Here is a 228,448-nt window from a genome sequence, read left to right on the forward strand (position 1 = left end):
GCGTGAACAGATCAGTGAACGCGGCCTCGTGCTCGGACCGGAACCGGGCGACCGTCGTGTGATCCGGGACGTCTTGGGCACAGATCACCCGGAACGCCACATCGGTCGTGCACAGCCGCTCGATCTGCCGCGACGACCGCACCCCGTGCGCATACGCATACAACAGCAACGTCACCAGCATGTCCGGATCGAACCCCGCCCGCCCCTGCCGGAACTTGGCTCTGGCCTGCCGCGAGTGGAACACCGCCGTGTCCATCTCGGCCACCACATCAATCAGAAACCACGCCAGATGATCCGGCCCCAGCCAATCCGCCATATCCGGCGGCAACAGAAACGCCTGACCACGATCAACCGGCCGATACGAGTTCGCCACCACCCAATCCTCGAACCCCCAACCCACCAGAACCACCAGCGCCACGCCCCATTCCGCAACAGGCTCTACAACCCGGCAGCCGCGAAACAACCCGCCAGCGCGATCCCGGCAGCCGCGGGCGACTGGGGTCAGGCGCTCAGATCTGCGCCTGGCCACCGTCGACGTACCACTCGGCTCCGTTGACGAAGCTCGACGCATCCGAGGCCAGGAACGTCGCCACAGCAGCGATCTCGTCCGGGTGGCCGAGCCTCCCGAGCGGGACCTGCACCGCAACCTGGCCCAACTGCTCCACCACACCTGCCAGGCCGGGGGTGTCCGTCGGCCCCGGGCTCAGTACGTTCACGCGGAACTTCCGCTCCCGCGCGCTGAGCGCCCAGCTGCGCACCAGGTTGCGTACCGCCGCCTTCGACGCGCCGTAGATCTCCAATCCTTGTTCGGGCCGCCGGTCGCTGGTCGATCCGGTCACGATGATCGAGGCGCCGTCGGACAGCAGCGGCAGCGCCTTCTGCACGGTGAAGACGGTGCCCTTCACGTTCGTCCCGAACGTGGCGTCGATGGCTTCCTCCGTGAGCTCGCCGAGCCGCTCAGGGACAGCCCCGCCCGCGTTCGCGACCAGTACGTCGACGCGGCCCGCCTCGTCCCGCACCACGTCGTACAGCTCATCGAGATCTGCCTGGACCGAGACGTCGGCGCGCACCCCGGTGGCGGCCGGACCGATCTCGGCGACTGCCGCGTCGAGCGGCTCCTGCCGGCGCCCGGCCAGGAACACCCGCGCCCCTTCCGCGGCGAACCGCTTGGCGATGGCCAGCCCGATCCCGCTGTTCGCGCCGGTCACGACCGCCACTTTGCCTGCGAGTACTTCGGTGTCCACGTGTCTGCTCCTCAATTCTTGACTGATTCGTCCATAACGCTAAACCGTTCTGGACGATCGAGTCAAGAATGGGTATGGTCGTTCCCATGGCACGACCCCGGAAGTTCGACGAGCAGCAGGTCCTGGAGGCCGCCCGGGAGCGGTTCTGGTCCAACGGGTACGCCGCGACGCGGATGGACGACATCGCCGCGGCGACCGGGCTAGGGAAGGGCAGCCTGTACGGCGCCTTCGGTGGCAAACAGGAACTGTTCCACCGCGTGTTCGACGAGTACTGCGGCTCGATCGTCGATGCCACCCGCCAAGACCTCCGCGGCGACGACGCGGACGCCTACGAGCGACTTTCCGCGCACATCCACGCGGTCGCCGCATCGACCGCCGCGGACGCCGCCCACCGCGGCTGCCTGCTCGCCAAAGGCACCGCCGAACTCGCCGAACACGACACGGTCGTCGCCCAACGAGCCCGCGTCGCCGTCGATGCGCTGCAATCGGCGCTGGCGGATGACATCGCCGCGTGCCAGCGCCACGGCGACATCGCGCCGGACCACGACCCCGCGAAGCTCGCCGCCCTCGTGCTCGCCGTCCTCCGCGGCATCGAAGCGCTCGGCAAGGCGGGAGCAACCGAACAAACGCTGACCGACATCGCTGACACCGCCTTGGCCGTCCTCCCCCGCCCCTGAGCCTGCCGGACGGTCGTAATTCGAGGGGCCCTTTGCTCATGGGCTGACTAGGGTGGCCGGGTGAGCCTCGACATTCCCGACCAGGTCCGCCGGACGGTCGTTGCGGATGGCAACGAGTCGTGGCTGGACGAGTTGCCGGGCGTCGTCGATGTGCTGGCTGATCAGTGGTCGCTCGTCGTCGGGTCCAGTTTCGAGGGCGGTCATGCGGCACTGGCCCTCGACGTGACACTCGCCGACGGCACTCCGGCGGTCCTGAAGGTCGGCGTACCAGGTCGGGATCTCACGCCGGAAGCGACGGCTTTGCGGTTGGCTCAGGGCGAAGGATGCGCGTGCTTGCTGGGCGAGGATCTGGACCGGCGCGCGCTGCTGCTGGAGCGCCTTGGAGCTCCGATGTACGACGTGGTGGCGGACCCTGCTACCCGCCACGAGTTGTTGTGCGATGTCGCCGTACGGCTGTGGCGTCCCGTCGATCCGGACGTGGACCTTCCCACCGGCGCGACGCTGGCCGCGCAGTACGCCGATCGACTGGAAGGCCTCTGGGAACAGGCCGGCCGGCCGTGTTCGGCGGCCACTGTCGAGGATGCGCTGGCGTGCATGGACCGACGTCGCCGCGCCCACGACGATCGCTCCGCCATACTGGTCCACGGCGACATCCACGAAATGAACGCACTGCAGGCGATCGACGGTACGTACAAACTCATCGACCCCACCGGCCTCCGCGCCGAACCGGCCTGCGACCTCGGCACCATCGTCCGCTGCAACCCCGCCCTCGGCGACGACCTCCACGTCCGTACCGAGCGCTTGGCGTCGCGCACCGGCGTGGACGCGACCGCCATCTGGGAATGGGGAACCATCCACCGCGTCGTCAGCGGCCTCTACGCCCACACCATCGACTTCCAGCCGTTCGCGCGCCAACTCCTCACCGAAGCCGACCGCCTCAGTCGTTGACACCCGCTTGCCGGGAGTCGTTCGATGTGAAGGGGGTCGGTACTTCAATCAAGGGGGCGGGCATGAGTCCGTGCAACCGACGTGCGGTACGGCGGGGTCGCGTGGGCGATCACCTGCCCCCGTACCGCTGACCGCCGTGCCGACGCCAGGTCTGACCGCACCGGTCTGGCGAACGCGCCGATCCGCGGCCGTCGCCGGAATCGTCTTCGCGCTGCTCCTGCTCGTCGCGATGATCCTGACCCGCCTGGCACTCGACGACGCCGATCCCGAATCGCTCCGGGTCAACGCTGCCCGCCGTGACCAGATCCGGCTCGGTCTGCACCTGGTGCCGTTCGCGGGGATCGCGTTCATCTGGTTCATCGGGGTGGTGCGCGATCAGATCGGTGCCGTGGAGGACCGGTTGTTCTCCACCGTGTTCCTGGGCAGCGGCCTGCTCTTCGTCGCGCTGATCTTCGTCGGTGCCGTGTACACCGCGACTCTCCTCAGCCTCCTGGACAGACCGCCGACCGACCCCGAGATCTGGCTGTTCGGACGCGACTTCACCCGGACCCTGATCTCGGTCTACGCGATGCGCATGGCCGCCGTCTTCACCCTCTCGGTCTGCACCCTGGGCCTCCGCGTCGGCGCCTTCCCGCGCTGGGTCGCCTTCACCGGCTACGCCGCCGCCCTGATCCTCCTGACAGCCGCCGGCGACCACAAATGGACCCAGTTGGTCTTCCCCACCTGGGTCCTCCTCCTCAGCACGATCATCCTCATCACCAACCCCCACCACCCAGCACCTGAGGCACGTCGAGGGTAGTTGGTTCCGTACAGCTTGTACGTGCGGCTGAGAGACGTCGTACCAAGAATCCTTGGGTACGGCGCACCTCGTACACAAACTGCACGAGGTCCGGCCGGCCTGCCGCAGATTCCCCACGCGGCTCGCCCAACTCCCCCCACTGGGGCCACAAACAAGAACAGGTGCCGTCAGCTACCGCTAGAGGTTGCGGCGAGCGACGACTCGGGTGAAGCCGAGCAAACGGCCTGCGTCCGTGCGAAGCATGTCCGCTTCCCACTGTGGCGCTTCACTGTCGCGATCGCAGACCTCGTTCCAGTGCAGCCAGTCTCGCCATCCCTCGGGCAGCCGATCGGCCAGTTCAACGGTTGCCAAACCGGTCTTTTCCCAGTGCCGACGCCACCACTCCGGACTGTGCCACGCGCAGAAGTCCCAATGCCAGTACTCCTCGAGCCCGGCAGGCGGGTAGGTACTACACTCCTCGGCCAGCCCGGGCTGGACGATCCCAATCCACCCGCCGGACTTCACGAACCGCGAGCAGTACCCCAGGCAGAGGTCGTCGGTCCCAAAGTAGTGGTACGCCCCGATGCTGATCATCGCGTCGAAAAACCCGTCCGTGAACGGCAGCGCATGAGCCTCCGCGTAGACCGGATGTACCCGCCCCTCGACTCCCGCCTCGACGATTCGTCCCCAGTTCTCATCCGGCTTCACCCACAGATCGGTAGCCCAAACCTCGACCCCGAACTCCTTCGCCAGAAAGATCGAGCTCAATGCTTTCCCGCATCCGAGGTCCAGCACTCGCATGCCCGCCTCCAGCGGGATGACATCGCTCAGTGCCTCCGCTTGCCAGACGACGTTGGGCCCCATCACCCCGTCGACCATCCACCGCCCTGAATACCGCCCGGACCGCGGGTAACGTTCGTTCTTCAAGAGAACATCGAGCTCATCGTCATCCATGCCGCCGCAGTCTTGAACCAACCTCACACGAAAACAACTGGTTTTGGTGCTCCTGCCGGGCAGAAGGTCTCTGAACGCGGCGGACTCAACGCCTCGCGAGCTGCGGCACAGCAACGTGTCGTTGCTCAGCGCCAGCGGCGTGCAGATCGAGCAGATCTCGTAGGTGGTCGGGCACAAGACCACCCAAGTGACCGTAACGGTATACCGCCACGAGTTGCGGCCGGTGCTGCCCGAGGAGCCGAACCGATGGACGAGATCCTGCCCCGAAACCGTTAGTACTCAGGTCATGCAAGAGGCCGGTCTCCCGAGTGGGAAACCGGCCTCTGACCTGGGGTGGAGCTTAGGGGATTCGAACCCCTGACCTCTTCCATGCCATGGAAGCGCGCTACCAACTGCGCCAAAGCCCCGCGGTGTCTTGCGACTCGGAAAGCTTAGCGGATGAGGGGCGGCAAAGAAAAATCGGTTCCCTCGTGGGGCTGGTGAGGTAGGCAACAGCCCGTTTCCGGCCGACGACAGCCTCCGCGCGCTGCCCCGACGTACTCCGCCAGTTCCCATGATCCGCCACTCATCGCGCCGTTCGATGGGAGCGGCCGCGACGCAGCGCGGCCGGCTCGCTGGGAACTTTTTCGTCACCGGGTGCACATTTGTTTCCCAGCGAACGCCGCCGACGCCGGCTCCCGCAGGAGCTGCCCGTGGATCTGGCGTCATCAGTACCACCGACAGCACGTACGCCGGGACCGCACGGAGCAGAGCGTCGGCGGCCAATCGACCTGCCGCCGGCGAGTTCCGGCGTACGGTCAGCGTTGGGGGTCGTCGCTCATGACCGGTTCAGGAAGGGAGCCGGCGTTCCATTCTTCGATGCGCCAGCCGTGGCGGCCGGGGAGCAGCGAGACCCAGTTGCAGTTGGACAGGCCGCCGAACGCGGGCCAGTTTGCCTGCGGGATCCCGAGGAACAGGCAGATCCCGACCCGCGCCGCCAGGCCGTGCGTCGCGATCACAATCGTGTCCTCGTCCGAGCCCTCCGCCGAGATCCGCGCCAGGGCGCCGGCGAAGCGGTCGGCGACTTCTTCGACAGTTTCGCCGTTGGTGCCGCGGCGCTGGGGTTCGCCGTTGCGGATGCGGGCGGCGGCTTCGGGGTTCATGGCGGCGAGTTCGGCCATGGTGAGACCGGCCCAGTCGTCGACGTCGATCTCGCGGAGCGCCTCGTCGTACTCGATCTTGAGACCGGTCAGCGCAGAGAGCTCACCAGCTGTGGACGCCGCCCGCTGCAGGTCGCTGGCGAACAGACGCGTCGGCGCCAGCGAAGCGAGCCGCGCGGCGGCGGCGCGCGCCTGAGCCTGGCCGACCTCGTCGAGCGGGATGTCGGCCTGACCCTGGATCTTGTCCTGCAGGTTCCATTCCGTCCGGCCGTGGCGCCAGACGATCAGTCGGCCCGCGGTCATTCAGCGGTCGGGATCGGCGACGGCAGCGGAATGGCGGGGCAGTCGCGCCAGAGCCGCTCGAGGGCGTAGAAGGCGCGCTCCTCGTCGTGCTGGACGTGGATGACGATCTCGAGGTAGTCGAGCAGCACCCAGCGGCCCTCGCGGGCGCCTTCGCGACGCACGGGTTTGGCGTCGAAGTCCTCGCGGAGCTTCTCCTCGATCGCGTCCACGATCGCGCGGACCTGGCGGTCGTTGGAGGCGGACGCGACCAGGAACGCATCGGTGATGGCGAGCTGTTCGGACACGTCGAAGGCGAGGACGTTCTCGGCCTTCTTGTCGTGGGCCGCCTCGGCGGCCGCGATGACCAGTTCGATGGCGCGTTCGCTGGCTGGCATGTGGTTCCTAACGGTTGGTGTAGAGCTCACGCTTGGCGATGTACTGCACGATGCCGTCCGGCACCAGGTACCAGGTCGGGTTGCCCTTGGCGACGCGGGCGCGGCACTCGGTCGACGAAATCGCCAGCGCCGGCACCTCGAGCAGGGTGATCCGGTCCATCGGCAGCTGGTCCAGCGGCAGTTCGAGTCCTTCGGTACCGGGCCGCGTACAGCCGACGAACTGCGCCAGCTTGAACATCTCGTCGACGTCCCGCCAGGTGAGGATCTGGGCGAGCGCGTCGGCGCCGGTGATGAAGAACAGCTCGGCGTCCGGGTACAGCTTGGACAGGTCGCGCAGGGTGTCGATCGTGTACGTCGGACCGGGCCGGTCGATGTCCACGCGACTGACCGAGAACCGCGGGTTCGACGCGGTCGCGATCACGGTCATCAGGTACCGGTCCTCGGCCGGTGAGACCTTGCGGTCCGACTTCTGCCACGGCTGGCCGGTCGGGACGAAGATCACCTCGTCGAGATCGAAGTACGACTGGACCTCGCTGGCCGCGACCAGGTGGCCGTGATGGATCGGGTCGAACGTGCCACCCATCACGCCGATGCGTCGAATCCGATCCATGGCCGCTACACCCTCCGAGCCGGTCAGCTGTGCGGCCGGCCCTTGCCCATGATGACCGTCACGAGCAGCAGCAGGACGAGAACGAACAGCGCGAATCCGCCGTACCACCACTTCGAGATGTGCGAAGCCTCGACCGCGGCCTCGTCGGCGGTTGCGATCAGCGGCACCAAGTTCGTGAGCATGAAGCAGAGCCTATCTCGTGACCGTGAAAACGACGGCGACCGGTGGCCCCGGACGTACACCGAGGGGCACCGGTCGCGAAAGACAGGCCAACGCGCGCGGTCGATCAGAGTCTGCGCGGGTTGCCGGTCCGGGTCAGCGCGGGCGGTTGGTCCGGGTCAGCAGCCGGCGCCAGGTGGACGGCACGGCGTGCGCGCGGCGGGCCTGCGCGGCGGCGCGGTGCCGCTCCTCGATACGGGCGCGGGCAACATCAGGGGTGATCATGGTTCCTTCACTGGGTTGGTAAGACGGGATCGGGGCGGACATCCCCGATACCTGAAATTGTACGGCAAGCGCTACGCTCTCACAAACGAATTAAAGGTCAACGGCATCTCCGACCTTAGAATCTCTGGTGAACAGGAGGCGTCATGGACGCGATCGATCGGCAGCTGATCGAGGCGCTCCGGCAGAACGGCCGCTCCAGCTGGGCCGAGCTCGGCCGCGAGGTCGGATTGTCCGGCCCGAGCGTGCAGGAGCGGGTACGGCGCCTCGAGGAGCGCGGCGTACTGCTCGGATACCGCGCGGTGGTCGCACCGGACCAGGTCGGCCTCGGGACGAGCGCACTGATCGGACTGTTCCAGCGCGACGACGTCGAGACCGACGACATCGTGGACCAGGTCCGCGAGATCCCCGCGGTCGAGGACTGCTGGTTCGTCGCCGGCGACCAGGAGCTCGTGGTCAAGGTGCGCGTCGCCGACGTGACTCAACTCGAGGCGGTCGTCGGTTCACTACGGCGCGTGAACGGCGTCGTCAGGACCCGCACCACAGTGGTCCTCTCCACCCGCTGGGAAAGCCGCCCGGCCCCGCTACCGGAATAGGCGGCCTTCCGCCGCGCACCCCGGAACTGGCGACGCTTCCGCCCGCGCAGCGCGAACCAGCAACCCTTCCGCCGCGCGGCCCGAACCAGCGACCCTTTTCACCGCGCAGCCCGAACCAGCGACTCTCTCCACCGCGCGGCCCGAACCAGCGACCCTTTTCACCGCGCAGCCCGAACCAGCCACCCTCTCCGCCGTGCAGCGCGAACCGGCCCGGTGTGCGGGTGGAGAGCTGTTCAGTGGCGGGTTTGGCCTTCGCCGATGACGATGTACTTGGTCGAGGTCATTTCGGGGAGGCCCATCGGCCCGCGGGCGTGGAGTTTTTGGGTGGAGATACCGATCTCGGCGCCGAAGCCGAATTCGCCGCCGTCGGTGAAGCGGGTGCTGGCGTTGACCACGACGGCCGCCGAGTCGACCGCTGTGGTGAAACGGCGCGCGGCGGCCTGCGAGCGGGTGATGATCGCTTCGGTGTGCCCCGAACCGTACTGGCGGATGTGCTGCACCGCGTCTTCGAGCGAGTCGACGACAGCCGCCGACAGATCGAGCGAGTTGTACTCGGTGCCGAAGTCGTCCTCGGTCGCCTCGACCACTGCCGACAGATCCTTGCCGGCAGCAACCACCTTCGCATCGCCGTGCACAGTCACGTCGGCTTCGGCAAGCGCCGGCAGCGCACGGGCCAGGAACTCGTCGGCGACGGACGCGTGTACCAGCAGCGACTCAGCGGCGTTGCACACGCTCGGGCGCTGCGTCTTCGCATTGAGCAGGATCGTGAGCCCGAGATCGAGATCCGCGTCCTCGTCGATGTACACATGGCAGTTGCCCACGCCGGTCTCGATCACCGGCACGGACGACTCGCTCACCACCGTCTGGATCAACCCGGCGCCACCGCGCGGAATCAGTACGTCGACCAGTCCACGCGCCTGCATGAGCTCCTTCACCGCGGCCCGATCCGTCGGTACGCCCTGCACGACGTCTGCCGGTAGCCCGGCCGACTCGGCAGCGTTCCGCAGTACGGCGATGATCGCCTGGTTGGACGTGGCCGCGGAGGACGAACCGCGCAGCAGTACGGCATTGCCGGACTTCAGGCAGATGCCCGCGGCGTCGGCGGTCACGTTCGGACGGGCCTCGTAGATGATGCCGACGACCCCGAACGGCACCCGCACCTGCCGGAGCTCGAGACCATTGGGCAGCGTGTACCCGCGGACCACCTCACCGACCGGGTCGGTGAGCCCCGCGAGCTGCTCGAGCCCCGCGGCCATCGCGTCGACGCGCGCTGGGTTCAGCGCGAGGCGGTCGACCGTGGACTCCGGCGTACCGGCCTCGCGCGCCGCCTCCACGTCCTTCGCGTTGGCCGTGACGATCGTGTCGGTGTTCTCCCGCAGCGCCGCCGCCATCGCGTGCAACGCCGCGTCCTTGGTCGCCCGGGACGCTTCCGCCAACGCGTACGACGCCACGCGCGCCCGCCGTGCCAGCTCGATGATCTCACTCACACCTTCATCGTATTGGGTTCCGCGCACCCCGACCCCCACCGATCTCAACCACCGGCGCGCGCGGACCTCCACCACTCACAAACCCCACCGAACAGCCCGCAATCGAGCGCAGCTGAGCGTGAAGTGGCCGGTTCGGCGGAGGTTAGTGAGTGGTAGGGGTCCGCTTCCGCTTGGCGGCCGGCACATTGGCACGGTTGGCTGCCGGGGCGCGACAACGGGACAACATCCGCCGGCCTCAGGCGATCGCCGGGCGCCGGCGGTGGTGAGGGTCGGGCGATGCCGCGGCCGGAGTCGGCGGAGTGGGCGGACGTGCAGCACTCACCAACGTTGCCTGGGAGGCTGCGACCGAGCGCAGCTGAGCGTGAAGTGGCCGGTTCGGCGGAGGTTAGTGAGTGGTGGAGGTCCGCTTCCGCTTGGCGGCCGGCACATTGGCACGGTTGGCAGCCGGGCGTGCGACGATGGGACGTGGGAGCTTCACGCCGCCATCGTAGGTTCTTCCTCCACGGACTTCCGACGCGCGCGGCGGTCGCGGAGCATCTTGAGGAAGGTGCGGAATGTCAGGAGTGCGACGATCCCCACGAGCTGACCGCCGAGGATGACCTTGGTGACGTCCACCGCGGGCGACCAGGTGACTTTTTCGTCGTCGATCACGTAGACGCCCACCGGTCGCGCAGACAGGCCGAGCCCCCCGCCCGATCCCTCGGCGCCGCGACCGTTGTCGTCGCCTCGCCCACCACCGCCACCGCCGGTGAATCGCGCGACCGGCAGCACCGTGAGCCGTTTGTGGCTGACCGGAGCGCCGAACACTGTCCCGGCCCTGGCTCCGTCGACGATTTCGCGGACCACCTCAAGGACGTCCGCCTGCTTGCCCGGCTTTCCCATCTCTGTCGGCCTCCTGCGTCTCGGAACGTCGCACGTGGACCTCCAGCCTGGGCACGACGACGTACCGAGCGGCAGGGCCAACGGTCCTGACAGATCAGGACCTCTGGGCCGCGACAGCACCGAGCAAGCCGACAGCAACCGGCGAGTCAGAGCAGCACGAGATCGTCGCGGTGGACGACTTCCCGTTCGTACGCCGCTCCGAGCTCGCGCGCCAGGTCCCGCGTCGAACGCCCCAACAGACCGGGCAGCTCGGACGCGTCGTAGTTGACCAGCCCGCGCGCGATCACGACACCCGACGGAGACATCAGATCGACCGGATCACCCGCCGAGAAGGTGCCGTCGACAGCAGAGATCCCAGCCGGCAACAACGACGCACGGCGCTGCGTCACAGCGCGGACAGCACCCTCGTCCAGATGCAGCACGCCTTGGCCCGAGGTAGCGTGCGCAAGCCAGAGCAAACGTGTCTTCCGCCGCCGCCCGGTCGGATGGAACAGCGTCCCGACCGGCTGCCCCCGCAGCGCCTCACCCACCTGCCCGGCGGAGGTGAGGATCACCGGGATCCCTGCCTCGGTAGCGATTCCGGCCGCCTCGACCTTCGTCTGCATGCCGCCGGTCCCGACGCCGGAGGAGCCGTTCTTCCCGATCGCGAGTGGCTCCAGGTCGGCGGCACCACGGATCTCCGTGACCATCGACGTACCGGGTTTGCGCGGATCGCCGTCGTACAGACCGTCGACGTCGGACAGCAACAGCAGCAGGTCCGCGTGCACCAGATGGCTGGTCAGCGCCGCGAGCCGGTCGTTGTCGCCGAAGCGGATCTCGGTGGTGGCGACGGTGTCGTTCTCGTTCACGATCGGGACGACGCCGAGCTCCAGCAGCCGCGCGAACGTCCGGTACGCGTTGCGGTAATGCGATCGCCGGGTCACGTCGTCCACGGTCAGCAAGACCTGCCCGACCCGTAGACCGTGCGCGGCGAACGCGTCGCTGTACCGGGCCATCAGCAGACCCTGGCCGACCGACGCGGCGGCCTGCTGGGTCGCCAGGTCACGCGGCCGGGTCCGCAGGCCCATCGGGGCCAGCCCGGCCGCGATCGCGCCGGACGACACCAGGACGACCTCGGTACCGTCCACGCGTCGCGCCGCGATGGCGTCGACGAGCAGCCGCAGTCGTTCCAGGTCGATCTTGCCGCGGTGGGTCAGCGACGACGAGCCGACCTTCACGACGATTCGCGTGGCTTGTGTGGCCTCCGCGCGCTGTTTCATGAAATCAACCGTTCTGGTCGAGATCCTCCGCCGCGGCCAGCTCGCGCGCTTCCTTGCGCGCCTGCTTCGCCGCGGCCGCTGCCGCTCGTTTCGCGTCGGCCGGCGACTGGTCCACCTCGTCGACGTCCCAGTTCGCGCCGTACTCCGACCAGTCCTCGCCCCGCTCCCCCTCGCGGAAGGCGTGGTACTCGGAGTCCTTGGTCCGCCGCCGCTGTGCCGCGGGCCGGACCTCCTCGAGCCGGTGGTCCTCGCCGCGCCGGGCGAGGATCTCCGCGCCGGCCTGGACGTCGGGGGCGAAGTCGAACACGATCGCGTTCGGCCCGTCACCGATCATCACGGCGTCGCCGGGGCGTGCGCCCAGCTTGAGCAGTTCTTCCTCGACGCCGAGCCGGTTCAGCCGGTCGGCGAGGTAGCCGGTGGCCTCCGCGTTCGCGAAGTCGGTCTGCTTCACCCAGCGCTCGGGCTTCTGGCCCTGCACCAGCCAGCCCTCGTCACCCGGCAGCTTCTTCACCTTGAACTCCGGCCCGCCCTGCGCCTGCGGCCGGATCACGATCCGCGTGGTGTCGGGCTTCTCCTGCTCCGCGCGCCGCCGGACGACGATCTCGGCCATCGCGAAGTTCAGCGCCTCGAGACCCTCGTGCGAGGCGGTCGAGATCGGGAAGACCCGGTAGCCACGCTCCTCGAGCTCGGCCTGCACCATCTCCGCGATCTCCCGGGCGTCCGGTACGTCGATCTTGTTCAGCGCGACGAGTCGCGGCCGGTCCTCGAGGCCGCCGTGGGCGCGCAGCTCGGCCTCGATCGTGTCCAGGTCGCTCAACGGGTCACGGCCCGGCTCGTACGTCGCGCAGTCGATGACATGTACCAGAGCGGCACACCGCTCGACGTGCCGGAGGAAGTCGTGGCCGAGCCCGCGCCCCTCGCTCGCACCCTCGATCAGACCGGGTACGTCGGCGACGGTGAACGTGGTGTCTCCGGCCACCACGACACCGAGGTTCGGGATCAGGGTGGTGAACGGGTAGTCGGCGATCTTCGGCCGGGCGCGGCTGATCGCGGCGATCAGCGACGACTTGCCCGCGCTCGGGAAACCGACCAGGCCGACGTCGGCGACGACCTTCAGCTCCAGGACGAGCGTGCGCTCCTCGCCGTCCTCACCGAGCAGTGCGAACCCGGGCGCCTTGCGCGAACTGCTCGCCAGCGCCGCGTTGCCGAGACCGCCCTTGCCGCCCTGAGCCGCGACGAACTCCGCGCTCGGTCCGACCAGGTCGGCGAGCACCTCGCCGTCGACGGTGCTCACCACGGTGCCGTCCGGCACGCCGAGGACCACGTCCGAGCCGTTGGCGCCGGCCTGGTTGTCACCCTTGCCCTGGGCACCGTTCGTCGCGGTGCGGTGGCTGGAGCGGTGGTAGTCGACGAGCGTGGTGACGTCCGGGTCGACGCGCAGGATCACGCTGCCGCCGTCACCGCCGTTGCCGCCGTCGGGCCCGCCGAGCGGCTTGAACTTCTCCCGGTGCACCGAGGCGCAACCGTTCCCGCCGCGGCCCGCGGTGACGTGCACCGTGACGCGGTCGACGAAACTGGGGATTGCCATCGGTGTCTCTACTTCCTGTGGGGGTGGACCGCCAGGTATGCACAAGTCGCCTTGGCGGGCCGTTTCGAGCTCGTTCTCGGGGGTTCTGCAGTCCTGCAGGTACGGACGGTGGAAACAACGCAAAGGGCGGGTCGCGGAATTCCGCGACCCGCCCTTCGACAGAGCTTCGTGAACCGGGTGGCGGTGTTACTCCGCCGGAGCCGGGACGATGTTGACGACGCGGCGACCGCGCCGGGTGCCGAACTCCACGGTGCCCTCGGCGAGCGCGAACAGCGTGTCGTCGCCGCCGCGGCCGACCAGGTTGCCCGGGTGGAAGTGCGTGCCACGCTGCCGGACGATGATCTCGCCGGCGTTGACCAGCTGACCGCCGTACCGCTTCACGCCGAGGCGCTGCGCGTTGGAGTCACGACCGTTGCGGGTCGAGGCCGCTCCCTTTTTGTGTGCCATCTGTTGATCAGCTCACTTCTTCTTCGCGTCGATCGCGGTGACCTTGACCTGGGTGTAGTGCTGACGGTGCCCCTGGCGCTTACGGTAACCGGTCTTGTTCTTGTACCGGAGGATGTTGATCTTCGGGCCCTTGGTGCGGCCGAGAACCTCAGCCGACACGGCCACGTTGGCCAGTGTCGCGGCGTCGGCCGTCACGGTGTCGCCATCGACGACGAGGACCGCCGGCAGCGACACGGTGTCGCCCACCTTGTCGGTCAGACTGTCGATCTCGATGACATCGCCGACGGCGACCTTCTGCTGGGTGCCGCCACTGCGCACGATCGCGTACACCGTGGATCTCACTCTCTGCTGGATCGGAAAACTTACGGATGTGATGGTGTGAGGTCGTCGCGAGGACGTGATCCTCACACACTTGCACACCGACACGAGTTGGGGTGCGCCGAGCGCACCCGCTCAACTTTACAGGGTTCGGCCTGCAAAGTTGAAATCGGGTCAGCCGCCGGTCGTGACGAGATCGGCCGGGGCCGTCGCGTCACCCTCCGTCGCGGTCTTGCTGCTTCGGGTACGGCTGCTGCGCCGCCGCCGGGTCGACTTCGGCGCGCCGTTCTGCGCCGCCACAGCCGCCTCGGCCTCGGTCGCCTCAGCCCCGGTCTCAGCCCCAGCTTCGGCCCCAGCTTCAGCCCCAGCTTCGGCCTCAGCCGGTACGACGGGGGCGTCCGAGGTGACCGTGGTGGTCGAGTCGTCCGCGGTCGGCGCCGGGAACCCGGTGGCTTCCGGGCTCACGTGCTCAGCCGCGTCGGCGGAGACCGGGTACCCGGTGGGCTCCGGCGTACCGCTGCCAGCCGCACCGTTCCCAGCCGCACCGTTCCCAGCCGCACCGCTCGCGTCAGGCGCACCGTTCGCGTCCGCCTGGGCCGCGGCGGCCTCCTTCTTCACCGTGGCAGCGGCGATCTGGGCGAGCTTCTGCGCGGCGTCGGCATTCTGCGGGGCGTCGGCATTCTGCGGGGCCTCGGACTGCTCGTCCTCGGAGCGGCCCTTGCCGCGCCGGCGGCGCGCGCTCTTCCGGCCGCCCTCGTCGGACTTCTCCGGCTTGCTGTGGTCGTGGCCCTTGTCCTGACCGTTGCCACCACCACCGTTACCGCCGCTGCTGCCGCCACCGTTGCGGCTGTCGCGCCGGCGGGACTCCTTCGGCTCGTCGTGCAGGATCAATCCACGGCCACCGCAGTGGTCGCAGTTCTCGCTGAACGCCTCGAGCAGACCGGTCCCGATCCGCTTCCGCGTCATCTGGACCAGACCGAGCGACGTCACCTCGGCGACCTGGTGCTTGGTCCGGTCACGGCCCAGGCACTCGACGAGCCGCCGCAGTACCAGGTCCCGGTTCGACTCGAGCACCATGTCGATGAAGTCGATGACGATGATGCCGCCGACGTCGCGGAGCCGGAGCTGGCGGACGATCTCCTCGGCCGCCTCCAGGTTGTTCTTGGTGACGGTCTCCTCGAGGTTGCCGCCGGAGCCGGTGAACTTGCCGGTGTTCACGTCGACGACCGTCATCGCCTCGGTCCGGTCGATGATCAGCGAACCGCCGGACGGCAGCCAGACCTTGCGGTCCAGCGCCTTCTTGATCTGCTCGTCGATCCGGAAGTTCGCGAAGACGTCGCCGTCACCGCTCCACTTCTCGACCCGGTCGGCCAGGTGCGGCGCGACGCCCTCGACGTACTCCCGGACCTGGTCGTACGCCCGGTCGCCGGAGATGACCAGCTTCGCGAAATCCTCGGTGAACAGGTCGCGGACGACGCGGATCAGCAGGTCCGGCTCGCCGTACAGCAGCTGCGGGGCCTGGCCGTTCTTCGACTTCTTCTCGATCTCTTCCCAGGCGGCCTGCAGGCGGCTGACGTCGGCGGTCAGCTCCTCCTCCGACGCGCCTTCGGCCGCGGTCCGGACGATCACGCCGGCCTCGTCGGGGACGATGTCCTTGAGGATGCCCTTCAGCCGGTTCCGCTCGGTGTCGGGCAGCTTGCGGCTGATGCCGCCGTTGCCGCCGCGCGGTACGTACACGACGTACCGTCCGGGCAGGCTGATCTGGTTGGTCAGGCGGGCACCCTTGTGACCGATCGGGTCCTTCGTCACCTGGACGAGCACCGACTGGCCGGACTTCAGCACCTGCTCGATCTTCCGCGGGCCGTTGGCGCCACCCAGCGTCGCCCAGTCGACCTCACCGGCGTACAGGACCGCGTTGCGGCCCTTGCCGATGTCGATGAACGCCGCCTCCATGCTGGGCAGCACGTTCTGCACGCGGCCGAGGTACACGTTGCCGATCAGCGAGTTCTGCTCGGCGGTGGTCACGTAGTGCTCGACCAGGACGTTGTCCTCGGAGACCGCGATCTGGGTCAGGTCCTCGCGGGCGCGGATCACCATCGTCCGCTCGACCGACTCGCGCCGGGCCAGGAACTCGGCCTCGGTAACGATCGGCGCGCGGCGGCGGCCGGCGGCGCGCCCCTCGCGGCGGCGCTGCTTCTTCGCCTCCAGGCGGGTCGAGCCCTCGACCGCGGTGATCTCGTTCGCGGTGTTCTTGCTGCGCGGCTCCCGGACCCGTACGACGGTCTCGTCGGGGTCGTCCGGGGACGCGGCACTGTCCTCGCCCTTACGGCGACGACGACGGCGACGGCGCCGCGACGAACTGCCGCCGGACTCCTCGTCGCTGTCCGCGCCGTCCTGGTCGGCGTCCTCGGCCTGCGCGTCCGCGTCCTGGTCGTCGTCGCGGTCCGCGTCTGCCTTGTCGGACTTGTCAGTCTGGCCGGACTTCGCGTCGGCCTTGGCGGTCGGCTCGTCGGAGTCGTCGCTGCTGTCGTCGGCGGCGTCGCCGGACTTGCGGCGGCGGCGTCCACCACGGCGGCGCCGACGCCGGCGGCTGCCCTCGCCGCCTTCCTCGCCGTCCTCACCCTGCGCATCGCCCTGCTCGACCTGGCCCTCGGCCTCGCTCTCGGCGGTGGCGTCGGGCTGCTGGTCGGACCGGACGGCTTCCGCGGCGTCGGCGACGGCCTCGGCCGCCTCGAGCACAGGCTCGGCGCGGTCCGCCGCGACCTCCTCAGGCGCCTCAGCGGCCAGCTTCGGGCTGGTCTGCTTCGAGGTGGCCTGCTTCGAGGTCTGCTTCGAGGTGGCCTGCGTTTCGGTGGTCTGGGCGTCGGCGTCCCGGTTGCGGCGGCTGCGGCGACGACGCGTGGTCGTCGGCTGCTCGTCCTCACCCGGCGTGACGTCGGCTGTGACGTCGGCTGGGGTGTCGGCTGTGACGTCGGCTGGGGTCTCCCCCGGCGCGGGCGTCTCGACCGGCGCCTGGAACAGCACCGGCGCCGGAGCCGCGGCCTTGCGGCGCGTACGGCGGGTGCTCGGCGCCTTGTCCGCGGCACCCGAGTCGGCCGAGCCGTCGCCATCAGCGGAGGCGTCCAGACCGGTGGTCGAGGTGGCGTTGGAGCCGGCGGCAGTCGTCGAGCCGTCAGTCGAGCCGGCCTCGGTGGGCGCGCTGCTCTCGTCGGCGGCGGCCTGGGCGGCCGCGGACTTCGACGTACGGCGGCGTGAAGTGCGCTTACGCGTCGGCGCACCGTCCGAGGCACCCGCGCCGTCACCGGCCGCGTCGGCGGTCGAGGTAGCGTCGGCGACGGGGCCGTCGGTGAGGGCGCTGTCGGTGAGGGCGCTGCCGGCGGTGGGCAGCGCAGCGGCTGCCTTCTTCGCGGTGCGCTTGCGGGTGGTCTTCTTCGCGGGCGGCGCGGTCTCGACGACCGGGCCGGCGTCGGCGGTGGGCGTGCCCTCGGCAACGCTCGGGAACAGCTCGGCCGCGGGCGCCTCGTCGGCGTCCGGGAGCGGCTCGGCGGCGGCCTTCTTCGTGGTGCGCTTGGCGGTGGCCCTCTTGGCCGGGGCCTTCGCGGCCGCCTTCTTCGCCGTCGTCTTCTTCGCGGCCGCCTTCTTCGCGGCAGTCTTCTTCGCCGCAGCCGCGGCCGGCGCCGGATCGGCGGCCTCGTCGTCCGACTGGGTCGGGACGGCCGTCACGTCGTCGAGTGCCGCCGGCTGAGCAGCTGCCTTCTTGGTCGCGCGCTTGCGCGGCGTGGTGGCCTTCTTCGCGGCCGCGGTCTTTTTGGTGCTCCGCCGCGAGGCGGCGGGCTGGGCGGATGCAGCGCTGTCGGCTGCGTCGGTGGTCGGCTCGTTGTCGAGCATGTAGTGCGGTCTCCTCAAGCCTTCCGGCGCATCCTGCGACCCCTGTCACGGGTCCGGACGCGGCCACAAGGCGGTCACGGTTCGCCCCACCTGACCCTCGGATACTGCACGGGTCGCGGTACGGCGGAAGCCTGCTGGATCCGCTCCGCCCGCGCTCAGGGCACAGAGGGAGCGGCGGCGTCGCCCTCCGCTGTGTGCGTCTGGTGGGGACCTGCCTGGCCGGTCGCGGTCGCCTGGTTGGCGTCGCGGTCACGAGCGAGCGGGTCGTCCACCGTGCCGGTGTCCGCGGTGAGCGGGCCCTGGGCGAGCCTGGTCAGTTGAGCCGGGCCCGTCACCGGGAGCGTCGCCACCTCGCGCACGCCGGCGAGAACGTCGTCGGGTCTCACGGCCGGGGTTCCGTGCCGTAACACCACTTGCAGTATCGCACATGCCGCAACCGGCCCCGGTTCACTCGCGACGGTGAGTCGGAGAACGGCAGCCCGACAATCGAACGATCGAAGCCCCCGTTTGGTCATGCGCTCGACCAGAATCTCGTCCCGGCCGAGGAACTGCTCGACCGCCGCCGCGGCGGCGTCCGCAGCCACGCCCGGCAGCGTGATCCGCCACTCGCTGGCCTCCAGCCGGTCCGCCAGCGACCCCGGTCCGGCGACGACCACCTCGAGGACGTCGAGTCCGGGCGGCAGCGCCTCGTCGAGCGCGGCGCGGACGGTTTCAGGGTCCCGCTCCTGTGTGAGCGAGATCTCCAAGTACTCCGCCTCCGAGGCGGCTCCGGTCGGCGCGGCACCGGCGTACGAGATCTTCGGGTGCGGGCTGAATCCGTGCGAGAAGGCCACCGGCAGCGCGGCCCGGCGGACGGCGCGCTCGAACGCCCGCTGGAAGTCGCGGTGTGAGGTGAATCGCAGCCGCCCGCGCTTGGCGAACCGCACCCGCAACTTCTGGACGGCGGGGAGCTGCTGCGACGGCGGAGCTTGAACTGGTGGCACACCCGCATTCTCGCAGGTCCGGCCCCTCCCGCTGACCGTCCCCCCGCGTCCCCACCCGGACGGCTCAGGGCTGTACGGCGGACCGCCCGGTCAGGTACAGCGCCCAGCCGAGGAGCCCGAACGAGACCAGCGTGAGCAGCGTCCGGACCAGGTTGTACGTCCGCCACTTGGCCTCGTCGAACGCGGCCCGAGCGGCCGCCACGTCGATCGACCCCGGGTCACCGGCCGCCTTGAGCGCGTCGTTCAGCGGGACGTTCACCCGAATGGTCAGGATCATCGTCACCAGGTACAGCACGAACGCGACCGCGATCCACGGCAGCGCCTTCTCCCCCACGCTCAGCACGCCCGCGAGCAGCGTGAAGACCAGCGCGCCGAGAAACCCGAGCCCGAGGAACAGCGGGTTCAGAATCGCCCGGTCGACCGCCTGGAACGCCCCGACGAACGTGCGGTCGTCGGTCGTCGCGAGCCCCGGCATGAAGGCGTTGGCGTAGATCGCATACACGCCCGCGACCAGGCCCGTCGTCATCGTTGCCAGCATCAGGGCGGCCACCCGCAGTCCGTTCATCGATCTCCTCCGGTACGACGCAGTACGGCGGGAACTCCCCGCACCGGAAAAGCTATGCGTCAGGCCCCGCCGCGGAACATGTCGGCGGGGCTCAACTCCATGTCCGCCCGGCTCAGAGCCGCGCGCACTGCCCCGAACGCGGCCCGGACACCTGGTTGGGTGCCTCGAGGTTGGCCGGCGCAGGCGCGTTCCCCGAGCAGCTGAGCGGCCCGTCGACCGTGTTGCCGGCCAGCGTGGCGGAGTCGGTCGTCCGGCTGTTCGTCACCGACAGCGGTCCGCGGACGGTACTGCCGACTGCGACCACGCTGCGGGTGACACCGTCGGCGCTGACCGGTCCGGCGACTGTCGAACGCAGGAGCTGCAGATCAGCCGCCCGCTCGGCCCGCACCGGCCCGTTGACGCGAGCGTCCGTGGCAACCAACGACGCGCCGGCGCCGACGAGGACCGGACCGTTGACGGTCGCACCGGTCAAACAGGTCACGCCGTCGCGCACGGACAGCGGCCCGTCGTGGGTCCCGGTGAGCGTCGTCGTACACACCGGCGCGGGCTTCAGCAGCGTGACCGCGAACGAGCGGGCGCCGCCGATGTTGCCGGTGGCATCGATGGCGCGGTACTCGATCCGGTGCCGGCCGTATCCGGGCGGTACGTCGTCCCACGGCACCACCCGCGGTACGCCGAGCTTGCCGTAGACGAGCTGGTCGATCTCCGTACCTTCCACGGTGAAGCGGTACGGCGCGGACGCATCGGTCGGCCAGCCGTAGTAGTTGTACCAACCGTCGCCGTCGACGCGGAACTCCGGGACGACGTACCCCGTGGTGTCGTCCTGCGCCACCAGCCCCATCGTGAACGCGTCGTTGTACACGTACTCAGGCCCTGTCGGCTTCTGCACCGTGAGCAGCGGCTTCGACAGCGTCGGCGCGACGTCGGGGTCGACGCCGTCGACCTCCCAGGTCAGCGTCTGGTCACCGGCCTGCGCGGTCAGCACGTGCCGCCCTGTGAGCTCGAGCGGAGCCAGGTCGAGGTCGCGGTCGTTCCCCGGGTTCGCCACCGGCTGCCCGTCGAGCTTCCAGGTGATCGCCCCGGCCGACTGCGCGGTCTCGGCGTACACGACCTCGTCGGCGCTGACCGGGTGATCCGTCGGCGTCGACCCGGTGAACGCCGGATCGACCGTCTGCCCGCCACTCACGGTGGTGTCTACCGTCCACGTGCGCGAGGCGGTCGGCCGGACGGCGGGGTCGCGGATGAACTCGGTCGGGTCGACGATCGTCGCCGTCAGCGTGTGGGTGCCCGGTGCGAGGTCGAGGGTGGCGAGATCGACGCTGCGGGCATTCGCGGTCGGCAGCGTCGTACCGTCGAGGGTCCAGGTGACGTCGAGCTCGTGGTCGACCGGGTGCAGCGTCTGCAACCAGACCACCTGGTCAGCGGCGACCACGCCCGCCGGCGTGCTGTCCTGGAACAGGTTCGCCTTGGCCGAGATGCGCTGGGTCATCCGCTCCCGCGACGGCTGGTCGAAGTAGTACCCGAGGGCCTTCATCATCGAGTGCGCACTCGGTCGCCAGACGCCCGATCCGGCGTACATCCCGCCCTCGTACCGCCCGATCGTTCCGCCGGACTCCGACGGTTCGCCCAGCCAGCGGTACCACTTCTGCTGCTGCGCGAGCATCTGCGCCTCGGTCAGCAAGGTGTGGTGGCTCGAGGACGGCTCCGGCCCGACGTACGGCGCTCCGCGCTCACCGCGGGCGTAGTAGTCGTACTCGTCCTGCAGTCCGCCGAGCGAATGGCCGAGCTCGTGCGGCGTGATCAGGGCCGACAGCGCGTTTCCGCCCGACGCGGTCGCGTACGCGCCGCCCGCACCGCCGTACGTGTCACTGTTGCCGATAGCAAGGATCTGCCGGTTCGCACTGGTAGTGCCGGGCACCAGGTCGGCGTACTGCGTCGCGGCCGCCTGGCTGACGGTCAGCAGCCGCTGCACGCTGTTCGGGTTGCAGCCGCCCCAGAAGCCCATCTGCAGCGGGGTGTCCCGCTTGGGGTCGGTCAGGCCGGGATCGCAGTCGACGCCGGACTCGGGCGACGCGATCTCGACGGCGTAGACGTTGACGTAGTTCCGGTACGACTTGAACGGCTCGATGCTCCACAGGATGTTCAGGTGCTTGTCGAGCTGCTCGCGGAACTTCGGCAGCTCCGCCGTGGTGTAGCCGTCGCCCATCACCACGAGGTTGAACCGCGAGGACGCCGGGCCGGTCACCTGGATCGGTACGACGGTCGCGTCCGGGGCGGCTGCCCGCGCCGGCAGGCTCACCAGGACGGCGCTGAGCAGCGCCAGGACTGCGGTCAGGACAGCGGTGTGCGGCTTGGTGCGCATGGTGTCTCCCCCACCTGGGCGGACGGTGCCGTCAGCAGCTTACGAACCTTCGCGCGGCGATGTCAGGCGTTCCCGCGTGGCGACGTACGGGCCAACCAGGCGTTCGTGGGGCATCATGATGGCTCGGGGACAGTGTGAGGCAGCGTCGACCGGCGTACCCTGCGTACCCCGCGAACCGCTGAAGAAGGGACACCGATGACGGAACCGGCACAGTCGCCGCGGCGGGAGCCGGACCCCCCGGTCGTGGATGCCGGGGACGGCGACGGCAAGGGCATCTACTGGCTGCTGAAACACGTGCTGGTCGGGCCGCCGGTGAAGCGGATCTTCCGGCCGATCGTGATCGGCGCCGAGAACGTGCCGGAGACCGGGCCCGCGATCATCGCCAGCAACCACCTGTCGTACTCGGACTGGATCTTCATGCCGTTGGTGCTGCGGCGCCGGGTCACGTTCGTGGCGAAGTCCGACTACTTCACCGGGGCCGGGATCAAGGGCCGGTTCCAGCGCGGGTTCTTCAAGGGCACCGGCCAGGTGCCGATCGACCGGTCCGGCGGGTCGGCGTCCGAAGGCGCGATGCGGGCCGGGATGAAGGTGCTCGAGCGCGGCGAACTGTTCGGCATCTACCCCGAGGGCACCCGCTCGCACGACGGCCGGCTGTACAAGGGCCGGACCGGCGTCGCGCGGCTCGCGCTGGAGGCGAAGGTGCCGGTGATCCCGTGCGGCGTGATCGGCACCGACAAGGTCGCCCCGCCCGGCAAGGTGGTCGCGTCGTTCTCCCCGCCGACGGTCAAGTTCGGCGAGCCGCTGGACTTCTCCCGGTACGAGGGCATGGAGGGCGACCGGCTGATCCTGCGGGCCGTCACCGACGAGATCATGTACAAGATCATGGAGCTGTCCGGCCAGGAGTACGTCGACATGTACGCCACCAAAGCCAAGGCCCTCGAGGGCCGCGCGGTCACCGGGGTACCCAAGAAAGTCCGTAAGACGGACACCTGATCCGGGTTCTGAGATGCTCCGGGTCTAGTCTGGTAGATCGTGGACGGACCGATCGCTTATCAGGGTGAGCCAGGCGCCAATTCGGCGATGGCGTGCACCGACATGTTCCCCGACCGCGAGCAGCTGCCCTGCACGACGTTCGAGGACGCGCTGGAGGCGGTCAGCAGCGGGCGAGCCGCGCTCGCGATGATCCCGGTCGACAACTCGATCGCCGGCCGCGTCGCGGACATCCACCACCTGCTGCCCGAGTCCGGGCTGCACATCGTCGGCGAGTACTTCCTCCCGATCCACTTTCAGCTGCTCGGCGTCCCCGGTACCTCGATCGACCAGATCAGTACCGTCCGCAGCCACGTGCACGCGCTCGGGCAGTGCCGCAAGATCATCCGCGAGCACGGCTGGTCCACGGTGGTCGCCGACGACACCGCCGGCGCGGCGCGCGAGGTGTCGGAACTCGGCGACCCGACCGTGGCGTCCCTGTCCCCGCGGGCGGCGGCAGAACTGTACGGGCTCGAGACGCTGGCTTCCGACGTGGAGGACGAGCACCACAACACGACCCGCTTCCTGGTCCTGTCCCGCGAACCCGACGTACCCCCGGTCGGGTCCGGTCCGGTCATCACCTCGTTCGTGTACCGCGTCCGGAACGTGTCGGCGGCGCTGTACAAGGCCCTCGGCGGGTTCGCCACCAACGGCGTCAACATGACCAAACTGGAGTCGTACCAGCTCGGCGGCATGTTCTTCGCCACCCAGTTCTACGCCGACATCGAAGGCCACCCCGAGGAGCCGAACGTCGCGCTGGCGCTGGAAGAACTCGCCTTCTTCTCGGTCGAGGTCCGCATCCTCGGCGTCTACCCCGCCAACGAGTTCCGCGCCCAAATCGCCGAACCCGCCGCCAACCGAGCCCTCCGCCCCCACCACTAGCGCACTCCGAGGACCGCGCGTACTGCGGCACTCAACCGTTTGCTGTCGCCGGTGCGCAGGTCGAACCACTCGGCGCCCGCTGTGTCCGGCGAGCGGTGAGAGTTTGGCGGGTCGGCCGGGGGCGGCACGTCGGCGAACACGCCCCGATGGTGAAAGTCGATCAGCTCGCCCGCGGACGAGCGCTCGACATGGACGCTGAACTCGGCGAATCCGGTGGACGCGGTGAATCCGGTGGACGCGGTGAACCCGGCGAATCCGGTGGACGCGGTGAGCTGGGGGGACGCGGTGAGCTGGGGGGACGCGGTCGGTTGTACGCCGAGCTCCTCGTACAGTTCCCGCTCCAGGGTCTGCGCCCAGGTCTCCCCCGGCTCGGGTTGCCCACCTGGGAGGTCCAGCAGGCCGGTGTACGGCCCCCGGGTCTTGCGAACCAGCAGGATGCGCTGAGCGTCGGGAATCCGCAGGTCAAGGATCCTCGCGTACACCCCGAAGTGGTACTGCGGCACCGGGCCCATCGCCGGATGCTAACGCGTGCATCAGGCGACAGCGTGCAATCTCAACAGGAGGTGTACGCCGTCGGGGTAGTGCACCTACGCGTAAATCCGCCCCCGCGTACACCGTTTCGAGGTGCACTATCTGTCGAGCTGACACACCTGCCCACCCACCCCCAGCCGGCCGCCGACCTTCGAGGCCCGACCTGCGAGCTCCACCACCGCCCCGCTCCCACGCACCCGGCTTTGACCGCCACGCGGCCTCCTGCCCGGCTTACTCCTGCCCCGCCCGCGCCAACCAGCTGCCAGCACTCGGGTGGGCGAACCCCATCCGGGGGCAGCGCACAGGAAATATCAGGTCCCCACCCACCACAGCCTGTTCACACCCCCGGCACCTGTCCGCAACCCGATCGGCCCGATCGATCCGATCCGCCCGCGCGATGCGAGCGTCGTACCCGCCAGACCACCAGCGCGACGACCGCGACGCCCGCCACGACGAGCGCGGTGGCGCGGCCGAAGGTGTGTTCGACGCGGTCGTAGGAGTTGCCGGCGAGGTAGCCGAGCAGCACCACCGCGCTCCCCCATACGATCCCGCCGGCTGCGTTGAACGCGAGGAACTTCCGGTACCGCATCCCGGACATCCCCGCGAGCGCCGGCATCGTGGCGCGGAAGAACGCGACGAACCGTCCGAGGAACACCGCCGTACCGCCCCGCTCGGCCAGCTGCCGCCGCGCCGACTCGAGCCGCCCGGCTCGCCGCTGGACCATGGGTAATGCCAACAATCGTGGACCGGCGTACCGCCCGAGCTCGTACCCGACCGTGTCGCCGAGGATCGCCGCGCCGATCACGACCACCAGCACAAGCCCGACCACCGCATGCCCCACCGCGGCCGCGACCCCACCCAGCACCGCAGCCGTCTCCCCCGGTAACACGAACCCGACGAACAGCGCGTCCTCGGCGAACACCAGCAACCCGACGACGCCGTAGACAGCAACCCCCTGCAACCCGAGCAACCACCCGGTCAGTGACTTCACCTCTCCAGCGTCCCACCCGCCCGAAACTCCCACGCCGGATGCCGCTCGGACAGTACGTCGCGCCCCCCGCCCACTCGCCGACCGCCAGCCGAACATCGCGTGGATCCCCGCGGCGTCGTACGTCAGCGATTCAGATCGACGGCGAGCAAGTGCTTGAAAGTGGGCAACGGTACAAGGGGTTCGGGCGAAGTTGAGTGCCGGGGTGCGAAGGGTTGTGCGCGGGCGGTGAGCGGCGGATCGTGATGCGTAGAGCAGCTGACTTTGGGGGCCTACTGTTCGGTGGGGGAAGGCGGCCGGTCCGCCTTCGGTCGAGAGCGTGCTGGGGGTGTCTCCTCGGTTCGGCGAGCCGCCGCCCTGCTCGGGTGCCCCCGCGGAAGGGGGAAAGATGCCGAGGAAGGCCAACGGGCGAGCGGACAAGCACCGTGACGAGCACCGGATGCCGGGCGAGACCGCGTCGACCGAGCCGAACGGGCATTCCGCCGGGCCATCGGCGGCGGGCGGGATGCCGACGTCCGCGATGAGCGGTGCAGATGGCGGTACGGCGAACATGAGCGGGAGCGGATCACCTGCCGCCGGGATGAACAGCCCCGGGTCACCCGCCGCGGGCATGAACAGCCCCGGCTCGCCGGCCGCGAACATGAGCGGCGGCCAAGGCGCCGGCATGAGCGGCCAAGGCGGCATGAGTGGCCAAGGCGGCGGCATGAGCGGCGCCGGGATGAGCGGCCGACCGGGAGGTGCCGGCATGAGCGGCGACTCCGGCGGAACCGAACTCCCGAACCGCCGCCAGTGCGGTGTGATGGACGTGCACCGGCGCCTGCTGACGACGTCCGCCGAGTACGCCGCGGCGCGGTCCGCCCTCGAGACCGCGACGATGGACTACGTCGCCCGGCACGAGCGGTTCAGCGGCATCGCGCGCATCCCGTGCGTCGTCCACGTCGTCTGGAACACCAACGCCCAGAACATCTCGCAGGCCCAGATCGACAGTCAGATCGAGGTCCTGAATCGCGACTTCCGCGCCACGAACCCGGACACCAGCATCGTGCCGAGTGCGTTCAGCGGCCTGATCGCGGACTCGCGGATCGAGTTCTTCCTGGCCACCGAGGACCCGAACGGCAACCCGACCAACGGCGTCACCCGGACCCAGACCAGTGTCACCGGCTTCGGCACCGACGACCGGGTGAAGTCCTCGGCGACCGGCGGTATCGACCCGTGGCCGACGGACCGGTACCTGAACATCTGGGTCTGCCAGCTCAGCGGCGGCCTGCTCGGGTATGCACAGTTCCCCGGCGGACCGGCCGAGACCGACGGCGTCGTGATCCTGCACAGCGGGTTCGGCACCACCGGTACGGCGGCGGCGCCGTTCGACCTCGGGCGGACGACGACGCACGAGATCGGGCATTACCTGAACCTGTTCCACATCTGGGGCGACGACGGTACCGGCTGCAGCGGCAGCGACGAGTGCGCCGACACCCCGAACCAGGCCGGCCCGAACTTCGGCGTACCGACGTTCCCGCACGTGACCTGCAGCAACGGGCCGAACGGCGACCTGTTCTACGACTACATGGACTACACCGACGACCGCGGCATGGTGATGTTCACCGCCGGACAGGTGGAGCGGATGCACGCCTGCCTGGACACGGTCCGCAAGGACCTGCCGGAGTTCGGCGCGGCCGAGGGCACACCGGAACCGGCCGGGTCGGTGGTCGCCTGGGGCGCGAACCGGCTGGACGCGTTCGTGCTCGGCACCGACCTGGCGATGTATCACAAGTGGTGGGACGGATCGGCCTGGGGACCGTCCGTCGCGGGCTACGAGAACCTGGGTGGGATCTGCATGAGCGCTCCTGAAGTCGCGTCCTGGGCGCCGAACCGGCTGGACGCGTTCGTCCTCGGCACCGACCACGCCTTGTACCACAAGTGGTGGGACGGCTCGTCCTGGAACGGCTACGAGTACCTCGGCGGCATCTGTATGAGTCCGCCGCGGGTGGCGACCTGGGGTCCGGACCGGCTGGACGCGTTCGTGATCGGGACCGATCGCGCGCTGTACCACAAGTGGTGGGACGGCTCGTCCTGGAACGGCTACGAGTACCTCGGCGGGATCTGCATGAGCCCGCCCGAAGTCGTTGCCTGGGGCTCCGATCGACTCGACGTGTTCGTGCTGGGCACCGACAACGCGGTCTACCACAAGTGGTGGGACGGCTCGTCCTGGAACGGCTACGAGTACCTCGGCGGGATCTGCGCGTCGCCGCCGCGGGTGGTCGCCTGGGGTGCGAACCGGCTCGACATGTTTGTCATCGGCATCGATTCGGCGCTGTACCACAAGTGGTGGGACGGCGCGTCGTGGTCGGACTGGGAGTACATGGGCGGTGTCTGTACGACGGCGCCGACCGTGGTGTCGTGGGGCGAGAACCGGCTCGACGTGTTCCTGCTCGGCACCGATTCCGCGCTGTACCACAAGTGGTGGGACGGGTCCGCGTGGGGGCCGTCGGTCACCGGGTACGAGTACATGGGTGGCATCTGCACCGACGAGCCGCGCGTGGTCTCGTGGGACGCGAACCGGCTCGACGTGTTCGTCACCGGCACCGACAAGCAGCTGTACCACAAGTGGTGGGACGGCTCGGCCTGGGGACCGTCGGTCACCGGGTACGAAGCACTCGGCGGCGTGATCAGCGACTTCAAGGTCACGATCCCCGAGACGCCCGCCGCGATCGGGCAGGAGGTCCAGCTCTGACCGCGCCTCCGACCGGACGCTGGACGCATTCCGTCGAGGAGGACCACGACGGCATCAGCGTCTATCGCCGCGAGAACTTCGCCTTCCCGCCGGCCCGCGGCCGGCGGGGGGTGGAGATCCGCGCCGACGGCACGCTCGTCGAGTTGCTGATCGGCCGGGGCGACGCACCCGTTGCCGGACCGGTCGGCCGGTGGGACGCCACCGGCCGCCTGACCCGGAGTACTGGCGAGTCCGGGCGCGTCGTCTCGGTTGCACCCGATCGGCTCGAAATCGCTTGGGGATGAACTCATGAGCACAGGACCAGTGCGCTATCTCGTCGTACCGACCGCGGACGCTGCCGGCGGCGCGAGGTCGGCGCGCTTCGGGGACAAGACGCTGCTCTGGGCACCCGCGGACCAACGGCTCGGACGGGCATCGCGGACCGCGCCCGGTCTGCTGCTCGTCACGCAGATGGGCCGCAGCTTCCAGAACGAGTTCCCGGACGTCACACCGCTCCTCGACCACGGTCGGCACCTGGTCATCTCGGCCGCCGACAAGCCGCGGCGGCGCTCGAACAACTGCTGGCGGATCGAGCCGTTGCGGGCCGGCACGAAGGTGGTCGACATCCCGGTCGCCGCGCCCGCACGGTCCGACCCGTACGTCGCGGAGTTGGCCGCCGACGTTTCCACGGCGTCGTACCAGAGCGACCTGACCTGGCTGGCGAACCTCCCGACCCGGCACTCGTGGAGTACCACGTTCACGCAGGCCATCGACTTCGCCAACGATCGCCTCGTTGCCCTCGGCTACCAAACGACACGGATGCCGATCACTGTCGGGGCCGGGCAGTCGGCCAACCTGATCGCGGACCGGACCGGGGCCGGTACGAATCGCGGTCTCGTGATCGTCACCGCCCATCTTGACTCGGTCAATCTCTCCGGCGGTACGGGCGCCGCGGCTCCGGGTGCCGACGACAACGGCAGTGGCTCGGCCGGCGTCCTCGAGCTCGGGCGACTGCTGGCCTCGAAGACCTGGCAGCACGACATCCGGTTGATCCTGTTCGGCGGCGAGGAGCAGGGCCTGTTCGGCAGCAAGCAGTACGTCGCGACGCTGCCGCCGGCCGAGCGGACCCGGGTACGCGCCGTACTGAACATGGACATGATTGGTACCCGGAACACCGCGACCCCGACCGTTCTGCTCGAGGGCGCCCAGGTGTCGACCGGTCAGATCGCTGCGCTATCGACCGCGGCCGCGACGTACACCGGTCTGCAGGTCGAGACGTCACTGAATCCGTTCGCGAGTGACCACGTCCCGTTCATCACCGCAGGCATGCCGGCGGTCCTGACGATCGAGGGCGGGGACAGCGCCAATGGCAACATCCACTCCGCGAACGACCTCCTGACCTTCGTCGACTGGTCGTTCGCCACCGAGATCCTGCGGATGAACATCGCCGCGCTCGCCGGCTGGCTGGAACCTGCGGCCGCGCGCCGCCGCCCACGCCCGGCCGGTTCCGTCGTGTCGTGGGGCCCCGGCCACATCGACGTCTTCGCGGTCGGCACCGACGCGGCCCTTCTGCACAAGGCTTTCGACGGCACCTGGCACGAATTCGAGTCATTGGGCGGGGTCGTGTTGACATGAGTCCCACCACTTTTCACGCTGGGAAGCCTGCCGCTTGGAGCAGAGACCAGCAGGTTCGGAGCGCCGGCGTCCACGAGATCTGGGCGCTGCGCGGCTTCGCGCTTCCGGGGCACGTGATGGTGCTGACGGCAACCGGCTGGCAGCGCGGGTGGCTGATCGGCCGCGAGCACAGCCCGAGCGGCTGGCAGGGACTGGTTCAGTACGAGGCCGGCGACTCCGAGATCACCGAGTACCTTCCGGCTGACCGGATCGCGTCGCCGGACATCCGGCCCGCGCCACATCATCGAGACACTGCGCCGGGGAGCACCGTCTAGACTGACCGGCATGTGGAGCCCGAACGCACGCGACGTGGGCGGGCTCCCGACCCGGTACGGCGTGCCAACCCGGTCAGGTGCCTTGATCCGAACCGACGCTCTGTTCGAGTTGAGCAACGAGTTCGTTGCCCTCGACGCCGGGTTGGTGCTCGATCTGCGCTCGGAGTGGGAGCTGACGCAACCCCATCCGCTCGACGGCGCACCGGCGTACCGGCGGATCCCATGGATCGATCCGCAAGCCGAGCGGTTCCGCGACGCGGAGGCGGAGCCACGGCTGCTCGACGTGTACCGCAACAGCCTGACGCGGAACGCCGCGCACATCCGACAGGTCTTCGCCGCGATCGCCGCCGCGCCGGCGGATCGCCCGATCGTGGTGCACTGCAAGGCGGGCAAGGACCGGACCGGCCTGACGATCGCGATCCTGCTCGACCTGGTCGGCGTACCGCGGGACGTGATCGCCGCCGACTACGCGGTCAGCGAGGTCCACCTCGGCACCCAGGACGGACCCGAGTTCGGGCGGACGCGTCCTGAGACGATCCTTGGCTCGCTCGATCATCTGGACGACCTCGGCGGTGTGCGGGCGTACTTGTCCTGGCTCGGGCTGAGCCCTGCGCAGATCCACCGGCTCGCGACACGACTCGTACCGATCGACGTCGAGGCGATCGTGTTCGACTTCGACGGTCTGCTGATGGACACCGAGACCACGATGGTCGAGAGCTGGCAGGCCGAATGGGCTCACCACGGCCTCGAACTCGACCTCGACACGTTCTGGCCCGACCACGGCGGCGACATCACCGACGACCGGTACGCCGTCCTCGCTGCCGCCGTTGGCTCCGGGTTCGACCACGCCGAGAGCCACGCGCGACGCCTCGCCCATCGCGAGCGACTGCACGCGACGCTCGATTTCCGGCCGGGGATCCGCGAATGGATTTCTGCTGCCCGCGACCTCGGCCTCACCGTGGCCATCGCCAGCAGCTCGCCGCGCACCTGGGTTCGGGGCCATCTGGAGCGCGTCGACGCGGTCGGTTGGTTCGACCTGATCGTGACCGGCGACGAGGTCGACACCCACAAACCCGACCCGGCGATCTACAAACTCGCGCTCGAACGGCTCGACGCCCGCCGGGCGATCGCCGTCGAAGACACGGCCCACGGCGTCGCCGCCGCACAAGCAGCCGGCCTGTACGCGGTCGCCGTACCGAATCCGTATGTCACCGCCGACGCCGTGGCGCACGCGGACCTCGTCCTCCGCAGCGCGGCCGACCTCAGCCTCGGCGAGGTCCTGCTGTCGTCGATCGAAGCCTGCTGAACCTCTCGCAGTCCGCGGCGCGTTTCCAGGGATGGACGTTCGTAACAGAGTGCCCTACTCTGCTTACGCACCGTAAATTTCTCACACGAGGAGAACAGATGCGGAAACTCACCGGGATCGTCGCCGCCACCACCGCCCTGACCGCCGCCGGCTTCGCACTCGGAACGCCCGCCCAGGCAGCACCCGCCGGAACCCAGGCGTGCGACCTGGTGACGGGCAACTCGGTCGGCTACAGCGCCCTGATGCTGTACGTCGGCGTAGGCCTCGAAGGCTGCTCGAACAGCGTCACCGAGGTCACCGTCGAACTGCAGAAGGGCGACACCGCGAACGGCCCGTTCACCACCGTCGCCGAAACCAACGCCTACTCCGGCGGCGCCGCCTGGTTCGACGGCGGCACCGGCTGCGGCTACTACATCGGCGTAGCCCACTGGCAGAACCAAACCGAAACCACCCCCACCCCCGTCCACCACTGCAACTAGCACCGGCCGCGAGTCTCCTACGCCAGGGGGTTATCCGGCTCTTGTGACCGATGTGGGTGGTGACCGGGACTGGACCTGGGCACGCGCTTCGGCCGGTGGTCGAGGCTTGGGGAGGCCGGCCGCGAGGCCACGCACGCCGGCGAGATATCCGGTACTTGTGACCGACCCGCGGGTGGATCCGGGCCCGGGTGACCGAGTCCGCGCCCGCGCTGACCGACCGCGCGCTGAACGACCGCGCGCGTCCCCGCACGGTGGAAATCCAAGAACTCCCTGGACCGCGGCACGGCGTACGAGTGGATAACCCCGCGCCAGTCGTCGCGCCGGGCTGAAACGGAAGCTTGCACAGGTTGCGGTGGGTGTGGACAGGTTATTGCTTGTCCAACGTCCCTGGCGGGTGTCCAAGGTCCCTGGCGGGTGTCCAAGGTCCCGGCGGAGGCGCACGGTCCCGGACGGGGCTGCACGGTCCCGGACGGGGCTGCACCTTCCCGGACGGGGCTGCACGGTCCCGGATGGGTGGTCGCGGTCCCCGGTCGGAGCTCAAGGTGCCTCGGCTGCGGGGACGCGCACGGCCGTACAGCGCGGTCGTACAGCGCGGTCGCACAGCGCGGGCACGGACCCGGTCACTCCGACCCGCCCACGGATCAGTCACAAGAGCCGGATATCCGCTCGTGCCGGGGTTCTCTGCTCGTACACCGGCAGAGCCCCCCAACACCAGGGGTTACGCCTTCGAGTTGGCCCGCAGGATCCACCCGCGGCCGCGGTACCTCGGCGCAGTGAGCTCGCCGGGGCGGTGCGGTGAGTGCACCAGGCGGCGCAGCGAGTTCGCCAGGGCGGTGCGGTGAGCTCACCAGGCCGTGCGGTGAGCGCACCGAGCAGTGCGGTGGGCTCGCCGGGTGGTGCGCGGGGTCAGACGACGGACAGTGGGAGGAGTTTCTTGCCGGTCGGCCCTATTTGGATTTCGGTGCCCATCTGGGGGCAGACACCGCAGTCGTAGCAGGGGGTCCAGCGGCAGTCTTCGACCTCGATGGCGCCGTCTTCCTCCAGGGCGTCCTGCCAGTCTTCCCACAGCCAGTCGCGGTCGAGGCCGGAGTCCAGGTGGTCCCAGGGCAGAACTTCGGCGTACTCCCGCTCACGGGTCGTGTACCAGGCGAGGTCGACGGGCTCGTCGGCCAGGGCCTTCTCGGTGCACTCGACCCAGCGCTCGTACGAGAAGTGCTCGCTCCAGCCGTCGAATCGGCCGCCGTCGCGCCAGACTGCTTCGATGACGCGGCCGACCCGGCGGTCGCCGCGCGACAGCAGGCCTTCGATGATGCCGGGCTTGCCGTCGTGGTACCGGAAGCCGATCGCCTTCGCGTAGTTCTTGTCCGAGCGGATCGCCGCGCCGAGCTTCGCGAGTCGCGCGTCGGTCTCCTCGGAGCCCAGCTGCGCGGCCCACTGGAACGGCGTGTGCGGCTTCGGCACGAACCCGCCGATCGACACGGTGCACCGGATGTCGCGTCGGCCGGACGCCTCGCGCCCGGTCGCGATGACCTTCTTCGCGAGGTCGGCGATCGCCAGCACGTCCTCGTCGGTCTCGGTGGGCAGACCGCACATGAAGTACAGCTTCACCTGCCGCCAGCCGTGGCTGTACGCCGCCGCGACGGTGCGGATCAGGTCCTCCTCGGTGACCATTTTGTTGATCACCTTGCGCATCCGGTCCGACCCGCCCTCGGGTGCGAACGTCAGCCCGCTGCGCCGGCCGTTGCGGGAAAACTCGTTGGCCAGCGTGATGTTGAACGCGTCGACCCTTGTCGACGGCAACGACAGCGAGACGTTGCTGCCTTCGTACCGGTCGCCGAGGCCCTTCGCGACGTCCGCGATCTCACTGTGGTCGGCCGACGACAGACTCAGCAGGCCGACCTCTTCGAACCCGGACTGCTGCAGCCCGTTCTCGACCATGTCACCGATCGTGGTGATGCTGCGCTCGCGCACCGGCCGGGTGATCATGCCCGCCTGGCAGAACCGGCAGCCGCGCGTGCAGCCGCGGAAGATCTCCACCGAGTACCGCTCGTGGACGGTCTCGGCGAGCGGGACCAGCGGCTTCTTCGGGTACGGCCACGCGTCGAGATCCATCACCGTGTGCTTCGCGGTCCGGAACGGCACGCCCGGACGGTTCGGTACGACGCGCTGGATCCGGCCGTCGGGCAGGTAGTCGACGGTGAAGAACTTCGGGATGTAGACGCCGCCGGACTTCGCCAGCCGCAACAGCACCTCGTCGCGGCCGCCCGGGCGACCCTCGTCCTTCCACTCCCGGATCACCTCGGAGATCGCGAGCACGATCTCCTCGCCGTCACCGAGCACCGCGGCGTCGATGAAGTCCGCGATCGGCTCCGGGTTGAACGCGGCGTGCCCGCCGGCCAGCACGATCGGGTCCTCGTCGGTGCGGTCGACCGCGTGCAGCGGGATCCCGGCGAGGTCCAGCGCAGTCAGCATGTTCGTGTAGCCGAGCTCGGTCGAGAACGACAGCCCGAACACGTCGAACGCCCGCACCGGCCGGTGGCTGTCCAGGGTGAACTGCGGGATGCCGTTTTCCCGCATCACCTTCTCCATGTCCGGCCAGACCGAGTACGTCCGTTCGGCCAGGATGTGGTCGCGCTCGTTCAGCACCTCGTACAGGATCTGGACGCCCTGGTTGGGCAGCCCGACCTCGTACGCGTCCGGGTACATCAGCGCCCATCGGACACTGACCGCGTCCCACTCCTTGCTGACCGAGTTCAGTTCCCCACCGACGTACTGGATCGGCTTCTGCACACTCGGCAGCAGCGCCTCCAGGCGCGGAAACAGCGATTCGACAGTCATAAACACTTCCAGTCAGCGATCAGAGCGCCTACCAGCCTAACCGCGACCCGCCCGCAGACCAGCATCCGCTCGGTCCGAGCCGCCCGCACGCCCCTGCGGGGTTCTCAGGCGAGGTGGGCGAGGAGGAGGGGGTTGACGACCTCCGGGTGGGAGTAGGTGACGAGGTGGGCGGCGTTCTCGATGACTTCGAGATGGGCGCCGGGGATCTCGGTGGCCAGGTGGACGACGGTTTCGGCGGGGACGGAGGCGTCGGAGTCGGTGGTGATCAGCAGGACGGGGGCGGTGATCGAGCCGAGGCCGGGGAGGAGGTTGAGGGTGCTGAGCGCCTCACAGCACGCCGCGTAGCCCTCGGCGGGGCAGTTCAGGAGCATCTGGCGGATCGGCTCGGTGTCGGTGAACTCGGGAAGGAACCAGCGGCCGAGGGTGGCGTCGACGATCGCTTTCGTGCCTTCGGCGCGGACCTGTGCGGCGCGGTCGGTCCAGACGTCCGGGGTCGCGGCCGGGTTCGACGGCGGGCAGATCGCGACGATGCGGTGGAAGCGGTCCGGGGCGTTCTGCGCGAGCCACAGCCCGAGCGCGCCGCCGAGCGAGATGCCGACGTACGACGCCTGCTCGACCTCGAGCGTGTCCAGCAACCCCAGTACGTCACCGCCGAGGTCGTCGAACGTGTACGGCCCCTCGGGTACGTCGGATCCGCCGTGGCCGCGGTGGTCGAACGCGATCACGCGGAACCGCTGCGACAGCGCGTCGACCTGCGGCTCCCACATGCTGTGATCCGCGCCGAGCGACGCCCCGAGCAGGACGGCGGGCGCGTCGGCAGGACCGGTCTCCACGTAGTTGAGTCGCATGCTCCTCACCTTACGGAACTCACCCGGAACCCACCCGGAACCCACTCGGAACCCACTCGGAACTCACTCGGAACTCACCCGGGTCTCACGCGACGTCCTGCGGGGTCAGCGGCAGGACCGTCGTCCGGCGATGGTGCTCGAAGACGACGGAACTGCGGATGTCGGCGATCTCCTGGCGTTTCGCGAGCGCGAGGACCAGGTCGCGGAGCGCCGCGGTGTCCTTGACGGCGACGTGCGCGAGGAAGTCCGCACCCCCGGAGACCATGAACATGTCCAGGGTCTGCGGCAGGTCCATCACGTACGCCTGGAACGCGGTCGCCACCGCCATCGCCTGCGGCCGGAGCTTAATCGAGATGATCGCCTGCGTGGACCGATCGATCGCCTTCAGGTCGACGGTCGCGTGGTACCCGCTGATCACGCCGCGCTCGCGCAGTCCGCGGATCCGCTCCAGGCAGGTCGACGGCGCGATCTTCAGCTCGGCGGCCATGTCCCGGTTGGTCCGGCGGGCGTCGTTCTGCAGCATCCGCAGCAGCGCCGTATCAAGTTCGTCCATGCGGCCCAGTTTCGCAGATCCGCCGAACGATGTTCGGTCATTGTCACCCGAGGCCGCTCAGACAACTACCGTGACTGCCGTGCAGACGAACAAGATGGTCGTGATCATCGCGACCGAGGCGCCGCTCGGCGTCGCCCTCAACACCGCTGCCCTGCTCGGCGTCGGCCTGGGCAGCCACCACCGCGACACAGTCGGCCCGGACACCGCCGACGCGGCCGGCACGCCCCACACCGGCATGTGCGCGTACCCGATTCCGGTCCTCCGCGCCGACGACCTGCGGACCCTCCGCGCGCAGGCGGCGGCCCGCCCGGACGTCACGATTCACGACATGCACCAGGTCGCCCAGCGGGCGCGCACCTACGACGAGATGGCCGCCACGCTGTCCGGAACCAAACCCGGCGACATCGAGTACCTCGGCCTCGCGCTCTACGGCCCGCGCCGGTCGATCGACTCGCTCACCGGAGCGCTACCCCTCTACCGCTGACAGCTTCGCCGGGTTCGCTAGCACGCGGATGGCGGTGATCCGGGTGCCGTCGGAATCGACGGTGAGGACGTGCGGGACGCTGCCGATCACCGTCTTCACCGCAGGACCGGTGGCGAGCTCGACCGGCGTGCTGAGCACGTCGTCCTGACCGTAGATGTGGGTGAAGAACGCGGCGACCTTGTCGCGGCCGATGACCGGTTTGCGCGCGGCCCGGCGGCGCCCGCCGCCGTCGGTCCAGGAGACCACGTCGTCCTTGAGCAACGCCTCGAGCCGGGCCAGGTCGCCGTCACGGGCCGCTGCCACGAAGTCGGCGAGCAGTCGGCGCTGCTCGGCGGGCGTCGGCCGATAGCGAGGCAGGTCGTTGTCCAGGGCATGCATCGCCCGGCGGTGCAGTTGCCGGCAGTCCTCCGGCGTACGGTCGAGGATCTCGGCGATCTCGTCGTACGGGAGGGTGAAAGCGGTCCGCAGGACGTAGACCGCGCGCTGCGGCGGAGTGAGCCGTTCCATCAAGTGCAGCAGCGCCATCGACACGTCGTCGAGGTCGAAGGAGTCCGCGGGCACCGGCTCCGGCAGCCATTCGCCGACGTAGCTCTCGCGGCGCGCCTGCCGCCTGCGCAGGACGTCGACGGACAGCCGCGTCACCACCCGGGTCAGGTAGCGGCGCGGCTCCGTCACGTCGGCACGGTCGGCCGCGGACCATCGCACGTACGCCTCCTGCAACACGTCCTCGGCGTCGTGCCAGCTGCCGAGCAACCGGTAGGCGAGCCCGGCGAGCATCCCGCGGGCCGACGCGTACTCCTCGAGGATCAACTCGCGGGTTCGGGCTGCTTCCGGGTCGCGACGTTGAGACGGGTCCACAGGTTGATCATCCCAATCGCGAGCAGCACGTTCGCCGTCCCCTCCTCCCCGAACTGCTGGACGGCGGCGTCCCACACGTCGTCCGGTACGCCGGTGCGCTCGAGCACCGTGACCGCGTCGGTCAGCGCCAGCGCGGCGCGCTCCCGCTCGTCGTAGTACGACGAATCGCGCCACGCCGCGAGCCCGAACAGGCGCTCGGTGCTCTCACCGGCCTTCAACGCGTGCGTCGTGTGCATGTTCAGGCAGAACGCGCAGCCGTTGAGCATCGACGCCCTGACCTTGATCAGGTGCAGCAGCTCCTGGTCCACCTTGCCCTGCACGTAGTTCTCCACGCCGTACACGGCCCGGAAGCCGGCCGGCGAGACCTTGCTGAAATCCATCCGCTCGTCCATGACAACACGACGGCGACCGGATCTGCCGACGTGACAACTCCGGGCGTGACGCCGGTCACGCCGGACGTCAGGCAGGCTGTACGACGCTCCGCGCCTTGGTGAACGCCGCCTCGGTGGCGGCGTCGAGCTCGAGGTCCTGACCGGCCAGGATCCGCACCGACAAGGTCACGTCGTCCACCCCGGTGACGACCGCGACGTACTCGAGGCCGCGCTTCGGCCCGCTCGTACCGGTCAGCCGGAAGGCAAACGGCTTCGAGCCGTACTGCGGGGCGGTGATCGTCTCAACCTTCATCGAGGTGTTGCCGGCGCCCTCGGTCTTCAGCGTCACCTTGGGGCACGACTCGACCGCGTCGGCGTACGACTCGCGGAGCTCCTCGACCTTCGCGGCGGTGCCCATCGAGTGCAGGCCGTAGTCGATGTCCGGCCCTTCCGGACCGCCGCTGAACGACCGCGTCACGCTCGCCTTGGCACCCTTCGCCTCGGCGGCGTTCAGGTACTTCATCAGCGCCTTGCAGCTGCTGGTCGGCGCCGAGAACCGAACGGCGTTTTCGTCGGAGTCTTCTTCGGTGAAGCCCTCCGGCAGGTCGGCGAGCTCGAGCAGCGCCTTGGTCAGCTCGGTCTTCGTCCGGGTGATGGGCGCGGCCGGGGTCGTGGCAGTGGGGCTCGGGGTCGGCGTCGGTGTGACGGCCGGTGGCGCGGCGGTTTGCTGGTCGTCGCCTTGGCCACAGGCGGTCAGCGACAGCAGGAGAGCGGCGAGCGTGATCGACAGCGTGATCGATGGGGACCTGGTCATGGGGCCTTCCGAAGCTCCGGGCGGGGGCCGAGCAGGGAGCAGCGTACCTGACCGATCAGGCGAGGCGGGTCAGTACCGGTGGGACCTGAGGTGAATGTTCTGCAGCAGTCCGACCGCGAGCAGACAGGCGAACATCGAGGAACCGCCGTACGACACGAACGGCAGCGGCAGACCGGTGACCGGCATGATCCCGAGCGTCATGCCGATGTTCTCGAACGACTGGAACGCGAACCAGCAGACGATCCCGGTCGCCACCAGCCGGCCGAACGCGTCCCGCGCGTTCACCGCGATCCGCAGCCCGCGGAACAGGATGATCGCGAACAGCACGATGATCGCGCCGGCCCCGATCAGGCCGAGCTCCTCCCCCGCGACCGTGAACACGAAGTCGGTGTGCTGCTCGGGGACGAACGCGTTCTGGGTCTGGCCGCCGTGGAACAGGCCCTGCCCGAAGACGCCGCCGTTGCCGATCGCGATCCGCGCCTGGTTCACGTTGTAGCCGATGCCCTGCGGGTCCGACGACGGATTCATGAACGCGGTGAAGCGGGCGATCTGGTACTCCTTCAGCACCTCCAGCTTGATCGCGATCGCCGCGATCAGCACCCCCGCGCTGAGCAGGCCGAGCATCCAGCGTTTCGGGACGCCGGACACCGCGATGATCCCGAACACGATCGACCCGAGCACCATCACCGTGCCGAGGTCCGGTTGCAGCATCACCAGCACCACCGGTACGGCGGCGACCGCGATCGCCTGCGCGACGTCGATCGTGCGGGCGTCCTCGCGGCGATCGGTCTCGCTCTTCTCCGCGATCAGCAGCGCCATCCCGACGATCACCGCGAGCTTGGCGAACTCACTCGGCTGGATCGACATGAACGGCAGCTGGATCCACGACCGGGACCCGTTGATCGTCGACCCGACGCCGGGCACCAGGACCAGGATCAGTCCGATCACCGAGGCGACGTACAGCAGCGGGGCGAGGATCCGGACCCGGCGATGGTCGGTGATCGCGGCGCCGACCGCGAGCACCAGGCCGATCGCGAAGTTCATCGCGTGCCGGAACAAGAACGCGTCCGGGTTGCCGTCGGTCAGCGTCCGCCGGTTGTGGGTCGCCGACCAGATCAGCATCGCACCGAGGAACGACAGCGCGACGACGGCGAAGACCAGCACCCAGTCGACGTGCCACACCGTCGACCGGCGGTCCATCCGCGGCCTGGTCCGGATCGGGGTCAGCAGCGCCATCTCACTGCTCCGGCTTTTCCTGGCCGGCCGGCGGCGCCGGCGTGATGTTGTAGAGCGTCTCGTAGATCTTGCGGACCGCGTCACCGCCGGCGCCCGAACCCGTACCGGCCTGGCTGAGCATCATCACCACGGCGTACCGATCGGTGTAGGTCGCCAGCCAGGAGGTGGTCTGCTTGCCGTAGACCTCGGCCGTACCGGTCTTGGCGCGGACCGGGACCTTGTCGAGCGGGAAACCCTGGAACTTCCACGCCGCCGTACCGGTCCTGGCGGTGCCCTTCAGCGCGTTGTCGATGTACCGCAGGGTGCTCGAGGGCACCGGGAGCTTCGACCGCACGGTCGGCTTGATCTCGTGGGCCTTGCCGTTCGCGCCGATCCAGGACTGGATCACCCGCGGCTCGTACAGCGTGCCGCCGTTCGACAGGGCGGAGTAGACGGTCGCGAGCTGCAGCGGCGTCAGCGTGGTGTCGCCCTGGCCGATCGCGAAGTTCACCGCGTCACCTGCGCGGTACTTGTAGCCGTCGACACAGAACTCCCGGGAGAACTGCTTCAGGAACGCCGAGGTCCCGGCCGGCGGATTCGCCGCGAGCTTGCAGTAGTAGTCCTTCATCGAGTCGTAGTACTTCTTCTTCCACTGCCGGTCCGCGATCCGGCCGCTGACCTCACCGGGCAGGTCGATGCCGGTCGGCTTGCCGAGCCCGAACTTCTTCGCCATCTCGACCAGCGGGTCGCGGGTGTTGATGTCGCTGGAGTTGCCGCCCTCCTTCAGCCACAGGGCGTACGCGATCCGGTAGAAGAACGTGTCGCAGGACAGCTCCAGCGCCTGGGCGAAGCTGATCGTCCCGTACGACGCGGACTCGTAGTTCTTGAACTTGCGGTTGCCGACCTCGAAGAACGACGAGCAGTTCAGCCGGGTGTTCGGCCCGTACCCGGCGCTCATCGCGGCCGCCGTGGTGATCGGCTTGAACGTCGACCCGGGTGCCAGCTGGCCCTGCAACGCGCGCGACACCAGCGGCATCCCGGACTTCGACGAGTACAGCGCGTCGAGCTCCTTCTGGGTGATGCCGCCGACCCACACGCCCGGGTCGTACGTCGGGTAGCTGGCCATCGCGACGACCCGGCCGGTCTTGGTGTCCATCACGACCGCGGCGCCCGAGTCCGCGACGTACTTGCGGCGGGTGACCGGGTCGGTCTGCTTCCGCGCGGTCATGATCGCGTTCTTCAGCTGCGCCTCGACCGCGGCCTGGATGCGCGCGTCGATCGTCGAGACCAGCGTGGCGCCCGGCACCGGTGCGGTCTGCTTCTTGATGCCGGTCGTGTAGCCGACCGCGTCGACGATCATGTCCTTGGTACCCGGAGTGCCGCGGAGCAGCTTGTCGTACGACCGCTCGACACCGGCCCGGCCGACCAGGTCCGACCGGTGCGGGACCGAGTCGACGCCGGCCTTGTCCATGTCCTCGAGCTCTTCGGTGGTGATCGGCGACAGGTACCCGAGGATGTGTGCCGCGTTCACCTTGAACGGCGACGGATACGCGCGCAGCGTCTGCGTGTCGGCGGCGACGCCGGGGAAGTCCTCGCGGCGCTCCATCACCTCGATCGCGACCTGCTCACTGACGTCCTTCGCAACCGGGATCGGCTGGTACGGCGTGCCGTTCCAACAGGCGGGCGGCTTCGACGCGCCGGGCTCGCCGCAGAGCATCGTGCGGGCCTTCAGGTCCTTCGGTTTCTGGCCGAGGACCTTGGCGAGCCGGCTGAGGACGGCGTTCTGCTGGGACTCGGGGAGCTTCGCGAGCACGGACCGGTCGACCGTGATCATCACCGAGACCCGGTTGCCGACCAGCGTGCGGCCCTGCGCGTCGACGATCGTGCCGCGCGGGGCCGGGACCAGCACCTGGCGGATGTGCTGCTGGGTCGCCGCCTGGGTGTAGTCGTCGCTCGACATCACCTGCATGTACCACAGGCGGCCGAACAGCGTGCACATCAACGAGAAGACCAGCACCCCGATCACCAGCAACCGCAGCCTGGCCTTCAGCGGCGCCTCGGATCCGTCCCAGCTCATCCGCGGCCTCGCTTCGCTCCGGGCGCGGACGGGCGAAACGCACTGTGCCCGATGATGAGCTCGCTCATGGCGCGACCCGGCGGCGCTCGCGGGCCGGCTTGACCCGGCCCAGCACCCACATGACCAGTGGGATCACCACGATCGCGCCGACCACGTCGTACCCCGCGGCAATGCCGAGGCGGACGCCGAACTCGCTCCAGTCCACCGTCGGGTCGTGCAGCAGCGAGCCGGTGGCGCAGTACAGGAAGAAGGAGATCGCCGTCCCGAGGACGACGGTCAGCGCGACGCCGAGCGGCCCGACCGGTGTACCTGAGGTCTCGCGCCGGATCAGGCCCGCGACGTAGCCCGCGACCGCCAGGCCGAGCGCCCAGCGCCCGGCGGTGTGGTCGGCGGGCGGCACGACATCGAGCAGCAACCCGCCGGTGAACCCGGCGATCGCGCCCCACTCCGGCCCGCGGGACAGCGCCAGCGCGATCACCACGATCAGCGTCAGGTCACAGATCACCCCGGCGACCGCGACATTCGTCAGCACGGAGGTCTGCACGGTGACGGCGATCATCAGGAACAGGGCAGCCAAGGAGATGCGGATTGCGGTCACGTCAGCGCCCCCCTCCTTGGTTGGTGATCTGCTGGCGCGGCGGCCGGGCCGGCGGCCCGGTCACCACACCGACGGTCTCGATCCGGGTCGGATCGACGAACGGCTTCACGGTCGCGGTGGACCCGAGGGAACCCTGGTTCGGCGTCACCGACGTGACCACGCCGATCGGCACCCCCGGCACGTACGGCGCGTTGCCGCTCGAGCCCCAGGTGACGATCCGGTCGCCCGCCTTCGGCCGCGCCTTCGGGTCGATCAGCTTGTAGTCGAGGGTGCCGGCCACGTCGCCCCGTCCGGAGACGAAACCGAGCGCCATCGACGCATTCAGCCGGCCGCCCACGGTCGAGCTGCGGTCGCCGATCAGCAACACGGTCGCCGTGCCCTGGGTGACCCGCACCACCCGGCCGACGAGTCCGGTCCCGTTCAGCACCGTCATGTCTTTACGCACGCCGTCCGCCGTCCCGGCGTCGATCGTCACCGTGTGGCTGAAGTTCTGCGCGCCGCCGATGCCGATCACCCGGGCCGGGGTCACCGTGTACTCCGGTGCCACCTTGAGCAGCCGGTCCAGCTCCTGCGCCCGGGCACGGGCGTAGTCGCTGGTGTTCAGCTGCCGGGTCAGTTCCTCGTTGTCCTTCTTCAGTTTTTCGTTCTCTGCTTTCAACCTATCCATTTCCGCGAAGCGGTCGCGAAGGTTGTCCACAGGCTGCCGGGCCGACGACGCGGTCGACTCCAACGGGCCGAAGACGGCGGCCGCGCCCTCGCGCAACGGCTCCACCGGCGACCCCGCCGTACGCCGGGCGTCGAGCACGATCAACGTGAAACAGGCCAGCACCACGAGCGCGAGCACCGAGCGCCGCCGGCGCACCTCCCGCGGCGTACCGGCCGAACGCAGCGGCGTCTCCCCCGCCGAACGGAACGCACTGCGCGCCGGCGTGCCGCGGCCGGAGCTGCTCCGGCTCGACGGGCCCCCGAGGTCTTTGAGCATCGGTGAACCTCAGCGCCGGTTGTCGGTGACCAGGATGCGGTTGAGGGTCTCGATGTTGTCGACACACTTGCCGGCGCCCAGCACGACCGCGTCCAGCGGGTTCTCCGCGACGTGGATCGGGATGCCGGTCTCGTGCCGCAGGCGCTCGTCCATGCCCTTCAGTAGCGCGCCGCCGCCGGTCAGCACGATGCCGCGGTCGACGATGTCACCGGCGAGCTCCGGCGGGGTCTTGTCCAGGGTCGCCTTCACCGCGTCGACGATCGCGGTGATCGGCTCCTCGATCGCCTGCCGCATGTCCGCCGACGACACCTTCACGGTCCGCGGCAGGCCGGAGATCATGTCCCGGCCGCGGATCTCGCTCTCCGGACCGTCGGTGGTCGGGAACGCCGACCCGATCGTCATCTTGATCTGCTCCGAGGTCGCCTCGCCGAGCAGCAGCGAGAACTCCTTCTTGCAGTAGTTCACGATCGCCTTGTCGATGGCGTCGCCGGCCACCCGGATCGACTGGCTGGTGACGATGCCGCCGAACGAGATGACCGCGACCTCGGTGGTGCCCCCGCCGATGTCGACGACCATGTTCCCGGTCGCGTCCCGGACCTCGAGGTTCGAGCCGAGCGCGGCGGCCATCGGCTCCTCGATGATGTACACCTTGCGGGCGCCGGCCATGTACCCGGCGTCGCGGACCGCGCGCTGCTCGACCGCGGTGATCCCGGACGGCACGCACACCACGATCCGCGGCTTCGCGAAGTACCGCCGGCGGTGCACGCGCTGGATGAAGTACCGCAGCATCTGCTCGGCGGCGTCGAAATCCGCGATCACGCCGTCCTTGAGCGGCCGGATCGCGGTGATGTTGCCCGGCGTCCGCCCGATCATCTTCTTCGCCTCGTGCCCGAACGCGACCGCCTCCTGCGGCTCGTCGGTGCGTGTCGCCACCACCGACGGCTCGTTCAGCACAACCCCCCGACCGCGGACGTACACCAGTGTGTTCGCCGTCCCCAGGTCGACCGCCATGTCGCGGCCCAGCATGCTGTTCGCCACCGCGGCACCTCCCACTCGGTCCCCTGCCAGGCTAAACGCTGCCACGCGCAACCCGTGGACCGACACGACCCGTCCGCCCAAGCACGTATCGTATCGGCCCGAACACCCCCGGTCCGCATCGACCTGCAAAACCCCACGCCGCAAGGCGTTCGGGCTGCCTCGAGCGACCCCCTACAGACCAACTGTCTCAGCGCCGAAGCACCACGTCGAGTCGATCCCGCCCAGGCGCGGGCAACAGTCCCGCATCAGGGGAGGTCGGGGAACCAGAGCTTGATCTCGCGGGCGGCGGATTCCTCGGAGTCGGAGCCGTGGACGAGGTTCTCCCGGTTCGACAGCGACAGGTCGCCGCGGATGGTGCCGGGAGCCGCCTTGCGGCCGTCGGTGGCGCCGTTCAGCGCGCGGACCACCTCGATCGCCTCGTCCCCCTCGAGCACCAGGGCGACCAGCGGCCCGCTGGTGACGAACTCGCGCAGCGGCGGGTAGAAGTCGCGCTCGACGTGCTCGGCGTAGTGCTGGTCGGCGAGGTCCGCGTCGATCGTGCGCAGGTCCATGGCGACGATGCGCAGCCCCTTCGCCTCGAACCGGCGCAGCACCTCACCGATCAGGCCACGGCGTACCGTGTCGGGCTTCAGCAGGACCAAGGTGCGCTGCGACATCTGTCAACTCTCTCTCGTGTTGTTCGGGGCCGCCGAGCCTAATGCCTCATGGGCCGCCTTCGCCTCTTCGATCCGGCGGCCGAGCACGATGGCGGCAACCCAGAAGGCGGCGAACGCGACGCCGAGGACGAACATCACCGGTACGACGAAGCCGAGGCCGACCGCACCGACCTGGACCAGCCAGCCGAGGGCGTACCCGACGCGGAACCGCAGCAGACCGGCCGCGACCAGCGCGAGCACGAACAACCCCAGGCAGACCGGGATCGCGACCGCCGGCCGGACGTCGGCCACCGAGATCATCACCGGGGTGACGAGCGCGAGGACGATCGACTCGAAGGCCAGCACGATCGAGGCGAGCGATCTCACGGCTTCGCGTCCTTCGGCGTGCGGACCAGCAGCGCCCGCGCCTCACCGGCGGTGATCACGGAGCCGGTGATCAGGACGCCGCCGCTGCCCAGCGCGACCGCCTCCTCCTCGGCGAGCCGGATCGCGTCGTCGATCGCGTCGATCAGGTGCGGGCGGACCAGCACCCGTTCCTCACCGAACACCTCGGCGGCCAGCTCGCCCAGCTCGGCGGCCGGCATCGACCGCTCGACGAAGCTGTTGCGGGTGCAGATGACGGTTTCCATGATCGGCTCGTAGGCCTCGAGGATGCCGTACACGTCCTTGTCCTTCATACAGCCGAGGACGCCGATCAGCGGCTGGAACTGGAACGCCTCCGACACCGCGGCGGCGGTCGCCTCGGCGCCGTGCGGGTTGTGCGCGGCGTCCACGACGATCGTCGGGCTCTGCCGGACCACCTCGAGCCGTCCCGGGCTGGTGACCTGGTCGAACCCGGCCTGCAGCAGTTCGGTGGTGACCCGCCCGTCGGTCTCCGGACTGGCGCCGAGCAGCGCCTCGACCGCCGCGACCGCGCCGGCCGCGTTGTGCGCCTGGTACTCACCGTGCAACGGGACGAACAGATCGTCGTACTCGCCGCCGAGGCCCTTGATCGACACCACCTGGCCGCCGACCGCGAGCGTGCGGCTGACCACGCCGTACTCGATCCCTTCGCGGGCGACCTGCGCGCCGACCTCGCCGGACCGGCGGATCAGGATCTCGAAGACGTCGAGGCTCTGCTGCGCCATCACCGCCGTACCGCCGGGCTTGATGATGCCGGACTTCTCGCCCGCGATGGTGGCCGGATCCGCCCCGAGCAGGTGCTGGTGGTCGACCGCGACCGGGGTGATCACCGAGACGGTGCCGTCGGCGACGTTGGTCGCGTCCCAGCTGCCGCCGAGGCCGACCTCGATCACCGCGACGTCCACCGGGGCGTCGGCGAAGACCGCGAACGCCATCGCGGTGATCACCTCGAAGAACGTCAGCGGGTGCTCCTGCTCGGCGTCGACGACCTCGAGGTACGGCGCGATCTCGTCGTACGCCTCGACGAAACGCTCCTCGCTGATCGGCTCGCCGTCCAGCGTGATCCGCTCCCGGACCGACTCCAGGTGCGGGCTGGTGAACCGTCCGGTCCGCAGGCCCGCCTCGCGGAGCAGGGTGTCGATCATCCGCGCCGTCGAGGTCTTGCCGTTGGTGCCGGTGAGGTGCACCACCGGGTAGGCCTTCTGGGGATCGCCGAGCAGCTCGACGAGCCGCCGGACGCGCTCCAGGGTGGGCTCGATCTTGTGCTCCGGCCAGCGCTGCTGGAGCCGTGCCGATACCTCGGCGAAGGAGAGGTCGCTCATCAGGGCACCCAGTCTAGGAGGGGGTGTGGATAACCGGTCGGGAGCACCCCTTGACAACCACTAACATTGTGCGCATGAGCCAGACGTCCCGCGTTCCAGACAAGCCCAGCCTCGACGGTCTCGAGGAGAAGTGGGCTGCCGTATGGAAGGAGCAGCAGACCTACGCCTTCGACCGCACCGCCGAGCGGGCCGATGTCTACTCCATCGACACCCCGCCGCCCACGGTCTCGGGCTCGCTGCACGTCGGGCACATCTTCAGCTACACCCACACCGACCTGATCGCGCGCTTCCAGCGGATGCGCGGCAAGAAGGTCTTCTACCCGATCGGCTGGGACGACAACGGCCTGCCCACCGAGCGCCGCGTGCAGAACTACTACGGCGTCAAGTGCGACCCGTCGCTGCCGTACGACCCGGACTTCACTCCGCCGGCCAAGCCGGACCCGAAGAAGCAGGTCCCGATCTCCCGGCAGAACTTCGTCGAGCTGTGCGGTGAGCTCACCCACATCGACGAGCAGGCGTTCGAGTCGATGTGGCGGCAGGTCGGCCTGAGCGTCGACTGGTCCTACCTGTACACCACGATCTCCGAGGACTCCCGGCGTACGTCGCAGCGCGCGTTCCTGCGCAACTTCGCCCGCGGCGAGGCGTACCTGGCCGAGGCGCCGACGATGTGGGACGTCACGTTCCAGACCGCGGTCGCGCAGGCCGAGCTGGAGGCCCGGCCGTATCCAGGTGCGTACCACCGGGTCGCCTTCCACGGCACCGACGGTCCGATCTACATCGAGACCACGCGCCCGGAGCTGATCCCGGCCTGTGTCGCGCTGATCGCGCATCCGGACGACGACCGTTACAAGCACCTGTTCGGGACGACGGTGAAGTCGCCGCTGTTCGGTGTCGAGGTCCCGGTCCTGGCGCATGAGGCCGCCGAGATGGACAAGGGCGCCGGTATCGCCATGTGCTGCACCTTCGGCGACCAGACCGACATCCAGTGGTGGCGCGAGCTGCAACTCCCGGTCCGCACGGTCATCGGCCGCGACGGCCGGCTGCTGCGCGACACCCCGGCCTGGCTGGAGGGCTCCGCCGAGCTGTACGGCGAGCTCGCCGGGAAGACCGTGTTCAGCGCCCGCGAGCTGATCGTCCAGAAGCTGCGCGAGAGCGGCGACCTGGACGGCGAGCCGAAGAAGACCGAGCGGATGGCGAACTTCTACGAGAACGGCGACAAGCCGCTCGAGATCGTCTCCACCCGGCAGTGGTACATCACCAACGGCGGCCGGGACGCAGCGCTCAAGCAGGAGTTCATCGAGCGCGGCAACGAGCTCGCCTGGGTCCCGGAGCACATGCGCCACCGCTACCTGAACTGGGTCGAGGGGCTGAACGGCGACTGGCTGATCTCCCGCCAGCGGTACTTCGGCGTCCCGTTCCCGGTCTGGTACCCGCTCGACCAGGACGGCGAGCCGGACTACGACCACCCGCTGCTGCCGTCCGAGGACGAGCTGCCGATCGACCCGACCTCACAGGCCCCGCGGGGGTACGACGAGTCGCAGCGCGGCAAGCCGGGCGGTTTCGAGGCCGACCCCGACGTGATGGACACCTGGGCGACGTCGTCGCTGACCCCGCACATCGTCTGCGGGTGGGAGCGGGACGACGACCTGTTCCGCCGGACCTTCCCGATGGACCTGAACACGCACGCCCACGAAATCATCCGCACCTGGCTGTTCTCCCGCGTCGTCCGCGCGCACTTCGAGAACGGGTCGCTCCCGTGGGCCCGGTCGATGATCTCCGGGTTCGTCGTCGACCCGGACCGCAAGAAGATGTCGAAGTCCAAGGGCAACGCGGTCGTCCCGTCGGAGATCCTGGACAAGTTCGGCTCGGACGCGGTCCGCTGGCGCGCGGCGATGGCCCGGCCGGGTCTGGACTCGCCGTTCGACGAGTCGCAGATGAAGGTCGGGCGCCGGCTCGCGATCAAGGTGCTGAATGCGTCGAAGTTCGTGCTCGGGTTCGGCGCGACCACCGTGGACCCGGCTGCGGTCACCGAGCCGGTCGACCTGGCGATGCTGCAGCAACTGCGGACGGTCGTCGCCGACGCCACCGCGGCCTTCGAGCGGTACGACTACACCGGGGCGCTGGAGATCAGCGAGCGGTTCTTCTGGACGTTCTGCGACGACTACGTCGAGTTGGTCAAGGAGCGTGCGTACGGCGGTCAGGGCGACGCCGCGGCCGCCTCCGCCAAGGCCGCGCTCGCGGTGGCGTTGTCGGTCCAACTCCGGCTGCTCGCGCCGTACCTGCCGTTCGCGACCGAGGAGGTCTGGTCGTGGTGGCAGGAGGGTTCGATCCATGTGTCCTCGTGGCCGACGCCGGACGGTGACCTGGCCGTCGCGGAGCAGGAGCCGGAGGTCCTGGACGCGGTGTCCGAGGTGCTCGCCGGGATCCGCGGGGCGAAGTCCGAGGCGCAGGTCTCGATGAAGACCGAGGTCTCCAAGGTCGAGGTCACCGGCCCGGCGGCGCGGCTCGCACTCGCCGAGCGCGCCGAGCCGGACCTACGCGCGGCCGGCCGGATCACCGGCGAGATCGTCTGGCACGCCGATGACTCCGACACCGTGAAGGTCGCCGCGACGCTCTGATCGCTGTCCGCCGGGTGCCCGTCTCCTCACCGAGGAGGCGGGCATCAGCCGCACCTGCGGAAACCGGCTTGCCCGCGTATGGAAGCATCGGGGCGAGCCGCATCCTGCACCCGGTGACCCCGAACGTCCGAGGAGCCATCCGATGAGCGATCCCACCAACCCCGCGGATCCCCACGACCAGGGCGCCGACACCACCGAACTCCCCGCAGTCCCGCCCGCGAACACCAACCCGGGGAAGGCCGCTGGTACAAGCGCCGACGCCACCAAGCCCGGCGGTACGACGCCCGACTCCACCAGGACCGACGTCACGAAGGCCGACGACACGAAGGCCGACATCACCGACGCCGACGCCACCAAGCCCGGCAGTGCGAAGGCTGACGCTGCCAAGGCCGATGGTGGGAAGGGTGGGCAGAAGCGGCGGTTCGGGGTTCGAGGGCCTTGGGTCACCGTCGGTGGGGTTGTGGTGGTGCTGGCGGCGCTCGCCGTGGTGGGGTACGTGTGGGGGCTGGGCCCGTTGAGCCGGCTGAACGCCGAGCGGGCGATCACGCCGCCGGCGCAGGTGGCGGGGCTGGATCGGATCACCGACCCGGAGATCCGCAGTCAGGCGCAACTCGACCAGACCCGGGACGCGCTGAGCCGGATCAACGACGGCAAGAAGGTGATGGTCGAGGCGTACGGCAGCCTCGAAGGTGACCGCTTCTACGTCCTGATCGCGCTACGCGGCCGCGTGGACATCGACAAGGTGGTCGCGGACTCCGGCGCGAGCCCGGACAAGGTGAAGAAGATCAACAACACCACCTGCATCGAGGCAGCCGGCAACCTCCCGACCCAGTGCTACCGCGGCTCCAACACCCTCACCGTCATCGCGCAGTCCGCCAACGAAGGCGTCGGCGTCGATCAGGTGGAACCCGTCGCCGAAGAAGCGTTCCGCGCCATGCACTAGCAGAAGACAACGAAAGACAGCCACACTTGGTGGTCTTCTCCGCCCCACGCCGGCACCGGGCTCAATCAGATGAGCAGGCCGGAGATCAGGATCATGGTAGGGATCGAGAGCAGGGTGCTGAGAAGGACGGCGCTGCGGGCGAGGGTTCGGCTGGCTCGGTAGTGAACGGCGTAGACGTAGACGTTCTGCGCACTGGGGAGGGCGGCCAGGAGCGTGGGGGCGAGGAGCGCGGCGCCGTGGAGGTCGAGGGCCCAGCGGGCGATCGCATAGGCGACGAGGGGCTGGGCGAAGGTCTTCAACCCCACAGCCAGTACGACGTCGCGCCGTACGGTGATCGAGTCCTTCGTACCGCCGCTCAGACTCAGCCCGTACGCGATCAGCGCGACCGGGACCGCGGCAGCGGCGATCAGGTCGACCGGACGCATGACCACCTCCGGCAGCGGCACCCCGGCCAGCGACACGACCAGGCCCAGCAGCGTTGCGACGGTGAGTGGATTGCGGAAAGGCCGCGAGAGCACGGTCCGCAGTTCGACCCGCCGCCCACTCCCCTGCCGGTCCCCGTCCAGTACGGCGAACGCGACCGGGGCCATGATCAGCACCTGGAACAGCACGATCGGCGCGACCAGCGCACCGTCCCCGAGCACGTACGCCGCCACCGGTACGCCGAGGTTGCCCGCGTTGACGTACGACGACGCGAGCACACCGATCGTGGCCTGGGACTTACTGCGCCGCCAGAACACCACCGCGATCAGCAGGAACACCACCTGCACGACGAACAGGCTCACGACGTTCGTGATCAGAACAGCCGAGAAGATCGTCCCGAGATCCGCCCGTGCGACGGTGGTGAACAGCAGCGCCGGCCCCGCCACGTAGAACGCCAGCCGGGACAACACGAGCTCGTCCTGCGCTCGCAGTACGCCGAGAACGCCGACGACGTACCCGAGCACGGCCACGGCGACCAGTGCGGCGAAGGCGCCGACGACGGCGGACATCTCAGGAACTCAGCAGGGTGGACACGCCTCGATCGTAGGGGTAAGCGCTCTCCCGGCCCTACGGCTTGCTCAGGACGTGGATGGTGACGTGCGGCACCTCGCGACGATACCGGCCATGATCGCCCGGAACTGCTCGCGATCGGCCGGGCCGAGGTGCCCGATCAGCCCGTTGAGACTCCCGTCGGCCTCGGTGTGAAAGGCCTTGGCCGCGCGCCGGCCGTGCTCGGTCGGCGTGACGCGCACGGCCCGCCGGTCGCCGGGGACCGGGATCCGCTCGACCAGTCCGCGTTTCTCGGCGCGATCCACGAGACCTGTCAGTGCCGCCTTCTCGACCGCGAAGCACTGGGCGAGCTCGGCCATCCCCTTGGGTCCGTCCAGCAGAACGCACAGCAGTTTCGCCTGGACCGGCGTGAGCTCGTGCCGCTCGGACGCGGCGGCGATGATGCCCTGCACGAGACCGGACAGCTGCACCAGACCGGTCGCCGCATCCATGTCCGCCGGGTCGAGATGGGCGCCGTGGACCTGCGCGAACCCGGCGTAGCGCTGCGTCTTGCTCACCCAGGCATGGTACACGCGATATATAGTAAACGACCTTAATCATCATGCCTGCGATCCACCGCCCGACCCTTCCACCGCCCGGCCCTTCCACCGCCCGACCCTTTCACCGGCCCGCATTTCCACTGCCCCGGCTATCCGCGCATCCGCCGGGAAATCCTCCTCGGAGGGGCTTGTGCGCGAACTGGGAGAGTTTTCCCTCGCCAGACGCCAGAAATCCTCCTACTTCTCCAGCAGCGACGCCGCGTCCGGCCCCGCCGCCATTCAATGGGGGTACCGGTCCCTGGCCACACCCACCAAACCCTGTTCAAGCCCCCCATAACACCAGGTCACCTTCCACAGACGCGGTCGACCTCCTCCAAGCCAAGGTGACCTTCCACAGGCAATGCCCTGTGCAAGGTCATCACCTCTGCGCAAAGGTCACCGCCGCCTGCGCAAGGTCACCGCCGCGCATGCAAGGGCACCGTCACGTACGCAAGGGCACCGTCGCGCGTGCAAGGGCACCGTCACGTGTGCAAGGTTGGCGTCCTTCAGGCCGTGCTCCGCACCGGCACCCGCTACCAACGCCCAGCCCCGGCCGCGGCTTGACCACTCCACAGCCTCCGGGAACTCGGCGCGCGCGGATGCCGGGGTCGACCCCTGAGCCGGCATCGCCACCAATCGTCACCGGGAAGATGCTTTCGGGTTGGCGTGAGGTCTGGAAACATTCCACCCAATCCTTCGAAGATGGGTGGTATGACTACTTCCGCTCGAGTCATCACCGCCCTGGCGGCCGCGGCCACTGCGATCGGATCCCTGACTGCAGCCACCGCCCCGGCCACCGCAATGTCCACGACAACCGCAATCACTCCCCAGACCCTCCCACTGGGTGACGCCGATCTCGCCGAGACCAGGAGCAGCCGGACGCTGGCTCGTGGCGTCACGCTGACGAGCATCGTGCGCGGGACTGAGCCCGCGCCGCCCGACCAGATCAACACCACGACGCGCGGCCCGTGGGTCGTCAACGTGCTCACGATCGACCCGCGGACCGCGAAGGGCCAGTTGAAGGCGACGTACGGCCCCGACCTCGCCCGCGTCGAGAAGACGTCCGCCCTCGTCACAGGGGCCGGCGCACTGGCAGGCGTGAACGCGTCGTTCTTCACGTTCACCGCGAACCCGCAGTACCCGGGCGACCCGGTCGGCCTCGGCGTGTTCGACGGCAAGCTGCTCAGTGAACCGCTTCAAGACCCGACCGAGGCCAATCTGGTTATCGATGCCAAGAGCAACAAAATGGTCACCGGTCACCTGCAGTGGATCGGCAGCGTCCGCAACCGCGCGACGAACGCCGAGCTCCCGCTGGAGTTCGTCAACCACCCGCCGGTGATCCCGGCCGAGTGCGCGACGCTCCCCGACCAGACCGCGTGCACGGCACCTGGTGACGTCGTCCGGTTCACCCCCGAGTTCGCCGCCTCCACACCGGCCGGCGCGGGCGTCGAGGTCGTACTGGATCGCCGGGGCTGTGTCGTCCGTACGGCGACCACGCGCGGTACGACGCTCAACCCGAGCCAGACGTCGTTGCAGGCCACCGGGCAGGACACCGTCACCCTGCTCCAGCTCGCGAACGGCTGCCTCAAGACCGACCTCGCCCTGAAGGACGAGAGCGGCCGCAAGGTCGACCTGCGCGCCGGCCTGTACGGCGTGACCGGGCGCTACCAGTTGATGAAGAACGGCGAGATCGTCGTCCCCGACGGCACCGGCAGCTTCTTCGCGCGCAACCCGCGCACGATCGCGGGCAGCACGCGCGACGGCAAGATCGTGCTCGCCACGATCGACGGCCGGCAGACCACGAGTGTCGGGACCACCATGGACGAGACCGCCGCGGTCGCCGACGCGCTCGGTCTGCGCGACGCGATCAACCTCGACGGCGGCGGCTCGACGGCGATGGCGCTCGGCGACGGCACGCTCGTCAACCATCCGAGCAGTGCCGGCGGCGCCGAACGCGCCGTGGGGGACGCTCTGGTCTTCGTCCCCCACCGCTGATCCGCGACACCACGGACCCCAACAGGCACCGGCGGCTCAGTAGTCGTACCCACCACCGTTGGTGGCCGACGGGGCCGTGCTGGTCGTCGCGGCACTCGTGGTCGCGGCGTGCCAGGTGAAGTCGACGCCGTCGAAGTCGTCGGCCAGGTTGTTGCCCTTGGCCTGGCCGGCGCCGGTGTCGAGCTTGAACGTGTACAGCGGCTTGCCCTGGAACGTCAGCTGTTCGGCGCCGGTGTCAGGACGCTTGACGACGCCGAGACCGTTGACCAGTTTCGCATCGGCAGCGGACCCGGTCGCGGGGATCCAGAAGGTGAGGCAGGTGTTGGTGCACTTGAACGATCCGTCGGCCTCCTGGTCGGCGAAGTACAGCGTCTTCCCGGCGGAGTCCACCAGCGCCTGACCGACGCCGCTGACGTCCGTGACCGAGACCGCGGCACCGTTCGGCGCGGCATTCCCCGCGGTGGCACCGCTCGCGCCGGTGTCCGAGGCACCGCACGCGGTCAGTCCGGCCAGCGACAACACCGTTGCACCAAGCAACATAAAACGAGTCTTCATCGGTATCTCCTCTCACCCCGCAGATACGGACGATGCGATCGGCCGGTTCAGTTGAACCTTTGATCGTCATCGTCCGTATTTGTCAGCGTGTGGGTCAGAGGTTCACCAACTGTTGTTCGAGATCCCGGTGCCGAGAATCACCTGATCGTAGGTGTTCGCGTCGTTGTCGTCGGTGTAGGCGACCGCGACCTCGGCGTACGGCGAGACTGCGACCGACAACTGCTCCTGCCTCCCGGCCGTCGCCGAGCTGAGCCGTTGCGCCGACAACCGTCCTGCGTCGGTCCCGTCGGTACCGAACCCGCGCACCCACACGTCCGGGTCCGCACCGGCCACGGTCCACCCGACCACCGACTGCGACTGATCGTCGATCCCGATCGACGGCGCCACACCGGACGACGCTGCCTGTACGTCGCCGTACCGCGCCGTACCCGCAACGGTGAACGACCGCGTCCACACGCCACCCGACTCCCACGCGACGGCGAAGTCGCCGTTGAAGTTCGCCGCAGCGGAGGGACGAGTCTGCTGACCGGACGTGGTGGCGTTCGCGACCCGACGCGACAACGACGCAGCACCGTTGGTCCGCGCCAGCCGGATCAGCCCGATGTTGTAGTCAGCGTTGGCGTCGCCGTCCTCGTCCCACACCACAACAGCGTCACCGGACGCCGACACCGCCACGTCGGGGTTGTGGTGCTGACCGGTCGTCTGGGACGCGGTCACCTCCCATGCGCGGGTCGTCGGGCCGGTGTAGCCCGCCGCCTTCACAGTGGCCGGCGTACCGGTCTGAATGTCCTCCCACACAACGGTGAACGCGACTGCAGCACCGGACTGCGCACCGTCCGGGTCCACCGCGACGCGTGGGTTGATCTGCTGACCGGTGGCGCTCGTGTTGGCGTTGCCGGACGCGGTGACGGTGCCGGACGTGTTCACCACGCGGTACGGGATGTTGTAGTACCCGTTGCCGTCCGGGTCGTCCTGCCACACGACGACCGCATTGCCCTTGTCGTCCAGGCCGACGTCCGGATGCAGGTGGCGCCAGTTGGTCACGCCACTGCTGCCACCGGCGGACAGCTTCTTCTCGTACACAGCCGTCCCGTTGCGGAACAACCGCAGGTAGATGTCGCTGTGGACGTTGTCGGTCGCGTTGTCGGTGTCGCGGTCGTCCTCCCACACCACGGCGACGTAGCCGTTGCGGTTGGTCGCGACAGCGGCGGCGTCCTGATCGCCGGTCGACACACTGTTCGCCGTAACCCAGGTGGGTGTCGCAATGTGCGCGTCGGCAGTGGTCGCGGTGGCCGTCAGTACGACGGCGGTGAGCGCGGTGATCGCGAGCGTCTTGTTCATCACAATCACACCGCCTGCAGTCCGGGCCGGCCGTCTTCGATGACGAACGACTTGGCCGTACTCACCGCTCCGCCGTGCTCGGAGACCTTCGCCACAGCACGGAAGTCGGCGCGGAGCTGCGTCGGGCTGATTGTTGTTCGAACGTACCCGCGCCGGTTCTGGTAGAACTTCAGCCACGGGTTGGTCGCCCCGTCCGGGATCGTGGTGGACCCGTCGCCGTCTCCGCTCGAGCTGACCGAACTCGTCACCAGTTCGGCACCGATGGTCGCCGAGTTCGGGTTGTTGTAGTCGGCCTTCAGGTCACTGGCCCACGCGCGGTGCACGTCGCCGGTGAGCACCACCGGGTTGCGTGTCCCGCGGTCGATCCAGCCCTGCTGGATCCGGGCCCGCGACGCGCGGTACCCGTCCCACCCGTCCATACTCGCCGCACCCTCCGCGTTGTAGCGGCGCGCGAAGAACACCTGCTGGCCAAGGATGTCCCAGGTGCCGTAATGCTGGTTGAGGCCGTCGAGCAACCAGGTCTCCTGGGCATTGCCCGGCAGGCTGCGGTTCGCGAGATCGGCGTCGGAGCAGACCTTCCACCCGTCACCGCACGCCTGATCGCTGCGGTACTGCCGCGTGTCGAGCATGTGGAACGTCGCCAGACTCCCCCACCGCAACCGCCGATACAACGGGATCGAGTTGCCGTTGTTGGCCTGGGCCGGCCGCAGCGGCATGTTTTCGTAGTACGCCTGGTACGCCGCCGTCCGGCGCGCGGTCCACTGCGCCGTGGTGAGAGCCGGTGTGTTGTCCGCCCGCACCATGCCGGCGTGGTTGTTCTCCACCTCGTGGTCGTCCGGTACGACGATCCACGGCGCGACCGCGTGCGCCGCCTGGAGGTCAGGGTCGCTCTTGTACTGCGCGTACCGGCGACGGTAGTCAGCGAGCGACACGATCTCGCTCGTACCGGCGTGCAAACGCGGACGTCCACTCGTCGCGCCGTACTCGTAGATGTAGTCACCCAGGAAGAGGATGAGGCCGGGGTTCTCCTCGGCCATCCGCCGGTAGACCGTGTAGTAGCCCTCCTCGTAGTGCGCGCACGAGGTGAACGCCATCGTCAGGTCGCGGCCGTTGGTGCCCACCGCGGGCGCGGTACGCGTGCGGCCGACCGGCGAGATGTGTCCCTGGGCGCGGAAGCGGTAGTAGTAGTCGGCGTCCGGGCTCAGCCCGCCGGCGACGACGTGGACGGAATGGGCGGACGCGGATCGCGCGGTGACCGCGCCGGAGGCCACCAGCGTGCTGAAGGTGTCGGTGGTCGACACCTGCCAATCGACGGCGACATCGGTGTTCGCCATGCCGCCCTGGCCGTCCGCGTTCAACGGCGACGGGGCAAGACGGGTCCAGAGGACGACGCTGTTCGCGTCGGGTTCCCCGGACGCGACACCGAGCTGGAACGGGTACGGGACGGCGGCGGTGGCCGTTATCACCGACGACTGGGCGGCGGCCGGGAGGGCGCCGGCCCCGGCCGCGGCGAGTCCGCCGAGAACGAGGGTCCTGCGACTGATTGGGCTCATGAGCCTCACCTTCACGAATACTCAGGGCGGTAGGTCCCCGATCGGTCGAACAGTGCGTGACCGTTCGGGGACCTTGAGTGTGCGTGGTGCTCCGTGCCCATGATGGCCCAGGATTGGTAAATTTCCTACAGTACGGCGGTTACGACAGCACAAGCGCCAGGAGAACGGCCGTCGGTACACCTTCGAGCAGCGTGTTCACCCACAACCGCCGCTCGGTCGCGAGCAGCACCAGCGCCAGGAAGACGTGCTGCCCGGCGGTGAACGCGACCAGCGCCTCCCCCTGCGGCACATGACCGGTCCGCGCAAGCACGACACCGAGCGCCAGCGCCACCGCGGTCGTGAAGTTGTAGAACCCGAGGTTCACGATCCACAACCGGACTGCCGCGAAGTCCGATCGCTCCAGCAGGAACAGCGGATACAGCCGCCGATCGCGATAGCAGAACGACTCCATCAGCCAGACCGCGGCGAGCATGACCGCGATGACGACCGCGAGCACCTGCGCGGCGGTGTTCACCGTGCCACCGCCACGCCGTGCCGGCTCGTGATCGCACCGAGCGCGGCGAAGTCGGCCGGATCGGCGCCGGCCAGATCCGCGAAGAACGCACCCATCCGGCCGGTCTCGCTGATCGTCAGGAACTTCGCCGCCGGCGTCAGCACCGAGAACGTGTTCACGGTGCCGGCCGGGAGGCTGATCGAGGCACCGGGGCCGAGGTCGTACCCCTGATCCCCTGCCTGCACGAGGATTCGGCCCTGCAGGACGTAGAACGCCTTGCTCCAGGACTCGCTGTGCGGCGGTGCCGCGTCGCCGCGCGGCGCATCGATCTCGAACAGCTCGTACTTCCCGTCGGTGTGCTCGGCTCCGATCTTCACCGTGACGGTCGCGTCCGGCGCGGCGTACTCCACACCGCTGCCCGCGTTGCTGAGGTGCACTGTCTCGTTCATGATCGCGACGCTAGGTACCGGCGAAGCACCGCGACATCCCGTCCGCACGGGCTCTTGCGCCGGCCCGGAATCCCCAGATTTCAGGGATGGTCGGCGCCGGTACAGCGGCGCATACTGGCCGCATGTGGGAGGGCCGGGCGCGGGCCGCACGCCGGGAGATCGCAGCGCTGGCGACGTCGGGACTTGGGGTCGTCGAACTGCACGCTGCCGCGATCGAGGTGGTCGATGGGGTGGTCGGCAGTGAGCTCGCCTGCTGGGCGGGCATGGATCCGGGCACGCTGGTGATCAGCTCGATGACCAGCGGGGCGGCCCGAATCCCGTCCGAGTACGAGCCGCGGCTCGCGGAGGCGGAGTACGCCGGCACGGTGCCGAACTCCTTCGCCGAGCTGGCCCGCTGCCGCCGGCCGGTCGCGAGGTTGTCGGATCTGCCGTACCGGGAGGTCGTCCGGCACCAGCGGCTCAACGAGGTGTGGCGGCCGCTCGGTCTCGAGCACGAAGTGCGCACCACGTTCGTCGTCGACGGCGACTGCTGGGGTGCGGCCGGGTTCGTCCGCAGCGGCCGGGACTTCGACGACCGGGAGGTCGAGTTCCTCGGGGCGGTGGCGCCGGTCGTCGGCGCGGCGACGCGGGTCGCCGTACGCGCCGACGCGCACGGGTACCGCGGCGAAGCCGCTCCCGCGATCGTCGTCACCGGTACGGCAGGCGTCCCACGCGCGATCACCGCGGCGGCCCGGACCTGGCAGGAGGCCCTCGACGAAACCGAACCGGGGCGCTTCGGAGTCCTGCTCAAGGCCGTCGTCACCGGAACGCGCGCAGCCAGCTCGGGAACGTTCCAGGCTCGCGTGCAGACCGCGGCCCGCGGGTGGGCGCTCTTCCAGGGCAGCGGGTTGCTCGGCGACACCGACGACGAGGTCGTGGTGACGATCGAACCCGCGTCGGGTCGCCACCTGCTCGGGCTGCTGCTCGCGGCGTACGGACTGACCGCCCGCGAGCGGGAGATCTGTCAGGAGGTCATCGCGGGCCACACCACCGCGGCGATCGCGGACCGGCTGTCGATCTCGGCGTACACGGTCCAGGACCACCTGAAGTCGGCATTCACCAAGGTCGGCGTCCGCAGCCGCGGCGAGTTGGTGGCGACGCTCAGGCCGGAGTGAGCTGTTTGCGGTAGGTCCCCGGCGGTACGCCGAAGTCGCGCTTGAACGCCTTCGCGAACGCGAACTCCGACGTGTAGCCGATCTCCTTCGCGACCGTGGCGAGCGGTCGGTCGTGATCACGCAGCAACCGCGCCGCGGTCGTCATCCGCCAGCGCGACAGATACGTCAGCGGCGGTTCGCCGACCGCCTCGGTGAACCGGCGCGCGAACGCGGCCCGCGACAACCCGACCGCCGAGGCGAGCTCGGCCACCGTCCACGCGGCACCGGGCCGCTCGTGGATGAGCTCCAGCGACTGCACGACCGCGGGATCGGTCATCGCCCGCCCCCAGCCCCGATCCGTCGGACAGTCGTTGTCCTCGAACCAGGCCCGCAGAATCAGCACCAGCAACGCGTCCACCAGCGCCGGCACGACGGCCGCCGAGCCCGGCTTCTGCGCGTCGAGCTCCTCGCCGAGGATGCTGATGGCCGTGTGCAACGTTCGGTGCCGGCCCGGGCTGGCCGGGACGACGACCACGTCGGGCAGCTTGCTCAGCATCGGGTGCGGCCGCTCGCGGTCCAGCCGATACGTCCCGCAGAGCAGCAACGACCGCGCCCCCGGGCCCTGCGACTGGTCCTCGACGGACGGATCGAAGTCGACCAGCGGCGAGTCGGGGTGGTCGGCGATCGCGTGCTCGAGGCCGCGCGGCAGCAGCACCGCGTCGCCCGGCCCGAGCGGGATCGGCTCACCCTCCGGCGGCAGCAGCCACGCCGTACCGTGCAGGATCAAGTGGAAGGTGGCGCCGAAGGAGTGCACGAACCGCAGCCCCCACGGCCCCCGGACGTCGGTGCGCCCGGAGATGGCCGGGCCGGTCCTGAGCGCGGCGACGATATCGGCAAGCACATCCATACCGGCATGATACTCGCATCTGCAAAGACGAGCAGACATAAATCCGCGCTCAATGGACATAGATCGGCTTGACCGTGCGGCCTACTGTCGATGTCAGAACGTTCAACCACAAGGAGTTGTGCATGAGCATCGTCGTCACCGCGGCCACCGGTCACCTGGGCACCCTCGTCATCGACGAGCTGCTGCAGCGGATCCCCGCGGACCAGGTCGTCGCCGTCGCGCGGAACGCCGAGAAGGCCGCCCCGCTCGCGGAGCGCGGCGTCGCGGTCCGGATCGCCGACTACAACGACCCCGCCGCGCTGGCGAAGGCCTTCGGCCCCGGCGACACCGTGCTGCTGATCTCGGGGATCGAGCCGAACCGTCGCGAGCAGCACCAGACCGTCATCGACACCGCCAAGGACGCCGGCGCCGCGCGGATCGTCTACACCAGCGTCCTCGGCGGTCCCGAGGCTGACTTCGACCTCGCCGCCGACCACATCGCGACCGAGCAGGCGATCCTCGACTCGGGTCTGCCGTACACGTTCCTGCGCAACGGTTGGTACAACGAGAACTACACCGAGCAGATCCCGGTGCAGCTGGCCAACGGCGTCGTCGGCAGTGCGGGCGACGGCCGGATCGGATCGGCCGCGCGCCGGGACTACGCCGCGGCGGCTGCCGTCGTTCTGACCGGTGCGGGCCACGAGAAGCAGGCGTACGAGCTGAACGGCGACACGTCGTGGACGCTGACCGACTACGCCGCCGAGCTGTCGAAGCAGTCCGGCCAGGACGTTGCCTACAACAACCTTTCGACCGAGAAGCACGCCAAGGTGCTGATCGGCGCGGGTCTGCCGGAGCCGGTGGCGCAGCTGTTCGCCGGCGTCGACAACGCCATCGAGCGCGGCCTGCTCGCGGGCCGCGGCAGCGACCTCAGCCGCCTGATCGGCCGCGCGACCACGCCGATCGCGGACTCGATCGCCGCCGCCCTGAAGTCGTAGCCGTACCTCCAGCACTGCAGAACCCCGGTTCGAGCGCCGTTGGAACGCTCAAAACCGGGGTTCTGCATACCTGCAGCTCCGTCACTTGGCCGCGACGAGCCGATTCCGCTGCTCTCCCAGCCCGTCGGCCCACACCCGCAGCACATCACCCTCGCGCAGATAGCGCGGCGGCTTCTGCCCGGCGCCGACACCGGACGGCGTGCCGGTGCTGATCACGTCACCCGGGTAGAGCGTCATGAACTGGGAGATGTAGTGCACCAGGTGCGCGACGCCGAAGATCATCTCTGCCGTCGAACTGTCCTGCAGCGGTTCGCCGTTGACGTCCAGCCCGAGCTCGAGCTGCTGCGGATCCGGGACCTCGTCGGCGGTCCGGATCCAGGGGCCGAGCGGGCAGAAGGTCGCCGCGTTCTTGCCCTTGTCCCACTGCCCGCCGCGCTCGAGCTGGAAGTGCCGCTCGGACACGTCGTTCACCAGGACGTAGCCCGCGACGTGCTCGAGCGCCTCCGCCTGGTCGGCGACGTACGCAGCGGTGCGGCCGATCACCACGCCGAGCTCGACCTCCCAGTCGGTCTTCTCACCGCCACGCGGGATCACGATGTCGTCGTGCGCGCCGACCACGGTGTCCGGTGCCTTCAGGAACAGGATCGGCTCGGCCGGCGCCTCATGCCCGCCCTCGGCCGCATGGTCGGCGTAGTTCAGTCCGACGCAGACGATCTTCCCGGGGTCGAGCGGCGCGGCGAGCCGCACCGACTCGAAGGGCACGGGCTCGTCCGTCGCCGCGGCGGCGCGCTCGCGCCACCGGTCCGGGTCGAACGCCTCCGACGCCCCCGGCAACGTCACCACCCGCCCGTCGTCGGCGAGGACGGCGTCGCGCAGTCCGTCGTCGGCGTGGATCCGGAGCAGTTTCACTTGTTCCTCCAACCAGAGTTCTTGGCCCAGTTCAGGTAGGCGATCCCGAGCGCGTGCGAACCTTGCCCGGGCACGAGCTGTACGGCGTCGTACACCCGCAGGGACTGCTGATATACCAGCAGATCCTGCTCAGCGTACGCACCCCAGCGCGCGCACTGCACCGCGTTCGCCGGTACGGCGTCGCCCGTGCCGTCCACGCGGTACCAGACCTCGATCTCGGAGCGGATCAGGTTCTGGGTGAACGTCTTGGTGAAGCGCTGGATGTCCGTCGCGGGGCCGGCGCTGATCCCCGCGTCGTGCGCCGCGTGCACGAACTCGACGCTGATCGCGGCGTGGCTGATGTCCTCGATCTGCCGCGACGCCGGGTACGACGGCGTGTACTCCGAGAGGCCCGCGTCCTTGGTGTACCCGGCGTACAGCTCGCTGTAGGGCGGCCAGTAGGTCCAGGAGTAGGCGTCGCCCGTGAGCTTCAGGGCGGGCTCGTACGCCTTCAGCATCTGCACGACGCGGGTCTTGTACTTCGACTGCTTGGTCGCGCGGTACAGCTCGACCAGCACCTGGCCGATGCCCTGGCTCTGGTTGTACGGCTGGATGGTTCCGTCGAACGGGATCGGCGCGCCCTTCGGCCACACGTAGTCGCCGGTGCCGTCTGGCCGCGAGACCCACTCGGGGTCGTGGAACTCGACCGCCGCTTTGGCCGCCTCCAGCACGTCCTGGGCGAACTTCTGCCGCTTGCCGCGCCGGAGCTTCGGAGACTGCAGCACCATCCGCGCGTACCGGGCCAACGGGAACGCGACCATCCCGGTGTGCACGGCGAACACGTAGTACTGCGACGCGAACGGGACCGTCGACGCCTCGGGCGCGGGAGCCGCGGCCGGCGACGCACGCAGATCGACGGCCGTCCAGCGGCGTGATGCGGCGTAGATGTTGTTGACGGCGGTGACGACGTACGACGGCGACGCCGGGTCGAGACTGACCGCGGGCAAGGTGACCGCGGTGCTGGCCGGGTTCCGCAGGACGAGGTCAAAGGTGCCATCGGCAACGTTCAGCACCTCCGCGGTCGACTCGGCCGAGCGGGTGCCGGCCCAGCGCAACTGGACGGCGGGCGAACCGTTGCCGTCCTGCAGAACCCCGTGGCCGGCGGTGTAGTTGCCCGCCGTCCGCCAGACCCGCCCGGAACGGCCTGCGTAGTCCTTGACTCCACGGGCGCGGTCGGTGGTCCGCATCACGTGGCGGGCCCGCTCCTCGAAGGTGCGCAGGTACTTCTCGTCCTCGTACGCCTCGTACATGCGAAGCAGGCCGAGCAGGAAGTAGGACTCACCCCAGGCGTAGACCCCGGCCTCGTTGTGCTGCGGGTTGGACGCGAGGTACACCTCCTGCGCTACGTCGAACGCGGCGGGCGAGTCGTAGACGAGTGGATCGGCGGTGGGAGCGGAGACCGCGGGCAGGGCCGGCAGACCGACCCAGGCGGCGACACCGCCGGCGGCGGAGCCGAGCAGGAGCGTGCGGCGGTTGAGCTCAGGGTGCATCGATGCCTCACAAGGTTGGACGGAACTGGGCGGGTGGGGCAGAAATCGAGGTGCGGGACCGAGGCGGCGGTTAGCCTTTGACGGCACCGCCCATGCTGTTGAGGATGCGTTTCTGGAGCAGGAGGAAGACGATGACGACCGGGATCAGCGAGAGCACGGTCCCGGCCGCGAGACCGCGGACATCGGTGCCGGCGACGCCGCTGAGGTAAGCGATCCCGAGGGCGATCGGGAACTTGGATTGACTGGTCAGCACGACCAGCGGCCAGATGAAGCTGTTCCACACCGAGACGAACCCGAGGATCGCGAGCACGGCGAGCGTCGGCGCGACGATCGGCACGCAGATCCGCCAGAAGATCTGGAACTCGTTCGCGCCGTCGACCCGGGCCGCCTCGACGATCTCGTCCGGGATCTGCGAGAACGCCTGGCGGAGCAGGAAGATCCCCAGCGAGGACAGGATCGCGGGCAGGATCACCGACGCGAACGTGTCGGTCAGCCCGAGCTCGCTCATCACCAGGAACCGCGGGATCAGCATCAGTTCGCCGGGCAGGAACATGATCGACAGGAACAGCATGAAGAACATCCCGCGACCGCGGAACGCGATCCGGGCCAGCGGGTACGCCGTCAGCGCCGACACCACCAGGTACACCGGGACCGTGATGCCGACGTAGATCACCGAGTTCACCACGAAACGCGCGTACGGGATCGTCGTCCACGCCTCGCGGAACCAGTCGGCCACCGGCGGCCGCGGGATCAGGTCGGGCGGGAACCCGAAGACATCCTGCGTCGCCGGTTTGGTCGCGGCGCTGAGCAGGATCAGGAACGGGCCGATGAACAGGGCCGCCACCGCGAGGAGCAGCACGTACAGCCCGACCCGGCGCAGGCTGATCGGTCGCACCTGCACCCGGCGCTGCCGATACAACCGCCTGGCCATCAGCCGTCCCTCCGCCGGGTCACCACGAGGTTGAAGCCGGCCAGGACGATCATGATCGCCCACAGCAGCAGGCCGACGGCGCTCGCATAGCCCATGTCGTAGTCCTCGAACGCCTTCGACCAGATGTAGTAGCCGAGGGTGAGAGTGGAGTCGAGCGGTCCGCCGCGGGTCAGTACGTAGACAGACTCGAAGGCGCGCATCGCCTCGAGCATGCTGAGCACGAGCGTCACCGCGAACGTCGGCCGCAGCGACGGTACGACGACGTGCAGCAGCCGCTGCCACGCGTTCGCGCCGTCGATCGTGGCCGCCTCGACCTGGTCCGACGGCACCGCCTGCAGCCCGGCGAGGTAGATCATCATGAACAGACCGGCGTTCTTCCAGGCCTCCAGCAGGACGACGGTCGGCAGCGCCCAGTGCCGGTCGAGGAGGAAGTCGATCGGCCCGGTGCCGAACAGACCGAGCAGCCAGTTCACGACGCCCTCACGGTTGAACACGTACCGCCAGGCGACCGCCACCGCGACCATCGACGTGATGACCGGTAGGTAGTAGAGCATCCGGAACGCCTGGATCGCGCGCAGCTTCAGGTTCACCAGCATCGCCAGGAACAGCGGCGCGACCACGGTCAGCGGCAAGAACATCAGTACGAACAGCAGCGAGTTCCGCAGCGCGATCCAGACCCGCGGGTCCTCGGTCAGCCGGGCGAAGTTGTCCAGCCCGGTGAAGCGCACCGGATGGACGATGTCGTAGTCGGAGAACGCCAACTGGATCGCGATCACGGCCGGCCAGGCGAACATCGCCGCATAGAACAGCAGGCCGGGCAGCATGAACACGTACGGCGTGTACCAGTGCTGACCGACCACGCGGCCCTTCAGACCCGGCATGCTCCGCTCCTCGCGTCCGACGAGTGTCTGAAACCCAGATTTCAGCTAGCGCGTCGTCGGGAACCGTAACGCACAACTCTCCCGCTCGGAAGCGGTAACTCCGGAAAATTCTAGGCTGTTCCGTTGACTCGGTCGAGCTGATGGCGAACACTCTGGTGTCTGTAAGCCAGGTTTAGGACACTCAGTTCCGAGGAGCCAATGATGGCCCGACCCCTGCACAGACTCCGACTCACCGTTGTTGCCGCGCTCGTTCTGGCCCTCGCCGGCTGCGTGTCCGGTAGTCCCGCCGGAGGCGGTGACGAGCCGCAGCAGTCCGGCGACGCCTACTCGGGCGAGGTCGAGTGGTGGACGATCAACCTGCAGAAGAACTACGGCTCCGACATCCAGCAATGGATCGACGCCTACCAGAAGGACCACCCGGACGTCCGGATCAAGTGGGTCGACGTGCCGGGGCAGGACATCACCACCAAGCTGCTGGCCGCGATCGCCAGCGGCAAGGTGCCGGACGTCGTCAACTTCACGTCCGCGACCACGGGGTTGTTCGCCGGTTCGATGACCGATCTGAACTCGTCGCTGTTCAGCGCCGAGGACGTGGCGTCATACCTGCCCAACCTGGCCGAGCCGCTCGTTGTCGACGGCAAGCGGATCGCGATTCCCTGGTACAACGGCGGGACGTCGCTGGCCTTCTACAACAAGGATCTGCTCACGAAGGCCGGGTTCGATCCGGCCACGCCGCCGAAGACGTACGACGAAGCACTCGCGCTCGCGACGAAGTACCACGACGCGACGGGCAAGTCCGCGACCAACTTCATGGCCTACTCCAGCGTGGTCCAGGCCGACGGCGTGAAGTTGCTGTCCGAGGACGGCAAGCAGGCCGCGTTCAACACGCCGCAGACGCTGGCCCTGCTGGAGAAGTTCAAGGCCCTCTACGACTCGGGTGCGATCGCACCCGGCAGCCTCGGCGAGAACCAGCGGGACCTGCCGCAGTCCCTGGAGAACAAGCTGATCGCGTTCAACCCGGCGGCGGTCTCCAGCTCGCTGCTGAACGTGGAGAAGAACGCTCCCGCGGTGTACAAGTCGATCGTCGTCGGCCCGCCGGTGACCGGCGCGGACGGGAAGTTCTACATGCCCGGCCAGCAGGTGATGGGCATCCCGGCGAAGTCCGACAACCAGGCCGCCGCGGCCGCGTGGCTGAAGTACGTCGCCGCGCCGGAGCAGCAGCTGGCGCTGTGCAAGCTCGTGCCGATCTACCCGTCGTCGGTCAAGGCGCTCGAGGACCCGTTCTTCACCGACATCAGCGGGACGACGCCGGCCGACCAGGCGCGGAAGATCCTGATCGACACGTTCAAGCAGAGCGTGGACGCGTCGATGGGCTCGGGCAACGACGAGCAGCTGCGCCAGCTGTTCGACGACCAGGTGCGCGCGTACATGTCGGGCACCAAGACCGCGAAGCAGGCGCTGGACGACGCCGAGAAGGCCTGGAACGACACGCTGTCGAAGGGAAAGTGACGTGCTGCGGATCGGGATAGTGGGCGCCGGGATCATGGGGCGTGGCAACGCGTTGTCGTTGTCCGGCCGGACCGACGTCGAGATCACGGCGGTGACCAGCCGGTCGGACGAGTCGGCCGGTCAGCTGGCCGACGAGATCGCCGAGCGGGGCGCGCCGCGGCCCGTCGTCCATCCCGATCTGCCGACGCTGCTGGCAGATGAATCCGTCGACGCCGTCGTGCTGACCACACCGGACGACCTGCACGGCGACATGATGGTGCGTGCCGCGGAGGCCGGGAAGCACATCCTGGTCGAGAAGCCGATGACCACGTCGGTCGCGGAGGCGGACGCCGCGGTGAAGGCGATCCGCGAGAACGGCGTGGTCGCGATGTGCCTGTTCAACCATCGTTGGGTTCCGGCGTACGCGCAGGCCCACGAGCTGCTCGCGGAGCTCGGCGAAGGCGCCGTCGCCTACGCCCGCAAGGACGACACGATCTTCGTCCCGACCGAGATGCTGTCGTGGGCCGACCGGACGACGTGCGCCTGGTTCCTGTCCAGCCACGACATCGACCTGGTGTCCTGGCTGCTCCGCGACCAGGTGCGCCGGGTCTACGCGACCGCACGCTGGGGCAAGCTGCGGTCGCTCGGCATCGACACCCCGGACGCCATCCAGATCCAGGCCGAGTACTCGCGGGGTGCGGTCGCCACCTTCGAGTCGGCGTGGATCTACCCGAACACGTTCCCGACCACCGTCGACTCGTACGTCGCGGTGGTCGCGGAGGACGGCGTGGTGCAGCTCGACCGGCAGAAGGAGAACGTCGTCCTCGCCAAGCCGGACGGCTACAGCTACCCGCGGAACATGCTGCAGCGGGTCATGCACGGCATCCCGGCCGGTGCGTACGCCGACGCGATCGCGCACTGGGTGGACTGCTGCCGGACCGGCCGCGAACCGCTGATCACGATCGAGAGCAGCCGCGATGTCACCGCGGTGCTCGAGGCCGCGCATCTCTCGATCGAGACGCGGCAGCCCGTCGATGTGTCCATGCTGGTCGCATGAACGGGAGTATCGAGAACCCGCGGCACATCGACGGGCGGATCAACCGGATCGGCACGGACGAACTGCTGAAGGCGTTCGGCTCGCCGGCCGCTGACCTGGCCGGGCTGCGGGCGTACGTCGGCCAACAGCTGCAGCGACCTGCCTGGCCGCTGCCGGAGTGGGCCGAGGCCACGCGGTCCACCCCGGGCGCGGACGCCGTACTGACTGCCGCTGCTCCCCTGCTGGACGGTGTGGACGTCACAGGTCGCGGGCTGGGGCGGTCGCAGCTGTACGGGTTCCACTACCTCGGTTGGCTGGCGCCTGGCGCGCGGGCATGGCTGCTGACCGGTGACGAGCGCTATCTGCGAGCTTTCGAGCAGCATCTGGACGAGTGGGTGTCGCAGCGGGACACCGTGGTCGGCGAATGGCCCGGACTTGACGTCATCTGGTACTCACTCGGTACGTGGGCTCGTTGCCGCAGTCTGCTGCCCACGCTGGAAGTACTGACCGCTTCACCGCTGTCCGACCGCGTCTGGGGCCGGCTGGTCGCAACGCTGCTCGGCGGGGCGCGCTGGTCGTACGACGAGCACGACGTGTTCCGGCACGGCAACTGGCAGCTCGTGTGCGCTACCGAGTTGCTGCACATCAGCGCCGTACTGCCGTGTCTGGTGGAGTCGGCCGCCTGGGCCGAACGGGCACGGAAGCGGATCGAAGAGCACCTCGAGCTGGACATCTACCCGGACGGTGGGCACTACGAGCGCTCGCCCGGGTACCACGGGATGGTGCTGACCGCTCTGCAAACCGCTGCCCGGATCGACCCGGCTGTCGCGGCACATCCCCGGTTCGCCGCCATGCACACGTGGCTGTGCGAGTTGGTGTCGTCGGGCGGTTGGCTGCCGCATCTGCAGGACAGCGGCATCGAGTGGCCGGCTGTCTCGCTGCTGCGTGGCAGCTACCTGTTGAACGACCCTGTACTCGCACAGGTCGCGGCGCAGTGGTTGTCGCCGTCCGAGTTCGCTGCCGAGGTGGCGACGTTCCCGGCGCGTCCGGAGCGTGCGGAGTGGTTGCAGGACGCCGCCGTACCGGAGTTGCCGCCGGCCACCGTACTGCGGGAGTCGGGGTACACCATCCTGCGTGGTGCTGAGCTGCGCGCGGTGATCAACCACGGCCCGCACGTCGAGCATGAGCTCGAATCGCACTCGCATCGGGCCGTCCTCGATCTGGTCCTCGACGGGTGGCAGCAGCCGCTGCTGTGGGAGGCGGGTGGTCCGCCGAGCTACGACGATCCCGGGTACCAGTCGTGGTACCAGTCGGGGCGCGGCCACAACACCGTCGTCGTGGACGACCAAGAGCTGTCGACGGACCGTGGCGTTGCCGTGGACCCGCTGGTGGACACCGGGATGGTCGCGGTCTTCTCCGGACGCCACCACGGCAACGGCCTGGAGCAGTCGCGGACAATCGCGATGGTGCGCCAGGAACCGTCGTACGTCGTCGTCACCGACCACGCGGACGGCTCGAACGACTTCCGGGCGCACTGGCATGCGCTGCATCCATGGCGCGAGATGGCGCCGCTCACGTACGACGCGGCAGCACCGAACGGCCCGGGGCTGCTCCTGATCGACACCGGTGGTCCAGCAGCGACGTCTTTGACCGAAGGTGTCGCGAGACGGCCGGTGCTGGAACGGCGGGTGGGTGAGTACGGTCCGCTGCACTCGCTCACGCTGAGCCGCTCGTCCGGCAACTTCACGACCGTCCTCGTTCCGCACGAGAGCGCCGAACCGCCCACGGTCTCGGCCGAGCGCGCGGACGACGGGTTGGTGGTCACCATCGGCCAAACGGTCGACCGGATCGGTCCGGCGACCTGGACGCGAACCGTAGCCGGCCAGTTGTCCTGGGCAACTGGTTGGCGGGTGCGTGCGCTGCCGGACCTGCTGACCGCCACTGACGACGTCGACGTCCTGGTGACAACGTCGGGCGCCACTGTGCGCTTCGAGATCACCTCCCGCGGGCGGTGCGCGATCCGAGTGCGCGCAGGCGGCGAGCTCCGGCTCCGCGGCATGGTGGTCGACGCCGCTCGCGACGGCGAGTGGGCCCACTTGACCCTCCCGTACGCGGGAGCGTGGACTGTAGACGGGGACTCTGCATGGCTGACGACGTGACCAGCGGGTGGTTCGATGCGCGAGTCGTGACCGGCGCGCATCCTGCCGCCCTGCTGCCGCCGGCCGATCGCGACGCGATCGCCGCCCATCTCGACACCTACGAGCTGTCGGGCGCCCTGGTGAGCGCGATGGCGTCCTGGTTGCACGATCCGATCGGCGGCAACGCCGAAGCCTCCGCGGTCGCGCACAGCCTGGCCGACCGCGGCGTGGTCCCCTGCTGGACTGCGGTCCCCACGACCGCCGGTGAGCTCGACTCGCTGACCGCACTGGTCGACAGAGCGGTCGACGACGGAGTCGCCGCCTTCCGCATCCATCCCGCGTCCCACGGCTACTCACCCGTGCTGCTCGAGGAGCTGTACGGCGCGCTTCAGGCCCACCACCTGCCGCTGTGCGTCGACGCCGCGGAACTCGCCTGGCCGGACGTGAGCGCGATCGCGACCCGCTACCCGGAGCTGCCGATCGTCGTGTCGAACCTCGGCTACCGGAAGCTGCGCGAGCTCTGGGCCGTCCTCGTCCGGCACGCCAACGTGCACGTGGACCTGGTCGACTTCGCGGCGCATCAGGCGGTCGAGTGGCTGGCCGCCAACCAGCTCGCCGACAGGTTGCTGTTCGCGACCGGTCTCGGCATGCGCGATCCCGGCGAGAGCGTCGTACGGCTCGCCTGGTCGGGTCTCGACGACGCGACCGTGCGGCTTGTCGGCTCCGGCACCGCGGAGCGGCTGTTCGGCATCGGAGTCCGGTCGTGATCGGGCGTCGGCCGCAGCATCGGAGTATCGACGTGCACGCACACCTCGGCCCGTACTCGCTGTTCTTCATCCCGGCGCCGGACGCCGCCACCATGGTCGCGGTGATGGACCGGACCGGGACCGACGTCACGGTGCTGTCGGCGAACCGCGCGATCCAGCAGGACGCACACCTCGGCAACACGCAGGCGCTCGCCGCGGTCGACGCGTTCCCGGACCGGATCGCGGCGTACGCGGTGATCAACCCGTGGCAGGATCCGGTCCGTGAGCTCGAACGGCTCACGCACGACACGCGCTTCGTCGGCATCAAGGTGCATCCGTCCCTGCACCGCTACCCGGTCACCGGCGCGCGGTACGCCGCGGTGTGGGAGTTCGCCGAGTCCACCGGCTGCCCGGTCCTCAGTCACTCCGAGCACAGGTCGCCGTACGACACGCCGGCGCTGTTCGAGACGGTCGCCGAACGGTACCCGGGAACCTCGGTGATCCTCGGGCACGCCGGCATCACGCCCGCGGGGGTGGACGAGGCGATCGAGGCGGCCGGCCGATACACCTCGCTCTGGCTGGAGGTCTGCGGCTCGCAGATGACCGGTCCGCTGATCCGCTCGATGGTCGACCAGCTCGGCAGCGGCCGGGTGCTGTTCGGTTCGGACTTCCCGTTCATCGACCAGCGGATGTCGCTCGGCCGCGTGGTCCACGCCGACCTGACACAGAGTCAACGCGAAGATGTTCTCAGTGGGAATGCCCGCAAGCTGTTCCGGTGGCGGCCGCTGCCGGACGGGCCCGGAACGCCGCGAGAACAAGGGGTTGACCGATGACCGAGGAAGTACCGCAGACCGAGCCGGCCGAGCGGCTGCCGTCGGTGACGGTCGGCCTGTTCGGGCCGCGCCGGTTGGTGAAGACGATGGCGGAGGTGGGCCAGGAGGTCGCGGAGCGGTCCGCCCACGGCGTGCGGTTCCTGACCGGCGGGTACGACGACCTGTCCGAGGCCGAGGAACGGTACCTGCGGCTGCGGGACCGGATCGACGCGGCCGTGTTTCCCGGCCCGTGGGCGTTCGACCTGGCGACGACCGGCCACTGGCTCACCGTGCCGTCGACACACCTCCCGCTCACCGGTGCCGCGCTGTACGCCGCGCTGCTGCGCGCGTCGCTCACCATCCCGGACGTCGACCTGAGCCGCGTCAGCATCGACTCGCTGTCCCAGGCCGACGTCGGTGAGGCGTACGCCGAGATCGGCCTGGACACCGCCCAGGTGTACGACGTGCCGTACGAAGGACCAGAATCGGTTGCGGGGTTCGCAGCCTTCCACCGGGAGAAGTACGAGCGGCGCCACACCACGGTCGCGCTGACCACGATCCTGTCCGTGGAGCGTGAGCTGCGCGCGGACGGTGTCCCCGTACTGCGCATCGCGCCCACGCGGTCGAGCGTACGGGACGCGCTGGAGACCGCCGTACTGCTCGGACAGGGCACGCGGATGGGGGCGCACCAGCTGGCGATGATCGCCGTCCAGGTCATCCCGTCGGGCGCGGAGTCCGGCGACTACTGGCAGCAGGAGCTGGCGTTGTCGACGCACCAGAAGCTGCTGGCGGAGGCGCGCCAGGTCGGTGCGTCCGTGACGCGGCGGTCGGACACGCTGTTCCTCGTCACCACGACGTACGGCGCCTTGCTGCGGCTGACGGAGCAGTTCACGGTCGCGCCGTTCCTGGGCGCGCTGACGTCGCAGCTCGGCGTACCGGTCGCTGTGGGCGCGGGTACTGGCCAGACTGCTCGTGCAGCCGAGGCAAACGCGTTGCTGGCCGTTGAGGACTCAGTGGAGGCCGGCGGCAAGGTCGCGGTGTACCTGGACGGCAGCAGCGAGCGCGTGGACCTCGAGCCGGGCGACGCGACCACGAACGCCGCACCGGTCGACAGCCCGTCGCCGATCGACCAACGAGCCTTGGAGATCGTCACGTCGATCGCCTCGGCGATGAGCCCCGCACCGGGCCGGCAGGTGGTTGTGGACGTCGAGAGCGTCGCCTCGATCATGCAGGTCACCCAACGCACCGGACGCCGGATGCTGAAGGAGCTGGTCGAGGCAGGGCTCGCCTGGCCGTTGCCACCGGCCCGCTCGACCGGCGGCGGCCGGCCGCGCCAGCAGTTCCGCTTGCTCACCGAGAAGCTCGACTGACCGCCCTTGGAGGCCGCAGTGCACACACAAGCCGACCACCTCTACGCGCGCGCCCAGAAGGTCATCGCGGGCGGCGTCTCCAGCGACGCCCGCCGCGCCGACCGGCCGCTGTTCGTGGACCACGCCGGCGGCGCGGAGCTGTGGGACGTGGACGGCAACCGCTACCTCGACTACGTACTCGGCCAGGGCCCGAACCTGCTCGGCCACGCCGCACCGCTCGTCGCCGATGCCGTGTCCGCCCAGGTACGCCGGGGCGTCGCGTACGCCGCGCAGCACGAACTGGAGGCACAGGTGGCCGAGCGCCTGTGCCGCATGGTGCCCGCAGCCGAGCTGGTGCGGTTCAACAGCGTCGGCTCGGAGGCGGTGCACGGCGCCATCCGGCTGGCCCGCGGACACACCGGCCGGCCGAAGATCGTGAAGTTCGAGGGCAACTACCACGGCTGGCTCGACCCGGTCCTCTACAGCGTGCACCCGGACCTCGCACTGGCCGGGGACGCGAAGCATCCGGCCGCAGTTGCCGGTACGGCGGGCCAACCGCGACATGATGCCGACGACCTGATTGTCCTTCCCTACAACGATCTTCCGGCCGTGGCCGCGGTGCTGGCGGAGTGCGGTGACGAGGTCGCAGCCGTCATCCTCGAGCCGCTGCTGTGCAACACCGGCTGCATCACGCCGGCTCCCGGGTACCTCGAAGGGTTACGCGAGCTCACCCGGCAGCATGGGGCGTTGCTGATCTTCGACGAGATCATCACCGGCTTCCGCGTCGCTCCAGGTGGAGCTGGTGAGCTGTTCGGCGTCGTCCCCGATCTGGCCGCATTCGGCAAGGCGATGGCCGGCGGGATGCAGGTGTCGGCGCTGGTCGGGTCGGCCGAGGTGATGGGGTCGATCGCGAGCGGGAAGGTCGCGCATGCGGGAACGTTCAATTCGCACCCCGTCGCGATGGCCGCGGCGGACGCCGTACTGACGTATCTCGACGAGAACCGGTCCGCTGTCTATCCGCCGTTACGGGCGGCCGGTCAGCAGTTGATGGACGGACTGCGGGCGTCGGCTGCGCGGCACGGCGTACCGCTGCTGGTCGACGGGCCCGGTCCGGTGTTCCAGACGTACATCACGGACCAGGCCGCCGTCACCGACTACCGCTCGTTCGCGGCCTGCGACCGGGCCGCGATGGCTCGGTTCCACGCGGGATTGTTCGCGGCCGGGATCAACATCGTCCCGCGCGGACTGTGGTTCCTGTCCACCGAGCACACCGCGGACCAGATCGACGAAACTATCGCGGCAGCTGACTCAGTGCTGTCCGGACTTTCTGGCTCATTGTCTGCTTCGCGGTAGGCAGTGGGTCGAAGGGCTTGCGGTCCTGCGCGCAGGTCACGCCGTCTCGTGGGGCCTGCAGCTCGGTCAGGTACTGGGTGATGTACCGGTCCGCGCAGCTGCTCTGGCCGATGGTCGTGTGGCCCCAGCCCTCGACGGTCACCATCCGCGCGTCCGGGTACAGGTTCGCGTACGGCCGCGTCGCCTCGTACGGCGTGGCCGGGTCGTGCCGCGTGCCGAAGACGAGCACCGGCGCCTGGACGTCGTTCGGCCACGGACCGAGGAACGCGTCGCTGTCGCGGATGCCGAGGAACTCGCACTGGATCCCCACCCAGGCGCGGTACCGGCCGAAGTGCGGGGCGCGCCGGTCCGCGGCATCGGCGTACGCCGGGTACGCCAGGGGCCGGTGCGACAGCTTGGCCTCGACGCACGGCTGCAACGCGGTACCGATCGAGCCGTACTCCTCCTTGCGGCGGTTTCCACTCGATCAGCGGCTGCGTTGCCTTCGTCGTGGCGGCCTTCGTGGTGGCGGCCTTCGCGCGGGTCGGTGCGGCGAGCTGGACCAGCAACTCGGCGAGCGCCGGGTAACCCATCGGGTCGTACAGGCTCGTGAACGTCACCGCGACGGCGACGTCGTACGTGACCTTGACCGTGGAGCCGTCCGGGAGCGGTACGTCGACGGGCTCGGTCTTCAGCCGCTCCAGGGTGTTCTCCACGACGGTCTTCGGGTCGCCGAGCTGGTTGAGGGCGCAGTTCGCCCCGGCCTTCTTGCACTCGGCGAGGAACTGCAGGTACGTGTCGTACGCGCCTTCGCCCTGCTTCAGCCGGACCCCGACCGGGCTCCGGTCGCCGTTCGAACCCGAGTACCATTCCGGGCTGAGCGTGCCGTCGATGACGAGCGCGCGGACCTTGCTCGGGAAGAGCTTCGCGTACGTCGCGCCGAGGTACGCGCCGTACGAGTAACCGATGTACGACAGCTTCTCGTCGCCGACCGCCTGTCGCAGCAGATCCATGTCGCGGGCAACGTTCGCCGTCGAGTGGTGCGCAAACCGGTCCGGCGAGGTGGTCCGGCAGCTCGCGGCGACCTTCGCACCGTCGACGAGGTACTTGAGCTCCTGCTGCCTGGTCAACGGGAACGCCGGCGTGTTCGCGAACGCCTGTGTCTCCTCGGCCGCGGTCGGATAACACGTCGCCGGGTCCGACCGGCCGACACCACGCGGGTCGAACCCGAGGATGTCGAACCGCGCGCGCACCTGCGGGCTGTAGATGTACTGGCCGAGCTGCTGCACCAGGTCCACGCCGGAGCCGCCCGGGCCGCCAGGGTTCGTGAACAGCGTGCCGACCTTGTGGGCCGGGTCGGACGCGGGCAACCGGGTGAGCGCGATCGTCGTGGTCGCGCCGCGCGGCTTGTCGTAGTCGGTCGGGACCTCGACGGTCGCACACTGGAACGGCTTTAGCTTCGGGTCGTCGCCGCAGCTGCCCCAGGCGATCGCGGGGATGGTGAGCTTGTGCGCTTGAGGGGTTCCGGGGCCGGCTGCCTGGGCCGCCGCGGCGGTCGTCGGGGCCACCAGCGCGAGGGTCGCGCCGGCGACGGTCAGTCGTCGAAAGATTCCTGTGGGCGTCATGCCACCGACCGTAAGCGGGCCGGTACTCAGGTCGCGTCCACCACGAGAAGGAGGCCGGGAACCCGCCGTACGGCGGACTCCCGGCCTCCTGAAGTCGTAGCTGCTGTGGTCAGGCGCTCTTCTCGCGGCGGTCGCGCTTGGTGCGCTCGATCTGGTCGCGCGGGATCAGCGTCGGGTTGACGTTCTCCAGGACGACCTCGCCGGTGACGACGACCTTCGCCACGTCCTCGCGGCTGGGCACCTCGTACATCACGTTCAGGAGGACTTCCTCCATGATCGCCCGCAGACCACGGGCGCCGGTGCCGCGCAGCAGCGCCTGGTCCGCGATCGCCTCGACCGCGTCGTCGCTGAACTCCAGCTCGACGTTGTCGATCTCGAACAGCCGGCGGTACTGCTTGACCAGCGCGTTCTTCGGCTCGGACAGGATCTTGATCAGCGCCTGCCGGTCCAGCGGGGAGACCGTGGTGATCACCGGCAGCCGGCCGATGAACTCGGGGATCAGCCCGAACTTGAGCAGGTCCTCCGGCATCACGTCGGCGTACCCGCCGAGCTCCTTCGGCTTCTCCGGCTCCCGCACCGTGTTGAAACCGAGCGTCTTCTTGCCGACCCGCTGCTCGACCATGTGGTCCAGCCCGGCGAACGCGCCGCCGACGATGAACAACACGTTCGTCGTGTCGATCTGGATGAACTCCTGATGCGGGTGCTTGCGGCCGCCCTGTGGCGGAACGCTCGCGGTCGTCCCCTCGAGGATCTTCAGCAGCGCCTGCTGCACACCCTCGCCGGAGACGTCCCGGGTGATCGACGGGTTCTCGCTCTTGCGGGCGATCTTGTCGACCTCGTCGATGTAGATGATGCCGGTCTCGGCCTTCTTGACGTCGTAGTCCGCGGCCTGGATCAGCTTCAGCAGGATGTTCTCGACGTCCTCACCGACATACCCGGCCTCGGTCAGCGCGGTCGCGTCCGCGATCGCGAACGGGACGTTCAGCATCCGGGCGAGGGTCTGGGCGAGGTAGGTCTTGCCGCAGCCCGTCGGGCCGATCAGCAGGATGTTCGACTTGGCCAGCTCGACGGCCTCGTCCTTCGCGTGCCGGCCGGCGCTCGACGAGCCCTGACCATCGCGAACCCGCTTGTAGTGGTTGTAGACCGCCACCGCGAGTGCCTTCTTGGCCACGTCCTGACCGACGACGTACGCGTTGAGGAAGTCGTAGATCTCCCGCGGCTTGGGCAGCTCGGTGAGTCCGACCTCGGAGCCCTCGTTCAGCTCCTCCTCGATGATCTCGTTGCAGAGATCGATGCATTCGTCGCAGATGTAGACGCCGGGACCGGCGATGAGCTTCTTGACCTGCTTCTGACTCTTGCCGCAGAACGAGCACTTGAGCAGGTCGCCGCCGTCACCAATGCGTGCCACCGGGGCAGATCCCTTCTATGCGCAGTCGAACCGATTTCGACGGTACCCCGTCCGGGGCCGAAAAACCGCGCTCGCCACCGGGTTGTGACTACGCCGGTGGCGAACGCGTCAGGCTCTTGACAGTTGGCCAGGTCGGCCGGGGTCGTCCTGAACCTGTTCAGACGCCGGCCGGAACCGGGGTCTTCAGACTCTGCAGCACGTCGTCGATGAGGCCGTACTCGATCGCCTGCTGAGCGGTGAGGAACTTGTCCCGCTCGATGTCCCGGGACACCTCCTCCGGGTCCTTGCCGCTGGCCTCGGAGATCATCTTCTCCAGCAGCGCGCGCAGCCGGAGGATCTCGTTCGCCTGGATCTCGATGTCACTCGACTGGCCGTAGGTACCCTCGGTGGCCGGCTGGTGGATGATGATCCGGCTGTTCGGCAGGGCGAGCCGCTTGCCCGGCGTACCGGCGGCGAGCAGCACCGCGGCGGCCGAGGCGGCCTGGCCGAGGCAAACCGTCTGGACGTCGGGCTTGATGTACCGGACGGTGTCGTAGATCGCGGTCAGCGCGGTGAACGAACCACCCGGCGAGTTGATGTAGATGCTGATGTCGCGGTCGGAGTCCATCGACTGCAGGCAGAGCAACTGCGCCATCACGGCGTTCGCGATCTCGTCGGTGATCGGCGTACCCAGGAAGATGATCCGGTCCTCGAAGAGCTTCGTGTACGGATCGATCCGGCGCATGCCGTACGACGTGCGCTCCTCCCACTGCGGGATGAAGTAGTTCATTGATGCGTGTCCTTAACTGACGGAGTGGGAGATCAGGAGTTCGGGCTGCCCGAGCTGAGCTGGGCGGCGCTGGCGACCACGTGGTCGATGAAGCCGTACTCCTTGGCCTGCTCGGCGGTGAACCAGCGGTCCCGGTCGGCGTCGTTCTCGACCTGCTCGAGCGGCTGACCGGTGTGCTCGGAGATCAGCCGGAACAGCTGCGCCTTGATGTGCAGCGACTGCTCGGCCTGGATCTTGATGTCGGAGGCCGTACCACCCATACCGCCGGAGGGCTGGTGCATCATGATCCGCGCGTGCGGGAGCGCGAAGCGCTTGTTCTTCGCACCGGCGCAGAGCAGGAACTGGCCCATCGAGGCCGCCAGGCCCATGCCGACGGTGGCGACGTCGTTGGAGATGTACTGCATGGTGTCGTAGATCGCCATGCCGGAGTCCACCGAGCCGCCCGGCGAGTTGATGTACAGCCAGATGTCCTTGTTGGGGTCCTCGGCGTTGAGGAGCAGCATCTGCGCGCAGATCGCGTTCGAGTTCTCGTCGCGAACCTCGGACCCCAGGAAGATGATCCGGTTCTGCAGCAGGCGCTGGTAGATGTGGTCGTCGAGTCCGCCGGATCCGTTGCCGCCCGCGGCGGTGGGGCTGGCTGCAAATGTCTCGTTCACGAACCCGACATTACTGGTCCGCGGCGACAGAGCTAAGGCTGGGCGGGAGGTGTTCGCTCACGGCGCACCGCCGGGCATCACCAGCCGCAGACGACCACGGTTCCGCGCTCGCAGGCCGCTGCGTCGTCAGGCACCTCGGGGTGGTCCGGGACGTCCGGTTCCCGCCGTACTTCCGGCTCCTGCAACAGTGCGGTCACTCCGCGTCCCTCCCGCCGTACCGTTCGGAAAACGCTTCACCAGTCACGCTAGGCGACTTTTCTTACGGTCGCGTCGCGATCAGGGTTCGAAAATGCCTACGGCCCGGATCCCGCCTGGGAGTCCGGGCCGTACGGCGGGCGCGTGCTCAGGTCACGTGCTCACGCGCTGACGTGCTCAGGCCTTGGCCGGCTCCGGCTCCTCGGCGGGCGCCTCCGCGGCGGCCTCCGGGTCGGTCTCCGGGTCGGCGTAGGTGCCGTCGGGCTGCAGGGTCTTCAGCTCGACCGTGTTGCCGGACGCGTCGGTGATCTTGGCGTGCTCGACCAAGTACGCCAGCGCCTTGCCGCGAACGACCTCCGAGACCAGGCTCGGGACCAGGTTGTTCTCCACGGCGTGCTGGGCGAACTGGTCCGGGCTGACACCGGAACGCTGCGCGTGCCGGACGATGTGCTCGGTGAGCTCCTGGTCGTTGACGCTGAGCTCCTGCTGCTCGGCGACCAGGTCGAGCACGAACTGGGCCTTGATCGCGTCCTCGGAACGCTTCTTCAGGTCCTCGTCGAACTCTTCCTGGGTCTGCTCCTCACCCTCGAGGAACTGCTCCATGGTCATCCCGGAGTAACCGAGCTGCTGCTCCAGGTTCTCCTTGCGGGCGGCCAGCTCGTCGGCCAGCAGACCCTCGGGAACCGGCACGTCTACCAGCGTCAGGATCTTCTCCAGCACGGCGTCCCGCGCCTCGCCGGCCTGCTCGAGCCGCTTACCGCGCTCAAGCCGCGTCCGCACGTCGGCCTTCAGCTCCTCGGCGGTGTCGAACTCGGACGCGGTCTGCGCGAACTCGTCGTCGAACTCCGGCAGCTCCTGCTCCTTGACCGCGGTCACGGTCACCTCGACGTCGACGTCCTCACCCTTGAGAGAGCCGCCGACCAGCTGGGTGACGAACGTCTTCTTCTCGCCCGCGCTCAGGCCGATGACGGCCTCGTCCAGTCCGTCCAGCAGCTGGTTGGTGCCGACCTGGTACGACAGGCCGGTCGCCTGCGCCTCCTCGACCTTCTCGCCGTCCTTGCTGGCCGACAGGTCGATGGTGATGTAGTCATTGTCCGCGACCGGACGGTCGACCGGGTTCAGCGAGCCGAACCGCTGACGCAGCGCCTCGATCTGCTCGGTGACCTCGTCCTCGGACACCGCAATGTCCTCGACCTCGGCCTCCAGGCCCTCCAGGTCTGGCAGCGTGATCTCCGGGCGGACCTCGACCTCGGCGGAGAACTGCAGGCTCTCCTTGTCGTTGAACTCGGTCACGTCGACCTCGGGCCGGCCGATCGCCTTGACCTTGTTGTCGCTGACCGCCTGCGAGTACAGCTTCGGAAGCGCGTCGTTGATCGCCTCCTCGAGCACCGGCCCGCGACCGACCCGCTGGTCGATCACCTGCGGCGGCACCTTGCCCTTGCGGAACCCTGGCACGACGATCTGCTGGGCAATGCTCTGGTACGCCGCGTCGAGGCTCGGCTTGAGCTCCTCGAACGGCACCTCGACGATGAGCTTGACCTTCGTCGGGCTCAAGGACTCGACGGTGCTCTTCACGGTGGCGGTTCTCCTTGATTCGATGACTTCGGTGCGGCAGCCCGCACCGCAGCGGCACTGCACGGGGTTTGTCGGGGCGACAGGACTCGAACCTGCGGTCTCCTGCTCCCAAAGCAGGCGCGCTAGCCACTACGCTACGCCCCGCAGTGACCGCACGAGTCTACCCGCCCCGAACCAGTGCTCTCGCCACCGGGGGCCACGAAACTCGTTTTGAGTCCACCCCGGTCCATGTGGAATCATGTCCGAGCACCGCGGGTGTAGCTCAATGGTAGAGCCCCAGTCTTCCAAACTGGCTACGCGAGTTCGATTCTCGTCACCCGCTCCACCGTGGAGGGCCCAGGTACCCGAACCTGGGCCCTCCATCTGCGTGGGCCACTCCGTCTGCGTGGGGCCACCCCTGGCCGCATGGGTCACGGGGCGACGCGGGCGGCGCTGGTCGACCAGCACAGCACCGGCGAGCGGGCCGAGGAAGGCAAGTCGTTGTAGCCGGCGAGTGCGCCAGGTTTCCGGCGACGGCCGTCTCGCGTGGACGACTTTGTGCACCGGATCCGTACTTTTCGGCCGCGAAAGTACGGATCTGGTGCACAAAGTGCTCCGATGGCGGGCGGGCCTGCGGGGAGTCGCGTCGTACGGTGGCGAGATGTCCTAGGCCGTGGGAGCTTCGCCGGCCAAGGCGATGCTGATGGTGTCGTCCGGGGAGAGCGTCGCCAGGTTCAGCGGCTGACCACCGCTCCGTGCCACGAGGGCCGCAACCGCCTCCTCGAAGCCCTCGAGTCCATCGGTGATCGACAGGAAGTCGCCGCTGACATGGTCGACCTCGACAGTGACAACGCGCTCGCCGTTCGGCGGCAGCAACATTGCGAACAACCCGTCAGCACTCATTCGGCGACGGGGTGACCATCACGGATGGGGTGCCTGGGAGCAGGTGCCGGAGGGTACGTCGCTCGACGGGCGAGTCAGCGGGGAAGCACAACGAGCGCATCCGCAGCGGTGAACCCGAAGGACTGCGGACCCGCCGGCTGAGCAGACCGTACGACGCTGAGACGCGCGGATCCGGCTGCGCGGCCGACCGCCCCATCGCTCGCCGAGTCGTGGAAATTGGCGGTCCGGAACGACCAAAAACTCACGACTCGGCGAACAGGGCAAGAGCCAATCGCCACGACTCGGCGTCAGAGTGTCGCGGCCAGGCCCGTCGGTAGCTCGTGCTCATCACCTCGCCAGCACCACCAGGTCCACATCACCTCGTCCCATCACCCCGTCCCATCACCCCGTCCCATCACCCCGTCCCGTCACCACCACGTCCTCATCGCGCTGTCCCCATCGCCCCGCCCCCAGCACCACCACGCCCTCATCGCGCTGTCCTCATCGCGCTGTCCTCATCAACCCGTCCACACCGCCCGGGCCACCGGTCCACACCGCCCGGGCCGGCCGGGTTCGGTCAGCGGAAGGCGGGTGGGACGGCGTGGAGGGAGCGGGTGGTGGCTTCGGGGTCGGTGAAGAAGTTGGGGGTGCGGGATTCGGTGTTGTAGTAGCGGTGGAAGACCGGCGTCTGCGACCCCGACAACGGCGGAACGATCCAGCTCCAGTCGGCGGGGCAGGTGCGGCCGGCGCGTTCTTCCTTCTGTAAATGGATCAGGAAACGCCGCGACTCGGTGTGGTGGTCGGTGACGGTGACGCCGGCGCGCTCGAAGGAGTGCAGTACGGCGCGATTGAGCTCGATCAGCGCCTGGTCGCGCCACAGCGTGGCCTCGTGGGACGTGTCGAGGCCCATCCGCTCGGCGACCACGGGCACCAGGTCGTACCGCTCGACGTCGCCGAAGTTCCGCGCACCGATCTCAGCCCCCATGTACCACCCGTTGAACGGCGCGGCCGGGTACGAGACCCCGCCGATCTCGAGCCGGTTGTTGCTGATCACGGGTACGGCGTGCCACCGCAGCCCGAGCCCCGCGAACCACCGGAACTCCGGATGCTCCAACGCGACCTCGTGCACCGCATCGGCGGGCAACTGGAACATCCGTACGCCGTCGTCGACGGTCTCCACGACCAACGGGAGGATGTCGAACGCACCCGGCCGATCCGGTGGCCGCCAGCCGCGCTGCATGAGCTTCGTCGTGAAGTCGCGGTACCGCGGGTCGCCCAACGGCCGTCCGCTCGGCTGCTCGTATCCGGCGTACCGGATCAGTTGCTCGTTCCAGATCCGGGGCGCCGGCCGTGATGGGGTTTCCGGCGGGAAGATCGAGATGGTCGGGCGGATCTTGCCGCCGTTGTACGCCGAGCGCAGGTGCTCGAAGCACTCGAGCGCGACGCTGCGTCCGTCGTGCACCGTCCGCAGGTCACGCACCTGCAGGCTGCGCCAGTACAAACGACCGATGCAGCGCTTGTTGTTGCGCCACGCGACTCTGGCACCGAACGTCAACTCCTCGGGCGTGTGCCAATAGGTGCCTGTGGCATCGATCTCCGCCAGCACCGCGTCGAGGCGAGGTTCGAGTGGTCCCTTCCGCGGATTCTCAGCGTAGTAGAGCTCCAGGAACTCACGAGCCGCGGCCCGCACGGCGTCGGCGTCGTTGGGCGTCGGCTCCGGCTGCAAAGCGGCAGCCACCACGGCTCCCGTCACCGGACACTTCTCCACGCTCGATGCCTGAACGACGTCCGGTACGCCGACCTGCGCCGACTCAGTGCGGAGAGTAGTAACGTGCCGGACGTAGATCCCCAACGCCAGCAGCAGAATCGCCACGCCGAGCGCGAGCCCGATGGTGGACCGCGCGTCCTCGCCGAGGCCGAGCGCCACCACCGCAGTCGCCGTCGCAGCAAGCCCCAACGCCACCACCGGCCGCGCCGCCAGGCGCACCCGCGAACCGCGCACCGAAGCGCGAGGCACCGATGAGCGCCGTTCCGACGAACGCCGCTCAGACGAACGCCGGACCAACAGCCGCGGGACAGACATCCGGCGGACCGGAGCTCGGCGGACCGCCGAAGCTGATCGATGAGCCCGGAGGCCCAGCCTGTCGTCCTCTGCGGGAGCGGATCTCAGAGGCATCCCCACGGGTCAGTCCGCTGACGGAGATGCGGACCCGCCGCTCGCGCTCCGCAGCCGGACCTGCCAGTCGCTCAAGTCGTCGAACCAGGCGTCCTTCTGCCGCGCCGCGGCCTCGCCGTGCACCGACGTGTTCCCGATCCGGTCGATCTCGGTGGCGAACGTGTCCACGAGCGACTGCATCTGCGCCTGCGCCGACTGCGCGTACGAGCGGACCTGCTGGCCCGCCGAGTCCATCGCCTCCTCGACGATGCGGCGTTCGTGGGCGCGGGCCTGACCGATGCGCTCGCGGGCGTCCTTGCTGACGTCCTGGACCATTTGCTCGGCCACCAACTGCGCCTGGCTGAACAGCTCGACGATCTGCTCGTTCACCCGGTCGCCGGCCTGCTCGTACTCGTCGACCTGGGCCTGGACGCGCTGGAGCTCGGTTCGCGTCCGCTGCAGCTCGATCTGCAGGCGCTGATTCTCGGCGCGGCTGTCGTTCAGCTCCCGCGCGTGGGCGTGCACCTGCTCGGCGACGCCGTCGAGGTACTCGTACACCTGGCCGGGGTCCAGACCGCGCCAGCGGCGCTCGAACGTCTCGCTGCGGATCGCGTCGGGGGTGTGGTAGTGCGGAGAGCCGTGGCGGTGCTTTCCGTTCGTCACTTGATGTCTCCTGACCTGGTCAACGCCGGCCCCGGAGCAATGGTGTGCTCGTCGACGGCCGCGTAGTAGAAGTGCTCGTACTTGATCTGCTCGGCGTCCATCCCGGCGGCGGCCAGGCGCTCCAGCGTGTGCGCGACCATCTGCGGGCCGCCGCACACCATCGCCGTCCGCCCGTACAGGTCCTGCCGCGCCGCGACGGTGCCGGCCTTGCCGCGGGTCCCGGGGTACGACGCGTCGTCCGACACGACTTCGGTGTAGTCGAACCACGGACGGGTCTGCGCCAGTTCACGCAGTCGCGGGCGCTCGTACAGGTGCCAGGGCATCCGGACGCCGTGCAGCAGCTGGACGCGTGGAGCGGTGTGCGTCCGCTGCCACTCGTTGTCGATCTGTTCGAGGACCGCGAGCAGCGGGGCGAGCCCGGTACCGCCGGCGACCATCAGCAGATCGCGGACGTCGTCGTCGCGCCGCGTCAGCCGCTCGCCGACCGGGGCACCCAGCTTGAGCGTGTCGCCTTTCTTCAGTTGCCGCACCACGGTCGGACTGACCTGGCCGCCGTCGATCTGCTGAACGTGCAGGTCGATGGTGCCGTCCTGACGCGGCGCGTTCGCGGGACTGAAGTACCGCCACAGTCGTGGCCGCTGCGGTACCTCGACCGAGATCGACTGACCGGGGCGATAGAAGTACGCGCGCCGCGGCCGAACCGTCAGCAGCGTGAGGTCCATCGTCCGGCGCTCGACCGACAGGACGTCGGCGTCCCACCAGTCCGGGCTGGTCTCCGACGAGGTCTCCGCGGCCTCGACCATCAGCCGCGCGATCACCTGGTACGCCGCGGTCCAGTGCATCGCGAGGTCCTCGTCCCACTCGGAGCCGAGGAAGTGTTTCAGCGTCGCGCAGAGCGAGGCGCCGACCGCGTTGTAGTGCTCCGCGACGACGGCGTACTTGCGGTGGTCGCGGCCGAGGTGCTGGACGAAGGCCGCGTCCTTCTCGATCTGGTCGGCATGACTGACGATCCGGCCGAGCGCACTGACGAACTTGTCGCGCTGACTCGACATCGAGAGCGGGAACATCGCCCGCACTTCCGGAGAGGAGACGAACAGGTGGGAGTAGAAGTACAGCGGTACCTGTTCGCCGTGGCGCGTCACCCTGTCCCAGCTGTCCTGGAGGGCTTGTGCATCCATCGGGCTGCGCTATCCGGCTCGAGTGGGCAGCTCCTCGAACGGTGCGGGCGGCCCGTCTGCGGGCGCGATGGACGGCCTGACGTCGGCGGTTCGCGCCGACGGATACTGCAGTGACAAGGGTGCCCTCCCAGTCCAGTCCCCGAGTCGTTGGTACATCCTGCGGTCGTTCTCCCGCGAAGACCTACCCCCGCCCCGAAGCCACCAAACCGCGAAACGGACTGGAACGTGCCGAAATTTCTCCGGCCCGCCTGCCGAAGGGTGGAAGAGGCGCAAATCACAAGCGCAGAAAGGCGATTCCGTCGATCGCGGCCGGCGCCGTCGACGTCGACACGATCTTCAACGCACCGGTCCGGAACGGTGTCACCGGAAGGTACGTAACCACCCGGCTGGTCGTGGTGGCTGCCAACGAGACAGTACCCACCTTGATGCCGGCGTGGTAGATGTCGACGCGTCCTTGTCCAGGTCCGTGGATCGCAACGAGCGCGATGCGCAGCCCCGCCTCAGTCGCCTTGGTCAGATAAGCACCGTTGGCTTTCAGGATCGTCGTCGTGCCCTGGAAGGCCAATGTGCTCGTGGAGCGGGTGACCGTACCGGCGGACGTCAGCGCGCGATCGTCCTCCGGCGCCACCGAGCAGATCGGGCTCGACCACGCGGACAGGTTGCCGAGGTAGTCGCGGGCGCGGACCATGAAGCACTCGTCCCAGCCGAGTCGCGGTGCCCACGTGATCGACGTGATTCGCGTGTTCTGCCAGATCTCCGGGTAGATCCACTTCCCGAACGCGACCCCCGGTGCGGCAACTTTGTAGACCACGTCGTACGACGCGATGTCGGTGTCGTCCTTGTACGTCCAGCGCACCGTCGCGGAGCCACTCAGCTGGACACGGTCACCGATGCGCCACGTAACGAGCGACGGCGCCGTACCGTCCACCTCACTGCAGTACGACGCACTCCACGCGCTCACGTTGCCGGCGTAGTCGCGCGCACGGACCTGCCAGCACGTATCGGTGCCGGCCGGAGCGGTCAGACTCGCACCGTTCGACTTGAGTCCCTGCCACGCGGCCGGGACGACCCAGGCGCCGTACGGCGACGTGCGGTTGGGGCGCTGCTGGTAGCGCAGGTCGTACGTGTCGACGCCGCTCGCCGGCGAGTTCGGGTCCTGCGGGTCGTTGTACGCCCACTCGAACGACAGACTCGTGTTGTCCCGGATGCGCTCCCCCGCCGAGGCATGCGTCAGTACTGGCGCGACGGTGTCAGGGCGCTCGCGCGGATCGGGTGTCAGCCAGCTCAGCGTGATGACACGCGGCCTGCTCGACGTGTCGGCGTACACGATCTTGGCCAGACCGGAGCCGTCCGTGCGGAAGCTGGGGGTAGTAGTGCGGATCGGTCCGTACCGGCGCTGCCCCAGAGCCGGATCGTTGAGGTCGGTGACCAGGAGGTCCGCGCCGGAGGCCTGCACGGTGAACCCGTTGCCGAGCTGAGCGTCGGCGGCCACGGTGAGGTTGCGCGGTGGCTGCGGCCCGTCGACGTCCACGACCTGGTTGCAGCCACTCAGCAGGGCCCAGCGGCCGTTGACGTCGTGAGGGCCGACAGTGCAGGCACTGGCGACCAGCACGGTCTTCAGGCCACCGGTGGTGAGGTTCTTCCCGTCCAGGTGCCCAGGCTCGGTCACCTTCCAGACGGTGTCACCGGACATCGCGAAAGGCGGTGCGAAGTCGGCCAGCTTGGTCTTGGTCGCGACGTCGTACACCTCAGCGGTCGCCGCACCGGCAGCCCGGTGGGACACGAGCTTTCCGCCCTTACCCAATACCACCTCGTCGGCTGCGGGGAAGGTGAGTCCGCCGACCTTCGCCGTACCGGCGTCGAACGTCAGCAGCGACGAGCCTTCGAGCTGCAGCGGTTTGCCGTCGTTCGAGCCTCCGGTGGCTGTCCACGTCGTCCCGTTGTCGCTCGTCTCGTACACCGGGTTCGACACCACCACGCGAGCACCGGAGACACCGACGTCGGTCGCGGTCCGCCCCGGGACCAGTGCGCCCTCCCCCACGTGCTGCGGCGGATCGGCGGCGGTCGCCTGCGCCGCGGTCAACGGCAGCAGGACGGCAGCGCACACTGCAGCCGCCCTCATCCGGAAGCCGGCCACCCGACAGCTAGTCATCCGAAAGCTAGTCATCCGAAAGTTGGGCACCCGAAAGCTCGACACAAGACCCCCCAGTCCGTTCACATCGTCGGGCGCACCCTAGTCAGGAACTGACCGGTAACGGAAGCGAGCCGAGCACCGGGCCGGATTTCGCGCGCAGTGAACCGCTCTGCTGCCGGCGAACAGCCGTAGTCGAGCGACTCTGTTGCGTGACAGGTTCGCGGACATGGCGTGGATCGTGAGCGGTGAGTTCCGCAAGCTGTGGATCGGGCAACTGGTCTCGGCTTCGGGCAGTGCTGTCACGACAGTGGCGCTGCCGCTCGTCGCCGTGGTCAGCCTGCAGGCGTCGCCTGCTGAGATGGGTGCGCTGGCGGCGTTGGCGATCGCACCGCATCTGGTGTTCGGGCTGCTGGCCGGCATCTGGGTCGACAGGTGGTCGAAGCGGCGGCTCCTGATCTGGACCGACCTCGGACGAGTGCTCCTGCTCGGTTCGGTACCCGCCGGCGCTGCAGTGGGCTTGCTGCGCATCGAGCAGTTGTACGCGGTCGCCGTACTGACCGGAGTCCTCACTCTGCTCTCGGACACCGCGTCGCAGACGATGATCCCGGCGTTGGTGCCCCGCGCCGACCTGATGCGCGCCAACAGCGCCGCACTGCTCAACTACAACCTGGCGTCCACCGTCGGCCCGTCCGCCGCGGGCTTCCTCGTACAGCTCATCACCGCGCCGTTCGCGATCCTCGTGGACGCGGTGTCGTACGTCGTGTCCGCCGTCGCGGCGTACCTCATCCGCGAGCCGGCGAGAGCACCCGCACCGGACCGGTCCCAGGTGCGGCTGTCCGCTGGTCTGCGCGTGCTGTTCGGCCACAGGATGCTCCGGCCGTTGGTCGTCTCGGCTGCCGTGGCCGCCATGGCCGGTGCGATGCAGGCGCCACTGCTGGTCCTGTTCCTGGTGCGGGAGTTGCACAAGTCGCCGGCGTTCGTCGGCCTCACACTGACCACATCCGGAGTGGCGGCGGTGGCGGGCAGCTTTGTCGCCACCGCCTGGTGCCGGCGCGTCGGCCTCGGCAGGTCCTACCTCAGCGGCGCGTTCCTCGCGTCCCTCAGTGGGGCCGCACTGTTCACCGGGCTGACGCCGCTCATCCTCCTCGGACAGGCGTTCGCCGGGCTGGGCCTGTCACTGTTCGCGGTCCCGCAGCGGACCCTGCGCCAGGCGCTGGCACCGCCGAACCTGCTCGGCCAGGTGACGGCGTCTTGGCGCACCCTGGTGATCGGCGGCCAGACCGTCGGCGCCGGTCTGTCCGGGGTGCTGGCCGGGGCGATCCAGGTCCGTCCGACGCTGCTGCTCGCTACCGGAGGCATGCTGGCCGGCGCGCTGATTGCCGCCTGCTCCGCGCTCCGCGGGCTCCGGGAAGTGCCCGAAGAGGCATCGGGACGGCGATCGATGGCCCAGCACTGATCACGAAACGCGATAGATCTGGAAGCGTTGCCGCCTGGCGCCCCGACGGCCTATTGCGATTCATCGCCCGGGAATGGAATTCGCGGGACAAGCGCTTATCTACTGGGCGATACTGGAAAGTGCGCCGTTTTCCGGTCGCCGAATCCTTGCCTGCCGCCGAATCACCCTTGCCTGAAGTAGATGGGAAGTGCGCCCGTCCAGATGCCCTCCGAGCACGCCGTCAACGCGCCGTCGATCGCTGCCCCTACCACCCGTGCCCCAGAACGTAGCCGTAATCTCTGGCGGCTGCGTCCCTATTTGAAGCCCCACCGCTGGCGTCTCTCGGTGATGTTCACCACCGCGATGCTCGGCGTCGCCGTCAGCCTCGCGATCCCGCTGGTGACCAAGTCGATCATCGACGGCCCGGTCAACCGCCGGGAACTGAGCCTGCTGGTCCCGCTGGCGCTGCTGGCCCTCGGACTGAGCATCGCCGAGGTGCTGCTGGTCTGGGCGCGCCGCTGGGCGCAGTCGCGGACCGTCAGCGACCTCGAGGCCACGCTGCGCCACGACCTCTACGTCCGGCTGCAGTCGCTGCCGATGGAGTTCCACACCCGCTGGCAGAGCGGTCAGCTGCTCTCCCGCGTCACCACCGACCTGTCCACCATTCGCCGGTTCATGGGCTTCGGCCTGCTGTTCCTGGTGATGAACATCCTCCAGCTGGTCGTCGTCACGATCCTGCTGCTGAACCTCTACTGGCCGCTCGGTCTGGTCGTGCTGGTCGCCGCCGTACCGATCGTGCTGGTGTCGCTGAAGTTCGAGAAGAAGTACCTGCGGATCTCCCGCAAGGTGCAGGACCAGCAGGGCGACCTGGCCACCCGGATCGAGGAGTCCGCGCTCGGCTTCCGGGTGATCAAGGCGTTCGGTCGCCGGCCGCACGTCCAGGCCCAGTTCGACGAGGAAGCCACCACGCTGTACCGCACCGAGGTCGAGAAGGTCCGGCTGGCGTCCCGGTTCTGGAGTTTCCTCGGCGTGATCCCGAACCTGACCCTGGTGATCGTGCTGCTGCTCGGCGCGCTCGCCGTCGGCCGGGAGACGATCACGCTCGGCACGCTGGTCGCGTTCATCACCCTGATGCTGTCGCTGGTCTGGCCGGTCACGTCACTCGGCGCCATCTTGGCGATGGCGCAGGAGGCGATGACCGCGGCGGACCGGATCAGCGAGATCCTGGACACCCACTCGGTGATCAAGTCCGGCACGCACGAGCTGACCGCACCCCGCGGCCACCTGCGCTTCGAGCACGTCGGTTTCCAGTTCTCCGACGACTCCACCGAGGTGCTGCACGACATCAACCTGGATCTGCCGCCGGGCACGACACTCGCGCTGGTCGGCGCCACCGGATCCGGCAAGACCACCCTGACCGCGCTGGTCCCCCGGCTGTACGACGTCACGTCCGGGCGGATCACCATCGACGGGCACGACATCCGCGACCTGACCCTGGTGTCGCTGCGCAAGGCCGTCGCGTCCGCGTTCGACGACCCCACGCTGTTCTCGATGAGCGTCCGGGAGAACCTGACGCTCGGCCGCCCGGACGCCACCGACGCGGACGTCCAGCAAGCGCTGGAGATCGCCCAGGCGCAGTTCGCGAACGACCTGCCCTGGGGCCTGGACACCCGGGTCGGTGAGCAGGGCATGTCGCTGTCGGGCGGTCAGCGCCAGCGGCTCGCCCTGGCACGGGCAGTGCTCGCGAAACCCGCCGTACTGGTGCTGGACGACACCCTGTCCGCACTCGACGTACACACCGAGGCACTGGTCGAGGAAGCACTGCGGAACGTGCTGTCCGAGACCACCGGCATCGTGGTCGCGCACCGCGCGTCGACAGTGATGCTGGCCGACCAGGTCGCCCTGCTGCAGGACGGCACGGTCACCCACGTAGGAACCCACCAGGAACTGCTGGCCAGAGTCCCGGCGTACCGGCACCTGCTGGCAGCGGAGGAAGAGGAGGTGCACGCCTGATGACGACAACCCAGCAGACACCTCCCACCTCGGATCCTGACAAGCGCAAGGACGACCAGCAGCCGGAGGAACAGAGCTGGCGCGGGCTGTTCGAGGAGGACCCCGACCGGGAGGTCTCCCGCGCGACCAGCATCCGGCTGAAGGAGGACTCGCGGAAGCTGCTCGGTGAGCTGCTCCGTCCCTACCAGAAGCTGATCTGGCTGCTCGTCGTGATCGTGATCGTCGAGAACGGTGCCCGGCTCGCCGTGCCGTACCTGGTTCACCTGGGGATCGACAACGGCATCCCGCCGATCCTGGCGGGCGAGGGCTCCCAAGAGCTGATCACGATCGTCCTGCTGGTTCTGGCGAGCGCCCTGCTCCAGGCCTTCGCCCGGCAGCTGTTCCTGATGCGGTCCGGGCGGCTCGGGCAGACCATCCTGCTCGGCCTGCGGCGCCGCGTGTTCGACCACTTCCAGCGGCTCAGTCCGGCCTTCCACGACAAGTTCACCTCCGGCCGGGTGATCTCGCGGCTGACCTCCGACGTCCAGGTCATCGACGAGATGCTGGCGAACGGCTTCGACGGTCTGGTCACCGCCCTGCTGACACTGATCGGTACGGCGATCCTGCTGCTGACGCTGGACCTGAAGCTGGGGCTGCTCGCGCTGCTGTCGTTCCCGGCGCTGGTGCTGCTCACGGCGTGGTTCCGGAAGCGGTCCGCGGTCGTCTACCGGCAGACCCGGGAAGCGGTCGTGCTGGTCATCGTGCACTTCGTCGAGTCGATGACCGGGATCCGCGCGGTGCAGGCGTTCCGCCGCGAGCCGCGCAACGAGGAGATCTTCCACGGCGTCAACGACCGCTACCGCCGGGCCAACCTGGAGTCGTTCCGGCTGAACGCGATCTTCATGCCGTCGATCAAGGGCGTCGGCAACATCACGATCGTCGCGATCCTGGCGTACGGCGGTTACCAGGCCTACCACGGCCATGTCACCGTGGGCGTGCTGACCGCGTTCCTGCTGTACCTGCGGCAGTTCTTCGAGCCGCTGCAGGACATCTCGCAGTTCTACAACACGTTCCTGTCCGCCTCGGCGGCGCTGGAGAAGCTCTCCGGCGTCCTCAACGAGAAGCCCGACGTGCCCGAGCCGATCCAGCCTGCCACGCCGCGTCCGGCGCGGGGACACCTCGAGCTGCGGAACGTGCGCTTCGAGTACGTCGACGGCGTACCGGTGCTGCCCGGTCTGCAACTGGACGTGCCGGCCGGTCAGACCGTGGCCCTGGTCGGTACGACGGGAGCGGGCAAGACCACGATCGCCAAACTCGTGTCCCGCTTCTACGACCCGACGGGCGGGCACGTGCTGCTCGACGGTGTCGACCTGCGGGACCTGTCCGAGGACGATCTGCGCGAGCGGGTCGTGATGGTGACGCAGGAGAACTTCCTGTTCACCGGGTCCGTCGCTGACAACATCCGGTTCGGCAAGCCGGACGCCACGATGGAGGAGGTCGTCGAGGCCGCGAAGGTGATCGGCGCCCACGACTTCATCACGGCGTTGCCGAACGGGTACGACACCCCGGTCGAGAAGCGCGGTTCCCGGTTGTCCGCGGGTCAGCGGCAGCTGGTCGCGTTCGCGCGGGCCTTCCTGGCGGACCCCGCCGTACTGATCCTGGACGAGGCCACGTCCAGCCTGGACATCCCCAGCGAACGGCTGATCCAGCGGGCGCTGCGGACCATCCTCGCGGACCGGACCGCGATCGTGATCGCCCACCGGTTGTCCACCGTCGAGACCGCCGACCGGGTGCTGGTGCTGGAGTACGGCCAGATCATCGAAGACGGGTCACCGGACGACCTGATCGCGACCGACGGGCACTACGCCGGTCTGCACCAGGCCTGGGAAGACTCCCTCGCCTGACCCGGACCCCAACGGGGCGCAGGCTTCTCCCTGCGCCCCCGTTGGGATCCGCATCTGCGGAGGGTCATCCGTCGCCGCCCCGCCGAAGCCGGAGGACGCCGGCGGACGCCGGCGGACGGCGGCGGACGGCGGCGGACGGCGGGCGGCAAAATCCTCCAGTGTCGCGCGCTTGACGGGATAACCGGCTTTGTGACCGATCCGTGGGTGGGTCCGGGCGCCCGAGCCGGCGCCCTCGCTGGACGACCGCGCGCGTCCCCGCACGGTGGGTTTACCCACGGTGTTGTGGGTTCCTGACCCGTGTGAAGGGTACGGAACCCACAACGCCGCGGGTAAACCCACCGCACGACGAAAACCCGGAAACCCCTACGATCACACCGCACCATCGCGGCACCACGCCACACCCCGCCACCAAGGCTCAGCGCCACGCCAGGGACGGCACCACGCCACGAACGGCACCACAGCAGGGCACCACAGCACGGACGGCGCCACGCCAGGGAGGGCACCACAGCACGGCACCACGCCACGGAGGGCACCACAGCACGGCACCACACCGCACCATGCCCACTCCAACCCGCGCCACTCAGCCCGGTTCACCGCGGGCATGTAACGCCGCCGCCCGCACCGCGTGCCGAATACCGGATGCCGAATGCCGAATGCCGCCGAGAAGGCCGCCGCCGACCAGACCACCGCGGCTGATCCACAGCACCGCCACGAGTGGATAACCCCGAGAATTGGGGGTTGGTCATGCGTGGGGTGGTCAGAGTCGCATCTGTGGAGGGTTTTACCCCGTATGCCGGGAATCCTCCACTGTCGTGGCGAAAACTCTCCTAGATGATTGATGCACGGCCTGGTCTGGATTCGGTGGTCGTGGTGATGGAGCCGGGGATGACTCGGGCGTGTGGCGTGGGTGGTGTGTGGCGTGTGTCAGGTCGACAGGACGTGTCCCGTGACAGGGGCCACAGCTGAGCGTGAACCAGACACCGAACACACCCGCCCCGCACCACACTAACTGTCGAGCGTGCACACCTTCGGGCCGCGCATCAATCATCTAGGAGCGCTTTTCCGGGGTCCGGGCTCTCGGGGCGTCGAACAGGAAACGGGGGCTGCGCACCGGATATTGCTTGTTCAAGGTCCCGAGCGGTTGTTGAAGGTCCCAAGCGGGTGTGCACGGTCCCCAGGCGGGGTGCACGGTCCGTAGTTGTGCGAGGTCCCGAGCGGGTGTGCACCGTCCGGCGGTTGTGCGATCTCGCGGGCGGTTGTGCGAGGTCCTGTGCGGGTGTGCAGGGTCCCAAGGCGGGGTGCACGGTCCCGGATGGGTGTGCACGGTCCCCGGTCGGGGTGCAACGGGCCTCGGCTCCGGAGACGCGCGCGGTCGTACAACGCGGGGGACTCGGTCACTCCGACCCACCACGGATCAGTCACAAGGGCCGGATAACCCCTCGAGTTGGGGGTTCTCTGCTGGTACACGAGCAGAGAACCCCCAACATGCGCGGATATCCCCCGCGTGGGAACCACCCGGCCAAACCCGCGTTGCCGTGGAGCCGTCTATCCGTTTCGGCGGGCGTCGAACGTGTCCCGGACGACGGCGTACGCGTCTGCGACCGGGCCGAGGTGCTGGAGCTTGTCCGGGTTCACCACACCGCGGATCGCCTGGATCTTGCCGTCGGCGATGTCGAGCGTCCAGGTGTTCACCACGCGGCCCTCGCTGTCGCGGAAGATCGCACCGGGCTGGCCGTTCACTGGTCGCGGCTCCACGACACCGCCGATCTTCGTGAACGGCTCGGCGAGCGCCACGAGCAGGCCTGCGACGTTGCGGGCACCGTTCACGACGCCTCGGCCCCACTGCGGCGCCTTGCCGCCGGCGTCGCCGACCAGCTGGACGTCCGCGGCCAGGAACTCCAGCAGGTGCTCGATCTTGCCTTCGCTGAACGCTGCGAAGAACCGGACGGCCAGCTCCTGCTGCTCGCGCTGGTCGGCCTCGAAACGAGGCCGACCAGCGGCCATGTGCCGGCGCGCCCGGGCCACGAGCTGACGGCAAGCCGGTTCCGTACGTCCCAGTGCGGACGCCACCTCGGCGAAGCCGAACCCGAACACCTCCCGGAGCACGAACGCGGCCCGCTCCAGCGGCGACAAACGCTCCAGCAGGAGCAGCGCGGCCATCGATACCGAGTCGGCCAGCTCGGCTGCTCGCTCCGGGTCCTCGTAGGTGTCGGAGAGCAGCGGTTCGGGCAGCCACGGCCCGACGTACGCTTCCCGCCGACGCCGGGCGGACCGCAGTACGTCGACCGCGATCCGCGTGACCACCGCGGTCAGGAAGGCCTTGGTGGAGGCGGGTTCGGTCGTGGAGGCGGCGTACCGCAGCCAGGTGTCCTGGACGGCGTCCTCCGCTTCGCTGACGCTGCCGAGGAGGCGGTAGGCGATCGAGAACAGCAGCGGTCGCAGTTCCTCGAACTCCTCGGCACGGGCGCGCATCACGCCAGCTCTGCCTTGAAGCCCTGACGCCACGACGGGTACTTCAGCTCCCAGCCCAGCTCCCGCTTGGCCTTCGCGTTGGAGAAGCCGCGCCCCTCGGTCATCATCACCACAGCTTGCTCTCCCGCCAGCAGACGGGCCAGCCAGACCGGCACACGCATCGGCGGCTTCGCCCCGGCGCACTGCGCCAGGTACGGCAGCCACTCCTTGGCCGGTGCCGGCTCGTCGTCGACGATGTTGAAGACACCTGTGGCCTTCTGCTCGACCGCCAGCACCGTGGCGCTCGCGGCGTCGTCAAGGTGCACCCAGGAACTGTAACCAGTGCCTTTCCCCACCAGCGGGTACTGGCGTTTGCGCAGCAGGTCGACCTGGTCGTCGATGGCACCCGGGCCGTAGAACGCGCCGTACCGCATCACCGCGCCGCCGATCTGGACCACGAGCTCCTCGATCCGCTGCAGCGCTTTGAGGCCGGGGTACGCGGCAGTGCCCTCGAGCAGGTCGACCGGGTCCTTCTCGGTCTTCACCCAGCCGCCTTCGCGGGCGCCGTTCCAGCTCGCGTACCCCTGCGCGACGAAGTGCGGTACGCCGACCGCCTGGGCGGCCGCCAGCAGGTGGTCGGTGCCCTCGGTGCGGAGCCGGTTCGTCTTGGCGAACCAGCGGTCCGGGTGCTTGATGTCCGGCTTGCCCGCGTGCGTCATCGAAATCGCGGTCATCTGGTGCACGATCACGTCCGGCCTGGCCAGCGCGACCGCCTCACCGACGGCCGCGGCGTCCAGCCCGTCCATCACCACGCCCTCGGCTCCGGCCGCCTTGATCTGGTCCACCTTCGCCGGGCTGGTCGTGGTCGCGGTCACCTCGTGCCCACGCGCCACCAGCTGCGGTACCAGCCGCCGCCCCACCACCCCACTGCCACCAGCCACGAACACTCGCATCGTTGTCACCCTTCTCAGTCGCTTCTGACTCCGAGACGAGACAGCACCGCGAGCTGTGACATCGGGTTGTCGGCGGCGGCGGATAACTTGGGTCACATGCTGACCACGCTGGCGGTGGAGAACTACCGGTCGCTGCGGCGGATCGTCATGCCGCTGCGCGGTCTCAACGTGGTGACCGGAGCGAACGGCACGGGCAAATCGAGTCTGTACCGCGCGCTCCGTCTGCTGGCCGATGCCTCACGCAACGGCGCGATCGCGGCGCTCGCCCGTGAGGGTGGGTTGCAGTCGACGCTGTGGGCCGGGCCGGAGCATGTGCGGAAGGGCCGACCGGTGCAGGGCACGGTGCGGACCGGGCCGGTGACGCTGCGGATGGGGTTCGCCGGTGACGACTACGGCTACCTGATGGACCTCGGGCTGCCGATCGCACAGGGCTCACAGTTCGACCTGGATCCCGAGATCAAGCGGGAGGCCCTGTGGGCGGGCCCGTTCCTCCGGCCGGCCGCGCTGCTGGTCGAGCGGAGCAACCGTGAGGTGCGGATCCGTTCTGCGAGCGGTGAGTGGCAGCGCGGCGGGTACCAGCTGCAGACGTTCGACAGCATGCTGAGCGAGTTCGCCGACCCGGAGCGCGCGCCTGAGCTCCTGCTGGTGCGTGAGCGGCTGCGTGGCTGGCGCTTCTACGACCACTTCCGTACGGACGCCACAGCGCCTGCCCGGCGTGTACAGGTCGGCACGCGTACCGCCGTACTCGCTGCGGACGGGTCGGACGTGGCTGCTGCGCTGCAGACGATCCGCGAGCTGGGGCCGCGAGGAGCGCTGGACGAGGCGATCGAGCTGGCGTTCCCCGGTAGCCGCGTGGAGATCGTCAACACCGCGGGGCGCTTCGAGATCGCTTTTCATCAGCATGGGCTGCTCCGGCCACTGTCCGGGAGCGAGCTGTCCGACGGCACCCTCAGGTACCTGCTGTGGGTGGCAGCGCTGCTCACGCCGCGACCGCCCGAGCTGCTCGTCCTCAACGAGCCCGAGACCAGCCTGCATCCCGATCTGCTGCCCGCCTTGGCCAACCTGGTGGTGACGGCGGCGAAGGAGACGCAGGTGATCGTCGTCAGTCACTCCCGCCCGTTCATCGCCGCGCTCGAATCCCTCTCCCCCGACCTGCAGACGCTGGAGCTGGTGAAGGAGCAGGGCGCGACCGTGATCAGCGGCCAGGGCCTGCTCGACGAGCCGCCCTGGAAGTGGCCGAGCCGCTAGTGTCCTGAGCACTCAAGACACTAGGTGCCGGCTGGGTCGCTCGGTGCTTGCTGGTCGGCCGCGACGTCCGGTGGTTTGACGCTTTCGAAGCGGACCAGGACCAGCGAGCCGGCCGCCGAGAGCAGAAACCCGATGATCGCGGCCGGCCACCACCCGTCGCGCACCGCGTCGCCCAGCACGAAGACGCCCACAGCGGCCGGTGTGATGGTCTGCAACGCGATCATCGGCGTCGTCGCCAACGTCACCGAACCGCGCTGCAGCGCCAGCGAGTACAGGATGAACGCGAGCCCGCCGCTGATCGGCAACGTGTACGCCGTCGGACTGCGGAGCAACTCGCCGATCGACCCGTCCTCGAGCAGGCGGGCCGAGATCGCGACCCCGGCGTACCCGAGACCGGCCAGCAGACCGAGCAACGCCGTGGACACGCCGTGCTGCGACCGGCTCGCGATCGCACCCAGTACGGCGATGACCACGAGCCCGACGATGATGCCGATGGTCAGCCCGTTGTGGCGCGCGCTGTCGCCGGCGTGACCGGCCGCGACCGCGAGCAGACCGAGCCCGACGCAGACCGCGATCACCGCGGACCACTCGAGCGCGCTCAGCCGGTCCGACATCAGCCGCGTCGCGAGCAGCGCCGTCACCACCAGACTGGCCGCGATGCCCGCCTGCGCCAGGTACAGCGGGAGCAGCCGGAGCGCCACGAAGTGCAGGCCGAAACCTGCCAGGTTCAGTACGAGCGCCGCCAGGAACGCGGGCTGCTTCAGCAGCGCGGCGACGAACCGCGCGAGCCGGCGCGGATCCAGCTCCGACTCGGTCGGCACCTTCCGCGACCCGACGGCCTGCAGGATCGCCGCGACCCCGAACAGCACTGCGGCACCCAGTGCCGCGCTCAGCCCGAGAAGCACTAGGACATGGCCCTACGACGCCAGGTCAGGTAGAGACTCAGCACCGCGTAGTACACCAGGTACGCCAGCGAGATCCCGACCACGACCGCGTTCGGGTCGGGCATCTGCGCGAGCAGTACGGCGTACGACGCGAGCCAGATCGCGGTGGTCAACAGGTTCAGCGAACGGAACGCCTTGGTGCGCGACGGGTACACGTACTTCACCGGGACGAACACGAGCACCGAGCAGACGACCAGGATCACGCCGGTGGTGGCCGGGCTGAGCCCGAGGATCACCACATAGAACGCGACCACGTTCCAGTAGCTCGGGAAGCCGAGAAAGAAGTGGTCCTCGGTCTTCGCGTCGGTGCGGCAGAACTGGTAGCTGGACGCGAGCAGCGGCAGCGCGCCGAGCGCCGCACCCCAGGTGCCGGACGGGAGATAGCCGCCGGTCCAGAGCAGCACGATCGGCGCGAACGCGTACGTCAGGTAGTCGACGATGTTGTCGAGCATCGCCCCGTCGAACCACGGGATGGTTTCCTTCACCCGCAACCGGCGGGCGAGCATCCCGTCGGTCCCGTCGATCACCAGGGCAGCCAGCCCGAGCCAGAGCGCCCGGACGGCATCGCCGTCGATGGCGGCGATCACGATCAGCAGCGCGAGCACCGTTCCGCTCGCGGTATAGGCATGCAAGGCGAGGCCGGCCAACCGCAACCGCGTCGAGCCGACGAACGGTTCCCGCACCGCGTCGTGTGTGGTCAGGACAACTCCCAGAACTCCGTCGACGCATCGCGCCGGGCCGGATCCCGGTGAATCCGGCCGTCGCCAGCGTCTCACAAGCCTGGGCCCGCTCCGGTCACCGACCGTCGACCGGAGCGAGATCTTTGCAGCTACTTGACCGGTTCGAGCAGGAAGACCGGGATCTTCCGGGAGGTCTTCGTCTGGTACTCGGCGTACGGCGGGTACGCGTCGACGGACCGCTGCCACCACTCGTCGTACTCCGCACCCTCGACCTCACGGGCGATGTACTCCGCGGTGGTCGTGCCGTCCTGCAGGGTGACCTTCGGGTCGGCCTTCAGGTTGTAGTACCAGACCGGGTTCTTGGGGGCGCCGCCCAGAGAGGCGACCGCGGCGTACACGCCGTCCTTCTCGACGCGCATCACCGGCACCTTCCGGATCTTGCCGGACTTCGCGCCGCGCATCGTCATGATCACGACCTTGCGGCCGAGGATGTCGACGGCGTCGGTGGTGCCGGCCGCTTCGACCTTCTCCACCTGGTTGCGGACCCAGTCGGTGGGGCTCGGGGCGTACTCGTCGTTGCTGGTTGTCATGTCACCGATGATAATGGTGACGCATCATCATCGGCCAGCGGTGTCCGTTGCGCTCGGGCCCGAGCCGGGCGGGGTCAGAGGGTCGGGGCGAGTTCGGACAGCGCGGTCAGGGCGTTGCCCCAGGCTCGGGTGGATTGTGCGACGTCTTCGTCGTCCGCGTTCTCGAAGCCGGACTCGACCACGAGCAGCCGAGTACCCTCGCCTTCGGGGGTCAGCGTGAACTCGACCAGATTCGAGTTCGCCGGCGTCGGGTCCACGCCGGGATCCACGGCGTACCGGTACGCGAACCGGCGCCCCGGCTCGAGCTTCTCGACGAACCCGCGGAACTCCCCGTGCTCGTCCCAGCGCAACACCACCCGGCCGCCCGGCCGCAGGTCGAGCTCCGCGCCGCCGAACGCGTACCAGCGCGCGAAGGTCTCCGGCTGCGTCACCGCCGTCCAGATCACCTCCGGCCGCGCGTCGACGTACACCTCACGTTCCACGGTCTCCATACCGCCCATCCTGCCAGGGCCCGGACGCCACGGCGCCGCTCAGACGGCGCAGGCTCGGAGCTGGGTGGCTGTCGCGATCGCGGCCTCGATCCAGCGGCGGCGCAGGAAGTGAGCCTTGAGCAGCCGGTGCATCCCGTCCAGCACGACCAGCCGGCCGCGGTACGCGACCAGGTTGATCGGGAAGTCGAGATCCGCATCCATCACCCGCTGGTAGTGCTCGCGGAAGTTCATCGGCGTCTCCGCGACCTGATGCGGCGTCACCTTGAACCGCTCCCCGTCCAGCTGCCACAACGGCAGATCGAACATCCAGACCAGATCCGCGATCTCGACCGGCTCGACCTTCAGTTCGAGCTCCCAGAGCTTCGCGAGCTGCCAGCGGTACGGCGGGAACACCTCCCGCAACCCCTCAGGCATCATCGCGACCAACGCATCGAACGACACCTCCAGCTCCCCGAACGTGTCGCCCATCCCATCCACCGTCACGCCCCCGCACGCTACGCCATTGCACCCCCCAACTGCCCTTCGGCCGTGTGACGCCTACACCAGGCCGTGTCCTTGCGGGTCAAGCCGCGGTCGGGGCTGGGTGTTGGTGTCGGGGCTGGGTGTTGGTAGAGCGTGCCGGTGCGAAGCACGGCCCATGGATGACGCCAACCTTGCACACGCGGCAGTGAGCTTGCACAGGGCATTGCCTGTGGAAGGTCACCTTGGCTTGGAGCAGGTCGACCGCGCCTGTGGAAGGTAGCTCCACCTCGGTGTGGGTGCCCGCAGTTTGGGCCGAGGGGCGGCCGGTGCCGACGGGTGGGCGGTTAGGTGTGGCGCGAGTGGCGGCGGAGGGTGGAGATGGCGCTGCCGGCCAGGAGCATGCCGCCGATGGTCATCAGTACGCCGCCGAGTTCGGTGCGGGTGGTGTCGGTGGCAGCTGCGGTCGGATGTACCGGTGCGCCTGGTAGGCCCGCGTCCACGGCGGTTGGTACGACGGAGCGCGTCGGGCTGCCCGGACCTTCCGTCGGCCTAGTGGTGACCGGTCCGCCTGCGGTCGGCGTGGTGGACGGGGTGGCCGATGGAGTCTCCGGAGGTGTCGCCGGCGGCGTAGCAGGCGGCGTCGTCCCTGGAGTCGTCGGCGGGGTCGTCGGTGGCGTGGTGGGCGGCGTCGTCGGAGGCGTCGTGGGAGGTGTCGTGGGAGGCGTGGTCGGAGGCGTCGTCGGAGGCGTGGTCGGAGGCGTCGTCGGAGGCGTCGTCGGAGGCGTCGTCGGAGGCGTCGTCGGAGGCGTCGTCGGAGGCGTCGTCGGAGGCGTCGTGGGCGGTGTCGTCGGAGGCGTCGTCGGTGGGGTGTCGCAGCCCTTGACCCAGAAGACTTTGTGTTTGGTGTCGTTGCCTTGGGCGCCGGGGGCGTGGACGGTGATGCGGACGTGGAAGCCTTGGACGGGGTGCGGCTGGCCGGTGAAGGCGAGCACGTACTCCACGCGCGCGTCGAGGTCGTTGCCGCCGCCGGCGGGATCTTCGCCGATGAACGGGTTCAGGTCACCGGAAACTACGGTCACACCGCCGTCGGCGGTCGGCGGCTGGTCCTGGAAGATCACCGTCGCGTAGTACGGCCCCTCGTCGAAGTTGAAGAACTCGACCACGAACCGGCACCCCTGATGCGGGTTGTTGTCCGGCGGCCCGCTGCCGACATCGACGCCGTTGATCTTGATCGTGCCGTTGTTCCCCGGCGGATCGGCCGCCACAGCGGCGGGCACGCCACCCCCTGCACCAGCCTCTATACCAGGAGGTACGGCGTACCCGCTCGGCTGCACGAGCATCGTCGCGGCACCGACCAGTACCGTAATCACCCCGGCCACTGCCGCAACCCCGGCAGCGCGACCCCCGTTGACGGCCATCCCCAGTCACCTGTCCTACCACCGGTCGTACCTTGGGCAACAGCAGCACTATGCGCCTCTGGTTGCCTGAATCAACCAATCGCAAACATGACAACGGGAGACTCGGTTGCCTCAGGCATAGACCGTGCGCTGCGTCAGGCGTGTGCCATGCGGTGGATGATGACGATCGCCGAGTCGTCGCCGGGCCCTCCCGCGGTCGCGACCAGCTCGGCGGCGGCGCCCTCGAACCCCTGCCCCACGAGCCGCTCCGCATGCCCGGCCAGCCGGTCCGTTCCGCGGCCGATGTCCTGCCGTGGCGTCTCGACCATCCCGTCGCTGTACAGGAACAGCGCATCCCCCAGCTTCAGCTGCCCGTGGTTCACCTCGAACTCGGGCGACTCCACCAGCCCGAGCAACGGCCCGTCCGCATCCCGCGTCTGCCACCGGCCCGACCACGCGTCGAACTGGATCGCCGGCGGATGCCCGGCCGTCCGTACGTCGAACTCGCCCGTGCGCAGGTCCAGCACCACATGCACCACGGTCGCGAAGTCGTCGTCCCACTCCTGCCGCCGGATGTAGCGGTTGGCGGAGGTCAGGAACTCTTCCTCCGGTACGACGCCCAGCAGCCCACCGAATGCTCCGGACAGCAGCAGGGCCCGGGTACCGGCGTCGATGCCCTTGCCGGAGACGTCGACCAGCGCGACCTCGAGGACCTCGTCGTGCACCGTCGAGACCACGAAGTCACCGGAGAACGACGACCCACCGGCGGACTGGATCGCGACCTCGACCCGCCAACCGGGCGGCAGCGTCGGCAGCTCGCCTTGTGCGGTGAGTGTGTCCCGCAGCTCCATCAGCATCGACTCGCCCCGTGTACCGGGGACGCCGAGCCGGCTGCGCACCTTGGCGCTCTGGATCATGATCCAGCCGACCATCAGCAGCACCAGCACGAAGCCGACGCGCGGCAACGTGAACCCACGCGACAGCACGACGAACGAGCCGAACGCCGCGGTGATACTCGTCAGACCGACCAGCTCGCTGGTGGTCAGCAGAACACCGCCGACCACCAGCGGCACGATCAGGAACGACACCGGCACCAGCGTCGACCAGGCGAGACACGCGATCGAGGTCACCAACTGCACCAGGACCAGCGCCGCGAACGCGACCCGGTGCGAGCGGCGCGCGCGGCGGCCTACCCGGCGCGCCAGCATCTCGGCGCGGCGGCCGACGCGACGTATCGGTGCGAGACCGCCGAGCTTCTTCATGGTGTGAAGAAGATAACGGTACTAGCCGGTCCGCGCATCAATTCGCAACACAACCGAAGGTCGTCAGCTCTTGCGCGTGAGACCGGTTCGCTGGCACTTGGGGCACCAGAACAAGTTACGGCCTGCCAGGATCTTCGTGCGGATCACCGACTGACACACGTAGCACCTCTGTCCCTGCCGCCGGTAGACGTACACCTCACCGCCATGGTCGTCCTTGCGCGGGTCACGGCCCATCGCCTCCGGTGTGTGGTCGTCGGCGACCGTGTCGATCCGCCCGGTCTCCACGCCGTACTTCATCAGCGCGAGCAGGTCGTCCCACATGCCCTGCCACTCACGCTTCTTGACCACGTTCCCCGGCGTCATCGGGTTCAGCTTGGCCCGGAACAGCACCTCGGCGCGGTACACGTTGCCGACACCGCTGAGCACGTCCTGGTTCATCAGCAGCTGCCCGATCGGCAGCTTGCTACGGTGGATCCGGTTCCATGCCAGGTCCGGATCCGCGTCGTCACGCAGCGGGTCCGGACCGAGCCGGCCGAGCAGCTTGTCGCGTTCCGCGTCGGTGATCACCTCGCACACGGTCGCGCCGCGCAGGTCGGCGTACGACGTGGCGTTCTGCAGCCGGAGCCGCACCTGGCCGACCGGTTCCGGGACCGGTGCGGGCCGGATGTCCATCTTGCCGATCAGGCCGAGGTGGATGTGCAGCCAGCCGGCGCCCTCGAAGTCGGCGAGGAAGTGCTTGCCGTGCGCCTCGGTCTGGCGCAGTACGTGCCCGTCGAGCAGCGCAGCGCCGTCGGCGAACCGCCCCTGCGGGCTGGACGCGCGGACCACCCGCCCGCCGAACGCGTCCCAGACGTCGTTGGCGAGCCGGTGCAGCGTGTGACCTTCAGGCATGATTCCTCGTATGGGGACGACCAACAGTTCCGGGGCGGGTGGTTCAGCGGCGGGTGGTTCTGGGGCGGGCAGTTCTGGGGCGGGCGGTTCCGGTGGGGCCAAGGGCGGCCGGACGGCACCGCCGACGCCGGCGGTGGTCGGCATCGGACGGAGCATGCGGGCGCGGGACGTCTCGCGGCCGCGTCAGCCGGTCACCCGGCGCCCGGTGGTGCCGGCCGAGGCCCCCGAAACCGGCGGGACCAAGAAGACCGGCACGGGCGATCCGGACCGCCCCGATCAGCGCACCGCCGACCTGGGCGGCACCGATCACAGCGGCACCGACCAGGGCTGCACCGATCAGGGCTGCACCGATCAGCGCAGGGGCGGCAGCTCACCCGTCGACTCGTAGCTGGACAGCATCTCGATCCGTCGCGTATGCCGCTCCTCTCCGGAGTACTCCGTCGCCAGGAACGTCTCGACGAACCCGGTGGCCTCCTCCTGAGTGTGCATCCGGGCGCCGACGCTGATCACGTTGGCGTTGTTGTGCTCGCGGCCGAGCCGGGCGGTGTCGGTGCTCCAGGCCAGGACCGCCCGGACACCCTTCACCTTGTTCGCGGCGATTTGCTCGCCGTTGCCGGAGCCGCCGATGACGATGCCCAGACTGCCCGGCTCGTCGACCACCGCCTGGCCCGTGCGCAGGCAGTACGGCGGGTAGTCGTCGACGGCGTCGTACACGTGCGGACCGTGGTCCTCGACGTCGTGTCCGGCAGCCGTCAGGTGCTGCACCAGGTGGTTCTTGAGTTCGAAGCCGGCATGGTCGGAGCCGATGTGCACTCGCATGAGCGGCAGCCTAGTTCCCGTGGTCAGGACGGCGGACGCCACCCGGTACGGTCAGCTCGGCGGTCAGCTTCGTCACCGCGGCGCAGGCGTCCTCGTACGGCGTACCGCTCGGGTGCAGCGTGTACACCGCGACGATGCTCCGGTCGTTCGGCCCTACTGTGCCGGTGGTGTGCAGCGCATCGTTGACCAGGTCGACCAGAGCCTCGGGTTTCGCCCGGTCGGACCGGTACCCGCTGGACCCGTGGAACCCGGACCAGCCCTGTTTGATGCTGAAACCGTCCGCGAAGACCGACGGAATCCCGAAGAACTGGTCGAACCCGTCCGTCCCGTACTGCGTCGCTCGATGCAGGTTGCCCAGGACGAAATCGCGGACCGGTGGCGGCGCGTCCTCCAGCAGGTGCCGGTAGATCCGCACGGTGTCGGCGGCGGTGATCGCGACGTACCCCCAGAACCCGGGGTGCGTGGGCGGCGGCCCGGCGGTGTGGGTCAGGCCGAGCCGCTCGACCATCCGGTCCACGATCGCCGCGCCGCCCAACTGGTCCCAGAAGTGACTGGCCGCGTCGTCGTCGCTGCTGCGCAGCATCACCTCGAGGCGCTCACGATCCGCGGGCGGTACGTCGTACTGCGGCGCGCGAACGTCGAGATAGTCCAGCGCGATCAGCAGTTTCACCACCGACGCGGACCGGAACCGATGGTCCGCGTCGTGCTGGTGGACGAACTGCCCGGTCTGGCGGTCGAACACGGCGATGCCGGCGGCCAAGGTCATCGGGAAACCCACTCACTACTTGGATCGGTCATGAGTGAGTAACTTTCACCGCGCGGGTCGCTGGAGGGCAACCCCTGAATTGTCAGTCGAAGATGGGCCCGCGGTCGCGGGTCCGCTTGATCTCGAAGAAGCCCTCGGTGCCGGCGACCAGGCGGACGCCGTCCCAGAGCTTGCCGGCCGCCTCACCCTTGGGCGCCGGCGTCACCACCGGGCCGAAGAACGCGGTGCCCTCGACGGAGATCACCGGCGTACCGACGTCCATGCCGACGAGCTCGATGCCGGCCTGATGCGACTTGCGGACCGCGTCGTCGTAGCGGTCGGTGTCGGCCGCCTCGATCAGCGACGCCGGCAGCCCGACCTCGGCAAGCGCCTCCTTGACCACATCACCCTTGCCGTCGCCGATTCCGCGGCCCTGGACATGGATGCGGGTGCCGAGCGCGGTGTACAGCGGCAGCAGCACCTCGTTGCCGTGCGCCTGCTCGGCCGCGATCAGAACGCGCACCGGGCCCAGCAGATTGGCCAGATTCGCCTTGTACTTCGGGTCGAGGTCGTCGCGACCCTCGTTCAGGACGGACAGGCTCATCACGTGCCACGTCGTCGTCACGTCCCGTACCCGCTCGACCTCGAGCATCCATCGAGACGTCATCCAGGCCCAGGGGCAGGCGGGGTCGAACCAGAAATCCGCGGAGGCAGTCATATTCACCATCATACAAAGTTGAAGGAACACAGATACCGACTCGGTATCCAATACCCAATGTCGGGGGGAAACCCTCGGCGAACGCCGGTGCCAGGTGCATAGGATGCCGACATGCCTGGAACCAACCTGACGCGCGACGAGGCGCGTTCCCGTGCGGGTGTGGTCAGCGACGTCAGCTACACCGTCGAACTCGATCTCGCCAACGCCCCGACCGGCGCTCCGACCTTCCCGTCGGTGACCACTATCACGTTCACCGGCGAGGCCGGCGCGAGCACGTTCGCCGACCTGATCGCGGACAAGGTCCGCACGGTCACGCTGAACGGCGTGGAACTCGACCCGGACACCGTGTACGACGGCGCGCGCATCCAGCTGGACGGACTCGCGGAGCGCAACGAGCTCACCGTGGTCGCGGACTGCCTGTACTCACGGACCGGTGAAGGGCTGCACCGCTCGGTCGACCCGGCCGACAAGGAGACCTACCTCTACACCCAGTTCGAGGTGCCGGACGCGCGCCGCGTGTTCGCCACCTTCGAGCAGCCCGACCTCAAGGCTCCGTTCACCTTCACTGTCTCCGCGCCCGCGCGCTGGGTCGTCATCTCGAACGCCCCGACCCCCGAGCCCACGCCGTACACCGGCGAGAACGGCGAGGAGCTGGCCCGCTGGGACTTCCCGCCGACCGAGCGGATCTCGACGTACATCACCGCGGTCGTCGCGGGCCCGTACCACGTGGTCACCGATGTGTACGAGGGCGAGCACGGGTCGTACCCGCTGTCGCTGCTGTGCCGTCCGTCGCTGAAGGACGCGCTCGACGTCGACGACCTGTTCGAGGTCACCAAGCAGGGGTTCGCGCTGTTCGAGAAGGCTTTCGGGACGCCATACCCGTTCCACAAGTACGACCAGGCGTTCGTCCCCGAGTACAACATGGGCGCGATGGAGAACGCCGGCTGCGTGACGCTGCGCGACGAGTACCTGTTCCGCAGCCGGACCACGCACGCGGAGATGGAAGCGCGCGCCAACACCGTCCTGCACGAGCTGGCGCACATGTGGTTCGGCGACCTGGTCACAATGACCTGGTGGGACGACCTGTGGCTGAACGAGTCGTTCGCCGAGTGGGCCAGCCACTGGGCGCAGGTGGTTGCGACCGAGAAGTACAACGACGCGTGGACGACGTTCTGCAACGCCCGCAAGAACTGGGCGTACCGGCAGGACCAGCTGCCGTCGACGCACCCGATCGCGGCCGACATGATCGACTTCCACGCGGTCGAGGTGAACTTCGACGGCATCACCTACGCCAAGGGCGCGTCGACGCTGCGCCAGCTGGTCGCCTTCGTCGGTGAGGACACCTTCGTCGCCGCGCTGAAGGAGTACTTCCACGACCATGCGTTCGGCAACACCGAGCTGGCCGACCTGCTGAAGCCGCTGGAGAAGGCGTCCGGCCGCGACCTCGACGACTGGACCGAGCGCTGGCTGCGGACCGCGGGGGTGAACACGCTGCGCGCCGACTTCGCCGTCGATGCCGAGGGCGCGTTCACGTCGTTCGCGATCGAGCAGACCGCCGCCGAGAAGTTCCCGGTCCTGCGGCCGCACCGGCTCGCCGTCGGCCTGTACCGGCGGACCGACGCCGGCCTGGTCCGCACCGAGCGGTTCGAGGTGGACATCGACGGACCGCGCACGGAGCTCCCCGAGCTGACCGGCGCGACCCAGCCGGACCTGGTGCTGCTGAACGACGACGACCTCACCTACGCCAAGATCCGGCTCGACGAGCGGTCCCGGGCCACGCTGGTGGAGTCGATCGACCAGCTCACCGAGTCGTTGCCACGGGCCCTCGCCTGGGGCGCCGCCTGGGACATGACGCGGGACGCCGAGATGCCGGCCAGCCAGTACGTCGGCATCGTGCTGCGCGGCATCCGCGCCGAGACCGACCTGACCGGCGTCCGCTCGCTGCTGAACCAGGCGAGCAGCGCGATCAACCAGTACGCCGCCCCGCAGAACCGGCCCGCCTTGCGCGCGCAGTTCGAGGAGGCGCTGGCCGGTCTGGTCGCCGACTCCAAGCCGGGCAGCGACCACCAGTTGGCCTTCGTCCGGGCGTACAGCTCGGCTGTGTTCTCGGACGCCGGCGCCGACCGGCTGGCCGGCTGGCTCGAGGGACGCGACCTGCCGGAGGGCCTGGTCGTCGACACCGACCTTCGCTGGACGCTGATCGTCGCCCTCGCCCGGCTCGGCCGGATCGGCGCGGCCGAGATCGACGACGAGCTCACCCGCGACACCACGATCACCGGTCAGGAGCGGGCCGCGCAGGCCCGCGCCGCCCGGCCGACCGCGGAGGCGAAGGAAGAGGCCTGGCGGATCGCCGTCGAGTCCGAGGACACCCCGAACGAGACGCAGTTCCGGACCATCCTCGGCTTCCAGCAGCCGGGTCAGGAGGACCTGCTGCGGCCGTACGTCGAGAAGTACCTGGCGGCGGCCAAGGACGTGTACACCCGGCTCGGCTCCTCCATGGGCGAGAACGTGCTCGTCTACCTCTCGCCGCGACACCTGGCCGACCAGGCGGCGCTGGACGCGCTGACCGGCTGGCTGGCCACGGAGTCCGCGTCGGTCGACGCGCCGACCCTGCGGTACGTCACCGAGGCCCAGGCCGACCTGACGCGCGCGATCGCCGCCCAGGCCACGGACGCGTCAGCCGCGTGATCTGGGCTTGATCTGGGCTCGATCTGGGCTCGATCTGGGCTTGAGCGACCTGCGCGACAGGGCCGGTCTCGGGATGAGACCAGCCCTGTCGCGTTGGACCTCACCGTGCGGTAAGACTGGGTCGGTGCCCGCCTCTGATCCCGCCCTGGCCGGTGCGGCCGCCGTTGCGCTGACCGGCCTCGCAGATGCGTACCGACCGCGCCCGATCACGCCGCTGATGCCCTGGCGCTACCGCAACCGCCTGGTGAAGCCGTACGTCGTCACCGCGCGCGGACGGCAGTGGGACGACCACATGGTCGACCTCGCCCGCGGGACCGCCACCCGGCAGCTCGAGTTCGACGACGCGATGGGCGCGGCCGGGCTCGGTGTCGTCGTCCTGCACCTGGCCGACGACCACATCTCGCTGGTGGTGCAGAGCTGGGCCCGGGAATTCCACTCCAGGCTGAGCATCTTCAGCGGCATGGACGTCGAGGACCTCCGGCCGGCGCCACTCGGTCTCGGCCCGTCCGTCTGGGAGCAGGAGGTTCTCCAACACGAGCGCACGGCGTACGTGAACCACATCCTGTCGGGTGACGTCGATGTCGACGCCTGGCTCGACGACGTCCTCGACACCCGCCCGGCGCCGCGGGGCGACGGGATTCCGTCCGGTACCTGAGCCGGTCCGGACAGTGCGGATCAGCGAGTGTCCGACCGCGTTCGGTGACCGCTGCCGCACGCTCGTAGGCGGACGGTGAGGGGCCGTGCGCGGTGCGCGATCTCTTTCTGCAGAAGGAGATTCTTGCCACCTGAGGAACGCTCACTTCTGCGCGGGTTCGGTTTAAGCTGCACCGGTTGAATCCATCAGGGTTGTCTGGGGAGGGGCCCTTGCCGTGACACGCGTCGACCACCGGAAGCCGCCCGCCCGGGCTGCCCGGAGACAGCAGCGGGAACGCGCCGGACGCACGCCGCGACCGCACAAGGCGAAGCGTTCCCGCGGTGCGATCGGTGCGGCGGTCGCGGTCGGCCTGGCGATGGTCGCGGCGTTCGCGTTCGTCCTCACCCGGGGTCCGGCGAACGAGGCACCCGCCGACGGGCTGCAACTGGGTTCGGGCACGGACAACGGCGCAGCCGCCCCACCGGCACCGTCGACCACGGGTCCCGAGACCAAGGCCGATCGGCAACCGCCGTCGGCGACCGCGCCCAAGACGACGCCCAAGGCTCAGGTCACGACAACGACCGTCGACACCGGGCCGACCTCGCCGAAGTTCAAGCGCGGGCAGTGGATCGCGATGCTGGACAAGTACCCGGCCGACGCGGGCGACATGGCAAAGGCCACTGCGGAGAAGATCACGCGGGCCGGCATTCCGGCGAAGGCCATGCTGGTCGACGGGCAGTACCCCGGCCTGACCACCAGTTCGCTGACCCCGCTCACCGGGACGTGGGTGATCTACCTCGGCCCGGGAACGTCGTCGGAGCAGATTCTCGATCTGTGCCTGGACCCGCGCACGCAGGCGGCGTACCAGAGCGCGTGCCCGACCTACGAGCCGGCGGCCGGCTGAGCGACAGCCTCGGGCCGAGGTACGACGTCGGTCGCCAGCCGCGCGTGCAGATGTGAGTCGTGGCGCTGGCCGGTCGGCTCGACGTAGTAGTCGCGCAGCACGCCCTCGAGCTGAAATCCGGCGCGTACCGCGACCCGGCACGACCCTGCATTGACCAGCGAATGGTCGAGCGAGATCCGGTGCAGCCGCAGCCCGTCGGAGGCGAAGCCCCACCGCGCGGCCACATCGAGCGCGCGAGCACCCAGCCGACGACCGCGAGCCGCCGGGCTCACCCAGTACGCCGCGACCGCCTGATCGGGAACGCGGTGGACGTCCCGCAGCGTCACGCTGCCGAGCACCTCGTCGCTCTGCGCGTCGGCGACCGCGAAGACCGCATTGCCGCGCGCCCAACTGTCGATGCGCGGCTCGAGCCAACGGCGGGCGCGCTTGTCCGCCGGCGAACTGATGACAGCGGTCCCGGCGGTCCAGCGCAGGATGCCCGGGTCCTGCAGCGCCCGGTCCACCGCTGCTTCGTCCGCCGCCACGAACGGGCGCAGTACGACGTCGCCCAGCTCGATGCGGTGCGGGTGGAGGGCCGCGGCCACGGTCAGAGCTTGTGCGGCTCGTCGTTCGCGTGCAGCAGCGGCGGCTGGTGGGCGTGCGTCCCCAACTGCTGGACACCGGTCACCAGGCCACCGGTCAGGTCACCGGCCGCGAACGACGTCTGCATCGTCAGTGCCGCCAGACCGGCCGAGGCGTCCGACAGCTGCCGACGGGCCACCTCGCCGGTAACGATCTCCAGCCGCCGGCCGGCCGGGTCGACGTACACCAGGACGCTGCGGTCCGGGTCGTCGAGCTCGTTCAGCAACTCGATCGCGAACGGGCGGGTCTCCGAGTCCGCGCCGCCGACGTACACCGAGAAGTGCAGACCGGACGCCTCCTCGGCGTTCCGGACCGCGCGCTCGATGTCGTGGAGCTGATCCGGGGTGAACGCGTCACCAGCTGGCACTTGCGCCTCCGAGCGTGCGGGCGACGCCGGTCTCGGCGGTCGCGGTGGCACCCGGTGCACTGGTCAGTTCAGGCAGCTCGGGCAGATGGGCCGGGTCCGGCTTGGTCGCCGACGGTCCGTTGATCCACACCGGCGGCGCCCACCACGACAGCCCCGGGCGGTACCGCGGCCCTTTCGCGATCGACGGCGCGAACACCAGCAACGCCAGCACCGCCACCACCAGCACAGGAATCCCGACGAACACCAGCACCGTGTGTCCGGACAATTCGACAATCACATCCCGAAGCCTAGTACGCCCACCACGTACCACGGCGGCCGCCCCGGGCAGGGACGGCCGCCGCGCTCCGGCAGCGGGTGGGCCGTGTCAGCAGCCGCCGCAGTTGTAGTAGGTGATGTCCCAGTGGTTGCCCTCGTCGGCGTAGATGTTGCCCGCGCCGGAACGCCACTGGGCGGCGCCGTCGCCGCGGTTGGCGATCCGGGTGAAGGTGTTGCGGATGTAGTTGCCGACGCACGTGTACTTCGAGATGTCGACCTTGTACCCGTTCCAGTGGCTGTAGGTCCCGCTCGCGTGCCCGGTCTCGGTGCCACCGGTGACGTTGACCGCGCAGCCGCTGGCGGTCTTCAGCGTGCGGACGCCGTACACCGTGCTGTCGTTGATCTGCGTGAACGACGTACACGTGGGGTTGTTCCGGTCCGAGCAGCCGCCGCTGGACGACCAGGTGACGCCGGCGGCGCGGAAGATCGACGTCGCCTGTGCATGGGTGAGCTTGGTGAGCGCGGACGCCTGCTCGACGGCGACCACACCGGGCAGCAGGCCGACGACGACAGCGGCGAGTGGGACCAGGACACGACGGAGCAACGACTTCATGGGGACACTCCTTGAAATATGGGGCGGTTATTTCAAGGAGTGCCTTCCCAGGAAACATATTCACGAAACGTGAGGTTGAATTAGAAACTGACGTCCGAGCACTGGTAGAAGGCGTTGCCGGTGTCGGCGATGGTCCAGACCGCGAGGATCATGTGCCGCCCGGTCCGGCCGGTCGGGATCGTGCCCGGATGGGCCACGTCGTTCGGCGGGCGGGTGCCGTTCATGGTGACGGTGAGGAACGGCTGCAGGTCGAGCGCGGACCGCGTCAGCGGCTGCGTCGGATCCCAGCCCTGCTTGGTCAGGTAGTACTTGAAATCGGTCGTCGAATGCGGCGCGGTCAGGTGCCACGTGAACGTGAACCCCTGTCCGCCCTGCAACGGCGTCGCCGGCCAGGTCCCGCCGCGCTGATCGTCCAGCTCGGCGAACTGATCCAGCCCCGCCGAGCAGAGCCTCCCATCCGCGGGACCGGTCTGCGGGAACCCCTTGGGGCCTTCCACACTCTGCGGCTCCCACTGGATCTGCCCGCAGCCGGTGACGGCTCCGGATTGACAGTTCTTGGCCCGGCTGACCGGCCCGGTGGTGTACCCGTGGCCGTACGCGAGCGGAACCGACGTGGTCACTGTCAGAGCGAGCGCTCCGACGGCAACCCCGAGCATGCTGATCGCTCTTCGTCGCAGCATGCGATCTCCTTCCACTGTTGGGGCGGTGGACAGCGAAGGAAGGGCGCCTCTCCCGCTAAATAGAAAACAACCGTTCCAATCTATTGTCAACGGTTTGTAGGCAACTGACCACACACTGCAATCAATCCCTCCGGAAACCGCTCCGGCGTGATCAAGGCGTGTCAGCTCAACAGGACGTGTCTGACGACAGGTAGTGCAGTTGAGCGTGAATCGCTCCCCGCGTACACCGTCTCACGGATGCACTACCTATCGAGAGTGCACACCGACCGCCGGTCAGAGGTTGAGCGCTCCGATGAGCCGGCGGAGGCGGTGGTTGTTGGGCAGGTCCTCGATGAGGAGAGACTCGCCGTGGGGACCGCCCAGCGGGACTCGCCAGTTCGGGTACTCGTCAGTGGTGCCGGGCTGGTTCTGGGTACGGCGTTCGCCGACGGCGTCGGTCAGCGCGACACCGACCAGCTTCGCGGGTGTGTGCGCGACGTACCGATGCAGCGCCTCGATGATGCGTTCGACATCCCCGTCGGTGTTGCTCAGCAGGTGACGTTCACGCAGCGCGTTGAGCCACGCGTCGCGGTCCGCCTCGTCGACGGCGAGCTCCTCCTCGACAGGTCTCGTCAACAGGCCCAGGCGGTTCCGCAGCTCCACGTGGTCGCCGGCCAGGTAGCCGGCCGTCGGCGGCAGGTCGTGCGTGGTGACCGTGGCGAGACACAGTTCCCGCCACCGCTCCGGCGCCAGTGGCTTCCCGTTGGCGTCACGCTCGAACCAGAGCACCGACGTCCCGAGGATGCCGCGCTCGGTGAGGTAATCGCGCACCCAGGGCTCGACGGTCCCCAGGTCCTCGCCGATCACGGTCACGCCGGCACGCTGTGCCTCCAGCACGAGGATCCCGACCAGCGCCTCGTGGTCGTACCGCACATACGTCCCCTCGGTCGGCCGCTCCGGCGAAGTCACCCACCACAGCCGGAACATCCCGAGGATGTGGTCGATGCGCAGTCCGCCCCCGTGGCGCATCACCGCACGCACCAGGTTCCGCCAGGCGGCATAGCCCGTCTCGGCGAGCGCGTTGGGCCGCCACGGCGGCTGCGACCAGTCCTGTCCCTGCTGATTGAACGCGTCCGGCGGCGCTCCCACGTGGATGTTCGGCGCGAGTACGTCCTGCAGCGCCCACGCGTCAGCGCCGTCCGGGTGCACACCGACAGCCAGGTCGTGGACGACGCCCAGCGACATGCCGGCCGCTTTCGCGCGCGCCTGGGTTCGGGCCAGCTGCTCGTCGAGCTGCCACTGCAGCCAGCAGTGGAACTCCACCGCGTCCGGGTTCTCGTTGCGGAAGGTCGCAACAGCCGGAGCGCCCGGGTCCTGCAGCTCTTCGGGCCACTTGCTCCACTCCGGACCGTGGACATCGGCGATCGCCGCCCAGGTCGCGAAGTCGATCAGCCCCTGCCCCTCCCGGTCGCAGAACGCACCGTACTCGGCGATCCGCCCCACGCTCGGCTGCACCCGGAACAGCAGCTGCAGTGCCTCGCGCTTGGTCGCCCACACCGTGTCCCGGTCGAGCGCCGTGGAGTCCTCGCTCAACGCGCGCGCCTGCAGCGCCAGCGTCCGTACCCGATCCCGCTCCGCCGGGGCGAGATCGCCGTACTCGTCGATGTCCTCGATCCGCAGGTAGATCGGGTTCGCGAAACGCCGCGACGCCGGGAGGTACGGCGAGGGCTCCATGCGGCCTGCCAGCTCGGCCGCGTGCAACGGGTTCACCAGCACGAAGCCGGCGCCCAGGTCGTGTGCCGACCACGCAGCCAGGTCGGCCAGGTCGTGCAGATCACCGATACCCCAAGAACGCCGCGAGCGAACGGAGTACAGCTGCAGCACCCAGCCCCAGGTCCGGTGCAGTTTCTCCGGCTCCAGCTTCGCGGGCGTGACGATCAGCGTGCTTGTAGAAACCTCCGGACTGCCTCCGACACGCGCGCACAGCCGGTGGTACCCCACCGGGAGATCCCCCGGCAGCTGGAACGTCGCCTCACCGACCTGGACGCCGTCGACCCACTCCGGCTCCACCCAGTGGTCCTGCTGCGGGATGTCCCGGCGCTGGCCGCCGTCCTCGAGGTCGACCCACACCTCCGCCGTCGAGCCGTGCGGCAGGTGGACCGGGAACCAGGGCGTCCAGCCGGAGCGCATCACCACGGTCGGCGGCAGCGTACGGCGCCAGCGCGCCTGCTGGTGCTCCGCGAGGGCGAGGGCGGCTTTTTCGGGCGTGGACGCGTCGACACCGAGTGCCGCGAGGACGTGGGCGACGACCTCGCTGGAGACGATCACGTGCTCGCCCTGCCAGTTCCAGTACTCCGTCGCCACGCCATGGGCAACCGCTAGCTCGACAAGGGCCGGAGTGGGAGCAGTCACCTCAGCGAGTCTGCCGTATCAACCGCGTCCGTAGCCAAACGGCGCGCGCCGGATCACTCGTCGGACCCGCCACGCCGGCTGAGGATCAGCACGGCCAGCAGCAGCACCGCACTGGCGATGACGAGCCCGATGGCCACCCCAGCCAGGTTGCGGGTCAGCTGGAACAGGGCGATCGGCCAGATCACCAGAAGAATCGCGCAGCCCACCACGAGGTACGCCGACCGCCGCGTCCGCCCGTACGCCACCAGCAGCGCCGCGGGGCCCGCCGTACCGACGGCCAGCGCCATGATCTCGCCGCGTTCCTGGACGAGCCAGCACACCGACGAACTGAATGTCGCTGCTCCGGCGAGTGACCAGGACGTCACCTGATCGCGCACCAAACCGAGCATCGCGAGCACGAACGCGACCACGATGAACCCGGTCCCGGCGATGCCGGCGCTGTTCGGGGCGGCTCCGGTGTCCGGAGTGAGGACATCCGCCGTGATCACCAACACACCGACCGCCAGGATCCCGAACGTTGCCACCAGCAACGAAGGCCCTTGCAGCCAGTACACCCCGGCGGCGACCAGACCGAGCGCGACCGCGACGCCGACGACCCGGCCGGTCGGCCCCTCGATCGCCACGTAGATCGCGAACCCGGCCACGCAGCAGCCCAGCGCCGCGAGCGCCGAACTCAGCTGCTCGCGGCGACGCACCAGCGCGAGCACGACCGCGGCGCCGAGCAGTACGACGGCGGCCGTGGTCGCGGTGGAGACCCGCGCGGCGCGGCCCATCTCACCCCAGTTCGCCAAGGTCAGGAGCGCGACCGCGCCGAGGAGCAGCGCACCGCCGATGTAGCCGAGCACCTCGACCAGCGCGCTCGTGTGCGCCGCCAGCGACGGCCGCTCGACCTTGGCCGGCTCCGGCGTGGCGGGCTCGGCGTACGGACGGGGTCGCCCTGGGTCGGCGAGCGCCGCCTCGATCTCGGCGTCGGCGGCGTCCCGGATGGAGTCGGCCTGGTACTGGCGCAGCACACCAGCACTCACGAGCCTCAACAGCTCGTCGTCCAGGCGGCTCGACATGCGATCGCTTCTCCTTGTCAGCCCTACTAGCATCGGGCGGCGAGATGCCTATTCTGACCAGCTACCTTGCGTCCTTGCACAGTCACCCCCTGTTTTCGTCGCTGCTGAGCCTGCCGGAGGCGTTCCCAACGTTCTTCCGGATGGGCAACGACGGCAAACTCGAGGTGACCGATCAGGTCGTGGTCGTGCCGGCCCGGATCGCCGGCCTGATCATCGGGTTCTTCCTGCTGCGCTGGCTGCTGCACAAGGTCATCCGCCGGTTCGCGCGGCGGACCGGTAACGGTGCCGTGGCCGGGGTACTGGCGCGGTCCAAGATCGGCCAGGGCTTCGTCGAGAACACGCTGGCGACCGAGCGCCGGGCGCAGCGCGCCGAGACCATCGCCTCGCTGCTGTGCAGTGCGGTCACGATCGTGCTGACCGCGGTCCTGGTGGTGATGGTGCTCGCCGAGCTCGGCTTCAACGTGCTGCCGGTGATCGCGTCCGCGAGCATCATCGGCGTGGCGCTCGGCTTCGGCGCCCAGACGCTGGTGAAGGACTTCCTGGCCGGCGTGTTCATGATCTTCGAGGACCAGTACGGCGTCGGCGACCTGATCGACATGGAGAAGGCGACCGGCGTCGTGGTCGCGGTCGGGCTGCGGATCACCACGCTGCGGGGTGCGGACGGCACCACCTGGTACGTCCGCAACGGCGAGGTCCTTCGGGTTGGCAACATGACCACCCGCGACCCGAACAGCGCAGGCTCCTCGGGTGTCGGCTCCGGCGCCGAGAAGGAAGAGGAGACCAAAGACGAGCTGACCAGGGCCGAGGAGTCCGGCGCCGTCGAGTCCCAGACCGCCGAGAACGCCGCGACGCAGGACGAGCGCCGCGCCTGACCGCTGCTGACACCCATAAGGACGAGAACGCCTCCCGCGCGCACGGCACGGGAGGCGTTGTCAGGTACGGCGGTCAGGCGGTGAAGGTGACGTCCAGCGTGATCGTCGTACCGGTGAGCGCCTGCGAGACCGGGCAGTTCTTCTTCGCGCCCTCGGCGAACTCGGCGAACTCGTCCGCGGTCAGGCCCGGGACGTTGCCGTTCACCGACAGCTTGATGCCGGTGATGCCCTCGCCCGGCTGGAAGGTCACGTCGGCCTGGGTGTCGAGCGACGCCGGCGGGTTGCCGGCCTGGGCCAGCGCGTGCGACAGAGCCATCGAGTAGCAGGCCGCGTGCGCGGCGCCGAGCAGCTCCTCGGGGCTGGTCCGGCCGCTGGCCTCCGGCTCGGTGCGGGCAGCCCAGGTCACGTCGAAGGAGCCGAGCGCGGACGACTCCAGGGCGACCTTGCCGCCGCCTTCGAGCAGCGAGCCTTCCCAGTGGGCCTTCGCGGTGCGGGTAGCAGCCATACTCGTTCTTTCTCCTTATGCAGAAGTGTCAGCGGCCGGACACGTCGATCGCGCCCGGGTACTGCGGTTCGTCGGTGTTCACCATGCTGTGCGCGGCCATCACCATGTAGCGCCAGATCTCCTCGTCCCGCTCCGGGTCCAGGGCGATCTCGTCGAGCGCGGCCCGCATGTGGCCGAGCCAGCGGTCCCGTGCGCTCGGGGTGACGGCGAACGGGGCGTGCCGCATCCGCAGCCGGGGGTGCCCGCGCTGCTCGGAATACGTCTTGGGGCCGCCCCAGTACTGCTCCAGAAACATCCGGAAGCGCACCTCGGCCGGGCCGAGGTCCTCCTCCGGGTACATCGCGCGCAGTTCGGGGTCGGCGGCGACACCGCGGTAGAACGCGGCCACCAGCCGGTGGAAGGTGTCCGCCCCACCGACGGCGTCGTAGAAGCTCTGCTGCTCAGTCATCTCGCTCCTAGGGTATGTCGCCCGATCCCACGCCGTAGCGAGCAGGTGCCCGCCGAGTGCCGCGCAGTAGGTGTGGGATCGGGCACCATGCCCGCGTGTCTGCGGTGGTCTCGAGGTGCAGTCAGGCGGTCTCGAGATGCTTGACCAGGGCTGTCCGTTCGGCGTCGTCGAGGGGACGCTTGGCGTGCGTCGTACCGTCCACAGCGACCAGTACGGACTCCGCCTTCGCGTACACCTCGTCGGCCCCGCCGCTGCGGTCCACGATGCGCGAGCCGAGCGTGTACGACGACGTACCGACGCCGGCCACCCACACGTCGACGTCGTACGGCGGGTGCCGCAGCAGCATCGGACGCAGGTAGTCGACGCTTTGCCTGACCAGCACGCACGGGTACTGCGCGAAGAAGTCGCCCGTCGTCTCCAGCAAGTGGCTCAGAAAGGCGATCCGCGCCTCCTGCAGGTAGTCGAAGTACCGCACGTTGTTGACGTGGTCGTAGGAGTCGATGTCGGACCACCGCACGAGCACGGGGTGACTGAAACTCATGCGCCCACCAGTTTCTCCAGGGCGGCGCGCTCGACCGGGGTGATCCGGCGCAGGCGGTTCGCGGCGAAGTCGAACGGGACCAGCTTGGTGGCGGCGTCGACATAGGTACGGCGTTCCGGCTCGGCGTCGAGGATCTCGTACCCGACCGTGAACGACGCCGCCTTGATCTCGCTGATCCACAGCTCGATCCGCACCGGCTCGGGCCGGAACCGCAGCGGCGCGCGGTACTGCACCTCGTGCCGGGCGACCAGCAGACCGGTCTCGAAGTTGTCGGCGCCGAGCTCCTTGGCGGTCCGGAACAGGAAGTCGACGCGGGCGTCCTGGAGGTAGTCGACGTACCGGCCGTTGTTGACGTGGCCGAGTGCATCCATGTCTCCCCAGCGCAACGGGCAGTGGTAGACGTGGCGATTTCTCATCCGGTGCTCGATTCTGGCAGCACCCACCGCCGCGGTCTGTGATCATCCACACGACGATCATGTCATCCGGGGTGCTTCCGGCGTGACGGACCGTGGGTAATGTCATCTCCGGCAGACCAGTGACCGATTGGAGTGGTAGATGAGCGCGCAGCGGGTGGCGATCGTGACCGGGGCGGCCCGGGGAATCGGCGCGGCTGTCGCGCAGCGTCTCGCCAAGGACGGGAACGCGGTCGCGGTCGTCGATCTCGACGAGGCGGCCTGCGCGCAGACCGTCACGGCGATCACCGAGGCCGGCGGCCGGGCGATCGGGGTCGGTGCCGACGTCAGCAAGTCCGACCAGGTCAGCGCGGCGGTCGAGCGGGTGGTGGCGGAGCTCGGCGCGCCGACGATCCTGGTCAACAACGCCGGCGTCCTGCGGGACAACCTGCTGTTCAAGATGTCCGAGGACGACTGGGACACGGTGATGGCGGTGCACCTCAAGGGCAGCTTCCTGATGTCGAAGGCCTGCCAGGCGCACATGGTCGAGGCCGGGTACGGGCGGATGGTCTTCCTCTCGTCGACGTCCGCGCTCGGCAACCGCGGCCAGGCGAACTACGCCTCCGCGAAGGCCGGCCTGCAGGGTCTGGCCAAGACGCTGGCGATCGAGCTGGGCAAGTTCGGCATCACCGCGAACGCGATCGCGCCGGGTTTCATCGAGACCGACATGACCGCGGCGACCGCGGCCCGGGTCGGCGTCGACTTCGAGGAGTTCAAGAAGGCGACGGCCGCGACGATCCCGGTGCAGCGGACCGGCAAGCCCGAGGACATCGCCGCCGCCGCTTCGTTCTTCTGCAGCGAGGAGGCCGGGTTCGTATCCGGCCAGGTGCTGTACGTCGCCGGCGGACCGCGGAACTGAGCCGGACCAGAGCAGACCAGAGCAGAACTGAGCGGACCTGAGGAGCCTGGCATATGCCGCAGACCTTCCACGGCGTCGACGAGGTGCTGCACGCCGTCGGCACCCCGCTCGGCGAGACCGAGTGGCTGGAGATCACCCAGGAGCAGGTGAACCAGTTCGCCGACGCGACCGGCGATCACCAGTGGATCCATGTCGACGTCGAGCGGGCCGCCCAGGGCCCGTACGGCGGCACGATCGCGCACGGGTACCTGACGCTGAGCCTGATCGCGCGCTTCGGCGACGAGTTGTTCAGCGTCGACGGTCTGACCGCGAAGCTCAACTACGGCGTCAACAAGGTCCGCTTCCCCACTCCGGTTCCGGTCGGCTCCCGCGTCCGCGCCGGCGCCTCGATCGCGAACGCGGTGCAAACCCCGGCCGGCGTCCAGGTCTCCCTCAACTGGGTGATCGAACTCGAGAACTCCACCAAGCCCGCCTGCGTCGCGGAAACGGTCGTCCTGCTGGTCCCGTGACGTGCTGCCCCCAGGTCGGAGCGGGCAGGTCGGAGCGGGCGGGTCAGAGCGGGCAGATCAGCACGGCGTGCGTCGCGATGCGGTGGTAGCCGAGCCAGTCGTTGACGGCCCGCATCGGGGCGTTGCCGTCGTAGTTGGCGGTGTACGCGCCCTGGACGCCGGCGCCGGCGGCGCGATGCAGCGCGGCGGCCTTGACCAATTTGGCGAGGCCCCGGCCGCGGTACTCCGGCATCGTCGACGTCATCTTCGACCAGATCTTGGTGTGATCGCCGAGGCTCATCGTGAATGCGACGACCTCCCCGCGGTACATCGCGGCCAGGCTCAGATCGAGGACTGTCTCGGGTGACTCCCAGACGCCGGCGAGCCAGTCGTCGTACGGCCGGGTGGCGATCTTCGCGTCGCCGGGCTTGGTGCGCTGGGCAACCATGTCGGCGGCGTACAGCAGTTCGGGCGCGACCTTGCTGAGCGGCACCAGGGCGACTTGGCTCGGCGCCTCGGGTTGCGGCGGCGCCTTGCGTGGATCGATCCCGGAGTACAGCACCTGGCGCGTCTGCCGGTACCCGAACCGGCTCGCCCACTCAACCGACTCCGGTTCGGCGAAGACCCGCGCCGTGGTCGCGCCCGCCGCCCGCAGCTCGTCGTGCGTTGCCTCCAGCAACCGTGTCCCGATCCCCCGGCGCCGGAACTCCGGGCGCACCAGCAGCCGCAGTTCCCCGTCCAGCGGGTCCGAGCCCGCGATCAGGCCGTACGTCGCCCAGCCCGCCAACTCGCCTCCGTCGAACGCCGCGAAGGTCCCACGCCCCGGCTCGTTGCCGCGCGCGAGCCGGCGGACCAACGCGCCCCGGGTGACCACCAGGTACGGCACCAGTTCGTCGTGCAGCGCGGCCGCCGCGTCCACGTCCCGCGGTTCCGCCGCCCTGATCTCCATCCGACAACTCCTTGGGCGCTCCAACGACAGTGAAGTTCCCCGGGAATCTAGCGTCCTTTCAGGCGCATACCGGAACTGAACCCATTACAGCTCTGTTTCAGAGGGACTTCAGCAGCCCCAGTTCGGTCTGCACCCTGCGGTACCCGAGCCAGCTGTTCACCGCGAGCATCGGCCCGTTCTCGTCGTCGTTGGAGGTGTACGCCGCGGTGATCCCAGCCGTTGCGGCGCGCCGCAACGCCGCCGACTTCACCACCTTCGCCAAGCCCCGGCCGCGGTACGCCGGCAGCGTGCCGGTCATCCCCGACCACATCCGGTCCTGGTCGGTCTCGACCATGCTGAACGCCACGATCGTGTCGCCGGCCGCCGCCGCGATGCTGAGCGACCTGTCGAGCGACGGGCTGTTCCAGATCTCGTCGAGCCACTGGTCGTACTCGACCGCGTCGAGCGGCGTGTCGCTCGGCTCGTCCGCGGTGACCACCACATCGGCCGTGTACACCGCGCGCGGGTCGACGGCGTCCAGGGCGACGAGCTCGATCCCGGCCGGTACCGGCGGCGGTTCGGGCAGGTCCTTCAGCTCGACGCCGGCGAAGTGCATCTTCCGCGTCCCGTCGTACCCGAGGTTGCGGGCGAACTCGAGGCCCTCGGGCTGCACGAACGCGCGCACGCGGACCGCGCCGACCTCGGTCAGGTGCTGGTGCAGCCGCTCGACGAGTTCGCTGCCGATGCCCTGCTCGCGATGATCCGGGTGTACGTAGAGGTCCAGCCAGCCCTGGCCGGGTTTGCTCGTCCACACGTTCAGCCCGGTCGCACCCCACGCAACGACGCGGTCCTCGACCTCGGCCACGAGCGGCAGGAAGCGTTCGGCGGGCGTGTGCTGGGTGATCATGTACCGCGCCGCGGCCGGTGACATCGCCTTGTACGGGTACACCACCCGGCGGACCGCCGTCACCGCCTCGGCGTCGTCCTCCACCGCGCGCCGCACCTTCGCCCGAGTCACCATGGTTCGGACCCTAGCCAGCGGCGCCCGGCGACCGCCACGGATTAAGTGACAGGATCGCGCGCCGCCCGTGATTCGGATGTGTGCCCGACTCGTACTAGAGTGGCGCGGTGCTGTCGGACTGATCGCCCCGACCGCCGGAAGTGCCATCGTGGTTGCACGCGACGGGGTCACCGGCGGCGGGGCGTCCGCCTCTCTCCCCTCCCGACGCCTCGCTCCCTTTGACGCACAGCTCCCTTGACGCCTGGGGCCGTCAGGGATAAACAGCCGTCATGGAGATGACCGACGGAGCTGCGGCCGCCCGAACCCTCGCCGGCCTGATGGTCTCCGACGCACCGCGTCCGGAGTACGCCGAAGCCTTCGCGCCGTTCGCGCCGCTGATCGGCAGCTGGGACCTCGACGTCGCGTGGTACGACGCCGACGGCGCGGTGTCCCGGCGTACGCAGGGCGAATGGCACTTCGCGTGGGCCCTCGACGGCCGGGCGGTCGCGGACATCTGGATCACCCCGAGCCGCGCGGCGCGGGCCACCGAGGGCGACGGCGAGTGGGGGCTGTCGATCCGCATCTACGACCCGGAACTGCAGGCGTACCGCTCGACCTGGATGGGCCCGAAGGCCGCGTTCGTGATGCCGTTCGTCGCGCACGCGTCCGGCGACACGATCACGCTCGACGCGCAGCAGGCGAACACCCGCTGGGAGTTCACCGGCATCACCGAAACCGGCTTCCGCTGGCGCAACGAGGACATCGATGCCAACGGCAACGCGATCCTGCGGCAGACCTTCGTGGCGACCCGCCAGGTGGCGAGTCGTCGGTAGGAGTGGTCCGATGAGAGTCGTCGAGGGCTGAGTGGTCAGCCGTAGGTCGCCACCGCCGCCTCGGCCAGCTGCAGCATCCGCGCCCGGAGCCCGACCGGCTCCAGCACCTCGACGTCGCCCGCGAAACCGAGCAGCACGCCACACGCCGCCTCCCGGACGCGGAAGTGCATTCGCAGGTGCGGCCACTCGTCGTCACTCGGCACGCCGCGTACGACCTCCCCACGCGCCAGCATCGGCGTCGCGATCCGCCGTACGAAGGCAACTCGCTCAGGCCGCACCCGGACCAGGACGTCCACTCCCTCCGGCACCTGCTGCTCCAGGCTCGACCGCAAGCGTTCCCACTCGGCGTGGAGGTCGAGGTCGTCAGGGCGCTCCGCCGCCTCCTCCAGTACGTCGGCCTGCTCGACGCGGGACACCCGGTACATCCGGGAGGCCCCGCGGTGCGCTGCGACGAGGTACCACCGCCCCGCCTGCTCCACGAGCCCCCACGGGTCCACTGTTCGTTGCTGCACGCCCTCACTGGCCGACGCGTAGCGCAGGCGGACCCGTCGGCGCGTGACGACGGCCTGCCGCAGTACGGGCAAGGCGCCGGTGTCCTCGGCGTCGGCGAACCACCGTCGGCGGTCCACCACGATTGCCCCCGACAGGGCGTCCGCATCCGGCTGCAGTTCGACCGGCAGCGTTGCGGACAGCTTGCCCATGGCGGAGCGCAATGCGTCCCGCAGACCGAGTTCGTCTGCCAGCGCAGCGCGCCCGGACCACGCGAACAACGCCTGCGCCTCACGCGGCGTCAGTTCGCTCACGTCGGCGCGGTAGCCCGGCAGCAGCACACAGCCCCCGTTGCGGCCGCGCTCGGTGTACACCGGCACACCGGCTGCGGACAGCGCCTCCATGTCCCGGATGACGGTCCGCCGGGACACCTCGAGCCGTTCGGCCAACTCCCGTGCGCTCAGCCGCTCGTGCCGCTGCAACAACAGGATGATCTGCAACAAGCGGTCGGCGCGCATCCTCCAACAATATGGGACAGAGGATGTCGCATATACCCCGCAATGCTCTCGGTATGACGATGATCGAGAACGACCCCCGCCCGCTGTTCGTCCGCGCACTCGACCAAGCCGAGGCACTGATCTACGGCACCGAGCCCGAGACCTTCGACCTGCCCACCCCCTGCCCGGAGTACGACGTACGCACCCTGCTCGGCCACCTGCTCACGGTCGCGGCGCGCGTCACGCTGGGGCTCAACGGCGGTAACCCGCTGACCATCCCGACCGTCACCACCGGCATCGACGACATCGCGGCGGCGTGGAAGGAACGCCGCGTCGCCATCGACACCACACTGGCCGACGACTCGATCCTGGGACGGATCTGCACGCTGCCCTGGGGCACTGTGCCCGGCGCGACGGCGATCGGCGGCTACACCGGTGAGCTCGCGACGCACGCCTGGGACCTGGCCACGGCGACCGGGCGCCGCGATCAGCTGGACGACCCGCTCGCGGAGCAGGTGCTGCCGCTGGTTCAACGGTTCCTGCCGGCGGAGCCGCGCGGTGGTCACATCCCGTTCGGCCCGGTGGTACCGGTCGCCGCCGACGCAGCGCCGTACGAGCAGTTGGCCGCGTGGCAGGGGCGCAAGCCCTAAGCGATGCCGCCGTTCAGCGTGAGGCCGCCGTCGATGGTGATGGTCTGGCCGGTGATCCACGACGCCTCGTCGGACAGCAGGAACCACACCAGCGAGGCGACGTCCTCCGGCCGGCCCAGCCGCCCCAACGGGTACGTCGACGCGACCTTGTCCTCACGTCCCTCGTAGAGGGCACCGGCGAACTTCGTCTTCACCACGGCCGGAGCCACGGCGTTCACGCGGATCTCCGGAGCCAGCTCGACGGCCAGCTCCTGCGTGACCCGCGACACCATCGCCTTGGTCGCGCCGTACCACCCAATGCCGGGCGACGGCGCGAGGCCGGCCACCGACGACAGGTTCACGACGGCGCCGCCGTGTTCACGCATCCATGCGTCCCGGCACGCTCGCACCCAGCCGATCGCGGCCAGCACGTTGGTGTCCACCATCTTGGCCGCGACCGTCTGCTCAAGGTCCAGCAGCTTCCCGTAGATCGGGTTGATGCCGGCGTTGTTCACCAACAGGTCCACCGAGCCGTACGTCGCGACCGCGGCGGCGACCACCTGCGCCCGGTGCTCCGGATCGGCCGCCTTTCCGGCCACCGCGAGCGCGTGCTCCCGGCCACCCAGGGACTCGACCGCCTGGTCGAGCGTCTCCTGGGTGCGGCCGGTGATCACGACGCGCGCGCCGTCGGCCACCAGGCGCTGCGCGATGGCCAGCCCGATACCACGCGATGCTCCGGTGACGATCGCGGTCCGGCCGTCGAGGCCCATCAGCTGAGGCGCTCGAGAACGATCGCCATCCCCTGACCGCCGCCGACGCACATGGTCTCGAGGCCGAACTGCTTGTCCTCGAACTGCAGACCGTTGACCAGCGTGGTCATGATCCGGGCACCGGTCGACCCGAACGGATGGCCGAGCGCGATCGCACCGCCGTGCACGTTCAGCTTGTCCTCGTCGATCCCGAGCTCCCGCGCCGACCCGATCACCTGCACCGCGAACGCCTCGTTGATCTCGACCAGGTCGATATCGTCGATGGTCATCCCGGCCCGGGCCAGCGCCTGCTTCGACGCCTCCACCGGACCGAGCCCCATGATCTCCGGCGACAGGCCGCTGACACCCGTCGACACGATCCGCGCCAGCGGCGTCAGGCCGAGCTCACGCGCCTTGGTGTCGCTCATGATCACGACCGCGGCGGCACCGTCGTTCAGCGGGCAGCAGTTGCCGGCCGTCACCGTACCGTCGGGGCGGAACACCGGCTGCAGCTGGCTGACCTTCTCCAGCGTCGTACCGGCGCGCGGACCATCGTCCTTGCTCACGACCGTCCCGTCCGGCAGCGTCACCGGGGTGATCTCGCGCTCGAAGAAGCCGTTGTTGATCGCCTGCTCGGCCAGATTCTGCGAGCGGACGCCGAACTCGTCCTGGTCGGCGCGGCTGATGCCCCTGAGCGTCGCGACGTTCTCGGCGGTCTGCCCCATCGCGATGTAGATGTCCGGGAGCTGCCCGTCCTCCCGCGGGTCGTGCCAGGTGTCGTTGGTCTCGGCGTACTTCTCGGTGCGCGCGACCGCGTCGGTGAAGACCGGGTTGAACGAGCTCGGATCGCCGACACCCGCCGAGCCGAAGTTCTTGTACCGCGAGACGCACTCGACGCCCGCGCTGACGAAGATGTCGCCCTCGCCGGCCTTGATCGCGTGGTACGCCATCCGCGCGGTCTGCGTCGACGACGCGCAGAAGCGGTTGACCGTGGTCGCCGGCGTGTTGTCCCAGCCGAGCTGCACCGCGACCCGGCGGGCCATGTTGCCGCCGTGCTCGTCGTGCGGCTCGGCACAGCCGAGCGCCAGGTCCTCGATCTGGTCGCCGGTCAGACCCACCTTGCCGACCGCGGCTTTGATCATCTGGACGGCGAGATCGTCCGGACGGATCGTGGTCAGCGATCCCTTGTACGCGCGGCCGATCGGCGAGCGGGCCGTGGACACGATGACTGCTTCAGGCACAACAGTTCCTTTCTACAGGCCTTTCTACAGGCCCAGGTCGCGGCCGATCAGTTCTTTCATGATCTCGTTGGAGCCGGCCCAGATCTTCGTCACCCGGGCGTCCCGCCAGGCGCGCGCGACCCGGTACTCGTTCATGTAGCCGTAGCCGCCGTGCAGCTGGACGCACGCGTCCAGGATCTCGTTCTGCACCTGGGCGCTCCACCACTTCGCCTTGGCGGCGTCCACCGCGGACAGCCGGTCCTCGTCGTGCGCGACGATCGCGTTGTCGACGTACGCCTGGGTGACCTCGGCCTTGGTGACCAGCTCGGCGATCAGGAACTTGTTGTACTGGAACGAGCCGACCGGCTGCCCGAACGCCTTGCGCTGCTTCACGTAGTCGACGGTCTCGGCGAGGATCTGGGTCGCGTGCGCGATGTTCGACACCGCGGCGCCGATCCGCTCCTGCGCCAGCCGCTCCATCATGTGGATGAAGCCGCGGTTCAGTTCGCCGAGCACGTTGTCGTCGCTCACGAACAGGTCCTCGAAGAACAGCTCCGACGTCCCGGACTCGGTCTGGCCGACCTTGTCGAGTTTGCGGCCGCGGGCGAAGCCCTCCATACCCTCCTCGACCACGAACAGCGTGATGCCCTTCGCGCCCTTGGACGGATCGGTGCGGGCGGCGACAATCACCAGGTCGGCCATGTCGCCGTTGGTGATGAACGTCTTCGACCCGTTCAGCACCCAGCCGCCGTCGGCCTTCTTGGCGGTCGTCTTCAGCGCGGCCAGGTCCGATCCGCCGGACGGCTCGGTCATTCCGATGGCGGCGACGTACTCACCGGAACAGAACTTCGGCAGCCAGCGCTGCTTCTGCTCCTCGGTGCCGAGGTCGACAAAATACGGCGCGGCGCAGTCGTAGTGGATGCCGAAGCAGCTGGACAGCGCCGCGGAGACCTTGGACACCTCCTCGGCGAACACGGCGTTGAACCGGTAGTCACCGACGCTCGAGCCGCCGTACTCCTCCGGTACGTCGAGTCCGAGGAAACCCTGCTTGCCGGCTTCCAGCCAGGCCGCACGGTCGATCGTCTTCTCGTCGAGGAACTGCTCCATCCGCGGCACCAGCGAGCGGTCGCAGTACTCCTTCGCGCTGGCACGGAAGGCGTCGTGGTCCTCGTTGAAGATGACGCGCTGCATGGGGCCTCCCCGAGAAATGAGACAGCTGGCTAAGCGCTTGCTCAGCTTCGCGCGTGTGGTGCAGGGTGTCAACGTGTCCGCAGTCACCGATCCCCTGCTGTGGGAGCACGTCCAGCCGGCCGCGGCCCGCCGGCTGCTGACCGGCGCCGTCGACGCGTTCGCCGAGCGCGGCTACCAGGCGACGACCACCCGCGACATCGCGTCCCGCGCCGGGATGAGCCCGGCCGCCCTGTACGTGCACTACCCGTCCAAGGAGCGGCTGCTCTTCGAGATCAGCCTGCACGGCCACAACGCCGCCCTGGACGTACTGCGGTCCGCCGACACCGGTCCGTCCGCAGCGGAGCGCCTCCGCTCATTGGTCGCCGCCTTCACGACCTGGCACGCGGAGCATCACACGATCGCGCGGGTCGTCCAGTACGAACTGGCCGCGCTGACTCCGGAGCATCTGGCCGAGGTGGCGACGATCCGTCGGGCGATCTCCACTCAGATCGAGCAGGTACTCGCGGACGGTGTGGCCACGGGTGAGTTTGCAGTCAGCGACCTGCCCGGGACGACCCTCGCCGTACTGTCGCTCTCGATCGACGTCGCGCGCTGGTACACACCACATCGCGGCGACCCGACGACCCTGGGCAAGCTGTACGCCGACCTCGCCCACCGAATGGTGCAGGCCTAAGCACCAACTGCCGGCGTTACACCCAGTTGTCTCCCGATCACGGACGTCCCCGCCCCGGCCCGAAGTCCGCACCCCCACTGAGTACCTTGCACACGAGCTGGACACCTCGCACAGGAAATAACGTGTGGTCGGTCCTCACAGGATGTGCACGGTCCCCGCAGGATACGGTCGGTCCCCGCAGGATACGGTCGGTCTCCACAGGGTGCGCACGGTCCCCGCAGGATGCGGACGGTACCCATGGGGTGTGGAAGATCCCCCCAGGATGCGGACGGTACCCATGGGGTGTGGAAGGTCCCCGTAAGGTGTGCACGGCGCCGGCACCCGAGCGCCCGACGACCTCATCCGATCACACACGCCCGCGCCCGACCCGAAGCCTGCAACCCCCGCCGGAGACCTTACACACGAAATACCGTGTGGGTGGTCCCCGCAGGATGCGGACGGCACCCATGGGGTGTGGAAGGTCCCCGCAGGGTGTGCACGGTGCCGGCAAGCGCGTCCGACGACCTCATCATCCGATCACAGTCGCCCGCGCGTACCCGGCCCGGAATCTGCACCCCTTCATGACACCCTGCACACGCACTGGAGACCTTGCACACGAAATAATGTGTGGGACGGTACCTGCGGGATGTGGACGGTACCTGCGGGATGCGCACGATACCGATGGAGTGCGGACAGTCTCCGCCGGACGCGGACGGTCCCCGCAGGATGCGACAGACCCATGGGGCGCGCACGGTCCCCGCAGGATGTGCACAGTGCCGGCTTTGGCGGGTTTGGCGACCTCATCAGCGGAAACGGCAGTTCGTGGGTCAAGACGGCGCGAGGGCTTGGGTCCGGTGCACTACCGGGTCCCAAGCCCTCGCGGCATCTTGGTCGACCAGGCCGACTGTCAGCGACGGTTCAACCTGAGTCGGGGTGATCGATTCAGCTCGGATCAGGCCTGCAGCGCGGCCTGGACGTCGAGGTGGATGTCGACCTTGTCACCGATCAGCAGCTTGCCGCCCTCGAGCGGCACGTTGAAGTCGATGCCCCAGTCCTTGCGACTGATCGAGGCGGAGGCCTCGAAGCCGATGATCTTCTGGCCGTAGGCGTTCTGGTCGACGCCGAGGAACTCGACGGCGAACTCGATCGGCTTGCTGACGTCCTTGATGGTCAGCTCGCCGGCCAGGATGTAGCTCTCACCCTCGGCCTTGAGGCCGGTGCTGACGAACGTCATCTTCGGGCTGTTCTCGGCGTCGAAGAAGTCGCCGGAGCGCAGGTGCCCGTCGCGCTGTGCGTTCCGGGTGTGCACCGAGGCGAGCTCGACCGCGACGTTCGCGGTGGACTCCTCGACGGTGTCCTGCACGACGATCTCGCCGCTGAACTCCTGGAACGTGCCGCGCACCTTGGTCATCAGGTGCCGGACGGTGAAGCCGATCTCGGTGTGGGCGGTGTCGAGGGTGTACGTGCCGGCGACCAGCCCAGGGATGCTGGCGGTGGGAGTGCCGGTAGTGGTGTCGGTCATGGGGTCCTCTCGGATTGTGGGGGTTCGTACTGCTCAGGGGGCCGACGCAGCCTCGGTAGTTCAAGTTTCAACCGATGACCACGACAGTACGGATCAACGGTTTAAATGTCAACTACATTCCCGCTACACTGTTCCCGTGACGACGCAGACTGAAATGGACCGGGGGACGCGGTGGCTCGACGCCGAGCAGCAGCTGGCGTGGCGGGCGTACCTGCTCGGGACCGCACGCCTGATGGCCAAGCTCGACGACGATCTGCGTCAGTTCGGCCTCGGCCTCAACGACTACGAGATCTTGGTGCGCCTGTCCGAGGCGCCCGACCGGCGGCTGCGGATGGCCGATCTGGCCGACCGGTTGCACCAGAGCCGCTCTCGCCTGACCCACACCGTCGGCCGCCTCGAGAACGCCGAGCTGGTCCGCCGGACGTCGTGCACGAGCGACAAGCGGGGCGTCTGGGCGGAGCTGACCGAGGCTGGTCTCGCGCTGCTCGAGCAGGCAGCGCCGTACCACGTCGAAGGCGTCCGGGAGAACCTGGTCGACCTGGTCAGCGCCGAGGACTTCGCCGCCGTCGGGCGCGTGTTCGACGCGGTGTCGGAGCACATCGGTCAACGCTGAAGCCTCTGGCTAAAGCGTTTGAGGGAGTCGGCACGACCCGGACACCATGCTGGACGTGACGACTTCCCAGGACGGTTCTCTCCAGGACGGTTCTCTCCAGGACGGCCGGGCCGGCATCGACGCAGAGCTGGTCCGGCGACTGATCGCCCAGCAGTTCCCCCAGTGGGCCGACCTGCCGGTGACCCCGGTCGAGGTCGACGGCTGGGACAACCGGACGTACCGGCTCGGCAACGAGCTGACCGTTCGGCTACCCACCCACGAGGCCTACGCGACCGCTGTGGACAAGGAGCACCAGTGGCTCCCGGTGCTCGCGCCACACCTGCCCGTCCCGATTCCCACAGCGGTGGCGAAAGGCGCTCCGGGTGCGGGCTATCCGCATCCGTGGGCGATTCGCGACTGGCTCGACGGCCGGACCGCCGCGGCCTCGACAGTGCCGGACCTGTCGGCCTTTGCTCGCGAGATCGCGGACTTCATTCTCGCGTTGCAGCGGGTCGACGCCACTGGCGGGCCCCTGGCCGGCGCGCACAGTTTCCACCGTGGCGCACCACCGGCGTACTACCACGACGAGACCGTTGAGGCGCTCAGCACGCTGAAGGACCGCATCGACGCCGATCTCGCCCGTGAGGTGTGGGAGTCCGCCCTGGCGACCTCCTGGGACCGGCCGCCGGTGTGGTTCCACGGCGACATCGCCCACGGGAACCTGCTGGTCCGGGACGGTCATCTGGCGGCGGTGATCGACTTCGGTACGTCGGGGGTCGGCGACCCGGCGTGCGACCTGGTGATCGCCTACACGTTCTTCTCGGGTGCCTCCCGCGAGGTGTTCCGGGAGGCGGTACAGCAGGACGAGGGCACCTGGGCGCGCGCCCGTGGCTGGACGCTGTGGAAGGCGCTGATCACCGAGGACGTGCGGACGGTCGAGATCGTTCTGGACGATTACCGCGCTCAGACGGTTCAGTGAGCGGCGCGACGGCGTTACCGTCGAAAGATGTGGTGGATGCTGGCCGCCTTGGGGGGCGGTGGGCTGGCACTCGCGGGCCGGTACTTCTGGGACCGGCGAGCCGCACAGCGCGGTGACGCCGAGGACCTGGAGCAGATCCGCAGGCTGGCCGACGAGGATGTGACGCTGCTCGGGGAAGAGTTGCGTCGCCTCGACGCGCAGGTGTCAGGGCACCCGCTCGACCCGGACGCACGAGCGGACTACCAAGTAGCACTGGACGCCTACGAAGCGGCCCAACGGACGGTCCCGGCGATCCGGAAGGCCGCCGACATCAGCTCGGTCACCGACACGCTCGCGACCGGCCGCTACGCGATCGTCTGCGTCCAGGCGCGCCTTCGGGGTGCGCAGGCTCCCGAGCGGCGGGTGCCGTGCTTCTTCAACCCACAGCACGGGCCGTCGACGACGGACGTGGTGTGGACGGAACCTCGGTTCGGCACCCGGACGGTCCCGGCGTGCGCGCAGGACGCGGCCCGGGTCCGTGCTGGTGACGACCCCGAGGTTCGCTATACGCAGTACGGCGGCCGACGCGTTCCGTACTGGCAGGCCGGCGCGGCCTTCGCGCCGTACGGGCAGGGGTACTTCGCGGCCGGTGCGGGCGCGAACTTCATCCCGCTCGCCGGCTTCGAGGTCCAAAGCGGCGCCGTCGGTGGGTGGGGCGACCTGAGCGGGCCGATCGGACCGATCGGGCACGACGGCGGCGGCATCGACGCCGGCGGCATTGACGGCGGCGGCATCGACGGTGGTGGTGGCGACGGTGGTGGTGGCGACGGCGGCTGACCGCTCAGGCCGGTTCTCCGTGTACGCCGCTCACCACGCCCTCTACACGTTCGCCGCTCTACACGTACGCTGTGACGCCTTCGTACGCCCCTAGCGGGGCAGCGCCGACGTGCTCGTACTCGAGCAGCAGCAGACCGCTCGGGGTCGCCTCCTGCGCGGTGAGTCTGAGCCCTGACGCGTCGCCCGGCTGCTCGAACAGCCGTCGGCCCGCACCCAGTACCGTCGGCACGACAGCCAGACGGACCACGTCGACGAGCCCTGCCTGCAGCAACGCGTTGCCGAGTCGAGCGCTGCCGTGGATCTGGAGCTCGCGTCCGGGCTGGTTCCTCAGCTCGCCGACCTCGTCAGGGCTGGTCAGCACGGTTGTCGGGTTCCACGCGGCGTCGACAGGCGTGCGCGTGACGACGTACTTCGGGAGCGAGTTCATCAGGCCGCTGAACGGATCGGCGGGGTCGGTGATCTGCGGCCAGTCCCGCGCGAAGGCGTCGTACGTGCGTCGGCCGAGCAGCAGCCCGTCGGCGCGCCGCAGCCATTCGACGGTACGGCTGACGAAGACCTCGTCGAAGTACGGCACCAGCCAGCCGCCGCGTGTGAATCCGTCAGTTGTGTCCTCGGTCGGCGAACCGGGTCCCTGACTCACGCCGTCCAGCGTGACGAACTCGGTCAGTACGATCTTCATGCCTCTACCACCTTCGCAAGTTGTGCGGTCACAGTCCCCCAGCCGTCGGCGAACCCGAGGTCCGCGTGCAGGCGGCGGCTCGCCGGATCGCCGTGCCGCGCGATCATCCGGTACGCCGTACCGTCCGCGTGATCGTCGAGCAATACGTCACCCGTCATCGCGATCGGCTGCGGATTCGCCGGACGCCAGGTGCTGTCGAGTGCGTTGGTGAACGCGATCCGGGTGAGCTCCTCCGCCACCAGGACGACCGCGTCGAGGTGCGGCCCGAACTCCGCGCCGTCCTCGCTGATCCGGGTCACCAGCGCCCCGCCTGGGCGGACCTCGAGGCGCTCGACGCGGCACACCGCCGGCGCCGGAACCCACCACTGCTCGAAGCGCCGCGGATCGGTCCACGCCCGCCACACGGCGGCCCGGGGCGCCCGAATCACCCGCTCCACCATCAGATCCAGCTCCGGGTCGAAAGCTGCGCGACTCACGATTCCTCCTCTTCGACAAAGCGCTCCAGCCGATCGGTGCGGTCCTCCCAGATCCGCCGCTGCTCGGCCAGCCAGTCGTCCACCAGGGACAGTCGCTCCCGGTTCAGGACGCAGGTCCGGACGCGTCCGGTCTTCACCGTGCGGATCAAGCCGTTCGACTCCAGCGTGCGGACGTGCTTCATGAACGACGGCAGCGTGATCGGGAACTGGGCAGCGAGCTCGCCGACGCTGGTCGGACCGCGCCCGAGCCGCCGGATCACGCTGCGCCGGGTCGGATCGGCGAGCGCCAGGAAGACGCCGTCGACCTCTGCCGAATACTGTGCCATGTGGCTAAGTATTGCCGGAATCCGATAGTTAGCGCAAGGGCTAAGTATCGGACGAAAGGAAAGGCCCCGCGCGCTGCGGGGCCTTTCTGCGCCGAGCTCTCTGCGCCGAACTTTCAGCGCCGGATCATTCGCGGGTGAGCTTGCGGTGGGTGACGCGGTGCGGGCGGGCCGCCTCCGGGCCGAGGCGCTCGATCTTGTTCGCCTCGTAGGCCGCGAAGTTGCCTTCGAACCAGAACCACTTGGCCGGATCCTCGTCGGTGCCCTCCCAGGCCAGGATGTGCGTCGCCACACGGTCCAGGAACCACCGGTCGTGGGACACGACCACCGCACAGCCCGGGAATTCCAGCAATGCGTCCTCGAGCGATTGCAGGGTCTCGACGTCCAGGTCGTTGGTCGGCTCGTCGAGCAGCAGCAGGTTGCCGCCCATCTTCAGCGTCAGCGCCAGGTTCAGCCGGTTCCGCTCACCGCCGGACAGTACGCCGGTCGGCTTCTGCTGGTCCGGGCCCTTGAACCCGAACGAGGCGACGTACGCGCGGCTCGGCATCTCGAAGTTCGCGACCTTGATGAAGTCGAGCTCGTCCGACACCTGCTGCCAGACGGTCTTCTTCGGGTCCAGGCCGCCGCGCGACTGGTCGACGTACGAGATCCGCACGGTCTCGCCGAGCTTGAGCGTGCCGGCGTCCGGCTGCTCCTCGCCGACGATCATCCGGAACAGCGTCGACTTGCCGACGCCGTTCGGGCCGACCACGCCGACGATGCCGGCCCGCGGCAGGCTGAAGCTCAGCTTGTCGATCAGCTTGCGGTCGCCAAAGCCCTTCTCCAGGTTGTGCGCCTCGAGCACGGTGCTGCCCAGCCGGGGGCCCGGCGGGATGTTGATCTCGTCGATGTCGAGCTTCTTGGCGCGCTCGGCCTCGGCGGCGAGCTCCTCGTAGCGCTGCAGGCGGGCCTTGCTCTTGGACTGCCGGCCCTTCGCGTTGGACCGGACCCACTCCAGCTCGCGCTCCAGGATCTTCTGCCGCTTGGCGTCCTTCTGGCCCTCGACGACCAGCCGCTGCTTCTTGGTCTCCAGGTACTTCGAGTAGTTTCCCTCGTACCCGTAGGTGCGGCCGCGGTCGAGCTCGAGGATCCACTCCGCGACGTTGTCCAGGAAGTACCGGTCGTGGGTGATCGCCATGACGGCGCCCGGGTACTTCTGCAGGTGCTGCTCCAGCCACTGCACGGACTCGGCGTCCAGGTGGTTCGTCGGCTCGTCGAGCAGCAGCAGATCGGGCTGCTGCAGCAGCAGCTTGCAGAGCGCGACACGGCGGCGCTCACCACCGGACAGGTTGTCCACCACGGCGTCGGGCGGCGGGCAGCGCAGCGCGTCCATCGCCTGCTCCAGCTGGGCGTCGATGTCCCAGGCGTTGCGATGGTCGAGCTCGGTCTGCAGGTCGCCCATCTCGGCCAGCAGGGTGTCGTAGTCCGCGTCCGGATCGGCCAGCTCGGCGGAGATCTCGTTGAAGCGGTCCAGCTTCTGCTTGGTGTCGCCGACCCCTTCCTGGACGTTCTCCAGCACGGTCTTGCCCTCCGACAGCGGCGGCTCCTGCAGCAGGATCCCGACCGTCGCGTCCTCGGCCAGCCGAGCCTCGCCGTTGGAGGGCTGGTCGAGCCCCGCCATGATCTTGAACAGCGAGGACTTGCCGGTGCCGTTCGGGCCGACCACGCCGATCTTCGCGCCGGTGAGGAAGTTCAGGGTGACGTTGTCGAGAACGACCTTGTCGCCGTGTGCCTTCCGGACGTTGCGCAGCGTGTAGATGAATTCCGCCATACCCCAGAGCCTATGTGCTCCGGTGGCCGGTTTCCCAACCAGCCCGTGAGCGGTTGTCCACAGGCGGGAAACCGGCCTGCCCGAGCGGGGTGCGATCGGTGCATCTTCTCCGGTGACAGCACGCCCCTCGGACGGAAGGCGCCCCCATGAGCCTCGGCGACACCTATCTCACGGTTCTCGGCTGGATCGGCAGCGATCCGGACTTCAAGGAGATCCGGCAGACTCCGCAGACCACCTTCCGGCTCGGCTCGACGCCCCGCCAGTTCGACAGATCGCAGAACACCTACGTCGACAAGCCGACGACGTGGTTCACGGTGCAGTGCTGGCGACATCTCGCCCTCAACACCTTCGAATCCGTGCGCCGCGGGCAGCCCGTGGTCGTCACCGGCCGGCTACGCACCCACGAGTGGACCGATGAGAACGGTGAGCCGCGCAGTCGCGTCATCCTCGAAGCCTTCGCGGTCGGCCACGACCTCGCCCGCGGTACGGCGAAGTTCACCCGGGCCATGCCGCGCGCGGAGGCGCCGTCGGCCGACTCGTCCGCCGACACCGGCTCCCGCGATGCACACCTGGTCGAGACGACGGCTGCGCCGTACCCGGCCGACGAGTACTCGACCGCCACTCTCCCGCTCGCTCCCACCGCACCGGCGGCGGAGGCCGAGGCGGCATGACTATCTCAGTCTTGACTTATATAAGCGCGGCCCGGCATTCTGAGAGTCGATCCAGCAGCCGAGCAGAAAAGGGAATCAGCCGTGATCGACATCCTCGAGCACATCAACGCGGTTCAGCGCGACGTCAGCCGCACCGGAGAGACCGTGACGGTGGTGATGCGCCGCGCCTACCAGGCCGAGCCGGCCGAGGTGTGGGACGCCCTGACGGACCCGGAGCGGATGCGCCGCTGGTTCATGCCGATCACCGGCGAGCTGAAGGTTGGCGGCTCCTTCCAGCTGGAGGGCAACGCCGGCGGAGAGATCCTGGAGTGCGATCCGCCGAAGCGGTTCAAGGTGACCTTCGGCGGGCCTACCAGCCTGCTCGAGCTGCGGCTCCAGCCCGGCGCCGGCGACACGACCGAGCTCGAGCTGGAGCACTCGATGAGCGACGCTCCGGCGCCCGGCGGTTCGGGCGCGCTGTGGGTCGGTCCGGGCTGGGACGGGGCGCTGCTCGGCCTCGCGCTCTACGTCACCGGCGAGCTTCCGGCGGACACCGACCCGGTCGCGATGGCCAGCTCCCCCGAAGTCGTCGAGTACAACGAGAAGTGCGTCCGCGCCTGGATCGAAGCGATCCGCGCCTCGGGTACGACCTCGGAGGAGGATCTGCTCAGCGCCGCCAAGATCGCCATGTCGCAGTACGCGCCCGACGCCGAGCTCTGACCTCGCCCGCCGCCGCGGGTCGTCTCGTTCGGCACCTGCGGCGGCCGGGCACCACCTGGCCGCCGGTGTGGCTACTGGCGGGCGGTGGCGATGTTGTCACGGCACCGGGTGTAGGCCGCGAGCTCCTCGCGGGCCGGTGCGACAACGTGGCTCTCGGCAACGTTCTCCAGTTCGGTCCGGAGTGCCGTCGCCACCTGGCGGGAGCGCCGCAGTGCCCCGTTCGTGGCGAACATCCGGCAGACGAGGGAGAGCCCGAGTCCCAGGACGGCACCACCGACCAGCATGATCCACGCGTACGGGATGCCGTTGAACTCCGGCAGCGGCGGCTCGTTCAGGTCGGCGATCCGCGCCACCAGCAGGGCGACCAACCACGCCGCGCCGCCGAGCGTCACCAGGAACAGCAACCACTGCAGCACGCGGGCGAAGCTCCACCATCCCGGGTTGCTGGACACCCCGAGATCGGTGCGCGCGACCGCCTGGTCGAGCTCGTCGCCCAGCGACTCCTCGCGCCGGCGGATCGCTGTCCGCACCGAGTCGGCCCACGGACGCGAAAGTCCCTCGGCGGCCTTGTTGGTGATCGTGCGGACCGCGGCGTCCATTCGGGCTCGCTGCACCGGCGTTGCCGCCGGCAACGAGGAGCGAGCGATCGCCACCTCACCGGACGCCGACTTCCGCAACGCCTTGCCCTGCTCACGCGACACCTGATCGCCGTGCAATCGCCGCAGCGGGTCCGGGCGGAAACGACCGAGCCACTTGGTCAACGGCCAGCCGGTCGCAGCTCCCGCCCGCTGCAGGTAGGAGCGGCGGACGGCGTCCGACACGACGGACAGCCCGCTCGCGTCGGACAGTGCGTCGACCAGCTCGGTCACGTCGGCGTCGGCGATCTCCGGCGTCGTGGCGTTACCGCACTGGCTCGCCATCCGGTCCGCGACCCGATCCACGTCGGCCGCAAGCCGTTCCCGCGCGGAGCGCTTGTTGTTGACCCGCTTGACCAGCAACGAGCGGACCTCTTCGAGACCGTCACCGCTGACCGCGGACGTTGCCACCACGGTGGGCGACTTGAGGCCGTCCTGCTTGAGCAGGCGCTCCAGGTCGTCCAGGCAGCTCTTGCGCTGGTCGGGCGTCAGCTTGTCGATGTGATTCAGCGCGAACACCATCACCGGCGAATGCGAGGCATACGGCTTGATGTAGCGGTTGTGCAGCGCCGCGTCGGCGTACTTCTGCGGGTCCACCACCCAGACGAGCAGGTCGACGAGCTCGACCAGCCGGTCGACGATCAGCCGGTGCTCGACCTCGGTCGAGTCGTGGTCGGGGAGATCGAGCAGCACCAGTCCGTCGAGATCTTCGGAGTGCGCCTCCTCGAGCGAGCTACGGTGCTGCACCTGGTGCCGGCGCGGGATGCCCAGCCAGGTGAGGACTTCACCGGCGGGCTCGTCGCCCCAGACACAGGCGAGCGGCATCGAGCTGGTCGGGCGGCGGGTTCCGATCGCGGCCAGGTCGAGCCCGGTCAACGCGTTGAACAGCGACGACTTGCCCGAGCCGGTGGCCCCGGCGAGCGCGACCACGGTCAGCTCACCCGACATCCGCAGCCGCTGCCCGGCCCGGTCGACGATCTGGCCGGCCTCGGTGAGCACCACCGGATCCAGCCGTCCGTCACCGGCCTCCGCGGCAGCCTTGAGGGCATCGATCTTCTTCAGGACATCGGTCGCGGCCCGGGTGGGAGTCTCGACCGTATCCACTGTTTCCGTCACGTGCAGTCCTCCACCGCGCGCGCGGCCTCGGTCAGTTGCCTGGCCGTCTCGGCGTCGACCGGATGCTGGTCAAGGACAGCCAGATAGCGGGCGAATTCGGCATCCATCAGGGCATGAACCTTACCGTCCAGGTCCTCGCGTGCCTTGTCCACCATGCCCAGAACGGCCTTGTCCCCGAAAACTGCCTCCAGGAGCCGCATCGCGACCACCGCACTGCCCGCGCCGGCGCCGGCTTCCGCGGTCTTCGGGATCCCGGTCTCACTGGCGAACACCACCACCATGAGCGAAAGGCCGAGGCCGTTGACGCCGTACTCCAGGATCCGTGCCGTCGACTTCTTGTTCGCGCCTTCGGTGCGGATCAACTCGACGACGGACTTCTGCCACTCGCGCACCACGCGACCCGCCGCCGCGTCGAAGCCCGCCGACACCGCGCCGAGCGATTCGCTGCCGTTGCCTTCGGCATCGTTCGCCGCAGTCGCCAGCAGTTGGCGGCCGGGCGCGGTCGCTTGCCAGGCCTTCTCGGCCCGTTCGGCGGCCTCGGTCGCGTGCTCGCGCAGCAGGGACTCCAGCCCGGACTGGATGGCGTCACTGACGTCCCGAGTCTCCGCCGGCCGATTGCCGAACGAAGTCTTCAACCGGTCCCGCAGCCGTCCCGCATTGCCCTGCAGACCCTTCAGCAGCTCACCGGTCCCGACGAACTCCTGCCACCGGGCAAGCACCTCGCCACGCAGCAGCGTCCCGTCCTGGCACGCCTTCGCGATGTCCTTCACGGCCTGGTCGTACGCCGACTCGACCGCGGACCGCAGCTCGATCGCAGCTTCTGCCTGCGCCTTGACGGCCTCGGCGAGCGGCGGAGTCGTCTTCACCAGTGCACTGACTGCGCCCTGCAGAGTGCGGCGCACCACGCCCGCCCGCGCCTCGGCGTCGGCGGCCAGGTCGACCAGCCAGTCCCGGATCGAGGCGACAGCGGAGTCCGGGAGCATCCCGTTGCTGTCGACAACGGTCTCCTGGATCGAGAACAGCGGCGAATCGCCGAGACCGCGCTCGAGCAGCATCTGCGCGAGGTGGCCGGTGATGTCGTCGATCGTCTCGCCCGGCGCCCGGTCCAGCACCACCGCAACCGCCGTACTGCGGTCCGCGGCGCTCTGCAGGAACTCCCACGGCACCGCATCCGAGTACCGCGCGGCCGTCGTCACGAACAACCACAGATCCGCCGCCCCGAGCAGCTGGGTCGCAAGGTCCCGGTTCGCCTCGACGACCGAGTCGATGTCCGGCGCGTCCAGGATCGCGAGCCCGCGTGGAACACTGTCGGCCGCGACCAGCCGCAGCTGTCCGGGGTCCTCCATCCCGCCCGGCTCGTCCGAACTGGTCCGCGCCATCCCCGGCAGCACCCGGTCGCCCACGAACCAGTCGGCATCCGCCGGATGATGAATCAGCACCGGAGACCGCGTCGTCGGCCGCAGCACGCCCGGTTCGCTCACGACCTTGCCGATCACGGTGTTGACCAGCGTCGACTTCCCCGCGCCCGTGGATCCACCCACGACCGCCAAGATCGGCGCCTCCAGTTGCACCAATCGCGGCAGCAAGTAGTCGTCCAGCTGATCCAGCATGGCCTTCTGCTGCTTACGCGCCTCGTCGGCCCCCACAACCTCCAACGGCAACTGACTACTGGCGAGCACACCCCGCAACTTCATCAGCGCCGTGATCAAAGCCATCGCAGCCTGCTCAGCCGCCACCCGGGCAGCCAATTCGTCCGCGCTCAGCTCGGGCTCCTCCTGAGCCCCAGCGCCCTCCGCAGCCGCTGCGTCGCCCTCGACGGCACCATCCACAGGGTCGTTGCCCTCAGCGCCGGCTTCCGCACTGGCGTCCGTACCGGCATCCGCACGGCTCGCGTCGGCGCCGGCGGCATCCCCCGCGCCGGCTCCGGCCGCCGCGTCATCGGCTGAGTCCCCAGCGTCCTCATCAGCCGCACTGTCACCCGGCTGCCCCTCGGATGCCTCCTCCACGCCCGCGTCGTCATCAACGTCCGACGCCTCGGACTCGTCCGAGCCGACCGCAGTCTCAGCACCCGACTCAGCCTCAACCACTGCCTCAGCGCCCTGCTCGGCCTCAACACCTGCCTCAGCGCCCTGCTCGGCCTCAACACCTGGCTCAGCCAACCCATCGCCCGCCGCACCCTCAGCGTCATCAGACGCAGCCGGATCCGCAGACTCTCCCGCCGCATGGCCCGCGTCCGCCGCGTCATCGGCAGTCTCCGCCTCGACCACACCGGCTTCTCCGTCAGCTTCACGTACGTCGGCCCGGACGGAGTCGTCCGCTCCGCCAGCATCTGCGTCGGCTGCGTCCGCCGTACCAGAGAGCGCATCACCCGCGCCGGCCAGTTCATCCGCCGCCGCGGTCCGACCGGCGTCATCCGCGTCATCGGAAGCTTCCGGCTCGGCCTCACCCGCATCCGTAGTGCCGGCAAGTGGCTCGGCCGCGACTTCTGCCCTGTCCGCGTCCGTGCCGGCTACCTGCTCCGTTGCTTCGTCCGGGTCCGGGTCGGTCGGTTCGGCAGCAGGGTCGCCTTCGGCGGCGGCGTCAGCAGGTACTGCCTCCTCTTGGTCGCTGGGCTGGTCCTCGTCGGCCGCACTGTCGGCGGCCGAGTCGGCCACGTCGGCGGGTTCGTCGGCGGGTTCGTCGCGGTGGGCGCTGTCGTCGCTGGTAGTGCCCTGGGAAGCGCTGGGGAGGCCGATGATGATGTTGCCGTACTCGAGCGGGAACCCGTCCGGCGACTCGTCCGGCTCATACACAACGCCCACCACGGGGCGCCCGTCTCCGCTGGACGGCACGGCCGTCTGTGCGCTGCCCGACGTACTGGGCGAGGTGCCGGGGGTGACCGTGGAAGACGACGAGGTTGCGTCGACAACATCGTTTGGGGCGGCTTCGGGTACCGAGGTGGCGCCGTTGCGGTCCCCGGTCCGGGAGCCGGTGTCCGTAACCTCGTCAGTGGTCGCGTTCTCGACGGCGGAGTCCTCGGGTGAGGCGTCGGCTGCGCTGGTCACGTCCGCGGTCGCGTCGGCGGCTGCGCCCTCAGCGGCGGCGCCCGTTGGCGACGCAGCTCCGTCCGCAGGCGTGACGGTGTCCGGGGCCGCGGCACCCTCCGTAGACGTGGAGCCGTTGTTCGGCGCGGGGGCATCGGAGGGCTGGGAGGTTGAAGGTGTGTCGCCTGGAGGGGTGGGGGCGGTGGTGGACGGCTGGGAGGCGGAGGTGGGTTCGGCGGTGTCAGGGCTGGGCTTGCGACGGCGGCGGCGCCAGAAACCTCGGGGCTTGGTGGGCTGTTGGGCGATCAGGTTCGCCAGCTCCTGGGCAGGCTGGGCCTGGTCCGGAACCTGCGGTTCCGGACCGTCACCAGCTGCTGACCTGATGTCAGCCACGGCGTCCGCCCACGAGCACAGAGTGCCCGGTCGGACAGCGCAGAAGCAAAGTCATCGTCATCCCCGTTTGGCGGCGTGGACGGGTGGCAGTCACTGCGGTGGTGGATACGGACCGTATCCTCCCGACGGTCCTTGCTGACCGCCGGGTCCTGGTGGGTAACCCGGTTGCCCCGCACCGGGAGCGGGCTGTCCGGACGGATACCCGGGCTGGGGCGGTGGATAACCGTCCTGCGGCCGCGGGTACGGCGCCTGACCATCCATCGCCCCGCTCTGCCCCGGCGCACCAGCAGCACCAGCAGCACCGGGCTGACCAGCCGCAGGCGCCCCCGGAGGCATCGGCATACCCGGCACCGGAGCACCCGGTGGCACAGCCGTCCCGGGCGGCACCTGGGCACCGTACGGCGCACCGGCCATCCCAGGCGGTACCGGACCGCCAGGACCCACCGGTGCGTACTGCGGTGCGGCCTGGGCGAACGCCGGCATCGGCGGGAACGGGACGCTGGCCCGCCGGCTCCGGAGCTCGTCGAGCAGCCGCTTCTCGGTGTCCAGCGCCTCGGGCCCGATGACCTGGCGAACGATCTTGTCGCGCAGGTAGGCCAGCTCGGTCGCGTTGTGCTGGAACGCCTTGGCCGCCGCTTCCGCCTGGGGACCGTACCGCCGCGCGTTCTGCCGCAGGGCCTTGCGCCCGCGGAGCGTCGCGATCAGCGGTACGTCCTGCGGGATCAGCCAACCGAACCGGACATAGTCGTACAGCCGGGACGCGATCATCTGGCCTTCGCGGGACCGCATCACCAACGCGAACACGACCAGGCAGATGAACAGCGGCACCATCAGGCACAGGTACGCGAGGATGAAGCCCCCTCCGCCGGCCCAGCTCGCGGACGCGTTCCAGGCGGCGTGCGCGAGAACGGCCGCGAGGTATCCGACGACAGGCGCCAGATAGCGTACGGCGGTGCTGCGGTGCCGGATCGCGACGCCGATCCCGATCGCGGTGAACGACGTGAACAGCGGGTGCGCGAACGGCGAGATCACACCGCGGATGATGAACAGCGCGAATGCCCCGCGCAGGCCCGCGTCGGCGCCGGCCTCCTCGGAGAGCGTGTTGAAGACGCGGCCGTAGTACAGGATGTTCTCGGTGAAGGCGAAGCCGACGCCCACCATGCCGGCGTACACCAGTCCGTCGATGATGCCGTCGAACTCCTTGCGCCGGACCAGCGCCAGCAGCAGGATCACCGAGCCCTTGGCGAACTCCTCCACCGGCGGCGCCACGAACACCGCGGACCGGTCGCCGCCGACGCCGGTCTCCGCGAGCAGGTTCGACACCTCGGTGTTGATGAAGATGGCCACCAGCGTGGCGATGAACGCGCCCCAGCAGAGCGCGAAGACGATGTACTTGGTCGGCTCGGGCTCGTAGCGGTCCAGCCAGAGGTACAGCGCGATCACCGGGATGACCGGCACGAACGCGAACACCAGGCCCCAGGTGAAGCCGCCGACGCCGGTCGCCTTGGCGACGATGCCGAAGATCACCAGGCCCGCGATCGCGAACACGACCGCGATCACGATGCCGATCAGCACGCCGCGGTTACGCCGCTGCCCGGGCACGGGATGGCTCCCGAGCACGTTCGGCTGCGGGTACGGCCCGCCGGGCGAGTACGCCGACCCCGCCGCGGGTTGGGGCGCGCCGGACTGGCCTGGTGAGGGGTAACTCATGCCCCGAAGCCTAGTTGGGGTCGAGATCGAGCGGCAGAACCACCCACGCAGCGTTACCGGGATGGAACGACAAGGCTGTACTTCCTCCACCGCCCTGCCCCAGCACGCCGCCTGGTACGCCACCCAGTACGCCGCCCCGCTGCGGACCCGCTGCGGACCCGCCCCGAACCAGAACCCGGAGGCGGGATCGCCCTGTGATCTGAGAGACTCTTCTCTGCCAAGCGCCCGTAGCTCAGCTGGATAGAGCGTCGGACTTCTAATCCGTTGGTCGCAGGTTCGAATCCTGCCGGGCGCGCCCTGTGATGCCGCGCTCGGTGACCGTGAACCCGCGACGTGTGGGTTCACCGGTCGCCGCGGCTAGGTCCGCGTCGCCGGGACGAACCGCTCGACGAAGTCGAGAGCGGTCCGAGCCACCTCTTCCCAGCCGTGGTCGATGGTGAGCGAGTGGCCGCGGTTCGGCATCTTCTTGATCTCGGTATCGCCCGCGTTGCGTTTCTGCCGCTTGTACGAGGCGTTGGCGATCGCCCAGGGAACCGTGTGGTCCTCCGCCCCGTCGAGGATGAGCAGCGGGCCCCGATCGGGGTTCTTCGTGTTGACCTTCGACTCGGTCCAGGGATTGAGGTTGGCGTTACCCATCTGCGCCAAGGCGATCCCCGAGCCCGCCACATGGTAGGTGTCGTACAGCCGCCTGGCCTCTTCGCCGTCGAGGGCGTTCGCCCAGCCGTACTTGAACTGATCGAAGGTGAGCGTGATCGCCCGGCTTCGGTACCGGGGGTTCACCAGGAAAGGTCCGGCCGACCTGAGCACCGAGGCGGGCAGCGGCAGGACACCGCGAAAGACGCCCGGGTCGATGGCAACCGTGACGGCCGAAAGCCCGCGACCGGCGAGCATCTGGGCAACCAGTCCGCCGGTCGAGTGGCCGATGACGGCAGGCTTCTGCTCGAGCCGTCCGATCACGTCGGCCGTGTGGTCGGCCACCTGCTTCAGTGTCTTCTTGGCCAGGACATCAGGGTTCGCCCGCGACTCTTCGACCGTCTCGGGATCGTCCGGCCAGTCGGGCGTCAGCGGCGCGTACCCGGCCCGCCGGAAGTAGTCCGCCCAGGTGGCCCAACTGCTCGGCAGCAGCCAGAGGCCGTGGATGAAGACGACCGGAGTCGTGCGTGCGGCGTTCGCCGCCTCGACCTCGCTGCGCTCCCGCTCCGAAATCGACGCCATGTCCAACTCCTCTCCCGTCCGCACCGGATTCTGGACCGGACTGTCCGGAACCCGCCGTACGCCGCGGACAGGCGGCCGGCGGGGAGGCATCGCTCAGGCGCCGACGACGACCTGGAGGCGTCCTGCGTTGACGGCGGCCTTCCAGGCGTCGTAATCGCGCTCGTTCTGGTCGGCGTACATCTCGGCGAAGTCGGCGAGTGCGTGGGCGAAGCGGTCGGAGCTGCCGAGGTAGCCGGCGAGGGCCAGGCGGTCGCCGGAGCGGGCGTGCGCACGCGCCAGCGTCCAGCCGCACATGCCCGCGTAGATCCGCAGGCCCTTGGGAGTGCTGCGCTCGACGTCCGCCGAGAACTTCCAGTCCTTGAGTTGCCGGACGTAGTAGTCGCGCTCCACGCCGTCCTCGAGCAGTTGGGTCCAGCCGAGGAAGATGTCGCTCTGCGCCTGGATCAGGTGCTGCCCGGCGACGACCCGTTCGCCTTGATTGCGGTACTCGCTGCGGCCGACGTACCGGCAGAGCACGGACTCCCCCGCCTCCTTCGCCTGCAGGAACAACGGCTCGGTCCCGTCGCCGCACTCCATCAGCACGATCCAGCACCGGGTGCCCACGCTGCCGACCCCGACCACCTTCCGGGCGACCTGGGTCAGCGTGAAGTGGTCGAGCAGATGCCGCCGGTCCGACTGCAGCGTATGGCGGTACGTGTTCAGCGTCTCGCGTACGGCGTCCTCCACCGCCGTGCGCTGGTCCGCCGGGAAGATGTCCTCGAGCGGCTCGATCAGCGGGGGTGAGTGGACGATCCGCCGCCGGCCGTCGACCACGGTGGTCAGCTTGCTGAAGGCCTGCAGGTTGTCGTGGGTGTGCGCCTTGGCGACCATCTTCTCCAGCGACTTCACGCCGCGCGGGTGCACCGACGACCGGAACTCCCGGATGGCGTCCTCGACGTCGAAGTGGGCGTACCAGACATCCAGAAACGGCCGGGTCGCGAAGTCCTGCATCGCCGCGCGGTAGCTCTCGACCGACGCCAGGACCACTTTGCGCCGCTGCTTCTGATCGAACCCGTTCTCCCGTCCGGCCACGGCGAAGCTCGCGGCGAGCCGTTTGACGTCCCACTCGAAGGGGCCCGGCAGCGTCTCGTCGAAGTCGTTGACGCTGAAGACCAGGTGGCGTTCGGGCGACGCGAAGGCGCCGAAGTTCATCAGGTGCGCGTCGCCGCACAACTGCACGCGCAGCCCGGAGGTCGGCGTGGTCGCCAGATCGGCCGCCATCGGGAGCGCCGCGCCCCGGTAGAAGGCGAACGGCGACGTGAGCATCCGCCCGTGCCGGATCGGGACCAGTTCGGGTACCCGGGTCCGCTCCTGTTCGAGCAGCAGGCCGATCGGATCGCGCGGTCCCGGCTCGAACTCGGCGTGCGACTCGAGCGGGACCAGTTCGCGGACGCTCTTCCCCAACGCCACCCGGTCCGCCCGCGACAGGCCGATCCGCGGCAGCGCGCCGCGTGACAGGGCGCTGCGTGGCACAGCGCTCGATGACTGGGCGCTCCGCGACAGGCCACTTGGCAACAGGGCGCTTCGTTCCGACTCGGCAGGCATCGCTGCCGCCTCCTCCCCGATCCAGGCGATCCCGGTCCGCACTCGGGCGGTGCACCCGAGTCAAGCCGGGCGGCGCGACGTTCGAATCACCCCACCCGGATGATGCCTGGCCCGGTCCGCGGGCCGGAGCGTCGTTTCAGCGTTGACGAAGGGGCGATAGTCGTGGGCGAGCAGATCGCGCGCGCCGAGCAGCGCGTTCGCGGCTGGGTCCGGCAGGACATCGCCGGCCCGATCGCGGACTTCCAGAACCCGGACCAGGAACCACGCCGGTTGTTCGCGGAGTTCTACGGGACCTTTCTGCTGGTTCTGGTCGCCGCGGGCGGCGGGATGACGAGTCAGGCGTTCCCGGGCACGATCTCCCGGGAGGCGGTCGTGGTGGCACCGGGGCTGATGGTGATGGGCATCATCATGTTCATGGGCAAGGTGTCCGGCGCCCATCTCAATCCAGCCGTCAGTCTCGCGTTCGCGCTGCGCGGAGATTTCCCGTGGCGGCGCGTGCCCGGCTACATCGCCGTACAGCTGGCCGGGGCGACGGTGGCGGCGCTCTTCCTCCGGTGGGTGATCGGCGTGTCCGCGCGGTACGGCGCCACCTATCCCCCGCCGGTCACTGCAGCCTGGCAGGCGCTGGTGATGGAGGCGGCGCTCACGCTGGGGCTGGTCAGCGTCATCCTCGGAACGGCGTCGGGCGCCCAGAACGTCGGCATCGTCGGAGCACTCGGTGTCGGCGGCTACATCGCACTCGCCGGCCTGTGGGCAAGCCCGGTCTCCGGGGCCTCGATGAACCCGGCCCGAACGTTCGGACCGGACCTGGCCGCGACGAAGTTCACCGACTACTGGGTGTACGTCGTGGGCCCACTCGCGGGGGCGGTGATCGCGGTCGTCGCGGCGTACCTGCTCCGCGGCTCGGGCGGTGGCGCATCGGCCGTCGTCGCGGCACAGGGCGACCTCTTCACCCAGTACCCGGTGCAGCGCCAGGATGGCGAAGCCGGGCGTTCGGCGCCGGGTGAATCGGCACCGCCCGATGATCGTGACGGTGTGTGATTTCCTACCCGGCGCGTGATCTCTGACAAGACTGCGACCGGCCCTGCGCGCCAGGATCAGCAGAACCCGAACAGAGGAGTGCAACGGTGGGGAAAGTAGTCATGTACGGCACGGTGTCGGTCGACGGTTTCATCGCCGACGAGGACGACCAGGTCGGGCCGCTGTTCGACTGGCTGTCGAACGGCGACGTACCGCTGGACGATTCCGGGGTCGTGAAGGTGTCACAGGCGTCGTACGACTTGACCAGGGCGTACTGGAACGAGATCGGCGTGACCATCGCCGGCCGGCACGTCTTCGACCTGACCGACGGCTGGGACGGGAAGCCGCCGAGCGGTATCGACCACGTGGTCGTGGTGTCGCACCGACCGCCGCCCGAGGATTGGGACACGGCGACGCCGTTCCATTTCGTGAACGGCATCGAGGCCGCGATGACGAAGGCGCAGGAACTCGCGGGCGATCGGACCGTCGAGGTCGCGGCCGGTGACGTCGGCGGCCAGATGCTGGCGGCCGGTCTCGTCGACGAGGTCGGCATGGACGTGGCGCCGGTGGTGATTGGCTCCGGGAAGCGTTTCTTCGGGGCGGTCGCCGGACAGCACCTGCTCGAGGACCCGCATGTCGTGATCCAGGGCAAGCGGGTGCTGCACCTGCGCTACCGCGTACGCCGCTGAGTGCCGGGTGTGATGCGGGACACCTGAGGGCTACGCTCGAAAGGAGGGCGTAGCCCTGGGGGAATGCCGGCTGCGCCCGATCTGAGGGGAGAGGGCGGCATGACCACGTTCACGGTGTGGAAGTTCGACGACCCGAACGGCGCCGACCGGGCGGTCCGGGTGCTGAAGGAGGCCAGCGCGGACGGGCTGGTGAAGATCCTCGACCACGCGGTCGTCAGTTGGCCGCAAGGCGAGTCGAAGCCGACGACGCACCAGAGCCACGAGGAGACCTGGCGCGGGACCGGGTGGGGTGCGTTCTGGGGTGTCCTGCTCGGCGCACTGTTCTTCGTCCCGCTGATCGGTGGCGTCGTCGGAGCGGCCATCGGCGCGATCAGCAAGGTGACGGAGGACGTCGGCATCACGAAGGAACAGCTGGCGAAGATCCGTACCGAAGTGACCGAGGGGACGTCGGCGCTGTTCGTCGTCACCGACGAGGGTGACCTCGACCGGCTGGGTGAGCGGTTCCACGGGATGGGCAGCAAGCTGGTCGACACCAACCTCACCGAGGCCGAGCGGCAGACCCTGCTGGAGACCTTCGGCAGTCACTGATCACCCGCTCTCAGGGAGTTCCCAGCGACTTCTCAGCCCGTTCACGGGGCAGAGCGGGCTGCTTCGTTCGTCCAACCGATACCTGTCGGAAGGACGAACGTGATGCATGGAGTGATCGAGGGAGTACTGCGGGGACGAGAGCTGCGCTACACAGCCGATGCGGTCGTGCTGCTGGCCGGGATCCCCGGTGCGGGCAAGACGACGTTTCTGCGGCGGGTGTTCGCGGGTGACAGGTCAGTACGGGTGCTGGACTCCGCACAGCTGCGCGAGCGCTGGATGCCCGTCCTCGGAGTGCTCCCGTACTCCGTCTGGCGACCACTGGTCCATTTCGTGTACTACGTGACGCTCCTGGCAGCGATGCGCCCGGGGCGCGGCCCACTGGTGATCCACGACTGCGGTACCCGCTCGTGGGTGCGCCAGCTGATCGGCCGGCGTGCGCGTCAGGCCGGACTGCCCCTGCACCTGATCCTGCTCGACGTACCCGCCGACGTGGCCCGCTCCGGCCAGCAGGCCCGAGGCCGAGAAGTCGGACCGAACATCATGGCGACCCACTGCCGCCGCTGGCCGGACGTCGTCAGTAGGGCATCGATCGACCCGAGCAGCGCCGTACCAGGTGCCCACTCAGCCCTCGTCCTGACCAGACCGGAAGCCGACGAGGTGGAGCGCATCGTCTTCGGCTGACGGGCTCGGTTCGCGAATTGTCGGTGCGGTCTGGTTGAGTCGTCTCCTCTTGATGGGGAGGAACTGCGATGAAGGTTCGGGTCGGGCGTGAAGTGCTCGCCGAGGCGGTCGGCTGGGTGGCGCGTGGGCTGCCGAGCCGGCCGAGTGTGCCGATTCTGGCCGGGATGCTGGTCGAGGCCGCGGACGGTCAGGTGACCCTGTCCGGGTTCGACTACGAGAGCTCGGCGCAGGTCAGCGTGCCGGCCGAGGTGGCCGACGAGGGCCGGGTGCTGGTGTCGGGGCGGCTGCTGTCCGACATCTGCCGCAGCATGCCCGGCGGCTCGGTCGACCTGAGCGGTGAGGCGGCGCGCGTCCAGGTCAGCAGCGGAGCGGCGCGCTTCGTCCTGCACACGCTGCCTCTCGACGAGTACCCGCCGCTACCCGAGATTCCCGCCGCCACCGGTGTGGTCGACGGGGACGTTCTCGCGCGCGCCGTGCATCAGGTGGCGAGCGCGGCCGGACGGGACGACACGCTGCCGGTCTTCACCGGGATCCGGCTGGAGATCCGGGGGTCGACACTCTCGCTGCTCGCCACGGACCGGTACCGGCTCGCCGTGCGCACCATCCTCTGGGAGCCCGTCGACGCCACTTTCGAGGCGAATGCACTGGTCCCGGCGAAGCTGCTCGGTGATGTCACGAAGGCGATGGCCGGCCACGACATCACCCTCGCGCTCGGTTCGACCCGGACCGGGGACGGGTTGATCGGCTTCGAGGGCGGCGGCCGGCACGCGACCAGCCGGCTGATCGACGGCGAGTTCCCGAAGGTCCGCGGGTTGATTCCCGCCGACAGCGCGATCGCCAGCACCGTCACCGTCCAGACCGCTGCACTCGTCGAGGCCGTCAAGCGGGTGGCGCTGGTGGCAGAGCGTTCGGCGCCGGTGCGGCTGACCTTCGAGGACGGTACGGCGACGCTCGACGCGGGCAACGGTGAGGAGGCGCAGGCGTCGGAGGCGGTCGAGATCACGCTCGGCGGCGAGCCGATCGTGGCCGGATTCAACGCCGGCTACCTGCTCGACGGCCTGGCCTCGCTCGGCACCCCGTTCGCGCACTTCGCGTTCACCCAACCCACCAAACCGGCCAACCTGACCGGCCTGGCCTCCCCCGACGACCGGCCCACGCCCGACTCCGCCTACATCCTGATGCCGATGCGCCTGCCCACCTGACGTCGAGCCGGCCGGCAGCGGGTCGGCTTTGGCTGATCCCTGTTGTTGCCGGCCGCAACCGCCGGTCCGGGTCATCCGTAAGTCGCAGGCAGAGATCGTGCTGAAGACTGATGATCGCGGCCGGCGGGTGCGGTGTAGTGGCGTGGTGCCCGACGGAACCACGTATCCCGCCCCAGCACGGCTGTACGAGGTCGATCTTCTGCGGATCCTCGCTGCCGTCTCGGTGATGGCGTACCACTACCTGTTCTCCGCGTACGCGGGCGGACTGAGCGATCTGCACTTCCCACACGCCGATGTGATCGCGCGGTACGGGTATCTCGGCGTCGACCTGTTCTTCACGATCAGCGGATTCGTGGTGCTGCTCAGCGCCTGGGACCGATCACCGCGCCGCTTCGTGGTGTCGCGGGCGGTCCGCCTGTACCCGGCGTACTGGATCGCCGTCACGTTGACCACGCTCGTCTCGGTCGGGTTCGGCGCGGGGCGGTTCCCGGTCTCGCTTCCGCAGTACCTGGCGAATCTGACGATGTTCAACTCGCTACCGAACATCAAGAACGTCGACGTCGTCTACTGGACGCTGTGGGCCGAGCTGCGGTTCTACGCGATGATCCTGGTCCTCACGTGGATCGGGATCACCGCCCGCCGGGTGATGGTCTTCGCCTGGGCGTGGTTGGCCGCGACCTTCCTGTTCGAGGCCGGACTGTTGCCGCAGGCCACCGATCTGGTGCTCAACACCCAGTTCTCGCACTACTTCATCGCCGGGATGGCGCTGTGCCTGATCCATCGGTACGGCGCGACGCCGCAGACGCTCGCTCTGGTCGCGGTCGCGCTCGGCAACGCGATCTACCGGGGCATCGGCTTCGCCGACCGGGTCGGGCTGCGGTACGACGCCGAACTGCACCGGCCGGTCGTCGTCGCGATCATCGTGGCGATTTTCGCGGTCATGCTCGCGATCGCGCTCCGGCGTACGCAGTGCCTCGGCCGGCCGTGGTTCGCGATGCTCGGCGCGCTCACCTACCCGCTGTACCTGGTGCACGCGCACATCGGATTCATCATCTTCGAGCGCCTCGGCGACCGGGTGAACCACGTCCTCCTGGTCGCCGCCACGATGCTGCTGATGACCGGCGTCGCGGCCGCCCTGCACCGCTTCGTCGAGCGGCCGCTCGCGCCACGTCTCAAACGCCTCCTCGACCTTCCAGGTCGCAGAGTTCACGCACTGAGGAAGTAGCCCTCCAACACACGCGCCAGTGTCTCCGGCGGCACAGTGTGGAACGTCCCGTCGTGTCCCTCCACAGATCCCTGCGGCAGCGCGGCCGCGGTCTCACACACGGACCGCTGCAACCACTCCGGGCTGGCGCTGCTGTAGAGCCCCAGCGTCGGCATCGGGATCGATGACAGCAGCTCGACCGGTACGGCGCTGTCGCGCATCTGCAGCGCGTCGTACACCAGCGTGGGCGCCATGGCTTCCAACCCGGCCCACATCGGCGACTGCTTGATCTGCTCGACCATCTCTCGTGGCTGACCGACCGCCTCCACCATGAACAGCTCAGCCGCACCACCAGGGTTGCCGGCAGCGACGTACTCCTGCAGCCGCTCCAGGTACCGCTCCGGCTCCGGCGGTGCGCCGTCGACCCGGAACGGCGGCTCCACGACAGCCTGCTTCTCGAACGGCAGCCCGGCCTGCAGCAGCACCATCGACCCCGACGAGAACGCGCACGCGAACCGTGCGTCCGTCGCGGACCGCACCGCCTCCAGGTCCTCCCACTCCCGTTCCACGGCGTACGGCACCGTGTCACCGGAGTCACCGCGACCACGCCGGTCGTACGCCACCACCGTGAACGCCGATGACAGCGCCTCGGCGTACTCCGCGAAGTACCCGCGCCCGGTGAACGCACCCGCGACGAGCACCAGTCCGGGGCCGCTCCCGATCGCGTCGTACGCCAGCTCGGTGCCGTCCTTCGATACCACCTTGTCCATCACATGTCCTCCTGACAGAAGTCCCTCTGCCACACCGTCGAACGACGCGAGCACCCCGAGACATGGTGTGACCCAGCTCACAGTTGAGCTCTTTCCGTGCGGTAATCGGGTCACTACAGTTGGATTATGTATACAGGCGACTGCACACCGGACCGGGGTTGATGATGCTGCTTCGCCAACTGGAGTACCTCGTCGCCCTCGCCCGCGAGAAGCACTTCGCGCGGGCCGCGGACGCCTGTTACGTGTCGCAGCCGTCCCTGTCCGCCGCGATCCGCAAGCTCGAGCAGGAGCTCGACGTACCGATCGTGCGGCGTGGCCGGCGCTTCGAGGGACTGACCCCGGAAGGTGAGCGGGTGCTGCTCTGGGCGCAGCGCATCCTCGCTGAGCAGGACGCGCTCCGGCACGAGCTGTCGATGATGCGTGGCGGCCTCAACGGCACGCTGCGCCTCGGCGCGATCCCGACCGCGATGCCGGTCGTCTCGCTGCTCACCACCCCGTTCTGCGAGCGGCACCCGAACACCCGGGTGACCCTCGAGTCGCTGTCGTCGCGCGACATCACCCAGAAGCTGTCCGAGTTCGAGCTCGACGTCGCGATGACGTACCTCGACGACGACACCCTCGGCCAGGTGCGGAAGACGCCGCTGTACGAGGAGCGCTACCTGCTGCTCACGCCGAAGGACACCGAACTCGCCGGCCAGACCGTCGCGACCTGGGCACAGGTCGCCGAACTGCCGCTCTGCCTGCTCTCCCCCGACATGCGCAACCGCCGCATCATGAACAGCTACTTCACCGACGACGGCGTGACCGCGGCACCGTCGATCGAGAGCGACACGGTCTCCGGGCTGTACAGCCACCTGCACGGCGGCCACTGGTCGACGGTCATCTCGCACGCGTGGTTGCACATGTTCGGCGTACCGGACGGGATGCGCGTCGTACCGCTCAAGCGCCCGGCCCACGGTCCGCGGGTCGGCCTGGTCATCGCTGCTCGCAGCCCCGAGCCCGTCCTCGCCCGGGCCCTGCTCGATGTCGCCCGACAGGTCGGCGTCCAAACGGCCCTCGACGACCTGCTCAACATCCACCTCACCGGCTCCCTCGACGCAGCCGGCGGCCTTTGAGCCAGCCCCAGCCCCCGACCTCAGCTCTGGCGTTGCGGCGGCTGAACCTCGGGAAAGGACCGCTGGACTGTCGCTCCGCCGGAATGAGACGAACGTCGGACATCGATGCCGACCGTCCAGTGGCCTGGCTCGAGCGGCCGATTGGCAGGTTGAGGACGTTCTGCCAACTGCCTGTGCTCGGCCGTTCGACAATGGGTTAGTGCACGATGATCAGCTCGCGACCCGGTTCGACCCGCGTAAGGCCCGGCGGATACGACGTGCTCGCCGGGTGTTGCCGTGGATCGCTGGTGCCGGCGTGGTCGTCACCGCTGTCGGGCTCTTCCTGTCCTTCATCATCGCGGGCAGCGGTAACTATCGGGTGCGGGTAGCCGCGGCTGGCACGCCCTGCACCGACCAGTACGTGCTGTACCTTGACGAGGCAACCGGCTCCCCGCTGATCTGCAGTTCGGCGGCGTTTGTGCAACCGCCATCGGAGGCTGAAGATCGTTCGGAACTGTTGCCGCACGAGAAGGCTGAGTTGGTGACGCTGGCCCGGTCGCTGGCGAGTTCCGGAAACGGGATCGACGTCGCCGAGAGACGACAGATCCGCAGGCTCGAGGCCCAGATTTCCCGCCGGCACGGCGAGTGGACGCCTGGCTGGCACTGGTCCGACCCCTGGTTGTTGTACCCGATGCTGGCAGGCGGAGCAGTTGCCGTCATCTGCGGCGGTGTCTTCGTCTCCTTGCTCACGCGCGACGACTACTGACCACGCGAGCCCCGTAACACCCACCCGGACTTTCGGCCGGCGCCGTCAGTCCAGCACCTGATCGGTCTCGCGGGTGTAAGCCGGATCACCCCCGACGTAACCCGGATCACGTGAGATCCGGGCATTTCCGCTGGATCAGGCTGGTTGAATGTATACAGAAGCCAGAATTCAGAAGGAGAGAGCAGAGATGATTTTCACCCGTAGGTTCGGCGCTCTGGCGGCCCGGCCGCAGTTCCCGGATGCCCCGGAGCTGCAGGAGCTGCACCGGCCGCTCGACCTGGACGCGGAGCTCGCCGAGCTGACCGCCCAGAACGCTGCCCAGAACACGGCCCAGAACACGGCCCAGACCAAGGAGCAGAACGACGACCGCGAGTCGGCCGCCTGACTCGCGTGAAACTCCGGCACAACACCTGCTGCCGGAGCTATATGTCAGGTCATGGCACTTGGTAGACTGTCTACCAAGTGCTATGACCGTAGGACCGGAAAGGACCTCATGACGACGATCAGCGCAGGGCCCGGGGCGGGCGCGGAGCCGGCCGGTGTGCGACACGTCAAGCGGCCGACGCCGCTGCGGGAATCGGTGTACGAGGCCCTCACCGAGATGATCATCGACGGCACCCTCGAGCGCGGCCGGCATCTGGTCGAGGTCGAGCTCGCGTCGATGCTCGGCGTCTCCCGGCAGCCGGTGCGCGAAGCCCTGCAGCGGCTGAACAACGAAGGCTGGGTGGACCTGCGGCCCGGATTCGGCGCGATGGTGCATGTGCCGGCCGAGGACGAGGTCGACCAGCTGCTGGCCGCGCGCGCAGCGCTGGAGTCGGAGTCCGCCCGGCTCGCGGCCCGGCACGCGTCGAAGGAGGACGTGGCGAAGCTGCGGGAGCTCTGCAAGGTCGGTACGGCGTACCAGGAGGCCGGTGACATCGACGGCACCGTGCGCACCAACGCGGAGCTGCACAGCTCGATCACGCAGATGTCCGGCAACAGGTTCCTCGTCGACTTCGCGGCCCAGGTCGACCGCCGCGTCCGCTGGTACTACACACCGGTAGCCCCGATGCGTGGCGCCGCCTCGTGGCGCGAGCACAACCGCCTGGTCAAGGCGATCAGCGACGGTGACGAGGACAAGGCCGCGCAGATCATGCGCGAGCACACCGAGCACACCCGCAAGGCGTACCACGAGCTGCAGGCCACCGCGGAGCCGGTCGAACCCGCCGAGCCCGCCGCCGCCACCCGCCGGCGCCGCCGCAGCTGACTCGCGCGACATCGGCTCGTAGCGAGGCGTGCCGGGACGAATCACCCGCCCCGGATGATGCCGCTCCGCCTGCCTGCTGCTGAGGCTGAACGTAAGGTTCGCCCGGCAGCGGAGGAGACCGGCATGACACTGACACCGACAGGTTCGCAGGGGCCGGCGGCCGACGTGCTGGTGATCTTCGGGATCACCGGTGATCTGGCCAAGGTGATGACGTTCCGTTCGCTGTACCGCCTGGAGGCGCGCGGGCTGCTGAACTGCCCGATCGTCGGTGTGGCGGCCGACGACTGGACCGTCGACCAGCTGATCGACCGGGCCCGAACGTCGATCGAGGGCACCGGTGTCACGATCGACAAGGCCGTCTTCGACCGCTTCGCCGACCGGTTGTCGTACGTCGGGGGCGATTTCGACGATCCCGGTGTCTACGACCGGGTCGGCCAGGCGATCAAGGGGGCCGAGACGCCGGTCTTCTACCTCGAGATCCCGCCCTTCCTGTTCGCCCGAGTGGTCCAGGGGCTGTCCGAGGCCGGACTGACCTCCGGTGCGCGAGTCGTGATCGAGAAGCCGTTCGGCCACGACCGGCAGTCGGCGCACGAACTGGCTGCCACCCTGCACCAGTACCTGGACGAGTCGCAGCTGTACCGGATCGACCACTACCTCGGGAAGATGGGCCTGGAGGAGATCCTGTTCCTGCGGTTCGGGAACGCCATGCTCGAGCCGCTGTGGAACCGCAATTACGTCGACTGTGTCCAGATCACCATGGCGGAGAGCTTCGGCGTCGAGGATCGCGGCCACTTCTACGACCCGGTCGGCGCGCTGCGCGACGTCGTCGTCAATCACTTGATGCAGGTGGTCGCGGCCGCCGCGATGGAGCCGCCGTCGCGCGGTGATCCGACCACGCTGAAGGACTCGCAGACCGCGCTGTTCCGGGCGATCGAGGACGCCGATCCGGCGCATTACGTGCGCGGTCAGTACGACGGGTACCTCGACATCGACGGGGTCGCGAAGGACTCGACCACCGAGACGTACGCCGCGCTCCGGCTCGAGATCGAGAACTGGCGCTGGTCCGGCGTACCGTTCTTCATCCGGACGGGGAAACGGCTTCCGGTCACGCAGACCGAGCTCCGCCTGGTCTTCAAGCGGCCGCCGCGGCTGGGTTTCGCGCCGCGCGGGCACGTGGCCGAACCGAACCAGCTGGTGATCAAGCTCGACCCGTCCACGGGGGTCCGGGTCAAGCTGGATGCGCGTCGCGCGGACACGGCCCGCTTCGCGCCGATCGACCTCGACATGGAGTTCGCGGACGAGGGCGGCGAGGGCCCCACGCCGTACGAGGTGCTGTTGCACGCGGCAATGACCGGCGGCGGCACCCGATTCACCCGGCAGGACGCGGTCGAGGAGCAGTGGCGCGTCATGCAACCGTTGCTCGACGCACCGACTCCGATCCATGCGTACAAACCCGGAACCTGGGGACCGACGGCGGCCGACGAGATCACGGCCGGGTACGGCGGGTGGCGCCACCCGTGGATCCCGGACTGACAACTCCTGACCTGAGCCGCGGAGCCGGCCGGTTCGCAACGAACCGGCCGGTCTGTCGTGCGGCTCAGCCGAGCCGCTCCAGCAGGTGGTCACCGACCCGCAGTGCGTTCGCGATCGCGGTCAGTGCCGGGTTCACCGCGCCGATGCTCGGGAAGAAGCTGGTGTCGACGACGTACAGGTTGTCGACCTCGTGTGCCTTGCAGTTGGTGTCCAGGACCGAGGTCTCCGGATCCAGCCCGAACCGCACCGTGCCGGCCTGATGCGCGCAGCCCGCCACCGGGATGTCGTTCTTCATGTAGACGCTGCGCGGAATCAGGTGGTGCGGGTGCATGCCGAGGCGGCCGAGGTTCTGCTTGGTCCGCCGGTACAGCTGGTCCATCGGCTCGGTGTTGTTCGGCGTGTAGCTCAGCACGACGTTGCCGCGCCTGTCGAGCGTCACCCGGTTGTCCGGATCCGGCAGGTCCTCGACCGAGAGCCAGAAGTCGACGGCATGCTCGGCCACGTCCCGCAGCGCGAACGTCGGCGCCACGACGGTTTCGAGCGGCTTCTCGCCGCGATACATCGGGGCCGAGGACTTGCCCACCATCTGCAGGTTGCCCATCGGATAGTCGAAGTCGGCGTCCCCGAAGTAGTAGTCGTTCAGCCCGAGCGTCTTCTGGAACCGGGTGTCGTTCTTCTCGGTGGAGATCGCCAGGAACGCCCGGCTGTTGTGGAACACGTAATGCCGCCCGACCTGATCGGAGCCGTTCGCGAGCCCGGCCGGATGCCGGTCGCTCGCACTCGCGAGCAGGATCTTGGCCGAGTTCACCGCACCCGCCGACAGCACCACGATGTCAGCACGGAAGCGTTGCTCGTCACCTTGCACCTCGGCGACGACGTCGGTCACCGTGCGGCCGGCCGGGTCGGTCTCGAGGCGCCGTACGACGGTGTTCCGCAGCAGCGTCACGTTGTCGTACTCGAGGGACGGCCGGACGGCGATCACATCCGCGTCCGACTTCGCGTGCACCAGGCAGGGGAACCCGTCGCAGGTCGCGCACCGGATGCACTTGCTGGCCTCCGGCCGCTGCTCGTCCAGCATCACGCCGCACGGCGCGTGGAACGGATGCAGCCCGGTCGCCCGCATGTCGTCGAACAACTGCTGGATCCGCGGCTCGTGCGAGACCGGCGGATGCGGGTACGGCGCCGACGCCGGCGGATCGGTGGGGTCCTCGCCGCGGGCACCGTGAACCTGGTACAACTGCTCAGCCTGGGTGTAATACGGCTCCATCACGTCGTAGGTGATCGGCCAGGCCGGCGAGATTCCCCCGTGGTGCTTGAGTTCGTGGAAGTCGCGCTCGCGCAGCCGGTACAGCGCGGCACCGTAGAACTTGGTGGCACCACCAACGAAATAGTGCACCTGCGGCTGGAACGGTCTGCCGTCGCCGTCGTACCACTGGTCCGGCGAGACGTACCGGTTCTTCACGAACACCGCCTCGGCGTTCCAGTTCTCCACCTCCCGCGGGAGCCAGTCGCCGCGTTCCAGGACGAGGATCCGCCGTCCCGACGGTGCCAGCCGGTGCAGCAGCGTGCCGCCCCCCGCTCCCGTTCCGACGATGATCACGTCGTACTGCTCGGGCATGGTGTCCTCCTCAGGTGCCGTCACCCCGCGGCACCACATTGATACGGATGTGTGGGACGTCGGCGGTCTCGTCGCCCCAGGCGATCCGCTCCGGCTCGCCGGACCACTCGACGGTCGCCGCGTGATCGCGGTCGAAGTAGTTCCAGGCCCAGGTCATGAACGCGTCGGTTCTGCTGTGCGCGCCGCTGAGGAGCATCGCGTGGACGCCGAGCCAGGCAGCGAAGGCAACCGGGCCCTCGACCTGATGCCGATGCCGGCCGACCTCGGCGACGGCTGCGTTGCGGCCGATCATCGCCATGATGCCCTTGTCCTTGTAATGGAACGGCTCGGCTTTCTCGCCGCGCACCTCGCGCAGAATGTTGCCCGCGGCCCAGGCCCCCGACTGCTGGGCGACCGAACCCAGTTGCGGCAGGATCGACCCGTCGTGAGCGGGAATGTTGGCCACGTCGCCGATCGCATAGACGTGCGGATGCTTGTCCACGGTGAGGTCCGGCAGTACGTCGATGCGCCCGCCACGGCCGGTCGTCAAACCGGTCGCGGTGCCGACGACCGACGCGGCCGCCTCACCGCCACCCCAGATGACCGTGCGGGTCCGGATCGTCGACCCGTCGTCGAACTCGACCCGATCGGCGTGCACCGCTGCGACCCCCGTCCCCAGCCGCGGCTTGGCGCCGCGCTGGGTGAGCCGCTTGTGCGCGTACTTGTGTGACTTCCGGGAGAACGCGGACAGCAGTGTCTCGCCGCGGTCGACCAGGGTGACCGTTCCCGGCTCCGAGATTCGTTCGGTGGCCAGCAACGCCGCCATCAGCTCGGTCAGTGCGCCGGTGATCTCGACCCCGGTCGGACCACCGCCCACGACCACGACGTCCAGCGCACCTGGCGCGTCCGGAGCGGTGTGGATCGTGGACTGCAGGTGCCGCCGCAGCCGCTCCGCGTCGGCGACCGAGTACAACGGGAACGCGTGCGCGGCAGCCCCTGGTACGCCGAAGTACTCCGGCCGCGCACCGGCTGCGACGACCAGGTGCGTACCGGCGATCCGATCGCCGTCGGTCAGCGTCAGCGCGAGGTTGTCGGCGTCGATCCGCTCGACCTCGGCGGTGCGGACGTGGACGGTCGGGTGCTCGCGGAAGATTGTCTTGTGCGGCCGCGCGATGTCCTCGGCCGGCAACTGCGACGTGGCGACCTGGTACAGCAACGGCTGGAATTGGTGGTAGTCGTTGCGGTCGACCAGTGTGACCTGAACGCCTTCGTCCCCCAGCGTGTGCGCGCACGCGACGCCGGCCAGCCCGCCGCCGAGGACGACGACGTGCGGGCTTTCCATCTGCTCGGTCACAGCGACAGCTCCTCCCGGATGTCGGCCAGGATGATCCGCCCGGCACCGCCGATCAGTGCCAGGTGTGAGAACGCCTGCGGGAAATTGCCCAGGTGCCGGGCCCGCTCGACCTCGTACTCCTCGGCGTACAGCCCCAACGGCGACTGGATCCGCAGCAGCCGTTCGAGCTGGCTGCGCGCGCGGTCGACCTCGCCGGTCATCGCGAGCGCAGACACCAGCCAGAACGAGCAGATCAGGAACGTGCCTTCCTTGCCGGACAGGCCGTCGTCGGTCTCGTCGGTCTTGTAGCGCAGCACGAACCCGTTCTCGGTCAGCTCCTTGTCGATCGCGTCGACGGTCGCCCGCATCCGCTCGTCGGTGGCCGGCAGGAAGCCGAACAGCGGCGCCAGCAGGGTCGAGGCGTCGAGCGCGTCGGTGTCGTAGTGCTGCCGCAGGACGCCGCGGTCACTCACGCCGTGCTCGAGGATGTCGTCGCGGATCTCGTCCGCCGTCTTCGCCCACAGGTCGGACAGCGCGTTCTCGTTGAGGATCCCGGCCAGCCGGGCTGCCCGGTCCAGGGCCACCCAGCCCATCAGCTTCGAGGACACGTAGTGCTGGGGTTCGCCGCGGGCCTCCCAGATGCCCTGGTCGGGATCGTGCCACGACGAGATCGCGCACTGGGCCTGCGACTGGACCAGCGGCCACAGGCGGCGCGGCAGTCGCTTGCTCCGCACGGTGTGCAGCAGCACCGAGTCCAGCACCGCGCCGTACACGTCGTTCTGCTTCTGGTTGTAGGCGCCGTTGCCGATCCGCACCGGACTGGCCCCCTCGTAGCCGGTCAGGTCGTCGCGGGTCGACTCGGTCAGGTCGCGGCGGCCGTCGATGCCGTACATGATCTGCAGCGCGCCGTCCGGGTTCGGCTCCAGGTCGGCGACGAACTGCATGAACTCGTTGGCTTCCCAGTCCAGGTTCAGGTAGTGCAGCGCCTGCAGCGTGAACGTGGTGTCCCGGATCCACGTGTAGCGGTAGTCCCAGTTGCGTTCACCGCCCGGTGTCTCCGGCAACGACGTGGTGAGCGCCGCGATCGTCGCTCCGGTCGGCATGTACGTGAGGCCCTTGATGGTCAGCGCCGAACGCTCCAGCGGATGCCGGAAGCGGTGGTCGGGGATCCTGGCCCGCGCCAGCCAGTGCCGCCAGAACAGGACTGTCGCCTCGATCCGCCGCTCGGCGTCGGCCACATCCGTCGGCGACACCAGTCCCTCCGCCCACGAGAGCGCGCAGTACGCCTTCTCGCCCTTGGTGATGACGTGCCGGGCCCGGGCCGAGCCGCCCTCGATCCCGATCAGCATGTCGGTGGACAGCCGGAACGTCTGACCGGCACCGGTCGCGTCCGCGGCGTGCAGGTCCTCGCTCACCATCGTCCAGTCGGCCGGGGTCCGGCCGTAGTCGAAGACCGGCTCGCAGACGATCTCGATCTCGACCGAACCCTCCAGGCATTCGACGGTCCGGACCAGCAGATGGTCGGCGTCGTCGTCGGCCGGCGGCCTGGTGTGCGGAGTCACCGTGTCCGGGCCGTGCGCCGGTCCCATTGTCAGCGCGTCGTGGACGAGCAGCCAGCCCGCCGGCGTGTGCCAGGTGGTGGTCATGACGTTCGTCCCCGGGATGTACGCCCGCGCGGTCGGCTGATTGATCCCGTACGGACCGAACCGGAACGACCCGGCATCACGGTCCAGCAGGTTGCTGAACACGCTCGGTGCGTCGAAGGCGGGCAGACACAGCCAGTCGACCGATCCGTCCGGCGCGACCAGGGCACCGGTGTGGCAGTTCGACAAGAACGCGTAGTCGGCGATCGGCGGGAACGGCGAGCTCAAGGTCATGGCGAAGGTCCTTCACAGTTGTGCCGCGCGCCGGTCGCGGGCCTTCGTCCACGATCGGCAGCGCGTGCGAGCGGGCGAATCACCCGCCGGAGATGATTGGCCGGTCACCGGCGTCCTCGATTCCTTCCTCGGGCAGCAGCGTGCGCTGGTCGAGCACGTACAGCAGGACGAACCCCGGTACGACGATCAGGACCGCGAGTCCGACCGCGACGAGCAATGTGACGAGCGTGGCCTCGGGTGCGGCCGCTGCGGAGACGGTCAGGCTTTCCGGCAGGAAGTACGGCCACTGCGCGATGCCCCAGCTGACGATGATTCCGGCCACCGCGAGTACGGCGAGGAGCCGCGCACCGCGAGCGGCGGAGCGCATCAGCAACACCAGCGCGCCGAAACCGCAGAGCACACTGAGAATTGCGGTCGGCAACGCCCTCGACAGCAGGCCGTCGAAGACGTGTGACGCGTCGGCGTTCAGCACGAACAGCCCGACCACGGCGACCACCGCGGCCACGACCGCACTTACCACGGCACGGCGGCGGAAGTACTCGCCCAGCTCGAACTGGTGGAACCGGCGAGCGTCCCAGACCAGATAGACGGCCGCCAGGTACGCCGCCACCACGATCGCGAGCACGCCGCTCGTCAACGACACCGGGTTCAGCCAGCTGGTCACCGGGTCGCCGGCCTTGCCGCCCGCGGGGACGCGCCCCGATGCGATACCACCCGCGATCGCGCCCATGCAGAACGGTACGAGGACCGACGACAGCGCGAACGCGCCGCCGAAGACCCGACGGTACCGCAGCTTCACGACCGACTTGCGGAACGCGAAACTCGCGCCGCGCAGCACGATCCCCAACGCCGCTAGCGTGAGTGGCACGAACATCGTCAGCACGATCGACGCGTACGCCGCCGGGAACGCCGTCCAGGTGACGACGAAGACGAAGATCAGCCAGACGTGGTTCGCCTCCCAGACCGGACCGATCGACCGCTCGATCAGCGCCCGCGGTTCGGCGCCCTGCTCGGGTCCGCCCGCGACCAGATCCCAGAACCCCGCCCCGAAGTCCGCGCCGCCGAACACGGCGTACGCCACCAGCGCGAGCAGCAGCACGGCCGCGATCGTCGTACTCACGGCGTCCGCTCCTCGACCCGTTCATCGGCCGTCTCGAGCTCCGTCGCGTCCTCCTGCGTCGGGCCGTACGGCGTGTCGCCCTCGACGAAACCGCCCGCGCGGCGGAAGCGCCGGCTCATCCCCCGCAGGACGAGGATCGTCGTGACCCCGAGGGCGGCGTACAGCAGGAAGACGGCGATGAACGTGATCCAGACCCCGGTGTTCGCGGTGGCGGCCTCCTCCACCTTCATCCGGTTGTAGACGATCCACGGCTGCCGGCCGACCTCGGTGACGATCCACCCCGCTTCCATCGTGATCACCGCGAGTACTCCGGCGCACGCGGCGGCGCGTAGAAACCATTTGCTCTTCGGCATTCGCCGGCGGAACAGCCAGGTCAGCCCGTACCAGACCGAGAGCAGGAACAGCGCCGTACCGAGTCCGACCATCACGTCCCACGCCAGATGCACGGTGTTGGTCTCGCGGATCGTCGGCCGTTCGTCGACCGGCACGGTGTCGAGCCCCTGAATGACGGTCGACCTGCCGCTGCCCGGATCGGACAGCCAGGACGCCAGACCCGGGATCGGGATCCCGCCGGAGATGGTGCCGTCGGCGTTCAGCTTGCCCAGCAGCGTTTCGGGGACGTCGGACGCCGTCGTCGGCACCAACTCGATCGCGGCGAACTTCACCGGCTGGTTGTTGTACACCCACCGCGCCAGCGCGTCGCCGACGCCCATCTGGATCGGCGTCATCACCGCGGCCACCGTGAACGCGATCGTGAACGCGATCCGGTGGTACCGGTCGTCGCGGCCCCGCAGCATCGCGGTCGCGTAGACCGACGCGACCAGGAACCCGCCGACCAGGTACGCCGCGATCACCATGTGCGCGGCCTGCAACGGCATCGAGTCGTTGAAGATCACCTCGAGCGGCTCGACCTTGGTGATCTCGCCGTCCGCGTTCATCGTGAACCCGCCGGGCGCGTTCATCCAGGCGTTCGCCGCGACCACCGAGATCGAGCCGAAGATGCCCGCGATCACGATCGGCACCCCGGTCCAGAAATGCGTCCACGGCTTCAGCCGCCGCCAGCCGAAGATGTAGATCGCGACGAAGATCGCCTCGGTGAAGAAGAACAGTCCCTCGAACGCGAACGGGATGCCGAACGCCTCGCCGTACACGCCCATGAACCGCGGCCAGAGCAGGCCGAACTCGAAGCTCAGCACGGTTCCGGTCACCGCCCCGACGGCGAACGTCACGGCCATGTACTTCGACCACTGCTGCGCGAGCAGCAGCGCGTCGTGGTCGTCGCGCCGCAACGCGCGATAGTTGGCGATCAACGTCATGAAGGCCCACGACACCCCGAGCGGTACCAGGATGATGTGGAAGGCGAGGGTGAACGCCATCTGCGCCCGCGCCCACGGCACCGGGTTCACGGCCTCCGCGATGACCAGGCTGGTGACGCCTGTCATGCGCCGACCCGATCCTGCGACTCGTACTCGGCCAGCAGTTGCTTCTCACGCTCGTGCCGAGGGAAGAGGAAGAAGACGAGAACCGCGCCGATCAGGATCGCGATGATGCCGGCTGTGTAGGCCCAGTCGGCACCGTCCAGGAACGACGACTTCGCCGCACTGACGATCTGGTCGGAGTACTGCGGGTACTGCTGGGCGGTGTCGCTGGCACTCGAGAACGACTTGGTGAGCTCGTTCTTCACCGTGTCGGACACCTCGTCGCCGTTCGGTGCCGCCGCGATCGCCGCGGCGAACGCGGACGCGTACCCGGCCGCCAGCAGCGCGCCGAAGATCGACTGCATGATCGCGCCGCCCAGATCGCGCTGCAGGTCCGCGGTACCGGACGCCATCCCCGCGCGCCGTACCGGTACTGCGCCGGTCAGTGAGTGCGACGCCGGCGTCCCCGCGAACCCGACTCCGATGCCCACGAACACGTACGCGATCGCGACCTGCCAATACGCGCTGTCGTCGGACCAGAGCATCAGCATCGACCCGAAGGCGAGGAGCAGCGCCACGTATCCGGCGAGCAACGTGAAGCGCGCGCCGCGGGACTCGACCAGCTTCGCCGAGGACGGCGCGATCAGGATCATGCACACGACCGCGGGCAGGAACGCCGTACCGGCCTCGAGGGTCGAGTAGCCGAGCACGTTCTGCAGGTACTGCTGGCTAACGAACGCCGACCCCATCAGCGAACCGAACACGATGATGCCCGCACAGGCCGCCACCCAGAAGATCCGCCGGCCGGCGATGTGCAGGTCGTACAGCGGGTTCGGCGCCCGGCGCTGCCGCAGCACGAACGCGATCACCGCGGCCACCGTGAGAACCGCCAGGCTGATCACCAGCGTGCCCTGGTTCGGCACCGGCGCGAAGTTGATCGCCAGGATCAACGCGCCGACCATCACCACCGACAAGATGCCGCCGAGGTTGTCGACCGGGTCGGTCGTCTCGTTCACGTGCGCGGGGACCAGGAAAATCGCCATCAGCAGCGCGATGACGGCCAGCGGCAGCGTGATCAGGAAGACCGAACCCCACCAGAACGACTCCAGCAACGCACCGGCGACCAGCGGACCGAGCGAGGCGATGCCGCCGCCGATCGCGGACCAGAGGGCGATCGCCTTCGTCCGTCCCGCCCCGGTCCACAGTGCCGCGATCAGCGCCAGCGTCGTCGGGTACGCCAGACCTGCGGAGATGCCACCGACCACCCGCGCGATGAACAGCACCGAGTCGGTCGGCGCGTACGCCGCGAGCAGGCAGGCCGGGATCGACAGCAACATGCCGAGGACGAGCATCAGCTTCCGTCCGTACCGGTCACCGAGCGCACCGAGGTACAGCACCGACGCGGCCAGCCCGAGCGAGTAGCCGACCGCGATCAGATCCAGCGCCGTCTGCGACGAGTCGAACGCCCGGCCGATGGACGGCAGCGCCACGTTCGCGACGGACAGGTTCAGGTTGGCGACACCCGCGACCACGATCAGCGAGATCAGCACCAGACCGGCCCGAGCCGGCGCCGCCCCGGGTGCCGGAGCCTTCCGGCCGCTCCTTTGGCCGCTGCCGTGCTTCGCGTGGGTCACGCCCCCACCACCCCCCGCCTCCACCTCTACGAGGTGCGAGGGGCCGGGGCATCACCCTCCATGGGTGATCGGTGGCCCGCGATCACTGCCGGATCGCGGGCCACCGACACGCCTGCGAGAGCTCAGGCGAGGCGCTTCTTGCGGCCGCGGCCGGTGGCGGCCTTGCGAGCCTCCAGCGCCGCGGCGAGTTGGCTGTACTGCGCGACGACACGCTGCGCGTACAGGTTGTGATCGAGGATGCGCGGCCACCAGAAGCGGCCGAGCTGCTCGTGCATCCACAGGAAGCCGATCGCGAATCCCATGCTCACCAGTGCACGGAAGGCGAGGAACTTCCACGGTTCGGGCGGGAGTCCCGGCGTACCGGCGACCACCCACTCGGTCACCACCGCGTGCGCGAGCAGCGCCAGCGGGAACGCGACCACCCAATAGACCGCCGCCGGTGCGAACACCCCGGCGGGGACCTTGCCCAGCGCGACCAGGGCGGCGTACCCGGCCCCGAACACCATCAGCGGGACGCCGAGCCCGAGCCCGGTGAGCACCGCCCAGCCGGCGGGCTGGCCGACGAACGCGGCCAGTCCACCGGCGATCAACCCCGCCGCGGCCCCGACCGCGAGGGCCGGCACCGAGTACTCCGCCAACTGCTTCCAGTCGGTCATGTCAGCCCACAGCCACGCCGAAGCGGAACAGGCAGTAGAACAGCATGCCGAGGTAGAACACCGCTCCGAACCCGATGATCAGGTTCCGCACCGGTCCCGGCCGGATCGGTTTCGGCAGCAGCAGGTTGTTGGTGAGCAGCAGCACGATGCAGTACGCACCCATCGCGAACGTGGACAGGAACGCCAACGTGTCCAGGATCCCGGCCGGACCGTCGGCCGGACCGAACAGCAGGATCAGGATGCCGAACAGGATCACGCCCCACAGGAACCCGGCATACAGCCGCGACATCGAGAACCGCTTGGCCCCCGGGACGAAGTAATACGTCATGTCGGCCTGACCGCGGGAGAACGAGTCGAACAGACCGAGGGTCGCGTTCAGCCCGATCAGCGCGATGAAGGCGAAGAACAACGTCCCGAGAATCGGCGAGCCGGCCGACGCGAACGCGTCCGACATCGCCTTCAGCGCCGCCTCCCGGTCACCGCCCTCGATCAGCGACGCCACGTTCGGGTTCGTCCGGGCCGCCGACATGGCCAGCACGGTGAACGAGATCGTGACCAGCATCGTGATACCCCAGAAGAGCAGCAGCGCGTCGAACGTGACCCACTTGCGCCAGCCCTTCCACTTGGCCAGTTCCGCCGGGTCTTCGGTGTCGAACATGAACCCGCGCGACGGCATCGACTCCGCCTCGCCCGCGGCCCGCAGTCCGCGGATCTTCGGGATGTGCGCACCCATGCCGGCGCCGCTGTCGCGCAGCTGCAGCGTGTACCACATCTGCTGCATCCCGGACGGCCCCGCGAACGCGATCGACCCGACCACGACCGGGAACCAGGCCGAGGTCATCGCCTCGTCCGGGAAGAACCCGACCGCGAACATCCCGGACAGCGTCCGGCCCAGATCGTCCCAGCTGCCGACCATCGCCGCGATCACCGACGTACCGACGACCAGCAACCCGATCAGCAGACCGAGTAGTTTCTCCAGGAAGTTGTAGATCACCGACAGCATGCTGAACAGCACACCGACGAACACCAGAGCCACGCACGCGGTGACCTGCCAGGGGATGCCGGTGACTTCCTCGAACGCGGCCGCGCCGGCGGACAGATGGCCCGGCCACATGTAGATCAGGATCGCCGCCGCGTAGAAGAACCACATCAGCGGTTTGAAGATCCGGGCCGCGCCGAAGAAGATGCTCTCCCCGGTGGCCATCGCGTACCGTGCCATCTCCAGCAGCACGAACGCCTGCAGCGTGACACCGACCATGAACAACCAGCGGATGTCCGGCCCGAACACCAGGACGAGCCGGGGCCACATGTAGGACTCCCCCATGCCCACCCCGAGCGCGACCAGGAACACGGTCGGGCCGAGGATGTGCAGCGAGGGCGGTGCGTCCGGAAGTTTCCGGATCGGCATCGGTTCGAGCCGGCCGGCCTTCCAGACCTTCTCGGTGGCCGCGGAGGTCGCGGCCGCCGCGGCCGGCTCTTCAGGTACTTCTGAGGTCTTGCTCGTGACGTCCAAGGCGGACTCCTTAGATCGACGCCAGCTAGCGGATGTCCCCGTGTACTGCTGCCTCCAATCAACCCAGCGGACCCGCGTTGCGGGCCCAGCGGTACTTGGCACCGAGCACCTGGACGGGGGTCTCGGTGGTGTACGGGTACGCGACCACACCGTGGTCGAACAGGTACTGCGACGCCTCTTCGACCTCGACGTCGCCGGACAGCGAGGCGACCACGGGCTTGTCGATGCCCTTGGCCCGGAACTCCTCGACGACGTCGGCGACCAGTTTCGCGAACACCATCGGCGGTGTCACGATCGTGTGCCAGTACCCGAGGATCAGCGCGTGGATCCGGTCGTCTGACAGCCCCAGCGCGATCGTGTTGCGGTACGTCGACGGCGGCTCACCGCCGGTGATGTCGACCGGGTTGCCGGCCGCCCCGAACGGCGGGATGAAGGTCCGGAACGCCGCGTCCAGATCCGCCGGGATGTCCATCAGCGTCAACCCGGCGTCCACGCAGGCGTCCGACAACAGCACGCCGGAGCCACCCGCGCCGGTGATGATCACGACGTTCTCACCCTTCGGCGTCGGCAGCAGCGGGATGCCGCGGGCGTACTGCAGCATCTCGTTCAGCCCGGGCGCGCGGACCACGCCGCTCTGCCGCAGGATGTCGTCGTACACCTTGTCGTTGCCGGCCAGGGCACCCGTGTGCGAGCTGGCCGCCCGTGCACCCAGAGAGGTACGCCCGGCCTTCAGCACTACGACCGGCTTCTTCTTGGACACCCGGGCCGCCGTCTCGGCGAACGCCCGGCCGTCCTTCAGGTCCTCAAGATGCATGGCGATCAGGTTGGTGTTGTCGTCGTGCTCGAAGAACGTCAGGAGGTCATCCTCGTCGATGTCGGCCTTGTTGCCTACTCCAACGATCGCGGAAACTCCCATCCGGCTGGACCGGCTGAACCCGAGGATCGCCATTCCGATCCCGCCGGACTGCGACGACAGTGCCACCGAGCCGCGCACGTCGTACGGCGTGCAGAACGTCGCGCACAGGCTCTCCGGCAGGTAGTAGTAGCCGTAGATGTTCGGTCCCAGAATGCGGACGTTGTGTTTACGGGCGATCGCAACGACCTCGTCCTGCAACTCCTGCTCACCGGTCTCGGCGAAGCCCGACGGGATCAGGATCGCGCCCGCGACCCCCTTCTGCCCGCACTGCTCGAGCGCGCCGCCGACGAACTTGGCCGGGACCGCGAACACCGCGACGTCGACGTCGCCCGGGACGTCCAGGATCGACGCGTACGCCGTCCGCCCGAGCACCTGCCCGCCCTTGGGGTTGATCGGGTAGATGTCACCGGCGTACCCGCCGTTGACCAGGTTCTTCATCACCGAGTTGCCGATCTTGCCGTCCTCGTTGGACGCCCCGATCACGGCCACCGCGCGCGGTTTCATGATCCGGTTCATCGCGGTCCGGATCTCGTCCTCGCTGTACCGCTCGACCGGCGCGCCGGCCTCGGCGTCGACGATGATTCGCACGTCGACCGCGGTGGCGCCGTCCGGACCGGCCAGCACCGGGTTCAGGTCGACCTCGGCGAACTGCGGGAAGTCCGTGACCAGGTCCGACAGCCGCCGGACCAGGTCACCCAGCGCATCCTTGTCCACCGGCTTCGCGCCGCGCACGCCGTCGAGCATCTCGTGCGCGCCGATCCCGTCGATCATCGCCCGCGCCTCGTCGGCGCCGAGCGGAGCGAGCCGGAACGTGACGTCCTTGAGCACCTCCACCAGGACGCCGCCGAGACCGAACGCGACCACCTTGCCGAACGTCGGGTCGGTGACCGCACCGACGATGACCTCCTGCACGTCACCGCCGGTGACCAGCATCTTCTGGACCTGGACGCCGGTGATCTCGGCGTCGGCCCGGTACGACCGGGCGTTCGCGAGGATCTTGTCGAAGGCATCCCGCGCGGCGTCGGGACTGTCGACGCCGACCACGACGCCACCGGCATCGGTCTTGTGCAGGATGTCCGGCGAGACGATCTTCAGCACCACCGGAAAGCCGATCTCGGCGGCCAGCGCGGCGGCGCCGTCGGCAGTCGTGGCCAACCCCTCGCCCGGCGTCGGGATGCCGTACGCGTCGGCGACCAGCTTCGCCTCCGGCGCGCTCAGCGAAGTGCGGCCGTCCGCCAGAGCCTGGTCGAGGATGGTCCGGACTGCTGCCTTGTCATAAGTCATGCGGATGCACTCCATTTCGCGAGAGTCAGATCACGCCGGCGGTCTTGAGATCCTCGAGTTCGCTCGCGGAGATCCCGAGCGAGCCGTAGATGTCGGAGTTGTGTTCGCCGAGCCCGGGTGAAGTCCGCACCTCCACCGGGGAGTCGGACAGTTTGATCGGGCAGCCGACGGTCTTGAAGGTGCCGCGCTGCGGGTGCTCGACCTCGACCACCGCGCCGAGCTCGGCGAGCGTCTCGTCCTCGATCAGCTCCCGCGTCGACATGATCGGCCCGCACGGCACGTTCAGCGCGTTGAGCTTGTCCATCACCTCGAACTTGGTGTGCTGCTCGGTCCACTGCTCGATCAGCGCGAACATCTTGTCGAGCTTGTCCAGCCGCGCGGCCGGCGTCGCCCAGTCCGGGTCCTCGGCCAGCTCGGGCTTGCCGATCAGGTTCGCGATCGGCGCCCAGCCGGGCGGCTGGACGATCACGTAGATGTAGTCGTTCGGGCCGCCGGGCGCGCACCGCAGCGCCCAGCCCGGCTGACCGCCGCCGGAGGCGTTCCCGGACCGCGGCACCGCGTCGCCGAAGTTGTCGTTCGGGTACTCGCGGAGCGGTCCGTGGGCGAGTCGCTGCTGATCCCGCAACTTCACCCGGGTCAGGTTGAGCACGGCTTCCTGCATCGCCACGGAGACCCGCTGGCCCTTGCCGGTGCGGGTGCGGTGGAAGAGTGCGGCGAGGATGCCGGCCACCAAGTGGATCCCGGTGCCCGAGTCACCGATCTGCGCACCGGTGGCGGTGGGCGGCCCTTCCTCGAACCCCGTCGTACTCATCGCGCCGCCCATCGCCTGGGCGACCACCTCGTACGCCTTGAAGTTCTCGTACCGCCCGGGGCCGAAGCCCTTGATCGAGGCGAAGATCAGGCCGGGGTTGATCTCCTGGAGCCGCTCCCAGGTGAACCCCATCCGGTCGATCGCACCGGGCGCGAAGTTCTCCACCAGGACGTCGGAGTTCTTCACCAGGTCGACGAAGATCTCCTTGCCGCGGTCGGACTTCATATTCAGCGTGATGCTGCGCTTGTTGCAGTTCAGCATCGTGAAGTACAGGCTGTCGGCGTCCGGCAGGTCGCGCAGCTGCTGGCGGGTGATGTCACCGGTCGGCGCCTCGAGCTTGATCACGTCGGCGCCGAGCCAGGCGAGAATCTGGGTGCAGGACGGTCCGGACTGCACATGCGTCATGTCGAGAACACGGACACCTTCGAGGGCCGAACTCATCCACGTACTCGCTTCGCTCCGTGCGCGGCTGAGGCACAAGTTGCGCTGCATTGAATGATGAACTCGCTTCGCTCGTTCATGACGGGTCCCCTTACTTGTACATGGTCTGGTTCATGGTTCCGGGGGCATACGCGTCCGGGTCGACCCAGACGTTGATCAGCGACGGCAGCCCGGACTCGCGGGCCCGCAGCAGCGCCGGCCCGATGTCGGCTGGGTCGCGGACCTCCTCGCCGTAGCCGCCGAGCATCCGCGCGAACTCGTCGTACTTGACGTCGCCGAGCGTGTTACCGACCCGGCCGCGGTCCTTGCCGTACTTCGCTTCCTGGCCGTAGCGAATCTGGTTCATCGAGGAGTTGTTGCCGACCACCCCGACGAACGGGAGGTTGTAGCGCACCAGCGTCTCGAAGTCCCAGCCGGTCAGCGAGAACGCTCCGTCGCCGAACAGCGCGACCACTTCCTTGTCCGGCCGCGCGTACTTCGCCGCGAGCACGAACGGAATGCCGACACCGAGCGTGCCGAGCGGCCCCGGGTCCATCCAGTGGCCGGGCGACTTCGGCTGCACCACGCCGCCGGAGAACGTCACGATGTCGCCGCCGTCGCCGATGTAGATCGAGTCCTCGGTGAGGAACTCGTTGATCTCGTGCGCCAGTCGGAGCGGGTGGATCGGGTTCGCGTCGGACAGCTGTCGCGGCAGCCGCTTCTGGTATGCGGCGTCCTCCTCGGCCCGCAGCTCCGCGAACCACGCCTTGCGGTCGGTCTTCTGGATCCGGCCCGACGCGGCCTGGGTCACGGCGGCCAGGATCGCGCCCGGGTCGCCGACCAGGCCGAGGTCGATGTCGCGGTTCTTGCCGACGGTGCGGTAGTCCAGGTCGATCTGGACCACGGTCGCCGACTTCGGCAGCCGGCGACCGTACCCCATCCGGAAGTCGAACGGCGTACCGACGATCAGGATCAGGTCGGCGTTGTTGAAGCCGTACCGGCGGGACAGGTGGAAGTGGTGCGGGTCGCCGGGCGGCAGCGTGCCGCGGGCGGATCCGTTCATGAACGCGGGAATGTCGAGAGTACGGACGAAGTCGGTCGCGGCCTCGCTGCCGCGCGAGGTCCAGACCTGGCTGCCGAGCAGCACGACCGGCTTCTCGGCCCGGACCAGCAGGTCCGCGAGCGCCTCGATGTTGGCCGGGTCACCGATGCTCTTGGTCGACGCCCGGTAGTGGCCGGCCTCGGGAACGGTCGCGGAGTCGACCGGAACCGAGCTGTCCAGGATGTCCCGGGGGATCTCCAGGAACGACGGGCCGGGTGCACCGTTGTAGCACTCGCGGAACGCCATCGAGACCATGTCCGCAGCCCGCGCGGTGTGCGGCACGGTCGCCGCGAACTTCGTGATCGGCGTCATCATGTCGACGTGCGGCAGGTCCTGCAGGGACCCCATCTTGTGCTGGTTCAGCGCACCCTGGCCCCCGATCAGCAGCATCGGGCTCTCGGCGCGGAAGGCGTTCGCGACGCCGGTGACGGCGTCGGTGGTGCCGGGGCCGGCGGTGACGACCGCGCAGCCGGGCTTGCCGGTGACCCGTGCGTACCCGTCGGCCGCGTGCGCCGCGACCTGCTCGTGCCGGACGTCGACGACCGCGATGCCTTCGTCCACGCAGCCGTCGTAGATGTCGATGATGTGACCGCCGCAGAGCGTGAAGATCACGTCGATGCCCTCGGCCTTCAGGGCCTTCGCGACGAGATGACCTCCGGAGATGGTCTCGGGCTCCTTGACCACTGCTGCGGGTTGGGTCTCCGACACTGTCTGCGCCATCTGCAGTCAACTCCTCGGAAGGGCCGTGAAATCGGCGTGATGTAGATTGCATACCGTATGGTGTAGTCGTAGTCTTATCCCACGCCGCGGTGGTTGTCCAGAGTTCGCACCCAGGAGGCTGTGATGACGATTTCCGACGAACTCGATCGCACCCGCGCTGCTTTGCTCGCGCTGGAGAAATCCCTTGTGGCGTTGAGGAATCGGCTCGGCTCGCATCTCGACGTACTGCGCCTGCTCGACGATCTGGAGCGCTGCCGCGCGGACCTGTACCGCCTCGAGCAACAGGTCCGCGCGCCACGCCGTACCGACCTCGTGGTGATCCCCGACGGCGACTACGACCACGACTTCTGGGCCGGCGTCGAGCACGAAGGACTCGGGCGGACAGCACCCTGAGATCGCAAGCAGAGTTTGAGCAGGCTGCGCAGCCGGACGTCGCGGTCACCGTTCGCGGTACGAGCGGTGACCGCGACTGCTTCCGCGGCCTGTTCGGTGGCGACGAACGTCCGGTAGAACGGCTCACTCCAGGTGACCGGCAGCTTGAGCCACCAGCGCGCCGCTCCCCCGGGACTCTGCTGCGTTCCGAGCAGATGCAGCGCGGTCTGATGCGCTGCGGCCAGTCTCCGCCGCTCGTCACCGGTCAGCTCGCTGCCTGCCAAGGCTGTGGATGCGCACAGCGCGACCAGGCGGGCAGACGACTCGAAGCCGACACAACTCGTGTCGATGAACCGCGGCGCCAGCGGCAACAGGGCATGCCGGCCTTCTGAAGTGCTGTGGTCGTGCACGGCGCGCGCCACTGCGCTCAGCACCGGGTGCACGCACTCCGGGCGGTCCGTCCACGGCTCTCGCGCAAGCCGGGACACCAGTTCCATCACGCACGGATCCGGCCGTGCGACCTTGCCGTAGCCCCTCATTCGCCGGCCACCGGCGTACCGAGCTGGGGCCTGACCGGGAGCGCCGGTCGTCCAGGCTGTTTGAGCAGGCGCACGCTCAGTGCGGTCAGTACGCCGAGCAGCCCCGCGCCGAGGAACAACGGCCGGTAACCGACAGCTGCGATGAGCGAGGCGGCGGCGCCGATGCCGACGAGACCGCCGACCGCCTTCGCGGAGTACAGGACAGCCTGGTTCTGCAGCAGGCTGTTCTCGCCGAAGAACTCGAGGACGAGGTTGGCCATGATCGCGTAGAACGCGCCGCCGCCGAGCCCCGCGAACATCGCACACACGACGAATGCCCAGCCCGTACCGGCCGCGACCAGCCCGATGTGGGCGAATCCTTCGATCATCAGCACCGCGGCCAGGACCCGCCGCCGCCCGAACCGGTCCGACAGGTCACCGGCCACGGAACGACCCAGACCGTTGACCGCGGCAAGCATTCCGGCCGCTGCGGCCGCCACCGCCGTACCGAAGCCCGAGTCCACGCCGTACCCGACGACGAACCCGATGCCGAGCAGCGACAGCGCCGCACTGATTGCCAGCAGCAACCACATCAGTGGGAGCGCGCCGGTTCGCATCGCCTCACCAGGACGGTAGTGCCGTACGGCGGGTGCGTTGTGCGGAATGCTGCGATTGAGTTTCCGGTCGATCGCCCAGACCTGCGCGTCGATCTCCGCGGGCCACCAGTAGCGCGGCGGATCCTTCAGCAGGCCGCCGGCGACGAGGACGACCAGCACCGCCGCCAGAGCGGTCAGGTCGAACACCAGGGTGTGACTCAGTTGGGTCAGTAGGAAGATGCTCGGTACGGCGCCGACGGCGAACCCGCCGGTGACGAACCCGATCGTCGCCGTCCGCCGGTCCGGGAACCAGCGGGCCGACGTCGTGATGCACGCGGCGTACACGAGACCGGCGCCGGTGCCACCGAGGAGTGAGTAGCCCACGACGACGGCCGCGTAGCTGTCGAGGTGGCCAAGGGCGAGTAGACCGATCGCCGACAGCACGCCGCCGGTGACGACCAGCTGTGTCGGCGTGGCTCGTCGTACCCGATGCACCCAGGCGGCCGGTACGGCGACCAGCGCCTGAGCGGCGACGAAGACCGCGAGCAACCACAGGGTCGCCGCGGTACTCCAGCCGCGATCCGCCGACAGACCGAGCGCCGCCGTACCGAACGAGTACTGCAGCGGACTGATCGCGACCATGCACGCCCAGGCAGCCCAGAGCTGCCAGCCGCGCGAGTGGCCGGTCAGTTCGCGCGCATCCTCGCCGATCCGGTACCGCCGCCCGTAGACGTCCCGGACATCCTGCGGCGCAGGCATCGCATGGTTCATGGCAGCCTCCCTGAGCTGGTGAACACTCGCCTGACTACTGCATACCGTATGAAGTCTGTGGTACTCCTCCGCGCCGGAGCTGTCCAGATCTGGAGTGTCACTCTTGTGAGCAGATTGCATACCGCATACAGTCGTCACCACACTTTTAGGAGGCGACGTGGACCTCATGGAGTACCAAGCGAAGGAACTGTTCGCCCGGCACGGCGTTCCGGTGACGCTCGGCCGGGTGATCCAGGACCCGGCCGATGCAGCCGACGCCGCCCGCGAACTCGGCGGGCGGGTGGTGGTGAAGGCGCAGGTGAAGACCGGCGGCCGCGGCAAGGCCGGCGGAGTCAAGCTGGCCGCCACCCCCGAGGAGGCGACCGCCCGCGCGAGCGAGATCCTCGGGATGGACATCAAGGGCCACACGGTCCGCCGGGTCCTGCTCGCGCCCGCCGCGGACATCGCCGAGGAGTACTACCTGTCGTTCCTGGTCGACCGCGCGAACCGCGAGTACCTCTGTATCGCGAGCACCGAGGGCGGCGTGGAGATCGAAGAGGTCGCCCACACGAACCCCGACGCGATCGCGAAGGTGCCGATCGACCCGGGCGTCGGCGTCGACGACGCGAAGGCCACGCAGATCGTCACTGCGGCCGGATTCCCTGCCGAGGCGGTCGACGTCGTACGGCGGTTGTGGGACGTGTTCGTCGCCGAGGACGCCTCGCTGGTCGAGGTGAATCCCCTGGTGAAGCTCGGCGACGGATCGCTCGAAGCGCTCGACGGCAAGGTCACACTCGACGAGAACGCGGCGTACCGGCACCCGGACCACGCCGGCTTGGCCGACGTCGCGGCGGCCGATCCGCTCGAGGCCGAGGCGCATGCGAAAGGCCTGAACTACGTGAAGCTCGACGGCTCGGTCGGCATCATCGGCAACGGCGCGGGCCTGGTCATGTCGACGCTGGACGTGGTCGCGTACGCGGGTTCGGCGTACGGCGTGAAGCCGGCCAACTTCCTCGACATCGGCGGCGGCGCGTCGGCCGAGGTGATGGCGAACGGGCTCGGGATCATCCTGTCCGACCCGCAGGTCCGCAGCGTGTTCGTGAACGTCTTCGGCGGGATCACCGCCTGCGACGCCGTCTCGAACGGCATCGTCCAGGCGCTCGAACTGCTGGGGAAGCAGGCCGACAAGCCGCTCGTCGTCCGGCTCGACGGCAACAACGTCGACGAGGGCCGCCGGATCCTCGCCCGGGCGAACCACCCGGTCGTCACCGTGGTCGACACGATGGACGGCGCCGCCGCCCGGGCCGCCGAACTTGCCGCTGCGTAGAAGGGACTGTTGAGATGGCGATCTTCCTGACCGAGAAGAGCCGGGTCGTCGTGCAAGGCATGACCGGATCCGAGGGACAGAAGCACACCAGCCGGATGCTTGCCGCCGGCACCAATGTGGTCGGCGGCGTGACCCCCGGCAAAGGCGGACAGTCGGTCGACTTCGCGCGACGGTCGATCCCGGTGTACTCCTCGTGCGCCAACGCGGTGAAGGCGGCCGACGCCGACGTGTCGGTGGTCTTCGTCCCGCCGCGGTTCACCCGCGACGCGGTGATCGAGGCCGTCGACGCCGGGATCCCGCTGGTGGTGGTGATCACCGAGGGTGTACCGGTGCACGACACCGCGGCCTTCTTCGCCTACGCCCAGGCGCAGGGCACCCGCGTCATTGGGCCGAACTGCCCCGGCATCATCAGCCCCGGGCGCGCCAACGCCGGCATCATCCCCGCCGACATCGCCGGTCCCGGGCGGCTCGGGCTGGTGTCGAAGTCGGGCACGCTGACGTACCAGATGATGTACGAGCTGCGGGACTTCGGGTTCTCGACCGCGATCGGGATCGGCGGTGACCCGATCATCGGGACCACGCACATCGATGCGCTGCAGGCGTTCCAGGACGACCCGGACACCGACGCGATCGTGATGATCGGTGAGATCGGGGGTGACGCCGAGGAGCGGGCGGCCGCGTTCATCAAGGAGAACGTGACCAAGCCGGTCGTCGGGTACGTCGCCGGGTTCACCGCGCCGGAGGGCAAGACGATGGGTCACGCGGGCGCGATCGTGTCCGGTTCGTCCGGTACGGCGGCCGCGAAGCAGGAGGCCCTCGAGGCCGCCGGCGTCCGAGTAGGCAAAACCCCCACCGAAACCGCCGCCCTCCTCCGCACCATCCTCACCCCCACCCCCGCCTGACACCCCACCCCAGGCGCGCCACCCGCGCAACCCAACACCAGCCTCGGCCCGCTGCAATACCCCCAAACTCGGCGCCGGGCAGGCCAAGCCGGGCGCCGCCCGCCCGGCGCGACCATCCGGCCCGTGCGACAACCCTCCAGTTGAGTGGTTAACGCCCGAACTGGAGGGTTGCCCACTGAAAATACGGCCACGCAACCCTCCACTTCAGGGGGCAACCCCAGAAGTGGAGGGTTGTACGGCGAAGTCATGGGTTGCCCCCTGAGCTGGAGGGTTGCCCACTCGAAATACGACCAGGCAACCCTCCACTTCAAGGGGCAACCCCCAAGGTGGAGGGTTGCCGGTTCAAGTGGAGGGCTGCCCGTCCAAATGTAGGGTTGCCCGTCGCGGTGGGGCGGGGAGCGGGGTCAGGAGCGGCGGGGGGCGGTGCTGTGGCGGTGGACGAGTTGGGCGGGGACGGGTGTCGGTTCAGGGGGATGGCTGCCGCGGATGTGGTGGATCAGGGTGTCGACGCAGAGGCGACCGACGTCGGTGAAGTTCTGACGGATGGTGGTGAGTGGCGGCCAGAAGTGCGCCGCCTCCTCCATGTCGTCGAAGCCGACCACGCTGACCTCACCCGGCACGTCCCGCCCGCGCTCGTGCAGCGCGCGGAGCAGTCCGAGCGCCATCTGATCGTTGGCCGCGAACACAGCCGTCACCTGGTCGTTCGCCGCGAGCTGCAGCCCGGCTTCGTACCCCGACATCGCCGTCCAGTCCCCCTCGCACACCGGCGGCACTTCACGCCCGTGCGCGATCAGCGTCTCCTCCCACGACCGCAGTCGCCGTTGCGCGGAGTACGACGTACGCGGGCCGCTGAGATGCCATACCGTCGCGTGCCCCAGGTCCAGCAGGTGCTCGGTCGCGAGCCGGGCTCCCTGCTGCTGGTCGGTGTCCACGATCGGGTAGTCGTAGTGCGCACTCGAGTCGACCACCACGACGGGTAACCCATGCGGGAGCTGTACGCCGGCCTCGTCCAGCGGGTGTGCTTCGATCAGGATGATCAGCCCGTCCACCGCGTGCTTGTCGAGGCGGGTGAACGCGTTCGTGACCGCGCTCTGCGTGACGTCCAGCACCGGGAGCAGGTTGATCGCGTACCCGCGCTGGGTGGCGGCGCCGGCGATCGCGTCGAGCGTCCGCGTCGTACCGAAAGTGTGTAACTCGAACACGATCACGCCGATGCTGCGGTACTCGCCGTTCCGCAACGCGCGGGCAGCATTGTTCGGTCGGTAGTTGAGCTGGCGCATCGCGGCGCGCACACGATCGCGAGTGGCGGCGTCGACGTTCGCCCGATCGTTCGCGACGCGTGACACGGTTTGCCCGGACACTCCGGCCAGCCGCGCCACATCGGCCATCGACGGCCCGCGCCTGCGGCGGCCCGTAGATCCTTGCGCCGGCATCCCCCACCTCCCCGGTCCGAACCGGTGCCTGGACGTGTTGACGTCAACACAGTAACGCGCTGCCGCCGTGCCGGATGCTTCGGCGCGCGTCACCGGACGTCGGGAAGAGGTGGAACAGGTGGGTCCGACGTCGCTGTGGCCGGACCCACCTGGTTTGAGGTGCAGTACGCCCGACTACACACCGACTTTGCTGGCGAGCAAGTCGGCGACCGCGTGCACGGCGCGCAGGGTGGGCGCCTTGACGCCGGTCAGGTCGGCGAGTTCGACGACCGCGGCGAGGATGACGTCGAGTTCGAGCGGCTTGTCCTTCTCGAGGTCCTGCAGCATCGACGTCTTGTGCTCGCCGACGCGTTCGGCGCCGTCGAGCCGCTTGTCGACCGAGATGTCCGGATGGCAGCCGAGTGCGGCCGCGATCTCGAGCGTTTCCTCCATCATCAGCCGGACCATCTGCCGCGTGCCCTGATGCGTCGCGATCTCCACCATCGTCGCGCGGGCGAGCGCACTGATCGGGTTGAACGCCGCGTTGCCGAGCAGCTTGATCCAGATGTCCTTGCGGATGTCGTCCTCGACCGGGCACTTCAGTCCGCCGGCGATCATCGCCGTACTGAACGCCGCGCAGCGCTCCGACGTACCGCCGCGGGGCTCACCGATCGAGAACCGTGTGCCTTCGAGATGCTGGACGACGCCCGGCCCGGCGAGCTCGGTCGAGCAGTACACGACACAGCCGATCGCGCGGTCGAGGTCGAGTACCCGGGTGACCGCGCCGTCGGGGTCGACCGATTCGATCCGGCGGCCTTCGTACGGTCCTTTCAGGCCGTGGAAGTACCACCAGGGGATGCCGTTCTGCGCCGCGACGACGACCGTGCCGTCGTGCAGCAGCGGATGCAGCAAGGGGCCGGCGCTCGCGTACGAGTTCGCCTTGAGGCCGAGAAAGACGTAGTCGACCGGGCCGATCGCGGCCGGGTCGTCCGTGGCCGGGGTCCGGGCGGTGAAGTCGCCGCGCGGGCTGAGCACGGTGACACCGTTGGACCGGATCGCGTCCAAGTGCGCGCCGCGGGCGACCAGGTGGACCTCGGTCCCGCCACGGTGCAGCGCCGCGCCGACGTACGCACCGATCGCACCGGCGCCGAGAATCGCAACTCTCATAGGGGTCCCTGCCTTCCGGAAAGCCGGAGGAGCTTTGTATACGGGATACAGTAGGCTGGACGCTGAATGCGGTCAAGATCACACTTCTCGGCAAGCGCTCGCCAATTTCCGGCACGTGCGGTGGCAGTGCGGCGGCGGTGCGGTGGCGGTGCGCCGGCGGCTGGAGCACGATGGAGCGATGGTTGCGGACGGCGACGTACCGGCGAGGATTGCGAACGACGGTCCGACTGAGGCTGCGGACAGCGGCAGGTCGACGCAGGGCGCGGCCGACGGGTGGCCGGTGATGGTGTGGATCGGTGGGGCTCCGGGTGCAGGGAAATCGACGATCGCGCGGGACCTCGCGCGGCGCCTCGATCTCCCGCTGCACCCGGTTGATCTGTGGACCTACGCGCACCTGGAGCACCTACCGCCGCTGGAGCCGCTGACGGAGCAGTTGGCCCGCGGACCGGAGCACGCCGCGGACGTCTTCGCGGACATCGCCCGGCTCCGCGTGGAGTTCGTGGTCGCGGACGTGCGGGCACGCGACCTGGGCGACGTACCTGCGGTGGTCGAGGGACCACAGCTGTTCCCGTCCATGGCTGACGCGGTTCCGGTCGCGGTGTGGTTGGTGCCGGACACGGAGCAGACCAGAAGGGCGCGCGAGCAGCGGTTGTCACGAGTGGACGACCCCGCCGGCCGCGCAACGTTGAACGGTCTGCTGGCGCGCGACGTCGTACTCGCTGAGCGCATACGACGTGAAGCCGCAGAACGTGGACGCTCTGTCATCGAGGTACCTGCCGAGCCGGACTGGTCAGCTGTTACGCGCTCGGTGGAGGCTGCGTTGGGCGCACTGCCCCGTTTGCGAGCGGGAGACGAGCTACGGCACCAACGCCGGTACGAGAACCTCGCCGCCTGCCGTCAGGGGCGCCTCTGGCAGGCGGACATCGGCCTGGCCGAGCTCCCGCCGTACCCGTTCGCCTGCGAGTGCGGCACGTCCGGCTGCGTGCTCAGCTGGGAGGGAACGCCGGACGAATACGACACTCGGCGAAACAAGGAGTGGCTGACAGCTCATCCAGCGTGCTAGGGTCGTAACCGTTGCAGTTGCAGTTCCACGTTCGTGTCGAAGCGCCCGCGGATTTGTGATCCGCTGGGCGTTTTGTCGTATCAGGAGAAGAAAATGGCTTTGGGAACAGTGAAGTGGTTCAACGGTGAGAAGGGCTTCGGCTTCATCTCCCAGGAGGACGGCGGCGCGGACGTGTTCGTGCACTACTCGGCGATCCAGACTCAGGGATTCCGGTCGCTGGACGAGAACCAGCGCGTCGAGTTCGAGATCGCTCAGGGCCCGAAGGGCCTGCAGGCGGAGAACGTCCGCCCGGTCTGATCGGGCTTTGGCAGCGGGCCTGGCTCACACCGGGCCCGCTGTGCTCCACAGGTACTCGCCGTCCATCAGTACGTCGGTGCGCGCGAGACCGATCGCGGTCGCGACAGCGGCCGATGCGGCATGTTCCGGATGGATGTGCGCGACGATCTGTCCGATGTATTGGGCGCGTAGCCAGGTGACCAGTCCCTGCGCGGCCTCTTTCGCGAATCCTCGGCCCTGCCATGCGCTGCCGATCACCCAGGCGATCTCCGCCGTACCGTCGGCCACCGTCGCTTGGACATAACCGACCAGCGCGTCGTCGTACTGGATCACCCAGTTCAGCCATTGCTCGTCCGGACCGTTCGGGCCCGCGAGCTGTCGCTGGTAACGCGTCTCGAGTTCCGCCACAGTCGGCGGCTCGCCGCCGGTGAAGGTGTAGAGCGCCGGGCCGGACAGCACCTCGGCCATCTTCTCGGCATGTTCGACCCGCAGCGGTAGCAGGGTCAATCGGTCCGTGACGATCACGCGCGCCACGGTAGCCCGTTTTGCCGGATCGGCAACATGACATGGGCTGTGTCCGCCGTCGGCGCGAAACTGTCAGCATGATCGAGATCGATTGGGCCGAGGAAGCCGGCCGACTGCGTGCGGCGGCCGAGGGCGAGAGCGACTGGAACGCGACAGTCGCCCGCAGTCTGGTGCGCGACACCGACCAGGTCGTCGCCGACGTCGGCTGCGGTGGCGGCGGTATGGCGAAGGCGCTGGCCGACGCGCTACCCGATGCGACGGTGGTGGCGGTCGACGCGGATCCCGACGTACTGGAGCAGGCCCGTGAACACACTGCCGGCCGCGTCCGGTGCGCACTCGCCTCGATGGACGACGGCGCCGAACCGTTGCGGCGGGCAATCGCCGCACCGGCCGACCTGATCTGGGCGTCCGCATCCGTACACCACGCCGCCGATCAGCAGGCCACGGTCGGCGCGCTGGCCTCGTTGCTCGCCCCTGGTGGCCGGCTGGCGCTCGCGGAGGGCGGCCTGCCGGCGCGGCACCTGCCGTGGGACCTCGGAATCGGCGAACCCGGGCTGGAGCTGCGGCTGGACCTGGCACAGGACCGGTGGTTCAAGGTGATGCGGGAATCGCTGCCCGGTTCGGTGCCGATGCGGTACGGGTGGACCGACGCGCTCACCCGCGCCGGACTGACAGATGTGACCACGCGGAGTGTTCTGACCGAGGCGTCGGCGCCGCTGGCCGCTGAGCGGCAGGATGGGCTGATCGCAAGCTTCCGGACGCGGATCGCGCGGCTGACCGGGGACGAGGGCTCGGGCCACAGTTCAGGTCATGGTTCGGGTCACGGTTCAGGTCATGGTTCAGGTCACGGTTCAGGTCATGGTCATGGGCGCGGTGCAGGTCACGGTCATGGGCAGGGGGCCGTCGGCGCGGACGAGGAGTGGTTGTCGCCGGAGGATGTGGAGGTCTGGCGGCAACTGCTGGACCCCGACAGTCCGTACTACCTCGGACGGCGGACCGACCTCGCCGTACTGTCCGTCCGCAGCATCCACGTCGGTCACGCGCCGCGCTGACAAGGCACGCCGCCGCCGTACTGTCGGCCGGTCACCGTAAGGTGGGTGCCCATGAACGACCGGCTGGTGTGGATCGACTGCGAGATGACCGGCCTCGATCTGGCGAAGGACGCTTTGATCGAGGTCGCGGTCCTGGTCACCGATTACGAACTGAACGTACTCGGTGACGGGATCGACCTGGTGATCGCGCCGCCCCCGGCCGCGCTGGAGCAGATGGGCGACTTCGTCCGCGACATGCACACCGCGTCAGGCCTCCTCGAGGAACTGGAGCACGGCATCCCGCTCGCCGAGGCCGAGCAACAGGTCCTCGACTTCATCACGTCGTACGTCAAGGAGCCCCGCAAGGCCGCCCTGGCCGGCAACTCGGTCGGCACCGACCGGACGTTCCTGGTCCGCGACATGCCCCGCGTTGAGTCCCACCTGCACTACCGGAACGTCGACGTCAGCTCGATCAAGGAGCTGGTCCGGCGCTGGTACCCGCGGGTGTACTACGCCACCCCGACGAAGACCGGCAACCACCGCGCCCTCGCCGACATCACCGAGAGCATCGACGAGCTGCGCTACTACCGTCAGACCGTCTTCGTCCCCCAGCCCGGCCCCGACTCCACCACCGCCCGCGCCGCCGCGAGCCTCATCACCGGCACCACCCCGACCACGTCCGGTTCCGCCGCCGACAGTCCCCCGGCCTCAGCCGGGGACAGCGCCGCAGACAGCGCCGGAGACGGCGCGACCGAGGACACCCCGACCGGCGCCTGACCTGCGGTTCTACCCTCGATTTCTGGTCCTGACAGTTCATCGCTATGATTGCTCAGCCGTCGCGGTTCGGACGGCAATGGTGGGTGTAGCTCAGCTGGTAGAGCACCTGGTTGTGGTCCAGGTGGTCGCGGGTTCGAGTCCCGTCACTCACCCCACAGGCCGACCAGTCCGTACCCCGGACTAGGTCGGCCAGCTCATTTCCCGCCCCAGTTTCCGGCGTCGACCCCCCGGCCCGGCGGAGGCCGCACACCCGCGTCAGACACCGCGGGCACCCCAGCCAACCCACGCCCGCGCGCCCGGCCCGATCACGACCTGCACCCACGTCTGCTCCTGCACCGGCTCGTGCTGCCTGCACCGGCTCCTGCTCCTGCTCGTGCACCGGCTCCTACACCTGCACCGGCTCCTGCACCGGCTCCTGCTCCTGCTCCTGCCAGCCCAACGCACCGCCACCCAAACACCCTGCGAGCCTGGCCGACCGACCAAGACCTCCCCCGCCGGCTGTCGCACGAGCGAGCGTCCTCGCCGAGTCGTGGCGAATGGCTCTGGAGGATGTCACCGAGTCGTGAGGATTGGTCGCCCACGACAGCCGTTCTCCACGACTCGACGCTCGAACGACGGCGCAGCGAACCCGCCGCGAGGAGCGGGCGACCAGGTGTGGGGTGGGATGTCGGCGTGGGAGGATGCACGGGTGAAATCTGGCGGGAGCATGTGGTTCGGGTACGCCGTCGTCGTGGTGGTGACGTTCACCATAGGGTTCCTGGCGTTCGCCGTCTGGGTCCTCGCCTTGGTCTTCTGACCCAGCAGCACAACGACCGCGATCTACTTGGCCGCGAGCACGCCGTGCGTCACCAGCTCGACGCCGATCGCCAGCGTCAGAAATCCGATGATCCGCGTCAGCGCCCCCAACCCGGTCGGACCGAGCTTGTCCACGACCGGCGTACCGAACCTCAGCAGCACCGTCACCGCTGCCGCGATCACCACCACCCCCCCGATCACGCCCAACCGATTGGCGACGCCCGGGTTCCTGGCGGTCAACGCGATCACTACGCCGATCGCCCCCGGTCCAGCGATCAGCGGCAGCGCCATCGGCGAGAACGAGATGTCCGTCTTGGTCGCCCCATGCGTCTTCTCGTCATCGGTCAGCGTCTGCCGCGACACGATCATCCCGAATCCGGCATGCCCGACCACCAGCCCACCGGCGATCTGCAGCGCCGCCAGACTGATCCCCAGCCTCTCGAGCACAAGCGTGCCGAACAACGCGAACACGGTCAGATCCCGAGCACGTAAACGCCGGTCATCACCGCCTGGCGCCGCATCGCGGCGCGTCCGACACCGTCGGTCAGTCCCGCGAACGTGGCCAGCGCGCCGATCGGATTCATGATCGGCAACAATGCAGCCAACGCCGAAACAGCAACGTGTACGGGCTCCACGCTCGAGAGCGTACACGCCTTGAAGAGGTCCCGCCGCGTGCCACGAGGTGACCGCCGCCGACACCGCACTCGCCGTGGGCAGCGGCGACGTCGAAGTCCTCGGCACGCCGCGGCTCATCGCCGACGGCGAGCGGTAACGAGCCATCGTCGACCGCGAACAGATCCTCGCCAACGTGCCCTGATCGGCCAAGCCGTACCGCGGTACACCGCACGGCCCCGGCCTCAGCTGACCGGCCGGATCATGCGTTGCTCGATCCCGCGTGCCACTGCGGCGGCTCGGCTGTCCACCTTCAGCTTCGAGTAGATGTGCGTCAGGTGCGACTTGACGGTCGCCTCGCTGACGAACAGCTGCTTCGCCATCTCCCGGTTCGAGTTGCCGGCGGCGAGCAGGCCGAGAATCTCCAGCTCGCGCTCGGTCAGCGTCGGGCCGGTACGGCGTACCAACCGCGCCGCGATCGACGGCGCCAGCACCGTTTCGCCGCGCGCCGTACCGCGGATGGCCCGAAACAGGTCCTCCGGCGGCGCGTCCTTCAACAGATAACCGGAGGCACCCGCGTCCATCGCACTTGCGATGTCGGCCTCCGTGTCGTACGTCGTCAGCACGAGCACGTACGGCGGTTCCGGCAACGCCCGCAGACGCGCCGCGACTTCGGCGCCGCCGACGCCGGGGCCGAGATTGAGATCCATCAGCACAACATCCGGATGCAGCGCCGCGACCAACTGCTCCGCGCTTTGCGCATCCGAGGCCTCGCCGACGACGCTCAGATCGTCCTGAGCCTCGACCAGTGCCCGTACGCCGGCGCGCACGACGGGATGGTCGTCGACCAGAGCCACCCGAATCATGGATGCTCCGTCGTCCGTAGCGGGATCGACGCAGCCAGCGCCGTACCGTCCCCCGGTTCACTTTCCAGCACCAGCGTTCCTCCCAGTTGTCTCAGCCGTTCACGGATCCCGGCCAGGCCGTGGCCGCGGTCGGAATCGATCTTGGCATGAGATCGCGGAAGGCCCCGTCCGTTATCCACAACGTCGAGGACGACGGCGTCGGGTTGATACGTCAGCGTCACGACGGCCGTTGTCGCGTGCGAATGTTCGAGCACGTTCGCGAGCGCGCCACGCGCCGTGCGCAACAGCGCGGTCTCCGTCTCCGAGTCGAGTGTGACCGGCGCACCGTGCACCTGGACCCGCACCTCGAGGGCGCTGTGCGCTGTGAGCCGTTCACACGTCCTCCGCAGGGCATCCGGCAAGCCGGCGGCCAACTCGGCCGGAGCCAGGTCGCGGACCACTCTCCTGGCTTCGTCGAGCCCGTCGCGCGCCGTGGCGGCCGCCTGGGCCGCATGTTCGCGTGCGGCAGCCGGTCTGGTGTCCCACTCGCTCTCAGCGGCCTGGAGAAGCAGGTTGATGCTCGACAGGCCCTGCGCGACGCTGTCGTGGATCTCCCGGGACAACCGGGCACGCTCGGCCATGACGCCGGCCTGATGCTGCGCGTCGGCCAGATCGCCCTGTGCGGCGTGCAACTCGTCCAGCAACGCCTGTCTGGCCAGCGCGTCCCGCTCCAACGCCCGATAGGCGCCCACAGCAAGTACTGCGACGCACACCGGGCCCAGCACGATCGTTGGATCCAGCCTGTCGGTCATTCGCGTCCACTGCACGACTGTGACGACCACCATGCCCGCAACAACCACACAGGCCGGGCGGAACGACAGGATGCGCAGGGCAACAAACGACAGCGGCACGGCACACCACGCGAACGACGGCGCCAGCAACACCAGCACGACCCACTCCGCCACCAGCAACGCCAGCCAGAGGCGGTGCGGCAGCAGCCGGTAGGCGGCGTAGGTCGCCAGCAGCACCACTGCACCGGCCAGCACCCACGGGCCGCGGCCGTCCAGGCCGTGACCGGTCAGGTACCGGATCGCGGACCCCAGCACGAGAACGACCAGTGCCGCGTGCAGCGCGGTCACCAGTCGAGTCGCGTGACTCAGGATCGACGGAGTGTGAGAAGTAGACATCTTCACCCGATCGTAGGGCTGTCGGCAGCGGATCAAAATCATCCGTTCGGCTAGTAGTTCCTAGCCGAACCTCTGTCGTGCCGACCGCCCTGACGACGAAGGCTTGAGGCAGCTCGAAGTCCACGACCGACCTGTGAGGTTCCGATGTCAGTCCGTTCGCTGTCCGCCACGCTCGCGCTCTCCGCAGCCCTGCTCGGGGCCGGCGCCTCGACCGCATTCGCCGCGCGCCCGACCACATACGAGCTGCCCGGCGATCCCGGCGGCTCCAAGTTCGAGGGCATCGGGTACGACGCGCGCACGAAGGCCTATTACGTGTCCGAGACCACCGGTGGCGAGATCCACCGCGGCCAGCTGCGGACAGGTGCGGCGAGCGAGTGGCTCGCCGGTGACGGCACCGACGGTCGCTGGACGGCGCGCGGCATCACCGTCGACGCTCAAGGCCGGGTGTACGTCGCCGGCGGGCCGAACAGCATCGACCACCCAGGCGCCCCGGATCTGTGGGTCTACGGCCGTGACGGACGACTGCTCGCGGCGCTGCGGACCGGCGTGCCCAGCGCCTTTCTGAACGATGTGGTCATCGGTCCGGACGGTGCGGCCTACTTCACGAACTCCAACGCTCCACAGGTGTTCCGCGTGGCCGAGCGGCACGGCCGGTGGACCGTCTCCACGTGGGCGGACGCCACGGCGACGATCGAGACGGCGGCCGGCTTCAACCTCGGCGGCATCGTGCTCTCACCGGACCGCAAGGCACTGGTCGTGGCCCAGGGCAACGTCGGGAAGCTGTGGCGGTTCGACCTGCGCACCGGCAAGGCCAGCGCCATCGACACGGGCGGTGCGGATCTTGTGAACGCCGACGGTCTCGTGCAGCAGGGCACCAGGCTTTGGGTCGTGCGGAACTTCTCGAAGGTCCTGACCACCCTACGGTTGTCGCCCGATGGCACGACTGCGCGACTGGTGCGCGCGACGCCGACAGATCCGGACCGGGTGCTGACCACAGCGAAGCTCGCCCAGGGCCGGCTGCTCGCGATCGACAGTAAGTTCGACGAGGCGACCGCCACCCCGCCGTACCAAGTCGTCACGCTAGACCCGCGCCGATGACCAGGCGACCGATCCCAGTGGTCGCCGTCGTGCTGATGGCGGCCACCGCGTGTTCCACCGACGTCAGTACACCCGCACCGAAGTCGACGCCTGCACCCACATCCACGTCCGCACCCTCATCCACCCCGACCCCAGCGCCGTCCAGGAGTGTTTCCGTGCCATCCAGTCCCGACAGCCAATCCAGTCTCGACAGTCAACTCATCGCCGCCGCCTGGAAGAACGACGTTTCCGAGGCCACGCGACTGATCGCCGCGGGCGCGGATGTCAACGCGGTCGACGAAACCACCCAAAGCGCGTTCCTGATCGCCGCCAGTGAGGGCTATCTCGAGCTCCTCGACCTCACACTGGCCCACGGCGCCGACATCCGGAGCCTCGACAGCTACCGGGGCACCGCGCTCATCCGGGCGGCCGAGCGCGGTCACGCCGCCGTTGTCGGACGGCTCATCAAGGCCGGTGTGGCCGTCGATCACGTCAACAACCTCGGCTGGACGGCGCTGCACGAGGCCGTCATCCTCGGCAAGGGCACCCCGCAGTACGTCGACACCGTGCGGCTGCTGATCGCGGGCGGCGCCGATCGCACCAAGCCGGCTGTGCGCGACGGCGCCACACCGGTCCAGGCGGCGAAGGACCGTGGCCAGACAGCCGTCAGCGCCGTGCTGGACACCAAGGCGAAGGCCGCCGACCTCCTGGATGGTGCGGCTGCGGGTGACGCCAACAAGGTAGCCGCAGCGCTGGGAGCCGGCGCTGCGGTCGAGTCCCGCGACGCACACCGTCGTACGCCGCTGCTGCTCGCCTCACTGCACGACCGGGTGGACGTCGCCCGACTGCTCGTGGCGCTCGGCGCGAACCCTGACGCGCAGGACGACCGGCAGGACTCGGCGTGGCTCGTCACCGGTGTCACCGGAAGCGTCGCCATGCTCGAAACCCTCCTCCCCGCGGACCCGGACCTCACCCTGCGGAACCGCTTCGGCGGCATCTCCGTCATCCCGGCCAGCGAGCGCGGGCACGTCGACTACGTCCGGCGGGTCGTCCAGACCAAGATCAACGTCAATCACGTCAACAACCTCGGCTGGACCGCTCTGCTCGAGGCGATCATCCTCGGCAAGGGCACGCAGCAGTGGCAGGAGATCGTGACGATCCTCCTCGACGCGGGCGCCGACCCCAATCTCGCGGACGGCGACGGTGTGCGCCCACTGCAGCACGCAGAGTCCCGCGGGTACGACGAGATCGCCAAGACCCTGCGCGCTGTCGGAGCGCGTTAGTCGCGGACCAAGCAGCGCGACGGCAACTCGAACCAGCGGAGGTGATCGAAATCGTTGTTGACGTGTCCCTCGGGGTCTGTGCGGCCCTGCGGACAGGTGGAGAGCAGCCTGCGCGCCTCGGCGAGGTAGTCGTCGAGCGCGGACTCCGGCGCCGTGTGGTCGTGGCGCGGATATCTGAAGGTGCCGTCGGCGTCGTACCCGACCTGGGACAGCCGCAGCGGCGGTTCGACCGGGCCGCGGTGATGCCGCCACAGGCCGGTCGCCGGATCGAACCGGTAGTCGCCGAGCAGTCGCCAACCGTCACGGGCGACGAGCTTCACCGCTTCGACGATGTAGTTGAACACCGCCTCGGAGATGAAGTAGTTGAAGTTCACCCGCACCCAGCCCGGCTTGATTCCCTCACAGCCGTGCAGGATCTCCTCCTCGAACTCGTGCGACCGGTGCAGGTCGATCCCGAGCAGCGTGTGACCGTACGGGCCGGCACACGAGCACCCACCGCGGGACTGGATGCCGAAGAGGTCGTTCAGCAGCGCGACCACGAAGTTGTGGTGCAGATACCGGCCGGACGGCGCCTTGACCACGAAGGACACGATCGACAGCCGCTCGGCGTCCAGGTTGCCGAGGATCTGCAGGTTCGGCTCCGCGGTCCAGGCCGCGACTGCCTGGCGCAAGTAGGCGTCCTCGTGCGCGCGGATCTCGTCGATCCCGACGGCCGCCTTCAACTGGAACGCCAGCCCGGCGCGGATCGAGCCGATGATCGCCGGCGTACCGCCCTCCTCGCGATGCACCGGATCCTCCAGGTACCGATGCTCCAGCGGATTCACGTAGGCCACCGTCCCGCCGCCCGGCACGTCCGGCACCCGGTTCCGGAGCAGTTCGCGGCGCGCGACCAGGACCCCCGGGGTCCCCGGTCCACCGATGAGCTTGTGCGGGCTGAGGAAGATCGCGTCCTTGTAGGACAACGGATCCTGATCGCGCCCGCCGTACATGTCGATCTCGACGTACGGCGCGGCGGCGGCACAGTCCCAGAACGACAACGCCCCGTACCGGTGCAGCAGGGCCGACACCCGCTGCGTGTCAGTGACGATGCCGGTCACGTTGCTCGCCGCGGAGAACGATCCGATCCGCAGCGGGCGGTCGATGTACTGCTGCAGCCTCGACTCCAGCTGGTCGATGTCGATGTGTCCGTCTGCGTCCTGCGAGATCACCACCACGTCGGCGATCGATTCGCGCCAGGGCAGCTCGTTCGAGTGGTGCTCGTACGGGCCGATGAACACGACCGGTCGCTGGTCCGGTGGAATCTGGTCGGTGAGGTGGTATTTGTCGTCGAGCTCCGCGGGAATGCGCAGCCCCATGATCCCGATCAGCTTGTCGATCGCGCCGGTCGCGCCGGCCCCGCAGAAGATCAGCGCAGTCTCGTCGTCTCCGCCGACACTCTTCAGGATGATCCGCCGGGCGTCCTCACGCAGCCGAGTGGTCTGCAGACCGGTGCCGCTGGACTCGGTGTGCGTGTTCGCGTACCTCGGGAGGACCTCCTGCCGGATGAAGTCCTCCAGGAACGACAGCGCCCGCCCCGATGCCGTGTAGTCGGCGTACGTCACTCGCCTGGGACCGTACGGCCCCGGCATCACCTGGTCGTCGCCGATCACCGACGCCCGGATCCGGGCCAACAGCGGCGACTCCGGCGGCATAGCCGCCTGCTCCCCCTGAATACCCATGGCTCAGAATACGGCCGGAACGTGATCTGCGTCTCGGTGATCGGCACGCGCCCCGTGGATAAGGTCGGGGCATTCGAGGGCGAGGAGTGGGGATGACGTTTTCCAGCGAGCTGTGGGACCGTGGGGCCGCGTCCGTGTACGACGAGATCGTCCGGCACCCGTTCATCACCGGCCTGACCGACGGGACGCTCGACCGCGACGCGTTCCGCTACTTCATCGTCCAGGACAGCCACTACCTCCGGGCGTACTCCCGCGCCCTCGCCCTGGTCGCCGGACGGGCCACGGACGAGGACGCGGTCAACATGTTCGCCCTGCACGCCGCCAACGCGATCGCCGTCGAGCGGGACCTGCACACGTCACTGCTGGCGTCGCTCGGCCTGACCGCGGCCGACGTCGACACAGCCGGCTCCGGCCCGACCACGACGGCGTACATGTCATATCTGACCGCGGTGTGCGCCACCGGCACATACGCCGAGGCCGTCGCCGCCGTACTGCCCTGCTACTGGATCTACCGCGACGTCGGGCGGGAGCTGCTCAAGCGCTCCTCCCCCGACCCCGAGTACCGCAAGTGGATCGAGACGTACGGCTCGGAGGAGTTCGACGCCGTCGTCGAGTCGGTGCTCGCCGTCACGGACGGCCTGGACGTCGGCGCGGCCGAGCGGGAGCGCTGTCACCAGCACTTCGCGACCACCTGCCGGTACGAGTGGATGTTCTGGGACGCCGCCTACAACAAACTCGGATGGCCGGTGTGATGAAGGACTACTACGACGTCGTCATCGTGGGCGGTGGCCACAACGGGCTGGTCGCCGCGGCGTACCTGGCCCAGTCCGGGTTGTCGACCCTCGTCCTGGAGCAGCAGCCGCACACCGGCGGTGCCGCGGTCAGCGAGCGGGTGTTCCCCGGCGTTGACGCCCGGTTGTCGCGCTACTCGTACCTGGTCAGCCTGCTGCCGGACAAGATCGTCGCCGACCTCGGACTCAGCCTGGAGCTCCGGTCCAGGACAGTCGCCTCCTACACGCCCGTACGCCGCGACGGACGCGACGTCGGCCTGATGGTCGAGCGCCGCGAGGGCGCCGCCACCCGCGCGTCGTTCGCCGCGCTGACCGGCAGCGACGCGGAGTACGAGGCCTGGACGGACTTCTACGGCTCAGTCGGCTCACTGGCCGCCGCCATTGCACCCACGCTGCTCGAGCCGCTGCGGTCGGCGGCCGAGCTACGCTCCCGCGTCGACGGGGCCCTGTGGGACGAGCTGGTCGAGCGGCCGCTCGGCGAGACCATCGAGCGCCGCTTCGCCGACGACACCGTCCGCGGCGTGGTCGCGACGGACGGGGTCATCGGCACATTCGCCGGTCTGCACGACGAGTCCCTGCTTCAGAACCGGTGCTTCCTCTACCACCTGATCGGCAACGGCACCGGCGAGTGGCGGGTCCCGGTCGGCGGCATGGGCGCGGTCACGGATGCGCTGGCGGCCGCCGCCCGGCGCGCCGGCGCTGTGCTCGTCACCGACGCCGCAGTCACCTCCGTGGAAGCCGACGGCAACAGCGGATCGGTCACCTGGCTCGGCGGTGACGGTGAGCGCTCGGTCGACTGCGCCTGGGTGCTCTCGAACGTCGCCCCTTCGACGCTCGCCGCACTCCGCGGTCAGACCGACGTCGCCAAGCCGGAGGGGTCGCAGCTCAAGATCAACCTGCTGCTGCGCCGCCTGCCGGCGCTGAAGTCCGGTGACGACCCGGTGCGGGCCTTCGCCGGCACGTTCCACATCGACGAGGACTACAGCCAGCTCGACGCGGCGTACCGCTCCGCAGCCGCCGGCGAGCTCCCCGCCGTACCGCCGTCCGAGGTGTACTGCCACTCGCTGACCGACCCCTCCATCCTCGCCCCGGACCTGATTGCCTCCGGCCACCACACCCTGACCGTCTTCGGCGTGCACTTCCCCACCCGACTGTTTGCCTCCGACAACGATTCCACCCGGGCCGAGTCCGTACGCCGGGTGCTCGCCGGTCTCCAGTCCTACCTGGCCGAACCCCTCGAGGACTGCATCGCCCGCGACGCCGACGGCAACCTGTGCATCGAGGCCAAGACGCCGTACGACATCGAACAGTCCGTCGGCATGCCCGGCGGCCACATCTTCCACGGCGACCTCCAATGGCCCTGGGCCACCGACCCCGCCGACACCGGCCGCTGGGGCACCGAAACCGACGTCCCCAACCTCCTGATCTGCGGCTCCGGCGCCCGCCGAGGCGGCGCCGTCTCCGGCCTAGGAGGCCACAACGCAGCCATGACCATCCTCACCCGCTAACCGATTTCGCATCTCCCCGATCCCCCTGCTACGATCCTCTTCGTTCGAAGGCAACGCCAAGCGCCGCTAGCTCAATTGGCAGAGCAGCTGACTCTTAATCAGCGGGTTCGGGGTTCGAGTCCCTGGCGGCGCACAAACGCCCAGGTCACAGCGTGGCCTGGGCTTCTTCACGCCCACAGGACACTTTTTATTCGACCTTTTCAGCCACGCATCTCTCCCGCCGACCGGGCCATGCGACCTTCGGCTGACCGTGGCTGTGCGTCACCTCACATCGGCCCGCGACGTCACCGTCGTCCCTCACCTCCCGCACCGGCCAAGCGTTGAACAGGAAACGCTCACACCGGTTGGAGGCACGACATGCCGAGGACCCCGCTGCCCATCGGAACCTGGGGAGAGATCTCCACCAGGACCCTGAAGACCACCAAGAACCACAAACCCGCCAAGCACCTGGCTCACGCCAGGTTCCGCGACCACGACGGCACCACCAAGACCGCCGCCCGTACCGCCCTGCTCCTCAAACTCCAGAACCGCGCAAAGACCAACCACTCCGGCGAACTCACCGCGGCCCACCAGATCAATCACCTCCTCGATGCCTGGGAGCGAAGGCCTTCCACAGTCATGGTCTGAGGTCGCAGTGTGTGATTCGGCGGTGTGGGTGTGTCGGGGTCGCAGGAGGGCTTCGGTTTGGTCCTGGGACCGCGTTGTCGACTTGGATTTGCTGGTGTCCGGCTCTGGTCGTGGGCAGGCAGAAACTGTCGTTCAGGTGAGGGCGTGCCTCAGTCGGGTCCAACGGCAGCGACGGTGATCATGTAACAGATGGAGGCGTCGAGCTGGATCCGGACACGGCCGCCTGTGGTGGTGATCATGACGGGGATGTGCAGCACGCGGTCTCGGAAGCTCTGCGGTTCGGGATCTCCCGGGTTGTCGGCGAATCCGAGAAGTTTGGTCGACCCGCCGGTGATCGAGCGCGACCTCGGCACCAGGAACGTGATCAGCTGCTTCTCGGCCGAGGTCGAAGCAACTTCTTCGCGGGAACGGTCGTCGATCCACATCGGCAGCGGTTTCATGAGCAGCACGGGGGTCCTGGCACATCTGTCGACGCCGATGTGATGGGCTTGCGGATGAAGACTGGCACCCGTATGCCGAGAGGCGTCATCAGGCCCGGTCGAATCGCAGCCGCTTATACCCGCGCATGCGGCGCCGGAGTGAGGCTGCCAGCAGCGGGACGAGCGGGTCGTGGTAGTCGTGCACTTCGGCGATGTTCTTGCCCGGTGCGGGGCGAACAACTCGTCCAGCGCACTGGACCAGGAGGCCGTCGAAGGAGATCGGCGCCGCGAGGAACAGGGTGTCCAGGGCCGGTGCATCGAACCCTTCGCCGACGAACGGTGTGGTGCCTACGACCAGGACACCGTCCCCGGCCTTGGCGTCCGCGAGTCGTTCGACGACGGCACGCCGTTCCTTGGCAGGCATGCCCCCTTGGAGCACAAGTGGTTCGTGGCCACGACCGGCCAGGAGCGAGGTGATCGTTTCGAGGTGGGCGACTCGGCGGGTCAGCACCAGACAGTTGCGCCCCTGGTTGAGAGCGGCGTGGACATCGTCAAGGATCTGCTCATTACGGCCTTTGTCGGCGGTGAGCGCCCGGTGTGCCTCTGCGATCGGTGACGGGGCGTCCTGATCGATGTCTGCCGCGGTGAACGCGGTCTCATGCAGGTGCAGCAGTCGTGCCGGTCCTGCGCTGGTGTCGGCTGCTTCGGCTAGTGTCCCGGGTATCGCGTCGGTCATCGTGTGCCGGATCGGTCCGAGCTGCCAGCGCAGGAGCTCGCCGAGGCCGTCGCGGCGGTCGGGGGTGGCGGTGAGGCCGAGCCAGTACCGGGCGGCGATCTTCTTGACCGTGTGGTCGTACGCGGCTGCGGCGACGTGGTGTGCCTCGTCCACGATGACCTGCCCGTATCCGGCGGTCAGGTGCGCGACGTCGTCGTGCCTGGCCAGGGTGGGCAGCATGGCGACATCTACGATCCCGGTCAGTTTGCTCCGTCCGCCGCCGACCTGTCCCGGTTTGAGGCCGAGGAACTCGGTCAGTCGAGTCCGCCACTGGTCGGCGAGGGCCTTGCGATCAACCAGGATCAATGTGGACACCGCTCGTTCGGCGATGACCGCGCACGCCATGACAGTCTTGCCCGACCCTGGCGGAGCGACCAGGACGCCGTCATCGTGCGCGAGCAGCTCACCGACCGCCGCGGCCTGCCGGTCGGTCAGCTCGCCGATAAGCGCGACGTCGATCTCCGTGCCGGCGGTCCGGTTGTCGGTGACGTCGAGGCTGGCACCGCTGCGCTCCATGATGCCCGTCACCAAATGCCGCAGTCCGCGAGGCAGGACGAGCTTCTCGTCCAGAGTCAGGTCGTAGCCAGTGACGAACCGTGGAGTGTCCCAGGTGGACTTACGCAACCGCTGCAGCTCGTAGAACTTCGGATTCGCCATTGAGGCGGCGTGCTTGAACGTCGCCAGAGCAGCAGGCGGGAGGGCGGTCGCGTCCAGGACCAGGCCGGCGGCGAGTTCGGCACGCACGACCGAGGGCATGGGCGGGTGCACCTTGGTGGACTCGGCGCGCGCCAGGGCCATCACTTCGTTGCCGACCGCGGCGCGCGATGACTTGCGGGCGAGCCGGGCGGCGTCACCGGGCGTTAGCCGGTCCAGCGTCGAGAGGAAGGCCCACTGGTCGTCGTAGGGCTCCAGCGTGGCCGGGTCGAGGAACAGCGTGAGCCCGTCCTTGCGGCGGTTTCCGTGGAGCGGTGCAGCGATCTGGTTGCCCGGGCCAGAGCTGGGCAGTACGTCCTGGCTTGGGAACAGACGGTCGTAGGAACCCAGGCTCATCGCGCCACGCTGGAGGATGGCCTCGTGAATCAGCGCGGTCCCGACTGCGCGTGCCGTCTGCGCGGGGATCGCCTCGGTGAAGAAGATCCACACATGCGCACCGGCACCGGACTGGGAGATCTCCAGCGCAGCGGGAACGCCTGCAGTTCGGGCAGCCTTGACGTACGCCAGCGCGTCGAGCATCGCGGTCTTGCCGTCGAAGTCGGCAGCCAACCACCAGCAGGTGTTGTCCGGGAGCATCGGGTACAGGCCGATGAACAGATCTTGCCGCGACCGCGCGGCAAGATGCTCGGCGACGACATCCGGCGTCAGCGGGAGCAGGCGGGCGGTCGCGCGGGTCATGCCCTTGCGCCACCCTCCCGCCGCCGCGGGCATCCACCCCTTCTTACCCGTCCGCGGGTCCTCCCAGCGCCTGGCGTAGGTATCGGTCCTGGCACGAAACAGGTCCAGATAAAGAGCGAGCTTCTGCTGCGGCGTCGAACCCGCCATCGACACCAGCCCGCCACGCCCCACGGGCGCCGCAAGCTGCTCATCCGCCGGCGTGGTGTCCTCGCCCCGCAACTCCAGCAGACGCGACAGACGCGCATTCTCCACCCGCAGCCGGTCCCGCTCGGCCCGCAACTCGGTCAACTCACGGCGCAGATCCGGGCCGCCACCATCGCGACCGTCACCGAGACTCACACCACCATCCTGCCAGGATGACCTGATGATCCCGACAGCACCGGAGTGGCAACGAGCCTCCATGCGATGGTTATGCTGCCGCCCATGGCGAACCGGGCTCGGAGACTCGCGGCACCACTGATCGGGCGATGGCGGATCGTTGAGATGAGTGGATGGGACCGCGACGCCATCGACCTGGTCGAACCGGGTTTCATCGAGTTCGCCAAGGACGGGACCGGCCAGCTCGGGTTCATCGCGGTCCGCGGCGGGCTGGACTGCCGTCCAGTCGAGCGAGACGGCCGCCCCGCTGTCGACTTCACCTGGGAGGGCGTCGACGAAGGCGACCAAGTCAGCGGACGCGGCTGGGCAGCGCTTGCCGACCACGAGTCGATCGAGGGTCATCTGTTCTTCCACCTGGGAGACGACTCCAGCTTCCGGGCAGATCCGTTCAACCACGAACTGGACGAGCGGTGAGCGAGTACCAGTACTACGAGTTCCTGGCGATCGACCGGCCACTGGACGATGACGAGCAGGCCGCGGTCCGGTCGCTGTCCACCCGGGCAAGGATCACGGCCACCAGTTTCGTCAACGAGTACCACTGGGCCGACTTCCGCGGCGACCCGAACCAGTTGATCGAGCACTACTACGACGCACACCTGCATGTGACCAACTGGGGCACACACCGCGTCATGTTCCGCCTGCCCTGCGACCTGCTCGACCCCGACGTCGTCGAGCAATACTGCGCCGGCGACCAATTGAGCACCCTGGATCGCGGACGAGTTCGTCGTACTCGACTTCACCAGTAACGACGGCGCAGGCGAATTCGATGTCGGCTACGACGCCGAGACCCTGCTATCGGCGATGGTCGGAGTCCGCGCCGAACTCGCCGCCGGTGACCACCGGCCGCTCTACCTCGCATGGCTCGCCGCCTACGGCGCCTAGGAACGCGACGAGGACGTCTTCGGCAGCGACGCCGACGACGACCTCGAACCACCAGTCCCGCGCATCTGAGTCTGAGAGCGCGTCATAGAGCTCCGCGACCCCGAGACACGCGCTCGTGTTAGCACCTCAGTAGGCGCGGGCTTGCTGGTTCACATCGAATCACGCCGGCACCACATGGGCGTCCGAGGTTCACAAGCGGCAGCTGGAACGCACACCGGGCCATCGCCAAACTCAGCATGCCGGCACCGCGCGCAGGAGATCCTCAGCACCAACACCCCTCGTGCAGAGGAATCCCTACAGGTTCGCCGCCCCCGCTTGAGCGGAAGGCGCTACCGCCTGCGACAAGACGAAGACTCGCGTTCGGTGTCAGCTTCCGTGGTAGAGCCGCTCTAGATCGATGAGCTCGATGTCGGGTCGCTGGTCTGCTTCGCTGCGCAGTTCTGTCGTGAACGATGGTGCGGCGAGCAGCAGCTTGGCGCGTGCGGCTCGGCCGCCGTAGGCGGCGCGGACCTGCTCCAGGATCCGTAGGTGTCCGTGCCCGACTACCTCGCCTGACTTGGCCTCTCCGATTGCGTGGATTTCACGGGCCGCGGGCGGCTCGTCGGGATCACCGGGCGTCGCGACTACCAAGTCGAGTTGCCGCTCGGTCCCGTCGACGACGACGGCCGACGGCCCGAGGTGGTCGGGTTCGGCGCCGAGGGTTTCCGGGGCGGCGTAGCGACGTGCCCAGCTGCGCACTTGTTCCTCGAAGACCGGCCCGCGGACGTGTGCATCGAAGGTCGCTGCCAAGCGCCGCTTCCACGTCGCCGACGGCTCGCGATCGCGCAGTAGCGAGCTGTGCGGCTCCAGGATCGCGTAGTGGAACTGCAGGAAGGGGTCGGCCAGTGCATAACTCGGGCGCTGCGACCGCACCGGATCGGCATGGCGGACGACAAAACCCGCGGCAATGAGGCGACGGATCGACGGCTCGATGTTCGACACCGAGCGCCGGAGCTGATTCGCGATCTTGCCGGCCGCGATCGAGCCGTTCGCGATCGCGCCCAGGATGCTGTTCAGTACGACCGGGTTGACTGCAGTCAAAGTGGGATCTTCGGCGAGCAGCGTGGTCGCCTCATGGTGCAGGGTCGCTGCAGGGGACAGCAGCCGATCGGCGACCCAGCGGTCGAAGTCATCCATTCCGGTCGGCAGGTCGTGATCGACTATGTCGGTGGCATAGCCGATCACGCCGCCGATCACGGCGTACACCCGCGCCGCCAGCTCAAGGTCGGCGTTGGCGCCCAGCCAGCCGGCGGCCTCGCGGAAGTCCGCCGGCTGCATGACAAGCTCCATCCCGGCTCGCCCCCGCAGCGGAGCCTCGCCCGCAGTGAGCGAACTCATCATGGCAATAGCCGACCCACACAACACCAGCCGTGCCTGCCCCGAACTGGCGCGCCGAGCGGCCGGGCCGATGGCCGAGGCGACGATCGAGTCGGCCGACGGATCAGCCGCCAGCACATGACCGAACTCGTCGACGACCACCGGCACTCGACGCGCCTCACCCAACCGCAGCAACTGGCGAAACGCCTCGTCCCAACTGTCCAGAGCGAGCCGACCGACACCCAGATACTCACCGAGCGCCTCACCCAACCGGGACAGCTGGATCGGCGACTCGGTACGGGTCGCCTCCCAATAGAAGCCGCCCCGTTCCCGGGTGACAGCCTCCAGCAGCGTCGACTTCCCGATCCGGCGACGACCGTACACCAGACCCAGCGTGTGCCGACCGGCACCCGAATCAATGAAACCCTCGACATGTCGACGGTAACTAGATGAGTCCATCCATCCTCCGGCCAAGAATACTCAACTCAACAATAGTATTCTCAACCTGAGCATTGTCGGCAAGCTATCCCGCCCAGGTCACGAACCCGGCTTGCAGTAGGGCGGCTCAGGCGTGGGTTATTGGGCGAGGTCGGTAAGGAGTTCGTCGAGGACGTGTTCTTCTTCGATGGCGGTGCCGGTGGACTCCATCGCCGGGCGGAGCGCGGCATCCCAGTTCGCCGACGCCGGCGATCCAGCCAGGTGATGGCTGTACGGCGTCCTCGACCGAGCCGTTGCTTGGTAGTCGGTCGCGCGGAATCGCCACGATCGCGCAGGCAGGCGGTCGAAGACGACGTTGCCGATGCGGATACCGCCCCAGTCGAAGTCGCCGTGGTAGACGAGCTGAGCTCCCCCGGCGGCCAACTGGCGGAGAAGGTGCATCGCTGCCGCGCTGGGCTGCCCGCTGGTACACACGAGCGGCGCGCAGTCCGGCCCCAGCGCGTCGGCCGCCGCTGAGACGACGACGGGGTTCTCGCAGACGAAGATTCGCCGCGCGCCTGTCGAGATCTGGTCGCGGACCACCTGCCGCAGGGTCAGCACGGCCGGCTGCCCGGCTTCGCGAAGCTCCCCGAGCGCTCTCCCCGTCGAACCGTCGGCGTTACCCGGCAGCCCGAGCGTGAGTACGGTTGTCGAGACCTCATCACGGAGGATGCCGACCGAGGCCCAGACCTCGCGGCGCCATTCCGCTCCATTACCGGGTGCGAGACCGGACAGCGCCCGCGCCGCGCCGAATGTGAGGGTGCCCAACGGCTCACCGTCGTCGAGCGCGTGTGCGCGGCCGGCGACCCGCGCGGCAAAGCGGCCCAGGGGTTCTCCGCTGGCCGGCAGTTGGCCAATGACCGCGGCCAGGTCATGGAGCAGGGGATTCGCTTGCGCCGGACTGCCCGCCAGTCGTCGTACCAGGCCGCTTCGGTTGAGCTCGGCGAACCACTCCTGGAGCTCAGGTCTTTGCCCGACGGCCGCGCGTAGGGGTTCGAAGCCCGTCTGCCACGATCGCTCCAGCTGGGCCGTGGCGGCTCGGCGGTCGACTACCTCTCCGGTGAGGGTGACGATCGCTGCTTCGAGACCGGCGGAGCAGGCCCCGGAGTCGCGCAGCAGGCGGTCCAGCGCGGTTAGTGAAACGGTGAGCGCATGACCCGGCCTGGGCGGGCGGCCCAGGAGTCGTTGGACCGCTGCTCGCTGGGCGGCAGTCGCACCGGGCAGCGTCACGTTCGTATCCAGCGACTCGCCGCGCTCCATCCGTTTGCGTACGCGGGCCACCAGCCAGGAAAGGTCCTCGCCACCCAGCAGGCGCTCAAGCCGCGCGCCGTCCGTCACTCCCACAGCCCGTCCTGCGACGACGCGTCCTCGCCCGGCTCATTGTGGCCGTGGATGTCCCGATCGACGCGCGACCGCCGCCGGCCATCCCATTCCCAATTCGTGACCAGGACCGCCGGTACACCGTCCGCGCGGGCCAACTGCGAGATCGCGAGCGCCGGGACCTCGGGATAGCAGCCCCATTCACGTTCACTGGTCATCACCACGTCCAGGTCGAAGGCCGCGAGCAGCCCGAGGTACTTCGCCCGCGCGTTGTCGTCCACGCCGGCGAATGCCTCGTCGAGGGTGATCAGCCGTGGTGCGTGCGGGCTCCCGGCCGAGCTGTAGTGCGACGAGGCGGCCGCGAACAACGGGACGCTGGCGGCGAGGACTCGCTCGCCGCCGGAAGCCGGGCCGGTGGCCGACTTCCACTGCCCGTTCTGGTACCGCTGAATGACGAACTGGTTCCAGCCGCGATAGTCCATCGCCGAGGTCAGGTGCTCCAGCCAGGTGCCGGTCGCGTCGCGGGCACGGACCTCGGCGATGCGTGCCTGCAGGAACTCGCCGACCGCCTTGCGGTCCTCCGCCGACCAGGCATCCGAGACCTGGCGCATCAACCGATCCCTGGCCGCGGCGAGCCCGGCCGGCCCGTCCGGACGGGGCTGCCACAGCAGCCGGAGCCTCATTCCGGTGCTGGTCGGGCGGCCCTCCAGTTCGGCGTTCATCGCCGCGACCTGCGACTCGGCGGCCGAGATCAGCTCCTGGAGCGTGCTTGCCACCTCGTTGACCAGATGGTTCTCGAGCACCTCGCGCTCACGCTCGCTCAGCAACCGCTCGCGGTCGGCGACATCGGTCTCGAGGGATTCGGCCAGCTGCGACACCGTCGCCGGTCGCCCCTGGAAGTCGATCTCGACCACGACGCCGTCCTCCTGCAGGTCCGCGGAGGCCCGATTTCCGTGCCGGGACAACGTGTCCTGCAACGTCTTCAGCTCGGTGTTGAGCCGATGCTGGACACGGTCCCAGGTGTTGTCCGCATCATCCAGGTCGCCCAGCTCCTCGTTGACCCGCCGGGCCAGGCGCATCGCCGGGATCGGCGCCCAGGACACCTCGGGATCGGGTATCTCGAGCTCCGGAAGGGCCACCGCCAGGAGCCCGGTGCCCGCGAATCGCCGGAACGAGTCGGCGGCCTCGGCTCGTCGCTCGGTCGCGGTTTCGAGTTGCTCCGCCAGCTTTTCATGCTGACCCTTGGCCCGTCCGCGCGCGTCGATCTCCTGTTCCACCGCGGCACGCGCAGCGTCCTGCTGTGTTTGATTGTCGCGTAGCAGGCCGGCGGTTTCAGTGAGCTGACGCTGAAGCTCTGCAACCACCGCGCCCACCGTGTCCTGCAATGTCTGGTGCCGCTCCTGGGCGGACGCCGCGTCACGTGCTGCGACGGCGGCGCGATCCGCGAGACCTGCATGCGCACGCTCAGCCTCTGTCACGTCGCCAGCTGCCTCGGCCAACTGACGCTCCGCGTCGCCGACCGCCGACAGCGCGGGCCAGAGCTCGACAAGCGCGATCCGATAACTCGCCAAGCCCGACGTCACCTCGGACAGCGCCTCTGCCTCGGTCGGCAGACCCGAATCGCGGGCTCCTTCCAGCAGTGCACTCTGCGCCTGTTCAGCGGACTTCACCTTGGCCGCCTCGTTGCGTACGGCAACCTCTCGCCGCCCGGCCAGTCGTTCACGCTCCGAAGTGAGCGCCAGGACGGCGGCATGGGCCTGCCGCAGGCCCGCATCGCCAGGAAGATCGGCGACCTCCTGAGCGAGCCGTAGCTTCCGACCCTCGATCCGCTCGATCGCGAGACCGAGCTGGGCGATTTCGGCCTCGGCGGCGGCGACTTGCTCACGACGCTCTCTCAGCTGCTCACGCCGTGCGGCGTCGCGGGCCGCACGACCGATGAACGTTGCCGTGGGCTTGTGCCACGCGCCGTTCAGGACACCGAGACGGAACCGGCCATCAGTGCTCACCCACGCCGGTGTCTCCTGCTCGCCGCACCCGATCGAGGACAGCAGCGCCTCGACGAGTTGCTCGGGCACGAGGCTCGCGTGTGGATCCTCTGGATCCACCGCCGGTCGCAGGATGGTTCCCAGGTGGACGGGCACGACGTCACCGGGCCGAAGTACGACGTCATCGGTGTCGGCGGCCAGGAGCTCACCGTCCGGCGTGACCCAGGCGTCGAGAACGCCGGCGGCCTCGAGCGCTGCCTCGATCCCCGCCCGGCTGGCCCGGTCGACTCCGTCGGCGAAGTCGATGAGTCGCCACAGCGGACCACCTCCCCGTCCCGATCTCCCGTGCGCATCCCGTGTGTACGGTGGCGAGGGGACCGTGTCCTCGCCACGCTCCAGCCGGGCGATCTCCTCCTTGAGTTCGTCGAGCCGTGACGTCGCAGATCGACGGTCCGCACTCAGCTCGGCGGATTCGGTCGCGAGCTGCGCAGCCAGCGTCTGGCTCGCGGCGGTCACCGAAGCGGCGGCCGGGTTCGGGCCCTCGAGGGTTTCTACCCACGGCTCGAGTTCCGCCACCGTGGCAGCGATGTCCGCCACGCGCAGTTCGGTCGCGCGGCCCAGGTGCTCGCGGACAGCCGAGATCAGCTCGGTCCCAGCCTGGGCAACCTCGTGCGCCGCGATCTGGTGCCGTTCGGCCAGGTCGGCCAATTCGGCGTCGAGGCCGGCCAGCAACCGCCGGGCACCGGCGACGTCCTGCGCCGCCTCGTCGGCCAGGCGGAGCAGTCGGCTCACATGCTCGAGCGCGCGTTGCTGCCGCTCCGTGATCCGATCCGCCTTCAGGCGCAACTGGGAGATGTCGCTGCCGGCGTCAACAGCACGGTCGACGCTTTCCGCATGATCGGCGGCGATGCGCGCGGCGGATGCCGCGTCGGTCGCGTTCGACCGGATCGCTGCCAAGGTTTCGCTCGCGGTAGCGTGCCGGCCGATCGCCGCCGCGTGCCGATCCCGTTGCGTCTCAGCTTTGGCCTCGGCGGCCTCGCGCTCTTCGGCGAGCCGCGTGGACTCACCGCGCAGCCGGCGCGCGTCCTCCGCTGCGCGCTCCAGTTCGCGAGCGTTCCTCATTTCAGGGCTCTCCCGCAGCGTCGCATCCCTCGCCTGCAGACGAACCCGTTCCGATTCCGCGGCGGCGAAGCTCTCTCGGGCAGCGGTCAGTCGACCTTCGGCTTCGGCGAGCGCACTTTCCGCGTCGGCAAGCTCTCGGCTGGTCCGTTCGAAGACGCTCTGCGCCTCCCGAGGAAGCCGGGCCCGCCGCCGCGAGGCGATCCGCGCATAGCGACGGTAATGCGCAAGGAACGACACCGCGGCATCCCGCGCCTCGGTCATCGCCGACAGCGATTCGCGATCCTCTTCCAGACTGCGGAAGGCTTCGGCGACGTCTGCTACCACGGCCTGATCCAGCGGCGGGAGAGACTCGGTCAGCGCCGCGGACAATGCTTTCTCGCTCGGCCGCTTGGACAGCTGCGGTTGCCTGAGTTGCACCAGCAGGTCGACGAGTACGCCGTACCGCTGCTCACCGAAGCCGAACAGGTTCTCGTCAACCGCACGCCGGTAGTCCCGCGCACGGTCGTACACCGTGCCGTGTTCACCGAGTGCGTCGTCCAGACGGTCGCGTGTCAAGGCGCTGCCGGTGGGATCGACCAGGCTGAGATCAGCACCGATCCGGCGGCTGGTCACGAAGTACCAGTGCCGCGCGATCCCGCGACCGGAGACCGCCTTGAGTCCACAGCCGATCGTGCGGAAATGCGCGTTGCCGTCCTCGTCGAGGCGGCCGAACTCCAGCCACGTGTAGCCGAGACGTTCCGGATGCGGGTGGTCACCGCCGAGCAGCAGGTTCCATTCCATCCGTTTCTTGGGATCTGCATCCGGCTCGACGCGATGCGGGGACATGTCGCCATCGAGCAGGAAGGGAAGTGTGAGCGCCAGAACCTTCGACTTGCCAGTGCCGTTGTTACCGCGCAGCAGCAACCGTCCACCGCGGAACCAGAACTCCTCCTGGTCGTAGTAGAACAGGTCCACGAGCCCGGTACGCAGCGGTTGCCAGCGCGCGAGCTCGGGCGCGGGAAGGTCTCGGGTCACATCATTTCCTGGATTGTCGGTTCGGTGATGCCATACCGGGCGAGCGCCGGCCGGGCGCTGACGACATCGCCCGACCAGATCACCAGCCGGAGTGCCCGCAGCCGAGTCAGTGCAGTCGCGGCCAGCCCACGCTCGGCGCCTGGCTCGGTCGCGTCGCGCCGCCAGTAGCTCTTGTGCTCGACGGCCTGACGGCGCAGCAGACCGTGGAGCTCCGCAACAGGCACTTGCCGGTCGGCTTGGCCCGCAAGGTACTCCGCAACCAGGAGGGTGGCGTGCCCTTCGGTACCGCTCTCGGGCATCCGCACATCGGTCAGGTCGTCGTACGGATCGACCATCGCGATGCCCTCCGCCCGCACCTCGGGCACCAGACCGGTGAGCTCGGTGATTCGCGCGGTGATCGCGGCGCGCTGGCCAAGTAGATAGCCTCTCTCCGACTCGTCGAGCTCGTCGAAGTAGAGCACCGGGTCCTCGAGCAGACGCCGAGTCAGGTGGTGGCGGATCCGCTGGTTCCGCAGCTCATCCGTGGTCGGCGGCAGCTCATGGGTCACGGCGCGGAGGCGGTCCTCGAACCCGATCTCCTCGACGGTCGACGGCCCGCGGGGTGTGGTGAGCAACGCGCCCAGCACCCGGCGGCGTACGTCGTACAGGACGTCGCCCGTTTCCTTGACGAAGGATTCCTCGTCACCCGCGACCCGGGCGAGCACGCCGATCTCGATCAGCAGGCGGACGACCGCCACCATGTCGGCCCGCTCCTCACGACCCTGCAGCGTGAACACGACACCAGCAGCCGACAGCTCGGGATCGGCCGCGCCCAGCACCACCTGCTCCGCGAGGCGGCCGAGCGTGATCTGGGCCTCCGCCCGGCTCAGGGCCGCGAGCGCAAGACACGCCAGCACATACCGACGCCGCCCGAACGGCTGCTTCGACCTGATATCGCGCGCCGGATGGGTCGGATCACTCACATCGACGACGGTCTTCACCAACCGGGCCATCTCGCTGTCGACCGCCAGGTGCCACCCCGCGTTGCGCTCGAACCACTCCCGCAACACCGGCGCATGGCGTCGTACCAGCACGAACTCGTCGTCCGCCGACCGCAGCAGCGGCCGCCGCAGCAAGGCCCGGGCCGCCCGCCGGGACTCGTCAGCTCGCGACGCTGCCAGTGCATCCGTCAGGCTCACGCGCTCTGCTCCACGACATCGTCCGCGGTGAGATCCTCGATTTCCACCAGATGATCCGGCCCGCGGAACACCCCGTGCGGCGTGCGGATCTCAGCGCGCCTGCCGTCGTCGAGGGCCGTCAGACGGACTGACATGCTGCCATCGGAAGTCGTCGTCTCGACCGAACGACGACCAGGCACACGGGCCGCCAGCGCGTCGCCGAGCAGCGCCAGGAAACAGCGGAACTCGGCCGGGTCCAGCTCGCCGAAGTCCGACAGACGCGTCGGACGCGCGGTGGCCAGTGCCGCCCGCGCCGCCGCGGCCTCAGCGGCTTCGCGCTTCGCGACGTCACTCAGGTACCGGCGCTGGCCGGAGCGATCGATCACCCGGCTCGGCTTGCCGCGGCGCTCGTAGCTCCCCGTCCGGCGCAGCCGAGGACTGATCACCAAAGACGGCGCCTCGGCCCACGGGGTCTGCGCCGCCACCGTCTCCGCAAGGCTCTCCTCGTTCACCGACAGGTGCCGAGCCGCGCTCAGGCCGAACGATGCCCTCCAGAGACGATGGAGATCGTCCTCATGCGGCGCCTCCGCGAACCACCTCGCCAACGCGCGGAAGTCCGCCGAGCGGTCCGACCGTCCCGAGCGACGCTCGTTCAGCACGGCGACGACCTGCAGCAACTGAGGGATCGCCGCGCGCGCCTGAGCCCGCAACAGTTTCGCCTGGCTGGGGTGATGCGGCTCGCTGACGAACCAGGCGCGGAACCCCTGCCACCGCTCGTCCCACAACCGCCTGCAGCGGTCGAACTCCACCTTCCGCGGATCGTCGCCCTCCACAGCACCCGGCGCCGCGTCCTCGGCCTCCCGCCAGGCCGCAATGTCCAGCAAGGCGTCCACCCCTCGACGCTCCAGCTCGCCGACAAGCTCGGCGATCTCCGCGCCGGTGCTGACAAGATCCTTGATGAACCGTTCCAGGTAGTCGATCAGCCGATCCTTGTACGCCCGGAACACGTCCGCATCCGCATCGTGCAAGTCGATCGTGCGCTGCAGGGAGCCCATAAAGGCCTGCGCGTTGCCGGCCAGATCGGTAAAGCGGTCGACCAGGCCACGCAGCAGCAGATGCACCTTGGCCGTATCGGGTTCAGGTACATCAGCCAGCTCGGCCAACGCCCGGAGCTGCGTCGCGATGTCGGCCAGAGCCACAGCTTGCAGCGCACCGCGCCTGCCGAGCGCCTCGTCGTACGCCGTGACCGCCTGTTCCACCGCCTCGCCGCGCCTCGTCAGCTGATAGAGGAACCGCGATCGGTGGAAGTCCTCGACCGTCGTCACACGACTCGTATCCGGATCCGCGCGAAGATTGCCCCACTCGACGAGCCGGGTCAGCGCATCACTGATCGCCGGCAGCTCCGCGCAGTACCGCATCGACTCGCGCACATCCTCCGGCCGCAGGTGCACGGTGAAGCGACGCTTGGCCTGCACGAAGGCGTCCATCACAGCCCGATAGAGGCGCTCGTTCGGCGCCGTCAAGTAGCTGAAAGGCGTGAAGTCCACGTCCACCAACACTCCTCCTCCCTGAACCGACCGGCGCCAAGAGCGTACCGGCAAGCACCGACAGTCCCTGCTGTGCCACCGCCGCGCGATGACCCACGCATCAGTCGATGAGAGCCGGCCCGCACTCCGGGCGTGGTCCTCATTCGCGGTCGGGCAGACGAAGACCTTCCAAGGCCCGCATCCGGCTCGAGGTCCGTCCTCCACGCCATGCTCCGCACCTGCACCCGCTACCAACCAGGCTGCGCAAGAACCCGGAGTCAGTGCCGCCGGAGTCAGGGCCGCCGGAGTCAGCGCCAAGATCCTGCACCCCGACCCGGCGGCTCGGGTGCGCCGGCCCGCATCCCGCGGGGAACTCCTGATCGGTTCTTGAGGTCACGCAGGTGCCCTGGGCTTTGGTGTGTCCGGTGAGGATCTTACGGGTCTCCTGACTCGAGAGGTCTTCGCCGCGACCTCCCCGACGGTCGGCTTCGGGTCGGCCGTGGCTGTGCGTCACATCACATCGCAGGTCGACCTCGAAGCGGGAACAGTCGAGATTGCCCAAAGGTGAAGGCCTCGTCCGCAAGGCCGGCTGGTCGGAGGTGTCCGCGCACTCGGCCTACGTGGTGTCGTCCGACCGTCTGGGCCTGGTCGTCGGACTAGCAGCGGGGACGGATCAGGGCGAGGTCTTCCAGGCCTTCGTGCTCGGTGCCGCCGATGGTGATCCGCCGCCCGGTTAACGGCAGGTGCCGGATGACGAGTCCGGCCAGATAGCCGGAGCCGGTTGGCGGAGCGACGTACACCTTGCCTGCGGGTACATCGGGATCGAAGCCGAGGACCGATCGCACCAGCAGGAACGGCGCCGCGGCTGCCCAGGCCTGCGGCGAGCACGACGTCGGGTACGGCACCGGACTGCTGAACTCGGACCGGTCGAAACCGCAGAACAGCTCGGGCAGCCGGTCGCCGAAGGCCACCGCCGCGTCGAACAGTGCATCCGCTACCCGTACGGCGTCGTCGGCGAACCCGTACCGGGCCAGGCCGGCGACGCTGATCGCCGTGTCGTGCGGCCGCACCGAGCCGTTGTGGTAACTGAGCGGGTCGTACCGCTTCATCGATCGCGCCAGCGTGCGGATACCCCAGCCGGAGAACAGCTCGGGCGAGACCAGATGCTCGGCGACCTGCGCGGCGTACCGCGGATCGATCAATCCGGTCCACAGCGCATGACCCTGGTTCGATGCCAGTGCGTCGACCTGGCGTTTCCGGCCGTCCAGTGCCAGCGCGTAATACCCGGCCGATGGCAGCCAGAACGCGTCGTGGAACCGCCGTCGCGGTGTGTCCGCGCGATCGGCCCACTCGCGGGCGACTGCGGGTGTGTCGAAGGTGGCGGCGAGTTCGCTGCGCGCAACGAATGCGCCGTACACGTAGGCCTGCACTTCGGCCAGCGCGATCGGGCCCTCTGCGAGCGTGCCATCGGCGAAGGAGATCGAGTCGTGCGAGTCCTTCCAGCCCTGGTTCTGCAGACCCGTGCCGGTCGTCCGGCGGTACTCGACGAACCCGTCCCCGTCGCGGTCGCCGTACTCGAGGATCCAGGTCAGCGCCCGGTCGACGTGTGGCATCAGCGGCGCCAGTTGTTCCGCCGGACCTCGTGCAGGATCCGGCCCGGCTCTTCCTCGGTCGCCGGGTTGACCTTGCGGCCCTGCAGCGCCGCGAGGGCACGCAGGGTCGACGGCGCGAGTTGCTGGTCGATCGGTAACGCCATCCATGCCGTCAGCAACGAATCCCGGCCGAACAGCGTCATGAACCATGGCGCACCGGCGGCGATGAACTCGTTGCCACCCCCGGTCCGGATCCGCGGCGAGCCGAGATCCTGGACACTCCGATCCAGCACGCCGCCGAGCAGTTCACCGCGCAACTCACCGGGCAACTCGACGGTGGGGCTCGCCTCCTGCCAGTCTCGCAGCCGCTTGACCGGCACAGCGTCGTGCAGCGGCGCGTCGCGGGGGTACGCCGGCTGCGACTCCTCGTGATCGACGATCGGCAGGACCTCGATGGTGCCCCGCCACTCGCCCCGGGCAGGCACTGTCAGGTCGCCGCTGACGATCCCCGGGGCCGTCGCGGTCAGGCCGTCCGAGCGGACCCGCGCACCGCAGTGCCGGCCCGCAGCGACGGCTTCGGCCAGCAAGGACTGCCCCTCCACACCACCTCGCCGAGCGGAGCGGGCTTGCCGCCCCTGACGGAGAACATGTCGGCGAAGTCAACGACCAGTTCGTAGGACACCTTGCAGGGCAGGTCTTCCCGGCCGAGATTCCGCAGGACCAGATCCTCCCGCATCCCGTTTCCGACAAAGCGCCGCCGTTCCACCAGCACCACGTCCCGGCGTCCGAGGAAGGTCGCCTGGTACGGCGTCTCCAGTTGGGCCGAGAGCGGCTCCGGCGGACGCCCGTCCACGAGCAGCCGCCACCCTGAGACGACTCGGGTGTCGTCGCAGTACAGCCCGTCGAGGCTGTCCGCCCGCAAGTCGCCGGTCGTGGCGGAGATCGCGAAGCAACTCCCTTCGACCTGGGTGATGACGGGATCGGTCACCGGCATCATCGCGGTCATGAACGGGCCAGGCTGATGAGGAGGCCGTCACCCGTGGGTCGGGTCGGCAGTGCGAGACCGCCCGAGTCGACCGTCACCGCGCGTACGTCTCCGGTCCACTCGTCGGTCAGCTGGAACTCGCCTTCGAAGCCACACAGCCGTATCTGGTCAGTACCCGCCGGCACGCAGATCGCGAGCAGCACCCGGCCGTCGGCCGTCGTGGCCTGGACGGCGTCGTACTCCGGCAACTCCACCTCTGGCCGGCAGACCGTTGCCGTGCGCAGCGGACCGCGCCAGCGTTTGAACAGCTGGGCCGCCTTCGTCAAGGTCTCGCGGGTCTCGTCGGACCAGGTCTCCGGGTCGTCCATCAACACCCACGGACCACCGACCACGTACGGCGCGATCCGGGCCCGCGGCGGGAGCTCGTCCGAACCCATGTAGGCGCTCTGCCAGTCGAGCGGCAGGTACCGGCCGAGGCCGACCTTCGCCAGGCTGTTCCAGTGGGTGCGGCAATGATCCTCGGTGATCGTCGTGTGGTGGCTGCGCACCATGGCCAGGTCGAGCGGCCGGACGCCGTTCCAGCAGTTCTCCAGTACCAGCTGGGGAAACTCCGTCATCAGGGTGCGCAGGATCTGATGCCAGGCGATCTCCGCGGCATGCTCGCCCGCGCCGGGGTCGTGGGTGTGGTCGTCCCGGTCGCAGCGGGCGATGGACTCGAAATCGTGCAGGAACCAGGTCAGCCGGAAGTCGGAGACCAGCCGGCGCAGCTCGTCCAGGATCCAGTCCCGCGCCGGATCGTGGCCGAGGCACAGCGCATGGTTGTCGAAGCTCAACCGCGGGGTGGCTCCACGCCAGGAGGCCAGCCAGTCGGGATGCTCCGATGCGACCGGGGACTTCGGGTCGGCGTTGCCGAATCCGCACCAGATGCCGAACCCCAGACCACGTGCGCGGGCCTGGTCCGACAGCCACCGCAGGCCGGACGGGAACCTGTCGTTGGCGTGCCAGTCGCCGACCGACCGTTCCCAGCCCTTGTCCACCACGAAGACCTCGGCGCCGGCCGCGGCGGTCGCGTCCATCATCGCCAGGATGCGCTCGGTCGAAGTGTTCTCCTGAACTCCCCACGAATTGGCCACCAGGCAAGGAAACTCCGGGTCGCCAGGCATTCCCGACAGGTCCGGCGGCGAGACGATCTCGTCGATCACGAGAGTCCGCATCGCCGCAGCACCGGCGTCGAGGCCACCAGGCACCACCGCGAGCCAGCCGACCGGTCCCGCCGTGCCCCACAGGGCACTGTCGGCACCCGGAAAGAAGGTGTCCGCCGGCAATTGACTGGTGATCCGTACCCGTCCGTCCCGCACCGCCACCTCGGTGCGCAGCGATCCGCTGTACTCCCACGCCAGTACGACGCAATGACCGGTGCACTCCACCAGCACCCACGCGGCCGCGTCCTGATGCGCCTCGTCCGGAGCGGGCGCGTCCCCGGCCAGGTAACGGTGACCGTCGCCCGCGGTCGGGAAACGCATCGGCTCTCCGTTGCGGTGAGCAACAGCATCGGCGGTCCCGTACGGACCGGCGTGCAGGCAGACCAGGTCGCCGTCGCCCAGCGATCGGGCCGGTGCGACCACACCGCGCAGGCCGGCGTCCCAGCTGAACGGATGCAACCACTCCACGGACACCTCGGCGGCGTCGAACGCGATGTCGATCAGCGGGGCGCCGCGGGCGATCGTCGTGGCGAGCCGCCGGAACGGCCCGGCCTGCCCGTCGAGGGTCGCGTGCGAGATCTCCAGCGCCACAGCGAATTCGGTCACGATGACCGCCTCTCGGTATGCATAGGGTGGGACACATGAACAACGCAGTAGTCGTGACGGGCGCGGCCAACGGCATCGGCGAGGCGATCGCCCGGCTCCTGGTCGAGCGTGGCTGGATCGTGGCCGGGCTGGACCGCGACGAGCCGCGGCTGGAACGCCTGCAGCAGGAGCTGGGCACGGCGTTCGTCGGTGTCGCCGGCGACGTCACCCGTCGCTCCGATCACGAACGCGCCAGGCAGGTCGCCGATGGCGCAGGACGGCTGGCCGGCTGGGTCAACAACGCCGGGATCGAGCGGCCGACGACTGCGCGGGCGCTGGACGAGACGGACCTGCAGGCGATCGTGCAAGTCAATCTGATCGGGACGATGCTCGGTTGCGCGGTCGCCACCGAGGCACTGCGCGGCGCGGGTGGTGCGATCGTCAACATGTCGAGCATCCACTCCGTGGCCGGCTTCCCCGAGTCGTTCGTGTACGCCGCGACGAAAGGCGGGATCGACGCGCTGACTCGGCAACTCGCGGTCGAGGAAGCCGCCCACGGGATCCGGTGCAACGCCGTCCGGCCCGGAGCGGTGCTGACGCCGCTGACCCAGTCCTTCCTGGACGCCTCCGACGATCCCGAGGCACTGCTTGCCAAGTACGCCGACCTGCACCCGATCCGCCGCCTGATCGAACCGGTTGAGATCGCCCGGGTCGTGGCGTTCCTGCTCTCGCGCGAGGCGAGCTTCGTCAACGGCGAGTCGATCACGGTCGACGGCGGCGCCACCGCGCGCTGCTACCCGTTCCCGGGCTGAGCTCAGTTCTCCCGGCGCAACAGCCACAGGACCGACGTCCCTCCGGCGGGCGCCAGCCCGCTCTCCGCGAGATCCTTGCCGGTACGACGCCTCAGCGGCCGCAGGTCCGCGCCGTCGAGTTCGTCCACCGCGTACGTCGCGATCGGGTCCAGTCCGACCGGCCGGACCGGCTCCCACTCCCCCGTCGGCGGGAGGCGGAAGCCGGCCACCAGGTGACGATCGTCGGCGCTCAACTGATAAGCGGGCTGCCGCCAACCCTTCTCCTCGCGCAACGGCTGGTCGGTCAACGGGACCAGTACGCCGGAATCGACCAGCGGCCGGATCACCGATCGATAGCCCGCGACGTGCTCACCGAGTCGCCGCAGGAGATCCGGCCGCAGCTCGGTGAGCCGCACCGACACACCGAAACGATGCATCAGCGCCGCCCGGATCTTCGTGTCGAACTGCGCCGGTGTGATCAACGTGCCCGAGTAGTCGACCTTCTGGAACCGATGCTCACCACGCCACTCGCTCTGCGGCCAGTGCAGAAGTTGACGTGGCGGGAGGAACTGAGCAGCGCCCCACAGGCACGTCAGGTGGTGTTCGGTCCAGTCGGGATCCGAGAGGAAGAGCGCGTCGACATGCGCGGCCAGGCCGGCATCGATCCGCAGCCCGCCGGACGAGCACGCTTCCAGCACTGTATCCGGGTAGGCCGCCCGCAACCGGTCCAGCACGTCGTAAAGCCCGCGGTAGTGCCGCAGCAGACCGTCCTGGGCCGAGTGGCCGTGGTCGTCGCGGGCACAGCCGGAACCCGGGTCCAGGTTGAAGTCCCACTTGATCCAGCGGGCGTGCGTGGTCTCGATGAGCCCGGACACCGTCGTGTACAGATGCTCCCGTCCGGCCGGTGAACCAAGGCAGACATAGCCGAGTTCGGTCCCGGCCGGGTCGGTGGCGAGCAACTCGGGGCGTTCCGTGGCGATGGACGCGCCGACGCCGATCGCCTCGGCCTCGATCCAGATGCCGAACTCGATGCCGCGGGCCCGGGTTTCGTCGGCCAGCCACGCCAGTCCGTGCGGGAAGCGGGCTGAGTTGACGCGGTGCCAGTCGCCGCGTTCGGCGTACCACTCGCTGTCCGCCTCGGGACGACCGAACCAGCCGGCGTCGAGAAGCGCGACCTCGAGCCCGAGATCCGCCGCGACGGTCGCGTTGGCCAGGAACACTTCCTCGTTGATCTCGGCGTCCTCGTACGGCCACCAGTGGTTCCACTCGGTGAGCAGTGGAGGACCAGCTGGTGCCTGCCCGGCGAGATGTCCCGCGAGAGCCGCGGCCGCCTGTGCCCGCGTCTCGCCCCAGGCGATACTGACCTCGGGCAGGGTGCAACTCTCGCCCGGATCGAGGAGGATCCGCTGCCCGGCCGGGTGCAGCTCGACGTCGATCCGTACGCCGTCGTCCACAGGTGTACTCGCGAGTCGCCAGTTCCCGCTCCAGTGCAGCGTGACGACGAAGACGCCGGCCCCGGTCTCGATCGCGAGCAACGGTACGGCGCCCTGCGTCGAGCGGCCCGTGGTCACCTCGAGCTCGACCGGCTCGTCGGCCGGCCAGGAGACCGGTTCGAACTCCAGGCCCCACCCGCTGGTGAAGCCGTGCAGAGCGGTTGCGCGCGGCAACGAAAAAGATCCGATCCGCGGATCCCAGGCGCCGGCCGCGGAGACAGTCACCGCGTAGGTGACCGCGTTCGCACCTGGCCGGACGACATGGACCTCGGCCCCGGTCAGGGACGGGGTCAGTACCGGTGTTTCGCTCACGATGACATCCCTCAGTTGCTCGGTTGGAGAACGACCTTGCCGACCGGGTGACCCTTGATCAGTTGCTCGTACCAGTGCTGACCGTCCGCGAGAGCGGCCCGGACGACCTCGCCCCGGAACACCAACTCCCCACGGCCGAGCAGGTCGACCGCTTGCGCGAACTCTTCGGCGCTGTACGCGAAGCTGGTCGTGCAGACGATCTCGCGACGGATCAGATCCCGCAGCGGCAGCATGCCGTCGGCGGAGTGCAGCCCGACGAAGCACACGTCGCCCCCGGGCCGCGCGGCGAGGGTCGCCGCTGTCCGGGTGTCGGCGCTGCCGACCGCGTCGAACACCGCGTCCGCGCCCAGTCCGCCGGTGAGTTCCTTCGTCTGGCGCACGAGCTCGGCCGGATCATCACTGAGCCGCGTCGCTCCACTGGCTTCGCCGGCGGCAACTCGGCCTTCGACGCGTTCGGTGAAGAACAGCTGCTCGACGCCCCGCGCCCGCAGCACCTCCAGCAGCAGGAGACCGATCGGACCGGCGCCGAGAACCAGCGCGGATCCGCCGGCCAGGATCCGGGTACGCCCGACGGCCCGCAGCGCACAGGCCGTCGGTTCGGCGAACACACTGGAGCCCGGATCCGGCAACTGGTCGACCCGATGCACCGCGCTCACCGGTACGACGACCAGGCCGGCGTTGCTGCCATGGACGTGACCGCCGAGCAATTGACGTTGCGGACACACGTTCCCGTGCCCGGCCGCGCAGATCGCGCAGGTCCGGCACGACCGGAGTGGGTTCGCGGTCACCAACGCACCCGGGGGCAGTCGGTGCTCCACGGGAACGCCGGGCCCGTACGCGTCGACCGCACCGACGAGCTCGTGCCCGAAGACCAATCCCGGCCGGCGCAGACCGTCCGTGCCAAGGAATCCGCCGAGCTCCGATCCGCAGATACCCGACTGCGTGACGGCGATGCGCACCTCCCCCGGCCCGGGGACCGGATCGTCGAGTGCGACGAGGTCGAAGCGTCCGATGTCGCTGAGGACCAGCGCCTGCATGACGCTCCTCAGCCGAGCAACTTGGTGGCGGCGTCCTGCATCTTCTGGGCGGCATCCTCCGGGGTGAGTTTGTTGTTCAGCAGCAGGTCGAAGTTCTTGCCGTACACCTCGTTGAAGATCTGCTGCATGTTGGTGGTGTAGATGTCGCCGATCCGCGCGTTCTGCAGGTCCTTCATCGCCGCCTCGAAGCCTTCCGGCATCCCCTTCAGCATGTCCGGGGAGGTGCGGGCCGCGTTCTGCAACGGGATCCAGTCGTGGTCCTTGGCCATCTGCGGCTGGAACTTGGTGGCGCTCCAGGTCGCGAAGGTCTGCGCCGCTGACAGCGCGGCCGACTGCCGCGGGATCACCCAGCCGCCGAGCCAGTACGGCGCGATGCTGCTGCCCTGGTACTTCGGCAGCGGGGCCATCGCCCACTTGTCCTTCATCTGCTGGAAGGACGCGATGTTCCAGGTGCCGTCGGCGATCATCGAGTACGCGCCGGAGGCGAATCCGCCGTTGTTCTGCGCGACGCCGGCTCGCTCGTCCGGCCGGGGCGCGATGTGCTTGGACCACATCATGTCCTGGACGTAGCGCATCGACTCGATCACCTTCGGGTCGGTCATCTGGAACCTGGTCGGCTCCAGCGGCTTGTCGACGAACGACGTACCCGCGGCCCAGGCCAGCGCCTGGATACCCCACCAGATGCCGAGGGCACCGATGTCGACGCCCCACCGGGTCACCTTGCCGCCGGCCGACTTCTGCAGCTTGGGCGCGGTCTCGATCACCTTGTCCCAGGTCCAGGTCTCGTCGGGGTAGTCGAGCCCGGCAGCGTCGAAATGGGTCTTGTTGTAGAACATCGCCATCGACTGGATGTTCTCCGGCACGCAGAACAGGTGCTTGCCGTCGAACTTCCACGGGTCGTACAGCTTGGTCGGGTAGGCGATCGCGTCCATCATCGGCGTACTGTCGATGACCGGCTGCTCGTCGAAGACCAGGTTCCGCTTGTAGTGCGCGTACGCCTGGACGTCCCAGTAGTAGATGTCGAACGGTTTGCGGGCGGCGTACTGCAGTTGCACCTTCTGCCAGTACTGGTCGTAGGGCAGGAAGTTGATCTTCGCGGTGTACTTGCCGGCGTACTCCTGGTTGAACAGCGTGACGCGCTTGCGGAAGTTCGCGTCGATCGTCGGACCGTTGGTCCAGGCGTAGATCTCCAGGTCGGTCTTGCCGACCACGGCAGTACCGGTAGGTGCCGGCGCGGGCGCGGCCTGACTGCCGCTGCCGTTGCCGTTGCCGGAACAGCCGACCAGGCCCGCGGCTCCGGCGGCGGTCAGACCACCGAGCAGGATGCGGCGGCTCACGATGTTGTTCGACATGGAATCTCCTTCGACTCCGACAGTGGGCTACTTGTTCACGCCGCTGACGGCGATGCCCCGGATGAAGTAGCGCTGGGCCAGCAGGAAGATCAGGATCGACGGGAGTGCGGCGATCGTGGTCGCGGCCATGGTGAGGTGCATCTGCGGCCCGATCCGGGGCGAACCGCTGAAGTAGGACAGGGCAACGGCGATGGTGTACTTCGACTCGTCGGACAGGTAGATCACCGGGCCGAAGAAGTCGTTGTAGGTGCCGATGAAGGTGAAGACGGTGACGGTCGCGATCACCGGCCAGCTCAGTGGCAGGAAGATCGTCCACCAGATCCGCAGGTAACCGGCACCGTCGATCCGGGCCGCCTCCTCCAGCTCCCGCGGGATGCCGAGGAAGAACTGGCGGAACAGGAAGATGAAGAACGCCGAGCCGAAGAACGCCGGCAGGATCAGCGGCTTGAAGGTGTTCAGCCAGCCGAGATGGTTGAACACGATGTACGTCGGCACCAGCGTGACCGTGGTCGGCAGCATCAGGGTTGCCATCAGGGCCAGGAAGATCGCGTTCCGGCCGGGTGCCCGCAAACGCGCGAACCCGTACGCGCTGAACGAGCAGCTGAGCAGCGTGCCCAGCACCACGAAGCCGACGATCGTGGCAGTGTTGAGGATGTACCGCTGGAACGGCACCAGCTGGAACACCTCGACGTAGTTGTGCCACTGCGGGGTGAAGATCCACAGCGGCGGCGTCACGAACACCTGGTCCGGCGCCTTGAGCGAGGTGAGCACCATCCAGGCGACCGGCAGCAGGACGGCGAAACAGCCGGTCGACAGCACGATCAGCCGGATCCAGGTCCCGATCGGCAGCCGCGTACGCCGGGTCATCGCTCGTCCTCCGTCTCGGTGTGGACCCACATCGGCATCGACCGGAAGACCAGCAGCGTGAGCACCATGATGATCGCGAACGCGACCCACGCGATCGCGGAGGCGTAGCCCATTTTCAAGTACTGGAACGCGTTCTGGTACAGGTACACCGACAGCAGCAGGGTCGAGTTGTTCGGGCCGCCCTGGGTCAGCACGAACGGCTCGGCGAACACCTGCAGGCTGTTGATGATGCCCATGATCAGGTTGAAGAACGTGACCGACGACAGCATCGGCACGGTCACATGCAGGTGCTGCCGGAACGTGGAGGCGCCGTCCACCTTCGCCGCCTCGTAGAGCTCGTTCGGCACGCCCTGGAGACCGGCGAGATAGATCAGCATGGTGCCGCCGAATCCCCACAGGCTCATCACGATCAGCGCTCGCAACGCCCACCGTTCGTCGGTCAGCCAGGACGGTCCGTTGATGCCGAGCTTGGCGAGACCGGCATTGATCAACCCGTACTCGCCGTTGAACATCCACTTCCAGACCATCGCGACCGCGACGCCGCTGATCACGCTCGGCAGGTAGTAGGCGGAGCGGAAGAACTTCAGCGCCGGCAGCTTCGAGTTCAGCAGGATCGCCAGCATCAGCGCCAGAATCATCGTCGCGGGAACACTGACCACCCCGTAGATCAGCGTCACGCTGAGCGCCTTGCGGAAGATCGGGTCGGCGACCAGGGCGCTGTAGTTCTGACCGCCCACCCAGACCGGGTTGCTCAGCATGTCGTACGACGTGAAGCTCAGCCCCAGCGACGCGAGCATCGGGCCGAGGGAGAACAGCAGCAGGCCCAGCACCGCCGGAGCGATGAACACGTAGCACCACAACGCCTGGCGCCGGGTCATGGTCAGGCCGCGGCGGGGCGCACGACCCACGGCCGGTCGGTCGGCAAGCGGGCGTACTGCGACACGTTGCGCCATAACTCCCTCGTTCCATTTATCGGAACGCTGTTCCTGTCAGCGGGACCTACTGGCATAGTAGGAGGACAGATGAGGGTCACGTCAACCATTGGCACGAAGGCGGGGGACGATGGGAACAGGTCGCCAGGAGGCCGAAGAGACGAGCCCGCTGACCGGTTCGGCCCGCGTGCTCGCGGTACTGCGTCACTTGGCCGAACACCCCGACGGATCCCGGCTGGCCGATGTCAGCGCGGCGCTCGGCGCGCCGAAGTCGAGCGCCCATCGCGCCCTCGGCTCGCTGGTCCAGGCCGGGTTCGCGCGGCAGGACGCCGACGGCCTCTACCATCTCGGGTTCGACCTGATGCGGCTGGTCTTCGGGTACCACGAGGCCAGGGCGCCGAGTCTCATCGTCGGACCGCTGCTGCGGCGGCTCGCGGACGAGACGGGCGAGACCACCCACTACGGAGTCCTTGTCGACGGCAACATCGTGTACCAGGCGAAGGTCTCGCCGAGCCGGCCGACCTTCCAGATGAGCTCGGTGATCGGCGGCTCGAATCCGGCGTACCGCACCGGGCTGGGCAAAGCGCTGCTGATGCACGAGCTCACCGACCGCAACGACGTCGACCGGTACGTCGCCGACCACGGGCCGCTCGAGGCCCGGACACCGCACACCCTGCGGACTCCCGAGGCGCTGCACGACGCGCTCCGGGAAGGCCGGCGCAACGGTTACATGCTCGACCTGCAGGAGAACGATCTCGGCATCGTCTGCATCGCCCTGCCGCTGTTCCTGGATTCGCCGAGCCGCCCGACCGGCGCGATCAGCATCAGCGCGGTGGTCGGCCGGACGACCCCGGACGACCTCGTCGGCTGGTTGCCGCGGATCCGCGAGATCGTCGCCGAGGAGCTCGGTGACGCGGTCCTGCCGACCCCCGAACCATCGACGGGAGAGTGAATGTCCAGCACAGCGACGAATCTGACCATCACCGATGTCGAGGCCGTCCACCTGCGGCTGTCCGAGGTCGACGCCGCCCGCTGCGACGGGACGCAGGACACCCTGCTGATCTTCGTCACGGCCAGCGACGGCACAGTCGGCGTCGGCGAGGTCGACTCGGCTCCCCTGGTGGCGAAGGCGGTCGTCGAGGCCGAGCCGTCACACCTGATCGCGCGCGGGTTGCGATCGATCCTGCTCGGCCGCAACCCGCTCGACCTCGAGGTCGCCTGGCACGCGATGGTGGACGGCAGCCGCTACTTCTCCGGCGGCGCGACGATGCACGCCATCAGCGGCGTCGACATCGCGCTGTGGGATCTGGCCGGGAAGGTTCTCGGGGTGCCGGTGGCCCGGCTGCTCGGCGGCCCGCACGCCGAGCGGCTCACGGCGTACGCCAGTCTGGTCATGCCGGACACGCCGGCGCTGGCCGCGCGAGCGGCCGCGGAGCACGCCGAGCAGGGGTACCGGGCGATCAAGTTCGGCTGGGGACCAATCGGTCAGGACCTGTCGTTGAACGAGGAACTGATCAAGCAGATCCGCCGGGCCGTCGGTGACGAGATGGACGTGATGATCGACGCCGGCCAGGTCTGGGACACCAAGACCGCGCTGCGGATGGCGGCCATGTATGAGGACTACGGCGTCGCCTGGCTCGAGGAACCCGTTGCCCCGGACAACATCACGGGCTACCGGGAGTTGTCTCGTCGTACGTCGCTGACCATCGCCGGCGGTGAGCAGGAGAGCAGCTACGCGGCGTTCGAGACCCTGATCGACGACGGCGAGCTGGATCTGATCCAGCCGGACCTGGCCCGGTGTGGTGGGTTGACGGCCGGCCGGCGGCTGGCGTGGCTGGCGCACACGCGGCACCGGCGGCTGGTTCCGCACGCTTTCAAGAGCGGTGTCCTGGTCGCGGCCTCGACCCATTTCGCGGCCGCGATCCCGAACGGCGGGCTGATCGAGCACACCGTGTCCACCTCACCGATCGCCCGGGACCTGGTCCGGCGCGAGATCGCGTTCGCCGACGGGTACGTCGAGGTCCCGCTCGAGCACCCCGGACTCGGCGTCGAGGTCGACGTGGACGTGATGGAGAAACTTCGTGTCGACTGACCCGCACCTGTCGACCGAGTGGTCGCTGGCCGGGCAGCGGACCGTCATCGTGGAGAACTCGGTGATCCGCGTCGTCGTCCTGCCGGATCTCGGCGGCAAGGTCATCGGCATCGTCGACAAGCGCGCCGACTGCGAACTGCTGTGGCGTAACGACCGGGTCCCGGTCCGGCCGGCGGCGTTCGGGTCGAGCTACGACGACCAGTTCCTCGGCGGCTGGGACGAGCTCTACCCCAACGACATGCCGGAGGAACTGGCCGGGGAACCCGTGCCGGACCACGGCGAACTGTGGGCCGTGCCGTGGGCCTGGACCACCGGATCAGCGCCGGGAGCGGTGTGGCTCGAGCTGACGATCCGTGGCGCGATCAGCGGCACGGCCGTGGTCAAACGGCTCACGCTCGGCACCGGATCCGACCTCGTCGTCGACTACCGGATCACCAACTCCGGGCGGGTCGATCAGCCGTTCCTCTGGAAGAGCCATGTGGCAGTCGCGCTCCAGCCCGACACCGTCGTCGACATGGCCGCGGGAGACGTGCTCGTGCACGAATTCGGGAACCCGAGAGCGCGTCCGGCGGGCGGCACGTTCACCTGGCCCTGGCTGGCCGCGGACGGCGTACGGCATGATCTGCGGACGCTTCCCGACACGACCCGGCGCGGAGTCTCGGAGTTCCTGATCGCCACCACCCTCGAACGCGGGTTCTGCGAAGTACGTCATCCTGCCGCGCGGACCGGCCTCCAGCTGTCCTGGGCCGTCGCCGACCTCCCGTCCTGCTGGCTCTTCGCGTCGTACGGCGGAGGCTGGCGAGGACTGGACGTCCTGGTCCTGGAACCCTGCACCGGTTACCCACTGTCTGTCGTTGAAGGCATCGAAGCAGGGACCCATCAGATCCTCGCCGCCGGCCAGACCCGATCCTGGCGACTGACCGCCCACATCGGCCCAGCAACCACCTGACCGTCGGACCCTCCCAGTCGGCCGCGGCGTACCTGAACGAGCGTGGGGTCGGTGACGGTATTGCCTTGAGGCCGACTACTCGCCGTTCAGCGGCGGGGTCAGGTCTGGGCGGCCGGTCATTCGGAAGTAGACCGGGTCGGCGAACTCGGCGTCCACCCAGTGGAGTTCGTTGATGACGGTCGCGGTGCCGTTGACGTGGCCGATCGCGAACATCTCGGCGTTCTCACCGTTGCGGTCGATGCCGATCAGCAAGGTGCCGTACTGGCCGCAGCGCTCCGCGATCAGGTTGATGGGCTTCTCCCACCGGCTCCCCGCATTCCGAACGATCTTCACCACCGGCTTGAATGCGCCGGCCGTCGGTACGCGGACGGAGTACAGGGCGCCGCCGCGGGTCGTGGCCAGGAACGTGTCGTACGCCGAAGTCTGACTGATCAGAGCCATCGCCCGCACCGACGAGAAGCCGGGGGCACTAACCTTCGCAGCCCACGTAGTGCCGCTCATCGTCCACCGGAACAGCGTGCCGTCCGAGCGGAGGGCGTACTGATTCGTCCGCGTGGTGGTACGAGAGGTCTCGAAGTAGCTGTACCCGGACCAGCCGCTTCCGACCCGGGCCGTCTTGGTCGTACCCGCGATCGGCTTGTTCTGCGCGTCGACCTCGTAGCTGACAGCCCACATGACGTTGCCGAAGACCATCCAGCCCGAGTACCGCGAACCGGCGGCCACCGGCTCTTTCACCATGGAACCAGCCATCCCGGCATCCAGGAACGTCGCCGGGAGACCGGCGGTCTCCCCCGTCATCGACGGCGGAGTGGTTGCCGTGTACTCGCGGATGTAGTGATCGCCCGCATCAGTCACCGAACCGACCGACATCTTGCACGCGGCGGTCACCTGCTGAACCCCGGTCGGCGCTACTGCCGGCGAGGCGCTCGCCGGGCCGACCGTGACGCCTGCCGCCAGGATCGCGCTCACTGGCAGCACTCCGGCCCACAACCTCGAGCCCCTCATCGTCATCACCCTTCAGATCGTGTCGAAGTATCCACACGATGTGATGCAACAAGACGCCGCAAAGTTATCGCGACCGCGTCCGAACCGACCTTGAGGGCCCAGCGTCGCATCCCTTGCCGATGAAGGCGTGGTGAACGGGTCTGCGGTTTCCGCACACCGACCAGTCCATGGCCCACTCGGCCCCGCGTCTCGTCCCTGGCCACGAGCACTACCCGGACCCCGCCGATCGCGAGGGCGATCGAGGCGACGGTCGCAACCACCAGGCGCCACCACGACATCGTGCCTGCCACCAGCCAGACCGTGGAGTTGATCGTGGCCACCGCTCCGGTCGCCAATGCCGCGACCAGTGCGGACTTCAGCCCTGGCACCAACAGCCAGGGACGATTGGCAAGCACCATACCGACGAGTAGGCGCCAGTGACCGCCGCGGCACGGCAGAGCAACAAAACGCTTGTCGTTCCGGCTCGGGTTCGCCATGCGGCTGATCAGCGAGCGCACCGCCCGGCGGGCGCGGGCGTGCATCCGCAGTCCACCCAAGGCGGGCAATGAGAGTACGGCGATCTGTTCGCCCGGATCGGTCTTGACCAGCACGTGTTGTCCGTCGTGGTCGTGGAGCGGAAGTTCGGTCAGACCGACCACCAGATCCCAGTCCCGTCGGCGAGCGTGGTCCTGGAGCCGGTCCACGGCGGTGTCCACGTCCTCGGAGCCGGTGGTGAACGGCTCGCTCAGCACCGTGACCTCCCACGCGTCGCTCCCGCCGACCGGGCCCAGATCGGTCAGCTCCTGCGCGATCTCAGTCGGCGCGGCCGGATCAGCGACCAGTCCGACACGGAGAGCTTCCATCTGCCGCCGGTACCCACTTCGGCGGCGCGGACACGGGACCGAACGTAGCGAGTCGGCCGACGGGCACCTTCGGCACCGGCGAACTCAGGAACGAGCACTCCGGCCGGACGAGGTCCACCGCCGGTTCGGGCCCGCCACCCGCTCGGTGCGGAACGGCGGGCCCGGGGCTCAGCTCGCCAGGCGGCCGCTGCCGATCTGGACCCGATGCGCCGTGCCGGCCTTCGCCTTCGGCGCGCGGATCATCAGCACACCGTCGTCCAGAGAGGCCCTGATGCGCTCGACATCCACCTCGCCCGGCAGGGTCGCCGTGTGCTGGAACCGGCCGGTTCGACGGGTCTGCCGACGCGCGAAGCCCTTGCGCTCCCGCTCCTTGATCTCGCCGTACACCCTCAGTTCACGCCCGTCGACCTCCAGCGTGACGTCGTGGCGGGAGACGCCGGGCAGGTCGATCTCGACGACGTAGGCGTCGTCGGTCTCCTCGATGTCCATCGGGAACGGCGACCAGCCGGTGCGATCGACCGTGCTGCCGAAGGAGCGCAGGAGCTGGTCCATCCGCTGGTAGATGTCCTCGAATCCCTCGATGGGGTCGGTCGGCCACCAGCGCGCGGGTCGCACGACGTTGTCACTGTTCGCACTGCTTCGGTTGTTCCCGAGTCGAATCGGAAGCGCCATGCTACTCACCCCCTCTCATTCGCTCGCTTCATGGTCCCGCCGCCGCGCCCGGGGTTTGCCGGCCCGACATGGCGATGTCCCGCCTCGATCAGAGGCAGTGGCCGGGCCCCCGGGCAAGCGGCAAGCGGGCCGGTCCCGGCCGACCTGCGGCTCCGCCGCCGGCCGGCCGGAGCGTGTCAGGCGTTGATCTGCTTGCGGTCGCTGCCGCTGATCTCGATCTTGCGGGCCTTGCTCTGCTCCGCGATCGGGATCCGCAGCTTCAGCACACCGGCCTCGTAGCCGGCCTCGATGTGGTCGGTGTCCAGGTTGTCGCCGAGGACGATCTGCCGGGTGAAGGTCCCGTGCGGTCGCTCGGAGACCTGGACCTGGTCACCGTCGTGGACCGTGAGGCCAGGCCGCTCGGCCTTGACCGTCAGGACGTTGCGCTCGACGTTCACGTCGATCGCCTCAGGACTGACGCCCGGAAGGTCGAACGACAGCACGTACGCGTCGTCCGATCGGTACGCGTCCATCGGGATCGCGTTGCGCGCCGTCCACTGGTCGGTGAACTGCCGCGTCAGCTGGTCGAACAGTTGGAACGGATCAGTGCGGATCATCTGTCATCACCTCCACTGTGTTCCGTCTGGATCGGAGCTTCTGCCCGGTTCAACTTCTAACGCGCCGTTGACATTCCCACAAGTCATCGTTTTGTTGACAAGATCACATCCAGTCCGCTCTCGGGCCGCGTCGTCGACGACCGGTCGCGGTTGCCGGTCGCGGCCGCGTCGTGCTATATCCAGTCTTGGCACTCTCATGGTGAGAGTGCTAACCACTGACACCCCGTGGCCGCGGTGCCCCGCTCCGGCCGTTGCCGGGGCGGTCGCGCGCAGGTCCGGGTCACGTTCGTTGTCCTGTGAGGGAGAGTTGACGATGATTCCGATCCACTGCTCGCTCGGGGACGCAGCCCGAACGGAGACCGGTGAGCTGCTGCAAGAGGCTCTGGTCGATCTCGTCGACCTGTCCATGCTCGGCAAGCAGGCGCACTGGACCGTCGTGGGTCCCCGGTTCCGCACGCTGCACCTGCAGCTCGACGAGATCGTCGATGCGGCCCGTCGGCATGCCGACGCGGTGGCCGAGCGGGCGTCGGCACTCGGGGTCGCCCCGGATGCCCGTGCGGTCCGGGTCGCCGCCCAGTCGGGGATTCCGCAGCTGCCACCGGGCTGGTTGACCGACGACACCGTCGTGTCCCATTTCGCTGACGCCTACGTCAAGGTGATCGATCGGATGCGCGACCGCATCGATCGGGCCGGCCGGCTCGACCCGGTCACGCAGGACCTGCTGATCCAGGTCACGGCCGACCTCGAGAAGCAGTCCTGGATGTTCCAGGCCGAGCAGTCCCGGACTGAGAAACGCTAAACAGACAGGCTGGAGGGAGTTGAGGACAATGGATCTCGGATTGCTGCTGCTCCATGGCGCGGTCGGCCTGATCATGGCCGGCCACGGTGCTCAGAAACTCTTCGGCTGGTTCGGCGGACAGGGTGTGCAGGGCACCACGGAGATGGTCGAGAAGCTGGGCTGGCGTCCCGCCCGCAGCTTCGCCGTGCTGCTCGGCCTGGCGGAGTTCTTGGGCGGCCTGGGACTCGCCGTCGGTTTCGCCAGTCCGCTAGCCGCCGCCGCGATCATCGCGGTGCTGGCGAACGCGGCCTGGGTGGTGCACCGTCCGCACGGACTGTGGAACGCCGACCTCGGGTACGAGTACCCGCTCACACTGATCGTCGCCGCGGCCGCGCTGGCCTTCACCGGCCCCGGCCGGTACAGCCTCGACCATGCGCTCGCCTGGAACCTGTCCGGAGTCGACTGGGGCGTCGCGGCCCTGGCCCTGGGCGGCCTCGGCTGGCTGTGCGGCACCGTTGCCCGGCACGTCAGGCACGAGCACCCGAGCGGCCAGCCGGCCTGACCACGCACGCAGTACCGGCGTGTCCCGGTGGAGCTCGACGGAGCTCGCCGCCGGGACACGCCCGGGCGCCCATCACCTGTACTTCGCGGTCGCGAGGAAGCGGTCTGGAGACGGTGCTCGGCTGCCAGAAATCCCGAAGGTGCCCAGGTGCACGTTCTGCAGGAGGCCGACGGCCATCAGG

General features: G+C 68.9%; 213 protein-coding genes, 6 tRNA genes and 1 pseudogene (1 of these 220 cut by a window edge). 78 read left to right on the top strand and 142 right to left on the bottom strand.

The genetic code is table 11. The features are described from left to right. The coding region (locus AB0B82_RS01130) for a transposase (RefSeq protein WP_360161105.1) at positions 1-418 on the bottom strand (418 nt) is incomplete at its 3' end. A gap of 91 nt (positions 419-509) precedes the next feature. After that, positions 510-1,244, bottom strand: coding sequence for an SDR family oxidoreductase (locus AB0B82_RS01135; protein ID WP_360161107.1), 735 nt, complete (start codon positions 1,242-1,244; stop codon positions 510-512). An 86-nt stretch (positions 1,245-1,330) separates the two neighbouring features. On the opposite strand from AB0B82_RS01135, the gene AB0B82_RS01140 reads away from it, so the two are divergent. The 3 genes from AB0B82_RS01140 (at position 1,331) to AB0B82_RS01150 (ending at position 3,668) form a co-directional block, all read left to right on the top strand. Beyond that, on the top strand, positions 1,331-1,921 hold the full coding sequence (locus tag AB0B82_RS01140) for a TetR/AcrR family transcriptional regulator (RefSeq protein ID WP_360161109.1): 591 nt from the start codon (positions 1,331-1,333) through the stop codon (positions 1,919-1,921). 60 nt (positions 1,922-1,981) lie between these two features. After that, the gene (locus AB0B82_RS01145) at positions 1,982-2,869 is read left to right on the top strand and encodes an aminoglycoside phosphotransferase family protein (protein ID WP_360161111.1); all 888 of its coding nucleotides are present in this window, start codon (positions 1,982-1,984) and stop codon (positions 2,867-2,869) included. Between the two features lie 136 nt (positions 2,870-3,005). Then, positions 3,006-3,668: a hypothetical protein gene (locus AB0B82_RS01150; protein ID WP_360161113.1), complete on the top strand. Its 663-nt coding sequence runs from the start codon at positions 3,006-3,008 to the stop codon at positions 3,666-3,668. A gap of 177 nt (positions 3,669-3,845) precedes the next feature. On the opposite strand, the gene AB0B82_RS01155 is transcribed toward AB0B82_RS01150, so the two are convergent. The 7 genes from AB0B82_RS01155 to AB0B82_RS01185 form a co-directional block, all read right to left on the bottom strand. Next, positions 3,846-4,601: a methyltransferase domain-containing protein gene (locus AB0B82_RS01155; protein ID WP_360161115.1), complete on the bottom strand. Its 756-nt coding sequence runs from the start codon at positions 4,599-4,601 to the stop codon at positions 3,846-3,848. A 334-nt stretch (positions 4,602-4,935) separates the two neighbouring features. Further along, positions 4,936-5,008: transfer RNA gene (locus tag AB0B82_RS01160), tRNA-Ala, on the bottom strand. 390 nt (positions 5,009-5,398) lie between these two features. Beyond that, positions 5,399-6,043: a histidine phosphatase family protein gene (locus AB0B82_RS01165; RefSeq protein WP_360161117.1), complete on the bottom strand. Its 645-nt coding sequence runs from the start codon at positions 6,041-6,043 to the stop codon at positions 5,399-5,401. Further along, entirely contained in the window at positions 6,040-6,417 is a 378-nt protein-coding gene (rsfS, locus tag AB0B82_RS01170; RefSeq protein WP_360161119.1) for a ribosome silencing factor, read from the bottom strand. The genes AB0B82_RS01165 and rsfS overlap by 4 nt, the downstream gene beginning before the upstream one ends. Before the next feature lie 7 nt (positions 6,418-6,424). Next, positions 6,425-7,027 (bottom strand): nicotinate-nucleotide adenylyltransferase, encoded by a 603-nt coding sequence (gene nadD / locus AB0B82_RS01175; RefSeq protein ID WP_360161121.1) that lies wholly within the window; start codon positions 7,025-7,027, stop codon positions 6,425-6,427. A gap of 23 nt (positions 7,028-7,050) precedes the next feature. Then, positions 7,051-7,209, bottom strand: coding sequence for a hypothetical protein (locus AB0B82_RS01180; protein WP_360161123.1), 159 nt, complete (start codon positions 7,207-7,209; stop codon positions 7,051-7,053). 133 nt (positions 7,210-7,342) lie between these two features. Next, on the bottom strand, positions 7,343-7,471 hold the full coding sequence (locus AB0B82_RS01185; RefSeq protein WP_360161125.1) for a hypothetical protein: 129 nt from the start codon (positions 7,469-7,471) through the stop codon (positions 7,343-7,345). 143 nt (positions 7,472-7,614) lie between these two features. On the opposite strand from AB0B82_RS01185, the gene AB0B82_RS01190 reads away from it, so the two are divergent. Continuing rightward, positions 7,615-8,064, top strand: a complete 450-nt coding sequence (locus AB0B82_RS01190) for an Lrp/AsnC family transcriptional regulator (RefSeq protein ID WP_360161127.1) — start codon at positions 7,615-7,617, stop codon at positions 8,062-8,064. A gap of 233 nt (positions 8,065-8,297) precedes the next feature. On the opposite strand, the gene AB0B82_RS01195 is transcribed toward AB0B82_RS01190, so the two are convergent. From AB0B82_RS01195 to AB0B82_RS01240, 10 genes are all read right to left on the bottom strand, one after another. Then, positions 8,298-9,551, bottom strand: a complete 1,254-nt coding sequence (locus AB0B82_RS01195; RefSeq protein ID WP_360161129.1) for a glutamate-5-semialdehyde dehydrogenase — start codon at positions 9,549-9,551, stop codon at positions 8,298-8,300. Positions 9,552-10,025: 474 nt separating this feature from the next. Then, positions 10,026-10,433: a spore germination protein GerW family protein gene (locus AB0B82_RS01200; protein WP_360161131.1), complete on the bottom strand. Its 408-nt coding sequence runs from the start codon at positions 10,431-10,433 to the stop codon at positions 10,026-10,028. 146 nt (positions 10,434-10,579) lie between these two features. Further along, the gene (gene proB, locus AB0B82_RS01205) at positions 10,580-11,692 is read right to left on the bottom strand and encodes a glutamate 5-kinase (protein WP_360161133.1); all 1,113 of its coding nucleotides are present in this window, start codon (positions 11,690-11,692) and stop codon (positions 10,580-10,582) included. A 4-nt stretch (positions 11,693-11,696) separates the two neighbouring features. Beyond that, positions 11,697-13,280 carry a GTPase ObgE gene (gene obgE / locus AB0B82_RS01210; RefSeq protein WP_360161135.1) on the bottom strand — a complete coding sequence of 528 codons (1,584 nt, stop codon included), beginning with the start codon at positions 13,278-13,280 and terminating at the stop codon, positions 11,697-11,699. Between the two features lie 186 nt (positions 13,281-13,466). Then, positions 13,467-13,727 (bottom strand): 50S ribosomal protein L27, encoded by a 261-nt coding sequence (gene rpmA / locus AB0B82_RS01215; protein WP_132152713.1) that lies wholly within the window; start codon positions 13,725-13,727, stop codon positions 13,467-13,469. A 12-nt stretch (positions 13,728-13,739) separates the two neighbouring features. Next, on the bottom strand, positions 13,740-14,057 hold the full coding sequence (gene rplU, locus AB0B82_RS01220) for a 50S ribosomal protein L21 (protein ID WP_360161545.1): 318 nt from the start codon (positions 14,055-14,057) through the stop codon (positions 13,740-13,742). 162 nt (positions 14,058-14,219) lie between these two features. Continuing rightward, positions 14,220-17,933 (bottom strand): Rne/Rng family ribonuclease, encoded by a 3,714-nt coding sequence (locus tag AB0B82_RS01225; protein ID WP_360161137.1) that lies wholly within the window; start codon positions 17,931-17,933, stop codon positions 14,220-14,222. A gap of 155 nt (positions 17,934-18,088) precedes the next feature. Continuing rightward, a complete protein-coding gene (locus tag AB0B82_RS01230; protein WP_360161139.1) occupies positions 18,089-18,916 on the bottom strand; it encodes a TIGR03936 family radical SAM-associated protein in 828 nt (275 codons plus the stop codon). A 64-nt stretch (positions 18,917-18,980) separates the two neighbouring features. Then, a complete protein-coding gene (locus AB0B82_RS01235) occupies positions 18,981-19,481 on the bottom strand; it encodes a DUF1772 domain-containing protein (RefSeq protein ID WP_360161141.1) in 501 nt (166 codons plus the stop codon). 112 nt (positions 19,482-19,593) lie between these two features. Beyond that, positions 19,594-21,843 (bottom strand): M64 family metallopeptidase, encoded by a 2,250-nt coding sequence (locus AB0B82_RS01240; RefSeq protein WP_360161143.1) that lies wholly within the window; start codon positions 21,841-21,843, stop codon positions 19,594-19,596. Positions 21,844-22,038: 195 nt separating this feature from the next. Between AB0B82_RS01240 and AB0B82_RS01245 the strand changes: the two genes are divergently transcribed. Both AB0B82_RS01245 and AB0B82_RS01250 read left to right on the top strand, forming a co-directional pair. Continuing rightward, complete coding sequence (locus AB0B82_RS01245; protein WP_360161145.1) at positions 22,039-22,836, top strand: lysophospholipid acyltransferase family protein; 798 nt, start codon at positions 22,039-22,041, stop codon at positions 22,834-22,836. Positions 22,837-22,875: 39 nt separating this feature from the next. Beyond that, positions 22,876-23,754 (top strand): prephenate dehydratase, encoded by an 879-nt coding sequence (locus AB0B82_RS01250; RefSeq protein ID WP_360161147.1) that lies wholly within the window; start codon positions 22,876-22,878, stop codon positions 23,752-23,754. Here AB0B82_RS01250 and AB0B82_RS01255 read toward each other — a convergent pair. Further along, positions 23,751-24,266, bottom strand: coding sequence for an NUDIX domain-containing protein (locus AB0B82_RS01255; protein ID WP_360161149.1), 516 nt, complete (start codon positions 24,264-24,266; stop codon positions 23,751-23,753). The genes AB0B82_RS01250 and AB0B82_RS01255 overlap by 4 nt on opposite strands. A 356-nt stretch (positions 24,267-24,622) precedes the next feature. After that, positions 24,623-25,276, bottom strand: coding sequence for a DedA family protein (locus AB0B82_RS01260; protein ID WP_360161151.1), 654 nt, complete (start codon positions 25,274-25,276; stop codon positions 24,623-24,625). Between the two features lie 385 nt (positions 25,277-25,661). Here AB0B82_RS01260 and AB0B82_RS01265 point away from each other — a divergent pair, with 385 nt between their 5' ends. From AB0B82_RS01265 to AB0B82_RS01285, 5 genes are all read left to right on the top strand, one after another. Then, entirely contained in the window at positions 25,662-28,004 is a 2,343-nt protein-coding gene (locus AB0B82_RS01265) for a M43 family zinc metalloprotease (RefSeq protein WP_360161153.1), read from the top strand. A gap of 288 nt (positions 28,005-28,292) precedes the next feature. After that, a complete protein-coding gene (locus AB0B82_RS01270) occupies positions 28,293-29,618 on the top strand; it encodes a M20/M25/M40 family metallo-hydrolase (protein WP_360161155.1) in 1,326 nt (441 codons plus the stop codon). Continuing rightward, complete coding sequence (locus AB0B82_RS01275) at positions 29,615-29,932, top strand: hypothetical protein (RefSeq protein ID WP_360161158.1); 318 nt, start codon at positions 29,615-29,617, stop codon at positions 29,930-29,932. Before AB0B82_RS01270 ends, AB0B82_RS01275 begins: the two co-directional genes overlap by 4 nt. Before the next feature lie 10 nt (positions 29,933-29,942). Beyond that, on the top strand, positions 29,943-31,238 hold the full coding sequence (locus tag AB0B82_RS01280) for an HAD-IA family hydrolase (RefSeq protein WP_360161160.1): 1,296 nt from the start codon (positions 29,943-29,945) through the stop codon (positions 31,236-31,238). A 98-nt stretch (positions 31,239-31,336) separates the two neighbouring features. Next, complete coding sequence (locus tag AB0B82_RS01285) at positions 31,337-31,717, top strand: hypothetical protein (RefSeq protein ID WP_360161162.1); 381 nt, start codon at positions 31,337-31,339, stop codon at positions 31,715-31,717. A 906-nt stretch (positions 31,718-32,623) separates the two neighbouring features. On the opposite strand, the gene AB0B82_RS01290 is transcribed toward AB0B82_RS01285, so the two are convergent. From AB0B82_RS01290 to AB0B82_RS01300, 3 genes are all read right to left on the bottom strand, one after another. Next, the gene (locus tag AB0B82_RS01290) at positions 32,624-34,555 is read right to left on the bottom strand and encodes a TIGR03960 family B12-binding radical SAM protein (RefSeq protein WP_360161164.1); all 1,932 of its coding nucleotides are present in this window, start codon (positions 34,553-34,555) and stop codon (positions 32,624-32,626) included. Between the two features lie 104 nt (positions 34,556-34,659). Further along, positions 34,660-35,403, bottom strand: coding sequence for a 3-oxoadipate enol-lactonase (gene pcaD / locus AB0B82_RS01295; protein ID WP_360161165.1), 744 nt, complete (start codon positions 35,401-35,403; stop codon positions 34,660-34,662). Between the two features lie 85 nt (positions 35,404-35,488). Then, complete coding sequence (locus AB0B82_RS01300) at positions 35,489-35,956, bottom strand: Lrp/AsnC family transcriptional regulator (RefSeq protein WP_360161167.1); 468 nt, start codon at positions 35,954-35,956, stop codon at positions 35,489-35,491. A 79-nt stretch (positions 35,957-36,035) separates the two neighbouring features. Between AB0B82_RS01300 and AB0B82_RS01305 the strand changes: the two genes are divergently transcribed. Further along, positions 36,036-36,440, top strand: a complete 405-nt coding sequence (locus AB0B82_RS01305) for a DUF2000 domain-containing protein (protein ID WP_360161169.1) — start codon at positions 36,036-36,038, stop codon at positions 36,438-36,440. Here AB0B82_RS01305 and AB0B82_RS01310 read toward each other — a convergent pair. The 11 genes from AB0B82_RS01310 to AB0B82_RS01360 all read right to left on the bottom strand — a co-directional run bounded on the left by AB0B82_RS01310 (position 36,423) and on the right by AB0B82_RS01360 (position 46,773). Continuing rightward, positions 36,423-37,298 (bottom strand): sigma-70 family RNA polymerase sigma factor, encoded by an 876-nt coding sequence (locus AB0B82_RS01310; RefSeq protein ID WP_360161171.1) that lies wholly within the window; start codon positions 37,296-37,298, stop codon positions 36,423-36,425. The genes AB0B82_RS01305 and AB0B82_RS01310 overlap by 18 nt on opposite strands. Next, positions 37,247-37,690, bottom strand: a complete 444-nt coding sequence (locus AB0B82_RS01315) for a carboxymuconolactone decarboxylase family protein (RefSeq protein WP_360161173.1) — start codon at positions 37,688-37,690, stop codon at positions 37,247-37,249. The genes AB0B82_RS01310 and AB0B82_RS01315 overlap by 52 nt, the downstream gene beginning before the upstream one ends. 67 nt (positions 37,691-37,757) lie before the next feature. Continuing rightward, positions 37,758-38,483, bottom strand: coding sequence for a hypothetical protein (locus AB0B82_RS01320; RefSeq protein ID WP_360161175.1), 726 nt, complete (start codon positions 38,481-38,483; stop codon positions 37,758-37,760). 69 nt (positions 38,484-38,552) lie between these two features. Then, a complete protein-coding gene (gene rodA / locus AB0B82_RS01325; RefSeq protein ID WP_360161177.1) occupies positions 38,553-39,719 on the bottom strand; it encodes a rod shape-determining protein RodA in 1,167 nt (388 codons plus the stop codon). Position 39,720: 1 nt separating this feature from the next. Beyond that, complete coding sequence (gene mrdA, locus AB0B82_RS01330; protein WP_360161179.1) at positions 39,721-41,775, bottom strand: penicillin-binding protein 2; 2,055 nt, start codon at positions 41,773-41,775, stop codon at positions 39,721-39,723. Positions 41,776-41,839: 64 nt separating this feature from the next. After that, positions 41,840-42,373 (bottom strand): rod shape-determining protein MreD, encoded by a 534-nt coding sequence (gene mreD, locus AB0B82_RS01335; protein WP_360161181.1) that lies wholly within the window; start codon positions 42,371-42,373, stop codon positions 41,840-41,842. A gap of 1 nt (position 42,374) precedes the next feature. Further along, complete coding sequence (gene mreC, locus AB0B82_RS01340; protein WP_360161183.1) at positions 42,375-43,355, bottom strand: rod shape-determining protein MreC; 981 nt, start codon at positions 43,353-43,355, stop codon at positions 42,375-42,377. A gap of 9 nt (positions 43,356-43,364) precedes the next feature. Further along, the gene (locus AB0B82_RS01345; protein WP_360161547.1) at positions 43,365-44,381 is read right to left on the bottom strand and encodes a rod shape-determining protein; all 1,017 of its coding nucleotides are present in this window, start codon (positions 44,379-44,381) and stop codon (positions 43,365-43,367) included. 257 nt (positions 44,382-44,638) lie between these two features. Continuing rightward, the gene (gene ndk / locus AB0B82_RS01350; RefSeq protein ID WP_360161185.1) at positions 44,639-45,049 is read right to left on the bottom strand and encodes a nucleoside-diphosphate kinase; all 411 of its coding nucleotides are present in this window, start codon (positions 45,047-45,049) and stop codon (positions 44,639-44,641) included. A gap of 3 nt (positions 45,050-45,052) precedes the next feature. Beyond that, positions 45,053-45,415 (bottom strand): DUF4233 domain-containing protein, encoded by a 363-nt coding sequence (locus tag AB0B82_RS01355; protein ID WP_360161187.1) that lies wholly within the window; start codon positions 45,413-45,415, stop codon positions 45,053-45,055. Next, on the bottom strand, positions 45,412-46,773 hold the full coding sequence (locus AB0B82_RS01360; protein ID WP_360161189.1) for a folylpolyglutamate synthase/dihydrofolate synthase family protein: 1,362 nt from the start codon (positions 46,771-46,773) through the stop codon (positions 45,412-45,414). Before AB0B82_RS01360 ends, AB0B82_RS01355 begins: the two co-directional genes overlap by 4 nt. A gap of 74 nt (positions 46,774-46,847) precedes the next feature. Between AB0B82_RS01360 and valS the strand changes: the two genes are divergently transcribed. Both valS and AB0B82_RS01370 read left to right on the top strand, forming a co-directional pair. Next, positions 46,848-49,391, top strand: coding sequence for a valine--tRNA ligase (gene valS, locus AB0B82_RS01365; protein WP_360161191.1), 2,544 nt, complete (start codon positions 46,848-46,850; stop codon positions 49,389-49,391). A gap of 142 nt (positions 49,392-49,533) precedes the next feature. Continuing rightward, positions 49,534-50,334 carry a hypothetical protein gene (locus tag AB0B82_RS01370; RefSeq protein ID WP_360161193.1) on the top strand — a complete coding sequence of 267 codons (801 nt, stop codon included), beginning with the start codon at positions 49,534-49,536 and terminating at the stop codon, positions 50,332-50,334. Positions 50,335-50,399: 65 nt separating this feature from the next. Here the strand turns inward: AB0B82_RS01370 and AB0B82_RS01375 are convergent, their stop codons facing one another. Both AB0B82_RS01375 and AB0B82_RS01380 read right to left on the bottom strand, forming a co-directional pair. After that, positions 50,400-51,326: an AEC family transporter gene (locus AB0B82_RS01375; protein WP_360161195.1), complete on the bottom strand. Its 927-nt coding sequence runs from the start codon at positions 51,324-51,326 to the stop codon at positions 50,400-50,402. Positions 51,327-51,395: 69 nt separating this feature from the next. After that, on the bottom strand, positions 51,396-51,884 hold the full coding sequence (locus tag AB0B82_RS01380) for a MarR family transcriptional regulator (protein WP_360161197.1): 489 nt from the start codon (positions 51,882-51,884) through the stop codon (positions 51,396-51,398). A gap of 732 nt (positions 51,885-52,616) precedes the next feature. Between AB0B82_RS01380 and AB0B82_RS01385 the strand changes: the two genes are divergently transcribed. After that, positions 52,617-53,900, top strand: a complete 1,284-nt coding sequence (locus AB0B82_RS01385; RefSeq protein ID WP_360161199.1) for a phosphodiester glycosidase family protein — start codon at positions 52,617-52,619, stop codon at positions 53,898-53,900. Positions 53,901-53,936: 36 nt separating this feature from the next. On the opposite strand, the gene AB0B82_RS01390 is transcribed toward AB0B82_RS01385, so the two are convergent. From AB0B82_RS01390 to AB0B82_RS01410, 5 genes are all read right to left on the bottom strand, one after another. Continuing rightward, the gene (locus AB0B82_RS01390) at positions 53,937-54,455 is read right to left on the bottom strand and encodes a hypothetical protein (protein ID WP_360161201.1); all 519 of its coding nucleotides are present in this window, start codon (positions 54,453-54,455) and stop codon (positions 53,937-53,939) included. 102 nt (positions 54,456-54,557) lie between these two features. Then, positions 54,558-55,796: a hypothetical protein gene (locus tag AB0B82_RS01395; RefSeq protein WP_360161203.1), complete on the bottom strand. Its 1,239-nt coding sequence runs from the start codon at positions 55,794-55,796 to the stop codon at positions 54,558-54,560. Positions 55,797-55,801: 5 nt separating this feature from the next. Beyond that, entirely contained in the window at positions 55,802-57,349 is a 1,548-nt protein-coding gene (locus AB0B82_RS01400) for an alkaline phosphatase D family protein (RefSeq protein WP_360161205.1), read from the bottom strand. A gap of 139 nt (positions 57,350-57,488) precedes the next feature. Then, positions 57,489-57,863, bottom strand: a complete 375-nt coding sequence (locus tag AB0B82_RS01405; protein ID WP_360161207.1) for a DUF1304 family protein — start codon at positions 57,861-57,863, stop codon at positions 57,489-57,491. Continuing rightward, the gene (locus AB0B82_RS01410; protein ID WP_360161209.1) at positions 57,860-58,291 is read right to left on the bottom strand and encodes a cupin domain-containing protein; all 432 of its coding nucleotides are present in this window, start codon (positions 58,289-58,291) and stop codon (positions 57,860-57,862) included. The genes AB0B82_RS01405 and AB0B82_RS01410 overlap by 4 nt, the downstream gene beginning before the upstream one ends. A gap of 122 nt (positions 58,292-58,413) precedes the next feature. Here AB0B82_RS01410 and AB0B82_RS01415 point away from each other — a divergent pair, with 122 nt between their 5' ends. Continuing rightward, complete coding sequence (locus tag AB0B82_RS01415) at positions 58,414-59,445, top strand: LuxR C-terminal-related transcriptional regulator (RefSeq protein ID WP_360161211.1); 1,032 nt, start codon at positions 58,414-58,416, stop codon at positions 59,443-59,445. Here AB0B82_RS01415 and AB0B82_RS01420 read toward each other — a convergent pair. Next, positions 59,432-60,331, bottom strand: a complete 900-nt coding sequence (locus AB0B82_RS01420; RefSeq protein WP_360161213.1) for an AraC family transcriptional regulator — start codon at positions 60,329-60,331, stop codon at positions 59,432-59,434. The genes AB0B82_RS01415 and AB0B82_RS01420 overlap by 14 nt on opposite strands. 122 nt (positions 60,332-60,453) lie before the next feature. Here AB0B82_RS01420 and AB0B82_RS01425 point away from each other — a divergent pair, with 122 nt between their 5' ends. Continuing rightward, positions 60,454-61,305 (top strand): SDR family oxidoreductase, encoded by an 852-nt coding sequence (locus AB0B82_RS01425; RefSeq protein WP_360161215.1) that lies wholly within the window; start codon positions 60,454-60,456, stop codon positions 61,303-61,305. 81 nt (positions 61,306-61,386) lie between these two features. Here the strand turns inward: AB0B82_RS01425 and AB0B82_RS01430 are convergent, their stop codons facing one another. The 4 genes from AB0B82_RS01430 to AB0B82_RS01445 form a co-directional block, all read right to left on the bottom strand. Beyond that, the gene (locus AB0B82_RS01430; RefSeq protein ID WP_360161217.1) at positions 61,387-62,214 is read right to left on the bottom strand and encodes a fumarylacetoacetate hydrolase family protein; all 828 of its coding nucleotides are present in this window, start codon (positions 62,212-62,214) and stop codon (positions 61,387-61,389) included. Then, on the bottom strand, positions 62,211-63,743 hold the full coding sequence (locus AB0B82_RS01435) for a hypothetical protein (RefSeq protein WP_360161219.1): 1,533 nt from the start codon (positions 63,741-63,743) through the stop codon (positions 62,211-62,213). The genes AB0B82_RS01430 and AB0B82_RS01435 overlap by 4 nt, the downstream gene beginning before the upstream one ends. 70 nt (positions 63,744-63,813) lie before the next feature. Further along, positions 63,814-64,674: a carbohydrate ABC transporter permease gene (locus AB0B82_RS01440; RefSeq protein ID WP_360161221.1), complete on the bottom strand. Its 861-nt coding sequence runs from the start codon at positions 64,672-64,674 to the stop codon at positions 63,814-63,816. Then, entirely contained in the window at positions 64,674-65,555 is an 882-nt protein-coding gene (locus AB0B82_RS01445) for a sugar ABC transporter permease (protein ID WP_360161223.1), read from the bottom strand. The genes AB0B82_RS01440 and AB0B82_RS01445 overlap by 1 nt, the downstream gene beginning before the upstream one ends. 201 nt (positions 65,556-65,756) lie before the next feature. On the opposite strand from AB0B82_RS01445, the gene AB0B82_RS01450 reads away from it, so the two are divergent. The 7 genes from AB0B82_RS01450 to AB0B82_RS01480 are packed head-to-tail and all read left to right on the top strand — an operon-like array spanning position 65,757 to position 74,477. Further along, positions 65,757-67,064 carry a sugar ABC transporter substrate-binding protein gene (locus tag AB0B82_RS01450; protein ID WP_360161225.1) on the top strand — a complete coding sequence of 436 codons (1,308 nt, stop codon included), beginning with the start codon at positions 65,757-65,759 and terminating at the stop codon, positions 67,062-67,064. Position 67,065: 1 nt separating this feature from the next. Beyond that, entirely contained in the window at positions 67,066-68,100 is a 1,035-nt protein-coding gene (locus AB0B82_RS01455) for a Gfo/Idh/MocA family oxidoreductase (RefSeq protein ID WP_360161227.1), read from the top strand. Further along, positions 68,097-70,238: a heparinase II/III family protein gene (locus tag AB0B82_RS01460; protein ID WP_360161229.1), complete on the top strand. Its 2,142-nt coding sequence runs from the start codon at positions 68,097-68,099 to the stop codon at positions 70,236-70,238. Before AB0B82_RS01455 ends, AB0B82_RS01460 begins: the two co-directional genes overlap by 4 nt. Next, positions 70,223-70,984, top strand: coding sequence for an amidohydrolase family protein (locus AB0B82_RS01465; protein ID WP_360161231.1), 762 nt, complete (start codon positions 70,223-70,225; stop codon positions 70,982-70,984). The genes AB0B82_RS01460 and AB0B82_RS01465 overlap by 16 nt, the downstream gene beginning before the upstream one ends. Then, a complete protein-coding gene (locus tag AB0B82_RS01470) occupies positions 70,981-71,796 on the top strand; it encodes an amidohydrolase family protein (protein ID WP_360161233.1) in 816 nt (271 codons plus the stop codon). The genes AB0B82_RS01465 and AB0B82_RS01470 overlap by 4 nt, the downstream gene beginning before the upstream one ends. Then, on the top strand, positions 71,793-73,145 hold the full coding sequence (locus AB0B82_RS01475; RefSeq protein ID WP_360161235.1) for a hypothetical protein: 1,353 nt from the start codon (positions 71,793-71,795) through the stop codon (positions 73,143-73,145). Before AB0B82_RS01470 ends, AB0B82_RS01475 begins: the two co-directional genes overlap by 4 nt. Positions 73,146-73,163: 18 nt before the next feature. Next, entirely contained in the window at positions 73,164-74,477 is a 1,314-nt protein-coding gene (locus AB0B82_RS01480) for a glutamate-1-semialdehyde 2,1-aminomutase (protein WP_360161237.1), read from the top strand. On the opposite strand, the gene AB0B82_RS01485 is transcribed toward AB0B82_RS01480, so the two are convergent. The 7 genes and pseudogenes from AB0B82_RS01485 to AB0B82_RS01515 all read right to left on the bottom strand — a co-directional run bounded on the left by AB0B82_RS01485 (position 74,416) and on the right by AB0B82_RS01515 (position 80,828). Continuing rightward, on the bottom strand, positions 74,416-74,787 hold the full coding sequence (locus AB0B82_RS01485; RefSeq protein WP_360161549.1) for an alpha/beta hydrolase: 372 nt from the start codon (positions 74,785-74,787) through the stop codon (positions 74,416-74,418). The genes AB0B82_RS01480 and AB0B82_RS01485 overlap by 62 nt on opposite strands. Before the next feature lie 550 nt (positions 74,788-75,337). Next, positions 75,338-76,081 (bottom strand): annotated as a pseudogene (locus AB0B82_RS01490) (alpha/beta fold hydrolase); the annotation flags it as partial. A 109-nt stretch (positions 76,082-76,190) separates the two neighbouring features. Beyond that, entirely contained in the window at positions 76,191-77,489 is a 1,299-nt protein-coding gene (gene clpX / locus AB0B82_RS01495) for an ATP-dependent Clp protease ATP-binding subunit ClpX (RefSeq protein ID WP_360161239.1), read from the bottom strand. 157 nt (positions 77,490-77,646) lie between these two features. After that, on the bottom strand, positions 77,647-78,258 hold the full coding sequence (locus AB0B82_RS01500) for an ATP-dependent Clp protease proteolytic subunit (RefSeq protein ID WP_360161241.1): 612 nt from the start codon (positions 78,256-78,258) through the stop codon (positions 77,647-77,649). 32 nt (positions 78,259-78,290) lie between these two features. Then, positions 78,291-78,914 (bottom strand): ATP-dependent Clp protease proteolytic subunit, encoded by a 624-nt coding sequence (locus AB0B82_RS01505; protein ID WP_360161243.1) that lies wholly within the window; start codon positions 78,912-78,914, stop codon positions 78,291-78,293. 372 nt (positions 78,915-79,286) lie between these two features. Next, positions 79,287-80,684, bottom strand: a complete 1,398-nt coding sequence (tig, locus tag AB0B82_RS01510; protein WP_360161245.1) for a trigger factor — start codon at positions 80,682-80,684, stop codon at positions 79,287-79,289. A gap of 71 nt (positions 80,685-80,755) precedes the next feature. Next, a tRNA-Pro gene (locus tag AB0B82_RS01515) sits at positions 80,756-80,828 on the bottom strand. A 107-nt stretch (positions 80,829-80,935) separates the two neighbouring features. Here AB0B82_RS01515 and AB0B82_RS01520 point away from each other — a divergent pair. Further along, a tRNA-Gly gene (locus AB0B82_RS01520) sits at positions 80,936-81,009 on the top strand. Positions 81,010-81,329: 320 nt separating this feature from the next. Here the strand turns inward: AB0B82_RS01520 and AB0B82_RS01525 are convergent. The 5 genes from AB0B82_RS01525 to AB0B82_RS01545 all read right to left on the bottom strand — a co-directional run bounded on the left by AB0B82_RS01525 (position 81,330) and on the right by AB0B82_RS01545 (position 87,693). Further along, entirely contained in the window at positions 81,330-81,566 is a 237-nt protein-coding gene (locus tag AB0B82_RS01525; protein ID WP_360161247.1) for a hypothetical protein, read from the bottom strand. Between the two features lie 556 nt (positions 81,567-82,122). Continuing rightward, the gene (locus AB0B82_RS01530; protein ID WP_360161249.1) at positions 82,123-83,562 is read right to left on the bottom strand and encodes a nitric oxide synthase oxygenase; all 1,440 of its coding nucleotides are present in this window, start codon (positions 83,560-83,562) and stop codon (positions 82,123-82,125) included. 168 nt (positions 83,563-83,730) lie between these two features. Further along, on the bottom strand, positions 83,731-84,363 hold the full coding sequence (locus tag AB0B82_RS01535) for a DivIVA domain-containing protein (protein ID WP_360161251.1): 633 nt from the start codon (positions 84,361-84,363) through the stop codon (positions 83,731-83,733). Continuing rightward, complete coding sequence (locus AB0B82_RS01540) at positions 84,360-85,541, bottom strand: globin domain-containing protein (RefSeq protein WP_360161253.1); 1,182 nt, start codon at positions 85,539-85,541, stop codon at positions 84,360-84,362. The genes AB0B82_RS01535 and AB0B82_RS01540 overlap by 4 nt, the downstream gene beginning before the upstream one ends. A 274-nt stretch (positions 85,542-85,815) precedes the next feature. Further along, positions 85,816-87,693, bottom strand: coding sequence for a hypothetical protein (locus AB0B82_RS01545; protein WP_360161255.1), 1,878 nt, complete (start codon positions 87,691-87,693; stop codon positions 85,816-85,818). A gap of 208 nt (positions 87,694-87,901) precedes the next feature. On the opposite strand from AB0B82_RS01545, the gene AB0B82_RS01550 reads away from it, so the two are divergent. The 3 genes from AB0B82_RS01550 (at position 87,902) to AB0B82_RS01560 (ending at position 93,006) form a co-directional block, all read left to right on the top strand. Next, a complete protein-coding gene (locus tag AB0B82_RS01550) occupies positions 87,902-89,131 on the top strand; it encodes an MFS transporter (RefSeq protein ID WP_360161257.1) in 1,230 nt (409 codons plus the stop codon). Between the two features lie 201 nt (positions 89,132-89,332). Continuing rightward, positions 89,333-91,123 carry an ABC transporter ATP-binding protein gene (locus AB0B82_RS01555; RefSeq protein WP_360161551.1) on the top strand — a complete coding sequence of 597 codons (1,791 nt, stop codon included), beginning with the start codon at positions 89,333-89,335 and terminating at the stop codon, positions 91,121-91,123. Further along, complete coding sequence (locus AB0B82_RS01560; RefSeq protein WP_360161259.1) at positions 91,123-93,006, top strand: ABC transporter ATP-binding protein; 1,884 nt, start codon at positions 91,123-91,125, stop codon at positions 93,004-93,006. The genes AB0B82_RS01555 and AB0B82_RS01560 overlap by 1 nt, the downstream gene beginning before the upstream one ends. A gap of 1,545 nt (positions 93,007-94,551) precedes the next feature. Here AB0B82_RS01560 and AB0B82_RS01565 read toward each other — a convergent pair. Then, positions 94,552-95,478 carry an RNA polymerase sigma-70 factor gene (locus AB0B82_RS01565; protein WP_360161261.1) on the bottom strand — a complete coding sequence of 309 codons (927 nt, stop codon included), beginning with the start codon at positions 95,476-95,478 and terminating at the stop codon, positions 94,552-94,554. Beyond that, entirely contained in the window at positions 95,478-96,410 is a 933-nt protein-coding gene (locus AB0B82_RS01570) for an NAD(P)-dependent oxidoreductase (protein WP_360161263.1), read from the bottom strand. The genes AB0B82_RS01565 and AB0B82_RS01570 overlap by 1 nt, the downstream gene beginning before the upstream one ends. Before the next feature lie 96 nt (positions 96,411-96,506). On the opposite strand from AB0B82_RS01570, the gene AB0B82_RS01575 reads away from it, so the two are divergent. Further along, positions 96,507-97,658 carry an AAA family ATPase gene (locus AB0B82_RS01575; RefSeq protein WP_360161265.1) on the top strand — a complete coding sequence of 384 codons (1,152 nt, stop codon included), beginning with the start codon at positions 96,507-96,509 and terminating at the stop codon, positions 97,656-97,658. A 20-nt stretch (positions 97,659-97,678) separates the two neighbouring features. Here the strand turns inward: AB0B82_RS01575 and AB0B82_RS01580 are convergent, their stop codons facing one another. The 8 genes from AB0B82_RS01580 to AB0B82_RS01615 all read right to left on the bottom strand — a co-directional run bounded on the left by AB0B82_RS01580 (position 97,679) and on the right by AB0B82_RS01615 (position 104,375). Continuing rightward, positions 97,679-98,563 carry a hypothetical protein gene (locus tag AB0B82_RS01580; RefSeq protein ID WP_360161267.1) on the bottom strand — a complete coding sequence of 295 codons (885 nt, stop codon included), beginning with the start codon at positions 98,561-98,563 and terminating at the stop codon, positions 97,679-97,681. Then, on the bottom strand, positions 98,563-99,285 hold the full coding sequence (locus AB0B82_RS01585) for a CDP-alcohol phosphatidyltransferase family protein (protein WP_360161269.1): 723 nt from the start codon (positions 99,283-99,285) through the stop codon (positions 98,563-98,565). Before AB0B82_RS01585 ends, AB0B82_RS01580 begins: the two co-directional genes overlap by 1 nt. Before the next feature lie 146 nt (positions 99,286-99,431). After that, the gene (locus tag AB0B82_RS01590) at positions 99,432-99,872 is read right to left on the bottom strand and encodes a nitroreductase family deazaflavin-dependent oxidoreductase (RefSeq protein WP_360161271.1); all 441 of its coding nucleotides are present in this window, start codon (positions 99,870-99,872) and stop codon (positions 99,432-99,434) included. Positions 99,873-99,946: 74 nt separating this feature from the next. Then, on the bottom strand, positions 99,947-100,363 hold the full coding sequence (locus AB0B82_RS01595) for an SRPBCC domain-containing protein (protein ID WP_360161273.1): 417 nt from the start codon (positions 100,361-100,363) through the stop codon (positions 99,947-99,949). Between the two features lie 39 nt (positions 100,364-100,402). Further along, positions 100,403-100,846: a hypothetical protein gene (locus AB0B82_RS01600; protein WP_360161275.1), complete on the bottom strand. Its 444-nt coding sequence runs from the start codon at positions 100,844-100,846 to the stop codon at positions 100,403-100,405. A 323-nt stretch (positions 100,847-101,169) separates the two neighbouring features. Then, complete coding sequence (locus AB0B82_RS01605; RefSeq protein ID WP_360161277.1) at positions 101,170-102,204, bottom strand: hypothetical protein; 1,035 nt, start codon at positions 102,202-102,204, stop codon at positions 101,170-101,172. 173 nt (positions 102,205-102,377) lie between these two features. Continuing rightward, entirely contained in the window at positions 102,378-103,484 is a 1,107-nt protein-coding gene (locus tag AB0B82_RS01610) for a PP2C family protein-serine/threonine phosphatase (protein ID WP_360161279.1), read from the bottom strand. A 63-nt stretch (positions 103,485-103,547) separates the two neighbouring features. Then, positions 103,548-104,375: a DNA-formamidopyrimidine glycosylase family protein gene (locus tag AB0B82_RS01615; RefSeq protein ID WP_360161281.1), complete on the bottom strand. Its 828-nt coding sequence runs from the start codon at positions 104,373-104,375 to the stop codon at positions 103,548-103,550. A gap of 154 nt (positions 104,376-104,529) precedes the next feature. Here AB0B82_RS01615 and AB0B82_RS01620 point away from each other — a divergent pair, with 154 nt between their 5' ends. Beyond that, entirely contained in the window at positions 104,530-104,763 is a 234-nt protein-coding gene (locus tag AB0B82_RS01620; RefSeq protein ID WP_360161283.1) for a hypothetical protein, read from the top strand. On the opposite strand, the gene AB0B82_RS01625 is transcribed toward AB0B82_RS01620, so the two are convergent. The 3 genes from AB0B82_RS01625 to AB0B82_RS01635 all read right to left on the bottom strand — a co-directional run bounded on the left by AB0B82_RS01625 (position 104,727) and on the right by AB0B82_RS01635 (position 106,657). Further along, entirely contained in the window at positions 104,727-105,194 is a 468-nt protein-coding gene (locus tag AB0B82_RS01625) for a ribose-5-phosphate isomerase (RefSeq protein WP_360161285.1), read from the bottom strand. The two genes, AB0B82_RS01620 and AB0B82_RS01625, sit on opposite strands and share 37 nt — an antisense overlap. 10 nt (positions 105,195-105,204) lie before the next feature. Further along, positions 105,205-105,960: a hypothetical protein gene (locus AB0B82_RS01630; protein ID WP_360161287.1), complete on the bottom strand. Its 756-nt coding sequence runs from the start codon at positions 105,958-105,960 to the stop codon at positions 105,205-105,207. A gap of 82 nt (positions 105,961-106,042) precedes the next feature. After that, a complete protein-coding gene (locus AB0B82_RS01635; RefSeq protein ID WP_360161289.1) occupies positions 106,043-106,657 on the bottom strand; it encodes a DsbA family protein in 615 nt (204 codons plus the stop codon). A 111-nt stretch (positions 106,658-106,768) separates the two neighbouring features. Between AB0B82_RS01635 and pepN the strand changes: the two genes are divergently transcribed. From pepN to AB0B82_RS01650, 3 genes are all read left to right on the top strand, one after another. Then, a complete protein-coding gene (pepN, locus tag AB0B82_RS01640) occupies positions 106,769-109,345 on the top strand; it encodes an aminopeptidase N (protein WP_360161291.1) in 2,577 nt (858 codons plus the stop codon). 124 nt (positions 109,346-109,469) lie between these two features. After that, complete coding sequence (locus AB0B82_RS01645) at positions 109,470-110,000, top strand: hypothetical protein (protein WP_360161293.1); 531 nt, start codon at positions 109,470-109,472, stop codon at positions 109,998-110,000. Between the two features lie 214 nt (positions 110,001-110,214). Further along, positions 110,215-110,883, top strand: a complete 669-nt coding sequence (locus tag AB0B82_RS01650) for a hypothetical protein (protein ID WP_360161295.1) — start codon at positions 110,215-110,217, stop codon at positions 110,881-110,883. On the opposite strand, the gene AB0B82_RS01655 is transcribed toward AB0B82_RS01650, so the two are convergent. From AB0B82_RS01655 to AB0B82_RS01685, 7 genes are all read right to left on the bottom strand, one after another. After that, positions 110,862-111,467, bottom strand: a complete 606-nt coding sequence (locus AB0B82_RS01655) for a GNAT family protein (RefSeq protein ID WP_360161297.1) — start codon at positions 111,465-111,467, stop codon at positions 110,862-110,864. The genes AB0B82_RS01650 and AB0B82_RS01655 overlap by 22 nt on opposite strands. A 2-nt stretch (positions 111,468-111,469) precedes the next feature. After that, positions 111,470-111,871: a DUF5130 family protein gene (locus tag AB0B82_RS01660; protein WP_360161299.1), complete on the bottom strand. Its 402-nt coding sequence runs from the start codon at positions 111,869-111,871 to the stop codon at positions 111,470-111,472. Continuing rightward, complete coding sequence (locus AB0B82_RS01665) at positions 111,858-112,148, bottom strand: hypothetical protein (RefSeq protein ID WP_360161301.1); 291 nt, start codon at positions 112,146-112,148, stop codon at positions 111,858-111,860. Before AB0B82_RS01665 ends, AB0B82_RS01660 begins: the two co-directional genes overlap by 14 nt. An 87-nt stretch (positions 112,149-112,235) precedes the next feature. After that, positions 112,236-112,739 (bottom strand): hypothetical protein, encoded by a 504-nt coding sequence (locus AB0B82_RS01670; protein WP_360161303.1) that lies wholly within the window; start codon positions 112,737-112,739, stop codon positions 112,236-112,238. 80 nt (positions 112,740-112,819) lie between these two features. After that, positions 112,820-113,419 carry a lytic polysaccharide monooxygenase gene (locus AB0B82_RS01675; protein WP_360161305.1) on the bottom strand — a complete coding sequence of 200 codons (600 nt, stop codon included), beginning with the start codon at positions 113,417-113,419 and terminating at the stop codon, positions 112,820-112,822. Between the two features lie 273 nt (positions 113,420-113,692). Next, positions 113,693-115,810, bottom strand: coding sequence for a 4-alpha-glucanotransferase (gene malQ, locus AB0B82_RS01680; protein ID WP_360161307.1), 2,118 nt, complete (start codon positions 115,808-115,810; stop codon positions 113,693-113,695). Between the two features lie 53 nt (positions 115,811-115,863). Further along, positions 115,864-116,871: a DUF2157 domain-containing protein gene (locus AB0B82_RS01685; RefSeq protein ID WP_360161308.1), complete on the bottom strand. Its 1,008-nt coding sequence runs from the start codon at positions 116,869-116,871 to the stop codon at positions 115,864-115,866. Positions 116,872-116,945: 74 nt separating this feature from the next. Between AB0B82_RS01685 and AB0B82_RS01690 the strand changes: the two genes are divergently transcribed. Then, complete coding sequence (locus AB0B82_RS01690) at positions 116,946-117,743, top strand: mechanosensitive ion channel domain-containing protein (protein ID WP_360161310.1); 798 nt, start codon at positions 116,946-116,948, stop codon at positions 117,741-117,743. A gap of 73 nt (positions 117,744-117,816) precedes the next feature. On the opposite strand, the gene AB0B82_RS01695 is transcribed toward AB0B82_RS01690, so the two are convergent. The 4 genes from AB0B82_RS01695 to AB0B82_RS01710 all read right to left on the bottom strand — a co-directional run bounded on the left by AB0B82_RS01695 (position 117,817) and on the right by AB0B82_RS01710 (position 119,653). Further along, positions 117,817-118,248, bottom strand: coding sequence for an OsmC family peroxiredoxin (locus tag AB0B82_RS01695; protein ID WP_360161312.1), 432 nt, complete (start codon positions 118,246-118,248; stop codon positions 117,817-117,819). A gap of 28 nt (positions 118,249-118,276) precedes the next feature. Further along, the gene (locus AB0B82_RS01700; protein ID WP_360161314.1) at positions 118,277-118,696 is read right to left on the bottom strand and encodes a globin; all 420 of its coding nucleotides are present in this window, start codon (positions 118,694-118,696) and stop codon (positions 118,277-118,279) included. Between the two features lie 121 nt (positions 118,697-118,817). After that, positions 118,818-119,237, bottom strand: a complete 420-nt coding sequence (locus tag AB0B82_RS01705) for an acyl-CoA thioesterase (protein ID WP_360161316.1) — start codon at positions 119,235-119,237, stop codon at positions 118,818-118,820. Then, a complete protein-coding gene (locus tag AB0B82_RS01710; RefSeq protein WP_360161318.1) occupies positions 119,234-119,653 on the bottom strand; it encodes a thioesterase family protein in 420 nt (139 codons plus the stop codon). The genes AB0B82_RS01705 and AB0B82_RS01710 overlap by 4 nt, the downstream gene beginning before the upstream one ends. A gap of 139 nt (positions 119,654-119,792) precedes the next feature. Between AB0B82_RS01710 and AB0B82_RS01715 the strand changes: the two genes are divergently transcribed. Together AB0B82_RS01715 and AB0B82_RS01720 are read left to right on the top strand one after the other, a co-directional pair. Beyond that, positions 119,793-120,548, top strand: coding sequence for an SDR family oxidoreductase (locus AB0B82_RS01715; RefSeq protein WP_360161320.1), 756 nt, complete (start codon positions 119,793-119,795; stop codon positions 120,546-120,548). Positions 120,549-120,601: 53 nt separating this feature from the next. Continuing rightward, positions 120,602-121,057 (top strand): MaoC family dehydratase, encoded by a 456-nt coding sequence (locus AB0B82_RS01720; RefSeq protein ID WP_360161322.1) that lies wholly within the window; start codon positions 120,602-120,604, stop codon positions 121,055-121,057. A 43-nt stretch (positions 121,058-121,100) separates the two neighbouring features. Here AB0B82_RS01720 and AB0B82_RS01725 read toward each other — a convergent pair whose 3' ends face one another. Further along, positions 121,101-121,985 carry a GNAT family N-acetyltransferase gene (locus AB0B82_RS01725; RefSeq protein WP_360161324.1) on the bottom strand — a complete coding sequence of 295 codons (885 nt, stop codon included), beginning with the start codon at positions 121,983-121,985 and terminating at the stop codon, positions 121,101-121,103. A 97-nt stretch (positions 121,986-122,082) separates the two neighbouring features. Beyond that, positions 122,083-122,985, bottom strand: coding sequence for a GNAT family N-acetyltransferase (locus AB0B82_RS01730; protein WP_360161326.1), 903 nt, complete (start codon positions 122,983-122,985; stop codon positions 122,083-122,085). A gap of 269 nt (positions 122,986-123,254) precedes the next feature. Here AB0B82_RS01730 and AB0B82_RS01735 point away from each other — a divergent pair, with 269 nt between their 5' ends. Continuing rightward, positions 123,255-123,797, top strand: a complete 543-nt coding sequence (locus AB0B82_RS01735; protein WP_360161328.1) for a hypothetical protein — start codon at positions 123,255-123,257, stop codon at positions 123,795-123,797. A gap of 35 nt (positions 123,798-123,832) precedes the next feature. On the opposite strand, the gene AB0B82_RS01740 is transcribed toward AB0B82_RS01735, so the two are convergent. Continuing rightward, complete coding sequence (locus tag AB0B82_RS01740) at positions 123,833-124,804, bottom strand: WYL domain-containing protein (protein WP_360161330.1); 972 nt, start codon at positions 124,802-124,804, stop codon at positions 123,833-123,835. A gap of 53 nt (positions 124,805-124,857) precedes the next feature. On the opposite strand from AB0B82_RS01740, the gene AB0B82_RS01745 reads away from it, so the two are divergent. Continuing rightward, complete coding sequence (locus tag AB0B82_RS01745) at positions 124,858-125,433, top strand: TIGR03086 family metal-binding protein (RefSeq protein ID WP_360161332.1); 576 nt, start codon at positions 124,858-124,860, stop codon at positions 125,431-125,433. On the opposite strand, the gene AB0B82_RS01750 is transcribed toward AB0B82_RS01745, so the two are convergent. Genes AB0B82_RS01750 through AB0B82_RS01760 form a run of 3 tightly spaced genes read right to left on the bottom strand, consistent with a single transcriptional unit; the run spans position 125,430 to position 128,572 of the window. Then, positions 125,430-126,182 (bottom strand): SDR family oxidoreductase, encoded by a 753-nt coding sequence (locus AB0B82_RS01750; protein WP_360161334.1) that lies wholly within the window; start codon positions 126,180-126,182, stop codon positions 125,430-125,432. The genes AB0B82_RS01745 and AB0B82_RS01750 overlap by 4 nt on opposite strands. Continuing rightward, entirely contained in the window at positions 126,182-127,402 is a 1,221-nt protein-coding gene (locus AB0B82_RS01755; protein ID WP_360161336.1) for an acetyl-CoA C-acetyltransferase, read from the bottom strand. The genes AB0B82_RS01750 and AB0B82_RS01755 overlap by 1 nt, the downstream gene beginning before the upstream one ends. Before the next feature lie 24 nt (positions 127,403-127,426). Further along, complete coding sequence (locus AB0B82_RS01760) at positions 127,427-128,572, bottom strand: acyl-CoA dehydrogenase family protein (protein WP_360161338.1); 1,146 nt, start codon at positions 128,570-128,572, stop codon at positions 127,427-127,429. 73 nt (positions 128,573-128,645) lie between these two features. Here AB0B82_RS01760 and AB0B82_RS01765 point away from each other — a divergent pair, with 73 nt between their 5' ends. Next, positions 128,646-129,245, top strand: a complete 600-nt coding sequence (locus AB0B82_RS01765) for a TetR/AcrR family transcriptional regulator (RefSeq protein WP_360161340.1) — start codon at positions 128,646-128,648, stop codon at positions 129,243-129,245. Between the two features lie 931 nt (positions 129,246-130,176). Here the strand turns inward: AB0B82_RS01765 and AB0B82_RS01770 are convergent. Then, positions 130,177-130,746, bottom strand: a complete 570-nt coding sequence (locus AB0B82_RS01770) for a YceI family protein (RefSeq protein WP_360161342.1) — start codon at positions 130,744-130,746, stop codon at positions 130,177-130,179. A gap of 154 nt (positions 130,747-130,900) precedes the next feature. On the opposite strand from AB0B82_RS01770, the gene AB0B82_RS01775 reads away from it, so the two are divergent. The 3 genes from AB0B82_RS01775 to AB0B82_RS01785 are packed head-to-tail and all read left to right on the top strand — an operon-like array spanning position 130,901 to position 133,133. After that, positions 130,901-131,359 carry a MarR family transcriptional regulator gene (locus tag AB0B82_RS01775; protein ID WP_360161553.1) on the top strand — a complete coding sequence of 153 codons (459 nt, stop codon included), beginning with the start codon at positions 130,901-130,903 and terminating at the stop codon, positions 131,357-131,359. Positions 131,360-131,414: 55 nt separating this feature from the next. Further along, on the top strand, positions 131,415-132,317 hold the full coding sequence (locus AB0B82_RS01780; protein ID WP_360161344.1) for an aminoglycoside phosphotransferase family protein: 903 nt from the start codon (positions 131,415-131,417) through the stop codon (positions 132,315-132,317). Positions 132,318-132,344: 27 nt separating this feature from the next. Continuing rightward, positions 132,345-133,133, top strand: a complete 789-nt coding sequence (locus AB0B82_RS01785; protein WP_360161346.1) for a hypothetical protein — start codon at positions 132,345-132,347, stop codon at positions 133,131-133,133. Between the two features lie 58 nt (positions 133,134-133,191). On the opposite strand, the gene AB0B82_RS01790 is transcribed toward AB0B82_RS01785, so the two are convergent. From AB0B82_RS01790 to ettA, 4 genes are all read right to left on the bottom strand, one after another. Then, the gene (locus tag AB0B82_RS01790) at positions 133,192-133,812 is read right to left on the bottom strand and encodes a dihydrofolate reductase family protein (protein ID WP_360161348.1); all 621 of its coding nucleotides are present in this window, start codon (positions 133,810-133,812) and stop codon (positions 133,192-133,194) included. Continuing rightward, the gene (locus tag AB0B82_RS01795) at positions 133,809-134,288 is read right to left on the bottom strand and encodes an SRPBCC domain-containing protein (protein ID WP_360161350.1); all 480 of its coding nucleotides are present in this window, start codon (positions 134,286-134,288) and stop codon (positions 133,809-133,811) included. The genes AB0B82_RS01790 and AB0B82_RS01795 overlap by 4 nt, the downstream gene beginning before the upstream one ends. Beyond that, positions 134,285-134,614 (bottom strand): metalloregulator ArsR/SmtB family transcription factor, encoded by a 330-nt coding sequence (locus AB0B82_RS01800; RefSeq protein WP_360161352.1) that lies wholly within the window; start codon positions 134,612-134,614, stop codon positions 134,285-134,287. The genes AB0B82_RS01795 and AB0B82_RS01800 overlap by 4 nt, the downstream gene beginning before the upstream one ends. 124 nt (positions 134,615-134,738) lie before the next feature. Continuing rightward, positions 134,739-136,421 carry an energy-dependent translational throttle protein EttA gene (gene ettA, locus AB0B82_RS01805; RefSeq protein ID WP_360161356.1) on the bottom strand — a complete coding sequence of 561 codons (1,683 nt, stop codon included), beginning with the start codon at positions 136,419-136,421 and terminating at the stop codon, positions 134,739-134,741. A gap of 146 nt (positions 136,422-136,567) precedes the next feature. Here ettA and AB0B82_RS01810 point away from each other — a divergent pair, with 146 nt between their 5' ends. After that, positions 136,568-137,092: a single-stranded DNA-binding protein gene (locus AB0B82_RS01810; protein WP_360161359.1), complete on the top strand. Its 525-nt coding sequence runs from the start codon at positions 136,568-136,570 to the stop codon at positions 137,090-137,092. 81 nt (positions 137,093-137,173) lie between these two features. After that, complete coding sequence (locus AB0B82_RS01815) at positions 137,174-137,791, top strand: SRPBCC family protein (protein ID WP_360161361.1); 618 nt, start codon at positions 137,174-137,176, stop codon at positions 137,789-137,791. A gap of 71 nt (positions 137,792-137,862) precedes the next feature. On the opposite strand, the gene AB0B82_RS01820 is transcribed toward AB0B82_RS01815, so the two are convergent. From AB0B82_RS01820 to AB0B82_RS01830, 3 genes are all read right to left on the bottom strand, one after another. Next, positions 137,863-139,542, bottom strand: coding sequence for a GTPase (locus tag AB0B82_RS01820; protein WP_360161363.1), 1,680 nt, complete (start codon positions 139,540-139,542; stop codon positions 137,863-137,865). Beyond that, on the bottom strand, positions 139,539-142,334 hold the full coding sequence (locus AB0B82_RS01825) for an AAA family ATPase (protein WP_360161365.1): 2,796 nt from the start codon (positions 142,332-142,334) through the stop codon (positions 139,539-139,541). The genes AB0B82_RS01820 and AB0B82_RS01825 overlap by 4 nt, the downstream gene beginning before the upstream one ends. 714 nt (positions 142,335-143,048) lie before the next feature. Beyond that, positions 143,049-144,668, bottom strand: coding sequence for a PrsW family intramembrane metalloprotease (locus AB0B82_RS01830; RefSeq protein WP_360161367.1), 1,620 nt, complete (start codon positions 144,666-144,668; stop codon positions 143,049-143,051). A gap of 221 nt (positions 144,669-144,889) precedes the next feature. Here AB0B82_RS01830 and AB0B82_RS01835 point away from each other — a divergent pair. Next, positions 144,890-144,963, top strand: a tRNA-Arg gene (locus tag AB0B82_RS01835). A gap of 62 nt (positions 144,964-145,025) precedes the next feature. Here AB0B82_RS01835 and AB0B82_RS01840 read toward each other — a convergent pair. Beyond that, entirely contained in the window at positions 145,026-145,883 is an 858-nt protein-coding gene (locus tag AB0B82_RS01840; protein ID WP_360161369.1) for an alpha/beta hydrolase, read from the bottom strand. 93 nt (positions 145,884-145,976) lie between these two features. After that, complete coding sequence (locus AB0B82_RS01845; protein WP_360161371.1) at positions 145,977-147,395, bottom strand: DUF2252 domain-containing protein; 1,419 nt, start codon at positions 147,393-147,395, stop codon at positions 145,977-145,979. Between the two features lie 234 nt (positions 147,396-147,629). On the opposite strand from AB0B82_RS01845, the gene AB0B82_RS01850 reads away from it, so the two are divergent. The 6 genes from AB0B82_RS01850 to AB0B82_RS01875 all read left to right on the top strand — a co-directional run bounded on the left by AB0B82_RS01850 (position 147,630) and on the right by AB0B82_RS01875 (position 152,872). Then, a complete protein-coding gene (locus AB0B82_RS01850) occupies positions 147,630-148,508 on the top strand; it encodes an aquaporin (RefSeq protein WP_360161373.1) in 879 nt (292 codons plus the stop codon). 86 nt (positions 148,509-148,594) lie between these two features. Further along, on the top strand, positions 148,595-149,176 hold the full coding sequence (locus AB0B82_RS01855) for a dihydrofolate reductase (RefSeq protein WP_360161375.1): 582 nt from the start codon (positions 148,595-148,597) through the stop codon (positions 149,174-149,176). Positions 149,177-149,275: 99 nt separating this feature from the next. Beyond that, positions 149,276-149,764: a DUF1269 domain-containing protein gene (locus tag AB0B82_RS01860; RefSeq protein WP_360161377.1), complete on the top strand. Its 489-nt coding sequence runs from the start codon at positions 149,276-149,278 to the stop codon at positions 149,762-149,764. A 102-nt stretch (positions 149,765-149,866) separates the two neighbouring features. Then, on the top strand, positions 149,867-150,445 hold the full coding sequence (locus AB0B82_RS01865) for an AAA family ATPase (protein WP_360161379.1): 579 nt from the start codon (positions 149,867-149,869) through the stop codon (positions 150,443-150,445). Between the two features lie 68 nt (positions 150,446-150,513). Next, positions 150,514-151,647, top strand: coding sequence for a DNA polymerase III subunit beta (dnaN, locus tag AB0B82_RS01870; protein ID WP_360161381.1), 1,134 nt, complete (start codon positions 150,514-150,516; stop codon positions 151,645-151,647). A 145-nt stretch (positions 151,648-151,792) separates the two neighbouring features. Further along, the gene (locus AB0B82_RS01875) at positions 151,793-152,872 is read left to right on the top strand and encodes an acyltransferase (protein ID WP_360161383.1); all 1,080 of its coding nucleotides are present in this window, start codon (positions 151,793-151,795) and stop codon (positions 152,870-152,872) included. On the opposite strand, the gene AB0B82_RS01880 is transcribed toward AB0B82_RS01875, so the two are convergent. After that, the gene (locus AB0B82_RS01880; RefSeq protein WP_360161385.1) at positions 152,854-153,621 is read right to left on the bottom strand and encodes an alpha/beta hydrolase; all 768 of its coding nucleotides are present in this window, start codon (positions 153,619-153,621) and stop codon (positions 152,854-152,856) included. The genes AB0B82_RS01875 and AB0B82_RS01880 overlap by 19 nt on opposite strands. A 161-nt stretch (positions 153,622-153,782) precedes the next feature. Between AB0B82_RS01880 and AB0B82_RS01885 the strand changes: the two genes are divergently transcribed. From AB0B82_RS01885 to zwf, 5 genes are all read left to right on the top strand, one after another. Continuing rightward, a complete protein-coding gene (locus AB0B82_RS01885) occupies positions 153,783-154,736 on the top strand; it encodes a LysR family transcriptional regulator (protein WP_360161387.1) in 954 nt (317 codons plus the stop codon). 268 nt (positions 154,737-155,004) lie between these two features. Then, positions 155,005-155,481 carry a hypothetical protein gene (locus AB0B82_RS01890; RefSeq protein WP_360161389.1) on the top strand — a complete coding sequence of 159 codons (477 nt, stop codon included), beginning with the start codon at positions 155,005-155,007 and terminating at the stop codon, positions 155,479-155,481. A 187-nt stretch (positions 155,482-155,668) separates the two neighbouring features. Then, positions 155,669-155,866, top strand: a complete 198-nt coding sequence (locus AB0B82_RS01895; protein ID WP_360161391.1) for a hypothetical protein — start codon at positions 155,669-155,671, stop codon at positions 155,864-155,866. Positions 155,867-155,974: 108 nt separating this feature from the next. Beyond that, positions 155,975-156,727: a GntR family transcriptional regulator gene (locus tag AB0B82_RS01900; RefSeq protein WP_360161393.1), complete on the top strand. Its 753-nt coding sequence runs from the start codon at positions 155,975-155,977 to the stop codon at positions 156,725-156,727. Between the two features lie 123 nt (positions 156,728-156,850). Continuing rightward, positions 156,851-158,260 (top strand): glucose-6-phosphate dehydrogenase, encoded by a 1,410-nt coding sequence (zwf, locus tag AB0B82_RS01905; RefSeq protein WP_360161395.1) that lies wholly within the window; start codon positions 156,851-156,853, stop codon positions 158,258-158,260. Between the two features lie 64 nt (positions 158,261-158,324). On the opposite strand, the gene AB0B82_RS01910 is transcribed toward zwf, so the two are convergent. The 11 genes from AB0B82_RS01910 to AB0B82_RS01960 form a co-directional block, all read right to left on the bottom strand. After that, complete coding sequence (locus AB0B82_RS01910; protein ID WP_360161397.1) at positions 158,325-159,902, bottom strand: GMC family oxidoreductase; 1,578 nt, start codon at positions 159,900-159,902, stop codon at positions 158,325-158,327. Next, positions 159,889-161,211 carry an NAD(P)/FAD-dependent oxidoreductase gene (locus AB0B82_RS01915; protein WP_360161399.1) on the bottom strand — a complete coding sequence of 441 codons (1,323 nt, stop codon included), beginning with the start codon at positions 161,209-161,211 and terminating at the stop codon, positions 159,889-159,891. Before AB0B82_RS01915 ends, AB0B82_RS01910 begins: the two co-directional genes overlap by 14 nt. Further along, positions 161,208-163,067, bottom strand: coding sequence for a glycoside hydrolase family 15 protein (locus AB0B82_RS01920; protein WP_360161401.1), 1,860 nt, complete (start codon positions 163,065-163,067; stop codon positions 161,208-161,210). Before AB0B82_RS01920 ends, AB0B82_RS01915 begins: the two co-directional genes overlap by 4 nt. Positions 163,068-163,146: 79 nt before the next feature. Beyond that, positions 163,147-164,187, bottom strand: a complete 1,041-nt coding sequence (locus tag AB0B82_RS01925; RefSeq protein WP_360161403.1) for a cytochrome d ubiquinol oxidase subunit II — start codon at positions 164,185-164,187, stop codon at positions 163,147-163,149. Beyond that, positions 164,184-165,629 carry a cytochrome ubiquinol oxidase subunit I gene (locus tag AB0B82_RS01930; RefSeq protein ID WP_360161405.1) on the bottom strand — a complete coding sequence of 482 codons (1,446 nt, stop codon included), beginning with the start codon at positions 165,627-165,629 and terminating at the stop codon, positions 164,184-164,186. The genes AB0B82_RS01925 and AB0B82_RS01930 overlap by 4 nt, the downstream gene beginning before the upstream one ends. Next, positions 165,626-167,239, bottom strand: a complete 1,614-nt coding sequence (locus AB0B82_RS01935) for an MFS transporter (RefSeq protein ID WP_360161407.1) — start codon at positions 167,237-167,239, stop codon at positions 165,626-165,628. The genes AB0B82_RS01930 and AB0B82_RS01935 overlap by 4 nt, the downstream gene beginning before the upstream one ends. A 122-nt stretch (positions 167,240-167,361) precedes the next feature. After that, a complete protein-coding gene (locus AB0B82_RS01940) occupies positions 167,362-167,895 on the bottom strand; it encodes a hypothetical protein (protein ID WP_360161409.1) in 534 nt (177 codons plus the stop codon). A 1-nt stretch (position 167,896) separates the two neighbouring features. Beyond that, a complete protein-coding gene (locus AB0B82_RS01945) occupies positions 167,897-169,408 on the bottom strand; it encodes an Nramp family divalent metal transporter (protein ID WP_360161411.1) in 1,512 nt (503 codons plus the stop codon). A 58-nt stretch (positions 169,409-169,466) separates the two neighbouring features. After that, positions 169,467-171,608, bottom strand: coding sequence for an acetate--CoA ligase family protein (locus tag AB0B82_RS01950; RefSeq protein WP_360161413.1), 2,142 nt, complete (start codon positions 171,606-171,608; stop codon positions 169,467-169,469). Between the two features lie 25 nt (positions 171,609-171,633). Then, the gene (gene frc / locus AB0B82_RS01955; RefSeq protein ID WP_360161415.1) at positions 171,634-172,860 is read right to left on the bottom strand and encodes a formyl-CoA transferase; all 1,227 of its coding nucleotides are present in this window, start codon (positions 172,858-172,860) and stop codon (positions 171,634-171,636) included. Positions 172,861-172,951: 91 nt separating this feature from the next. Beyond that, entirely contained in the window at positions 172,952-174,661 is a 1,710-nt protein-coding gene (locus tag AB0B82_RS01960) for a thiamine pyrophosphate-binding protein (protein WP_360161417.1), read from the bottom strand. 123 nt (positions 174,662-174,784) lie between these two features. Here AB0B82_RS01960 and AB0B82_RS01965 point away from each other — a divergent pair, with 123 nt between their 5' ends. Further along, complete coding sequence (locus AB0B82_RS01965; protein ID WP_360161419.1) at positions 174,785-175,054, top strand: hypothetical protein; 270 nt, start codon at positions 174,785-174,787, stop codon at positions 175,052-175,054. Here the strand turns inward: AB0B82_RS01965 and AB0B82_RS01970 are convergent. Continuing rightward, complete coding sequence (locus AB0B82_RS01970) at positions 174,994-175,533, bottom strand: hypothetical protein (RefSeq protein ID WP_360161421.1); 540 nt, start codon at positions 175,531-175,533, stop codon at positions 174,994-174,996. The genes AB0B82_RS01965 and AB0B82_RS01970 overlap by 61 nt on opposite strands. 35 nt (positions 175,534-175,568) lie before the next feature. Next, entirely contained in the window at positions 175,569-176,918 is a 1,350-nt protein-coding gene (locus AB0B82_RS01975) for an MFS transporter (RefSeq protein WP_360161423.1), read from the bottom strand. A gap of 157 nt (positions 176,919-177,075) precedes the next feature. Between AB0B82_RS01975 and sucC the strand changes: the two genes are divergently transcribed. Then, positions 177,076-178,224 carry an ADP-forming succinate--CoA ligase subunit beta gene (sucC, locus tag AB0B82_RS01980; RefSeq protein ID WP_360161425.1) on the top strand — a complete coding sequence of 383 codons (1,149 nt, stop codon included), beginning with the start codon at positions 177,076-177,078 and terminating at the stop codon, positions 178,222-178,224. Positions 178,225-178,238: 14 nt separating this feature from the next. After that, positions 178,239-179,126 (top strand): succinate--CoA ligase subunit alpha, encoded by an 888-nt coding sequence (gene sucD, locus AB0B82_RS01985; RefSeq protein ID WP_360161427.1) that lies wholly within the window; start codon positions 178,239-178,241, stop codon positions 179,124-179,126. 404 nt (positions 179,127-179,530) lie between these two features. On the opposite strand, the gene AB0B82_RS01990 is transcribed toward sucD, so the two are convergent. Together AB0B82_RS01990 and AB0B82_RS01995 are read right to left on the bottom strand one after the other, a co-directional pair. After that, positions 179,531-180,514 (bottom strand): LacI family DNA-binding transcriptional regulator, encoded by a 984-nt coding sequence (locus AB0B82_RS01990; RefSeq protein ID WP_360161429.1) that lies wholly within the window; start codon positions 180,512-180,514, stop codon positions 179,531-179,533. Positions 180,515-180,733: 219 nt separating this feature from the next. Further along, complete coding sequence (locus AB0B82_RS01995) at positions 180,734-181,705, bottom strand: 2-dehydropantoate 2-reductase (RefSeq protein ID WP_360161431.1); 972 nt, start codon at positions 181,703-181,705, stop codon at positions 180,734-180,736. 178 nt (positions 181,706-181,883) lie between these two features. Between AB0B82_RS01995 and AB0B82_RS02000 the strand changes: the two genes are divergently transcribed. Together AB0B82_RS02000 and AB0B82_RS02005 are read left to right on the top strand one after the other, a co-directional pair. Further along, positions 181,884-182,768 (top strand): hypothetical protein, encoded by an 885-nt coding sequence (locus tag AB0B82_RS02000; RefSeq protein WP_360161433.1) that lies wholly within the window; start codon positions 181,884-181,886, stop codon positions 182,766-182,768. 93 nt (positions 182,769-182,861) lie between these two features. Then, the gene (locus AB0B82_RS02005) at positions 182,862-183,065 is read left to right on the top strand and encodes a cold-shock protein (RefSeq protein ID WP_130381366.1); all 204 of its coding nucleotides are present in this window, start codon (positions 182,862-182,864) and stop codon (positions 183,063-183,065) included. Between the two features lie 24 nt (positions 183,066-183,089). Here AB0B82_RS02005 and AB0B82_RS02010 read toward each other — a convergent pair whose 3' ends face one another. Beyond that, complete coding sequence (locus tag AB0B82_RS02010; protein WP_360161435.1) at positions 183,090-183,569, bottom strand: GNAT family N-acetyltransferase; 480 nt, start codon at positions 183,567-183,569, stop codon at positions 183,090-183,092. Between the two features lie 77 nt (positions 183,570-183,646). Here AB0B82_RS02010 and AB0B82_RS02015 point away from each other — a divergent pair, with 77 nt between their 5' ends. The 3 genes from AB0B82_RS02015 to AB0B82_RS02025 all read left to right on the top strand — a co-directional run bounded on the left by AB0B82_RS02015 (position 183,647) and on the right by AB0B82_RS02025 (position 185,532). Continuing rightward, the gene (locus tag AB0B82_RS02015; protein ID WP_360161437.1) at positions 183,647-184,621 is read left to right on the top strand and encodes a class I SAM-dependent methyltransferase; all 975 of its coding nucleotides are present in this window, start codon (positions 183,647-183,649) and stop codon (positions 184,619-184,621) included. A gap of 51 nt (positions 184,622-184,672) precedes the next feature. Continuing rightward, complete coding sequence (gene orn / locus AB0B82_RS02020; RefSeq protein WP_360161439.1) at positions 184,673-185,377, top strand: oligoribonuclease; 705 nt, start codon at positions 184,673-184,675, stop codon at positions 185,375-185,377. 79 nt (positions 185,378-185,456) lie between these two features. Beyond that, positions 185,457-185,532: transfer RNA gene (locus AB0B82_RS02025), tRNA-His, on the top strand. Between the two features lie 664 nt (positions 185,533-186,196). On the opposite strand, the gene AB0B82_RS02030 is transcribed toward AB0B82_RS02025, so the two are convergent. The 4 genes from AB0B82_RS02030 to AB0B82_RS02045 all read right to left on the bottom strand — a co-directional run bounded on the left by AB0B82_RS02030 (position 186,197) and on the right by AB0B82_RS02045 (position 188,816). After that, on the bottom strand, positions 186,197-186,643 hold the full coding sequence (locus AB0B82_RS02030) for a MarC family protein (protein ID WP_360161441.1): 447 nt from the start codon (positions 186,641-186,643) through the stop codon (positions 186,197-186,199). Positions 186,644-186,645: 2 nt separating this feature from the next. Next, positions 186,646-186,807 carry a hypothetical protein gene (locus AB0B82_RS02035; RefSeq protein ID WP_360161443.1) on the bottom strand — a complete coding sequence of 54 codons (162 nt, stop codon included), beginning with the start codon at positions 186,805-186,807 and terminating at the stop codon, positions 186,646-186,648. Positions 186,808-187,029: 222 nt separating this feature from the next. Continuing rightward, positions 187,030-187,650, bottom strand: coding sequence for a response regulator transcription factor (locus AB0B82_RS02040; RefSeq protein WP_360161445.1), 621 nt, complete (start codon positions 187,648-187,650; stop codon positions 187,030-187,032). Beyond that, positions 187,647-188,816, bottom strand: coding sequence for a sensor histidine kinase (locus tag AB0B82_RS02045; protein ID WP_360161447.1), 1,170 nt, complete (start codon positions 188,814-188,816; stop codon positions 187,647-187,649). Before AB0B82_RS02045 ends, AB0B82_RS02040 begins: the two co-directional genes overlap by 4 nt. A gap of 144 nt (positions 188,817-188,960) precedes the next feature. Here AB0B82_RS02045 and AB0B82_RS02050 point away from each other — a divergent pair, with 144 nt between their 5' ends. Together AB0B82_RS02050 and AB0B82_RS02055 are read left to right on the top strand one after the other, a co-directional pair. After that, positions 188,961-189,914 carry an SMP-30/gluconolactonase/LRE family protein gene (locus tag AB0B82_RS02050; RefSeq protein WP_360161449.1) on the top strand — a complete coding sequence of 318 codons (954 nt, stop codon included), beginning with the start codon at positions 188,961-188,963 and terminating at the stop codon, positions 189,912-189,914. 155 nt (positions 189,915-190,069) lie between these two features. Beyond that, positions 190,070-191,176, top strand: coding sequence for an ankyrin repeat domain-containing protein (locus tag AB0B82_RS02055; protein WP_360161451.1), 1,107 nt, complete (start codon positions 190,070-190,072; stop codon positions 191,174-191,176). Here the strand turns inward: AB0B82_RS02055 and AB0B82_RS02060 are convergent. Beyond that, positions 191,173-192,894: an aminotransferase class V-fold PLP-dependent enzyme gene (locus tag AB0B82_RS02060; protein WP_360161453.1), complete on the bottom strand. Its 1,722-nt coding sequence runs from the start codon at positions 192,892-192,894 to the stop codon at positions 191,173-191,175. The two genes, AB0B82_RS02055 and AB0B82_RS02060, sit on opposite strands and share 4 nt — an antisense overlap. A 92-nt stretch (positions 192,895-192,986) precedes the next feature. Between AB0B82_RS02060 and tenA the strand changes: the two genes are divergently transcribed. The 4 genes from tenA to AB0B82_RS02080 all read left to right on the top strand — a co-directional run bounded on the left by tenA (position 192,987) and on the right by AB0B82_RS02080 (position 195,820). Further along, a complete protein-coding gene (tenA, locus tag AB0B82_RS02065; RefSeq protein ID WP_360161455.1) occupies positions 192,987-193,646 on the top strand; it encodes a thiaminase II in 660 nt (219 codons plus the stop codon). Next, entirely contained in the window at positions 193,646-195,193 is a 1,548-nt protein-coding gene (locus tag AB0B82_RS02070) for an NAD(P)/FAD-dependent oxidoreductase (RefSeq protein ID WP_360161555.1), read from the top strand. The genes tenA and AB0B82_RS02070 overlap by 1 nt, the downstream gene beginning before the upstream one ends. 60 nt (positions 195,194-195,253) lie before the next feature. Further along, positions 195,254-195,326 (top strand) — tRNA-Lys (locus tag AB0B82_RS02075). A 224-nt stretch (positions 195,327-195,550) separates the two neighbouring features. Further along, on the top strand, positions 195,551-195,820 hold the full coding sequence (locus tag AB0B82_RS02080) for a hypothetical protein (protein WP_360161457.1): 270 nt from the start codon (positions 195,551-195,553) through the stop codon (positions 195,818-195,820). Positions 195,821-195,969: 149 nt separating this feature from the next. On the opposite strand, the gene AB0B82_RS02085 is transcribed toward AB0B82_RS02080, so the two are convergent. After that, positions 195,970-196,269, bottom strand: coding sequence for a hypothetical protein (locus AB0B82_RS02085; RefSeq protein WP_360161459.1), 300 nt, complete (start codon positions 196,267-196,269; stop codon positions 195,970-195,972). 79 nt (positions 196,270-196,348) lie between these two features. Continuing rightward, positions 196,349-198,745: a DEAD/DEAH box helicase family protein gene (locus tag AB0B82_RS02090; protein ID WP_360161461.1), complete on the bottom strand. Its 2,397-nt coding sequence runs from the start codon at positions 198,743-198,745 to the stop codon at positions 196,349-196,351. Positions 198,746-198,889: 144 nt separating this feature from the next. Between AB0B82_RS02090 and AB0B82_RS02095 the strand changes: the two genes are divergently transcribed. Together AB0B82_RS02095 and AB0B82_RS02100 are read left to right on the top strand one after the other, a co-directional pair. Further along, complete coding sequence (locus AB0B82_RS02095) at positions 198,890-199,198, top strand: hypothetical protein (protein ID WP_360161463.1); 309 nt, start codon at positions 198,890-198,892, stop codon at positions 199,196-199,198. Further along, positions 199,195-199,530: a hypothetical protein gene (locus AB0B82_RS02100; protein WP_360161465.1), complete on the top strand. Its 336-nt coding sequence runs from the start codon at positions 199,195-199,197 to the stop codon at positions 199,528-199,530. Before AB0B82_RS02095 ends, AB0B82_RS02100 begins: the two co-directional genes overlap by 4 nt. A 502-nt stretch (positions 199,531-200,032) precedes the next feature. On the opposite strand, the gene AB0B82_RS02105 is transcribed toward AB0B82_RS02100, so the two are convergent. The 9 genes from AB0B82_RS02105 to AB0B82_RS02145 all read right to left on the bottom strand — a co-directional run bounded on the left by AB0B82_RS02105 (position 200,033) and on the right by AB0B82_RS02145 (position 214,008). Further along, positions 200,033-201,496, bottom strand: coding sequence for a hypothetical protein (locus AB0B82_RS02105; protein ID WP_360161467.1), 1,464 nt, complete (start codon positions 201,494-201,496; stop codon positions 200,033-200,035). Between the two features lie 102 nt (positions 201,497-201,598). Beyond that, positions 201,599-202,843: a TIGR02679 family protein gene (locus AB0B82_RS02110; RefSeq protein ID WP_360161469.1), complete on the bottom strand. Its 1,245-nt coding sequence runs from the start codon at positions 202,841-202,843 to the stop codon at positions 201,599-201,601. After that, entirely contained in the window at positions 202,834-206,940 is a 4,107-nt protein-coding gene (locus AB0B82_RS02115) for a TIGR02680 family protein (RefSeq protein ID WP_360161471.1), read from the bottom strand. The genes AB0B82_RS02110 and AB0B82_RS02115 overlap by 10 nt, the downstream gene beginning before the upstream one ends. After that, entirely contained in the window at positions 206,937-208,118 is a 1,182-nt protein-coding gene (locus tag AB0B82_RS02120) for a TIGR02678 family protein (protein WP_360161473.1), read from the bottom strand. The genes AB0B82_RS02115 and AB0B82_RS02120 overlap by 4 nt, the downstream gene beginning before the upstream one ends. Further along, complete coding sequence (locus AB0B82_RS02125; RefSeq protein WP_360161475.1) at positions 208,115-209,650, bottom strand: TIGR02677 family protein; 1,536 nt, start codon at positions 209,648-209,650, stop codon at positions 208,115-208,117. The genes AB0B82_RS02120 and AB0B82_RS02125 overlap by 4 nt, the downstream gene beginning before the upstream one ends. A gap of 629 nt (positions 209,651-210,279) precedes the next feature. Further along, a complete protein-coding gene (locus tag AB0B82_RS02130) occupies positions 210,280-211,236 on the bottom strand; it encodes a hypothetical protein (RefSeq protein ID WP_360161477.1) in 957 nt (318 codons plus the stop codon). After that, positions 211,236-211,817: a hypothetical protein gene (locus tag AB0B82_RS02135; protein ID WP_360161479.1), complete on the bottom strand. Its 582-nt coding sequence runs from the start codon at positions 211,815-211,817 to the stop codon at positions 211,236-211,238. Before AB0B82_RS02135 ends, AB0B82_RS02130 begins: the two co-directional genes overlap by 1 nt. Next, positions 211,739-212,221 (bottom strand): glycogen debranching N-terminal domain-containing protein, encoded by a 483-nt coding sequence (locus AB0B82_RS02140; RefSeq protein ID WP_360161481.1) that lies wholly within the window; start codon positions 212,219-212,221, stop codon positions 211,739-211,741. Before AB0B82_RS02140 ends, AB0B82_RS02135 begins: the two co-directional genes overlap by 79 nt. After that, positions 212,218-214,008, bottom strand: coding sequence for a glycoside hydrolase family 36 protein (locus tag AB0B82_RS02145; RefSeq protein ID WP_360161483.1), 1,791 nt, complete (start codon positions 214,006-214,008; stop codon positions 212,218-212,220). Before AB0B82_RS02145 ends, AB0B82_RS02140 begins: the two co-directional genes overlap by 4 nt. Before the next feature lie 35 nt (positions 214,009-214,043). On the opposite strand from AB0B82_RS02145, the gene AB0B82_RS02150 reads away from it, so the two are divergent. Continuing rightward, the gene (locus AB0B82_RS02150) at positions 214,044-214,799 is read left to right on the top strand and encodes an SDR family oxidoreductase (protein WP_360161485.1); all 756 of its coding nucleotides are present in this window, start codon (positions 214,044-214,046) and stop codon (positions 214,797-214,799) included. A 2-nt stretch (positions 214,800-214,801) separates the two neighbouring features. On the opposite strand, the gene AB0B82_RS02155 is transcribed toward AB0B82_RS02150, so the two are convergent. Genes AB0B82_RS02155 through AB0B82_RS02175 form a run of 5 tightly spaced genes read right to left on the bottom strand, consistent with a single transcriptional unit; the run spans position 214,802 to position 220,792 of the window. Continuing rightward, complete coding sequence (locus tag AB0B82_RS02155) at positions 214,802-216,583, bottom strand: alpha-galactosidase (protein ID WP_360161487.1); 1,782 nt, start codon at positions 216,581-216,583, stop codon at positions 214,802-214,804. An 11-nt stretch (positions 216,584-216,594) separates the two neighbouring features. Beyond that, on the bottom strand, positions 216,595-217,620 hold the full coding sequence (locus tag AB0B82_RS02160) for an alcohol dehydrogenase catalytic domain-containing protein (protein ID WP_360161489.1): 1,026 nt from the start codon (positions 217,618-217,620) through the stop codon (positions 216,595-216,597). An 8-nt stretch (positions 217,621-217,628) separates the two neighbouring features. After that, positions 217,629-218,972 carry an extracellular solute-binding protein gene (locus AB0B82_RS02165; protein WP_360161491.1) on the bottom strand — a complete coding sequence of 448 codons (1,344 nt, stop codon included), beginning with the start codon at positions 218,970-218,972 and terminating at the stop codon, positions 217,629-217,631. Between the two features lie 27 nt (positions 218,973-218,999). Then, entirely contained in the window at positions 219,000-219,839 is an 840-nt protein-coding gene (locus AB0B82_RS02170) for a carbohydrate ABC transporter permease (RefSeq protein ID WP_360161493.1), read from the bottom strand. Further along, positions 219,836-220,792 (bottom strand): sugar ABC transporter permease, encoded by a 957-nt coding sequence (locus AB0B82_RS02175; RefSeq protein WP_360161495.1) that lies wholly within the window; start codon positions 220,790-220,792, stop codon positions 219,836-219,838. The genes AB0B82_RS02170 and AB0B82_RS02175 overlap by 4 nt, the downstream gene beginning before the upstream one ends. A 109-nt stretch (positions 220,793-220,901) precedes the next feature. On the opposite strand from AB0B82_RS02175, the gene AB0B82_RS02180 reads away from it, so the two are divergent. Genes AB0B82_RS02180 through AB0B82_RS02190 form a run of 3 tightly spaced genes read left to right on the top strand, consistent with a single transcriptional unit; the run spans position 220,902 to position 223,812 of the window. Continuing rightward, positions 220,902-221,723 (top strand): IclR family transcriptional regulator, encoded by an 822-nt coding sequence (locus AB0B82_RS02180; protein ID WP_360161497.1) that lies wholly within the window; start codon positions 220,902-220,904, stop codon positions 221,721-221,723. Beyond that, positions 221,724-222,863, top strand: a complete 1,140-nt coding sequence (locus AB0B82_RS02185; protein WP_360161499.1) for a mandelate racemase/muconate lactonizing enzyme family protein — start codon at positions 221,724-221,726, stop codon at positions 222,861-222,863. Then, positions 222,853-223,812 (top strand): DUF5107 domain-containing protein, encoded by a 960-nt coding sequence (locus AB0B82_RS02190; protein WP_360161501.1) that lies wholly within the window; start codon positions 222,853-222,855, stop codon positions 223,810-223,812. Before AB0B82_RS02185 ends, AB0B82_RS02190 begins: the two co-directional genes overlap by 11 nt. A gap of 75 nt (positions 223,813-223,887) precedes the next feature. On the opposite strand, the gene AB0B82_RS02195 is transcribed toward AB0B82_RS02190, so the two are convergent. The 4 genes from AB0B82_RS02195 to AB0B82_RS02210 form a co-directional block, all read right to left on the bottom strand. Further along, positions 223,888-224,817: a hypothetical protein gene (locus tag AB0B82_RS02195; protein WP_360161503.1), complete on the bottom strand. Its 930-nt coding sequence runs from the start codon at positions 224,815-224,817 to the stop codon at positions 223,888-223,890. Positions 224,818-224,822: 5 nt separating this feature from the next. Next, positions 224,823-225,548, bottom strand: a complete 726-nt coding sequence (locus tag AB0B82_RS02200) for a hypothetical protein (protein ID WP_360161505.1) — start codon at positions 225,546-225,548, stop codon at positions 224,823-224,825. Between the two features lie 279 nt (positions 225,549-225,827). Continuing rightward, the gene (locus AB0B82_RS02205; protein ID WP_360161507.1) at positions 225,828-226,331 is read right to left on the bottom strand and encodes an Hsp20/alpha crystallin family protein; all 504 of its coding nucleotides are present in this window, start codon (positions 226,329-226,331) and stop codon (positions 225,828-225,830) included. Between the two features lie 176 nt (positions 226,332-226,507). Beyond that, positions 226,508-226,927, bottom strand: a complete 420-nt coding sequence (locus AB0B82_RS02210) for an Hsp20/alpha crystallin family protein (RefSeq protein WP_360161509.1) — start codon at positions 226,925-226,927, stop codon at positions 226,508-226,510. Between the two features lie 313 nt (positions 226,928-227,240). On the opposite strand from AB0B82_RS02210, the gene AB0B82_RS02215 reads away from it, so the two are divergent. Then, positions 227,241-227,726 (top strand): DNA starvation/stationary phase protection protein, encoded by a 486-nt coding sequence (locus tag AB0B82_RS02215; protein ID WP_360161511.1) that lies wholly within the window; start codon positions 227,241-227,243, stop codon positions 227,724-227,726. A gap of 28 nt (positions 227,727-227,754) precedes the next feature. Then, a complete protein-coding gene (locus AB0B82_RS02220) occupies positions 227,755-228,267 on the top strand; it encodes a DoxX family protein (protein WP_360161513.1) in 513 nt (170 codons plus the stop codon). Between the two features lie 72 nt (positions 228,268-228,339). Here the strand turns inward: AB0B82_RS02220 and rodA (AB0B82_RS02225) are convergent, their stop codons facing one another. After that, positions 228,340-228,448, bottom strand: partial view of a rod shape-determining protein RodA gene (rodA, locus tag AB0B82_RS02225; protein WP_360161515.1) — the 3' end only. Its footprint extends 1,061 nt past the window's final position; only the last 109 of its 1,170 coding nucleotides appear in the window; its start codon lies off the right edge, out of view; the stop codon is at positions 228,340-228,342.

This window comes from Kribbella sp. NPDC048915, from assembly GCF_040649595.1.
Classification (GTDB): domain Bacteria; phylum Actinomycetota; class Actinomycetes; order Propionibacteriales; family Kribbellaceae; genus Kribbella.

Excerpts from the sequence above, each read along its gene's own strand:
- AB0B82_RS01140 (WP_360161109.1), top strand. The coding sequence starts at position 1,331 with ATGGCACGACCCCGGAAGTTCGACGAGCAGCAGGTCCTGGAGGCCGCC.
- AB0B82_RS01155 (WP_360161115.1), bottom strand. The coding sequence starts at position 4,601 with ATGGATGACGATGAGCTCGATGTTCTCTTGAAGAACGAACGTTACCCG.
- AB0B82_RS01165 (WP_360161117.1), bottom strand. The coding sequence starts at position 6,043 with ATGACCGCGGGCCGACTGATCGTCTGGCGCCACGGCCGGACGGAATGG.
- rsfS (WP_360161119.1), bottom strand. The coding sequence starts at position 6,417 with ATGCCAGCCAGCGAACGCGCCATCGAACTGGTCATCGCGGCCGCCGAG.
- nadD (WP_360161121.1), bottom strand. The coding sequence starts at position 7,027 with ATGGATCGGATTCGACGCATCGGCGTGATGGGTGGCACGTTCGACCCG.
- AB0B82_RS01180 (WP_360161123.1), bottom strand. The coding sequence starts at position 7,209 with ATGCTCACGAACTTGGTGCCGCTGATCGCAACCGCCGACGAGGCCGCG.
- AB0B82_RS01185 (WP_360161125.1), bottom strand. The coding sequence starts at position 7,471 with ATGATCACCCCTGATGTTGCCCGCGCCCGTATCGAGGAGCGGCACCGC.
- AB0B82_RS01190 (WP_360161127.1), top strand. The coding sequence starts at position 7,615 with ATGGACGCGATCGATCGGCAGCTGATCGAGGCGCTCCGGCAGAACGGC.
- AB0B82_RS01200 (WP_360161131.1), bottom strand. The coding sequence starts at position 10,433 with ATGGGAAAGCCGGGCAAGCAGGCGGACGTCCTTGAGGTGGTCCGCGAA.
- proB (WP_360161133.1), bottom strand. The coding sequence starts at position 11,692 with ATGAAACAGCGCGCGGAGGCCACACAAGCCACGCGAATCGTCGTGAAG.
- obgE (WP_360161135.1), bottom strand. The coding sequence starts at position 13,280 with ATGGCAATCCCCAGTTTCGTCGACCGCGTCACGGTGCACGTCACCGCG.
- rpmA (WP_132152713.1), bottom strand. The coding sequence starts at position 13,727 with ATGGCACACAAAAAGGGAGCGGCCTCGACCCGCAACGGTCGTGACTCC.
- AB0B82_RS01225 (WP_360161137.1), bottom strand. The coding sequence starts at position 17,933 with ATGCTCGACAACGAGCCGACCACCGACGCAGCCGACAGCGCTGCATCC.
- AB0B82_RS01235 (WP_360161141.1), bottom strand. The coding sequence starts at position 19,481 with ATGAACGGACTGCGGGTGGCCGCCCTGATGCTGGCAACGATGACGACG.
- AB0B82_RS01240 (WP_360161143.1), bottom strand. The coding sequence starts at position 21,843 with ATGCGCACCAAGCCGCACACCGCTGTCCTGACCGCAGTCCTGGCGCTG.
- AB0B82_RS01245 (WP_360161145.1), top strand. The coding sequence starts at position 22,039 with ATGACGGAACCGGCACAGTCGCCGCGGCGGGAGCCGGACCCCCCGGTC.
- AB0B82_RS01255 (WP_360161149.1), bottom strand. The coding sequence starts at position 24,266 with ATGGGCCCGGTGCCGCAGTACCACTTCGGGGTGTACGCGAGGATCCTT.
- AB0B82_RS01265 (WP_360161153.1), top strand. The coding sequence starts at position 25,662 with ATGCCGAGGAAGGCCAACGGGCGAGCGGACAAGCACCGTGACGAGCAC.
- AB0B82_RS01270 (WP_360161155.1), top strand. The coding sequence starts at position 28,293 with ATGAGCACAGGACCAGTGCGCTATCTCGTCGTACCGACCGCGGACGCT.
- AB0B82_RS01275 (WP_360161158.1), top strand. The coding sequence starts at position 29,615 with ATGAGTCCCACCACTTTTCACGCTGGGAAGCCTGCCGCTTGGAGCAGA.
- AB0B82_RS01280 (WP_360161160.1), top strand. The coding sequence starts at position 29,943 with ATGTGGAGCCCGAACGCACGCGACGTGGGCGGGCTCCCGACCCGGTAC.
- AB0B82_RS01285 (WP_360161162.1), top strand. The coding sequence starts at position 31,337 with ATGCGGAAACTCACCGGGATCGTCGCCGCCACCACCGCCCTGACCGCC.
- AB0B82_RS01290 (WP_360161164.1), bottom strand. The coding sequence starts at position 34,555 with ATGACTGTCGAATCGCTGTTTCCGCGCCTGGAGGCGCTGCTGCCGAGT.
- pcaD (WP_360161165.1), bottom strand. The coding sequence starts at position 35,403 with ATGCGACTCAACTACGTGGAGACCGGTCCTGCCGACGCGCCCGCCGTC.
- AB0B82_RS01300 (WP_360161167.1), bottom strand. The coding sequence starts at position 35,956 with ATGGACGAACTTGATACGGCGCTGCTGCGGATGCTGCAGAACGACGCC.
- AB0B82_RS01315 (WP_360161173.1), bottom strand. The coding sequence starts at position 37,690 with ATGGACGAGCGGATGGATTTCAGCAAGGTCTCGCCGGCCGGCTTCCGG.
- AB0B82_RS01320 (WP_360161175.1), bottom strand. The coding sequence starts at position 38,483 with ATGACCAGGTCCCCATCGATCACGCTGTCGATCACGCTCGCCGCTCTC.
- rodA (WP_360161177.1), bottom strand. The coding sequence starts at position 39,719 with ATGGCGCTGCTGACCCCGATCCGGACCAGGCCGCGGATGGACCGCCGG.
- mrdA (WP_360161179.1), bottom strand. The coding sequence starts at position 41,775 with ATGAGCTGGGACGGATCCGAGGCGCCGCTGAAGGCCAGGCTGCGGTTG.
- mreC (WP_360161183.1), bottom strand. The coding sequence starts at position 43,355 with ATGCTCAAAGACCTCGGGGGCCCGTCGAGCCGGAGCAGCTCCGGCCGC.
- AB0B82_RS01345 (WP_360161547.1), bottom strand. The coding sequence starts at position 44,381 with ATGCTGGGCCGCGACATGGCGGTCGACCTGGGGACGGCGAACACACTG.
- ndk (WP_360161185.1), bottom strand. The coding sequence starts at position 45,049 with ATGTCGCAGCGCACCTTGGTCCTGCTGAAGCCCGACACGGTACGCCGT.
- AB0B82_RS01360 (WP_360161189.1), bottom strand. The coding sequence starts at position 46,773 with ATGAGCGACCTCTCCTTCGCCGAGGTATCGGCACGGCTCCAGCAGCGC.
- valS (WP_360161191.1), top strand. The coding sequence starts at position 46,848 with ATGAGCCAGACGTCCCGCGTTCCAGACAAGCCCAGCCTCGACGGTCTC.
- AB0B82_RS01370 (WP_360161193.1), top strand. The coding sequence starts at position 49,534 with ATGAGCGATCCCACCAACCCCGCGGATCCCCACGACCAGGGCGCCGAC.
- AB0B82_RS01375 (WP_360161195.1), bottom strand. The coding sequence starts at position 51,326 with ATGTCCGCCGTCGTCGGCGCCTTCGCCGCACTGGTCGCCGTGGCCGTG.
- AB0B82_RS01385 (WP_360161199.1), top strand. The coding sequence starts at position 52,617 with ATGACTACTTCCGCTCGAGTCATCACCGCCCTGGCGGCCGCGGCCACT.
- AB0B82_RS01390 (WP_360161201.1), bottom strand. The coding sequence starts at position 54,455 with ATGAAGACTCGTTTTATGTTGCTTGGTGCAACGGTGTTGTCGCTGGCC.
- AB0B82_RS01395 (WP_360161203.1), bottom strand. The coding sequence starts at position 55,796 with ATGAACAAGACGCTCGCGATCACCGCGCTCACCGCCGTCGTACTGACG.
- AB0B82_RS01400 (WP_360161205.1), bottom strand. The coding sequence starts at position 57,349 with ATGAGCCCAATCAGTCGCAGGACCCTCGTTCTCGGCGGACTCGCCGCG.
- AB0B82_RS01410 (WP_360161209.1), bottom strand. The coding sequence starts at position 58,291 with ATGAACGAGACAGTGCACCTCAGCAACGCGGGCAGCGGTGTGGAGTAC.
- AB0B82_RS01415 (WP_360161211.1), top strand. The coding sequence starts at position 58,414 with ATGTGGGAGGGCCGGGCGCGGGCCGCACGCCGGGAGATCGCAGCGCTG.
- AB0B82_RS01420 (WP_360161213.1), bottom strand. The coding sequence starts at position 60,331 with ATGGATGTGCTTGCCGATATCGTCGCCGCGCTCAGGACCGGCCCGGCC.
- AB0B82_RS01425 (WP_360161215.1), top strand. The coding sequence starts at position 60,454 with ATGAGCATCGTCGTCACCGCGGCCACCGGTCACCTGGGCACCCTCGTC.
- AB0B82_RS01435 (WP_360161219.1), bottom strand. The coding sequence starts at position 63,743 with ATGCACCCTGAGCTCAACCGCCGCACGCTCCTGCTCGGCTCCGCCGCC.
- AB0B82_RS01440 (WP_360161221.1), bottom strand. The coding sequence starts at position 64,674 with ATGGCCAGGCGGTTGTATCGGCAGCGCCGGGTGCAGGTGCGACCGATC.
- AB0B82_RS01445 (WP_360161223.1), bottom strand. The coding sequence starts at position 65,555 with ATGCCGGGTCTGAAGGGCCGCGTGGTCGGTCAGCACTGGTACACGCCG.
- AB0B82_RS01450 (WP_360161225.1), top strand. The coding sequence starts at position 65,757 with ATGGCCCGACCCCTGCACAGACTCCGACTCACCGTTGTTGCCGCGCTC.
- AB0B82_RS01460 (WP_360161229.1), top strand. The coding sequence starts at position 68,097 with ATGAACGGGAGTATCGAGAACCCGCGGCACATCGACGGGCGGATCAAC.
- AB0B82_RS01465 (WP_360161231.1), top strand. The coding sequence starts at position 70,223 with ATGGCTGACGACGTGACCAGCGGGTGGTTCGATGCGCGAGTCGTGACC.
- AB0B82_RS01475 (WP_360161235.1), top strand. The coding sequence starts at position 71,793 with ATGACCGAGGAAGTACCGCAGACCGAGCCGGCCGAGCGGCTGCCGTCG.
- AB0B82_RS01500 (WP_360161241.1), bottom strand. The coding sequence starts at position 78,258 with ATGAACTACTTCATCCCGCAGTGGGAGGAGCGCACGTCGTACGGCATG.
- AB0B82_RS01525 (WP_360161247.1), bottom strand. The coding sequence starts at position 81,566 with ATGAGTGCTGACGGGTTGTTCGCAATGTTGCTGCCGCCGAACGGCGAG.
- AB0B82_RS01540 (WP_360161253.1), bottom strand. The coding sequence starts at position 85,541 with ATGGATGCACAAGCCCTCCAGGACAGCTGGGACAGGGTGACGCGCCAC.
- AB0B82_RS01545 (WP_360161255.1), bottom strand. The coding sequence starts at position 87,693 with ATGACTAGCTGTCGGGTGGCCGGCTTCCGGATGAGGGCGGCTGCAGTG.
- AB0B82_RS01550 (WP_360161257.1), top strand. The coding sequence starts at position 87,902 with ATGGCGTGGATCGTGAGCGGTGAGTTCCGCAAGCTGTGGATCGGGCAA.
- AB0B82_RS01555 (WP_360161551.1), top strand. The coding sequence starts at position 89,333 with ATGCCCTCCGAGCACGCCGTCAACGCGCCGTCGATCGCTGCCCCTACC.
- AB0B82_RS01560 (WP_360161259.1), top strand. The coding sequence starts at position 91,123 with ATGACGACAACCCAGCAGACACCTCCCACCTCGGATCCTGACAAGCGC.
- AB0B82_RS01565 (WP_360161261.1), bottom strand. The coding sequence starts at position 95,478 with ATGCGCGCCCGTGCCGAGGAGTTCGAGGAACTGCGACCGCTGCTGTTC.
- AB0B82_RS01570 (WP_360161263.1), bottom strand. The coding sequence starts at position 96,410 with ATGCGAGTGTTCGTGGCTGGTGGCAGTGGGGTGGTGGGGCGGCGGCTG.
- AB0B82_RS01575 (WP_360161265.1), top strand. The coding sequence starts at position 96,507 with ATGCTGACCACGCTGGCGGTGGAGAACTACCGGTCGCTGCGGCGGATC.
- AB0B82_RS01590 (WP_360161271.1), bottom strand. The coding sequence starts at position 99,872 with ATGACAACCAGCAACGACGAGTACGCCCCGAGCCCCACCGACTGGGTC.
- AB0B82_RS01595 (WP_360161273.1), bottom strand. The coding sequence starts at position 100,363 with ATGGAGACCGTGGAACGTGAGGTGTACGTCGACGCGCGGCCGGAGGTG.
- AB0B82_RS01610 (WP_360161279.1), bottom strand. The coding sequence starts at position 103,484 with ATGAAGAAGCTCGGCGGTCTCGCACCGATACGTCGCGTCGGCCGCCGC.
- AB0B82_RS01615 (WP_360161281.1), bottom strand. The coding sequence starts at position 104,375 with ATGCCTGAAGGTCACACGCTGCACCGGCTCGCCAACGACGTCTGGGAC.
- AB0B82_RS01620 (WP_360161283.1), top strand. The coding sequence starts at position 104,530 with ATGCGGGCGCGGGACGTCTCGCGGCCGCGTCAGCCGGTCACCCGGCGC.
- AB0B82_RS01625 (WP_360161285.1), bottom strand. The coding sequence starts at position 105,194 with ATGCGAGTGCACATCGGCTCCGACCATGCCGGCTTCGAACTCAAGAAC.
- AB0B82_RS01630 (WP_360161287.1), bottom strand. The coding sequence starts at position 105,960 with ATGACCTTGGCCGCCGGCATCGCCGTGTTCGACCGCCAGACCGGGCAG.
- AB0B82_RS01635 (WP_360161289.1), bottom strand. The coding sequence starts at position 106,657 with ATGACTGCCTCCGCGGATTTCTGGTTCGACCCCGCCTGCCCCTGGGCC.
- pepN (WP_360161291.1), top strand. The coding sequence starts at position 106,769 with ATGCCTGGAACCAACCTGACGCGCGACGAGGCGCGTTCCCGTGCGGGT.
- AB0B82_RS01670 (WP_360161303.1), bottom strand. The coding sequence starts at position 112,739 with ATGAAGTCGTTGCTCCGTCGTGTCCTGGTCCCACTCGCCGCTGTCGTC.
- AB0B82_RS01675 (WP_360161305.1), bottom strand. The coding sequence starts at position 113,419 with ATGCTGCGACGAAGAGCGATCAGCATGCTCGGGGTTGCCGTCGGAGCG.
- AB0B82_RS01685 (WP_360161308.1), bottom strand. The coding sequence starts at position 116,871 with ATGTCGAGCCGCCTGGACGACGAGCTGTTGAGGCTCGTGAGTGCTGGT.
- AB0B82_RS01695 (WP_360161312.1), bottom strand. The coding sequence starts at position 118,248 with ATGGCTGCTACCCGCACCGCGAAGGCCCACTGGGAAGGCTCGCTGCTC.
- AB0B82_RS01700 (WP_360161314.1), bottom strand. The coding sequence starts at position 118,696 with ATGACTGAGCAGCAGAGCTTCTACGACGCCGTCGGTGGGGCGGACACC.
- AB0B82_RS01705 (WP_360161316.1), bottom strand. The coding sequence starts at position 119,237 with ATGAGTTTCAGTCACCCCGTGCTCGTGCGGTGGTCCGACATCGACTCC.
- AB0B82_RS01710 (WP_360161318.1), bottom strand. The coding sequence starts at position 119,653 with ATGAGAAATCGCCACGTCTACCACTGCCCGTTGCGCTGGGGAGACATG.
- AB0B82_RS01715 (WP_360161320.1), top strand. The coding sequence starts at position 119,793 with ATGAGCGCGCAGCGGGTGGCGATCGTGACCGGGGCGGCCCGGGGAATC.
- AB0B82_RS01720 (WP_360161322.1), top strand. The coding sequence starts at position 120,602 with ATGCCGCAGACCTTCCACGGCGTCGACGAGGTGCTGCACGCCGTCGGC.
- AB0B82_RS01725 (WP_360161324.1), bottom strand. The coding sequence starts at position 121,985 with ATGGAGATCAGGGCGGCGGAACCGCGGGACGTGGACGCGGCGGCCGCG.
- AB0B82_RS01730 (WP_360161326.1), bottom strand. The coding sequence starts at position 122,985 with ATGGTGACTCGGGCGAAGGTGCGGCGCGCGGTGGAGGACGACGCCGAG.
- AB0B82_RS01735 (WP_360161328.1), top strand. The coding sequence starts at position 123,255 with ATGGAGATGACCGACGGAGCTGCGGCCGCCCGAACCCTCGCCGGCCTG.
- AB0B82_RS01740 (WP_360161330.1), bottom strand. The coding sequence starts at position 124,804 with ATGCGCGCCGACCGCTTGTTGCAGATCATCCTGTTGTTGCAGCGGCAC.
- AB0B82_RS01745 (WP_360161332.1), top strand. The coding sequence starts at position 124,858 with ATGACGATGATCGAGAACGACCCCCGCCCGCTGTTCGTCCGCGCACTC.
- AB0B82_RS01750 (WP_360161334.1), bottom strand. The coding sequence starts at position 126,182 with ATGGGCCTCGACGGCCGGACCGCGATCGTCACCGGAGCATCGCGTGGT.
- AB0B82_RS01760 (WP_360161338.1), bottom strand. The coding sequence starts at position 128,572 with ATGCAGCGCGTCATCTTCAACGAGGACCACGACGCCTTCCGTGCCAGC.
- AB0B82_RS01770 (WP_360161342.1), bottom strand. The coding sequence starts at position 130,746 with ATGACCGACACCACTACCGGCACTCCCACCGCCAGCATCCCTGGGCTG.
- AB0B82_RS01775 (WP_360161553.1), top strand. The coding sequence starts at position 130,901 with ATGGACCGGGGGACGCGGTGGCTCGACGCCGAGCAGCAGCTGGCGTGG.
- AB0B82_RS01785 (WP_360161346.1), top strand. The coding sequence starts at position 132,345 with ATGTGGTGGATGCTGGCCGCCTTGGGGGGCGGTGGGCTGGCACTCGCG.
- AB0B82_RS01790 (WP_360161348.1), bottom strand. The coding sequence starts at position 133,812 with ATGAAGATCGTACTGACCGAGTTCGTCACGCTGGACGGCGTGAGTCAG.
- AB0B82_RS01800 (WP_360161352.1), bottom strand. The coding sequence starts at position 134,614 with ATGGCACAGTATTCGGCAGAGGTCGACGGCGTCTTCCTGGCGCTCGCC.
- ettA (WP_360161356.1), bottom strand. The coding sequence starts at position 136,421 with ATGGCGGAATTCATCTACACGCTGCGCAACGTCCGGAAGGCACACGGC.
- AB0B82_RS01810 (WP_360161359.1), top strand. The coding sequence starts at position 136,568 with ATGAGCCTCGGCGACACCTATCTCACGGTTCTCGGCTGGATCGGCAGC.
- AB0B82_RS01830 (WP_360161367.1), bottom strand. The coding sequence starts at position 144,668 with ATGAGTTACCCCTCACCAGGCCAGTCCGGCGCGCCCCAACCCGCGGCG.
- AB0B82_RS01840 (WP_360161369.1), bottom strand. The coding sequence starts at position 145,883 with ATGGCGTCGATTTCGGAGCGGGAGCGCAGCGAGGTCGAGGCGGCGAAC.
- AB0B82_RS01860 (WP_360161377.1), top strand. The coding sequence starts at position 149,276 with ATGACCACGTTCACGGTGTGGAAGTTCGACGACCCGAACGGCGCCGAC.
- AB0B82_RS01865 (WP_360161379.1), top strand. The coding sequence starts at position 149,867 with ATGCATGGAGTGATCGAGGGAGTACTGCGGGGACGAGAGCTGCGCTAC.
- dnaN (WP_360161381.1), top strand. The coding sequence starts at position 150,514 with ATGAAGGTTCGGGTCGGGCGTGAAGTGCTCGCCGAGGCGGTCGGCTGG.
- AB0B82_RS01880 (WP_360161385.1), bottom strand. The coding sequence starts at position 153,621 with ATGGACAAGGTGGTATCGAAGGACGGCACCGAGCTGGCGTACGACGCG.
- AB0B82_RS01885 (WP_360161387.1), top strand. The coding sequence starts at position 153,783 with ATGATGCTGCTTCGCCAACTGGAGTACCTCGTCGCCCTCGCCCGCGAG.
- AB0B82_RS01895 (WP_360161391.1), top strand. The coding sequence starts at position 155,669 with ATGATTTTCACCCGTAGGTTCGGCGCTCTGGCGGCCCGGCCGCAGTTC.
- AB0B82_RS01900 (WP_360161393.1), top strand. The coding sequence starts at position 155,975 with ATGACGACGATCAGCGCAGGGCCCGGGGCGGGCGCGGAGCCGGCCGGT.
- zwf (WP_360161395.1), top strand. The coding sequence starts at position 156,851 with ATGACACTGACACCGACAGGTTCGCAGGGGCCGGCGGCCGACGTGCTG.
- AB0B82_RS01920 (WP_360161401.1), bottom strand. The coding sequence starts at position 163,067 with ATGACCTTGAGCTCGCCGTTCCCGCCGATCGCCGACTACGCGTTCTTG.
- AB0B82_RS01930 (WP_360161405.1), bottom strand. The coding sequence starts at position 165,629 with ATGACAGGCGTCACCAGCCTGGTCATCGCGGAGGCCGTGAACCCGGTG.
- AB0B82_RS01940 (WP_360161409.1), bottom strand. The coding sequence starts at position 167,895 with ATGACCGACTGGAAGCAGTTGGCGGAGTACTCGGTGCCGGCCCTCGCG.
- AB0B82_RS01950 (WP_360161413.1), bottom strand. The coding sequence starts at position 171,608 with ATGACTTATGACAAGGCAGCAGTCCGGACCATCCTCGACCAGGCTCTG.
- frc (WP_360161415.1), bottom strand. The coding sequence starts at position 172,860 with ATGAGTTCGGCCCTCGAAGGTGTCCGTGTTCTCGACATGACGCATGTG.
- AB0B82_RS01960 (WP_360161417.1), bottom strand. The coding sequence starts at position 174,661 with ATGGCGCAGACAGTGTCGGAGACCCAACCCGCAGCAGTGGTCAAGGAG.
- AB0B82_RS01965 (WP_360161419.1), top strand. The coding sequence starts at position 174,785 with ATGACGATTTCCGACGAACTCGATCGCACCCGCGCTGCTTTGCTCGCG.
- AB0B82_RS01975 (WP_360161423.1), bottom strand. The coding sequence starts at position 176,918 with ATGAACCATGCGATGCCTGCGCCGCAGGATGTCCGGGACGTCTACGGG.
- sucD (WP_360161427.1), top strand. The coding sequence starts at position 178,239 with ATGGCGATCTTCCTGACCGAGAAGAGCCGGGTCGTCGTGCAAGGCATG.
- AB0B82_RS01990 (WP_360161429.1), bottom strand. The coding sequence starts at position 180,514 with ATGGCCGATGTGGCGCGGCTGGCCGGAGTGTCCGGGCAAACCGTGTCA.
- AB0B82_RS01995 (WP_360161431.1), bottom strand. The coding sequence starts at position 181,705 with ATGAGAGTTGCGATTCTCGGCGCCGGTGCGATCGGTGCGTACGTCGGC.
- AB0B82_RS02000 (WP_360161433.1), top strand. The coding sequence starts at position 181,884 with ATGGTTGCGGACGGCGACGTACCGGCGAGGATTGCGAACGACGGTCCG.
- AB0B82_RS02005 (WP_130381366.1), top strand. The coding sequence starts at position 182,862 with ATGGCTTTGGGAACAGTGAAGTGGTTCAACGGTGAGAAGGGCTTCGGC.
- AB0B82_RS02015 (WP_360161437.1), top strand. The coding sequence starts at position 183,647 with ATGATCGAGATCGATTGGGCCGAGGAAGCCGGCCGACTGCGTGCGGCG.
- orn (WP_360161439.1), top strand. The coding sequence starts at position 184,673 with ATGAACGACCGGCTGGTGTGGATCGACTGCGAGATGACCGGCCTCGAT.
- AB0B82_RS02040 (WP_360161445.1), bottom strand. The coding sequence starts at position 187,650 with ATGATTCGGGTGGCTCTGGTCGACGACCATCCCGTCGTGCGCGCCGGC.
- AB0B82_RS02045 (WP_360161447.1), bottom strand. The coding sequence starts at position 188,816 with ATGTCTACTTCTCACACTCCGTCGATCCTGAGTCACGCGACTCGACTG.
- AB0B82_RS02050 (WP_360161449.1), top strand. The coding sequence starts at position 188,961 with ATGTCAGTCCGTTCGCTGTCCGCCACGCTCGCGCTCTCCGCAGCCCTG.
- AB0B82_RS02060 (WP_360161453.1), bottom strand. The coding sequence starts at position 192,894 with ATGGGTATTCAGGGGGAGCAGGCGGCTATGCCGCCGGAGTCGCCGCTG.
- tenA (WP_360161455.1), top strand. The coding sequence starts at position 192,987 with ATGACGTTTTCCAGCGAGCTGTGGGACCGTGGGGCCGCGTCCGTGTAC.
- AB0B82_RS02070 (WP_360161555.1), top strand. The coding sequence starts at position 193,646 with ATGAAGGACTACTACGACGTCGTCATCGTGGGCGGTGGCCACAACGGG.
- AB0B82_RS02080 (WP_360161457.1), top strand. The coding sequence starts at position 195,551 with ATGCCGAGGACCCCGCTGCCCATCGGAACCTGGGGAGAGATCTCCACC.
- AB0B82_RS02095 (WP_360161463.1), top strand. The coding sequence starts at position 198,890 with ATGAGTGGATGGGACCGCGACGCCATCGACCTGGTCGAACCGGGTTTC.
- AB0B82_RS02130 (WP_360161477.1), bottom strand. The coding sequence starts at position 211,236 with ATGCCACACGTCGACCGGGCGCTGACCTGGATCCTCGAGTACGGCGAC.
- AB0B82_RS02140 (WP_360161481.1), bottom strand. The coding sequence starts at position 212,221 with ATGACCGCGATGATGCCGGTGACCGATCCCGTCATCACCCAGGTCGAA.
- AB0B82_RS02150 (WP_360161485.1), top strand. The coding sequence starts at position 214,044 with ATGAACAACGCAGTAGTCGTGACGGGCGCGGCCAACGGCATCGGCGAG.
- AB0B82_RS02160 (WP_360161489.1), bottom strand. The coding sequence starts at position 217,620 with ATGCAGGCGCTGGTCCTCAGCGACATCGGACGCTTCGACCTCGTCGCA.
- AB0B82_RS02165 (WP_360161491.1), bottom strand. The coding sequence starts at position 218,972 with ATGTCGAACAACATCGTGAGCCGCCGCATCCTGCTCGGTGGTCTGACC.
- AB0B82_RS02170 (WP_360161493.1), bottom strand. The coding sequence starts at position 219,839 with ATGACCCGGCGTACGCGGCTGCCGATCGGGACCTGGATCCGGCTGATC.
- AB0B82_RS02175 (WP_360161495.1), bottom strand. The coding sequence starts at position 220,792 with ATGGCGCAACGTGTCGCAGTACGCCCGCTTGCCGACCGACCGGCCGTG.
- AB0B82_RS02180 (WP_360161497.1), top strand. The coding sequence starts at position 220,902 with ATGGGAACAGGTCGCCAGGAGGCCGAAGAGACGAGCCCGCTGACCGGT.
- AB0B82_RS02185 (WP_360161499.1), top strand. The coding sequence starts at position 221,724 with ATGTCCAGCACAGCGACGAATCTGACCATCACCGATGTCGAGGCCGTC.
- AB0B82_RS02195 (WP_360161503.1), bottom strand. The coding sequence starts at position 224,817 with ATGAGGGGCTCGAGGTTGTGGGCCGGAGTGCTGCCAGTGAGCGCGATC.
- AB0B82_RS02205 (WP_360161507.1), bottom strand. The coding sequence starts at position 226,331 with ATGGCGCTTCCGATTCGACTCGGGAACAACCGAAGCAGTGCGAACAGT.
- AB0B82_RS02210 (WP_360161509.1), bottom strand. The coding sequence starts at position 226,927 with ATGATCCGCACTGATCCGTTCCAACTGTTCGACCAGCTGACGCGGCAG.
- AB0B82_RS02215 (WP_360161511.1), top strand. The coding sequence starts at position 227,241 with ATGATTCCGATCCACTGCTCGCTCGGGGACGCAGCCCGAACGGAGACC.
- AB0B82_RS02220 (WP_360161513.1), top strand. The coding sequence starts at position 227,755 with ATGGATCTCGGATTGCTGCTGCTCCATGGCGCGGTCGGCCTGATCATG.